General features: G+C 69.9%; 220 protein-coding genes and 2 pseudogenes (2 of these 222 running past the window's edge). 124 read left to right on the top strand and 98 right to left on the bottom strand.

Translation table 11 applies throughout. The features are described 5' to 3' along the window. The 3 genes from JOF29_RS41400 to JOF29_RS41410 form a co-directional block, all read right to left on the bottom strand. Positions 1-1322: the 5' portion of a metallopeptidase TldD-related protein gene (locus tag JOF29_RS41400; protein ID WP_209699742.1), read on the bottom strand. Its footprint begins 79 nt before the window's first position; the window shows 1322 of its 1401 coding nt (coding positions 1-1322); its start codon is at positions 1320-1322; the stop codon falls past the left edge of the window. Beyond that, positions 1319-2830, bottom strand: a complete 1512-nt coding sequence (locus JOF29_RS41405; protein WP_209699743.1) for a TldD/PmbA family protein — start codon at positions 2828-2830, stop codon at positions 1319-1321. The genes JOF29_RS41400 and JOF29_RS41405 overlap by 4 nt, the downstream gene beginning before the upstream one ends. Positions 2831-3071: 241 nt before the next feature. Further along, positions 3072-3923, bottom strand: a complete 852-nt coding sequence (locus tag JOF29_RS41410) for an alpha/beta fold hydrolase (protein ID WP_209699744.1) — start codon at positions 3921-3923, stop codon at positions 3072-3074. Positions 3924-4080: 157 nt separating this feature from the next. On the opposite strand from JOF29_RS41410, the gene JOF29_RS41415 reads away from it, so the two are divergent. From JOF29_RS41415 to JOF29_RS41435, 5 genes are read left to right on the top strand one after another with little or no spacing between them, the layout of a single operon-like run. Beyond that, a complete protein-coding gene (locus JOF29_RS41415; RefSeq protein ID WP_209699745.1) occupies positions 4081-5010 on the top strand; it encodes an ABC transporter permease in 930 nt (309 codons plus the stop codon). Then, positions 5010-6008, top strand: coding sequence for an ABC transporter permease (locus tag JOF29_RS41420; protein WP_209699746.1), 999 nt, complete (start codon positions 5010-5012; stop codon positions 6006-6008). The genes JOF29_RS41415 and JOF29_RS41420 overlap by 1 nt, the downstream gene beginning before the upstream one ends. Beyond that, positions 6001-7008 carry an ABC transporter ATP-binding protein gene (locus tag JOF29_RS41425; protein ID WP_209699747.1) on the top strand — a complete coding sequence of 336 codons (1008 nt, stop codon included), beginning with the start codon at positions 6001-6003 and terminating at the stop codon, positions 7006-7008. The genes JOF29_RS41420 and JOF29_RS41425 overlap by 8 nt, the downstream gene beginning before the upstream one ends. Further along, the gene (locus JOF29_RS41430; protein WP_209699748.1) at positions 7001-7987 is read left to right on the top strand and encodes an ABC transporter ATP-binding protein; all 987 of its coding nucleotides are present in this window, start codon (positions 7001-7003) and stop codon (positions 7985-7987) included. The genes JOF29_RS41425 and JOF29_RS41430 overlap by 8 nt, the downstream gene beginning before the upstream one ends. Further along, the gene (locus JOF29_RS41435; protein ID WP_209699749.1) at positions 7984-9669 is read left to right on the top strand and encodes an ABC transporter substrate-binding protein; all 1686 of its coding nucleotides are present in this window, start codon (positions 7984-7986) and stop codon (positions 9667-9669) included. The genes JOF29_RS41430 and JOF29_RS41435 overlap by 4 nt, the downstream gene beginning before the upstream one ends. A gap of 43 nt (positions 9670-9712) precedes the next feature. Here the strand turns inward: JOF29_RS41435 and JOF29_RS41440 are convergent, their stop codons facing one another. Next, positions 9713-10207 (bottom strand): phosphatase domain-containing protein, encoded by a 495-nt coding sequence (locus JOF29_RS41440; RefSeq protein WP_209699750.1) that lies wholly within the window; start codon positions 10205-10207, stop codon positions 9713-9715. Then, complete coding sequence (locus JOF29_RS41445) at positions 10200-10751, bottom strand: GNAT family N-acetyltransferase (protein WP_209699751.1); 552 nt, start codon at positions 10749-10751, stop codon at positions 10200-10202. Before JOF29_RS41445 ends, JOF29_RS41440 begins: the two co-directional genes overlap by 8 nt. Before the next feature lie 199 nt (positions 10752-10950). On the opposite strand from JOF29_RS41445, the gene JOF29_RS41450 reads away from it, so the two are divergent. Next, complete coding sequence (locus JOF29_RS41450; protein WP_209699752.1) at positions 10951-12072, top strand: metallophosphoesterase family protein; 1122 nt, start codon at positions 10951-10953, stop codon at positions 12070-12072. Further along, a complete protein-coding gene (locus JOF29_RS41455) occupies positions 12069-14831 on the top strand; it encodes an AAA family ATPase (RefSeq protein WP_209699753.1) in 2763 nt (920 codons plus the stop codon). Before JOF29_RS41450 ends, JOF29_RS41455 begins: the two co-directional genes overlap by 4 nt. Here the strand turns inward: JOF29_RS41455 and fdhD are convergent. The 4 genes from fdhD to JOF29_RS41475 are packed head-to-tail and all read right to left on the bottom strand — an operon-like array spanning position 14815 to position 18570. Continuing rightward, complete coding sequence (gene fdhD, locus JOF29_RS41460) at positions 14815-15648, bottom strand: formate dehydrogenase accessory sulfurtransferase FdhD (RefSeq protein WP_209699754.1); 834 nt, start codon at positions 15646-15648, stop codon at positions 14815-14817. The two genes, JOF29_RS41455 and fdhD, sit on opposite strands and share 17 nt — an antisense overlap. After that, a complete protein-coding gene (locus tag JOF29_RS41465) occupies positions 15645-16625 on the bottom strand; it encodes a phosphotransferase family protein (protein ID WP_209699755.1) in 981 nt (326 codons plus the stop codon). The genes fdhD and JOF29_RS41465 overlap by 4 nt, the downstream gene beginning before the upstream one ends. Before the next feature lie 3 nt (positions 16626-16628). Then, positions 16629-17336 (bottom strand): MerR family transcriptional regulator, encoded by a 708-nt coding sequence (locus tag JOF29_RS41470; protein ID WP_245361253.1) that lies wholly within the window; start codon positions 17334-17336, stop codon positions 16629-16631. Positions 17337-17370: 34 nt separating this feature from the next. After that, positions 17371-18570 carry an MFS transporter gene (locus JOF29_RS41475; RefSeq protein WP_209699757.1) on the bottom strand — a complete coding sequence of 400 codons (1200 nt, stop codon included), beginning with the start codon at positions 18568-18570 and terminating at the stop codon, positions 17371-17373. A gap of 48 nt (positions 18571-18618) precedes the next feature. On the opposite strand from JOF29_RS41475, the gene JOF29_RS41480 reads away from it, so the two are divergent. The 3 genes from JOF29_RS41480 to JOF29_RS41490 all read left to right on the top strand — a co-directional run bounded on the left by JOF29_RS41480 (position 18619) and on the right by JOF29_RS41490 (position 21082). Next, positions 18619-19695, top strand: coding sequence for a ferrochelatase (locus JOF29_RS41480; RefSeq protein WP_209699758.1), 1077 nt, complete (start codon positions 18619-18621; stop codon positions 19693-19695). Then, the gene (locus JOF29_RS41485) at positions 19692-20486 is read left to right on the top strand and encodes an inositol monophosphatase family protein (RefSeq protein WP_209699759.1); all 795 of its coding nucleotides are present in this window, start codon (positions 19692-19694) and stop codon (positions 20484-20486) included. Before JOF29_RS41480 ends, JOF29_RS41485 begins: the two co-directional genes overlap by 4 nt. Positions 20487-20782: 296 nt before the next feature. Then, the gene (locus JOF29_RS41490) at positions 20783-21082 is read left to right on the top strand and encodes a DUF4193 domain-containing protein (protein ID WP_209699760.1); all 300 of its coding nucleotides are present in this window, start codon (positions 20783-20785) and stop codon (positions 21080-21082) included. 112 nt (positions 21083-21194) lie between these two features. Here JOF29_RS41490 and JOF29_RS41495 read toward each other — a convergent pair whose 3' ends face one another. Both JOF29_RS41495 and JOF29_RS41500 read right to left on the bottom strand, forming a co-directional pair. Continuing rightward, a complete protein-coding gene (locus tag JOF29_RS41495; RefSeq protein ID WP_209699761.1) occupies positions 21195-21515 on the bottom strand; it encodes a DUF4235 domain-containing protein in 321 nt (106 codons plus the stop codon). 30 nt (positions 21516-21545) lie between these two features. Further along, a complete protein-coding gene (locus JOF29_RS41500; RefSeq protein WP_209699762.1) occupies positions 21546-22025 on the bottom strand; it encodes a DUF3093 domain-containing protein in 480 nt (159 codons plus the stop codon). A gap of 52 nt (positions 22026-22077) precedes the next feature. On the opposite strand from JOF29_RS41500, the gene dut reads away from it, so the two are divergent. The 4 genes from dut to JOF29_RS41520 all read left to right on the top strand — a co-directional run bounded on the left by dut (position 22078) and on the right by JOF29_RS41520 (position 24339). Then, positions 22078-22530 carry a dUTP diphosphatase gene (gene dut, locus JOF29_RS41505; protein ID WP_307863971.1) on the top strand — a complete coding sequence of 151 codons (453 nt, stop codon included), beginning with the start codon at positions 22078-22080 and terminating at the stop codon, positions 22528-22530. A gap of 88 nt (positions 22531-22618) precedes the next feature. Next, on the top strand, positions 22619-23260 hold the full coding sequence (locus JOF29_RS41510; protein ID WP_209699764.1) for a DUF3710 domain-containing protein: 642 nt from the start codon (positions 22619-22621) through the stop codon (positions 23258-23260). A gap of 19 nt (positions 23261-23279) precedes the next feature. Continuing rightward, positions 23280-23669, top strand: a complete 390-nt coding sequence (locus JOF29_RS41515) for an OB-fold nucleic acid binding domain-containing protein (RefSeq protein ID WP_209699765.1) — start codon at positions 23280-23282, stop codon at positions 23667-23669. Then, positions 23662-24339, top strand: coding sequence for a DUF3159 domain-containing protein (locus tag JOF29_RS41520; protein WP_209699766.1), 678 nt, complete (start codon positions 23662-23664; stop codon positions 24337-24339). The genes JOF29_RS41515 and JOF29_RS41520 overlap by 8 nt, the downstream gene beginning before the upstream one ends. A 944-nt stretch (positions 24340-25283) precedes the next feature. Here JOF29_RS41520 and JOF29_RS41525 read toward each other — a convergent pair. From JOF29_RS41525 to JOF29_RS41535, 3 genes are all read right to left on the bottom strand, one after another. Further along, the gene (locus JOF29_RS41525; RefSeq protein ID WP_209699767.1) at positions 25284-27815 is read right to left on the bottom strand and encodes a hypothetical protein; all 2532 of its coding nucleotides are present in this window, start codon (positions 27813-27815) and stop codon (positions 25284-25286) included. Between the two features lie 975 nt (positions 27816-28790). Further along, positions 28791-29465, bottom strand: a complete 675-nt coding sequence (locus JOF29_RS41530) for a potassium channel family protein (protein ID WP_209699768.1) — start codon at positions 29463-29465, stop codon at positions 28791-28793. Beyond that, positions 29465-30127, bottom strand: a complete 663-nt coding sequence (locus JOF29_RS41535; protein WP_209699769.1) for a potassium channel family protein — start codon at positions 30125-30127, stop codon at positions 29465-29467. Before JOF29_RS41535 ends, JOF29_RS41530 begins: the two co-directional genes overlap by 1 nt. Positions 30128-30384: 257 nt before the next feature. Here JOF29_RS41535 and JOF29_RS41540 point away from each other — a divergent pair, with 257 nt between their 5' ends. The 9 genes from JOF29_RS41540 to JOF29_RS41580 all read left to right on the top strand — a co-directional run bounded on the left by JOF29_RS41540 (position 30385) and on the right by JOF29_RS41580 (position 43931). Then, positions 30385-32412: an APC family permease gene (locus tag JOF29_RS41540; RefSeq protein WP_307863972.1), complete on the top strand. Its 2028-nt coding sequence runs from the start codon at positions 30385-30387 to the stop codon at positions 32410-32412. Continuing rightward, a complete protein-coding gene (locus JOF29_RS41545; protein ID WP_209699771.1) occupies positions 32409-33608 on the top strand; it encodes a class I SAM-dependent RNA methyltransferase in 1200 nt (399 codons plus the stop codon). Before JOF29_RS41540 ends, JOF29_RS41545 begins: the two co-directional genes overlap by 4 nt. A 37-nt stretch (positions 33609-33645) precedes the next feature. After that, positions 33646-37254, top strand: coding sequence for a hypothetical protein (locus JOF29_RS45070; RefSeq protein WP_209699772.1), 3609 nt, complete (start codon positions 33646-33648; stop codon positions 37252-37254). 10 nt (positions 37255-37264) lie between these two features. Next, a complete protein-coding gene (locus tag JOF29_RS41555) occupies positions 37265-38191 on the top strand; it encodes an LLM class F420-dependent oxidoreductase (RefSeq protein WP_209699773.1) in 927 nt (308 codons plus the stop codon). Between the two features lie 87 nt (positions 38192-38278). Beyond that, the gene (locus JOF29_RS41560; RefSeq protein ID WP_245359924.1) at positions 38279-39484 is read left to right on the top strand and encodes a Fic family protein; all 1206 of its coding nucleotides are present in this window, start codon (positions 38279-38281) and stop codon (positions 39482-39484) included. A 147-nt stretch (positions 39485-39631) separates the two neighbouring features. Continuing rightward, positions 39632-42406 (top strand): aconitate hydratase AcnA, encoded by a 2775-nt coding sequence (gene acnA / locus JOF29_RS41565; protein WP_209699774.1) that lies wholly within the window; start codon positions 39632-39634, stop codon positions 42404-42406. Between the two features lie 2 nt (positions 42407-42408). Further along, positions 42409-42639, top strand: coding sequence for a S1 domain-containing protein (locus JOF29_RS41570; protein WP_209699775.1), 231 nt, complete (start codon positions 42409-42411; stop codon positions 42637-42639). A gap of 31 nt (positions 42640-42670) precedes the next feature. Then, the gene (locus JOF29_RS41575) at positions 42671-43222 is read left to right on the top strand and encodes a HEAT repeat domain-containing protein (RefSeq protein WP_209699776.1); all 552 of its coding nucleotides are present in this window, start codon (positions 42671-42673) and stop codon (positions 43220-43222) included. 259 nt (positions 43223-43481) lie between these two features. Next, positions 43482-43931, top strand: coding sequence for a GNAT family N-acetyltransferase (locus tag JOF29_RS41580; RefSeq protein WP_307863973.1), 450 nt, complete (start codon positions 43482-43484; stop codon positions 43929-43931). A gap of 158 nt (positions 43932-44089) precedes the next feature. Here the strand turns inward: JOF29_RS41580 and JOF29_RS41585 are convergent, their stop codons facing one another. Beyond that, positions 44090-44506, bottom strand: coding sequence for an HIT family protein (locus JOF29_RS41585; protein WP_209699777.1), 417 nt, complete (start codon positions 44504-44506; stop codon positions 44090-44092). 4 nt (positions 44507-44510) lie between these two features. After that, the gene (locus JOF29_RS41590) at positions 44511-46418 is read right to left on the bottom strand and encodes a Na+/H+ antiporter (protein WP_209699778.1); all 1908 of its coding nucleotides are present in this window, start codon (positions 46416-46418) and stop codon (positions 44511-44513) included. Positions 46419-46550: 132 nt separating this feature from the next. Here JOF29_RS41590 and JOF29_RS41595 point away from each other — a divergent pair, with 132 nt between their 5' ends. Then, on the top strand, positions 46551-48065 hold the full coding sequence (locus JOF29_RS41595; protein WP_245359926.1) for a CocE/NonD family hydrolase: 1515 nt from the start codon (positions 46551-46553) through the stop codon (positions 48063-48065). On the opposite strand, the gene JOF29_RS41600 is transcribed toward JOF29_RS41595, so the two are convergent. After that, a complete protein-coding gene (locus tag JOF29_RS41600; protein ID WP_209699779.1) occupies positions 48062-48556 on the bottom strand; it encodes a DUF402 domain-containing protein in 495 nt (164 codons plus the stop codon). The genes JOF29_RS41595 and JOF29_RS41600 overlap by 4 nt on opposite strands. Positions 48557-48574: 18 nt before the next feature. Further along, the gene (locus JOF29_RS41605) at positions 48575-49075 is read right to left on the bottom strand and encodes a ribonuclease FAU-1 family protein (protein ID WP_209700281.1); all 501 of its coding nucleotides are present in this window, start codon (positions 49073-49075) and stop codon (positions 48575-48577) included. 108 nt (positions 49076-49183) lie between these two features. Here JOF29_RS41605 and dxs point away from each other — a divergent pair, with 108 nt between their 5' ends. The 4 genes from dxs (at position 49184) to JOF29_RS41625 (ending at position 55284) form a co-directional block, all read left to right on the top strand. After that, entirely contained in the window at positions 49184-51070 is a 1887-nt protein-coding gene (dxs, locus tag JOF29_RS41610; RefSeq protein WP_209699780.1) for a 1-deoxy-D-xylulose-5-phosphate synthase, read from the top strand. A gap of 9 nt (positions 51071-51079) precedes the next feature. Further along, a complete protein-coding gene (locus JOF29_RS41615) occupies positions 51080-52417 on the top strand; it encodes a hypothetical protein (protein ID WP_245359928.1) in 1338 nt (445 codons plus the stop codon). Further along, positions 52414-53715: a hypothetical protein gene (locus tag JOF29_RS41620; protein ID WP_245359930.1), complete on the top strand. Its 1302-nt coding sequence runs from the start codon at positions 52414-52416 to the stop codon at positions 53713-53715. The genes JOF29_RS41615 and JOF29_RS41620 overlap by 4 nt, the downstream gene beginning before the upstream one ends. A gap of 87 nt (positions 53716-53802) precedes the next feature. Next, positions 53803-55284 (top strand): amino acid permease, encoded by a 1482-nt coding sequence (locus JOF29_RS41625; protein WP_209699781.1) that lies wholly within the window; start codon positions 53803-53805, stop codon positions 55282-55284. 53 nt (positions 55285-55337) lie between these two features. Here JOF29_RS41625 and JOF29_RS41630 read toward each other — a convergent pair whose 3' ends face one another. Beyond that, a complete protein-coding gene (locus JOF29_RS41630) occupies positions 55338-57470 on the bottom strand; it encodes a 3-hydroxyacyl-CoA dehydrogenase NAD-binding domain-containing protein (protein WP_209699782.1) in 2133 nt (710 codons plus the stop codon). Beyond that, the gene (locus JOF29_RS41635) at positions 57467-58666 is read right to left on the bottom strand and encodes a thiolase family protein (protein WP_209699783.1); all 1200 of its coding nucleotides are present in this window, start codon (positions 58664-58666) and stop codon (positions 57467-57469) included. The genes JOF29_RS41630 and JOF29_RS41635 overlap by 4 nt, the downstream gene beginning before the upstream one ends. 219 nt (positions 58667-58885) lie before the next feature. On the opposite strand from JOF29_RS41635, the gene JOF29_RS41640 reads away from it, so the two are divergent. The 5 genes from JOF29_RS41640 (at position 58886) to JOF29_RS41660 (ending at position 62585) form a co-directional block, all read left to right on the top strand. Further along, positions 58886-59554 carry a hypothetical protein gene (locus tag JOF29_RS41640; protein WP_209699784.1) on the top strand — a complete coding sequence of 223 codons (669 nt, stop codon included), beginning with the start codon at positions 58886-58888 and terminating at the stop codon, positions 59552-59554. Continuing rightward, positions 59551-60204 (top strand): dienelactone hydrolase family protein, encoded by a 654-nt coding sequence (locus tag JOF29_RS41645; protein WP_209699785.1) that lies wholly within the window; start codon positions 59551-59553, stop codon positions 60202-60204. Before JOF29_RS41640 ends, JOF29_RS41645 begins: the two co-directional genes overlap by 4 nt. Before the next feature lie 2 nt (positions 60205-60206). After that, positions 60207-60695: a glutathione peroxidase gene (locus tag JOF29_RS41650; RefSeq protein ID WP_209699786.1), complete on the top strand. Its 489-nt coding sequence runs from the start codon at positions 60207-60209 to the stop codon at positions 60693-60695. An 88-nt stretch (positions 60696-60783) separates the two neighbouring features. Then, complete coding sequence (locus JOF29_RS41655) at positions 60784-61374, top strand: winged helix-turn-helix domain-containing protein (RefSeq protein ID WP_209699787.1); 591 nt, start codon at positions 60784-60786, stop codon at positions 61372-61374. Next, positions 61371-62585: an MFS transporter gene (locus JOF29_RS41660; protein ID WP_209699788.1), complete on the top strand. Its 1215-nt coding sequence runs from the start codon at positions 61371-61373 to the stop codon at positions 62583-62585. The genes JOF29_RS41655 and JOF29_RS41660 overlap by 4 nt, the downstream gene beginning before the upstream one ends. Positions 62586-62596: 11 nt before the next feature. Here the strand turns inward: JOF29_RS41660 and JOF29_RS41665 are convergent, their stop codons facing one another. Both JOF29_RS41665 and JOF29_RS41670 read right to left on the bottom strand, forming a co-directional pair. Continuing rightward, positions 62597-63874 carry a ribonuclease D gene (locus tag JOF29_RS41665; protein ID WP_209699789.1) on the bottom strand — a complete coding sequence of 426 codons (1278 nt, stop codon included), beginning with the start codon at positions 63872-63874 and terminating at the stop codon, positions 62597-62599. Beyond that, entirely contained in the window at positions 63871-64473 is a 603-nt protein-coding gene (locus tag JOF29_RS41670; protein ID WP_209699790.1) for a DUF3000 domain-containing protein, read from the bottom strand. Before JOF29_RS41670 ends, JOF29_RS41665 begins: the two co-directional genes overlap by 4 nt. Before the next feature lie 149 nt (positions 64474-64622). On the opposite strand from JOF29_RS41670, the gene hemE reads away from it, so the two are divergent. From hemE to JOF29_RS41695, 5 genes are read left to right on the top strand one after another with little or no spacing between them, the layout of a single operon-like run. Beyond that, on the top strand, positions 64623-65669 hold the full coding sequence (hemE, locus tag JOF29_RS41675) for a uroporphyrinogen decarboxylase (RefSeq protein ID WP_307863974.1): 1047 nt from the start codon (positions 64623-64625) through the stop codon (positions 65667-65669). Beyond that, the gene (locus JOF29_RS41680) at positions 65656-66153 is read left to right on the top strand and encodes a GNAT family N-acetyltransferase (RefSeq protein ID WP_245359932.1); all 498 of its coding nucleotides are present in this window, start codon (positions 65656-65658) and stop codon (positions 66151-66153) included. Before hemE ends, JOF29_RS41680 begins: the two co-directional genes overlap by 14 nt. Beyond that, complete coding sequence (hemG, locus tag JOF29_RS41685; protein ID WP_209699791.1) at positions 66150-67550, top strand: protoporphyrinogen oxidase; 1401 nt, start codon at positions 66150-66152, stop codon at positions 67548-67550. The genes JOF29_RS41680 and hemG overlap by 4 nt, the downstream gene beginning before the upstream one ends. Beyond that, the gene (hemQ, locus tag JOF29_RS41690; RefSeq protein WP_307863975.1) at positions 67547-68242 is read left to right on the top strand and encodes a hydrogen peroxide-dependent heme synthase; all 696 of its coding nucleotides are present in this window, start codon (positions 67547-67549) and stop codon (positions 68240-68242) included. The genes hemG and hemQ overlap by 4 nt, the downstream gene beginning before the upstream one ends. Beyond that, the gene (locus tag JOF29_RS41695; RefSeq protein WP_245359934.1) at positions 68242-68616 is read left to right on the top strand and encodes a VOC family protein; all 375 of its coding nucleotides are present in this window, start codon (positions 68242-68244) and stop codon (positions 68614-68616) included. Before hemQ ends, JOF29_RS41695 begins: the two co-directional genes overlap by 1 nt. A gap of 55 nt (positions 68617-68671) precedes the next feature. Here the strand turns inward: JOF29_RS41695 and JOF29_RS41700 are convergent, their stop codons facing one another. From JOF29_RS41700 to JOF29_RS41715, 4 genes are all read right to left on the bottom strand, one after another. Then, positions 68672-70705, bottom strand: a complete 2034-nt coding sequence (locus JOF29_RS41700; protein WP_209699792.1) for an AAA family ATPase — start codon at positions 70703-70705, stop codon at positions 68672-68674. A 55-nt stretch (positions 70706-70760) separates the two neighbouring features. Beyond that, positions 70761-71177 carry a peptide-methionine (R)-S-oxide reductase MsrB gene (gene msrB / locus JOF29_RS41705; RefSeq protein WP_209699793.1) on the bottom strand — a complete coding sequence of 139 codons (417 nt, stop codon included), beginning with the start codon at positions 71175-71177 and terminating at the stop codon, positions 70761-70763. A 62-nt stretch (positions 71178-71239) separates the two neighbouring features. Next, entirely contained in the window at positions 71240-73624 is a 2385-nt protein-coding gene (locus tag JOF29_RS41710; RefSeq protein WP_209699794.1) for a DUF8508 domain-containing protein, read from the bottom strand. Positions 73625-73757: 133 nt separating this feature from the next. Then, on the bottom strand, positions 73758-75353 hold the full coding sequence (locus JOF29_RS41715) for a M4 family metallopeptidase (protein ID WP_209699795.1): 1596 nt from the start codon (positions 75351-75353) through the stop codon (positions 73758-73760). Between the two features lie 158 nt (positions 75354-75511). Between JOF29_RS41715 and JOF29_RS41720 the strand changes: the two genes are divergently transcribed. Both JOF29_RS41720 and JOF29_RS41725 read left to right on the top strand, forming a co-directional pair. Further along, entirely contained in the window at positions 75512-76606 is a 1095-nt protein-coding gene (locus tag JOF29_RS41720) for a DNA polymerase domain-containing protein (protein ID WP_209699796.1), read from the top strand. Positions 76607-76659: 53 nt separating this feature from the next. Further along, positions 76660-77133: a carboxymuconolactone decarboxylase family protein gene (locus JOF29_RS41725; RefSeq protein WP_209699797.1), complete on the top strand. Its 474-nt coding sequence runs from the start codon at positions 76660-76662 to the stop codon at positions 77131-77133. Positions 77134-78469: 1336 nt separating this feature from the next. Here JOF29_RS41725 and JOF29_RS41730 read toward each other — a convergent pair. Together JOF29_RS41730 and JOF29_RS44235 are read right to left on the bottom strand one after the other, a co-directional pair. Then, positions 78470-79225, bottom strand: coding sequence for an SDR family oxidoreductase (locus JOF29_RS41730; RefSeq protein WP_209699798.1), 756 nt, complete (start codon positions 79223-79225; stop codon positions 78470-78472). A 60-nt stretch (positions 79226-79285) separates the two neighbouring features. Further along, positions 79286-80338: a glycoside hydrolase family 15 protein gene (locus JOF29_RS44235; protein ID WP_245359936.1), complete on the bottom strand. Its 1053-nt coding sequence runs from the start codon at positions 80336-80338 to the stop codon at positions 79286-79288. Between the two features lie 95 nt (positions 80339-80433). Between JOF29_RS44235 and JOF29_RS44240 the strand changes: the two genes are divergently transcribed. Then, complete coding sequence (locus tag JOF29_RS44240) at positions 80434-80670, top strand: hypothetical protein (protein ID WP_245359938.1); 237 nt, start codon at positions 80434-80436, stop codon at positions 80668-80670. Between the two features lie 11 nt (positions 80671-80681). On the opposite strand, the pseudogene JOF29_RS44245 reads toward JOF29_RS44240, so the two are convergent. Both JOF29_RS44245 and JOF29_RS41740 read right to left on the bottom strand, forming a co-directional pair. Then, a pseudogene (locus JOF29_RS44245) lies at positions 80682-81017 on the bottom strand (trehalase-like domain-containing protein); the annotation flags it as partial. Between the two features lie 19 nt (positions 81018-81036). Then, positions 81037-81876: an SURF1 family cytochrome oxidase biogenesis protein gene (locus JOF29_RS41740; RefSeq protein ID WP_307863976.1), complete on the bottom strand. Its 840-nt coding sequence runs from the start codon at positions 81874-81876 to the stop codon at positions 81037-81039. Positions 81877-81933: 57 nt separating this feature from the next. Between JOF29_RS41740 and moaA the strand changes: the two genes are divergently transcribed. Further along, complete coding sequence (gene moaA / locus JOF29_RS41745; RefSeq protein WP_209699799.1) at positions 81934-82953, top strand: GTP 3',8-cyclase MoaA; 1020 nt, start codon at positions 81934-81936, stop codon at positions 82951-82953. A gap of 112 nt (positions 82954-83065) precedes the next feature. On the opposite strand, the gene JOF29_RS41750 is transcribed toward moaA, so the two are convergent. After that, positions 83066-83266 carry a hypothetical protein gene (locus JOF29_RS41750; protein WP_209699800.1) on the bottom strand — a complete coding sequence of 67 codons (201 nt, stop codon included), beginning with the start codon at positions 83264-83266 and terminating at the stop codon, positions 83066-83068. Positions 83267-83442: 176 nt separating this feature from the next. Then, positions 83443-83802, bottom strand: coding sequence for a DUF3099 domain-containing protein (locus tag JOF29_RS41755; protein WP_209699801.1), 360 nt, complete (start codon positions 83800-83802; stop codon positions 83443-83445). Positions 83803-83886: 84 nt separating this feature from the next. On the opposite strand from JOF29_RS41755, the gene JOF29_RS41760 reads away from it, so the two are divergent. From JOF29_RS41760 to JOF29_RS41780, 5 genes are read left to right on the top strand one after another with little or no spacing between them, the layout of a single operon-like run. Next, positions 83887-84099, top strand: coding sequence for a dodecin (locus JOF29_RS41760; protein WP_209699802.1), 213 nt, complete (start codon positions 83887-83889; stop codon positions 84097-84099). Positions 84100-84159: 60 nt separating this feature from the next. Beyond that, positions 84160-84864 (top strand): 3-oxoacyl-[acyl-carrier-protein] reductase, encoded by a 705-nt coding sequence (gene fabG / locus JOF29_RS41765; RefSeq protein WP_209699803.1) that lies wholly within the window; start codon positions 84160-84162, stop codon positions 84862-84864. Then, entirely contained in the window at positions 84864-85634 is a 771-nt protein-coding gene (gene fabI, locus JOF29_RS41770; RefSeq protein WP_245359940.1) for an enoyl-ACP reductase FabI, read from the top strand. The genes fabG and fabI overlap by 1 nt, the downstream gene beginning before the upstream one ends. After that, entirely contained in the window at positions 85634-87328 is a 1695-nt protein-coding gene (locus JOF29_RS41775; RefSeq protein WP_209699804.1) for a Mur ligase family protein, read from the top strand. Before fabI ends, JOF29_RS41775 begins: the two co-directional genes overlap by 1 nt. 40 nt (positions 87329-87368) lie before the next feature. Further along, a complete protein-coding gene (locus JOF29_RS41780; protein ID WP_209700290.1) occupies positions 87369-88220 on the top strand; it encodes a hypothetical protein in 852 nt (283 codons plus the stop codon). On the opposite strand, the gene cphA is transcribed toward JOF29_RS41780, so the two are convergent. From cphA to JOF29_RS41810, 6 genes are all read right to left on the bottom strand, one after another. Beyond that, entirely contained in the window at positions 88213-91002 is a 2790-nt protein-coding gene (cphA, locus tag JOF29_RS41785) for a cyanophycin synthetase (RefSeq protein WP_209699805.1), read from the bottom strand. The two genes, JOF29_RS41780 and cphA, sit on opposite strands and share 8 nt — an antisense overlap. Positions 91003-91008: 6 nt before the next feature. After that, positions 91009-92073, bottom strand: a complete 1065-nt coding sequence (locus JOF29_RS41790) for a cyanophycinase (protein ID WP_209699806.1) — start codon at positions 92071-92073, stop codon at positions 91009-91011. A 120-nt stretch (positions 92074-92193) separates the two neighbouring features. Then, positions 92194-93543: a glycoside hydrolase family 16 protein gene (locus JOF29_RS41795; protein WP_209699807.1), complete on the bottom strand. Its 1350-nt coding sequence runs from the start codon at positions 93541-93543 to the stop codon at positions 92194-92196. Between the two features lie 66 nt (positions 93544-93609). After that, positions 93610-94491 (bottom strand): GNAT family N-acetyltransferase, encoded by an 882-nt coding sequence (locus JOF29_RS41800; protein ID WP_209699808.1) that lies wholly within the window; start codon positions 94489-94491, stop codon positions 93610-93612. A gap of 23 nt (positions 94492-94514) precedes the next feature. Then, complete coding sequence (gene serB, locus JOF29_RS41805; protein WP_209699809.1) at positions 94515-95732, bottom strand: phosphoserine phosphatase SerB; 1218 nt, start codon at positions 95730-95732, stop codon at positions 94515-94517. A 53-nt stretch (positions 95733-95785) separates the two neighbouring features. Further along, positions 95786-96520, bottom strand: a complete 735-nt coding sequence (locus JOF29_RS41810) for an Rv1486c family protein (RefSeq protein ID WP_307863977.1) — start codon at positions 96518-96520, stop codon at positions 95786-95788. A gap of 61 nt (positions 96521-96581) precedes the next feature. Here JOF29_RS41810 and JOF29_RS41815 point away from each other — a divergent pair, with 61 nt between their 5' ends. From JOF29_RS41815 to JOF29_RS41830, 4 genes are all read left to right on the top strand, one after another. Continuing rightward, positions 96582-97364, top strand: a complete 783-nt coding sequence (locus JOF29_RS41815; protein WP_209699810.1) for an ABC transporter ATP-binding protein — start codon at positions 96582-96584, stop codon at positions 97362-97364. A gap of 71 nt (positions 97365-97435) precedes the next feature. Further along, positions 97436-97942, top strand: a complete 507-nt coding sequence (locus tag JOF29_RS41820) for an NfeD family protein (RefSeq protein ID WP_209699811.1) — start codon at positions 97436-97438, stop codon at positions 97940-97942. A gap of 80 nt (positions 97943-98022) precedes the next feature. Next, positions 98023-99189 carry an SPFH domain-containing protein gene (locus tag JOF29_RS41825; protein ID WP_209699812.1) on the top strand — a complete coding sequence of 389 codons (1167 nt, stop codon included), beginning with the start codon at positions 98023-98025 and terminating at the stop codon, positions 99187-99189. A gap of 121 nt (positions 99190-99310) precedes the next feature. Next, entirely contained in the window at positions 99311-100057 is a 747-nt protein-coding gene (locus JOF29_RS41830; protein WP_209699813.1) for a sulfite exporter TauE/SafE family protein, read from the top strand. Here JOF29_RS41830 and JOF29_RS41835 read toward each other — a convergent pair. Then, complete coding sequence (locus tag JOF29_RS41835) at positions 100041-100691, bottom strand: TetR/AcrR family transcriptional regulator (protein ID WP_307863978.1); 651 nt, start codon at positions 100689-100691, stop codon at positions 100041-100043. The genes JOF29_RS41830 and JOF29_RS41835 overlap by 17 nt on opposite strands. A gap of 51 nt (positions 100692-100742) precedes the next feature. On the opposite strand from JOF29_RS41835, the gene JOF29_RS41840 reads away from it, so the two are divergent. Together JOF29_RS41840 and JOF29_RS41845 are read left to right on the top strand one after the other, a co-directional pair. Next, the gene (locus tag JOF29_RS41840) at positions 100743-101696 is read left to right on the top strand and encodes a quinone oxidoreductase family protein (RefSeq protein WP_209699814.1); all 954 of its coding nucleotides are present in this window, start codon (positions 100743-100745) and stop codon (positions 101694-101696) included. 13 nt (positions 101697-101709) lie between these two features. Continuing rightward, on the top strand, positions 101710-102144 hold the full coding sequence (locus tag JOF29_RS41845) for an organic hydroperoxide resistance protein (protein ID WP_209699815.1): 435 nt from the start codon (positions 101710-101712) through the stop codon (positions 102142-102144). Between the two features lie 14 nt (positions 102145-102158). On the opposite strand, the gene JOF29_RS41850 is transcribed toward JOF29_RS41845, so the two are convergent. From JOF29_RS41850 to JOF29_RS41865, 4 genes and pseudogenes are all read right to left on the bottom strand, one after another. Then, entirely contained in the window at positions 102159-103241 is a 1083-nt protein-coding gene (locus JOF29_RS41850; RefSeq protein ID WP_209699816.1) for a flavin-containing monooxygenase, read from the bottom strand. A 102-nt stretch (positions 103242-103343) separates the two neighbouring features. Further along, on the bottom strand, positions 103344-104909 hold the full coding sequence (locus tag JOF29_RS41855) for a helix-turn-helix transcriptional regulator (protein ID WP_209699817.1): 1566 nt from the start codon (positions 104907-104909) through the stop codon (positions 103344-103346). Between the two features lie 12 nt (positions 104910-104921). Continuing rightward, positions 104922-105453, bottom strand: a pseudogene (locus tag JOF29_RS41860) (YbaK/EbsC family protein). Positions 105454-105473: 20 nt separating this feature from the next. Next, on the bottom strand, positions 105474-105773 hold the full coding sequence (locus tag JOF29_RS41865) for a GNAT family N-acetyltransferase (protein WP_209699818.1): 300 nt from the start codon (positions 105771-105773) through the stop codon (positions 105474-105476). Positions 105774-105861: 88 nt separating this feature from the next. Here JOF29_RS41865 and JOF29_RS41870 point away from each other — a divergent pair, with 88 nt between their 5' ends. The 7 genes from JOF29_RS41870 to JOF29_RS41900 all read left to right on the top strand — a co-directional run bounded on the left by JOF29_RS41870 (position 105862) and on the right by JOF29_RS41900 (position 112958). Then, a complete protein-coding gene (locus tag JOF29_RS41870; protein ID WP_209699819.1) occupies positions 105862-107355 on the top strand; it encodes an MFS transporter in 1494 nt (497 codons plus the stop codon). A gap of 29 nt (positions 107356-107384) precedes the next feature. After that, positions 107385-108860, top strand: a complete 1476-nt coding sequence (locus JOF29_RS41875; protein WP_209699820.1) for a cobyric acid synthase — start codon at positions 107385-107387, stop codon at positions 108858-108860. A 5-nt stretch (positions 108861-108865) separates the two neighbouring features. Beyond that, positions 108866-109420, top strand: coding sequence for a DinB family protein (locus JOF29_RS41880; RefSeq protein ID WP_307864005.1), 555 nt, complete (start codon positions 108866-108868; stop codon positions 109418-109420). Between the two features lie 93 nt (positions 109421-109513). After that, the gene (locus JOF29_RS41885) at positions 109514-110233 is read left to right on the top strand and encodes an SDR family oxidoreductase (RefSeq protein ID WP_209699821.1); all 720 of its coding nucleotides are present in this window, start codon (positions 109514-109516) and stop codon (positions 110231-110233) included. Beyond that, positions 110230-110619, top strand: coding sequence for a hypothetical protein (locus JOF29_RS41890; protein WP_209699822.1), 390 nt, complete (start codon positions 110230-110232; stop codon positions 110617-110619). The genes JOF29_RS41885 and JOF29_RS41890 overlap by 4 nt, the downstream gene beginning before the upstream one ends. A 45-nt stretch (positions 110620-110664) precedes the next feature. Beyond that, on the top strand, positions 110665-111801 hold the full coding sequence (locus JOF29_RS41895; protein WP_281067478.1) for a CaiB/BaiF CoA transferase family protein: 1137 nt from the start codon (positions 110665-110667) through the stop codon (positions 111799-111801). Positions 111802-111815: 14 nt separating this feature from the next. After that, on the top strand, positions 111816-112958 hold the full coding sequence (locus tag JOF29_RS41900) for an acyl-CoA dehydrogenase family protein (protein ID WP_209699824.1): 1143 nt from the start codon (positions 111816-111818) through the stop codon (positions 112956-112958). Positions 112959-113180: 222 nt separating this feature from the next. On the opposite strand, the gene JOF29_RS41905 is transcribed toward JOF29_RS41900, so the two are convergent. After that, positions 113181-113903, bottom strand: coding sequence for a GAF and ANTAR domain-containing protein (locus tag JOF29_RS41905; protein ID WP_209699825.1), 723 nt, complete (start codon positions 113901-113903; stop codon positions 113181-113183). Then, a complete protein-coding gene (locus tag JOF29_RS41910) occupies positions 113903-114697 on the bottom strand; it encodes an ANTAR domain-containing protein (protein WP_209699826.1) in 795 nt (264 codons plus the stop codon). The genes JOF29_RS41905 and JOF29_RS41910 overlap by 1 nt, the downstream gene beginning before the upstream one ends. 332 nt (positions 114698-115029) lie before the next feature. On the opposite strand from JOF29_RS41910, the gene JOF29_RS41915 reads away from it, so the two are divergent. The 3 genes from JOF29_RS41915 to JOF29_RS41925 are packed head-to-tail and all read left to right on the top strand — an operon-like array spanning position 115030 to position 116599. Beyond that, positions 115030-115626, top strand: a complete 597-nt coding sequence (locus tag JOF29_RS41915) for a sulfite oxidase-like oxidoreductase (RefSeq protein ID WP_209699827.1) — start codon at positions 115030-115032, stop codon at positions 115624-115626. Further along, positions 115596-116324, top strand: a complete 729-nt coding sequence (locus JOF29_RS41920; protein WP_209699828.1) for a ferredoxin reductase — start codon at positions 115596-115598, stop codon at positions 116322-116324. The genes JOF29_RS41915 and JOF29_RS41920 overlap by 31 nt, the downstream gene beginning before the upstream one ends. Then, positions 116321-116599: a DUF6510 family protein gene (locus JOF29_RS41925; protein WP_209699829.1), complete on the top strand. Its 279-nt coding sequence runs from the start codon at positions 116321-116323 to the stop codon at positions 116597-116599. The genes JOF29_RS41920 and JOF29_RS41925 overlap by 4 nt, the downstream gene beginning before the upstream one ends. Here the strand turns inward: JOF29_RS41925 and JOF29_RS41930 are convergent. Next, on the bottom strand, positions 116596-117342 hold the full coding sequence (locus tag JOF29_RS41930) for a MerR family transcriptional regulator (protein WP_245359944.1): 747 nt from the start codon (positions 117340-117342) through the stop codon (positions 116596-116598). The genes JOF29_RS41925 and JOF29_RS41930 overlap by 4 nt on opposite strands. A 62-nt stretch (positions 117343-117404) precedes the next feature. On the opposite strand from JOF29_RS41930, the gene JOF29_RS41935 reads away from it, so the two are divergent. The 5 genes from JOF29_RS41935 (at position 117405) to JOF29_RS41955 (ending at position 124114) form a co-directional block, all read left to right on the top strand. Beyond that, positions 117405-118622: an acetyl-CoA C-acetyltransferase gene (locus JOF29_RS41935; RefSeq protein WP_209699830.1), complete on the top strand. Its 1218-nt coding sequence runs from the start codon at positions 117405-117407 to the stop codon at positions 118620-118622. A 5-nt stretch (positions 118623-118627) separates the two neighbouring features. Beyond that, positions 118628-120775, top strand: coding sequence for a 3-hydroxyacyl-CoA dehydrogenase NAD-binding domain-containing protein (locus JOF29_RS41940; protein ID WP_281067660.1), 2148 nt, complete (start codon positions 118628-118630; stop codon positions 120773-120775). 221 nt (positions 120776-120996) lie between these two features. Then, positions 120997-122277 (top strand): ABC transporter substrate-binding protein, encoded by a 1281-nt coding sequence (locus JOF29_RS41945; RefSeq protein ID WP_209699832.1) that lies wholly within the window; start codon positions 120997-120999, stop codon positions 122275-122277. Further along, positions 122274-123230 (top strand): carbohydrate ABC transporter permease, encoded by a 957-nt coding sequence (locus JOF29_RS41950; RefSeq protein WP_209699833.1) that lies wholly within the window; start codon positions 122274-122276, stop codon positions 123228-123230. Before JOF29_RS41945 ends, JOF29_RS41950 begins: the two co-directional genes overlap by 4 nt. Then, complete coding sequence (locus tag JOF29_RS41955; RefSeq protein ID WP_209699834.1) at positions 123230-124114, top strand: carbohydrate ABC transporter permease; 885 nt, start codon at positions 123230-123232, stop codon at positions 124112-124114. The genes JOF29_RS41950 and JOF29_RS41955 overlap by 1 nt, the downstream gene beginning before the upstream one ends. A 173-nt stretch (positions 124115-124287) precedes the next feature. On the opposite strand, the gene JOF29_RS41960 is transcribed toward JOF29_RS41955, so the two are convergent. Both JOF29_RS41960 and def (JOF29_RS41965) read right to left on the bottom strand, forming a co-directional pair. Beyond that, the gene (locus tag JOF29_RS41960) at positions 124288-124917 is read right to left on the bottom strand and encodes a class I SAM-dependent methyltransferase (protein WP_209699835.1); all 630 of its coding nucleotides are present in this window, start codon (positions 124915-124917) and stop codon (positions 124288-124290) included. 19 nt (positions 124918-124936) lie between these two features. Then, on the bottom strand, positions 124937-125566 hold the full coding sequence (gene def / locus JOF29_RS41965) for a peptide deformylase (RefSeq protein WP_209699836.1): 630 nt from the start codon (positions 125564-125566) through the stop codon (positions 124937-124939). A 54-nt stretch (positions 125567-125620) separates the two neighbouring features. Between def (JOF29_RS41965) and JOF29_RS41970 the strand changes: the two genes are divergently transcribed. Then, a complete protein-coding gene (locus JOF29_RS41970) occupies positions 125621-126094 on the top strand; it encodes a winged helix-turn-helix domain-containing protein (RefSeq protein ID WP_209699837.1) in 474 nt (157 codons plus the stop codon). A gap of 87 nt (positions 126095-126181) precedes the next feature. Here JOF29_RS41970 and JOF29_RS41975 read toward each other — a convergent pair whose 3' ends face one another. Further along, the gene (locus JOF29_RS41975; protein WP_209699838.1) at positions 126182-126415 is read right to left on the bottom strand and encodes a hypothetical protein; all 234 of its coding nucleotides are present in this window, start codon (positions 126413-126415) and stop codon (positions 126182-126184) included. A 35-nt stretch (positions 126416-126450) separates the two neighbouring features. Between JOF29_RS41975 and JOF29_RS46260 the strand changes: the two genes are divergently transcribed. Both JOF29_RS46260 and JOF29_RS41985 read left to right on the top strand, forming a co-directional pair. After that, a complete protein-coding gene (locus JOF29_RS46260; RefSeq protein ID WP_372446433.1) occupies positions 126451-126702 on the top strand; it encodes a hypothetical protein in 252 nt (83 codons plus the stop codon). 17 nt (positions 126703-126719) lie between these two features. Further along, positions 126720-127088, top strand: coding sequence for a YchJ family protein (locus JOF29_RS41985; RefSeq protein WP_209699839.1), 369 nt, complete (start codon positions 126720-126722; stop codon positions 127086-127088). Here the strand turns inward: JOF29_RS41985 and JOF29_RS41990 are convergent. Then, positions 127083-127613, bottom strand: coding sequence for a YbhB/YbcL family Raf kinase inhibitor-like protein (locus tag JOF29_RS41990; RefSeq protein WP_209699840.1), 531 nt, complete (start codon positions 127611-127613; stop codon positions 127083-127085). The two genes, JOF29_RS41985 and JOF29_RS41990, sit on opposite strands and share 6 nt — an antisense overlap. Positions 127614-127739: 126 nt before the next feature. Here JOF29_RS41990 and cobT point away from each other — a divergent pair, with 126 nt between their 5' ends. Genes cobT through JOF29_RS42005 form a run of 3 tightly spaced genes read left to right on the top strand, consistent with a single transcriptional unit; the run spans position 127740 to position 130845 of the window. Next, positions 127740-128774 carry a nicotinate-nucleotide--dimethylbenzimidazole phosphoribosyltransferase gene (gene cobT / locus JOF29_RS41995; RefSeq protein ID WP_209699841.1) on the top strand — a complete coding sequence of 345 codons (1035 nt, stop codon included), beginning with the start codon at positions 127740-127742 and terminating at the stop codon, positions 128772-128774. After that, on the top strand, positions 128771-130045 hold the full coding sequence (cobA, locus tag JOF29_RS42000) for a uroporphyrinogen-III C-methyltransferase (protein WP_209699842.1): 1275 nt from the start codon (positions 128771-128773) through the stop codon (positions 130043-130045). The genes cobT and cobA overlap by 4 nt, the downstream gene beginning before the upstream one ends. After that, positions 130042-130845, top strand: a complete 804-nt coding sequence (locus tag JOF29_RS42005) for a TrmH family RNA methyltransferase (protein ID WP_209699843.1) — start codon at positions 130042-130044, stop codon at positions 130843-130845. The genes cobA and JOF29_RS42005 overlap by 4 nt, the downstream gene beginning before the upstream one ends. Here the strand turns inward: JOF29_RS42005 and JOF29_RS42010 are convergent. Further along, the gene (locus tag JOF29_RS42010; protein ID WP_209699844.1) at positions 130830-131378 is read right to left on the bottom strand and encodes a carboxymuconolactone decarboxylase family protein; all 549 of its coding nucleotides are present in this window, start codon (positions 131376-131378) and stop codon (positions 130830-130832) included. The genes JOF29_RS42005 and JOF29_RS42010 overlap by 16 nt on opposite strands. Beyond that, positions 131378-131797, bottom strand: a complete 420-nt coding sequence (locus JOF29_RS42015; RefSeq protein ID WP_209699845.1) for a (R)-mandelonitrile lyase — start codon at positions 131795-131797, stop codon at positions 131378-131380. Before JOF29_RS42015 ends, JOF29_RS42010 begins: the two co-directional genes overlap by 1 nt. 151 nt (positions 131798-131948) lie before the next feature. On the opposite strand from JOF29_RS42015, the gene JOF29_RS42020 reads away from it, so the two are divergent. Beyond that, positions 131949-132308: a hypothetical protein gene (locus JOF29_RS42020; RefSeq protein ID WP_209699846.1), complete on the top strand. Its 360-nt coding sequence runs from the start codon at positions 131949-131951 to the stop codon at positions 132306-132308. A gap of 15 nt (positions 132309-132323) precedes the next feature. Here the strand turns inward: JOF29_RS42020 and def (JOF29_RS42025) are convergent, their stop codons facing one another. The 3 genes from def (JOF29_RS42025) to JOF29_RS42035 form a co-directional block, all read right to left on the bottom strand. Continuing rightward, entirely contained in the window at positions 132324-132941 is a 618-nt protein-coding gene (def, locus tag JOF29_RS42025; protein ID WP_209699847.1) for a peptide deformylase, read from the bottom strand. 78 nt (positions 132942-133019) lie between these two features. After that, positions 133020-133835, bottom strand: a complete 816-nt coding sequence (locus tag JOF29_RS42030; RefSeq protein WP_209699848.1) for an LLM class F420-dependent oxidoreductase — start codon at positions 133833-133835, stop codon at positions 133020-133022. Continuing rightward, positions 133832-134221, bottom strand: coding sequence for a winged helix-turn-helix transcriptional regulator (locus JOF29_RS42035; protein ID WP_307863979.1), 390 nt, complete (start codon positions 134219-134221; stop codon positions 133832-133834). The genes JOF29_RS42030 and JOF29_RS42035 overlap by 4 nt, the downstream gene beginning before the upstream one ends. Before the next feature lie 65 nt (positions 134222-134286). Between JOF29_RS42035 and JOF29_RS42040 the strand changes: the two genes are divergently transcribed. Beyond that, positions 134287-134937: an NADPH-dependent F420 reductase gene (locus JOF29_RS42040; RefSeq protein ID WP_209699849.1), complete on the top strand. Its 651-nt coding sequence runs from the start codon at positions 134287-134289 to the stop codon at positions 134935-134937. A gap of 180 nt (positions 134938-135117) precedes the next feature. Here JOF29_RS42040 and JOF29_RS42045 read toward each other — a convergent pair whose 3' ends face one another. Genes JOF29_RS42045 through tkt form a run of 7 tightly spaced genes read right to left on the bottom strand, consistent with a single transcriptional unit; the run spans position 135118 to position 144295 of the window. Continuing rightward, positions 135118-135933, bottom strand: a complete 816-nt coding sequence (locus tag JOF29_RS42045) for an isocitrate lyase/PEP mutase family protein (RefSeq protein WP_209699850.1) — start codon at positions 135931-135933, stop codon at positions 135118-135120. A 33-nt stretch (positions 135934-135966) separates the two neighbouring features. Continuing rightward, a complete protein-coding gene (pgl, locus tag JOF29_RS42050) occupies positions 135967-136686 on the bottom strand; it encodes a 6-phosphogluconolactonase (RefSeq protein WP_209699851.1) in 720 nt (239 codons plus the stop codon). Then, complete coding sequence (locus JOF29_RS42055; RefSeq protein ID WP_209699852.1) at positions 136683-137813, bottom strand: glucose-6-phosphate dehydrogenase assembly protein OpcA; 1131 nt, start codon at positions 137811-137813, stop codon at positions 136683-136685. Before JOF29_RS42055 ends, pgl begins: the two co-directional genes overlap by 4 nt. Continuing rightward, complete coding sequence (gene zwf / locus JOF29_RS42060) at positions 137810-139369, bottom strand: glucose-6-phosphate dehydrogenase (protein WP_209699853.1); 1560 nt, start codon at positions 139367-139369, stop codon at positions 137810-137812. Before zwf ends, JOF29_RS42055 begins: the two co-directional genes overlap by 4 nt. Before the next feature lie 28 nt (positions 139370-139397). Next, positions 139398-140972: a phosphoglucose isomerase-related protein gene (locus tag JOF29_RS42065; RefSeq protein ID WP_209699854.1), complete on the bottom strand. Its 1575-nt coding sequence runs from the start codon at positions 140970-140972 to the stop codon at positions 139398-139400. Then, on the bottom strand, positions 140969-142078 hold the full coding sequence (tal, locus tag JOF29_RS42070) for a transaldolase (protein WP_209699855.1): 1110 nt from the start codon (positions 142076-142078) through the stop codon (positions 140969-140971). Before tal ends, JOF29_RS42065 begins: the two co-directional genes overlap by 4 nt. A gap of 51 nt (positions 142079-142129) precedes the next feature. Beyond that, complete coding sequence (tkt, locus tag JOF29_RS42075) at positions 142130-144295, bottom strand: transketolase (protein WP_307863980.1); 2166 nt, start codon at positions 144293-144295, stop codon at positions 142130-142132. 230 nt (positions 144296-144525) lie between these two features. Between tkt and JOF29_RS42080 the strand changes: the two genes are divergently transcribed. After that, complete coding sequence (locus JOF29_RS42080; protein WP_307863981.1) at positions 144526-145491, top strand: heme o synthase; 966 nt, start codon at positions 144526-144528, stop codon at positions 145489-145491. On the opposite strand, the gene JOF29_RS42085 is transcribed toward JOF29_RS42080, so the two are convergent. Then, positions 145492-146019, bottom strand: a complete 528-nt coding sequence (locus JOF29_RS42085; protein ID WP_209699857.1) for a helix-turn-helix domain-containing protein — start codon at positions 146017-146019, stop codon at positions 145492-145494. It lies immediately after the preceding gene. A gap of 74 nt (positions 146020-146093) precedes the next feature. On the opposite strand from JOF29_RS42085, the gene JOF29_RS42090 reads away from it, so the two are divergent. Together JOF29_RS42090 and JOF29_RS42095 are read left to right on the top strand one after the other, a co-directional pair. Then, positions 146094-146816: an ABC transporter ATP-binding protein gene (locus JOF29_RS42090; RefSeq protein WP_209699858.1), complete on the top strand. Its 723-nt coding sequence runs from the start codon at positions 146094-146096 to the stop codon at positions 146814-146816. Then, positions 146813-147610, top strand: coding sequence for an ABC transporter permease subunit (locus JOF29_RS42095; RefSeq protein ID WP_209699859.1), 798 nt, complete (start codon positions 146813-146815; stop codon positions 147608-147610). The genes JOF29_RS42090 and JOF29_RS42095 overlap by 4 nt, the downstream gene beginning before the upstream one ends. Here JOF29_RS42095 and JOF29_RS42100 read toward each other — a convergent pair. The 3 genes from JOF29_RS42100 to JOF29_RS42110 are packed head-to-tail and all read right to left on the bottom strand — an operon-like array spanning position 147607 to position 150048. Next, entirely contained in the window at positions 147607-148533 is a 927-nt protein-coding gene (locus tag JOF29_RS42100; protein WP_209700298.1) for a COX15/CtaA family protein, read from the bottom strand. The genes JOF29_RS42095 and JOF29_RS42100 overlap by 4 nt on opposite strands. 19 nt (positions 148534-148552) lie before the next feature. Further along, entirely contained in the window at positions 148553-149332 is a 780-nt protein-coding gene (locus tag JOF29_RS42105; RefSeq protein ID WP_209699860.1) for an ABC transporter permease, read from the bottom strand. Next, positions 149329-150048, bottom strand: a complete 720-nt coding sequence (locus JOF29_RS42110; RefSeq protein ID WP_307863982.1) for an ABC transporter ATP-binding protein — start codon at positions 150046-150048, stop codon at positions 149329-149331. Before JOF29_RS42110 ends, JOF29_RS42105 begins: the two co-directional genes overlap by 4 nt. A 167-nt stretch (positions 150049-150215) precedes the next feature. Here JOF29_RS42110 and JOF29_RS42115 point away from each other — a divergent pair, with 167 nt between their 5' ends. The 10 genes from JOF29_RS42115 to JOF29_RS42160 all read left to right on the top strand — a co-directional run bounded on the left by JOF29_RS42115 (position 150216) and on the right by JOF29_RS42160 (position 157814). Continuing rightward, positions 150216-150911, top strand: coding sequence for a helix-turn-helix transcriptional regulator (locus JOF29_RS42115; protein WP_209700299.1), 696 nt, complete (start codon positions 150216-150218; stop codon positions 150909-150911). Next, on the top strand, positions 150908-152320 hold the full coding sequence (sufB, locus tag JOF29_RS42120) for a Fe-S cluster assembly protein SufB (protein WP_209699862.1): 1413 nt from the start codon (positions 150908-150910) through the stop codon (positions 152318-152320). The genes JOF29_RS42115 and sufB overlap by 4 nt, the downstream gene beginning before the upstream one ends. Continuing rightward, positions 152320-153534: a Fe-S cluster assembly protein SufD gene (gene sufD / locus JOF29_RS42125; RefSeq protein WP_209699863.1), complete on the top strand. Its 1215-nt coding sequence runs from the start codon at positions 152320-152322 to the stop codon at positions 153532-153534. Before sufB ends, sufD begins: the two co-directional genes overlap by 1 nt. Next, the gene (locus tag JOF29_RS42130) at positions 153531-153869 is read left to right on the top strand and encodes a non-heme iron oxygenase ferredoxin subunit (RefSeq protein WP_209699864.1); all 339 of its coding nucleotides are present in this window, start codon (positions 153531-153533) and stop codon (positions 153867-153869) included. The genes sufD and JOF29_RS42130 overlap by 4 nt, the downstream gene beginning before the upstream one ends. Before the next feature lie 24 nt (positions 153870-153893). Continuing rightward, positions 153894-154655, top strand: a complete 762-nt coding sequence (gene sufC, locus JOF29_RS42135) for a Fe-S cluster assembly ATPase SufC (RefSeq protein WP_209699865.1) — start codon at positions 153894-153896, stop codon at positions 154653-154655. A gap of 50 nt (positions 154656-154705) precedes the next feature. Continuing rightward, a complete protein-coding gene (locus JOF29_RS42140; protein WP_245359948.1) occupies positions 154706-155932 on the top strand; it encodes a cysteine desulfurase in 1227 nt (408 codons plus the stop codon). A 1-nt stretch (position 155933) separates the two neighbouring features. Continuing rightward, positions 155934-156404 carry a Fe-S cluster assembly sulfur transfer protein SufU gene (gene sufU / locus JOF29_RS42145; RefSeq protein ID WP_209699867.1) on the top strand — a complete coding sequence of 157 codons (471 nt, stop codon included), beginning with the start codon at positions 155934-155936 and terminating at the stop codon, positions 156402-156404. Then, positions 156397-156768 carry a metal-sulfur cluster assembly factor gene (locus JOF29_RS42150; protein WP_245359950.1) on the top strand — a complete coding sequence of 124 codons (372 nt, stop codon included), beginning with the start codon at positions 156397-156399 and terminating at the stop codon, positions 156766-156768. Before sufU ends, JOF29_RS42150 begins: the two co-directional genes overlap by 8 nt. Positions 156769-156823: 55 nt before the next feature. Then, the gene (locus tag JOF29_RS42155) at positions 156824-157093 is read left to right on the top strand and encodes a FitA-like ribbon-helix-helix domain-containing protein (RefSeq protein WP_372446423.1); all 270 of its coding nucleotides are present in this window, start codon (positions 156824-156826) and stop codon (positions 157091-157093) included. An 88-nt stretch (positions 157094-157181) separates the two neighbouring features. Further along, positions 157182-157814, top strand: coding sequence for an acVLRF1 family peptidyl-tRNA hydrolase (locus JOF29_RS42160; protein ID WP_209699869.1), 633 nt, complete (start codon positions 157182-157184; stop codon positions 157812-157814). On the opposite strand, the gene JOF29_RS42165 is transcribed toward JOF29_RS42160, so the two are convergent. The 5 genes from JOF29_RS42165 to JOF29_RS42185 all read right to left on the bottom strand — a co-directional run bounded on the left by JOF29_RS42165 (position 157796) and on the right by JOF29_RS42185 (position 173402). Beyond that, positions 157796-158326, bottom strand: a complete 531-nt coding sequence (locus JOF29_RS42165; RefSeq protein WP_209699870.1) for a hypothetical protein — start codon at positions 158324-158326, stop codon at positions 157796-157798. The two genes, JOF29_RS42160 and JOF29_RS42165, sit on opposite strands and share 19 nt — an antisense overlap. Then, entirely contained in the window at positions 158323-164892 is a 6570-nt protein-coding gene (locus tag JOF29_RS42170; protein ID WP_209699871.1) for a hypothetical protein, read from the bottom strand. The genes JOF29_RS42165 and JOF29_RS42170 overlap by 4 nt, the downstream gene beginning before the upstream one ends. A gap of 168 nt (positions 164893-165060) precedes the next feature. Next, on the bottom strand, positions 165061-165690 hold the full coding sequence (locus JOF29_RS42175) for a hypothetical protein (protein ID WP_209699872.1): 630 nt from the start codon (positions 165688-165690) through the stop codon (positions 165061-165063). A gap of 3 nt (positions 165691-165693) precedes the next feature. Next, positions 165694-166212: a hypothetical protein gene (locus JOF29_RS42180; protein WP_307863983.1), complete on the bottom strand. Its 519-nt coding sequence runs from the start codon at positions 166210-166212 to the stop codon at positions 165694-165696. A gap of 53 nt (positions 166213-166265) precedes the next feature. After that, a complete protein-coding gene (locus JOF29_RS42185) occupies positions 166266-173402 on the bottom strand; it encodes a hypothetical protein (RefSeq protein ID WP_209699874.1) in 7137 nt (2378 codons plus the stop codon). A 118-nt stretch (positions 173403-173520) separates the two neighbouring features. On the opposite strand from JOF29_RS42185, the gene JOF29_RS42190 reads away from it, so the two are divergent. The 13 genes from JOF29_RS42190 (at position 173521) to JOF29_RS42250 (ending at position 185483) form a co-directional block, all read left to right on the top strand. Beyond that, a complete protein-coding gene (locus JOF29_RS42190) occupies positions 173521-174000 on the top strand; it encodes a hypothetical protein (RefSeq protein ID WP_209699875.1) in 480 nt (159 codons plus the stop codon). Positions 174001-174062: 62 nt separating this feature from the next. Further along, the gene (locus JOF29_RS42195) at positions 174063-174800 is read left to right on the top strand and encodes a hypothetical protein (RefSeq protein WP_209699876.1); all 738 of its coding nucleotides are present in this window, start codon (positions 174063-174065) and stop codon (positions 174798-174800) included. Continuing rightward, complete coding sequence (locus JOF29_RS42200; RefSeq protein WP_209699877.1) at positions 174800-175603, top strand: CpaE/TadZ family protein; 804 nt, start codon at positions 174800-174802, stop codon at positions 175601-175603. The genes JOF29_RS42195 and JOF29_RS42200 overlap by 1 nt, the downstream gene beginning before the upstream one ends. A gap of 67 nt (positions 175604-175670) precedes the next feature. Continuing rightward, positions 175671-176981: a TadA family conjugal transfer-associated ATPase gene (locus tag JOF29_RS42205; protein ID WP_209699878.1), complete on the top strand. Its 1311-nt coding sequence runs from the start codon at positions 175671-175673 to the stop codon at positions 176979-176981. A 4-nt stretch (positions 176982-176985) separates the two neighbouring features. After that, entirely contained in the window at positions 176986-177891 is a 906-nt protein-coding gene (locus JOF29_RS42210; protein WP_209699879.1) for a type II secretion system F family protein, read from the top strand. Then, the gene (locus tag JOF29_RS42215) at positions 177888-178808 is read left to right on the top strand and encodes a type II secretion system F family protein (protein WP_209699880.1); all 921 of its coding nucleotides are present in this window, start codon (positions 177888-177890) and stop codon (positions 178806-178808) included. The genes JOF29_RS42210 and JOF29_RS42215 overlap by 4 nt, the downstream gene beginning before the upstream one ends. Positions 178809-178852: 44 nt before the next feature. After that, a complete protein-coding gene (locus JOF29_RS42220; protein WP_209699881.1) occupies positions 178853-179071 on the top strand; it encodes a hypothetical protein in 219 nt (72 codons plus the stop codon). Between the two features lie 11 nt (positions 179072-179082). Beyond that, positions 179083-179511 carry a TadE family protein gene (locus JOF29_RS42225; RefSeq protein WP_209699882.1) on the top strand — a complete coding sequence of 143 codons (429 nt, stop codon included), beginning with the start codon at positions 179083-179085 and terminating at the stop codon, positions 179509-179511. Positions 179512-179522: 11 nt separating this feature from the next. Next, positions 179523-179954 carry a TadE/TadG family type IV pilus assembly protein gene (locus JOF29_RS42230; RefSeq protein ID WP_209699883.1) on the top strand — a complete coding sequence of 144 codons (432 nt, stop codon included), beginning with the start codon at positions 179523-179525 and terminating at the stop codon, positions 179952-179954. Next, positions 179941-180717: a TadE/TadG family type IV pilus assembly protein gene (locus JOF29_RS42235; protein ID WP_209699884.1), complete on the top strand. Its 777-nt coding sequence runs from the start codon at positions 179941-179943 to the stop codon at positions 180715-180717. Before JOF29_RS42230 ends, JOF29_RS42235 begins: the two co-directional genes overlap by 14 nt. A gap of 20 nt (positions 180718-180737) precedes the next feature. After that, on the top strand, positions 180738-181388 hold the full coding sequence (locus JOF29_RS42240; RefSeq protein WP_307863984.1) for a hypothetical protein: 651 nt from the start codon (positions 180738-180740) through the stop codon (positions 181386-181388). A gap of 108 nt (positions 181389-181496) precedes the next feature. After that, entirely contained in the window at positions 181497-182429 is a 933-nt protein-coding gene (locus JOF29_RS42245; RefSeq protein WP_209699885.1) for a hypothetical protein, read from the top strand. A gap of 33 nt (positions 182430-182462) precedes the next feature. Further along, positions 182463-185483: a hypothetical protein gene (locus tag JOF29_RS42250; protein ID WP_209699886.1), complete on the top strand. Its 3021-nt coding sequence runs from the start codon at positions 182463-182465 to the stop codon at positions 185481-185483. A 124-nt stretch (positions 185484-185607) separates the two neighbouring features. Here the strand turns inward: JOF29_RS42250 and ypfJ are convergent, their stop codons facing one another. After that, positions 185608-186510, bottom strand: a complete 903-nt coding sequence (ypfJ, locus tag JOF29_RS42255; RefSeq protein ID WP_209699887.1) for a KPN_02809 family neutral zinc metallopeptidase — start codon at positions 186508-186510, stop codon at positions 185608-185610. Positions 186511-186573: 63 nt separating this feature from the next. Here ypfJ and abc-f point away from each other — a divergent pair, with 63 nt between their 5' ends. Further along, positions 186574-188172, top strand: a complete 1599-nt coding sequence (gene abc-f, locus JOF29_RS42260; protein WP_209699888.1) for a ribosomal protection-like ABC-F family protein — start codon at positions 186574-186576, stop codon at positions 188170-188172. Between the two features lie 108 nt (positions 188173-188280). Further along, on the top strand, positions 188281-189054 hold the full coding sequence (locus JOF29_RS42265; protein ID WP_209699889.1) for an enoyl-CoA hydratase/isomerase family protein: 774 nt from the start codon (positions 188281-188283) through the stop codon (positions 189052-189054). Here JOF29_RS42265 and JOF29_RS42270 read toward each other — a convergent pair. The 3 genes from JOF29_RS42270 to JOF29_RS44260 all read right to left on the bottom strand — a co-directional run bounded on the left by JOF29_RS42270 (position 189051) and on the right by JOF29_RS44260 (position 190340). Continuing rightward, on the bottom strand, positions 189051-189491 hold the full coding sequence (locus JOF29_RS42270) for an SRPBCC family protein (protein WP_209699890.1): 441 nt from the start codon (positions 189489-189491) through the stop codon (positions 189051-189053). The genes JOF29_RS42265 and JOF29_RS42270 overlap by 4 nt on opposite strands. Positions 189492-189576: 85 nt before the next feature. Further along, positions 189577-189903, bottom strand: coding sequence for an ArsR/SmtB family transcription factor (locus JOF29_RS44255; protein WP_307863985.1), 327 nt, complete (start codon positions 189901-189903; stop codon positions 189577-189579). After that, a complete protein-coding gene (locus tag JOF29_RS44260) occupies positions 189900-190340 on the bottom strand; it encodes an SRPBCC domain-containing protein (RefSeq protein ID WP_245359952.1) in 441 nt (146 codons plus the stop codon). The genes JOF29_RS44255 and JOF29_RS44260 overlap by 4 nt, the downstream gene beginning before the upstream one ends. A gap of 138 nt (positions 190341-190478) precedes the next feature. Between JOF29_RS44260 and JOF29_RS42280 the strand changes: the two genes are divergently transcribed. Next, on the top strand, positions 190479-192353 hold the full coding sequence (locus JOF29_RS42280) for an ABC transporter ATP-binding protein (protein ID WP_372446434.1): 1875 nt from the start codon (positions 190479-190481) through the stop codon (positions 192351-192353). A gap of 9 nt (positions 192354-192362) precedes the next feature. Here the strand turns inward: JOF29_RS42280 and JOF29_RS42285 are convergent, their stop codons facing one another. The 3 genes from JOF29_RS42285 to JOF29_RS42295 form a co-directional block, all read right to left on the bottom strand. After that, positions 192363-192881: a hypothetical protein gene (locus tag JOF29_RS42285; protein ID WP_209699892.1), complete on the bottom strand. Its 519-nt coding sequence runs from the start codon at positions 192879-192881 to the stop codon at positions 192363-192365. Between the two features lie 184 nt (positions 192882-193065). Then, entirely contained in the window at positions 193066-193824 is a 759-nt protein-coding gene (gene uppS / locus JOF29_RS42290; protein ID WP_209699893.1) for a polyprenyl diphosphate synthase, read from the bottom strand. 7 nt (positions 193825-193831) lie between these two features. Next, complete coding sequence (locus JOF29_RS42295) at positions 193832-194908, bottom strand: ATP-dependent DNA ligase (protein WP_209699894.1); 1077 nt, start codon at positions 194906-194908, stop codon at positions 193832-193834. Positions 194909-195013: 105 nt separating this feature from the next. Here JOF29_RS42295 and JOF29_RS42300 point away from each other — a divergent pair, with 105 nt between their 5' ends. The 4 genes from JOF29_RS42300 to JOF29_RS42315 are packed head-to-tail and all read left to right on the top strand — an operon-like array spanning position 195014 to position 196754. Next, positions 195014-195658: an FHA domain-containing protein gene (locus JOF29_RS42300; RefSeq protein WP_209699895.1), complete on the top strand. Its 645-nt coding sequence runs from the start codon at positions 195014-195016 to the stop codon at positions 195656-195658. 42 nt (positions 195659-195700) lie between these two features. Then, entirely contained in the window at positions 195701-196003 is a 303-nt protein-coding gene (locus tag JOF29_RS42305) for a hypothetical protein (protein ID WP_209699896.1), read from the top strand. Then, entirely contained in the window at positions 196000-196425 is a 426-nt protein-coding gene (locus tag JOF29_RS42310) for a MerR family transcriptional regulator (protein ID WP_209699897.1), read from the top strand. The genes JOF29_RS42305 and JOF29_RS42310 overlap by 4 nt, the downstream gene beginning before the upstream one ends. Next, complete coding sequence (locus JOF29_RS42315) at positions 196422-196754, top strand: YnfA family protein (protein ID WP_209699898.1); 333 nt, start codon at positions 196422-196424, stop codon at positions 196752-196754. The genes JOF29_RS42310 and JOF29_RS42315 overlap by 4 nt, the downstream gene beginning before the upstream one ends. 1 nt (position 196755) lies before the next feature. On the opposite strand, the gene JOF29_RS42320 is transcribed toward JOF29_RS42315, so the two are convergent. The 3 genes from JOF29_RS42320 to JOF29_RS42330 are packed head-to-tail and all read right to left on the bottom strand — an operon-like array spanning position 196756 to position 200043. Continuing rightward, positions 196756-197730: a zinc-binding dehydrogenase gene (locus tag JOF29_RS42320; RefSeq protein ID WP_209699899.1), complete on the bottom strand. Its 975-nt coding sequence runs from the start codon at positions 197728-197730 to the stop codon at positions 196756-196758. Between the two features lie 34 nt (positions 197731-197764). Then, entirely contained in the window at positions 197765-199105 is a 1341-nt protein-coding gene (locus tag JOF29_RS42325) for a GH1 family beta-glucosidase (RefSeq protein ID WP_209699900.1), read from the bottom strand. Further along, complete coding sequence (locus JOF29_RS42330; RefSeq protein WP_209699901.1) at positions 199102-200043, bottom strand: aldo/keto reductase; 942 nt, start codon at positions 200041-200043, stop codon at positions 199102-199104. The genes JOF29_RS42325 and JOF29_RS42330 overlap by 4 nt, the downstream gene beginning before the upstream one ends. Before the next feature lie 81 nt (positions 200044-200124). Between JOF29_RS42330 and zapE the strand changes: the two genes are divergently transcribed. Together zapE and JOF29_RS42340 are read left to right on the top strand one after the other, a co-directional pair. Next, on the top strand, positions 200125-201135 hold the full coding sequence (gene zapE, locus JOF29_RS42335) for a cell division protein ZapE (RefSeq protein WP_209699902.1): 1011 nt from the start codon (positions 200125-200127) through the stop codon (positions 201133-201135). 36 nt (positions 201136-201171) lie between these two features. Continuing rightward, on the top strand, positions 201172-202101 hold the full coding sequence (locus tag JOF29_RS42340; RefSeq protein ID WP_209699903.1) for a polyphosphate kinase 2 family protein: 930 nt from the start codon (positions 201172-201174) through the stop codon (positions 202099-202101). A 2-nt stretch (positions 202102-202103) separates the two neighbouring features. Here the strand turns inward: JOF29_RS42340 and JOF29_RS42345 are convergent, their stop codons facing one another. Both JOF29_RS42345 and JOF29_RS42350 read right to left on the bottom strand, forming a co-directional pair. Further along, positions 202104-203183, bottom strand: a complete 1080-nt coding sequence (locus JOF29_RS42345; RefSeq protein WP_209699904.1) for a Clp protease N-terminal domain-containing protein — start codon at positions 203181-203183, stop codon at positions 202104-202106. After that, positions 203183-203410 (bottom strand): ribbon-helix-helix protein, CopG family, encoded by a 228-nt coding sequence (locus JOF29_RS42350; RefSeq protein WP_209699905.1) that lies wholly within the window; start codon positions 203408-203410, stop codon positions 203183-203185. The genes JOF29_RS42345 and JOF29_RS42350 overlap by 1 nt, the downstream gene beginning before the upstream one ends. 95 nt (positions 203411-203505) lie before the next feature. Between JOF29_RS42350 and JOF29_RS42355 the strand changes: the two genes are divergently transcribed. From JOF29_RS42355 to JOF29_RS44265, 4 genes are all read left to right on the top strand, one after another. Then, positions 203506-204492: an aldo/keto reductase gene (locus JOF29_RS42355; RefSeq protein WP_209699906.1), complete on the top strand. Its 987-nt coding sequence runs from the start codon at positions 203506-203508 to the stop codon at positions 204490-204492. Positions 204493-204526: 34 nt separating this feature from the next. After that, a complete protein-coding gene (locus tag JOF29_RS45080; protein WP_281067479.1) occupies positions 204527-204652 on the top strand; it encodes a hypothetical protein in 126 nt (41 codons plus the stop codon). 238 nt (positions 204653-204890) lie between these two features. Continuing rightward, entirely contained in the window at positions 204891-205478 is a 588-nt protein-coding gene (locus JOF29_RS42360; RefSeq protein ID WP_245361310.1) for a type IV toxin-antitoxin system AbiEi family antitoxin domain-containing protein, read from the top strand. Then, complete coding sequence (locus tag JOF29_RS44265) at positions 205400-205567, top strand: putative endonuclease domain-containing protein (protein WP_245361301.1); 168 nt, start codon at positions 205400-205402, stop codon at positions 205565-205567. Before JOF29_RS42360 ends, JOF29_RS44265 begins: the two co-directional genes overlap by 79 nt. Before the next feature lie 33 nt (positions 205568-205600). Here the strand turns inward: JOF29_RS44265 and JOF29_RS42365 are convergent, their stop codons facing one another. From JOF29_RS42365 to JOF29_RS42385, 5 genes are all read right to left on the bottom strand, one after another. Next, positions 205601-206395, bottom strand: a complete 795-nt coding sequence (locus JOF29_RS42365) for a sirohydrochlorin chelatase (RefSeq protein ID WP_209699907.1) — start codon at positions 206393-206395, stop codon at positions 205601-205603. Next, positions 206392-207678: a sulfate adenylyltransferase subunit 1 gene (locus tag JOF29_RS42370; protein ID WP_209699908.1), complete on the bottom strand. Its 1287-nt coding sequence runs from the start codon at positions 207676-207678 to the stop codon at positions 206392-206394. The genes JOF29_RS42365 and JOF29_RS42370 overlap by 4 nt, the downstream gene beginning before the upstream one ends. Next, complete coding sequence (gene cysD / locus JOF29_RS42375; protein WP_209699909.1) at positions 207678-208598, bottom strand: sulfate adenylyltransferase subunit CysD; 921 nt, start codon at positions 208596-208598, stop codon at positions 207678-207680. The genes JOF29_RS42370 and cysD overlap by 1 nt, the downstream gene beginning before the upstream one ends. Positions 208599-208719: 121 nt before the next feature. Further along, a complete protein-coding gene (locus JOF29_RS42380; RefSeq protein WP_209699910.1) occupies positions 208720-209403 on the bottom strand; it encodes a phosphoadenylyl-sulfate reductase in 684 nt (227 codons plus the stop codon). 219 nt (positions 209404-209622) lie between these two features. Beyond that, complete coding sequence (locus JOF29_RS42385; protein ID WP_209699911.1) at positions 209623-211311, bottom strand: nitrite/sulfite reductase; 1689 nt, start codon at positions 211309-211311, stop codon at positions 209623-209625. 410 nt (positions 211312-211721) lie between these two features. Between JOF29_RS42385 and JOF29_RS42390 the strand changes: the two genes are divergently transcribed. From JOF29_RS42390 to JOF29_RS42405, 4 genes are all read left to right on the top strand, one after another. Further along, positions 211722-212291 carry a winged helix-turn-helix domain-containing protein gene (locus tag JOF29_RS42390; protein WP_209699912.1) on the top strand — a complete coding sequence of 190 codons (570 nt, stop codon included), beginning with the start codon at positions 211722-211724 and terminating at the stop codon, positions 212289-212291. Further along, positions 212288-213520 (top strand): MFS transporter, encoded by a 1233-nt coding sequence (locus JOF29_RS42395; protein WP_209699913.1) that lies wholly within the window; start codon positions 212288-212290, stop codon positions 213518-213520. Before JOF29_RS42390 ends, JOF29_RS42395 begins: the two co-directional genes overlap by 4 nt. A 103-nt stretch (positions 213521-213623) precedes the next feature. Beyond that, positions 213624-214628: an amidase family protein gene (locus tag JOF29_RS42400; RefSeq protein ID WP_209699914.1), complete on the top strand. Its 1005-nt coding sequence runs from the start codon at positions 213624-213626 to the stop codon at positions 214626-214628. Continuing rightward, positions 214592-214864 carry an amidase family protein gene (locus JOF29_RS42405; protein WP_209699915.1) on the top strand — a complete coding sequence of 91 codons (273 nt, stop codon included), beginning with the start codon at positions 214592-214594 and terminating at the stop codon, positions 214862-214864. The genes JOF29_RS42400 and JOF29_RS42405 overlap by 37 nt, the downstream gene beginning before the upstream one ends. Before the next feature lie 205 nt (positions 214865-215069). On the opposite strand, the gene JOF29_RS42410 is transcribed toward JOF29_RS42405, so the two are convergent. Further along, positions 215070-215636: a permease prefix domain 1-containing protein gene (locus JOF29_RS42410; protein WP_209692185.1), complete on the bottom strand. Its 567-nt coding sequence runs from the start codon at positions 215634-215636 to the stop codon at positions 215070-215072. Continuing rightward, complete coding sequence (locus tag JOF29_RS42415) at positions 215618-215962, bottom strand: PadR family transcriptional regulator (protein WP_209692184.1); 345 nt, start codon at positions 215960-215962, stop codon at positions 215618-215620. Before JOF29_RS42415 ends, JOF29_RS42410 begins: the two co-directional genes overlap by 19 nt. A gap of 59 nt (positions 215963-216021) precedes the next feature. Here JOF29_RS42415 and JOF29_RS42420 point away from each other — a divergent pair, with 59 nt between their 5' ends. Together JOF29_RS42420 and JOF29_RS42425 are read left to right on the top strand one after the other, a co-directional pair. Next, positions 216022-217005, top strand: coding sequence for an ATP-binding cassette domain-containing protein (locus JOF29_RS42420; protein ID WP_209692183.1), 984 nt, complete (start codon positions 216022-216024; stop codon positions 217003-217005). Positions 217006-217103: 98 nt separating this feature from the next. Further along, positions 217104-217850 (top strand): ABC transporter permease, encoded by a 747-nt coding sequence (locus JOF29_RS42425; RefSeq protein ID WP_307863986.1) that lies wholly within the window; start codon positions 217104-217106, stop codon positions 217848-217850. A 27-nt stretch (positions 217851-217877) separates the two neighbouring features. Here JOF29_RS42425 and JOF29_RS42430 read toward each other — a convergent pair whose 3' ends face one another. The 6 genes from JOF29_RS42430 to JOF29_RS42455 form a co-directional block, all read right to left on the bottom strand. Continuing rightward, positions 217878-218903 carry a permease gene (locus tag JOF29_RS42430; protein WP_307863074.1) on the bottom strand — a complete coding sequence of 342 codons (1026 nt, stop codon included), beginning with the start codon at positions 218901-218903 and terminating at the stop codon, positions 217878-217880. Next, positions 218900-219208: an ArsR/SmtB family transcription factor gene (locus JOF29_RS42435; protein WP_245357378.1), complete on the bottom strand. Its 309-nt coding sequence runs from the start codon at positions 219206-219208 to the stop codon at positions 218900-218902. The genes JOF29_RS42430 and JOF29_RS42435 overlap by 4 nt, the downstream gene beginning before the upstream one ends. Before the next feature lie 38 nt (positions 219209-219246). Then, entirely contained in the window at positions 219247-219603 is a 357-nt protein-coding gene (locus JOF29_RS42440) for a rhodanese-like domain-containing protein (RefSeq protein ID WP_209692180.1), read from the bottom strand. A gap of 62 nt (positions 219604-219665) precedes the next feature. Further along, the gene (locus JOF29_RS42445) at positions 219666-220013 is read right to left on the bottom strand and encodes an ArsR/SmtB family transcription factor (RefSeq protein ID WP_209692179.1); all 348 of its coding nucleotides are present in this window, start codon (positions 220011-220013) and stop codon (positions 219666-219668) included. A gap of 209 nt (positions 220014-220222) precedes the next feature. Next, positions 220223-221176, bottom strand: coding sequence for an alkylmercury lyase family protein (locus JOF29_RS42450; protein WP_209692178.1), 954 nt, complete (start codon positions 221174-221176; stop codon positions 220223-220225). Next, entirely contained in the window at positions 221173-221580 is a 408-nt protein-coding gene (locus tag JOF29_RS42455) for a MerR family transcriptional regulator (protein ID WP_209692177.1), read from the bottom strand. Before JOF29_RS42455 ends, JOF29_RS42450 begins: the two co-directional genes overlap by 4 nt. 245 nt (positions 221581-221825) lie before the next feature. Between JOF29_RS42455 and JOF29_RS44270 the strand changes: the two genes are divergently transcribed. The 3 genes from JOF29_RS44270 to JOF29_RS42465 all read left to right on the top strand — a co-directional run bounded on the left by JOF29_RS44270 (position 221826) and on the right by JOF29_RS42465 (position 223478). Next, positions 221826-222062, top strand: coding sequence for a hypothetical protein (locus JOF29_RS44270; RefSeq protein WP_245357377.1), 237 nt, complete (start codon positions 221826-221828; stop codon positions 222060-222062). After that, on the top strand, positions 222062-222607 hold the full coding sequence (locus tag JOF29_RS42460; protein ID WP_344749763.1) for a TSUP family transporter: 546 nt from the start codon (positions 222062-222064) through the stop codon (positions 222605-222607). Before JOF29_RS44270 ends, JOF29_RS42460 begins: the two co-directional genes overlap by 1 nt. Before the next feature lie 427 nt (positions 222608-223034). Beyond that, a complete protein-coding gene (locus tag JOF29_RS42465) occupies positions 223035-223478 on the top strand; it encodes an SRPBCC family protein (RefSeq protein WP_209692176.1) in 444 nt (147 codons plus the stop codon). An 89-nt stretch (positions 223479-223567) separates the two neighbouring features. Here the strand turns inward: JOF29_RS42465 and JOF29_RS42470 are convergent, their stop codons facing one another. Both JOF29_RS42470 and JOF29_RS42475 read right to left on the bottom strand, forming a co-directional pair. Then, positions 223568-224752: a trans-sulfuration enzyme family protein gene (locus tag JOF29_RS42470; RefSeq protein WP_209692175.1), complete on the bottom strand. Its 1185-nt coding sequence runs from the start codon at positions 224750-224752 to the stop codon at positions 223568-223570. Positions 224753-224773: 21 nt separating this feature from the next. Next, on the bottom strand, positions 224774-225289 hold the end of the coding sequence (locus JOF29_RS42475) for a cysteine desulfurase family protein (protein WP_209692174.1). It continues 666 nt past the right edge of the window; 516 of the gene's 1182 nt are visible here — the last part of the coding sequence; its start codon lies beyond the right edge, outside the window; it ends in the stop codon at positions 224774-224776.

Below are 225289 nucleotides of genomic sequence, written 5' to 3' on the forward strand. Positions count from 1 at the left end.
CCCCATTCGCGGGAGAACGACGGCACGGTCGCGCCGGCCGCGGTGAAGCGGGCCAGCAGGTCGACCGGGCTCTCGTTGAAGCGGAAGTTGTTGACCGCGCCGGTGACCTCACCGTTCTCGACCAGGTAGACGCCGTCGCGGGTCAGCCCGGTCAGCAGCAGCGTCTGCGGCTCGACGACCCGGATGTACCACAGGCAGGTCAGCAGCAGGCCGTTGTCGAGGCCCGCCACCAGGTCGTCGGTTGTACCGGTCGCGCCGTCCACCGAGAGAACGTAGTTCTCGATGCCGGGCGTGGCCGTCGGTACGTCGATCAGGTCCGCGGTGTAGCGGCTGGTCATCAGGTGCTCGAGCTTGCCGCCGCGGATCCAGTCGGTGGCGGTCAGCGTGAGGCCGTTGTCGAACACGCTCGACGAGCCGCCCGACGAACGGGCCACCGCGAACGCGAACGCCTCGAGCCCCGCGAGCGCCGGGTCCGAGTGCAGGTTCACGGGCTGCGACGACAGCGTGTCGCCGATCCGTGTCCCGCCGCCGGACTTCGAGAACACGGTCTGGCCCTCGAAAGCGTCCCGGCCGTCGAGCTGCCAGTACAGGTACGTCATCAGGTCCGCGACCGCGGCCGGCGGCAGGATCGTCGGGTGCCGGCCCGCGTCGACCGACACGGTGCGCCCAGCCCAGCCGAGGCGGCGGGTCAGCTCGGTGTCCAACGAGAGGGCGTCGACGTCGGTGAAGTCGCGGGTCGCCGTACCGACCCACGCCGAATGGGCGTCGTTCTTCCCGGTCGAGGACACGTACCCACGGGGGAGGGCCTGGCGCAACCGCAGCCCCGTCGAGGATCCGACGTACAGCGTGACGACCTCGTGGTTCGCGAACCCGTACAGCCGGCGCTTCTCGGCGGCGGCCCGCTTCAGCGACTCCCCGAGCGACGGCGCGAACTTCTCGTACACACCGACCGTGGTCTCCTCCGGCTCGAGCGCCCAGTCCGCCGACGCCGTACCGTCGACGAGCGGCCGCGCGTCCTCGGCGGGACCCGCGGCGCGGGCGGTGGCGATCGCGGCGGAGACGATCTCGCGGAGCGTGTCCTCGGTGACGGACGAGCGGCCGATCACGCCGGCCGCCGTACCCTCGCCGGAGCCGACCGTGGCGATCACGGTCACGCTGGATCCGCGCATCGCGCCGTTCGTGGTCAGGGTGTTGTTCGCCCAGCGCAGGTTGGTGCTGGAGGTCTCGGCGACGAGTACGACGCAGTCGTCGGCGCCTTCGGCCGCCGCCAGGGCCAGGCCCCGCTCGACGGTGTCCTGCGGGGTGAGCTGTACGGCGGTCACCGGCCGGCCTCCTGGGTGGTGTTGAGAATGCGTACTCCGCGGAACAGCGCGGACGGGCAACCGTGGCTGACCGCGCCGGACTGCGAGGGCTCGGCCTTGCCGCAGTTCAGCGCGCCGCCGAGGACGTAGGTCTGTGGGCCGCCGACTGCCTCCATCGAGCCCCAGAAGTCCGTCGTGGTCGCCTGGTACGCGACGTCACGGAGCTGGCCGTCGAGCTTGCCGTCGGTGATCTTGTAGAACCGCTGACCGGTGAACTGGAAGTTGTACCGCTGCATGTCGATCGACCAGGACTTGTCGCCGACGATGTAGATCCCGTTCCGCACCCGGCTGATCAGCTCCTCGGTGGAGGGGCCGTCCGCGGCGGGCTGGAGCGAGACGTTCGCCATTCGCTGGATCGGGATGTGGCCGGAGGAGTCGGCGTACGCGCAGCCGTTGGAGCGCGGCGTACCGAGGACGTCCTCGTTCTTCTTCGCCATCCGGCGGTCCACCTGGTACCCGACCAGGATGCCGTCCTTGACCAGGTCCCACTGCTGGCCGGCGACGCCCTCGTCGTCGAACCCGACGGTGGACAGGCCGTTCTCCGCGGTGCGGTCGCCGGTGACGTGCATGACCGGCGAGCCGTACTTCAGCGTGCCGAGCTGGTCGAGGGTGGCGAAGCTGGTGCCCGCGTAGTTCGCCTCGTAGCCGAGCGCGCGGTCGAGCTCGGTGGCGTGGCCGATCGACTCGTGGATGGTCAGCCACAGGTTGGACGGGTCGACGACCACGTCGTACGTGCCGGCCTCGACGCTCGGCGCGGCCAGTTTCTCGGCCAGCCAGCCGGGGATCTGGGCGAGCTCGTCGTCCCAGTTCCACCCGGTGCCGGTCATGTACTCCCAGCCGCGGCCGGCCGGCGGAGCCGTGGACGACATCGAGTCGAAGCGGTCCTCCGCGACGCCGTGCGCGGTGATGGTCGGGCCGATCCGGACGCGTTGCTGGGTGTACGACGTGCCGGCGGAGTTCGCGTAGTACTTGCACTCGTGGATCGTGGCGACGTGCACGCTGACGTGGGCGACCCCGTCGGCCTTCAGAACGCGGTCACTGTAGTCGGTGAGCAGGGCGACCTTCTCGGCGCGCGGGACGCTGAACGGGTCGATCTCGTACGACGAGATCCAGGTGACGTCGTCGTACACCGGCTCGTCGGCGAGCTCGATCGTTTCCGCGTTGATCGGCCGCGACACCTGCGCCATGTTGACGGCTTGCTCGGCGAGCACCACCGCCTCGTCGACGGTCAGCGCGACACCGGCCGCGAACCCCCACGTGCCGTCGTGGATGACGCGCACGGCGAGGCCGAGGTCCTCGTCGTCCTTCGCGCTCTCCAGCACACTGTCGCGCAACGAGATGGACTCCGACCGGATCCGCTCCAGCCGGAACTCGGCGAACGTGGCGCCGAGGTCGCGGGCACGGTGCAGGGCGGCCGCGGCCAGCTCCTGCCGGGGGAGAGCGAGGAACGCTGCGTCGATATCAGGCACGAACCCGACCCTATACGCGGCCCCCACAATCTCCGGGGGTGCATGCACAGGACTGAAACCGAGCCGGGCCGCCCGGCTGTTGCCGTGTGGGGGCGTGGCGTCTACGGACCGGCGGGGTAACAAATTTGCAAATAGCAACGGTTTCTTTCCCCGCTGCCGGGTCCAATCCGCGATCCCGGCGCGATCGCGCCTCCACCCGCCGCACCCACGCTGCTGCACCGAAGTTCACGCGCAAGGTCGATCAGGACAGTGTCAGCCACCTGAGGACTTCGCGGTATGCATTTGCCGGCGGGATGTGGCCGCCGATGTAGAAGCGGCGTTCGGCGGCGGGGATGGCGGCGGCCAGGTGGTCGGCGTACTTGCCGGCGCGGTCGTCGGTCGAGCCGTGCCAGAGAGTGACCGGGACGTGGATGTCGCCGAGGTCGAAGCCCCAGGGCTTGGCGAACGCGACGAGGTCGTCCTCCCAGCCGTCGTGGCCGGTCACGAACGTGGCAGTGAGCCGGGCCATCGCGGCAGGGTCCTCGCGGGCGGGTGGGCCGGGGGCGGCGCCGGGGTCCGGGGGGATCTCCGGGCCACCGGCCTCGACCGCGGTCATGATCGAGCGGGCGGTTTCCTCGAGCTCGGGTCGCAGGTCGCCGTGGAGTGCCTTCCAGGAGGTCCGGTTGCGGCGCGGGTCCGCCGCTTCCTCCTCCGCGGTCGGCTCGGGACCGTCGACGATCGGCGGCGAGATGCTCCCGGTCACCGCACAGCGCGTGACCCGGTCCGGCAGCAGGGCAGCGCACGCCAGCGCGTGCGGTCCGCCGCCGGAGCCGCCGGTGACCGCGAACCGTTCCCACCCGAGCTCGTCCGCCAGCGCCACCACATCCGGTACGACGGACGCGACCGTCCGCCCGGGCTGCCGCGTCGACCCGCCGTAGCCAGGCCGGTCCGCTTGCGCCAGCCACACGCCCGACCCGGCGATGGACCCGACCGCATCGGGCCGCTTCCACCGCGTACTCGGCGAACCGCCGAACGAGATCGCGGGCAGGCCGCCCTCGGTGCCGTACATGTTGTACAGAACGATCCGGTCGCCCACCCGCACGAAGCCTTCCATGCAGCGGAGCGTAACCGCCTGGCTAGAGCTAACCGAATGTGGAGTTATCAACCCGAGATTCTCGGGATTCGAGATGCGGTCGGTGTGGTGGAAGGATGCGGCCTAGGTTTTGTCGGCTGTGTGAATCACCAAACAATCTGACCCGTCGGGAGCCCTTGTGAGTACCTCGGTCGCCGGGACCGTATCGCCCACCCGGCAAGCGATGCGCCGGGCGCGGCGCGACCGCAGCGCGCGGGTCGGGTTCGCCCTGGTGCTGTTGCTGATCCTGATCGCCGCCGCCGCGCCGCTGCTGGTCCGGCTGGCCGGTCAGGACGCGACGACGTACCACATCGACCTGCTGGATCCGGCCCGCGGCAACGCGCCGCGGGGTGCGGCCGGCGGGATCAGCGGCACGCACTGGTTCGGGGTCGAGCCGCTGACCGGCCGGGACATGTTCTCGATCGTGGTGCTCGGCCTCCGGACGTCGCTGGTGATCGCGATCACTGTCACGCTGATCACCACCGTGATCGGCACCCTGCTCGGGATCAGCGCGGCGTACTTCGGCGGCTGGTTCGACGCGATCGTGTCCCGGCTGCTGGACTTCCTGTTCGGGTTCCCGCAGCTCGTCTTCATGATTGCCCTCGGCATCATCGTCCCGGCGAAGGTGTCCCGCTCGCTGCTGCTGATCGGCGTGCTGAGCGTCTTCGGCTGGGCCGGCCTGGCGCGGCTGATCCGCAACCAGGCCCGTTCGCTGGTCACCCGCGAGTTCGTCGAGGCGGCCCGCAGTGTCGGCTCGACCGGCTGGATGGTGATCACCCGCGAACTGCTGCCGAACCTGCTCGGCCCGGTGCTGGTGATCGCGACGCTGGCGATTCCGGGGTACGTCGGTGCCGAGGCGGCGCTGTCGTTCCTGGGCGTCGGCGTACCACCGCCGACACCGAGTCTCGGCCGCTCGATCTCGGACTCGATCGCCTGGGTGTACACCGGCGCGGATCCGTGGTTCCTGCTGTTCCCGGGCGCGATGCTGTTCCTCGCGGTGCTCGGCTTCACGTTGCTCGGTGACGGCGTCCGGGACGCGTTCGACGTGCGGCTGCGGAGGACGAGCTGATGCCCGATCTCCTGTGGTTCGTCGTCCGCCGGCTGTTCGCCGCCCTGCTGGTGATGCTCGCGCTCAGCCTGGCCGTCTACCTGGTCTTCTACGCGATCCCGGCCGACCCGGCGCATCTGGCCTGCGGCAAGCCCTGTACGCCGGACCGGCTGGCGCAGGCGCGGCACTTCATGCAGTTCGACCAGAGCACCCTGCAGCAGTACCTGAACTTCCTGAAGGGCATCTTCGCCGGCCGTACGTTCGGCGACGGCGCGGCCGCCGTGCACTGCGACGCCCCGTGCTTCGGGTACTCGTTCCCGCTCGGCCGTCCGGTGACCACGCTGATCATGGACCGGCTCCCGATCACCGCCTCGATCGCGATCGGCGCCGCCGTACTGTGGCTGCTGCTCGGCGTCTCGCTCGGCGTGGTCGCCGCGCTGAACCGGGGCCGGATCCTGGACCGGCTGTCGGTCGGTGTCGCGCTGCTCGGGGTCTCGACGCCGTCGTTCCTGCTCGGCCTGCTGGCGATCCTGGTGTTCGGGTTCTGGCTGAACATGGTCCCGGTCAGCGGGTACGTCCCGCTCACCGAGAGCCCGGTCGGCTGGGCCTGGCACCTGGTCACGCCGTGGATCGTGCTCGCGATCCTGAACGCGGCGTCGTACATCCGGCTGACCCGCTCGCAGATGCTCGAGGAGCTGAACCTCGACTACATCACCACGGCCCGCGCGAAGGGCGCCGGCGAGGCCCGCGTGGTGATCACCCACGGTCTGCGCGGCGTCCTGGTGCCGGTGATCACGCTGTTCGGCCTCGACCTGGGCAGCCTGCTCGGTGGTGCGATCCTGACCGAGAAGGTCTTCAGCATGCAGGGTCTCGGCGACCTGCTGATCAGCGCCGTCGGCCAGCTGGACGTGGCCGTGGTCGTCGGCGTGACGTTGTTCTCGGCGTTCCTGATCATCCTCGCGAACCTGGTGGTGGACATAGTGCACGGTGTGCTCGACCCGAGGGTGAGCCATGGCTGAGCAGCTGAATGGGCCGGTGCTCGAAGTACACGACCTGCGTGTCACGTTCGCGACCGAGAACGGGCCGGTGCCGGCCGTCGACGGCATCGACTTCGCCGTCGCGCCGGGGGAGACGCTCGCGATCGTCGGCGAGTCCGGGTCCGGGAAGAGTGTCAGCTCCGCCGCCGTGATGGGCCTGCTGCCGTCGAACGCCGACGTCACCGGCGAGGTCCTGCTCGACGGCCGCGAGCTGACCGGCCTGCCGAACGACGACCTGCGCAAGATCCGCGGCAACGACATCGCGATGGTGTTCCAGGACGCGCTGTCCGCGCTGAACCCGTACTACACCGTCGGCTGGCAGGTCGCCGAGGCGTATCGGCTGCACCACGACGTCTCCAAGAAGAACGCGCACCAGCGGGCCGTCGAGATGCTCGACAAGGTCGGCATCCCGGACGCGGCGCGGCGCGCGGAGAGTTACCCGCACGAGTTCTCCGGGGGAATGCGGCAGCGGGTCGTGATTGCTATGGCTCTGGTGAACGACCCGAGAGTGCTGATCGCGGACGAGCCGACGACTGCACTCGACGTCACCGTGCAGGCACAGATCATGCAGCTGCTCGACGACGTGCAGGAGGAGTTCGGTACGGCGCTGGTGCTGATCTCCCACGACCTGGGCGTCGTCGCGGAGGTCGCGGACGACGTCTTGGTGATGTACGCCGGCCGAGCGGCCGAGCGCGGTACCGTCCGGGACATCTTCTTCCGGGCCGCCCACCCGTACACCATCGGTCTCCTCGGCGCGATGCCGCGGGTCGACGTACCGCCGAAGCCGCGGCTGACCACGATTCCGGGCAGCCCGCCGACACCCGGGTCGATCACCACCGGGTGCCCGTTCCAGCCGCGGTGCGCGTACACGGAGCTGGTGGGGGAGCGGTGCATCACCGAGCGCCCCGAGCTCACGCCCCGTCCCGGCGAGGGCGATCACGAGGCGGCCTGCCATCTGGGCCGGAGGCCGGCGGATGTCTGACGAACTGCTGAACCTCAAGGACGTCCGGAAGTACTTCGGCCTGCGCGGCGTCCCGTGGCGGAAGGCGCAGGCGGTCCGCGCGGTCGACGGCGTGAACCTCGTCGTCCGCAAGGGCGAAACCCTCGGTCTGGTCGGCGAATCCGGCTCGGGCAAGTCGACCCTCGCCCGGGTCGCGACCCGGCTGCTCGACCCGACCGCGGGCCGGGTGGAGATCGGCGGCAAGGACGTCACCCGGATCAAGGGCCGCCGGCTGCGCCCGATCCGCCGGCAGGTCCAGATGGTGTTCCAGGACCCGCAGGCGTCGCTGAACCCGCGGCAGTCGGTGGGCACGATCCTCAGTACGCCGTTCCGCGCGCAGGGGATCCGCCCGTCGCGGACCCAGCTCGTCGAACTCCTGGAGCAGGTCGGGCTGTCCGGGCAGCACCTGGAGCGGTACCCGCACGAGTTCTCCGGCGGGCAGCGGCAGCGGATCGGGATCGCCCGGGCGCTGTCGGTGAAGCCGGAGCTGCTGGTCTGCGACGAGCCGGTGTCCGCGCTCGACGTGTCGGTCCAGGCGCAGGTGCTGAACCTGCTGGCCGACCTGCGCGACGAGCTCGGCCTGTCGTACGTGCTGGTCGCCCACGACCTGGCCGTCGTACGGCAGGTGGCCGACCGGATCGCCGTCATGTACCTCGGCACGATCGTCGAGGAAGGCCCCGCGGCGCAGGTGTACCAGTCGCCGGCGCATCCGTACACGAAGGCGTTGCTGTCCGCCGTGCCGGTGCCGGAGCCGGGCGTGGTCCGGGAGCGGATCGTGCTGACCGGCGACGTACCGACCCCCATCGACCCGCCGTCCGGATGCCCGTTCCGGACCCGTTGTTACAAGGCCGAGGACGTCTGCGCGACGGAACGACCAGTGCTCGAACCCGTTGACGGGCAAGCCGGGCACCGGGCCGCCTGCTACTTCCCTGAGCCCCCATCCCTTGAGAGGACCGAATGAAACACCTATCGAGAGCGGTTGCGGTTGCAGCCGTTCTGGCGCTCGCGGCGACTGCCTGCAACGCCAACAACAAGTCCACCAGCAGTGGTGGCAGTACGGCGGCGGCGGAGCAGGGCGGGACCTTCCACGTGCTCAGCACGGCCAAGGAGATCAGCCTCGACCCGGCCAAGAGCCAGAACCTCGGCACCAGCACGATCCACCTCGTGCTGCGCGGCCTGACGTCCTGGAAGACGTCGCCGGACAAGGCGGCCGAGCTGGTCCCGGACCTGGCCACCGGCACCGGGCAGGTCAGCGACGGCGGCAAGACCTGGACCTACAAGCTGAAGTCCGGCCTGAAGTACGCCGACGGTACGCCGATCGTTGCCGCCGACATCAAGTACGGCGTGGAGCGCTCGTTCGCGCCGGAGCTGTCCGGCGGCCTCGGGTACCACAAGTCGCTCCTGGTCGGCGGCGACAAGTACACGGGTCCGTACAAGGGCGGCGAGCTGGCGTCGATCGAGACCCCGGACGACACCACGATCGTCTTCAAGCTGAACAAGCCGTACGGCGACTGGCCGTGGATCGTCAGCATGCCGGCGTTCTCGCCGGTACCGAAGAAGGCCGACACCGACCCGGCGCACTACGGCGAGAAGCCGGTGGCCAGCGGGCCGTACCAGGTGCAGACCTACACGCCCGGCTCCAAGCTGGTGCTGACCCGGAACCCGAACTGGGACAAGTCGACCGACCAGGCGCGCACCGGTCTGCCGGACTCGATCGTCACGGACATGGGCCTGCAGCCGGACGTGGTCAACCAGCGGCTGATCGCGGACTCCGGCGATGACAAGAACGCCGCCGCGACCGGGGTTTCGGTACCGGCCGCGCTGATCCCGACGATCACCGGCAACCCGGCCGTCAAGTCCCGCGTCGCCACGTCGCCGTCCGGTGCGCTGGCGTACCTGGCGATGAACACGAAGCGGCCCGCGCTGTCGAATCCCGCGGTCCGCAAGGCGATCGAGTACGCCGTCGACAAGCAGGCGGTCCAGGTCGCGCAGGGCGGCCCGGAGTTCGGCGGGGAGATCGCGTCGACGCTGATCACGCCGGGCATGGACGGGTACAACAAGTACGACCTGTACCAGGCGCCGCCGGCCGGTGACCCCGAGAAGGCGAAGCAGCTGCTGCAGGCGGCCGGTGTCAGCAACCTGAACCTCGTACTGGTCGCCGACAACACGTCGAGCGGCGCCGCCGGCGTGGCCGTCGCGCAGGCGATCCAGCAGGGCCTCAAGCGGGCCGGGATCAACGTCACGATCAAGCCGATGGACAACACCCCGCTGACCGACCTGATCACCGGGAACAAGGCCGACTTCGACCTGACGGTGTCCAGCTGGCTGCCGGACTTCCCGAGCGCGATCGGCAACATCCAGCCGCTGTTCGCGTCCTCGGAGATCGGCAACGGCGGGTACAACATCTCCCGCTACTCGAACCCGGCGGTGGATTCGGCGATCGCCGCCGCCACCGCCGAGTCCGACCGCACCAAGGCGGCCGGGTTGTGGGGCGCCATCGACAAGCAGGTCATGCAGGACGCGCCGATCGTCCCGCTGATCTACGCCCGGAACGCGTTCCTGCACGGCTCGAAGGTGCAGAACTTCTACCTGCCGCCGTACCCGCCGTACCCGAACGTGCTGATCGTCGGGCTCAGCAAGTAGTCCAGGGCAAGCAGTTCAGGGCAAGCAGTTCAGGGCAAGTAGCTCAGGTACGCCCTTCGGATTCCTGTGCGTCGAAGAGGGTCGGCTGGGACTCGGGATCGAGTCCCCAGTCGGCCCTCAGCACGGTGTAGCCGGCCTTCTGGGCGGCCGCGATCACCTTGACGTCGTCGTCGACCAGGACGGCGACCGGGCGTTGCTCGGCGAGGCGTTTCAGCCGGCCGAGCTTCATCAGCATCGACGGACGGCGGTCGGTGTCGCCGCGCATGTAGACCTCGCCGTCCGGGAACCCGTTGTCCTTCAGCCACTTCTCGGTGTCCCGGCGGATCCGCTCCGGGCGGCCGGTCAGGTAGACGATCACGTGCTCGGCCGCGAGCGTCGTCGCGACCGCGAGCCCTTCCGCGAGCACCGCGTCGTCCTTGGCCCGCGCGAAGAACGAGTCCCAGTCCTTCGGCTTCCGCTCGATGAAGTGGATCCGCTTGCTGGTGTCGGACAGGGTCGCGTCGATATCGAGTACGGCGTACGGCCGGTCGTCATCCATGGTTCCCAGCTTCCCAGGTGTGGCGGTCGACCGAGTACAGCACCTCCCCGAACCCGGTGCCGGGCAGTGGATCGTCGAAGTGCACGTGGAAGACCTTCTCGAACCGCAGGCCCGAGCGGCGCATCACGGCCCGTGAGCGGTGGTTGACCGCCATCGTGTCCGCCTCGACGCGCGCCATCCCGAGCTCGCGGAACGCCCGCGCGATCAACGCCTTCGTACCCTCGGTCGCGTACCCCTTGCCCCACGCGGTCCGCAGCAGCCGGTACCCGACGCCGACGGCCGCCGGGTCCGTGGTCGGCTGCATCCCGAACCATCCGACGAACGCCCCGCCGGCCTTCTCCTCGGCCGCGAAGGTCCCGAGCTGCGCGTGCTCGGCGTACACCTTCAGAATCTCCGGCAGTACGACGCCCTCGATCTCGCTGCGCGGTGTCGGCTGACCCGTCAGGAAGCGCATCACCTCGGGATCCGAGTCGAGCTCCGCCAGCAGTCCCGCGTCGTCCGCGGTGAACCGCCGCAATCGCAACCGCTCCGTTTCAAGGTCCACGCCTCGGACTCTCCCACCGACTTTGAGAAGCCACCAGCCATTTCCACGGCGCGGAGATGGTTGGTGGCTTCTCAAAGATGGTCTCAGAGATGGTCGGGAGGCGAGATGGTCGGGAGGCGTCCGGAGTGTGGGCGGTCTGGGGCGATCCTGTGTGTTGACTGTGCGACTGTCGGTGGCTCGGGTTAGCGTTCTTTCCGCAATGGACTCGATCACGTTTCTGCACAGCTCTGACTGGCAGCTGGGGATGATGCGCCGGTTCCTGGGGCCGGACGGCCAGGCCCGGTGGGGTCAGGCGCGGCTGGATGCTGTCGCGCGGATCGGTGCGGTCGCGGAGCGGACCGGTGCGGCGTTCGTGGTCGTCACCGGGGACGTGTTCGAGCACAACCAGGTCGAGCGGCAGACCATCCTGCGGGCCTGCGAGGCGCTGAAGCGGATCCCGGTGCCGGTCGTGCTGCTGCCGGGCAACCACGACGCGCTCGAGCCGGGATCGCTGTGGACGTCGAGCCAGTGGCTCGCGCACGCCCCGGACCACGTCACGGTGCTGACCGAAACGACGCCGTTCCGGATTCTGCCGGGTGTCGAGATCGTCGGCGCGCCGTGGCGGTCCCGCCGCCCGCTGTCCGATCCGGCCGCCCCGGCGTACGCCGATCTGCCGGCCGAGCCGGGGACGATCCGGATCCTGCTCGCCCACGGCCAGCTGACCAGCCTGTCCGGCGGGATGTCCGAAGTACCGCCGATCGACCAGACCGCCCTGGAGGCCGCGGTCGCGGACGGCCGGCTGCAGTACGTCGGCCTCGGCGACCGGCACTCGACGACGCGGGTGACCGATCGGATCTGGTTCTCCGGCACCCAGGAGGTCACCTCGCCGGAGGAGGACGCGCCGGGCAACGTCCTCAAGGTGACGGTCGGCGGCACCATAGAGGTCGAGCCCATCCGGGTCGGCGCCTGGCACATGGTCGACCACCGCGTCGAGCTGTTCGACGAGGAGTCGATCGCGGCGCTCGAGGACTGGTTCGCGGACCTTCCGGACAAGGAACGGACGTACGTGCGGCTGGCCGGCGACGGCTCGTTGCCGCTGCCGCTGCTGGCCCGCCTGGACAGCATCATCGACGCGCAGGGCGAGGTGTTCGCGAGCGTCGAGCGGTGGGCGAAGTTCTGGACCGTGCGGCCCGCGCCGGACGCCGCGGACCTGGAGTCGCTGCAGCTGAGCGGCCCGGCCCGCGCCGCGATGGAGGAGCTGCGGCAGGCCCTGGCCGGCGGCGACGAGGGCGCCGGTGCCGCGCTCTCGCTGATGCACCGATTGGCGCGGGACGCGGGATGAGACTCCACAGCTTGGCGCTACGGGACTTCCGTGGCGTCAAGGACCGTAGTGTCCGGTTCCGCGCGCTCGGCACCACCGTCGTGGTCGGCGACAACGAGGTCGGGAAGTCCAGCCTGGTCGAGGCGTTCGGGCTGATCTTCGACCTGCCCGACGACTCGAAGTCGACCCGGATCCGGGACATCCAGCCGGTCGGCCAGGACGTCGGCCCGGAGGTGACCGTCGAGCTGAGCCTCGGCGGCCGCGAGCTGACGTACGCCAAACGCTGGCTGAAGAACCGGTCCACCGAGCTGACCGCCGTCGAGCCCGACGGCCGCCGCCGGTCCTGGACCGGGCGCGAGGCGCACAACGAAGCCGAGCGGCTGTTCCACGAGAACGTCGATCCCGTGCTCTGGCAGACGTTGATGGTCAGCCAGGGTCAGTCGTTGGTGCTGCCAACACCGGCGGACGCGGAGCCGCTGATCACCGCGGTGACGGCCGAATCGGGGACGCCGGTCGACGGCGCGTCGATGCCGCTGGTGACCGCCGTCGAGCACGAGTATCTGCGGTACTGGACGCCGCGCGGGAAGCCGACCGGCGACTTCGCCCGCTCCGCGAAGGCGGTCGCGGCGGCCGAGCTGGCGGCCAGGCAGGCGTTGCAGGCGATGGACGAGGTGCAGTCGGACATCCGGCGCGCCGAGCGGCTGAACCTCGACCTGGAGGACGTGTCGGGCCGGCTGACCGATCACCTGGCCGGCGTCGAGGCGTTACGCGAACGCAAGCAGGCGACCGACGAGATCCTGCTCCGTCGTGACTCGGTCAGGTCCCGCGCCGAGACCGCGCGGGCCCGGCTGGAGAACCACACCCGCACCCGGCTCGACCGCGAGCGGCTGCTCGACGAGGTCGAGCGGTTCACCAGGTTCGAGGCCGAGCACGCCGCGCGCCGGGCCGATGCGGAGCTGGTCGCGAGGACCGCGGCCGAGCTGGTGCAGGCCGCGGAGGCCACGCTCACGGACGTCGTGGAGCTCAAGGACGTACGGCGTACCGAGGTCCAGGCGGCCGAGCGCCGGGTGTCGGAGTTGATGGACCGGGCCGAGCTGGATCGGCTGATCGGCCAGCAGACCGAGCTGGTCGACGTCCGCGCGCGGATCGCCGCGGCCGGCACGGTGCTGGACCGGATCAAGGTCGACGACGCGCTGGTGGCCGCGCTCGAGGACGCCCGGGCGGCGGTCGTCGAGGCCCGCGCCGCGCTCGCGGCCGGCGTACCCGAGGTGACCGTACGGCGGCTCGGCGCCGAGCCGGTCGAGCTGTCCGGGACCGGCCTGGAGGGCGACGTACCGGGGGAACTCGGCTTCGACGAGTCGATCGAGCTGCTGGTGTCCGGCGAGCTGGTGGTCGGCGTACCGGGGCAGGTCGAGGTGACCGTCCGCGCGGGTGGCGAGGCGGCCACGCTGCGCTCGCGGGTCGATGACGCCGTACGCCGGGAGAAGGACCTGCTGAAGAAGGCCGGCGTGAAGGACGTCGCCGCGGCCCGGGAGCTGCTGCGGAAGGCCGACACGGCATCCGCCGAGCTGAACGAGGCACGCCGGACGGAGACGTCACTGACCGCGGGAGGGGATCCGGGGGAGCGGATCGCGGTGCTGACCGCGCGGCTCGGGATCGGCGAGGCCGACGAGGCCGGTGCCGGCGACAGCAGCGGCAAGCAGCCGGCGGTTGAGGGTGTGCCGGGGCAGATGTCGCTGTTCGAGGAGTTCACCTCCCCGCACGACACGCTGTTCGACGACTTCGAGGTGCCCGAGCCGGAGCCGGACGACCTCGCGGGTGCACAGCGAGCGCTCGAGACCGCCCGGGACGGGCTGGCCGAATCGGAGCGGTTGCTGGCCGACGCGGAGTTCGCCGCGGCCCAAGCGCGCAAGGCGGCCGACGAGGATCGGTCCGAGGCGCAGAACGCGCGTGCCCGGGCGGAGCTCGCGGCCGAGCGGTTGGCCGCGGCGCTCGACTCACTGGAGTCCGCGCGGTCCGTCCTCGACGACGACGCGGTCGCTGCCGCGGAGTCGGAGGCGACGGCGGACGTCGAGGCAGTGCTGGACGAGCTGACCGCCGTCCAGGAACAGGCCGACGCGGCCGGGGCGGACCAGGTCGCCGACGAACTGGCCGCCGCGCTCGAGGTCGCGAAGCGCCTGCAGGACGAGCGCGACCGGTTGCGTGACGCCTTGCGTACGACGGAAGGCCGCCTGGAGCAGTCCGGGCGGGATGGGCTCGCGACGCGGCGCGATGTGGCGGAGCTGGAGCTGGCCGCCGTGCGCACCGAGTACGAGAGCCTGCAGCGCCGGGCCGGGGCGGCGCGCCGGGTGTACGACACGCTGAGCCGGCACCGGGCCGCGGCGCAGACGAAGTACTCCGAGCCGTTGCAGAGCCGGATCGATGCGCTCGGGCGGAGTGTGTACGGGCCGTCGTTCCGGGTCCGGCTGGACGACGACCTGGCCGTCGCGGAGCGGGAGCTGGACGGCGTACGGCTGCCCGTCGAGGCGTTGTCGACCGGTGCTCAGGAGCAGCTCGCGATCATCACCCGGCTCGCGATCAGCCACCTGGTGAGCACCGGCGACGGCAGCGTGCCGGTGATCTTCGACGACGCGCTCGGCTGGTCCGACAAGGCCCGGCTGCGGGACATGGGGGCGCTGCTCGGTCGCGCCGGCGACCACGGCCAGGTCATCATCCTGACCTGTATGCCGGACCGCTACGAGTACGTCCCGAAGGCGACGTTCATCACGCTGGACGGATGATCCGCTCCGGCGCCGAGTAGACGACGCAGCGCTCGCCGCGGGCGAACCCGGCCAGGGTGATCCCGAACTGGCGGGCCAGGTCGACGGCCAGGCTGGACGGGGCGCCGACCGCGACGATCATGCCGAGGCCGGCCGCGACCGCCTTCTGCACGATCTCGTACCCGGCGCGGCCGCTGACCGCGAGCACCAGGCCCTTGCGGGGGTGCTGGTTCAGCACGGTCCAGCCGACCACCTTGTCGACGGCGTTGTGCCGGCCGATGTCCTCCTTCACGACGACCTTCCGGCCGTCGGCGGTGAACAGTCCCGCGGCGTGCAGACCGCCGGTCCGGTTGAACATCGGCTGTCCCTCGCGGAGCAGATCGGGCAGCCGCCGGACGACGTCCAACGGCACCTCGACCGGGTCGACCGGGTCGTACTGGCGGTCCGCGAGCTCGTCGAGGCTCTGCTGCCCGCACACCCCGCAGGCGGCCGACGTGACGCCGTACCGCTGGGGAGGTTCGCGGTCCGGGGGACCGTCGAAGCTGATCGTGACGGTGTTGAACTGCTGCTCCCGGGTCAGCGTGACATCGGTGCAGTAGGCAACGGTCCGGATCGCGTCCGGGCGGACCGCGAACCCCTCACCGAGGCAGAACCCGGCGGCCAGCTCGAAGTCGGAGCCGGGCGTCCGCATCGTCACCACCAGCGGCTCGGGCGGCCGGCCCGGCCATTCCAGCCGCAGCTCGAGCGGCTCCTCGGTGCTGACAACGTCCTCACGCCGCGACGTACGGTCGCCGTCGAGCACTTCGACCTTGAACCTGCTGGTAGGCGCCTTGGTCATACGTCCACGGTATGCCACCTCCGCCGAACGGCGAGCCAGTCGAGGAACGTCCACGCGGACAGCCGCTGGTGCTCCCGGAGCGCCGGGGTGCAGCCGGGCGGCGGCGGGGCGTCGAGGTTCTTCATCATGTACGCCGCGATGACAGCGACGAAGCAGTCGAGGTGATCGTCCGGTACGCCGGCGGTGAGCGGGCTACGGGCGAGCGCGCCGAACGTGTCGATGCCCTGGTACTGCGCGACCGGCAGCAGCCCGACCCAGTCCACCCAGCGCGGGCCGAGGGTCAGCCAGTTCCAGTCGATCGTCCAGCAGGTGCCGGACTTGTCGATCAGCAGGTTGTCCGGGCGCAGGTCGGAGTGCGACGCGGTATCACCGGCCAGCGCCTCCGGCACGAGCTGCACCAACTCGACCAGCTCCGGCAAGACCTCAGGCACCCACGAAGGCAACCCCGAAGGCAACTCCCGCTCACCCGCGAGGACCTGCACCGGGACACCCACGTCGTCGCCGACCAGGTCCGCAAAACTGTCGAGCCCCGCCAAGGGAGTCGGTCGCATCGCGCCGGCCGTCGCTTCACACGCGGCAGTCACCAGCTCGAAGTCCGCCACGGTCCACGGTGAACCGGGCATCCGCCCGTCCACCCATTCGGATGCAACCGCGAACCAGCCGTCCGCAGCCGCTGTCGCGACAACCACCGGCGCACGCACCAATGCCGGTAGCTGCGGAACCACCTCAGCCTCACGCTGATAAGCCCCGTAAGCATGCAGTCCCTCGGGCGCCGCCTTGATGAACACGCGCCGCCCGTCCGCCAGCTCGGCCCGCGCCGCGAAGCCCCCGGTGAACCCGGACGACACCGGCTCGGACACCTCTTCGATCCGGCTGCCGAGCGCATCCGCCAATGCCTCGCGGAGGGCAGGCGGAACCGCGTCCCAGCCAGGACGTGCGGAGGTTGCCGAGTAGTCGACGTCCGGAGCGCGGCTCACCCGTTACCCCGCGTTCCGCAACGGCGTCCAGCCGTTGATCACGGCAACCAATTCGATGTAGCGGTCCAAGCGTGGATCGGCGGTGCGGCGGAGCGCGATCAGGCTGCGGCGATACTCCGGATCGGGCCGCAACGGGTCGTCGCCGGCCAGTGCGAGGTACCCGGTCGCGAGGCGGCGGATCGACGTACGGAAGCTCTCGTCGGTGATCAGCGCGGTCACCTCGAGCCAGGCGGACACCTGCGCGGGGGTGGCGTCCTCGGGCAGCACGGGTGTGAGGTTGCGGTGGATCGCGGGGTCGATGCCGTGGAGCGTCGCGTCGAGGAAGTCGGTGATCAGGGCGCGGCGGTCCTGCTCGGACTGGTCGGTCATGAGATGGAGATCCTCCAGAGGGTGTTGGGCCAGGACCGTCAGCAGGGCGTGCTGCCGTTGCAGCGTGCGGAGCTGGATCGCGAGGGCGTCCGCGTGCGTGGCTGCGACCTCGGCGAGCGAACGCTCCTGCCGGAGCACGGCGCTGATCGTCGGCAGGTCGAGGTCCAGCGCACGCAGCGTCCGGATCAGGCGCAGCCGGGCGACGGCGCTCGCGTCGTACCTCCGGTGGCCTGCCGACGTCCGCCGGGACGGGAGCAGACCGAGGTCCGAGTAGTGCCGCACGCTCTTCACCGAGACGCCGGCGATCCGGGCGAGCGCGCCGATCGAGTGGTCCATGACCATCACCCAAACACCTCCCGTAACAGGAGATGCAAGCTTAGTTGTGGGCGAACCGTTCTTTCGGCCGGGCGAACGTGATCGAGATCGCCGCGACGATCGCACAGGCGATGCCGACGCCGAACGGGATCCAGTACGCGTTCGACGGACCCCAGACGTCGACCGCGTGCCCGGCGGCCGCGTTGCCGGGCGCGACGCCGAGCAGGATGCCGGTGACGGTCCAGGTGATCGCCTCGGTCAGCCGCTCCGGCGGTACCCATTCCTCGACGCACGCGGTGACCGCGACCATGGTCGGCGCGATCGTCATACCGCAGCAGAACAGGACGACGCCGAGCATCGGGATGCTGTTGACCCAGGGGAGCGGCGCGAGCGTGACCGCGAGCGCGATGGTGCCGAGCAGCAGCCGCCGTTCGACCGGGGCGCGCCAGTGCACCGAGCCGTACCAGAGGCCGGCCAGCAGACTCCCGAACGCCCAGATCGCCAGTACGACACCGGCAAGCCCAGCTTTGCCCTTTTCGGTGGTGAACGCGACCGTGATCACCTCCGCACCACCGAGCGTCGCGCCGAGGCCGAGACCGATCAGGCTGAGCAGCATGATCGACAGCCAGGGCAGCGGAGCCTGCTCGGCGCCGTTCGACTTGCCGCGGCCGGGCGGGTCGGACGCGCGCAGCATCGCCAGCCAGATGCCGCCTGCCAGTCCCAGCACGCCGGCGGCGGACAAGGCGGCGTACGGGCTGGCCTGGGTTGCGAGGGTGGTGACCAGGACCGGGCCGACGATGAAGACGACCTCGTCACCGACCGCCTCGAGCGCGAACGCCGTCTGCAGCGCCCGCCCGCGGCCAAGCAGATGCGTCCAGCGCGCCCGGACGAACGACCCGACCTGCGGACGGGTGCCGCCGGCAACAAAAGACAAGAGGTACAGCACCCAGGTAGCCGCTCCGGCACGGACGGCGACGAGCAGCCCGGCCAGGCCGACCGTACAGGCGACCGATCCGATCAGGATCAGCCCGCGCTGACCGAACCGGTCGACGAGCCTGCCCTGGATCGGGCCGGTCAGCGCGCCGGCGATCACGGCCACGCCGGAGATCGCGCCGGCCAGACCGTACGAGCCGCTCTCCTGGGCGATCAGGATCACGATTCCGAGGCCGATCATCGAGATCGGCATCCGCCCGAGGATGCCGGCCGTGAAGAACGCACCGGCGCCGGGGCGGCGCATGAGATGGATGTAAGGCTTGAGCATGAGAGACCGGGAGCAGCTTAGGTCATCGGCGTCTGAGAAGCTTGGAATATGTCGCCAGCTCCAACTCCGATCGACACTGCTCCGTACGACGCTGTGCTGCTGCTGTCCTTCGGTGGGCCCGAGAAGCCCGAGGACGTGCTCCCCTTCCTGCAGAACGTGACCCGCGGCCGCGGGATCCCGGACGAGCGGCTGAAGGAGGTCGGCGAGCACTACTACTCGTTCGGCGGCAAGAGCCCGATCAACGACCAGAACCGCGCCCTGCTGACGGCCCTGCGGGAGTCGTTCGACGAGATCGGACTGGACCTGCCGATCTACTGGGGCAACCGCAACTGGGCGCCGTACCTGACCGGCACGATGCGTGAGATGGCCGCCGACGGGGTACGCCGGGCCGTGGTGATCGTCACGTCCGCGTACCCGTCGTACTCCGGCTGCCGGCAGTACCGGGAGAACCTGGAGGACGCCGCCCGCGAGGTCCCGGACGCGCCGCGGATCGACAAGCTCCGGCACTACGCGAACCACCCCGGCTTCGTCTCCTCGTTCGTGGAGTCGACCGCCGAGTCGCTGAGCAGGCTGCCGGACGGTTCCGCGATCGCGTACGTGACGCACTCGATCCCGGCCGCGATGAACGCCACCAGCGGCCCGGACGGCAACGGGTACGTCGACTGGCACAACGACGTCGCCGCGGAGATCACCGCCGAGCTGGAACGCCGTACCGGACAGACCCGGCGGACCGACCTGGTCTACTGCTCGCGGTCCGGGCCGCCGCAGGTGCCGTGGCTGGAGCCGGACGTGAACGACCACCTCGACGTGCTCGCCGCCGAGGGGCAGCCTGGCGTGGCCGTCGTACCGATCGGGTTCGTCAGCGACCACATGGAGGTCATCTACGACCTCGACACCGAGGCCGCGAAGACCGCCGAGAAGCTCGGCCTGCCGATGGCGCGGGCCGCGACCCCGGGGACCGGCGAGAAGTTCGTCACGATGCTCCGCGACCTGGTGGTCGAGCGGGCTGCCGCCGAGCGCGGGGAGCAACCCGACCGGCCGTGCGCCGGCAAACTCGGCCCGGCCTGGGACGACTGCCGCCACGACTGCTGCCCGCCGCTGCGCCGACCGAAGGAAGCCGTATGACAAGCCCCGAGAACCTCCTGAAGCTGGCTGTGGAGGTGGCGGCGGAGGCCGCGCAACTGATCGTCGAGCGCCGCCGCGGCACGATCACCGTCGCGGACACCAAGAGCACGATCACGGACGTGGTGACCGCGGTCGACCGCGAGTCCGAGGAGCTGATCCGTGCCCGGGTGCTGAAGGCCCGGCCGGACGACTCGTTCCTCGGCGAGGAGGGCGACGACGTGGTCGGCACCAGCGGCGTGCGCTGGGTCGTCGACCCGATCGACGGCACGGTCAACTACCTGTACGACCTCCCGACGTACGCCGTGTCGATCGCGGTCGAGCAGGACGGGAGGACGGTCGCCGGCGTGGTCGTGGACGCGCCGAAGGGCGAGGTGTTCACCGCGACGCTCGGTGGTGGCGCGTTCGCCGACGGCAAGCCGATCCGGGTGTCCGGCGAGACCGAGCTGGCGAAGGCGCTGGTCGGCACCGGCTTCGGGTACGACCCGGCGCGCCGGCAGGTGCAGGCCGAGGTGATCCAGCACCTGATCACCAAGGTCCGCGACATCCGCCGGATCGGCGTCGGCGCGATCGACCTGTGCTACGTGGCGTGCGGCCGGCTGGACGCGGTGTTCGAGCGCGGGCTGAACCCGTGGGACTACGGCGCGGGCGCGCTGATCGCGTCCGAGGCCGGGGCGACCGTCGGCGGTCTGCACGGGGCGCCGGTGTCACCGGAGATGTCGATCGCGGCCAGCCCGGCGCTCTTCGGGCCGTTCCACGACCTGCTCGCCGGAGCCGACCCGCTACGCGCTTAGAGTCTCCTGAGTGCTCGTTTCTGCGCAGTACCGCGCACTAACGAGCATTCATGTGTTCGGTACTGTCATTTGTTGCGACACGCGGGTCACACCATGGACCCAGTCGTGCATTGCGGACCTTTATAGGGCACAATCCCGTCCTCGGGAACGGTGATTGCCGATCCCGGCCTGGCTGTCAAGGGTTTCGGGGGACGAAAGTTCAGCGCGGTGCTCCGACCGCGGAATTTCTCGGCCGCTCCACCCGTTCAAGGGCTCAGCAGGCAACACCACGGGTACGAAGAGGGCAGGGAAACACCATGGCGACTGATTACGACGCCCCGCGCAAGACGGACGAGGACGCTTCCGAAGAGTCGATCGAGGAGCTCAAGACTCGGCGTCACGACAAGAACTCCGGCAAGGTCGACGAGGACGAGGCCGAGGCCGCGGAGAGCTTCGAGCTGCCCGGCGCCGACCTGAGTCACGAGGAGTTGGCGGTCCGGGTGCTCCCGCGCCAGGCCGACGAGTTCACCTGTTCGAGCTGCTTCCTGGTTCACCACCGCAGCCAGCTCGCCGAAACGAAGAAGGGGCAGCTGATCTGCCGCGACTGCGCTGCCTGAGCGCGAGCCCTCGTGGACGAGCGGAGCGAGTTTGCAATCCAGTACTTCGTCTGCAACCTGCAGCGGGACCGTTCCACGGTTGTGGAACGGTCCCGCTGTGCTGTCCTGATGCCTACTCGTCGTCCTTCTTCGCGATGCTCTTGAGCAGCGTCCCGTTGGCGGCGTCCTCCTCGTAGCCGGGCGGGGCGTAGCCGGTGGACTTCAGCCAGTACGCGGCCGCGCGACGCTCGGCGAACAGCCGGGCAGCTGCGGCGGCTCCGGCGCTGACGGCTGCCCAGGTGGCAACCTCGGCGTACCCGCCCTGGCCGTTCTTCGGCGGCTTCCCGCCGGATCCCAGCTTCCAGGCGGTGCTGACCGCCTTGCTCGCGGCCAGGCCCACCACGATCGTGAACGCGGCCTGTACCAGCCTCCAGCCGATCTTCGCTCCGACCACTGCAAACCCTCCTCGTACGACTGCTGACAGTCAGGATCTTCCCACGCTGTGCCCGCTGAGCGCGGCAGCAAGCCGATCGGGGTGCCGCGTGGCGATCAGCCAGTACGGCGCCGGGTCGCCCGGGTCGGTGATCTGCACCCGGACGGCCCCGGGCAGGTAGCTGCGCAGGACCAGGTACGCCTTCGGGTCGCAGTCGCGCCCGAACGCGTTCCGCGCCGCGTCACCGGACAGTGCCTCGACGTCGCCGAGGTACGTACGGTCGATCTCCGCGCGCCCGGCCCGCAGCCGCCGGTCGTCGACCTCGACGCGCGCCCCGCCGTACCGGAGGAAGAGTGCCAGCAGCAGGGCCGCGGCGAGCCCGCCGACGATCGCCCCGGCGGGCGTTCCGGCCGGCACGGCGACGATGACGAACAGGGTGATCACGGTGGCCGCGGCGATGATCCACCACGACACCGGCACCCGCAGACTTTCGCGATACGTACTTTCCTTCTGGCTTTCCTTCTGGCCCACAGGCCCAGCCTGGCATGTGGACCGTCCGGGGCGCTCGATAGGGTCGCCTCTCGTGACCGAGGTACTGATCCAGCGACTCGACCCCGACCTCCCGCTGCCCTCCTACGCGCACCCCGGCGACGCCGGCGCGGACCTGGTGGCGGCCGCCGACCTGACCTTGAAGCCGGGGGAGCGCGGCCTGGTCGGCACCGGCATCGCGATCGCCCTGCAGGACGGGTACGCCGCGTTCGTGCACCCGCGCTCCGGGCTGGCCGCCAAGCACGGCGTCTCGATCGTGAACGCACCGGGCACCGTCGACGCCGGGTACCGCGGAGAGATCAAGATCAACCTGATCAACCTCGACCCGGCTGCCGAGGTGACGGTACGGCGCGGTGACCGGATCGCCCAGCTGGTCATCCAGCAGGTGGAGAAGGCGCGCTTCGTCGAGGTCGCCACGCTGCCGGGTTCCGCGCGCGGTGAGCAGGGGCACGGGTCGACGGGCGGTTTCGGAGATGTGACACGCTGATCAGGTGCAGCCGGTTGACCTGCCGGATGCGCGAGACTACGGCGCGGCATCAGCGCCCGTACCAACATCCAGGAAGTAGGCAAGAGCTGTGATCTTCCGCCGTAAGGGCAAGAACGACGAGCCCGACACGAGCGAGACCGTCGAGGAGACGCCGGACGTTCGCGCCGAAGGTCCGTTCGACTCGACCGAGGTCGAGGACGCCGACCTGGAGTCGGACGACCGGATCGACCTGGGAGCGCTGCAGGTCGCCGGGATGCCCGGGATGGAGCTGGGGCTGCAGGTCGACGAGCAGAGCGGCGTGGTGCAGGCGGTGCTGCTGATGCTGGACGACTCCGCGCTCGAGCTGCGGGCGTTCGCGGCGCCGAAGACCAGCGGCATCTGGGACGAAGTACGGCAGGAGATCATGGACGAGGCCGCCCGGATGGGCGGGACGGCGACCGAGTCCGACGGCCCGTTCGGCACCGAGCTGGTGCTGGTGGTCCCGGTCGAGGACCCGGAAGGACAGGTCTTCAGCCAGACGTCCCGGGTGATCGGCGTGGACGGTCCGCGCTGGCTGCTCCGCGGTACCGTCCTGGGCCGCGCCGCCGTCGAGCCGGACGCCGCGGCGCCGATGGAGGAGACTCTGCGGAACGTCGTCGTGGTCCGCGGGAACGAGCCGATGGCGGTCCGCGAGTCGCTGCCGCTGCGGCTGCCCGAGGACGCCCAGCCGAACGACGCCGAGCAGGCCTGACCGGACTACACTCGACCTCATGGGCAGCAACAAACCCGCGGGGCTGTGGAAGCGTGCCTTCCGCGGCCTGGCCGGAGACCGCGACCAGCAGGATGCCGAAGTCCTTCAGGACTTCGCGCAGGACTGCGGTGCGCGCTCCATCACCGGCTGCCACGACCGGGAGCTCGTCACGCTGTACGGCACACTGCGCACCATCACGTTCAGCCCGCGCGGCGGCGTACCGGCACTGGAGGGTGAGTTGTACGACGGAACCGGCACGGTCAAGCTGATCTGGCTCGGCCGCCGCAAGATCGGCGGCATCCACGCCGGCTCGGAGCTGATCGCCTCCGGCCGGATCGGCGTCGTCGAAGGCGACCGGGTGATGTTCAACCCGCGCTACGAGCTCCGGCCCCAAGAAGCCCATGGCTGAGCCCGCGGCACCGAAGGGCCTTGGCAGCTGGGTCGGCATGATGGTCGACGTCGGTCTGCCGTGGATCGCGTTCACCCTCGTCTACGGCTTCAGCGACCACAACCTGAAGCTCGCGCTGATCGTGTCGATCGCGTCCGCTGGTGTCGTGGCGTTGTTCCGCCTGGTCCGCCGCAAGCCGATCGCGAGCGTGATCGCCGGGTTCATCGGCGTCCTGATCTCGGCCTGGACCGCGCACCACACCGGCCAGGCACAGGACGCGTTCCTCCCCGGCATCCTGCTGAACGCCGGCTACGGCCTGCTGTACCTGGTGACGATCGTGACCCGGTATCCGCTGTTCGGCCTGCTGTACGGCGTGATCACCCAGACGTGGCTCGGCTGGCGCAACGACCCCGACCTGTTCCGCGGCCTGAACCGCGTGACCATCGTCTTCGCCAGCCAGGTCGCGATCCGGCTGGTGATCATGGTCCCGCTCTACCTCGCCCACAACGTCAACGCCCTCGGCATCGCCAAGATCGGCCTCGGCCTCCCGTTCTACGCCGTCACCCTCTGGGCCGCGTACTCCGTACTCCGCGCCTCCATGCCACCCGAGAAGTGGGACGAGGTCAAAGACAACTTCGCCCACCTCCTCCGAGGCACCAAACCCGAAAACAAACCCGAAGAACGCGCCTAACCCGATCCCCTCCGCCAGGCGCTCTGCTCTGTGACTCCGTCTCCGTGACGGCGCCCCACTCGACCCACTTGCAGGCCCCAACCACGCCGCGGAGCCACCTGCCCGCCGTTCGAGCGGATCCGGCCCCGCCGCGGCCGTCCCGCTGACCACACGATGCCCGCGAACGGCACCTCGCCGAACGTCATCGACGAAGTCGAGCTACTGCCGGCCGTGACCGACAAACGGGCGCCACCCAGTTTCGCGGAAATGACAGCGCCCGTGGCAACTACACCTCTGGCTGTCGTCAAGCGGGTGGTACTTCGCCCGACGATTGCTCGTGAGTTCGAACCCCAGCCGAGCGAGCCCACCAGACACACCTACCGCCCGCCTGCCCAGCAATACACCCCGCGGCGACAGCACCCGGCCGTGACAGCACCCGGCCGTGACAGCACCCGGCCGTGACCGCACCGCCCGGGCCCGCCTCGACGGCGTCCGGCTCCCCGATCGGGACATCGCCGCCCAGGCCGCACACCGCGTGCGCCGACCTCCCGGCCAATCACCTGCCCCGCGAGCGACCCGTCCTCGCGCGTCCTGCCATCCGGGTTCTGCCCCCGCCCGTCTCACCCCGGTCCTGTCTCCGCCCGGCCCGTCCTTGTGCGGCCTGCCCTGCCCATCCGGTTCCCCCTGCCCGTCCTTGTGCGTCCCGCCCGTCCCGGCCATCCTGCTCCGTGCTTCTCGGCCCGGCCTCTCCTGCACGGCTTGCCTGTTATTGCCGCGTCTGTCACGGCTCGATCGACGGCCTGACCGCCGTACCGTCCTCATGAGGTCAGCGCGGCCCCGGGGCCAGTGCCGAGAGCGGGTCCAGCCGGGCCGCCGTCATGGGCCGGCCACCGGCGGTCGGTGACAGCAGCCGGAGCGTGGATGTGCGGGCGAAGTTCTCCATGATCCGGAGTCGGACCACAGTCTCAGCGAACTGTGACTCTCTGGGTTCCGGTGTGGTCGACGTGGAAGGTGAATCCGTGGGGGCTGGTCCATTCGATGCCCCCGTCGGGCAGGCGTCGGTTGTGCCAGCCGCCGAAGGTTTTGGCGCGGTGGTGGAGTCGGTTTTGCGGTATGAGGTTGTCGACGCTGGTCTGCGCCACCGGTCGGGCTGGTCCGGGTGGTCGTGCCGATCCCGGTGGTGCTGTCGGTCCCGGTGGTGCGGTCGGTCCCGGTGGTCTGGTGCTTCCTGGTGGGCCTGTCCGTCCGGGTGGGCTTGTGGAGTCGGCTCGCCCGGCGCAGTCAGCTCGGGTCTGCAACAACCCGGACGAGTCCGGTTCACCGGTACTGTCCACGTGGTTGCTGTGCTCCGTGCCGCTGTGCTCCGTGCCGCTGTGCTCCGTGCCGGTGTGCTCCGGGTTGGCGTGGTCCGTGCCGGTGTGGTGGTACGGGGTGATGTGGTCGAGGTCCATGGATGGGGTGGCTTCGCCACTGCTGTGGGGGAACATGTCGACGGGGTGGCGCAGCCGTACTCGTTCGCGGATTCGGTCGGGGATTTCGTAGCTGTGGACGCTGACCTGGTCGTGCAGGTCGATGACTGGCTTCACGATCACTTGGTCGTGCCCGAGCAACTCGCCTAGTTGGTTCGCGAGCAGGGGGCCGAGCTGTTCTACCCGGAGTACGCCGGTGCCGGTGGTGAGGGTCTTGTCGGTGAGGTGTACGTACATGGTGTGCCGCGGCCGCCGACCGCTGCTCGCGCCGAGTCCGGTGCTGTAGGCGTCGCGCTTGATGGCGGCGAGCCGCTCCTGCAGCGTGTCGGCCAGCGCGAGCCGCGTAAACGCCTGCCCGGCACCGGCACCGTCCAGATCGTCTACATGGTCCACGCGGTACCCAGCGTCCGCCTGGTACCTACCGTCCATGTCGTACTCCTGGTCCACCCCGCACTCCTGGTCCACCCCGCACTCCTGGTCCACCCCGTACTCCTGGTCCACGTCGACCTCATGGTCGGCGTCGTACACGTCGTCGTCGTCGATGTCGTACGTGCGGGGTGTTCCGTCCATGCCGGGTGTACCGTCCACGCCGCACCTACCGTCCGTGCTGTCCATGGCGCCGTCTGTGCGGGACCTGCCGGGCGCGCCGTCCGTGCTGCACGCACTGTCCACGGCGGACGCGTCATCGGCGGCGGTCGGGTCGTTGGTGGTCGGGTTATCACCCTCGATGTGGTTGGCCACGGCCGCGTGATCGCCCAGAGCCTCGTCGTCACGCGGGGGCTCGTATGTCGCGGGGGCCTCGCCCGCAGTGGTGGCTGCGTCCTGAGCCACGGCCCCGCCGCAGTCGGCCTGAGGACCCGGTGCAGCCGGTGCAGCCTGGGCAGTCGGGTCGGCCGGCCCGGAGCGGTCCGTCGGGCTGGCCTGGCCGGCCTGGGCTGCCTGAGCGGACTGGGTCGTTGGGTCGGCCTGAGCGGTTGGGGCGGGCTGGGCCGTCGGGTTGGCCTGGGCGGTTGGGGCGGGCTGGGCCGTCGGTTTGGCCTGGGCCGTCAGGTCGGTTGGGGCGGGCTGGGCTGCTGGGTTGGTCGGCGTGGCCGAGGCGGGGTCTGTGGCTGGGTGGGGCTGGTTGGTGGGGTGTCGGCGGGTGTCTGGTCGGGTGTGCGGGTTGGGGGTGGTCGGCGGGCTGGAGTACGGGTCGGCCGGGCCGGGTCGGGGTGGTGGGGTGGGCTTTGGCTTGGTTGGTTGGGTGTGGGCGAGGTGGCGGGCTACTTGGAGGAGGTTGTGGGCGGCGGCGGGGTCGGCGATCCAGCCGATGGCTTTGGCGCGGCGTTGGTCGAGGGTGTCGGTGTCGCCGAGGGTTTTCAGTGCGTGGGCGAGGTCGTTGATGGTGGCGTCGAAGCGGATGATGTCGCCGGTGGCGGCGCGGACCCAGATGCGTTTGGTGCCGTGGTCGTCGCTGGGGTCGGACTGGGCGACGAACACGCCACGGGTGCGGGCGGCGGCCTCGGCGTCGGCTTGCGCCTGGTCGGGGTCGGCGTGCCAGACGGCGGCGGTGATGATATTGGTGAGCCGGCCCGGGGTGACTGTGTTCACGATGCCGGCGACGCGGCGGTCGACGATCGTGGCGGCTTCGATCGACAGTGACAGGCAGGCGCGGGCGATTTTGCGGGCGCGCCAGGAGATCGCGGTTCCGGCCAGTACAGCGGCCCAGATCCGAGGGAGGCGGTGTCTGAGGGCGAGTGCTTCGCCGATCAGTGACGAGGCTGCGCCGCTGGACATACCGAGGACGGCGCCGAACTCGACGGGCGCGAACTCGGCGACGCCGGGGCAGCCCTCGCCGCCGTAGACCTGGAGTCGTTCGTAGCCGGGCAGCGGGTCGCGACCGGTCCAGGTGACGACGGCGTGGTGGTCGGCGAAGGCGAGCGCGGTGCGCAGGATGCCGACGGCGGCGTGTTCCTGATCGTGGGCGTACTCGGCTGCCGCGGCCAACAGGTCCGTGGTGTCGAGGGCGTCCAGATCAGGATCGAACATGTGTTCTATTGTAGATCACAGAATGGTCTCGGCCAAATCGGTGATAGGACGGGATTCCTTACGGGTAAGGAGAATTGGTTGATGGCGATGCGCGTGAACGACAGTAGGTGTATCGAGTCGGGACACGTTCGCGGAGGTGTTCGGGAGACCCGGTTGGGCCTGGCGGGAGCGCAGTCGACCTCACGGGTTATCTCCGCCGAGGCTGCATCGCTGGTCGCAGACGCCCGTTGTGAGCACTCGGTGTTGCAATGGTGCTCTCAGTTGCGCGTCACGCGAACTGGCCGCGTTGGCGACGGTCGGCCGGGTGTGCCGGGCCGCGGCCTGTACGAGAAAGTTGGTTGCCCTGGGCATCACACGACGGTGCATCACACGACGGTGCATCACTCGACGCCCGGTCGCGTCGCATTACGGCAGCATTCGGTGCCTCCGCGGCCTTGTCATCCGCCTGCAGCCTGGCGCGAGCACCTTGGGCCCTGGAGTGGCTTCCGTGCGCACCAGCGACGGCTGCAGGAGTCAAGCCGCCGGCCTTGAACGGTGTCCAGCTAGCCTGCATGTCCCGTGACAACAGCAGCCGGCGCCACCACGTTCGCCCGGCAGTGCTGGTGCGTCCGCCGCCGAACGCGCGGCAAGGGTCAGCCGCAGCGAAGCGGTGACCAGTGCCTGCGCGTCCTGTCACCTCACAAGCATCCGACGCCACCACCTCCGCCCGGCAACACGTCACGCGCGCCTGCCGGACGCGGCAACAGGCAGCCGCCGCGGATCGGTGTCGGCTCAGCCAGCATCACGTCACCAGCACGACGTCACCGGCACGACGTCACCGGCACGCAGCATCGCAGCGCTCCGTGCCGCCGCGTCTCGTCCGGTAGCACCTCACGTACGGCCCGCAGTACCTCACGTGCAGCCCGTAGTACCTCTCGTGCAGCCCCGCCGGAGGCGGCAACAGGCAGGTGTCGTGGAGCGGTGTGCTTGGGGTTCTTACTCGCTGCGTTGGTGGTGGGGGGAGAGCATTGCTTCTAGTTGTTCTTCGGTTTCGTCGGCGGCTACGAAGAGGAGTTCGTCGTTGAGCTCGAGGGTGCCTTCGGGGTCGGGGCGGAGGACTCGGCCTTCGCGCAGGATTACCACCAGGGCCGTGTCGAGGGGCCAGTCGACGTCGCCGACGCGTTGGCCGATCATGGGGGAGTCTTCGGGGAGAGTGAGCTCGACCAGGTTCGCGTCGCCCTGGCGGAAGGTGAACAGGCGGACCAGGTCGCCGACCGAGACCGCTTCCTCGACGAGGGCGGACATGATCCGCGGCGTGGACACCGAGACGTCAACGCCCCAGGCCTCGTTGAACATCCACTCGTTCCGCGGATGGTTGACCCGGGCAACGGTCCGGGGTACGCCGAACTCGGTCTTGGCGAGCAGTGAGACGACCAGGTTGACCTTGTCGTCGCCGGTGCTGGCGATCGCGACCTGGCAGCGCTGCAGTGCGGCCTCCTCGAGCGAGGACAGTTCGCAGGCGTCGGCCAGCAGCCATTCGGCGCGCGGTACGGACTCGGCCTTGATCGCGCGCGGGTCCTTGTCGATCAGCAGCACCTCGTGGCCGTTCTCCAGGAGTTCGCCGGCGATCGAACGGCCGACGTTCCCGGCTCCGGCGATGGCGACCCGCATCACAGCTCCTCAGGCTTGGTGCCGAGTTGGGACTCGACCGTCGCGGCGTCCCGTTCCAGCATCACGACGTGCACCAGGTCGCCTTCTTGGATGACGGTGTCGGCCTTCGGCAGTATGCCCTCGCCGAGCCGGGTCAGGAACGCGACCCGGGCGCCGGTGGCCTTCTCGATGTCGAGGGCGACCCGGCCGACCCAGTCCGCGTGGACGTGGACCTCGGCCAGCCGGACGGTACCGGACGGGTCTCGCCATTCGGGCTCGGAGCCTTCCGGGAGCAGCCGGCGCATCATCTGGTCGACCGTCCAGCGGACGGTGCCGACGGTGGGGATGCCGAGCCGCTGGTAGACCTCGGCGCGGCCCGGGTCGTAGATCCGGGCGACCACGTTGCCGATCCCGAACGTCTCGCGCGCCACCCGGGCGGCCAGGATGTTCGAGTTGTCGCCGTTCGAGACCGCGGCGAAAGCCTCGGCGTCCTCGATGCCGGCCTCGATCAGCACCTCGCGGTCGAAGCCCATTCCGACGATGGTCCGGCCGGTGAAGTTGGGGCTGAGCCGGCGGAAGGCATCGACCGACTGGTCGATGATCGCAACCGTGTGTCCGCGCCGCTCGAGACCCCGCGCGAGCATCGACCCGACGCGGCCGCAGCCCATGATGACGACGTGCACTGAGTGATCACTCCTTGCCCCACGTGGGGCCGCTGTCTCGGTTCGGCAGGGATAGACGCTACACCGGAACCGAGGTCGGGTCTGGCACTCCCCGTCTACTGCGCGGCACTCGGTACGCTACCTCGCCGCACGGGGACAAAGGCCACGATGCGCCGCATCGAGACCTTCGCTCCCGCGCGCCGATGCACCGCACCGAGCACCTGCTCGCTACGACGGGGAGTGCCAGACCCGACCTTGGGCCCTCTAACATCACCGGTGTGACTCCCGCTCTAGGCGATATCGGCAAACGGCTGCTGCTCGGACGCAAACTGCGCAGCACTCAGCTGGGTGAGACCCTGCTGCCGAAGCGCATCGCCCTCCCGGTGTTCGCGAGCGACGCTCTGTCGTCGGTCGCGTACGCTCCCGACGAGGTCTTCCTGACGCTGTCGATCGCCGGCCTGGCGGCGTACAGCTTCTCGTGGAAGATCGGCCTGCTGGTCGCGTTCGTGATGCTCGTCGTGGTGGCGTCGTACCGGCAGAACGTGCACGCGTACCCGTCGGGGGGCGGTGACTACGAGGTCGCGACGGTGAACATCGGCCCGACCGCGGGGCTGACCGTCGCCAGTGCGCTGATGGTCGACTACGTGCTGACCGTGGCCGTGTCGATCTCGTCCGGCGTGCAGAACGCGAAGTCCGCGCTGCCGTTCTTGGAGGGCCACGAGGTACCGCTGGCGGTCGGCCTGGTGCTGGTACTGACCGCGATGAACCTGCGCGGCGTCCGGGAGTCGGGGGGCGTGTTCGCGGTCCCGACGTACATCTTCATGTTCTCGATCATCGGGATGGCGGTCTGGGGGCTGATCCGGCTCGCCGTCGGCAACCTCCCGATGGCCGAGAGCTCGGGCTTCGACGTCCGGCCGGAGCCCGGTAGCGAACTGTTCACCGGTGTGGCGGCGGTGTTCCTGCTGGCCCGGGCGTTCTCGTCCGGCTGTGCGGCGCTGACCGGTGTCGAGGCGATCAGCAACGGCGTGCCGGCGTTCCGGAAGCCGAAGAGCCGGAACGCCGCGACCACGCTGCTGCTGCTCGGGACGATCGCGGTCACGATGCTGATGAGCATCCTGTTCCTGGCCAGCAAGATCAAACTCCGGTACGCCGAGAACCCCGCGACCCAGCTGTACCGGAACGGGCAGCCGGTCGGCGACAGCTACACCCAGAAGACCGTGATCGGCCAGATCGGCGACTCGGTGTTCTCGAACTTCCAGCCGGCCTTCTACGTGGTGATCGGCGCGACGATGCTGATCCTGGTACTCGCCGCGAACACCGCGTTCAACGGGTTCCCGGTGCTCGCCTCGATCCTGGCCCGGGACGGCTTCCTGCCGCGCCAGTTGCACACCCGGGGCGACCGGCTGGCGTACAGCAACGGCATCGTCCTGCTGGCGCTCTGCGCGGCCGGGCTGATCATCGCGTTCGACGCCGAGGTCACCAAGCTGATCCAGCTGTACATCGTCGGCGTGTTCGTGAGCTTCACGCTCAGCCAGTTCGGGATGATCCGGCACTGGACGCGGCACCTGAAGACCGAGACGGACCCGGCGAAGCGGCGGCACATGTTCCGCTCCCGGATCATCAACACGGTCGGCCTGACGATGACCGGTGTGGTGCTGGTGATCGTGCTGCTGACCAAGTTCACCCACGGTGCGTACATCGCGATCATCGCGATGGCCTGCCTGTTCGTGCTGATGAAGGGCATCCACCGGCACTACGAGACGGTCCGCCGGCAGATGTCCGCCGAGGACGACGAGCCGCTGATGCTGCCGTCCCGCGTGCACTCGATCATCCTGGTCTCCAAGCTGCACCGGCCGACCCTGCGGGCGCTGGCGTTCGCGAAGGCAGCCCGCCCGTACACGCTCGAGGCGGTCACCGTCGACGTCGACCGGGACGAGTCCGACGCGCTGCAGGCCGAGTGGGACGCCCGCGGTATCCCGGTCCCGCTCAAGCGACTGGCCTCGCCGTACCGGGAGATCACCCGGCCTATCCTGCAGTATGTGCGCGACATCCGGCGGCAGTCGCCGCGGGATGTGGTGATGGTTTACATCCCGGAGTACGTCGTCGGGCACTGGTGGGAGCACCTGCTGCACAACCAGAGCGCACTCCGCCTCAAAGGGCGGCTCTTGTTCACACCTGGTGTGATGGTTACGTCCGTTCCTTACCAGTTGCTCTCGTCGCAGGGGGCCGAGGAGCGGCAGGACCGGGTGGAACGGGTAGCCGGCCAGGTACGGCGCGGTGCCCGCAAGGCGTCAGGAGATCGGTGACAGACGAGAACAGTCTGGTCGGGACGGTAGTCGAGCTGGAGGTAGGTCCAGTCGCACACGGGGGACACTGCGTCGCCCGGCACGAGGGGCAGGTGGTGTTCGTCCGGCACGCGCTGCCCGGCGAGCTGGTGCACGCCCGGATCACCGAACAGACCGCGAAGTACCTGCGGGCGGATGCGGTGTCGGTGCTCACGCCGTCGCCCCAGCGGATCGAGCCGCCGTGCCCGTATGCCGGACCGGGGCTGTGCGGCGGCTGTGACTTCCAGCACGCGAACATCGTGGAGCAGCGCCGCCTGAAGGCGACTGTCGTGTCGGACACGCTGCGGCGGATCGGCGGGATCGAGCGCACGGTCGTGATCGAGTCGCCGGGCGATGACGGGCTGGGTTGGCGGACGCGGATGCGGTACGCCGTCGTCGACGAGCGGCCCGGGATGTACGCGCACCGCTCACACGACCTGGTGCCGATCGACCGGTGCCTGATCGCGCATCCGGGGACTCCCGACGTACTGGGCTCGCGGTGGCCGGGTGTGTCGTCGGTGCAGGCTGTGGTGTCGTCGGAGGGCAAGACCGCCGTACAGACCGATAAGGACCCGGGAGAGCGGCTGGTCGAGGTCGTACGCGACCGGCGGTTCCTGGTGGAGGCCGGTGGGTTCTGGCAGGTGCACCCGGAGGCGCCGGAGACGCTGGTGGACGCCGTACTGAGCGGGCTCGAGCCTGCCCGCGGTGAGACTGCGCTTGATCTGTACTCGGGGGTCGGGCTGTTCGCTGCCTTCCTGGCCGAGGCCGGTTGCGTGGTGCTGGCGATCGAGGGCGACAAGGACGCGGTCCGGAACGCCCGGCGCAACCTGCACGACCTGGACGGGGTCACGCTGGAGAACGGCGACGTCGACCGGGTACTGAACGCGGCGGCCGGTCAGGGCCTGGAGCACGTGGACCTGGTCGTGCTCGATCCGCCACGGACCGGGGCCGGGAAGGATGTCGTACGGCGGATCGCCGCGCTCGGTCCGCGCCGGGTGGCGTACGTGGCGTGCGATCCGGCGGCGCTGGCGCGGGATCTGAAGACGTTCGGGCGGCTCGGGTACGGGATCGCGTCGCTGCGCGCGTTCGACCTGTTCGGCATGACCCATCACATCGAGTGCGTCGCCGTACTCGAGCCTGTGGACAGTGAAGTAGTCAGCGGGGGTGGCCTCGGGTAGCGTCTGGGCCTGGATTCCAAATGCGCTTGGAGACCCGATGCCGCTCGTTGACCTGGACGACCCGGAGGAGTTGCGCGCCCGCTGGACCGCACTCGCCGCGGTCGCCCATGCCACGGGCTTCGACCGGCGCTGGTACGCCGACGCCGACGGATACCACCACCAGGACGAGACCGCGTCCGTGCTGCGGATGACCAGGCTCGCGGACGGACGGGCGGTGCTGTGGGGATTCCACACCCAGCACAGCCAGACGGCCGGCGAGGACCTGCTCGCCGGTTCGCCGGACTGGATCGGGCAGCCGGAGGTGCGGCAGCGGCAGACCGCAGGCGAGCTCGGGTTCGTGTACGGCGCGTTCAACGCGACCTGGGCGCGGGCGTCGTACCCCGGCGATCCGTGGCAGCCGGTCGACGACGGGTTCGCGCCGATCGGGCAGTGGATCACGTCCGACGAGGCCGCCGCCGACGAGATGATCGAGTGGGTCGCCGAGTGGGCCGACTACCTCGGCGGGCTCGACGAGCTCCGGCCGTCCGGGGTCGTGCTGGTCCAGGCCGCTCGTGGTGCCGGGGTGTCCGCGGATGCCTTGGGGGCGTTCTTCGGGCATTTCGCGATCGATCCGCGATCTCCGCTGCAGCCTGACCTGCCGTCCGGGGTCGTCGCGGCGGAGGACTTCACCCGGAACTTTGCAGAACCGGCAAGTTTCCCCGCAGGCCCTGACACAGCCGAGGTCTCGGTCGTTGAACCCCTCGTGACCGGAGACAACCCGCTGGTGGACGACGAGGAGTCGTACGTCGTGCCGCCTGGCATCAGCCCCTTCACCGGGCAACCGCTCCCTGCTTCGCCTGGCGGGTCGGCTGAGGAGGTATCGGCGAAGAAGCAGGGCTGGCTCCGGCGCCGCAAGTACGACTCGGAGCCCGATCCAGGGTCTGCCGTGCCGCCGGCCGCGCCGCAGTACGACCCGGCGGCTCCGGGGACGTACATCCCTGACGACACGCCCAGCTCCGGCCTCCCGATCCGCCACACGTCGCCGGCACCGGGCTACACGCTTCCGTCGTCCGAGCCTCCTCGGGTAGGCGGCGGCCAGTACGAAGGCGACGACTTCTACAACAGCCTCTTCGCCGACGCCCCCGCTGCCGCCACTCCCGCTCCCGACCAGGACTGGGAAACCACCGAACAGCCGTCCTGGCCCGACCAGGAAGCCACCAGCGCCTACACGCCCTTCACCGAAGACACCCCCGCTCCCGAGTGGACAGGCCCCCGCTGGGTCGACGGCGAATGGGTCGAAAACTCACCCACTGACCACGAACCCGCCGCACCGTTCGTCCCACCGGCATCCACCAACCCTCGGAACGACTCACCTGCCGGCTCCCCGTCCGCGCTGCCCGGCATTCCGTCGCCGTTGGCACCTACCGACCCCGCAGCTGAGGCGCCGACCGGGTCCCCATTCACACCAGCACCCCCTCCCGCCGCAAGCCGGCCCGGTTCGTCGCTGGACCGTGCCGCGTCCGAGGACGAGGCCCCCACCGGCTCTCCGTTCGCGCCGGGGGCGGGTGCAGTTGCAGTTGCTGGCTCGGCGTTTGCGAGCGGGGCGGCGGCTGACTCGGACGGCCTTGGGGTCGCGCAGCGGGCGGACCTCGAGGACGACGACGCGCCGACCGCCGAGATCGCGGCAGTCCTCGACGGGGAACCTGCGGACGCCGGTGAAGAGGATCTCGCCTCGTTTACAGGACCGTCCCCGTTCGCTCCTGCGGACGACGTACCCCCGGAGCAGCTCCCGGCGGTTGGGTCAGCGCCTCGGCCCAGCGAGTCTGCTGAGCACTTCGCGGGTGGCCACGATCGGGCGAGCGACGTACCGGGCAGCGTCCGGCAGCAGCCTGCGAGCGGGCCGTACGTCGGCGGGCAGCCGTCCACGCCAGGTCCGGCCGGCGGGGAGCTGGATCCTGAGGATCAGACTGCGGAGATTCCTGCCGTACTCGCTGTGTCGGTCGGCGATGTGTCGGACGTTCAGGTCGACTCGTATGCAGCCGATGCTGCCGTCGTACCGGATGGTGCCGGTGGCGATCAGGAGCATCGGTATGGGGTTGAAGGTCAGGTAGAGCCTTACCCTCAGCCGCAGCCGCAGCCGTGGCCGCAGCCTCGCCCCGGGCCTTGGCCGCAGCCGGAGCCACACCCGGCCCCTTGGCCCGAGCCCACCCCGCCCGTACCCGGTCCGACCCCCGGACCGGAGCCGACGCCTGCACCGGGCCCGACGCCTGGGCCAAGTCCTGAGCCGATTCCTGGGCCGATTCCTGGGCCGATTCCTGGGCCGGGCCCGAGTCCGGTGCCGGGACCCGCACCCGTGCCGGGACCAGAGCCCATCCCGGGGCCTGAGCCTGTGCCCGGGCCAGACCCCGAGCCGGGGCCGTTCCCGGAGCCGGAGCCCGAGCCAGGGCCGTTCCCGGAGCCTGAGCCCGAGCCGGAGCCAGGGCCGTTCCCGGAGCCTGAGCCCGAGCCGGAGCCGGAGCCGTTCCCAGAGACTGAACCAGATCCCGCTCCGCAACCGGAGCTCGAATCCCTGCCGGAGCTGTACCCGCAGCCCGAGCCCCTTCCGGAGCCTCAGCCCGAGGTGGAGCCGGCGTCGGCCGCGGAGAGCACGCCGTACGGCGGTTCGGGGTGGGAGGTTGCGGGTCGGGAGGACGCTCGGGGGGCGGGTCGGTGGGCTGGGTTGGATGGGGTGGCGGGGGACTCGGAGGATGAGACGCCTACCGGGTCGATGCCCGTGGTGGGTGATGACGCGACCGGTGTGGGTGACGGTGTCGGGTACGGCGACGCGCCTGGGGCGCCTGGGTACGACGCTGGGCCTGGAGCGCCCGGGTACGACGCTGAGCCTGGGCCGGTCGAGTACGACGCTCTGCGTGAGGGGTATGCGGCGCGGTGGTCGCCTGGGGATGGCGGCGAGCAGGCGGGTGGCGGGCGCGAGCTGAACGGGCATGCGACGGGTGCCGAGGTGGATGGGTATGCGCCGCTCAACGATCCGGACAGGTATGCGCCGCTCAACGATCCGGCCGGGTATGCGCCGCTCAACGATCCGGCCGGGTATGTGCCGCTGAACGATCCGAACCGGCCTGGGGCGGCCGTTCCGCTGGTGGTGCCTGGGCTGGGGCTGATCGGGGGTGGGGGGCCTCGGGTTGTGCCGGAGGTGGGGTCTCTGGAGGCGGCCATGCGGGCTGAGGTGGAGCGACCCCGGCCGCGGCCGGGGGAGTCGGAGGCGGTGCAGGCGTTGCGGGCCTGGTGCCGGGCTCGGACAGCGGTTGTGCCGTCGGGGTTCACGATTCAGGTGCAGGTGCTCGATCCGAACGCCCCGTCGTACCGGTTCGATCTGGAGCCGCCGGAGGCCGCGGATCCGGAGTTTGCTGCCGACCGGCTCAGCGGGCTGCTGGCTGACTTGTGGTTGTCCGAGGCGCGGGGCGAGCAGGGCGGGTGGTTGTTCGCGCGGATCGACGCGGCGGGGCGGACGCTGCGGATCGATCGGTGGTACGACCAGGTGCCGGACTGGTGGGACAACCCGGTCGAGGAGCGGCTCGACGTGGACGGGCTGGTACGCCGGTTGTACGACCGCGGCCCGCAATGGCAACCGTCGTACCTGGAGAAGCTGTACACCCGCGCGAGATAGCGTTGGCACCATGCTTCTCAGGATCTTCACCGAACCTCAGCAGGGCGCGTCGTACGACGACCTTCTCGCCGTCGCGCGCAAGACGGAGGAGAACGGGTTCGACGCGTTCTTCCGTTCCGACCACTATCTCGTGATGGGCGACGGCGACGGTCTTCCGGGGCCGTCCGACTCGTGGATCACGCTCGCGGGGCTGGCCCGCGAGACGCAGCGGATCAAGCTCGGCACGCTGGTCAGCTCCGCCACGTTCCGGAACCCGGGTGTGCTCGCGATCTCGGTCGCGCAGGTCGACCAGATGAGCGGCGGGCGCGCCGAGCTCGGGCTCGGCGCCGGCTGGTACGAGGCCGAGCACAAGGCGTACGGGCTGGACTTCCCGGACACCCCCGGGCGCTTCGACCTCCTGACCGAGCAGCTCGAGCTGATCACCGGGCTGTGGGACACGCCAGTGGGGGAGAAGTACGAGTTCCAGGGCGAGCACTACCGGATCACCGACTCGCCGGCGCTGCCGAAGCCGGTGCAGCAGCCGCATCCGCCGATCATCATCGGCGGCGCGGGCAAGAAGCGGACGCCCGCGCTGGCGGCGAAGTACGCCGCGGAGTTCAACGCCGGCTTCCGCACCGTCGAGGAGACCGCCACCCTCTTCAAGCGCGTCCGAGCGGCCTGCGACGAAGCCGGCCGGGACCCGAAGACGCTCGCGCTGTCCACCGCCCACACGGTGATCGTCGGCAAGGACGACGCCGAGGTGAAGCGGCGCGCCGCCGCCATCGGCCGCGAGCCGCACCCCGAGAAGGACATCGCCGGTACGCCGGCCCAGGTGGTGGACCGCCTCGGCCAGTACGCCGCCGTCGGCTCGGACCGCCAGTACGTCCAGATCATGGACCTCCACGACCTCGACCACCTCGACCTGATCGCAGCCGAGGTGCTTCCACAGGTTTCCTGAGGCCAAGTCGGAATTATCTGTATCAAGTCTGAGTTATGCTCCTCAAGTCGGAATATCGAATAGATGGTCCGACTTCGAGGAGCGTCGATGGAGTCTGAGCAAGCAGAGTGGGCTTGGCCACCTCACATGCCGGAGGTCCGCCAGTGGCGCCAGCGCGCCCGCGGCGGCACGGCGGCCGACCGCATGCTGACCGAGGTCACGATTATGCGTCCGCCGCTGATCGCGCGCCGTCAACCGCGGTTCGATGGGCAGTTGCTCGCCTCGATGGAGGCCTGTGTACTCGAGATCGCGGCGCTGGATCACTCGCACGGCGCAGAGCTCGCAGCTCTCGAAACGCTACTGCTGCGCACCGAGTCGGTCGCCTCTTCGAAGATCGAGCACATCGACGCCTCGGTGGACGACTATGCCCGGGCCTTGCACGGCGTCAAGTCGAATCCGTCGGCGACATCGATGGCGGCCTCGACCGCCGCGCTGGCTGCCCTCATCGGCTCGGTGGGCGCAGGGGCGGAGCTCGAGGTATCGATGATCCTGATGGCGCATCTGGCGCTGATGCTCGACGACCCGTCGGAGAGTGCGTACGCCGGCCGGTTCCGCGATTTGCAGAACTGGATCGGTGGCAGTGACTACTCGCCCCGGAACGCCGTCTACGTGCCGCCGGCGCCGGAGACGGTGGTGGAGTACATGGCAGATCTGGTGACGTTCGCGAACCGCACCGATCTGCCGGTGCTGACGCAGGCCGCGATCGTCCATGCCCAGTTCGAGTCGATCCATCCGTTCACCGATGGGAACGGGCGCATCGGGCGCGCCCTGATCAACACCGTTCTGCGACGCCGCGGGGCGACCCGGCGGGTCGTCGTTCCGCTGGCGTCGGCGTTGGTGGCACGCCGGGCCGAATACTTCGACGTACTCGGGGAGTACCGCGAGGGCCGGATCGAGCCGATCGTGCGGTCGTTCACCACGGCCTCTGTGATCGCGGCGCGCGAGGCGCAGGTGTCGGCGTCGCGGATCGCCGGAATGCAGCCCCGCTGGCGACGTGAGGTGGCGGCACGGCGGGGTAGCGCGGCGGATCGCCTGCTCGACCGGCTGATCGGGGCACCGATCTTCTCGGCGAGCGAGGCGGAGGACGCGATCGGTGGTGCGACGAGCAGTGTGTACGCCGGAATTGAGCGACTGCACGCGGCCGGGGTGATCCGGCCACTGACGGCGCGGACGAGGAATCAGGTGTGGGGTGCGGTGGAGCTTCTGGACGAGCTGGCGGATCTGGCGGTCAGGATCGAGGCCGCCGCGCACTGAAAAGTTGGCTCGATGTCGTGTATCTTGATGTCGAGAGAGTTTGTGGTGGGAGGTTAGGGGAACCTGACCTCGGCCCCGCTCAACTCGCTGGGCAGGATGGCGGTAGCGGACCCGCAGCGAATACGGACTGGACAGAGGAGCAGGTTGATGGCGAGCGTCGACAGCTTCGGTGCCAAGGGGGCACTCGAGGTCAACGGGCAGTCGTACGAGATCTTCAGGTTGGCGGGCATCGAGGGTGCGGACACACTGCCGTACTCGCTGAAGATCCTGCTGGAGAACCTGCTGCGCACCGAGGACGGCGCGAACATCACCGCCGAGCACATCGGCAAGCTCGGCAACTGGGACCAGAACGCGGCCCCGGACACCGAGATCCAGTTCACCCCGGCGCGGGTGATCATGCAGGACTTCACCGGTGTGCCGTGCGTGGTCGACCTGGCCACGATGCGCGAGGCGGTCGGTGAGCTGGGCGGGGACCCGACCCGGATCAACCCGCTGGCGCCGGCCGAGCTGGTCATCGACCACTCGGTGATCATCGACGTGTTCGGTACGCCGGACGCGTTCGAGCGCAACGTCGAGTTCGAGTACGGGCGGAACCGCGAGCGCTACCAGTTCCTGCGCTGGGGGCAGACCGCGTTCGACGAGTTCAAGGTCGTCCCGCCGGGCACCGGCATCGTGCACCAGGTGAACATCGAGCACCTGGCCCGTACGGTGATGGTCCGCAACGGCCAGGCGTACCCGGACACCTGCGTCGGCACCGACAGCCACACCACGATGGTGAACGGCCTCGGCGTGCTCGGCTGGGGCGTCGGCGGTATCGAGGCCGAGGCCGCGATGCTCGGCCAGCCGGTCAGCATGCTGATCCCGAAGGTGGTCGGCTTCAGGCTGACCGGGTCCGTCCCGGCCGGCGCGACCGCGACCGACGTGGTGCTGACGATCACCCAGATGCTGCGCAAGCACGGCGTGGTCGGCAAGTTCGTCGAGTTCTACGGCGACGGCGTCGCGGCGGTCCCGCTGGCGAACCGCGCCACGATCGGCAACATGAGCCCGGAGTTCGGCTCGACCTGCGCGATCTTCCCGATCGACGACGTGACGCTGGAGTACCTGCGGCTGACCGGTCGCGGCGACGACGAGGTCGCGCTCGTCGAGGCGTACGCCAAGGAGCAGGGCCTGTGGCACAACCCTGACATCGAGCCGCGCTTCTCGGAGTACCTCGAGCTCGACCTGTCGACGGTGGTCCCGTCGATCGCCGGCCCGAAGCGTCCGCAGGACCGGATCGAGCTGAGCAGGGCCAAGGAGTCGTTCCGCGGCGTGCTGCCGGACTACGCGGCCGAGGAGAAGGACGTCGACCCGTCGGAGACCGGGAGCTTCCCGGCCAGCGACGCGCCGAACGGCCACGGTCACCCGGACGACAACCCGCATCAGGTCGTGGCCGCGAGCGACCGCCCGTCGAAGAAGACCAAGGTCACGCTGGAGGGCCAGGAGATCGAGCTGGACCACGGCCACGTCGTGATCGCCAGCATCACCTCCTGCACCAACACCTCGAACCCGTCGGTGATGATGGCCGCCGCGCTGCTCGCGAAGAACGCGGTCGGCAAGGGCCTGGCGTCCAAGCCGTGGGTCAAGACCTCGCTCGCGCCGGGTTCGAAGGTCGTCACCGACTACTACGAGAAGGCCGGCGTCACGCCGTACCTGGAGAAGCTCGGCTTCCACCTCGTCGGCTACGGCTGTACGACGTGCATCGGCAACTCCGGCCCGCTGCCCGAGGCGATCTCGGCCGGTGTCCAGGAAGCCGACCTCGCCGTCGTGAGTGTGCTGTCCGGCAACCGGAACTTCGAGGGCCGGATCAACCCGGACGTGAAGATGAACTACCTCGCCTCGCCGCCGCTGGTGATCGCGTACGCGCTGGCCGGCACCATGGACTTCGACTTCGAGAACGATGCCCTGGGCAAGGACACCGACGGCAACGAGGTGTTCCTGAAGGACATCTGGCCGAGCGCGGACGAGGTCGAGGCGACCATCGCGACCTCGATCAACAAGGAGATGTTCGCCAAGGACTACGCCGACGTGTTCGCCGGTGACGAGCGCTGGCAGTCGCTGCCGACGCCGGAGGGCAAGACCTTCGCGTGGGACAGCGAGTCGACGTACGTCCGGAAGCCTCCGTACTTCGACGGGATGGCGAAGGACCCGTCGCCGGTCACCGACATCGCCGGGGCCCGCGTGCTGGCGAAGCTCGGCGACTCGGTCACCACCGACCACATCTCGCCGGCCGGTTCGATCAAGGCCGACAGCCCGGCCGGCACGTACCTGGCCGAGCACGGGGTGGACCGGAAGGACTTCAACTCGTACGGTTCCCGCCGCGGCAACCACGAGGTGATGATCCGCGGTACGTTCGCGAACATCCGGCTCCGGAACCAGATCGCGCCGGGCACCGAGGGCGGCTTCACCCGCGACTTCACGCAGTCCGACGCGCCGGTGACGAGCATCTACGAGGCCGCCCAGGCGTACGCCGCGCAGAACACCCCGCTGGTGATCCTGGCCGGCAAGGAGTACGGCTCGGGTTCGTCGCGGGACTGGGCCGCCAAGGGGACGGCGCTGCTCGGCGCGAAGGCCGTCATCACCGAGTCCTTCGAGCGCATCCACCGGTCGAACCTGATCGGCATGGGCGTGCTGCCGCTGCAGTACCCGGAGGGGGAGAACGCGGAGTCCCTCGGCCTGACCGGCGAGGAGACGTTCGACATCACCGGTGTGACCGCGCTGAACGACGGCGACATCCCGCGCACTGTGCATGTCAAGGCGACCTCGCCCGACGGCGCGGTGCAGGAGTTCGACGCGGTCGTCCGGATCGACACCCCCGGCGAGGCCGACTACTACCGCAACGGCGGCATCCTGCAGTACGTACTGCGCTCGCTGATCGCGAGCTGAGCATGACGCGTCGTACCGGAACCGACGACGGCGTCGTGCGGTTCTGGCACGACGACCAGGGCTGGGGCGTCGTGGACTGCCCCAGCACTCCCGGCGGCTGCTGGACCCACTTCTCGGTGATCGAGGCCGAGGGGTTCCGCTCGCTGCCGCCGGGCGGCTCGGTGCGCGTCCGGTGGGAGGCGGCCGACCAGGACGGCTACGCCTACCGCGCCGAGTGGGCCAAGGCTCTCTAGAACTGTCGGAGCCTCACGGTTTACTGAGGCCATGAGGGACACGCCCCGCGATGTGGTCCGCGCTGCCTGCGCCGAGTTCGGCGAGGACGTCGTGATCGACTGGTGTGTCGCGTTCCTGACGGGGGAGATCTCCGGCAAGGAGGCGTACGGCGCTGCGCTGCCGAAGCTGGTAGCGATCACGGGCTCGGACAATCCGGGTGGGTGGAAGACGCCGGTGGATCCGGTGAACTACTACTGGATCCGGGTGTGGGCCGCGCGGGTGTTCCTGTACGTGTGGCGGGACGACGTGGTCGAAGCGTTGCAGGTCGCGGCGCGGGATCCGGCGTGGCGGGTCCGGGAGCACGTCGCGCGCATCGCCGCCCAGCGCGAGCTCGGGCAGCTCGTGGACGCTCTGCTGCCGGACCTCGAGCATGAGCTACCCCGGGTCCGCGAGGCGGCCGTGCGCGCGGTCGGGGCGGCGGGCGAGTACGAACATGCCGACGCGATCCGCCCGCTGGCCAACGACCCCGACCATACCGTCCGCGCTGCCGTCGAACGCGCCCTCACAAAACTGGAGGACCGACTTGACCGACCCGTCCACTAACCGCCCCAACCCCACCACCACCTCCGGTCCAGCCGCTGCCGGTGACCGGGAGGGCGTTGCCGGTCCGACCGCCACGTCCGGTCCAGCGGCCGCCGGTGGCCCGGTCGGCGTTCCCGGTCCCGCCACCACCTCCGGTCCAGCGACCGCCGGTGGGCCGGCCGGCGTTCCCGGTCCGACCGCCGCGTCCGGTCCTGTTGCGGGCGGCGGGACGGGTGGGGTGATCTCGGCGCGGCCGGCTATGTCCGATGATGGTGCGGTCGTGGGGGAGATTCATGCGGCGTCGTGGGGTGCGGCGTATGCGCCTCTCTTTTCCGAGGAGGTTGCGCGGGAGGGGATCGAGAGTCGGCTGGGCAGATGGCATGAACGGCTTGCGGCGGGTGACGGGCTGGTGATGCTCGGCTTTGTCGGTGAGCGCGCGCTTGCGATGTCGTGGACCTTGCCGTCGGAGACTCGGCCCGGGTACGCGGAGATCTACAGCTTCTACACGCACCCCGACGGCTGGGGAAGTGGTGTGTCGGCCGCCCTGATGGACGCCACGCTCCGGCAGTTGGACGCCGAACGCGTCCACCTCTGGACGCTGCGTGACACCCCGCAGTCCCGCCGCTTCTACACGAAGCGCGGCTTCACCGAAACCGGCGCCACCCAGACGAGAGACTTCGGCGACGGAAACCCGCTCCCGCAGGTCGAGTACGAACGAGCCACCGTCTGACCGCTCCCCGCGGCGAGCGAGCAGAAGCTGGTGCCTTGCACAGGAACTGGTGTGTTCGCACAGGCTATTTCGTGTGCAGCGCCCCCAGTAGGTGTTCAAGCCCCCGGTTCACGGCGCGGGCGGCTTGCACGCCAGTCAGCCGCGAGTCGGCTGGCCGGTCAGTCACCAAGCGCAGCGCGTAGCTTCCCGGCGTACTCCTCGGCCTCGGCCGTGTCGGCGTACTTCGTCCGCGGCCAGAAGAAGCCACGCAACCCGTCGCCCTTGGTGCGCGGTACGACGTGCACGTGCAGATGCGGCACCGACTGCGACACAACGTTGTTCACGGCAACGAACGACCCCTGCGCGTCGAACGCGGTCCGGACCGCGGCGGCCACCGAGCGAGCAGCCCCGAACAGCGGCACCATCACCTCGTCGGACATCTCGACCATCGTCGGCACATGAGCGCGCGGCACGATCAGGGTGTGGCCCTTGAACACCGGCCGGATGTCCAGGAACCCGACGACGTCCGCCGTGTCCAGGACGAGCTGCGCCGGCGTCGTACCGGCGATGATGGAACAGAAGAGACAGTCGGCCATGCCGTCAACCTAGCTTCTCGTCCACGAAGCACCAGCGCCAGGTTTCGCCCGGTTCGAAGCTGCGCATCACCGGGTGCGTGGTCGAGTCGTGGTGCTTGCTGGCGTGCTTCATCACCGACGAGTCGCAGCACCCGACGTGCCCGCAGCCGAGACACAGCCGCAGGTGTACCCACGAACCGCCGGTCGCCAGGCACTCCTCGCAACCGTCCGGCGTGTTCGGCGTGACCACCAGCGGCGCCTCCTCGAGGTGCGAACACGCCCCGCCCGGCGGCACCTTCGGCCGCAGGTCCTCGGAGCGCCCGCCGACGTCGTCGTCCTCGTCGCGGTCCAGGATCGACTCCTCGATGTCCAGCGCGCTCTGCGCCCGCTGCAGCACCTCGTCCGCGACCAGCCCGGCGTCACGGACCTTGAGGATGTGCGAACGTTCGGCCCCGAGCATCGCGATCCGCAGCCGCCGGTACGCCTCGCTCGGCGTCTCGTACTCACTCTCCGGCCGCCCGAGCCGCTCCCAGGCCGCCTGCGCCCGGGCCTCACCACGCTGGCGCAGTACGTCGAGAACGGCCGGCGGATCGGACGGCTGCGTGAGTTCGTCGAGCTTGGCGATCGCGGCGCGGTGAGCTCCCTGCAGTACGGCGGCCTCCTGCAGCGCGTCCTCCGCCGGGTCCGGGCCGGGCAGCCGCAACCGGCGTACCAGCCAGGGGAGGGTCGAGCCCTGGACGAGCAGCGTGCCCGCGGTGACGGCGAGCGCGATGAACACGAGCACCTCGCGGTGCGGCGTCGAAGGCGGCAGCGTGAAGACGGCCGCCAGCGTGACCACGCCGCGCATCCCGGCCCAGGACACCACGATCAGCGCGCGCCGGGACACCGGCCCGGGACGCGACGGCCCGAGGTACCGGCGGGACAGTAGCGTCGTCGGGATCACCCAGATCGGCCGCAGCAGCACGACCGCAAGGAACACCGCGACGGTCGTGGTCGCGATCAGCCAGGTCGGCAACGGGCTCGCCGTCAGGTCGTCGAGGATCCACCGGGTCTGCAGACCGATCAGCAGGAAGACCGTGTTCTCCAGCAGGAACTGGAACGTGCGCCAGTTGGTCCGCTCCGACATCCGCGACTTGGCCGACTGGATGATCGGCGCCTTGTGACCGAGCAGCAGCCCGGTGACGACGACGGCCAGTACGCCGGACGCGTGCACGTAGTGGTTCTCGGCGGCGATGTAGGCGACGAACGGCGCGGTCAGACTGAGCGTGGTGTCCAGCACCGGATCGGCGAACCGGCGGCGGATCTTCGCCAGTACGAACGTGACGACGATGCCGACGAGTACGCCGCCACCGGCCGCGCGCAGGAAGTCCAGCCCGACGTGCAGCACGGTCGGGGCGACCACGGCGGCCGTGATCGCCGTCCGCAGGCAGACCAGCGCGGTCGCGTCGTTCAGCAGGCTCTCGCCCTCGAGGATCGTGACGATCCGGCGCGGCAGGCCGACGCGTTTGGCGATCGCGGTGGCGGCGACCGCGTCCGGCGGCGCGACCACCGCGCCGATCGCGAACGCGGCCCAGAACGGCAGCGGCTGCTGACCGATCGAGGCCGCGACCCGGCCGAGCAGCCACCAGGTGACGACGCCGACGCCGAGCGCGGTGAACGCGACCAGGCCGACCGACAGCAGCCCGATCGACCGCCGGTGCTTGGAGAAGTCGACCAGGCTGGTCTTGATCGCCGCGGAGTACAGCAGCGGCGGCAGGAAGCCGACCAGGACGACCTCGGGCTGGAGCTCGACGCGCGGGATGAACGGAAGGTACGACGCCGCGATCCCGACGACCACCAGCAGCAGGGGAGCCGAGATGCCGATCCGTCGCGCCAGCGCGGCGCCGGCCGCGACGACGGCGACGAGGGCCACGACCTCGATCGCGATATGCACGGGCACAGTGTCGCAGCGGGGGCGCGGTTTCCGGCTATCGGTTCGCCGAAGGCTGAGTGCGGGATCTGGTCATCGTGCGGCAGGTCCTCTAGCGTGTGCGAAGCGGGATCCGTTGATCACTGGGAGTGACTGATGATGCGTCGTCGCGTGCTTGCCCTGGTCGGTGTGGTCGCTCTGTTGCTGTCGCCGGTGGTCCCGGCCCGGGCAGCTGACCCAGCCGTGACCAACGGATGCGTCGAGTCGGTGCCGGAGCCCGGGACGACGACGCCCGTGAAGATCTGTTACACGCTCTTCAAGCCGGCCACAGCGACGACGCAGCACACCGTGCCGCTGATCTTCCACAGCCACGGCTGGGGCGGCAGCCGTACGACGGACCCGGCCGCGTTCAAGGCGTGGCTGGACGCCGGGTTCGGCGTACTGAGCTTCGACCAGCGGAGCTTCGGGCAGAGCACCGGCGTCGCGCACGTGATGAACCCGGACTACGAAGGCCGCGACGTGGTCAAGCTCGTCGACCTGGTCGCGGGCCTGGACTGGGTGACGAAGCAACGGCCCGGCGATCCACTGATCGGCGCGATCGGCGGCTCGTACGGCGGCGGGTACCAGTTCGCCGGGGCCTTCACCGAGCTGCGGGACCGCGGCGCGACCCGGTTCGACGCGCTGGCGCCGGAGATCACCTGGTGGGACCTCAAGCAGAGCCTGGCGCCGCAGGAGGCGGCCCGGACGATGTGGCTGTCGATCCTGTTCGCGGGCGGCGGGACCCACCTGCCGCCGGCCGTGTCGAAGGCGTTCGTCGCGCTGATCGCGACCGGAGGGTGGCCGAGCGGGCAGGCGGGGCGGGACCTCACAGCGTTCTTCGCGCACAACGGTCCGGCGTGGCACGTGTCGCAGGGGCGCAAGCTCGACATCCCGGTGCTGTTCGGCCAGGGGATCTCCGACAACCTGTTCAACCTCAACCAGGGCCTGACGAACTTCGACCACGCGCTGACGGCGCGGGCCCGGGCGCGGTCGATCTTCGTCGGGTACAACGGCGGTCACACGCTGCCGGCCGTCGTACCGCCGGGGTACGCGACGCCCGGTGACCCGTGCTCGATCGCGCTCGGCTCGCCGAACTTCTCCAGCCTCTCGATCCGCTTCATGGAGGAGAAGCTGCTGCACAAGTCGGAAGGCCTGAGCGGGTTCGGTACGTACCACCTGTCCACCGCCGTCGGTCGTTGCCTCACGCAACGGAGCCTGACGCCGAACAAGCGCTACCCGCTCGGCAAGATCGTCGTACCGACCGGCGCCGGGCTACCGGTCAACCTGCCGATCGCGAAGGGCCCGATCACGATCGCCGGTACGCCGACCGTGACCGCGAACGTCTACACGATCATCCCGCAGTCGGCGGCGTACTTCGCGCTGAGCGTCGGCACGAACCCGCTCACCGCGAGGGTCGTCCAGAACAACACGATGCCCCTGCGGGAACAACGCGCGGCGCACGGCGTCCGGCGTACGTTCGAGCTCCCCGCGATCGCCGTCGACGTCCCCAAGGGCCAGAACCTCTACCTGACCGTGGCGCCGGTCGCCGACATGTACGCCGGCCAGCGCGGCCCGCTCCCGGGCCTGATGCTGCTCAAGAACGGCACACTGAGCGTGCACCAGGTGCGCTAGCGGATCTTGTCGAGGTGCGTCTTGTAGACGGTCAGGAACGGCTCCTCGGTGGCGACGGCCTGGACGAGCCAGTCGCAGGTCTGCTGCGCGGTGGCGATCACGTCCGGCGGGTACGAGTACTGCACCTGGTGCTCGGCGAACTCGTCCTCGTCGTCGACGAAGACGGTGCCGTCGCGGCGCTTGATCACGTCCAGGTCGAGGTCGATCATCGTCACCACGTCGTCCGAGAACTCGACCGGTGTCGTGATGTCGGCGTAGATCTCGGTGTGCCGCGGCGCGTCGTTGAAGATCGCGGTGAACCACTTGTCCCGCGGGAACAGCTGCACATGCGCCTGCTCCTGCGTCACCTCGGGCTCGGACCCGCGCTGCGACACCGACCCGGCCGGCGCCCCCAGCCACACCCCGTACTCGTCCTCACCGAGAAACCGCATCCACTGATGCCAATGCAGCTTCTCGTCGTACTTGCGGTACACCACCCGGACATCACGCATGAGCGTCAACCTACCGGCTCAGGGCGTCAGCGAGCGGATCTGCTCCAGGTACGGCTTGTAGGCGGTCGTGAAGGGCTCGGCGGTGGTGATGGTGGCGGCCAGGTGGTCGCAGACGGCGCGGGCGGTGGCGATCACCTGGGGCGGGTAGTTGTAGCGGATCTGGTGTTCGTGGAACTCGTCCTCGTCCATGACGTGCACGGTGCCGTCGCGGAGCAGGCGGATGTCGAGGTCGAGGTCGACCGCGGTGACCGAGTCGACGCCGAACTCCGGCGGCATCGTGATGTCGCAGTAGATCGCCGTCTGGTGCGGTACGTCGTTGAACAGCGCGCTCCACCACTGCCCGCGCGGGAACAGCCGGACGCGGTGGTGGTCGATGGACTTCCAGCTGCCGTCGGCGCGCTGGCCCTGGCTGCCCGGGAGCGAGCCGACCCACAGCCCGTGCTCGTCCTCGCCGAGCCGGATCGCCTCGACCAGGCGGTGCGGCTGCCCGTCGTACTTCCGGAACAACGTCCTCACCATCTCCACCTGATCACCCTAAGTGAGACGCAGCACACCTTCGAACCAGCCACACCTGGCCGGCGTCCTGGAATGTGAGAGCATTCGAGGACTACCTGCGGGAGGAGCTCGATGCGCGTGCTGGAGACGGTGGAGGGTCCGGAAGACCTCAAGAAGCTGACGGATCAGCAGCTGACCGATCTGGCGACCGAGATCCGCGACGTGCTGGTCGAGACCGTGACCCGCACCGGCGGCCACCTCGGCCCGAACCTCGGCATGGTCGAGATCACACTGGCCATGCACCGGGTCTTCGACTCCCCTCGGGACCGGCTGGTGTTCGACATCGGCCACCAGGCGTACGTGCACAAGCTGGTCACCGGCCGCGCGAAGGACTTCGGCACGCTCCGTCAGCAGGGCGGCCTGTCCGGGTACCCGAGCCAGGCAGAGTCCGAGCACGACATCGTCGAGAACTGCCACGCCTCGACCGCTCTGTCGTACGCCGACGGCCTCGCGAAGGCGTACCGGCTGCGCGGTGAGGACCGGCACGTCGTCGCGGTGATCGGCGACGGCGCGCTGACCGGCGGCATGGCCTGGGAGGCGCTGAACAACATCGCCGCCGCCAAGGACCTGAACCTGGTCATCATCGTGAACGACAACGGCCGCTCGTACAGCCCGACCGTCGGCGGCCTCGCGACCCACCTGACCAGCCTGCGCACCAACCCGCGGTACGAGAAGATCCTCGACCTGATCAAGAAGAACCTCGGCCGGACGCCGTACGTCGGCCCGCCGATGTACGAGGTGCTGCACGGCGTCAAGAAGGGCCTGAAGGACATGCTCGCCCCGCAGGGCATGTTCGAGGACCTCGGCCTGAAGTACGTCGGCCCGGTGGACGGCCACGACCGGCAGGCGCTCGAGGACGCGCTGCGGAACGCGAAGTCCTTCGGCGGCCCGGTGATCGTGCACGCGGTCACCAAGAAGGGCTTCGGCTACCCGCCCGCCGAGCAGGACGAGGAGGACAACCTGCACCAGGTCCGCCCGGCGAACAAGCCGCGCGGCTGGACCGACGTGTTCTCCGACGAGCTGGTGAAGATCGGCCACCGGCGCCCCGACGTGGTCGCGATCACCGCGGCGATGCTGCACCCGACGGGTCTCGCGCCGTTCGCCGACGAGTTCCCGGGCCGGACCTTCGACGTCGGTATCGCCGAGCAGCACGCGGTGACGAGCGCCGCCGGACTCGCCCTGGGTGGGCTGCATCCGGTCGTCGCGCTCTACTCGACGTTCGTGAACCGGGCCTTCGACCAGGTGATGATGGACGTCGCGCTGCACAAGTGCGGCGTCACGTTCGTCATCGACCGTGCGGGCGTCACCGGCGACGACGGCCCCACCCACAACGGCGTGTACGACATGTCGCTGCTGCAACTCGTCCCGGGCCTGCGGCTCGCGGCGCCGCGGGACGGCAAGCGCGTGCAGGAACTGCTGAACGAGGCGATCGACGTGGACGACGCCCCGACCGCGCTGCGGTTCGCGAAGGGCGAGGTGTTCGCGGACATCGAGCAGATCGACCGTGTCGGGTCCGTCGACGTACTGAGGCGTTCCGGCCGGGACGTCCTGCTGGTGGGGATCGGCGCGATGGCGGCGACCGCGATGGACGTCGCGCAGCGGCTCGAGGCGCACGGCTTCGGTGTCACCGTGGTCGACCCGCGCTGGGTGAAGCCGGTCGCCCCGGAGCTCGTCGAGCTGGCCGCGGACTTCAAGCTGGTGGTCACGATCGAGGACAACGGCCGGGCCGGCGGGTGCGGCGCGATGATCGCGCAGGCGCTGCGCGACGGCGGCGTCCGGACGCCGTTCCGCGACTTCGGCGTCCCGCAGGTGTTCCTCGAGCACGCCAAGCGCGCCGCCGTACTGCAGGAGATCGGCCTGACCGGGCAGGAGGTCGCTCGGGAGATCACCGAGCAGCTCACGCAGCACGTCGACGCCGCTCTCGGCGAGCCGGACCGGGCCGGCGGCCGGAAGGCTTAGCCAGGCGCCATGGCTGACGGGGGAGGGCGACACAGCAGGCACGCCGCCGTCCGCCGGCGATCACGCGTCTGGCCGATCCTGCTGTCGCTGGCCCTGGTCGCGGCCGCCGTCGGCGGCGGGTTGTACCTGCACCACTCGAGCCAGCACGCGGACGACGCGGTCGGCACCGGCCCGAGTACGCCGGCCGTCGACCTGGCGGCCCGGTCCGCGGCCGTCACCAAGGTGCTGCAGCGCCGTTCGCAGGCGGTGCTGACCGGGAACGAGCAGGAGTTCGTCGCGGACGTCGACCCCACGGACACCAAGCTCGTCGCCCGGCAGCGCACGCTGTTCGCGAACCTTCGCCAGTTCGGTTTCGCCAAGCTCGCCTACCAGCAGCTCGCCCAGCAGTACGACGACACGATCGCGCAGAAGTACGGTCCGTCGACGTACCTGGTCGCGGTCGCGATGGAGTACCAGCTCCGCGGCATCGACCTGGTGCCGGTGCGCGCGATGCTCGGGTACACGTTCAGCCGGCGGGCGAACGGGAGCTGGCTGCTGGTGTCCGACTCCGATCTCGACAAGCGCCTGCCGCGCGGCTCGCACGAGGAGGCCTGGGACTTCGGGCTGGTGCTGGTGAAGCGCGCGCCGCGGGTGCTCGTGGTCGTCGAGCAGGGCCAGGACGCGCTCGCGAACAGGTTCGTCACGATGTCGCAGAACGCGGTACAGGCGGTCTCGAAGAACTGGCCGGGCGGCTGGAACGGCTCGGGCGTCGTGGTCGCGCTCGACGACAAGGTGGTCCGCGGCGCCGACTACTCACAGCCGAAGAACGCCGAGGACGCCCTCGCGATGGCGACCTTCGTGTACCGCACGCTGCCCGGCGAGGTCACCGGCGAGGGGGAGCGGGCCGACTCGTACGTCGTGGTGAACCCGAACAACCGCGGCAAGGTCGACACCCGGATCCTCGCCCACGAGTTCACCCACGTCGCGACCGCGCCGTACGGGCCGTACGCGCCGCGCTGGCTGGTCGAGGGCGCCGCGACGTACATCGAGTTCCTGAACATGCCCGGGCAGAAGGACCTGGCGATCGGCCAGTACCGGCTGGACGTCCGGACGAAGTACCTCGCGAAGGCGACGGCGCTGCCCGCGGACGCGACGTTCTTCGACCAGGCGGTCAGCTCGTACCCGCTGTCCTGGCTGGCGCTCGACTACCTGTTCACGCGGTTCGGCGGGACCGAGGTGGGCACGCTGTACCGTGAGCTCGCCTCGCTCGGCGTCACGCAGAAGGACCGCGACCGGATCATGCTCGAACACCTCGGAATGACGGAGGCCGGACTCTTCCGTGCCCTGAAAGCAGCCGCAGCAGCATGAGGCGGTGGCCGGGTCTGCTGCTGGCGGTGCTCCTGGTCTCCGGCGGCGTCGTCTACACCGTTGAACAACGCGAGCAGGACCTCCGGGCGCGCGCGTCCGCGCCGACCCCGGCGCGGACGACGAAGCCGTCCCGGATCGCCGCTGCCGTCGCGGCTCGCCGGGTCGCGATCGACACCATCCTGGTACGCCGTGCCGGTGCCGTGCAGACCGGCGACGAGCAGCAGTTCCTGGCCGACGTCGATCCGCTGAACAAGAAGCTCGTCGCCGCGCAGAAGACCCTGTTCGCGAACCTGATGGAGATCGGCTTCACCGAGATCGGCTACAGCCAGGCCGAGGAACGCTTCAACCCGGCGCTGCTCAAGGCCCACGGGCGGACGACGTACCTGGTCCGGGTCCTGATGCGGTACCAGATCCCCAAGGTCGACTTCACGCCGGTGACGACCGAGCTCGGCTACACGTTCGTCGCTCGCGACGGCCATTGGCTGCTGACCGCGGACAACGAGCTCGACCCCGACCTCGGCCCGGGCGCGCACCGCGAGGCGTGGGACCTCGGCCGGATCGAGGTGCAGCGCGCGCCGCGGGTGATGGTGCTCGTCGAGAAGGGTGACACGGTGCGTGGCCGCGCGATCGTCCGGGCCGCGAACGAGGGCCTCGCCGAGGTGACGGCGTACTGGCCGCTGACCTGGAACGGGTCGGTGCTGGTGATCGCGCTCGACCAGACCGACGTCCGCGACGCCCGGTTCGCCGACGAGGACATCGAGTCCGCGGCCAGTACCGGGTCGACGTTCTCGTCGCTGCCCGGTCAGGACACCGCCGACGGTACGGTCGCCGGCGGCTACATCGTGATCAACCCGAACCAGCGCGACCACGTCGACGAGATCCTGCTGTCGCACGAGATCACCCACGTGGTGACCGCGGCGCTCGGCGGGTACGAGCCACTGTGGCTGGCCGAAGGCGCGGCGGAATACGTGTCCTGGCGGGGGATCGAGGCGATCAGCGGGCCGGCCGAGGTACTCAAGTGGGAGCAGGAGGTCGCAGACACCGCCGTACCGCAGCTGTCCTCGCTGCCCGGCGACAACGGCTTCTACCAGAACACCACGGACGTGTACGGCGTGAGCTGGCTGGCCGTCCGGTACCTCGTCCACCGGATCGGTCTCGGCAAGGTCGAAGAGCTGTACGAGGACATGGCCCGGAACGGAATCGACCAGGCGTCCCGCGACCGCATCCTGCTGGCCCGCACCGGACTGACCGAGGCGACGCTGTGGACCGCGCTGACAACATACCGGCCACAACGCTGAGTGGCGGTTTGACCTCGCGCTGTCAGACGAGGCAACCTCGTAGGGATCCGTCCCTGTCTTTGCGAAGACACAGTCGAGGAGGCGCAGATGAGTCTTGTGCGGAAGAAGACGATCGAGCAGTCGATCGCCGACACGGACGAGCCGGAGTACCAGCTCAAGAAACGCCTCACAGCGATCGACCTGACCGTCTTCGGCATCGGTGTCATCATCGGTGCCGGCATCTTCACCCTGACCGGCCGCGCGGCCAAGCTGTACGCCGGTCCGGGGATCGCACTGTCCTTCGTCCTGGCCGCGATCTGCTGTGGCCTGGCCGCGTTGTGCTACGCCGAGTTCTCGTCGACCGTGCCGGTGTCCGGTTCGGCGTACACGTTCTCGTACTTCTCGCTCGGCGAGATCTTCGCCTGGATCATCGGCTGGGACCTGCTGCTCGAGTTGATGCTCGGGGCAAGCGTCGTGGCGCAGGGCTGGTCGACGTACGCGGCCCTGTTCCTCGATCAGATCGGGTTGGGCTGGCCGTCGTCGATCGGGCCGAACAGTCATGTGAACGTGCTGGCGATGCTGCTGGTCCTGGTGCTGGCGACACTGGCGACGATCGGCATCAAGGAGTCGATGCGGGTCAACCTGGTCCTGGTCGCGATCAAGCTGTTCGTGGTGCTGTTCGTGATCATCGCCGGCCTGTTCTACATCAAGGGCTCGAACCTGACGCCGTTCGTCCCGCCGAGCGTTCCGGCCGCGAACGGTGACGTCACGATCACCACGCCGCTGTTCCAGGCACTGTTCGGCTTCACCCCGTCGACCTTCGGGATCATGGGCCTGGTGTCCGGCGCGTCGCTGGTGTTCTTCGCGTTCATCGGGTTCGACGTGGTCGCGACCACGGCCGAGGAGGCGAAGAACCCGCAGCGGGATCTGCCGCGCGGCATCATCGGCTCGCTGGCGATCTGCACGGTGCTGTACGTGCTGGTCTGCATCGTGATCACGGGCATGGTGAAGTACAGCGACATCAGTGGCGAGGCCGCGCTCGCGGAGGCGTTCAAGTCGGTCGGCCAGGGCGGCTTCGCGACGCTGATCTCGGCCGGTGCGGTCGCCGGTCTGACCACGGTCGTACTGACGCTGATGATCGGTGCGGCCCGCGTCGTGTTCGCGATGAGCCGGGACCACCTGATGCCGAAGCAGCTGGGCAAGACGCACCCGAAGTGGGGTACGCCGTACCGCCTGACGATCAGCATCGGTGTCGTGGTCGCGATCGTCGCCGGTGTCACGCCGATCGGGAAGCTCGAGGAGATGGTGAACATCGGCACGCTGGCCGCGTTCACGCTCGTGTCGATCGCCGTACCGTTGCTGCGCAGGAGCCGGCCGGACATCAAGCGGTCGTTCACGGTGCCGGGCAACCCGGTGATCCCGATCGTGGCGGCGGTGATCTGCGTCTACCTGATGCTGAACCTGTCGATCGAGACCTGGATCCGGTTCCTGGTCTGGATGGTGCTCGGGTTCGTCATCTACGCGCTCTACGGCTACCGCAAGAGCCGCGTCGGCCTGGAGCAGAAGACCGGCGAGGTACAGAAGGCCTGAGAGCTGCTGGGGGCCGGAGCGGGCTTCCGGCGCCGCACCGACCCCCAGCGGTACTAGGCGAGACTGGCGACGCCCTTGGGCAGGCTAGCCAGTCCCTCCGGGAGGAAGGGCGCGCCGTTGACCTTCTCCGAGATGCCGGTGCGGTCCAGGTACGGCGTGATGCCGCCCAGGTGGAACGGCCAGCCGGCGCCGAGCAGCAGGCACAGGTCGATGTCCTGCGCCTCCGCGACCACACCCTCGTCGAGCATGATCTTGATTTCCTCGGCGAGGGCGGTCAGCACGCGGGTGCGGAGCTCGTCGCCGGTCGACGGCTTGTCGCCGACCGTCACCAGGGCCTCGACCTCCGGGTCGACGACCGGCTTGCCCTCCGGCCAGACGTAGAACGAACTCTTGCCGGCGGCAACCACCTTCGCCAGGTTCCCGGACACGGCGTATCGCTCCGGGTAGGCCCGGTTCATCGTCTCCGCGACGTGCAGCGCGACCGGCAGGCCGACCAGCTGCAGCAGGACGAACGGCGGCATCGGGAGGCCGAGCGCCGATAGTGCCTTGTCGGCTTCGAGGATCGGCGTACCCTCGTCCACCGCGGCGCTGACCTCACCGAGGAAACGCGTCAGCAGCCGGTTCACCACGAACGCCGGAGCGTCCTTCACCAGCACGCACGACTTCTTCAGCAACTTGCCGACCGCGAACGCCGTCGCCAGCGACTCGTCGTCGGTCCGGTCCGCGCGGACGATCTCCAGCAGCGGGAGCACCGCGACCGGGTTGAAGAAGTGGAACCCGACGACCCGCTCCGGGTGCTCCAGGTCCGCGGCCATCTCGGTCACCGGCAACGACGACGTGTTGGTCGCCAGGATCGCGTCCGGCCGGACGATCTTCTCCAGGTCGGCGAAGATCGTCTTCTTCAGCTGCAGCTCCTCGAACACGGCCTCGATCACGAAGTCCGCGTCCGCGAACGCGCCCTTGTCGACCGACCCGGTGACGAGCGCCTTCAGCTGGTTCGCCTTGTCCGGGCGGACCCGGCCCTTCGCGAGCAGCTTGTCGATCTCACCGTGCACGTACCCGACGCCACGGTCGACGCGCTCCTGATCGAGGTCCGTCAATACGACGGGTACCTCGAGCCGGCGCGCGAACAGCAGCGCCAGCTGACCGGCCATCAGGCCCGCACCGACGACGCCGACCTTGTTGACCGGACGCGCCAGCGACTTGTCCGGCGCACCGGCCGGCCGCTTGGCCCGCTTGTTCACCAGGTCGAACGCGTACAGCCCGCTGCGCAGCTCCTCGCTCATGATGAGGTCCGCGAGCGCCTCGTCCTCGGCCGCGAACCCACGGTCGCGATCGTTGTCCTTGGCGGCCGCGATCAGCTCGAGAGCCCGGTACGGCGCGGGCGCCGCGCCGCTCACCTTGACGTCGGCAAATCCCTTGCCCCGGGCAACGGCAGCGTCCCACGCCTCGCCACGGTCGATCTCCGCCCGCTCGACCGTGATCTCCCCGGTCAGGACCTTCGACGCCCACAGCAGCGACTGCTCGAGGAAGTCCGCCGACTCCAGCAGTACGTCGCCGATGCCGAGCTTCACGGCCTCCGGCCCGCCGAGCATCTTGTTCTGGTTCAGGGCGTTCTCGACGACGACCTTGACCGCGTTGCCCGCGCCGATCAGGTTCGGCAGCAGGAAGTTGCCGCCCCAGCCGGGGAGCAGCCCGAGGAAGACCTCCGGCGTCGACAGCATCCCGGCCGCGACCGACACCGTCCGGTACGTCGCGTGCAGCGCGACCTCGAGCCCGCCGCCGAGCGCGACGCCGTTCACGAACGCGAACGACGGCTTGCCGCCGTCGACCAGCTTCCGCAGCACGCCGTGCCCGATCTTGCCGAGCGCCAGCGCCTGCTCCCGGTCGGTCAGCTTCGGTACGCCGGTCAGGTCCGCGCCCGCGGCCAGGATGAACGGCTTGCCGGTGACGCCGATCGCGACGACCTCGTCCCGCGCCAGCGCCGCGTCGATCGCGGCGTTCAGCGAGCCCAGGCCCTTCGGCCCGAAGGTGTTCGGCTTGGTGTGGTCGTGGCCGTTGTCGAGCGTGATGAGCGCCATCGTGCCGGCCTTGTTCGGCAGTACGACGTCCCGCGAGCGTGCAACGGTTACTACCTCGTCGGTCGAGAGAACAGAAGCGTTGTCGATCAGTTCCTGCAAGCTCATGCCGAAGCACCTTCCCAGTTCGGGTTCTCCCAGATGACGGTCCCGCCCATGCCGAGGCCGACGCACATCGTGGTGAGGCCGTAGCGGACCTCGGGGCGCTGCTCGAACTGCTTGGCCAGCTGGTTCATCAGCCGGACGCCGGACGACGCGAGCGGGTGCCCGAAGGCGATCGCGCCGCCGTACGGGTTGACTCGCGGGTCGTCGTCGGCGATGCCGTAGTGCTCCAGGAACGCCAGCACCTGCACGGCGAACGCCTCGTTCACCTCGAACGCCTGGATGTCGTCGATGCTCAGCCCGGCGAGCCGCAGCGCCTTCTCGGTGGCCGGGATCGGGCCCTCGCCCATCACCTCGGGCTCGACGCCGGCGAACGCGTACGAGACCAGCTTCATCTTCGGCGCCAGCCCGAGCTCCTCGGCCGCCTCGGCGGAAGCCAGCACGCAGGCGGTGGCGCCGTCGTTGATACCGGCGGAGTTGCCCGCGGTCACCCGTCCGTGCGGGCGGAACGGCGTCTTCAGCCCGGCCAGGTCCTCGGCCGTCGTCCCCGGCCGCATCGGCTCGTCGGTGGTCGCATAACCCCAGCCGTCGGCCGCGGAACGGGTCGCGATCGGGACCAGGTCCGGCTGGATCAGGTCGTTCGCGTAGGCCTTGGCCGCCTTCTCCTGGGAGGCCACGGCGTACGCGTCGGCGCGCTCCTTGGTGATGCCCGGGAACCGGTCGTGCAGGTTCTCGGCGGTGGAGCCCATCACCAGCGCGGAGGTGTCGACCAGCTTCTCGGCGATGATCCGCGGGTTCGGGTCCACGCCCTCGCCCATCGGGTGCCGGCCCATGTGCTCGACACCGCCGGCCACGACCACGTCGTACGCGCCGAACGCGATCCCGGCGGCGGTGGTGGTGACGGCGGTCATCGCGCCGGCGCACATCCGGTCGATCGCGTAGCCGGGCGTGGTGTTCGGCAGACCGGCCAGCAGCGCGGCGGTCCGGCCGATGGTCAGGCCCTGGTCGCCGATCTGGGTGGTGGCCGCGATCGCGACCTCGTCCACCCGCTCCGGGGGGAGCCCCGGGTTCCGCCGCAGCAGCTCCCGGATGCACTTGATCACCAGGTCGTCGGCGCGAGTCTCGGCGTACTGGCCCTTGGCCTTGCCGAACGGGGTGCGAACGCCGTCGACGTACACGACATCGCGGATCTCACGGGGCACGAGGGCCCTCCTTGGGGGGTCGGGAAAGCTACTCTGATGCTACCCATGAGTAACAGACTCCCAAACCACCTGGCCGTGTGCGTCCGCTCACAAGAAGAGAAAGGGAAGGTGGAGAGGAGGTTGTCGCACCAGGGTCCCCTCACAAACCTGTTACCCGTGGCAATGCGGCGCGAATGGGCGCATGCTGGTGGTCAAGGTCCGCGTTACTGGAGTTGTTCCATGAACAATGTTGATCTGGCCGTACCGGTCCTCAGCCGGGGGAAACACCGCAGCCCGCGCAAGGGCGCCTGCTTCATGGAGTTCGCGTCGTACCTGGCCGGCGAGCCGTGGTCCGACCATCCGGCCTGCACGCATCCGCTGCTGGCCGGTGTCGCCCGCGACGTGAACGACTGCACCAGCGACTCCGGGCGTTCCCGGCTCGCACCACTGATCCCGTCCGTGATCGGGCTGACCCCCGACGATCCACACGTCGTACCGCGGGTCGCCGCCCACTGCATCCGGCACGCGCTGCCGGTCGTCTCGCAGGAGCGCCAGTACATCCTGGCTGTCGCGCTGCTGGTGGGGGAGCGGCAGCTCGCCGCACTGGACGGGCGGCCGCCGGACGACCTCGAGCCGGAGTCGGTCGCGGTCCTGCAGGCCGTCCCGCAGGCGACCAAGTGGGCGCGGTCCTTCACCGCCCGCGGGCGCCGGGTGACACCGGACTTCGCCCGCCGTACGGCGCCGCGCGCGGTCTCGTGTGCCGTCGAGGGCATCTCGCAGGCCTGCGTCCCGAACCCGGACGACCGGCTGTACCAGCTGCTGCTGGACGCGATCGCGGAGACCAGGGCCTGGATGCCCGCACCCAAGCCGGTGCCGGTTGAACCGGAGGTCGTACGCTTCACGGTGTGACCTTGGAGATTCCGTTCCACGAGTGGGGATCCGCAAGCAGTGCCGCACCCGGAATCCTGCTGCTACAGGAGATCTTCGGGGTCTCCGACTACATCAAGGAGCGCGCGGCGGATCTGCACGCCCTCGGCTACTACGTGATCGCGCCGGAGATCTACTGGCGCCTGGACGACACCGAGCTGGACGAGTCCGCTCCGGATCTGATGCCGCGGGCGATGGGCATCGTCCAGCGGCTCGACTGGGACCAGGCGCTCGCGGACTCGGTCGCCGCGCTGGAGTACCTGCAGGCGCGCGGTCGACGTACTGCGGTCGTCGGCTTCTGCTTCGGCGGCGGGCTCGGGTACAACGTGGCCGCCGTCGCGTCGCCCGACGTACTGGTCAGCTACTACGGCTCCGCGCTGCCGCGGCTGCTCGAGCTCCGGACGGAAGCCGCCAGCCTGCACCACTTCGGCAATGCGGACGCGTTCCTGGACGTGGACGCGATCGTGCCTGCGCTGACCTCTACCAACACGGTCGAGGTGTACCGGTACGACGGTGCCGGGCACGCGTTCGACAACCCGCTGCCGATGTTCCACAACGCCGACGCGTCCGCGCTCGCGTGGCGGCGTACCGAAGACTTTCTCGCCCGGCATCTACCGACAACTCAAGGATGAGCATGAGCCTGTACGACATTCCGCTGACCACTCTGTCCGGTGCGCCGACCTCGCTCGGGGAGTACAAGGGCAAGGCCGTACTGGTCGTCAACGTGGCGTCGAAGTGCGGCCTGACGCCGCAGTACGAAGGCCTGGAGAACCTGCAGAAGAAGTACGAGGCGCGCGGCTTCACCGTGCTCGGCGCCCCGTGCAACCAGTTCGGCGGCCAGGAGCCCGGCTCCGCCGAGGAGATCGAGACGTTCTGCTCCACGACGTACGGCGTGACGTTCCCGATGCTCGACAAGCTCGAGGTGAACGGCGACGGGCGGCACCCGCTGTACGCCGAGCTGACCCGGACGGCCGACGCCGACGGCGAGGCCGGCGACATCCAGTGGAACTTCGAGAAGTTCCTGATCGCCCCCGACGGCACCGTCGCCGCCCGCTTCCGCCCCCGCACCGAGCCGGAGTCCACCGAGGTCGTCACCGCCATCGAGGCCCAGCTTCCCGCCTAGCACCGCCGACCGCCCGCCACGTCCACCCGTGGCGGGCGTTCCTTTGCGGGCCATTGCAACAACTCTTTCGAAAGAGTACTTTCGACGCATGCCGAACCCGCATCGCCGGCTCAGCGACCCCCGTGAGCTCAACGCCCTGGCCCATCCGGTGCGGATGGCGATCGTCGAGCTGCTGTCGATCAGCGGGCCGCTGACCGCCACCGAGCTGGCCGATCGGCTCGACGAGACGCCTGCCAACTGCTCCTGGCACCTGCGGAAGCTGGCGCAGCACGGCTTCGTGGTGGAGGCCGAGGGCGGGAAGGGGCGGCAGCGGCCCTGGAAGGTACCGGGCCTCGGGTTTCGCTGGGACGAGGAGCATGCGTCGGGGTCGGTCGAGGAACGGCGCGCGGCGCAGGCGTTGTCCGACGTGATGATGGGCCGGGCGATCGATCGCCTGCGGGAGTCGCAGGAGCGGGCGCCGGACGACGCCGAGGACTGGCGTGCGGCGCGGAGCAACACCGAGATGGTCGCCTGGCTCACAGCGGCCGAGCTCGAGGAGATGAACGCCGCGATCAACGCGGTGCTCGACCGCCACATCGAGCGGCTGACCGATCCGGTGCAGCGTCCGGCGAACGCGCGACTCTGCGAGTTCGTCGCCTGGGGCGTCCCGACGTACTTCCCGGGGGTCGATCCGGCATGAGGAAGCTGTTCGGGCAGCCCGGATTCACGCGCCTGTTCGGCGGCCTGAGTACGTCGATGCTCGGCGACTCGGTGATGCTGCTCGTGCTGAGCATGTGGGTGAAGACGCTGACCGGCTCGAACGCACAGGCCGGCCTGACGTTCTTCTTCATGGTGCTCCCGGCACTCGGTGCGCCACTGCTCGGCGTCTGGGTGGACCGGCTGCCGCGCAAGCCGATCCTTGTCTGGGGCAACCTGGCCAGCGCGGCCGCCGTACTCCCGCTGGTGCTCGTCCGGGACGCGGGCGACGTGTGGCTGATCTGGGTCGTCGCCTTCCTGTACGGCGTTTCGTTCGTCGTGCTGCCCGCCGCGGTGAACGGGCTGCTCAAGGAGCTGCTGCCGGACGAACTGCTCGTCGACGCGAACTCCAGCCTCGCCACGATCAAGGAGGGCTATCGGCTGTTCGGTCCGCTCGTCGGCGCGGCGGTGTTCGCGACCGCGGGTGGCTGGCTGGTGGCGATCATCGACGCGACCACGTTCGCCGTCGCCGGGTTGCTGATCGCGACGATCAAGGTCACTGAGACGCAGGCCCCGGCGCGGAGCACCTTCCGGGATGATCTGCTTGGCGGGGTGCGGTTCCTGGTCGCTGATCGCGTGCTTCGCAACGTTCTGGTCGGGTTGGCGATCTCGATCCTCGTGATCGGGTTCTTCGAGTCCTCGATCTACGCGCTGATGGATGCCTTCGGCAAGCCACCGACGTTCTCCGGGGTCTTCGTGACCTGCCAGGGCGTCGGAGCCGTGGCCGGCGGCCTGACCGCAAGTCGCGCCGTACGGCGGCTCGGGGAGATCGCCACCTGCGTTCTCGGTCTGCTGACGCTGGCGGTTGCCACGATCGTCTGTGCCGTCGCGCCGACGATCGCCGTGGTGCTCGTGGGCGCCGCGATCTGCGGTGTCGGGCTGCCGTGGACGTTCGTGGCGCTGACGACGCTGATGCAGCGCAGGTCGCCGAGCCACCTGATCGGCCGGGTGTCGACCGCGGTCGAGGTGCTGATCTCGACGCCGCAGGCGATCTCGCTCGCACTCGGCAGCCTGCTCGTCAGCGTGCTCAGCTACCGCCAGATCTTCGCCGTCATCGCGACGGTGATCCTCCTCGGCGCCCTTCAGACCCTCCTCAGTCTCCGCGCCGACATCCGCCAGGACCTGAAGCCGAAGGTCCTCAATCCGGTCGAGTAGCGGCCAGAGGTTTAGTCGAGCGGTTTGGCCGGGGCCTCGGAGGCCATCGCGTCGGTGAGGATGTCGGCGGTGAGGGCGATCTGCCACGGGCGGGCGTGGTGGTCGCGGAGGAACGCCGTGACGACGTCGACGGTCAGGTCCTCGGGCGGGGACCAGGCGAGGCGGCGGATGGTGTCCGGGGCCAGCAGGTTCTCGGTCGGGAGGCGGTGCGCCTCGGCGATCTCGGCGACCGACGCACGGGCCGTCGAGAGCCGGGCGGCGGCATCGGGGTCCCGGTCGGCCCAGGCGCGGGCCGGCGGCGGGCCGTCGTACCTCGGGCCCTGTTTGGGCAGCTGGGACTCGGGCAGTTTGCGGGCGTGGTCGACCGCCTCCCACCAGGTCCGCATGTGCCGGTGCGCGCCGCGGCCCTTGAACGCGGTGAGCTTCTGCAGAGCCTCCCGCTCGGTCGGCATCGCCGACGCCGCCTCGACGATCGCCGCGTCCGGCAGGATCCGGCCGGGGGAGATGTCAGCGGCCTCCGCGATTTGGTCGCGGGCCTCCCAGAGCGCCCGGACGACGGCCAGGCTACGGCGGTTCCGCACCCGGTGCATTCCCGACGTACGGCGCCACGGGTCCGGCTTCGGCTCCCGCGGGGGAGCGTCCAGGATCGCGGTGAACTCCTGCTCGGCCCACTCCCACTTGCCCGCGTGGCGGAGCTCCTGCTCGATCGCGTTCCGCAGCTCGATCAGCATCTCGACGTCGAGCGCGGCGTACACCAGCCAGGGCGACGGCAGCGGCCGGGTGGACCAGTCGGCGGCGGAGTGCTCCTTGCGCATCCGGTAGCCGAGCACTTCGCTGACCAGCGACGCGAGCCCGACCTTCGGGTAGCCCAGCAGCCGGCCGGCCAGTTCGGTGTCGAAGACCTGGCGCGGCACCATCCCGACCTCGGCCAGGCAGGCCAGGTCCTGGTTGGCCGCGTGGATGATCCACTCGGTGTCGACGATCGCGTCGCCGAGCGCGGACAGGTCCCCGAACGGGATCGGGTCGACGAGGGCTGAGCCGGAGCCTTCGCGGCGCAACTGGACCAGGTACGCACGGTGCGAGTAGCGGTAGCCGGACGCGCGCTCGGCATCGACGGCGACCGGACCGGTACCGGCCTGGAACGCCTCGACCGTCTCGGTCAGTGCCGGGTCGCTGTCGATCACCTCGGACAACCCGTCCCTGAGCTCGAGCAGGGGCAGGTCAGCATCTTGGTTCGACGCGGCCGGGGCCTCCGGTGCGGATGGCTGCTCCTGGTTGGCTGGGCTCATCGGCCCCGCTGTCCACGCCGGGTCGGCATCGCGACCACCCCCGGCGGAACGGGCGGCAGACCGGCCGCCGTACACAGCACTTCACCCCAGGCCTCGGCGTGCCGGGTCACGTCGACCAGTCCGCCGGCGCCCGGCACCGGGCTCCAGGACGCGCGGATCTCGATCTCCGCGGTCGCGTCGTCGTCGGCCATCCCGCCGAAGCTCTCCGATACCACCCTGGTCACGGTACCGCTCGGTGCCAGGAAGTCGGCGCCGCGGTCCGCGAGCGCCTCCATCAGCCAGGTCCAGCCCACGCCGCCGAGCAGCGCGTCGGTCACCATCTCCGGTTCGACGGCGGCGCGCACGTATGCGACACAGCGGAAGGTCGACTGCCAGGCGTCGTTCCCCGCGGGATCGTAGAGGACGACCAGGCGGCCGGTGGCGACATCGTCACCGTCGACCGTCACGTCCGCGCTGACCGCCGCCGCATGCGGTGCGATCCGCTGCGGTGCGGGCATCTCCTCGACGAAAACCTCGGGCCGGAACCGGGCACCCCGTAACTGCGAGACTGCCTCGGCGAACTCCGCGGGTGGCGCGTCGACCTGCTTGCGGGCACCCATATCGGCAGCCTACGACTGATTACTCACCGACGCGTGCGACGACGCGCCGGTAGCTCTATGTATGGCCGCGCCTCCGGCACGGCGGGTCATGGGGCCCTTGGCTCCCGACCACCAGGTGGCTGTTGACGGAGGCGTGGGATCATCCCTGTGTGACGTTACCTCCCTCGCTGGACCGTTCCGCCTACCTGCTCGCCGCCCGGGGTGAGCGGCCGCCGCACACTCCGGTGTGGTTCATGCGCCAGGCCGGGCGTGCGCTGCCCGAGTACCGCGCGGCCCGGGAGGGCATCTCGATGCTCGAGTCGTGCATGCGGCCCGACCTCGTCGTCGAGTTAACGCTGCAGCCGGTCCGCCGTTACGGCGTCGACGCGGCGATCTTCTTCTCCGACATCGTGTTCCCGCTGCAGGCGGCCGGCTTCGACGTCGAGATCAAGCCGGGCGTCGGCCCGGTGGTCGCGGAGCCGATCCGGGACGCCGCCGGGGTGGCCAGGGTCCGTCCGGTGACGCCGTCCGACGTGTCCTTCACCACGGAGGCCGTGCGGCAGCTGGTGTCCGAGCTCGGCGGTACGCCGCTGATCGGGTTCGCGGGCGCTCCGTTCACGGTGGCGTCGTACCTGGTCGAGGGCGGGCCGAGCAAGGACTTCGCGAAGACCAAGGCGATGATGCACGGCGACCCTTCGTTGTGGCATGCGCTGGCCGACCGGCTCGCGGACGTCGCGATCGCGTTCCTGTCGGTCCAGGTGGAGGCCGGTGCGTCGGCGATCCAGCTGTTCGACTCGTGGGCGGGCGGGCTGTCGCCGCGGGACTACGAGCGGTTCGTGATGCCGCACTCGGCGAAGGTGTTCGACGCCTTGAAGCAGTACGACGTACCGCGGGTGCACTTCGGCGTGAACACCGGCGAGCTGCTCGGGCTGATGAGCGCGGCCGGCGCGGACGTGGTCGGGGTGGACTGGCGGGTGCCGCTGGACGAGGCGGTCCGGCGGCTCGGCACGCCGAAGCCGGTGCAGGGCAACCTCGACCCGGCGCTGCTGTTCGCCGGCTGGGAGGCGATCGAGCCGGAGGTCGACCGGATCCTCGCCGAAGGGGCGTCAGCTCCCGGGCACATCTTCAACCTCGGCCACGGGGTCCCGCCGAACGCGGATCCCGACGTGCTGCAGCGGATCACCAAATACGTGCAGTCAGCTCATGTACCTGCCTGACCACGAGGTGACGCTGGAGCCGCTGAGCGCCGAGCACGCCGACGCCGTGCTGGCCTTCGAGCTGGAGAACCGTGCGTACTTCGCCTCGTGGATCTGGGACCGCGGCGACGAGTACTTCGCGGACTTCGCGGCCCGGCACGCGGCGCTGCTCACCGAGCAGGAGGAAGGCGTCTGCCGCTTCCACCTGCTGGTCGACGGCGACGGCGCGGTGGTCGGACGGGTGAACCTGATCGACCTGGAGAACGGGTCGGCCGAGCTGGGCTACCGGATCGCCGAGAAGTGGGCGGGCAAAGGTCTCGCGACGGCCGCGGTGCGGGCGATCGTCCAGCTGGCTCCCGGCTACGGATTGACCTCGCTCCGGGCGGGGGCCTCGGACCGAAACCCGGCGTCGCAGGCGGTGCTCACCCGGGTGGGTTTCCGCCAGGTCGGCGTCTCGAGCACCGACCTCGGGCCGGGAAAGCAGTACGTATTGGAGGCGCTGTGAGCCGGGTTGTGGTGGTCGGCGGCGGGATCAGCGGACTGGCGGCGGCGCACGCGCTCGCGACCGGGCCGAATCCGCCGCAGGTCACGATCCTCGAAGGGTCGCCGCGACTCGGCGGCAAGCTGGCCGGCGACCAGATCGAGGGCGTGCCGGTCGACCTCGGCGCCGAGTCGGTGCTGGCCCGGCGGCCGGAGGCAGTCGACCTGATCCGGGCGGTCGGGCTCGATCTGGTGCACCCGGCGACCACCTCGGCCGGGCTGTGGGTGGGCGACCGGATCCGGGCGATTCCGCCGACCGTGATGGGCGTCCCGGTGGATCCGTCCGCGACCGCCGACGTACTCGGGGAGGCCGCCGCCGAGCAGGTCGCGCGCGAGTCGGAGCTGGCGCCGCCCGCGCTGACCGAGGACGTGGCGATCGGGCGGTTCGTGGCGGAACGGATGGGGTCCGCGGTCACCGAGAAGCTGGTCGATCCGCTGCTCGGCGGGGTGTACGCCGGGAAGGCCGAGGAGATCTCGCTGGCCGCCGCCGTACCCGACCTGTACGCGAAGCTCCGGACCGCGCCGAGCCTGCTCGCCGCCACCGCCGAACTGCGCGAGCTCGGGCAGAAGCGCGCCGGTCAGCCGGTGTTCGCGGGTGTTGCCGGCGGCATCAACCGGATCGTCACCGCGCTCGAGAAGGACCTGGTCGGCCGCGGCGTGCAGATCCGGACCAAGCTCGCCGTACGCCGGATCACCCGGACCGCCGGCGGGTTCGAGCTGGAGGCCGGGCCGGTGCCCGCGCCGACGTACCTGACCGCGGACGCGATCGTCGTCGCCGTACCCGCGACGCCCGCCGCGCGGATGCTCGCGGAGCTGGTGCCGGCGGCATCGACCGAGCTGGCGGCGATCGAGTACGCGAGCATGGCGATCGTCACGCTCGCCGTCCGGAAGGCCGACTGGCCCGCCGGGGCGACCGGTTCGGGCTTCCTGGTGCCGTCCGTCGAGGGCCGCACGATCAAGGCCGCGACGTACTCGCACGCCAAGTGGGCCTGGTCCGCGGAGGCCGGGGGAGACCTCGCGGTACTGCGGACCTCGGTCGGCCGGCTCGGCGAGGAGCACGTGCTGCAGCGCTCCGACGAGGAGCTGGTCCGGTTGGCGGTGGCCGATCTGTCGAAGGCGATCGGATTGCCCGACGTCGTCGGGTCGTTGGTGACCCGGTGGGGCGGTGGGCTTCCGCAGTACGCCGTGGGGCACCTGGACCGGGTCGACCGGGTGGAGGCGGCAGCGTCCGGCGTGCCGGGCCTGGCGCTCTGCGGGGCGGCGTACCGGGGTGTCGGGATCGCCGCGTGTGTGGCATCGGGTGGCAAGGCGGCCACCCGGGTGCGGGACCACCTGAACGCATTGGAGACAATGAAGTCGTGACTGGTAAGCCGAAGGCCCGTGAGCTGAACGATGTGATCCGCTACACCTTGTGGTCGGTGTTCAAGGTCGAGACGCCGCTGGGTGATGCGGACCGGGACGAGCTGACCGCGGAGCTGACCGACCTGGTCGGGAAGCTGGCCGCGGACGACGTGGTGATCCGCGGGATCTACGACGTCGAGGGCTTCCGGGCGGACGCCGACTTCATGATCTGGTGGCACGCGCCGACCTCGGACGCGCTGCAGGAGGCGTACCACGCGCTCCGCCGGTCGCGGCTGGGCCGGCACCTGGTCCCGGTCTGGACACAGTTCGCGCTGCACCGGCCGGCCGAGTTCAACAAGAGCCACATCCCGGCGTTCCTGGCCGACGAGGAGGCACGCCCGTACATCTGCGTGTACCCGTTCGTCCGATCCTACGAGTGGTACCTGCTGCCGGACGAGGAGCGCCGGTTCATGCTCGCCGAGCACGGCAAGATGGCGCGCACCTACCCCGACGTCCGGGCGAACACGGTGGCGTCGTTCGCGCTCGGCGACTACGAGTGGATCCTCGCCTTCGAGGCCGACGAGCTGCACCGGATGGTCGACCTGATGCGCGACCTGCGCGCGTCCACGGCCCGGCGGCACGTCCGCGAAGAGGTCCCGTTCTACACCGGCAAGCGGACCGAGATCGCCGACCTGATCGCGAACCTGGTCTGATGGGCAAGGCGTTCCCGGTGCTGTACGTCACCGACGTACGCCGGTCCGTCGAGTTCTACACCCTCCTCGGCTACGAGCCGACGTACCAGTTCCCGCTCGAGGGCGACCCGCACTACGTCGGCCTCGAGCGCGGCGACTCCTCGCTGGGGCTGTCCGACGCCAACTGGCCGGAGGCCCAGCTCGGCATCACCGTCGGTGCGGCGCCGCGCTTCGAGCTTTTCGTGTACGTCGACGACGTGGAAGCCGAGGTGGAGCGCTTCCGGGCGGCCGGCCACCCGGTCCTCCAGGAGCCGGCCACCATGCCGTGGGGCGAGCGCCAGGCCTACCTGGCCGACCCCGAGGGCAACCCGATCGCTCTCGCCACCCCCATCTGACCCGTCACGTCCGAAGATGTGAGGGTCAGAGGCCACGGTTCTTCGGACGTAAGCGTCAGGTACCGGGCTTTTGGAGGAGGTAGTCCTCGGCGCGCATCGACGTCGGGGGCCGGACGTCGGACGGGATCAGCTCGCGGAGGTCGCGCTCGGTGAGCTTGTCCGGGTCGCTGGCCGACAGCCGGGTCGCCTGGTTGGAGACGGCTTCCTCCAGCACGTTCCGGATGAACCGGCCGTTGCCGAAGCTGTGACCGCGCGGCGCCGGCGGGATCACGGTGCGGACCTTGTCGAGCACTTCCTCGCCGTAGATCATGCCCTTCTGGTGCGCCTGCAGCTCGAAGATCTGGACCAGTTGGTCGGTGTCGTACTCGCTGAACGACAGCAGCTTCGGGAACCGGGACTGCAGGCCGGTGTTCGACTCCATGAAGCGCTGCATCTCGCGGTGGTACCCGGCGACGATCACGATGCAGTCGTTGCGGTGGTCCTCCATCATCTTCAGGATCGTCGCGACCGCTTCCAGGCCGTAGTCGCCGGGCGTGTTCTCCGGCGTCAGGCTGTACGCCTCGTCGATGAACAGCACGCCGCCGAGCGCCTCGCGGAACTTGGCCGCGGTCATCGGTGCCGTCGAACCGACCGCGGCGCCGACCAGGTCGGAGCGGTCGACCTCGACCACGTGGCCCTTCTCCAGGACGCCGAGCTGGTGGTAGATCCGGCTGAGCAGCCGGGCGATCGTCGTCTTCGCCGTACCGGGCTTGCCGACGAAGACCATGTGCCGGGCCCGCTCGTGGCTGGGCAGGCCGAGCTCGCCGCGGCGCAGGTTCGTCTTCACCTCGGCGACCATCCGGCGGACGGCGTCCTTCACCGAGGCCAGGCCGATCAGCGAGTCGAGCTCGGCCAGCGGGTTGTCGGTCAGGTCGACCGGCTTCGGCGGCAACGGCTCGCCGTCGACGGTGCTGCCGGCCCGCTGCTTGTCCTCGGTGTCCTTGACGCTGCTCCACGCGGCCGCCAGGGAGTTGTCCTGCTCGGCCGCGGCGGCGGTCTCGAGGGAGTTCCAGCGCTCCCGGTCGAGCATCCGGAACAGCGTCGTCAGGTCGGGGATCTCGGGCTCCGGCCACGGCTGCTTGCTGAGTACGCCGGACAGGTGCACGCCGACCCGCGCGGCGGCGGCACCCCAGGACCGGGCGAGCGGTGACTGCCCGTTGCGGATCGCCCGCGACATCCACTGGTTGACGTGGCCGTGCCAGGTCTGCAGGTTGAACCTCGGGCGCAGGTCCTCGAGCGCCTTGTGGACGTCGATGGTGGCGTCGCCGAGGATGTTCGCCACGGACTGCGGGATGCCGTGCAGCCCGGCGGCCAGGATCAGCTCGGACATCACCTGGGCGAAGTCGCCGGCGTACTCGTCGGGGATCGCCATCAGCATCCGGGCGTGGGTGTCGCGGATCGAGTTCAGCGAGTACTTGAGCGCGGCGGTCGGGCCGGCCAGCTCGGGGAGCAGGGCCCGCTCGCCGGGCTTGAGCGCGTCGGTGCGCCAGTACTTCGCGATCTCGTCGTACTCGCCGGTGAGGTGCAGGTGGAAGGCCTCGCGGTCGGCCACCACCCGGTCGAACGCGGCGGCCAGGGCCTCGGCGCGAGCCGCCATCGGGGGAGCGTCGACGAACAGCCGGATCACGTCGCGGGACACCAGCAGCGCGTGCTTGCGACCGAGCTCGCGGAAGCCGCGGGCGCCGGCGATCGCCTGCAGGTGCCAGTCGGTGGGCGCCGCGTAGATCACGTGACCGTTGCCGCCGAGGCGGGAGGACGGCCGGTAGAAGTCGTGCGTGAGCTCGGTCGACAGGTCGGCGTACTCACCGTGCAGGACGGGGATCCACCCGGTCAGCAGCGGCGCCGCCTGGTGGGTGAACCAGACCGCGGCCGGCGTCCCCCTCACGAAGTCCGGGAACGCCTCCGGCCGCAACGGCCGCAACGCCTCCGGATCGTCCGCCCAAACCTTCAGCTGAGCCCGAACGCGTTCCGTCCACGCCGGCGGAACCTCCCACGGCTCTGCGGCCGAGAGCACATCCAGAACCCGCGGTGTACGGACCTCGTCAGCCACCAATTTCCTTCCCCAGGAACAACCAGCCGACCCAGTCTAGGGCCCCGGCGGGCGATCAGGCCGGTGCGAGGGTGAGGCTCACGCTGTTGATGCAGTAGCGGAGGTCGGTGGGGGTGCCGTAGCCCTCGCCCTCGAAGACGTGGCCGAGGTGGGAGCCGCAGTTGGCGCAGCGGACCTCGACGCGCTTCAGGCCGAGGTCGTGGTCCTCGATGTACTCGACCCGGTCCTCCGCCAGCGGGGCGAAGAAGGACGGCCAGCCGCAGTGCGAGTCGAACTTGGTCTCGCTGCGGAACAGCTCGGCGTCGCAGGCGCGGCACTTGTAGACGCCGACCGTCTTGGTGTCGGTGTACTCGCCGACGAACGGCCGCTCGGTGCCGGCCTGGCGCAGTACGTGGAACTCGGCGGGGGAGAGCTGCGCCTTCCACTCCGCATCGGACTTGTGGACCGTGTACTCCTTGGTGTCATCTGTCACCACACCAGTATCGGCCGCCCGGAGCCGAAAACCCCGCCCGGGCGACCGACGTAACACTCCGGTTAGCGCACCCAGGAGGGCAGCGGGGTCAGCTTCACCACCTGCGGGTCGTGGTCGGAGATCTGGTCCGGGAACTCCGCGTTCATGTGCACGACGTCGTACGCCGCCGTCGGCCGCAGGTTCTGCGACACCAGGATCTGGTCCAGGATCTGGCTGTTGCCCTCGAACACGTAGCTGTACCGCTCGGTCAGCGGCAGCGTCCGCGGCAGGTCGACCAGGGCGGTCTTGCCCGACCCGACCAGGATGTCCGCGGTCTGCGACCAGTCGAAGTCGTTCAGGTCACCGAGTACGACGATGTTCGCGCCCTTGTCCTTCGCCAGGATCTGGTCCACGAACCCGCGGACCACGGCGGCCTGCTGGTGCCGCTTCGGGGCGCTGGACTGCACCGGCGGCTGGAACCGGCCCCACAGCGGGTCGTCGCCGCCCTTGGAGCTGAAGTGGTTCACGACGACGAACACGGTCTGCCCGTGCCACTTGAACTCGCCGGCCAGCGGCACCCGGGTCGCGGCCCACGCCGGGTTCGCCGGGTCGACCCGCCCCGGCGACGCGCTCAGGTGCGGGCGTCCCGCGTGGTCGGTGACGATCGTGGTCGCGGTCGTCGAGCCGCCGCCGGGCGTGTCGACGAACTTCAGCGGTTTGTCGGTCCGGTACAGGAACGCGACCCGGATGTTGCCGCCCGGCTCGCCGCCCTCGGCGTTGTTCACCGGGTCGATCTGCTTCCAGGTGTACTTCGGTCCGCCCGCCTTGACGATCGCCGCGGCCAGCATGTTCAGCGTCTTGTCGGCGGCCGTCGTACCGGAGTTGACCGCGCCGTCGTTGTCCTGCACCTCCTCGAGCCCGAGGACGTCCGGCGACGCGAGGTTGTGGACGACGGCCTGCGCGAGCCCGTCGAACTTTGCGTCACCGTCGGACGGGTCCAGGTTCTCCACGTTGAACGTCGCCACCGACAGCTGCGTCGGCCCGGAGGCCCGCGTGACCTCACGCTTGACCCCGCCGTCGATCACGGTCGGCGTGGTGGTCGGCAGGAGCTTGTAGTTGCCGAACGAGTAGTCCAGGACACCTGCGACGGTACCGGCCAGCTTGTCGCCGGTCTTCGCGTCCGGGATCGGCGTCAGTACGTCGTCCAGCAGCACCCGCTCCGGGTTCGAGTCGGTCTTCTGCAGCAGGATCCCGCCGCGGACCGTGCGGACCCCGGACCCGGCCGGTACGACCGACAGCTCACGGAACGAGCTGGTCGGACCGGTGACCTCCGGCTGCTTGATGCCGATCCACATGCCCTCGAGCGACTCCCAGAAGTCGAGCCCGTCGTTGGCCGGGTCGAAAGCGGTGCTGGTCTTCTCGACGTCACCGGTCGAGTCGTCGTCGATCACCGTCGACGGCGGCACCCGCCCGCCCGGACCGACGATCGTCGGAGCCGGTACGGCGGCCGTACCGGTGACCGTGACGTCCGCGTTGGTCAGCTCGGTGGTGGTGAGGTTCGTCGTACCGCCGGCGCCGCCCGGGCGGAACTCGGCGACCGTGCCCTCGACGCTCAGCGCGTCGCCGACCGATACCGTCGGTGCCGAGCTGGTGAAGACGAAGATGCCCTCGCTGGTGGCCGGGTTGTCGTCCGGCTGGGTGTCCTGGAACCAGAACCCGTTGCCGCTCTTCGCGGTCACCACGCCGGTGACGTTGCTGACCCGCTTGCCCTCCAGCGGCGAGCGGTGGGCGGCGCCCTGGATGTCGTGGATCTTCGCGTCAACGGGCGGCTCGGCCGGGCCGCCGGTCAGCGTGCCCGGCGACGGGTCGCCCGCGACGAAGTCGGCGCTGTTGTTGTCGGTGTCCTGCTTCGGGTCCTTGCGCGCGGCCGAGGTGGTGTTCGACAGGCCCGGCGCGGGCGCGGTCTCGGAGTCGTTCGCCGTACCGAAGCCGACGTAGTCGCGGACCGCGGGGTCGGCGTGGCAGGCCGAGCCACAGGCGAGCGCGGTCTGGCTGGTGACCAGCGCGACCTTGCCGGCGCTCGCGGACATCGCGATCGTCCCGGTCACGTTCGGCGTCGGCATCGGCTGGCCGTTGGCGCCGCCGGCTTCCTGGACCAGGTACACGGCGCCCGGCGCGATGCTGCCGGTCAGCTTCGTGACCTGCCACGACGTACCGGCGGCGGAGGCGTACTGGATCGACCAGCCGCTCACGTCGACCGGGGCGGAGCTGTTGTTGGTCAGCTCAACGAAGTCGTTGGTGTACGGCGCACCGCTGTTGCCGCCACCGCCGTACACCTCGGTGATGAGCACGTCGGAGGAAGCGGCGTCGGCGGGCCGGGCGACCAGGGTCGCGGCGCCGGCCAAGGCGAGACTCGAGGCGACCACGAGAGCGCCGATGCGGCGTCGTGATCCGTTCAGGGCAGACATGGCCCGGATTCTCACATCGGTATGTGGTCCATCCAAGGCCCAATACGTGAACACCGGGTGCGGCGGTCAAACGCACGGGTGATCATTCGCCGGTCCTGCCCGCCCCAGTGGGACAGGACCGGCGAAACCTCGATCAGTTCACGGCTACCGCGGTCCACGCCGCGGCGACCGCGGCCTTCTCCGCGCTGCTCGCGCCGTACAGGTCGGTGGCCGCGTTCAGCGTCGCGGTCCGGGCCTGCGTGTACGTCGTACCGCTGGTCATGTACGTGGTCAGCGCGCGGAACCAGATCTTGCCGAGCTTGTCATGGCCGATGCCGGTGAGCGTCGAGCCGTCGCAGGTCGGCGAGTTGTGCGGCAGGCCGCCGATCGTCTTCGCGCCGGAGCCCTCGGCGAGCAGGTACGCGAAGTGGTTGGCGATACCCGACGAGTAGTGCACGTCGAGGTTGCCGACACTCGACGAGTAGCAGTCGGGGGAGTTGCCGTCCTTGCTCGGCTTGTCCATGAACCGCAGCGCCGGGCGGTCCTTCATGATCTTCTCGCCGATGTAGTAGTCGCCCGGGTCGGCCGGGTTGTTCGCGTAGAACTCGACCATCGTGCCGAGGATGTCGCTGGTGGCCTCGTTCAGACCGCCGGACTCACCGGAGTACGTGAGGTTCGCGGTGTGCTCGGTGACGCCGTGGGACATCTCGTGGCCGGCCACGTCGAGCGAGACCAGCGGGCCGGCCGCGACGTTGTCACCGTCGCCGTACGTCATCTGCTTGCCGTCCCAGAACGCGTTCACGTAGTTGGAGCCGTAGTGCACGCGGCTCGGGACACCCTTGCCGTCGCCGAAGATCCCGTTCCGGCCCTGCACGTTCTTGTAGTAGTCGTACGTCGTCTCCGCGCCGTAGTGCGCGTCGACGGCCGCCGACGTCCGGTCCGAGTTCGTGCCGTTGCCCCAGTGGTTGTCGGCGTCGATGAACTTGGTCGCCGCGACGCAGCCCAGCTGGAAGACCTGGCAGAGGACCGAGTCGGTCTTGTTGTTCGCGTCGCCGGTCCAGCCGCCGCCGCGGGTGGCGTCGGTCAGCGTGAAGCCGCCGGTCGCCGTACTCGTCTCGATCGGCACGGTCCCGGAGTACAGGCTCTTGCCGTCACCGGTGGCCGTCTCGATGTGCTGCTCGCTGATCAGCTTCGCGCCGGTCAAGGCGTCGACGGTGGTGGTGATGCGGCTCGGCGTACCGTCCTTCTGGGTGCCGACCGTGGTGACCAGGTACGCCAGCCGCGGCGCGCCCTTGCGGGCCTCGATCACCAGGCTGGGCTTGCCTTCGGACTTGACCCCGTTGGTCAGCGCCTTCGCGGTCGCGGTGGCGGCGCCGAGCTTCGGCGTACGGCTGATGTTCGCGGTTTTGGTGAGGGTCAGGCTGGCGCTCTTGAAGGCGCCGTCCTTGGTCTCGTGGACGACGACGTCGCCGCCGAGGACCGGGAGGCCGCCGATCGTGCGGTCCATCCGCACGTGGCTGCTGCCGTCCTTGTCGACGATCACGTCCTTGACCACGAACGCGTCGGCCGTCGTGGCCCGCAGCGCGGCCAGGTTGCCGCTGATCGCCTCCTTGGCCTTCGCGACGGCCACGGCGGGGCTGGGGAGAGGGGAAGCCGTCGGTGCACCGGTGGCAGTAGATGCGCTGGTCAGTCCGAGGGCGGTGGTGGTCGCCACTGCAGTCGCAGCGGCGAACAGGGCGGATCTGTTCATCCTCGCGCTCCTTGTCAGGTGTCCCGGAGGCCTCACGCCCCAGGAACGAGGTGCTGGAACGTTACCGCCCAGTCACCGAACGTGGCCAGGGGTTGGGAAAAGTTGCCGTTCCGTCGCGGATCCGGGTTTTGGTCGGTCCGGGGCGATAGCGTCTCGGCATGGCGAAGAGCACGGCGGTGATGCTCACCGTGGGGGAGCGTGAGGTCCGGGTTTCCAGCCCCGAGCGGGTTGTCTACGAGGCGACAGACTGGGCTCCGGAGGTTTCGAAGCTGCAGGTCTGCGAGTACTTCGTCGCGGTGGCGCCCGCGTTCATGCACGCCTCGGGGGACCGGCCGGTCGCGCTGGAGCGCTGGCCCGGTGGGTGGCGCGAGGGGATGACCTTGTCGGTCGACTCGATCGGCCGCCAGACCGGCGACGGGTTCTACTCGAAGCGGCTGCCGAAGGGCGCGCCGGACTGGCTGGAGACCTGCCGCGTGCTGACGCCGAACGGCCGCCCGATCGACGAGCTGTGCCTGTCCGAGCCGGCCGCCGCGGTCTGGGCAGCGCAGATGGGCACGCTGACCTTCCACCCGTGGGCAGTCCGCCGTACCGATCTCGACCGTCCTGACGAGCTGCGGATCGACCTCGACCCGCAGCCCGGGGCGACCTTTGCCGACGCCCGCCGGGTGGCCGGTGTTGCGCGGGAACTGCTGGACGAGCTGGGGCTCCGTGGGTACCCGAAGACCAGTGGCAACCGGGGGATCCACATCTACGTGCGGATCCGGCCCGAGTGGTCGTTCGACGAGGTCCGGCACGCCGCGATCGGCCTCGGCCGCGAGCTCGAGCACCGCGACGACGGCGTCACCACCGCCTGGTGGAAGGAGGAACGCGGCGAGGCGTCGATCTTCCTCGACTTCAACCAGAACCTCCGCGACCGGACGGTCGCCGGCGCCTGGTCGCTCCGGCCCCGGCCCGGTGCGCCGGTCAGTACGCCGATGTCCTGGGAGCGGCTCGCCGAGGTCGACGACCCGCGGGCGTTCAACCTGCACACGGTCCCGGAGTACCTCGCCGACGGGGACCCGTGGGCCGACATGGACGAGACGGCGTACGCGCTCGACCCGCTGCTGCGGTTGTGGGAGGAGCTGCCCGGCGGCGAGCTGAACTTCCCGCCGGACTACCCGAAGATGCCGGGCGAGCCGCCGCGGGTGCAGCCGAGCAAGAAGGTCGCCGAGCACTGGGACGAGCAGGGCAACCGCATCCCTGACATTCCGTAGCGCTGTCTCGTCGGGTGGGTATCGACACGCTCATTCGCTAGGAGACACCTGTTATGGACGCTCGTCTGGATCTGTTCACCAACCCCGTACTCGGCAAGTTCATCAAGCACCTCAACTCCGCGGCCCGGGTCGCGCTGGACGCCGGCGTTCCGCTCGCGACGCTCGAGCTGGTCGAGCTACGGGCCAGCCAGATCAACGGCTGCGCGTACTGCGTCGACATGCATTCGAAGGACCTCGCGCACCACGGCGAGACCGCCGTCCGGATCAACCTGGTCGCGGTCTGGCGCGAGGCAACCGTCTACACCGACGCGGAGCGCGCCGCCCTGGCGCTGACCGAGGCCGGCACCCGGATCGCCGACGCCGCCGGCGGAGTCCCCGACGACGTCTGGCAGAACGCGACCAAGTACTACGACGAGAACCAGTTGGCCGCCCTGGTGGCCGCCATCGCCGGCATCAACACCTGGAACCGCCTCAACGTCATCACCCAGCAACCAGCCGGCGACTACGTCCCCGGCCAATGGGGATAACCTGCCCCATCACCACCCACCCCCACCACGCCCACGTCCCACCCCCACACTCACGTCCGCGTCGCGCCCCCAGGCCCGTGTCGCGCCGCCACCCGTACGTCTGCGTCGCGCCCCCAGGCCCGTGTCGCGCCGCCACCCGTACGTCTGCGTCGCGCCCCCAGGCCCGTGTCGCGCCGCCACCCGTACGTCTGCGTCGCGCCCCGACGCCCGTGTCGCGCCGCCACCCGTACGTCCGCGTCGCGCCCCCACGCCCGCGTCGCGCCCCCACGCCCGCGTCGCGCCCCCACCCTCACGTCCGCGTCGCGTCGCCACGACCACACCCGCGTCCCCGCCCCGAGGTCCCGCCGCCCACGTTCCCACCCATGTCCCGCCCCCACGTGCGCCGCATTCTCGCGACGCCATTTGAGTGGTTAACCACTCAGGTGGTGCCTTTGCACCTCGCATGCAGCGGGTGAAGGCACCATCTCAGGGGTTAACCCCTGAAACGGGGCTCTCTTGACGCAGGTGTGGGCGTTGGTCGGACCGTGTGATGCCGGAGCCAGGTGGGCGAGGGGGTTTCGCCGGCGTGGGTGCCCGACGCGCGGGCGGGGTTCACCATGACGATCGCGGCTGTACGCCGAATCGTGGCGTTTGGCTGGTGTCCTCACCCGCGAGTCGTGGATCGGGGTCGCCGGCTACGGCGTGTCGTTCGCCGAATCCCACGACTCGACGAACAGCTCGCTGCGCCGTACGACTGATCGGTCGTAGTTGAGCGAGGTCGGGGGAATTCGGGTGGTCGGTTCAGGTGGACAGCATCGCTCTCGGCGGTTCCAACCCCTGGACGGTGCCGTCCGGCCGGCAGGCTCTCCAGGCGGAGAACATGCGCAAGTGGACAAGAAACGCATGCTCGGGCGACACGACTACGCCTCGGTCTGTGGCGACAGGTAGAGCGCCGGGGAGACGCTGTACGCGCGGGCGCGGTCACGCTCAGGTGCACTACCCGGCCGCCGGACATGTCCTGTCGGCATTGCACGCGGGCACGCCCCCGCGACGCCACCCCGGAAACACACCACCCAGCCATACATCAGTCACAAGAGCCTCAAACGGGCCGACGGCTGGGAGGGCGGTGTGGCCGCGGCCTGAAGGTGGGCCGGGCTGCGGAGGGTGGAGCAGGTGGTGGGTGGGGGCGCGGGCCGGGGAGCGGGTGGGGGCGCAGGCCCGCGGGGGTGGAGCGGGTGATGGGTGCGGGCGTGGGCCGCGGGGGGTGGAGCGGGTGATGGGTGCGGGCGTGGGGGGTGGAGCGGGTGGTGGGTGGCGGCGTGGGCCGCCGGGGGTGGAGCGGGTGGTGGGTGGGGGCTCAGATGGTGCGGAGGGCGCCGCCGTCGATCGGGATGATTGCGCCGGTCAGGTAGGAGGCGGCGGGGGAGAGGATGAAGGCGGCGACGCGGCCGAACTCGTCGGGGGTGCCGTAGCGGCGCAGTGGGATGGTCTTCTCGGAGGCGCGGCGGACGGCCTCCGGGTCGCCGGACTTGCCGTCCAGCTCCTTCAGGCGGGCGGTGGAGATCCGGCCGGGCATCAGGCCGTTCACCCGGATGCCGTTCGGACCGAGCTCGTCGGCGAGGGTCTTCGCGACCATCGCCAGCCCGGGGCGGAGACCGTTCGAGATCGCCAGCCCGTTGATCGGGGACTTCACCGACGACGACAGTACGAACGCGATCGACGTACCCTCCGCCCCGGCCCGTGCGACCGCCCGGGCGATCCGCAGCCCGCCGAGGAACACGCTGTCGAACGCGGCCCGCCAGTCCGCCTCGTCGGTGTCCAGCGCGGTCCCGGCCCGCGGGCCGCCGACGCTGATCAGCGCGCCGTGCAGCTCGCCCCACTTGGCGATCGCGGTGGCGGCCAGCCGCTCCGCACTCTCTGGATCGGCGTTGTCGACCGGGATGCCGACGACGTTCGCGCCCAGCTCCGCGGCGGCCCGGGTGATCGACTCCTCGTTCCGGCTGGAGATCACCAGCCGGGCGCCTTCGGCGGCAAGGGCCTTCGCGGTGGCGAAGCCGAGCCCGGCGCTGGCGCCGGTGACGATGTAGGTGCGATCGCGCAGTCCTAGGTCCACGACTCCATCCTGCCGCACCCCACGCGGGCGCGCACCTCGAACGTGGCCGATGGCAAAGACCTAGTACGCCGACCTGCGCAGCGGGGACTCGGCCGTCGTCAGGTGCCAGGCGGTGTTCACCAGGCCGAGATGCGAGAACGCCTGCGGGAAGTTCCCGAGCATCCGCCCGGAGCCGACGTCGTACTCCTCGGCGAGCAGCCCGACGTCGTTGCGGAGGGCAACCAGCTTCTCGTACAGGTCGCGGGCCTCGCCGACCCGGCCGACCATCGCGAGCGCGTCGGCCAGCCAGAACGAGCAGATCAGGAACGTGCCCTCGTCGCCGCTCAGCCCGTCGTCGGTGTGCTCGGTCAGGTACCGCCGGACGAACCCGTCGACGGTCAGTTCACGCTGCACCGCGTCCACCGTGCCGGCTACCCGCGGGTCGTCGGCCGGCAGGAACCCGACCTGCGGGATCAGCAGTACGGCGGCATCGAGCGCCTTGCTCCCGTACGCCTGCGTGAACGTGTTCCGGTCCGGGTCGTACGCCTGCTCGCAGACCGCCTTGTGGATCTCGTCCGCGCGCGCCCGCCACTCCTTGGCCGGCCCGCTCAGCCCGAACCGCTCGACCGCCCGCGCGGCCCGGTCGAACGCGACCCAGGCCATCACCTTCGAGTACGTGAAGTGCTGCCGCCCGCCGCGGACCTCCCAGATCCCTTCGTCGGGCTGGTTCCAGACCTCGTCCAGGTGCCGCATCAGGCCGCGCTGGACCTGCCAGGCCTCGTCGGTCGCGCCGATCTCGGCCTCCCGGGCCAGCGCGAGCACGTCCATCACCTCGCCGAACACGTCGATCTGCAACTGTTCGGCGGCCGCGTTCCCGATCCGCACCGGCGCCGCCCCGGCGAACCCGGGCAGCCAGCCGGCCTCGAACTCGGTGAGCCGGCGCTCCCCGGTCACGCCGTACATGATCTGCACGTCCTGCGGAGAGCCGGCGATCGCGCGCAGCAGCCAGTTCCGCCAGGCCTCGGCCTCGTCGGTGTACCCGGCGCGCAGCATCGCGGACAGCGTCATCGTTGCGTCGCGCAACCAGCAGTACCGGTAGTCCCAGTTCCGGGAGCCGCCGAGCGTCTCGGGCAACGAGGTGGTCGGGGGCCGCGACGATCCCGCCGGACGGCGCGTAGGTCAGCGCCTTCAGCGTCAGGATCGACCGCGTCACCTCCTCGCTGAGCTCGGTGGTGCTGGTACTGCGGCCGATCCAGTCCGTCCAGAAGTCCTCGGTCGGCTGCAGCGACGCGATCGCGTCGGTCGCCCGCGGGACCGGATGGTGCGACGGGTGCCAGGTCAGGACGAACCAGGCCCGGTCGCCCTTGCCGACCCGGAAATCGCCGTACGTCGTGAGATCGCGGCCGTACTGGTGGACGTCGGAGCGCAGCGAGACCGCGTCCGGTCCGGCGATCGCGTCGATCTGACCGTCGGAGCGGCGGACCCACGGAACCACGTGACCGTAGTCGAACCGCAGCTTCAGCTCGGACCGCATCTCGACGGACCCGTGGATGCCCTCGACGATCCGGACCACGTCCGGCGCCGCGTCCCGGGGCGGCATGAAGTCGATCACCCGCACCGTCCCGGTCGGGGTCGACCACTCGGTCTCCAGGACCAGCGTGTCGCCGCGGTAGTGCCGGCTGCTGACCGCGTCCGCGTCCCGGGGCGCGATCCGCCAGCGACCGTTGTCGTCGGTGCCGAGCAGCGCCGCGAAGCAGGCGGGGGAGTCGAACCGCGGGAAGCACAGCCAGTCGATCGAGCCCCGCTTCGACACCAGCGCGGCGGTCTGCAGGTCACCGATCAGCGCGTAGTCCTCGATCCGCCGCTCCGGCGTGGGCCGGCTGTTCGACGTCCTCGGCGTCTGCTGGTGGCTCGTCTCCGGATTCGGCCCCCGACTTGGCCCCCGACTTGTCACTGCGGCCTCCCGTTTTCGTGAAGTAGACGAGTCCACCGATCGCCAGCAGCGCGAAGAAGAACCACTGCAGTGCGTAGAAGAAGTGTGGACCGTCGTCGATCTCCGGGCCGGGGAACCCGCTGAAGGACGGGTCGTTGGCGGGGTCCTGCTTGGTGATCTGCAGGTAGCCGTCGTACAGGTTCAGCCCGAGGACCTTCGCGAAGTCGGGCCCGTTGATCAGCCGGGCCGTTCCGTTGTCCGGCGTACCGCCGGTGGTGCTGCCGCCGCGTTCGCTGCGCTGCAGGCGCCCGGTGACGGTCACCTGCCCACTCGGTACGGCGGGGACGTGCAGCGGCATCAGCTCCGAGCTCTGGCGGGCGATGAAGCCGCGGTCGATCAGCAGCGCCTTCCCGTCCGGCAGGACCAGCGGCGTGACGATCTCGAAACCGGGTCTGTCCTGGACGTTGCGGTACTTCAGGATCACCTGCTTCGAGGCGTCGTACCGCCCGGCGACGACCACGGTGCGCCAGGCGTGCTGATCGCCCACGACACCCGGCGGCCCCAGGATCTGGTCGATGGACGCGGGCTGGGCGGCCAGGTTGGTCCTGGTCACCGCGTTGCGTGCCTTGCGTTCGTCGAGACGGTGCAGCTGCCAGCGACCGAGCTCCACGCACACGACAGCCAGGAGCAGGACGCCCAGCGCGGCGGCGATCCAGCGGAGGTTCACGATACGACCCACGTCTCGAACTTAAGCCATCCCCTGAAATACCCGACGCCCGGCACGTACGCTGGGGGGATGACGGCGATCCGGGAAGCGGCACACAACGGCCTGGCGGACCGCTACGGCCGGGTCGCGACGGACCTCCGGGTCTCGCTCACGGACCGCTGCAACCTGCGCTGCACGTACTGCATGCCGGAGGAAGGCCTGGACTGGCTCGGCAAGCCCGAGCTGCTCACCGACGACGAGGTCGTGCGCCTGGTCTCGGTGGCCGTCACCCAGCTCGGGGTGCACGAGATCCGCTTCACCGGCGGCGAGCCGTTGCTGCGCCGCGGGCTGGTCGGCATCGTCGCCCGTACGGCGGAACTCGCGCCGCGCCCCGAGATCTCGCTGACCACCAACGGGATCGGGCTCGCCCGGCAGGCGCAGGCGCTGAAGGACGCCGGTCTGGACCGGGTGAACGTGAGCCTCGACACGGTGAACGCGGACACGTTCCAGCAGCTCGCCCGCCGGGACCGGCTCAAGGACGTGATCGCCGGGCTCGAGGCCGCGCACGACGCGGGCTTGACGCCGGTGAAGGTGAACGCGGTCCTGATGCGCGGCGTGAACGACACGGACGCGCCGCAGTTGCTGGAGTTCTGCCTCGCCCGTGGATACGAACTGCGGTTCATCGAGCAGATGCCGCTGGACGCCCAGCACGGCTGGGACCGGGCGACGATGGTCACCGCCGACGACATCCTCGGCATGCTCACCGACCGGTTCCACCTGACCCCGGACGACGCGTCGAAGCGCGGCAGCGCGCCGGCCGAGTCGTTCCTGGTCGACGGTGGGCCGCGGACGGTCGGCATCATCGCGTCGGTGACGCGGCCGTTCTGCGGGGACTGCGACCGGGTCCGGCTGACCGCCGACGGTCAGATCCGCGACTGCCTGTTCGCGCGCACCGAGTCCGATCTGCGGTCCGCGCTGCGGTCCGGCGCCGACGACGCGGAACTGGCGGACCGCTGGCGGCGCGCGCTGCTCAGCAAACTTCCGGGCCACGGCATCAACGACCCGAGCTTCCTGCAGCCGTCCCGCCCGATGTCCGCCATCGGCGGTTGATCCGGGCTAATCCGGAAATGTGATTTTTCGGTATCTCCCGGGCGTGTGCGCTCGACATTCACCTAGGGCGTGCCCGGTAATTCCCCGCCTACTGCGGGGCACTCGGGACGCCCTAGGTGAATGGTTCGACCTCGCGCAGGAATGACCGGCGGTCCAGGAAGTCGGACAGGCCGGCCTTGTGTTCGTCGCAGGCGAGCCAGGTCTTCCGCCGGTCCGGTGTGTGGATCTTCGGGTTGTTCCAGCGCAACGCCCAGGTGGCGGCGTTGCCGCAGCCCCTGGCGGAGCAGGTGGTCGATGCAGCTTCTTCAGTCACATTCCCGGCATTCCTGAGGTCTCAATAATCAATAGTGGCAAAAATGAAGCGACGTCGGACAGCCACGGGGGGAGCCGTCCGACGCCGCATCAAGTCCCTGAATTCCACTGCTGAACTTCAGAGCACGCGGGAGATTCTGACACGAATCAGTCCAAGTTTTCCAGTCCCGGCCCAGATCACTTTTCGGTGTCGGTCCGGCGGTCCTGAATCGGCTCGTCGCCGGCCGGTACGACGGTCGTCCGGCCGTCCCCGATCGCGGTCCGGCCGGGGGCGATGAACGGGCTCGCGCCGTCCTGGGTCGCGGACCGATGGGCGTTCGCCAGCACGACCGCGAAGTACGGCAGCGCGATCGCGCCGACCACGAACGCCCAGCGCCACGGCGACGGGGTGACGACAGCGAGGACGAAGCAGACCACCCGGATCGACATCATCCAGGCGTACCGCACGATCCGGCTGTCCAGATCCTCCGACCGGCCCGGCTGCGCACTGGTCACCGAGATGACCGCCGCGCCGCTCCGCTCATGGCGTCTCGACATCTATCCTCCTCACCAGGAACAACGGTACGCCGCGCTGCCTCCGCAGTGGAGGCCGGGCGCAGCCAGTCTGGAGAGAGGTATGTCATGACCGATCGCACGTACCGCGTGACAGAGATCGTCGGCACCTCGAAAGAGGGCATCAACCAGGCGATCACCAACGGCATCAGCCGGGCCGGGGAGACCCTGCGGCACCTCGACTGGTTCGAGGTGACAGAGATCCGCGGCCACGTCGTCGACAACGAGATCGACCATTACCAGGTGGGTATGAAGGTCGGCTTCCGGCTCGAAGACTCCTGAGGCCCGGACCTCGGTCGCGGTGAGATAGCGTTCCTCCGATCGACGACGTGAGGAGGGCTTGTGGGCAGGTCTGTGCTGGTGACCGGAGGCAACCGGGGTATCGGTCTGGCGATCGCTACCGCGTTCAAGGAGGCCGGTGACCAGGTCGCCGTCACCTACAACTCGAGCCCGCCTCCGGACGGCTTCCTCGGGGTGAAGTGCGACATCACCGACCAGGCGCAGGTCGACGCCGCGTTCGACACGATCGCGGAGCAGCAGGGCCCGGTCGAGGTGCTGGTCGCGAACGCCGGCATCACCCGCGACACGCTCCTGCTGCGGATGTCCGACGACGACTGGGACCAGGTCCTGCAGACCAACCTGACCGGCTCGTTCCGGGTCGCCCGCCGGGCCGCGAAGGGCATGCTGCGGCTGCGCAGGGGCCGGATCGTGTTCATCTCCTCGGTGGTCGGCCTGCTCGGCTCGCCCGGCCAGGTGAACTACGCGGCCAGCAAGTCCGGCCTGATCGGGATGGCCCGGTCGATCGCCCGCGAGCTGGGCAGCCGCGGCATCACCGCGAACGTGGTCGCGCCCGGGTTCGTCGAGACCGACATGACCGCCGTACTGCCGGAAGAGACCCAGAAGCAGTACCTCAGCCAGATCCCGCTCGGCCGGTTCGGGCTGACCGAGGAGGTCGCGAACGCGGTCCGCTGGCTGTCGTCCGACGAGGCCGGCTACATCACCGGTGCGGTGATCCCGGTCGACGGCGGCATCGGCATGGGCAACTGATGGGCATCCTCGACGGCAAGCGGATCCTGGTCGCCGGAGTCACCCTCGACTCGTCGATCGGCTTCGCCACGGCCAAGGTGGCGCAGGAACAGGGCGCCACCGTGCTGATCTCGAACTTCGGCCGCGCGCTGAGCATCACCAGGCGGATCGCGAAGCGGCTCCCGGTCGAGCCGCCGGTGCTGGAGCTCGACGTCACGAACGCCGAGCACCTGGCGGCGCTGCCGGACGCGGTCCGGGAGCACGTCGACGGTCTGGACGGCGTCGTGCACTCGATCGCGTACGGGAACCCGGAGACGATCCTCGGCGGCAAGTTCCTGGACGGCCCGTGGGAGGACGTGGCGCAGGCCGTCCACGTCTCGGCGTACAGCCTGAAGGCGCTCGCGGTCGCCTGCGCGCCGTTGATGAGCCGCGGCAGCAGTGTGGTCGGGCTGACCTTCGACGCGACCGTGGCCTGGCCCGGGTACGACTGGATGGGGGTCGCGAAGGCGGCGCTCGAGTCGACCAGCCGGTACCTCGCGCGTGACCTCGGTGCGCAGGGGATCCGCTGCAACCTGGTGTCGGCCGGCCCCCTGAAGACGCTGGCCGCGAAGGCGATCCCGGGCTTCGAGAAGTTCGAGGAGCCGTGGCTGGACCGTGCTCCGCTGGGCTGGGACCCGTCCGACCTGGAGCCGACCGGGCGCACCATCGTCGGGCTGCTCAGCGACTTCTTCCCGTCGACGACCGGCGAGATCATCCATGTCGACGGCGGTTACCACGCGATGGGAGCGTAGTGGCAACTTCTCTGGTCGAGCTTCGCGTCCTGGACGGCGCGAACCTCTACTTCAGCCGAGCGGCGGTCAAGCTGACGCTCGACGTGTCGGCGCTCGTCGACGCACCTGCGCCGGCCGCGAAGGCGTACGCGCAGGCGATCGGCCTCGGCGCCACCCGTCCGGGCCGGATCGGCTCCGGGTTCCGGCAGCGGTTCGCGATCCGCGTCGTCGGTCACGTCGTACGGCGGATCGCGCGCACGGCCGGGATCGGCCGGATCGGTGTCCGGGTGCGGCCGGAGTCCGACGTACGGCGGCTCGTGGTGGCGTTCCCCTGGGCGCACGAGGGCCGGGCGCGGGCGCTCGGCGCGGCGATCGTCGAGGTGCTGGACGCCTTCGGTCCTGATGACACCGGCGACCTGGCGGAGCTGATCGCGTCCGTCGGTGAGCGGGTCCGGGACGAGCCGCCGGGCAACCCGCCTCCGACGCTGCGGCCGAAGGTGCCGGTGGTCGCGGTGACCGGGACGAACGGCAAGACCACGACGTCCCGGATGATCGCGCACATCGGCCGGGCCGCCGACCTGCACGTCGGCTGGTGCAGCACCGACGGCGTGTACTTCGACGGCGAACTGATCAAGTACGGCGACTTCTCCGGCCCGAGCGGCGCGGCCCAGGTGCTGTCCCAGCCGGGGATCCAGCTCGCCGTGGTCGAGACCGCGCGCGGCGGGATCCTGCGCCGCGGCGTCGGCGTCGCGTACAACGACGTGTCGGTGGTCACCAATGTCACGTCGGACCACCTCGGGCTGGGCGGTATCGACACCGTCGACCAGCTCGCCGAGGTGAAGGCGGTGATCACGCAGATCACCCGGCCGCGCGGCTGGTGCGTGGTCAACGGCGACGACCCGCGGACGTTCGCGATGCGGCTCGGTTCGCCGGCGAAGTGCTGGGTGTTCTCCCGGGACGCGGACTCGCCGTCGATCCGGGCCGTGCTCGACGAGGGCGGCCGGGCGACCACCGTGCTCGACGGTTTCGTCACGGTGCTGGACAACGCCCGCGACCCGGAGCCGCTGCTCAAGGTGGCCGACGTACCGATGACGCTGTCCGGGCTGTCGCACTACAACGTGGAGAACACGCTGGCCGCGGCGTCGGCGGCGCTCGGGCTCGGGCTGCCGCGGGCGGCCGTGATCGAGGGGCTGAGCACGTTCGCGCCGAACGAGAACAACCCCGGCAGGATGAACCTGTACTCGCTGCGCGACTTCACCGTGGTGATCGACCTCGCGCACAACGAGGCCGGGCTGGAGGCGCTGATCGAGATCATGAACGGCGTCAAACCCGAGGGCGGCCGGCTGCTGCTGGCGCTCGGGTCGCCGGGGGACCGGGCCGACGACATGGTCGCGGCGCTCGGCGCGATGGGCGCCCGGGCCGCCGACCGGGTCGCGATCGGCCACAAGAGCGACTACCTGCGCGGACGGCCGCCGGCGGAGCTCGAGGCGGTGTTCCGGGCCGGGGCCGCGTCGGTCGGCGTGGACGACGTACCGGCGTTCCCGACCGAGCTGGCGGCGGCGCAGGCGCTGGTCGCGGAGGCACAGGCGGGCGATGTGGTGGCGGTCATGTCTCTGCAGGATCGGGCGAGTCTTGACGCCTGGTTGCGGTCCCAGGGAGCTACTGTCGACACACCGGAGATCTTGAAGAGCAAGGTCGAGAGAGCCCAGCACTAGCCCCGACGGTCCGCCCGCTCGGGGTGGGAACGGGGTTGTGATGCGCTACCTGTGGTCGATCCCGGCCGCGGTGGTCGCCTGGTTTGTGGGCGGCTTCTCCGCGACGTACCTGAAGGGACTCCCGGAGGGTACGACGTACTTCGTACCGCCACGGGTCGACCTGCTGGTGCTCGGCGGGTTCGCGGGCGGGGTGCTCGCGGGGCTGCTGATCGGGCGGATCCGGATCGCCGTACCGGTGGTACTGGTCGTTGCCGCGGGCATGTGGTGGGCGACCGGGACCTCGTTCGGCGAGCTCCGCCTGCTGATCACGTTGCTGGTGGCAACCGCCGTCGGCGGGTTCTTCGGCGCGATCGGCGCCAGGAGTTCGGTGGTCGCGGCGTTCGCGCTGGCGCTGCCGATCGCCTGGACCGCGATGCGTCCGGCCGAGCAGCTGACCGACTGGCGCTGGCTGTGGCAGCTGAACGGCGCGCTGGTCGGCGCGGGACTCGCGCTGCTGCTCTACATCGCCTGCTGGAAGCGCGGCTGGCGGTCGGTCGGCGCGTGGATCCCGCTGACCGGGTTCTATCTGGTGTGCTTCGCGGTCGTCGAGTCGGTCCGGCTGATCAGCACGTCGTCCGGGAAGCCGATGGACGCGGTCGGCAACGCGTCGACCGAGGCGTTCTTCCAGTCGTTCGCGCCGCTGCTGCGTGAGTACTGGCCGTGGCTGGTGGTCGGCGTACTGCTGGCGATCCCGATGGTCACGCTCAAACTGCGCGCGCTGCCGCCGGCGCCACCTCCCGCCGACCCGTACGCCGACAGGTCGAACGACGCCGTACTGTCCGACGACCTGGACTGGATCGACCGCGACGAGCCCCGCCGCCGGCTGCTGGCGCGACGGGATCCCGTCAGCTGACGGTCTCCTCCGTGATCTCTTCGTCAGGTTGGACGAAGTCCGGGTCGCCGCCCTCGTCGCCGGAGCGGGCGCCCGCCTGGGCCAGGTGGGAGACCGACTCGAGTTCGGCCAGGACCTGCTGGTGCTGGTCGACGCAGAGGACGACGAGGTCGCCCGGGTTCGACAGGTCGAGCGCGTAGCGGACGGCGTCGAGTTCGTCGAGTACGACGTCGACCCGCCGGCAGCGGGCGCCGTCCTCCATCGCGGCCCGGACTCCTGCCGTGACCAGGTTCGCCGCCTCGCCGCGCTTGCGGCCGCGCAGCCGTGCGTCCTCGCGGGACACGACCGCGTCGAAGTGCTGCGCCGCGACCTCGCCGAGCTCGCGGATGTCGTCGTCGCGCCGGTCGCCCGCGGTCGCGATCACACCGATCCGGGATGGCCGGCCGAGCTCTGACGACGCGTTCAGGCTCTCGCCGAGCCGGTCGACGAAGTCGCCGAGCATCCGCATCGCCGGGGCGTTGTGGCAGTAGTCGACGATCACGGTGCGGCCGTCGACGTCGATCTCGTTCAGCCGGCCGGGGGACAGGTAGTACGACGTGCTGAAGGTCCGCAGGCCCTGCCGGATGTCGTGCAGCGGCGCACCGGCCGCGAACGCCGCCGCGGCCGCCGCCATCGCGTTCTGCACGTTCATCATCGCCCGCCCGCCGAACGTTGCCGGCAGCAAGTGTGTCCAGGCGAGCTGCATCGACCGGCGGCCGTGTTTCACCACGATCATGTCGCCGAGCTCCGACCGCTCCAGCACCACGGCCCGCCCGCCGCGCCGGCAGTGTCCCTCGATGTAGTCCCGGACCTCGCTGCCCGGCTCGGACATGCTGAACCAGACGACCTGCCCCGAGCACTTCCGGCGCATCTTCCGGACCAGCGGGTCGTCGGCGTTCAGGACGGCGTACCCGGTCCGTGGCACCGCCTCGACCAGCACCGACTTCACGTCGGCGAGCTGTTCCAGGGTGTCGATGCCGCGCAGACCGAGGTGGTCGGGCTGCACGTTCAGCACGACGGCCACGTCGTTGCGCTCGTACCCGAGTCCCTCGCGCAGGATCCCGCCGCGGGCCACCTCGAACACGGCGAAGTCGACCCGCGGGTTCTGCAGCACCATCCGCGCGGACTTCGGGCCGGACGCGTCCTGCCGGATCACCAGCCGCTCGTCGATCACGATGCCGTCCGTCGACGTCATCCCGACCTTCCGGCCGAGACCCTTGAAGACGTGGCTGATCATCCGCGACGTGGTGGTCTTGCCGTTGGTCCCGGTCACGGCGACGATCGGGATCCGGCTGGTCGCGCCCGGCGGGAACAGCATGTCCACGACCGGCTTCGCGATGTACTGCGGCTCGCCGATCGTCGGGTTGGTGTGCATCCGGAACCCGGGCGCCGCGTTCACCTCGCAGATCGCGCCGCCGGTCTCGCGCACCGGCTGGGTGATGTCCGGGCAGATGAAGTCGATGCCGGCGATGTCCAGCCCGATCATCCGGGCCGCCTCCTCGGCGATCTCGACGTTCTCCGGGTGCGCCTCCCAGGTCCGGTCGATCGAGATCCCGCCGGTGGACATGTTGCCGGTGAGCGTCAGCTTCACCATCACGTCCTCGGGCGGTACGTCGTCCAGCTCGAAGCCCTGGTCGCGGACCAGTTGCCGGGCCGCCGCGTTGATCGTGATCCGGGTGAGGATCTTCTCGTGCCCGACCCCGCGCCGCGGATCGGCGTTGGTGATGTCAACGAGTTCGGCCACCGTGTGCACGCCGTCGCCGACCACGTGCGCGGGCACCCGCTCGGCGATCGCCTCCATCCGGCCGTTGATGATCAGGCACCGGTAGTCCTTGCCGGTGACGAAGTTCTCCACGATCACGAACCCGCGCCGGGACTGCTCGGCCGCGATCGGGAACGCGTCGCGGAGTGCGTCGGCGTCCGGCAGGTTCAGGCAGACACCGCGCCCGTGGTTGCCGTCCAGCGGCTTGCACACCACCGGATACCCGATCTTGTGCGCGACCGAGACCGCTTCCTCGACCGTGCGGACCGACTCCGAGCGCGGCACCGGCAGGCCGGCGGACGCGAGCAGCCGGGTGGTCAGGTCCTTGTCGCTCGCGACGTCGACCGCGATCGATCCGGTCTCGGACGTCATCGTGGCCCGGATCCGCTTCGCGTGCACGCCCTGCCCGAGCTGCACCAGGCTGGCCTTGTTCAGCCGGATCCACGGGATGTCCCGGGACACCGCCTCGTCCACGATCGCCTGCGTGGACGGGCCGAACGCGGTCCGCTCGGCCTGCTTGATGAACTTCTCGAGCTCCTGCGTGAAGTCGAACGCCGGGTCCGGCTCGACCAGGTTGTTCACGAACCGTACGGCGAGTTCGCCCGCGGCCAGCCCGACCGCCTCGTCGGCGTACGCGTAGGTGATGTTGTAGACGCCCGGCGAACCCTTCACCTGCCGCGTCTTGCCGCGCCGCATGTCGTGGCCGGCCTCCTGCTGCAACTGGAGCGCGACGTGTTCGGAGATGTGCCCGAGCCAGGTGCCTTCGTCCAGCCGCTCGATGAAGCCGCCGCGGCGGCCGCGCGAGCAGTGGTGCTGGTCGAGCCGGGGCAGGTCCGCGAGCAGCCGCTCGGTGAAGCCGGGGATCGTGTTCGACGGGAACTTCTCCAGCGAACCGAGGTCGACGACCAGGTGGATCGCGGGCTCGTAGCTCCAGATGTTCGGGCCGCGGTAGACGCGGGTCTCGATGATCTTCAGGTCAGGAGACGGTGTTGCATCGGTCATTGGGCGTCACTGTTCTGGTTGCGTGCGGTCGGGGAGCTCAGAGGTTTGCTGCGAGTCGGCGCCGGCCTTGATCGGCTCGGTCGCCTCCGGTCTGGACTCCCCGGCCCCGATCGTTGTGGCCGCCTTGGTACGGCGTCCCGCCCGCCGCTTGCGTTCCGCGTAGTACCGCGGGGACACGCCCTCCGCGGCGATCTCCTTCGCGAGCTTGCGCAGGTCCGCCTCGGCCGCCGCCATCTCGGCGATCTCCTCGGCCGGCGGCTGCGGCCCGTACGACAGCAGCACCCGGTTCTGCAGGTCGAACGTCGCGGTCGCGGGCAGTACGTGCAGGACGACGCCGGACGCGAGGATCGGCTCGGAGCGCTTCGCGTTGGGCGCGTTCGAGGTGATCCGGGTGCCGTCGAAGATCGTCACCGCGCCGCGGCCGACGACCTCCAGGTGGCTGCCGCGGACGACCGCCGCGGTGTCCTCGTCGACGCCGATCCCGAGCAGGCCGGGGGACTGCGCGACCAGCGAGAGCAGCCGGCCGTACCGGTTCCGCTGGGCGAAGTGCTGGTCGACGATCGCGCCCTGCACCAGGCCGAGACCGCCCGCCAGCTGGCTCATCCGCTGCCGCGGGGTGGCGCCGGACCGCCCGAACGCGATCATGTGCTCCGCGAGGATGCTCGCGCCGGCCGACGTACCGCCGACGGCCGCCCCACGCGCGTGCGCGGCCGTCACCGCGCGGCCGAACGCCGTACCGGTGACGACGCCCGCGAGCTTGAGCTGGTTGCCGCCGGTCATGAAGATCCCGGTGGCGTCGTTCAGCGGCGCGATGAAGGCCGGGTCGTCGGCGTCCTCCCGGTTCTCCGGGCGGACGCCGACCACGCTCTCGGCCCCCAGGGCGGCGAAGAGCGCGCGGTACACGTCGATGACGTCGGGCCCGAGCGCGGACGCCGTCGGCACCACGACGATCCGCGCCTTCGACCCACCGGCCGCCTCGACGAACTCCTGCAGCACCGTCCGCTTCTTCAGCTTGTCCTCGGCACCACCAATAGCAAACAGGGCTCCCGGCCCACCCTGCAGTTCAGACATAACCGGAATGGTAGGTGCTCACCCCCGCCCACCCCCAACTTTGGGAAGCCACCGACCATTCCGCGCGCCCTTCCGTGGTTGGTGGCTTCTCAAAGTCGGGGATGTGGGGCGTACGGAGCCTCAGTGGGTGAACGTGTACCAGTTCAGGTTGACGTAGTCGGCGGGTTGGCCGCTGGTGAAGGTCAGGTAGATGTCGTGGGTGCCGGTGGTCGTGGAGATGTTGGCGGGGACGGTTCGCCAGGACTGCCAGCCGCCGGTGTTCGCGATCGCGAAGCTGCCGATCGGGGGGTTGGACCTGCTGTCCAGGCGTACTTCGACCAGGCCGCTGACCCCGGCTGCGGCGCCGGACGCGACGCGGGCGACGAACTGTGTTGCCGGCGTGCTGCCGAAGTCGATGCCGCGGTACAGGGCCCAGTCGCCGTTGCCGATCTGCATCAGGTTCTGGCCGCCGCCGGTGTCGGTCGTGGTCTCCAGGCCCATGCCCGACTGCTGGCTGTACGCCTCCGCCTGCAGGGTGCTGTACGCCGACGAGCTCGGCGGGGGAGTCGTACCGCCGCCCTTCGTCGAGACCGCGACGTAGTCGACGACCATCGGCTTGTCCGGGACCGTCGACGCGCGCGGCGTCGGGCCGTTCAGCGCGTCCGGGAACGCGCCGCCGATCGCGAGGTTCAGCAGCACGAAGTACCCCGCGTGCGACGTCATGTTCGACCAGGTGTCCGCCGGGAACTGGCTCTTGCTGAGTGAGTGGAACTGCTGCCCGTCGACGTACCACCTGAGCTGGTTCGGTGTGACGGACGTGTCCCACTCGAAGCGGTACGTGTGGAACGCGGACTGGCAGGCCGATCCGGGACACGCGCGGTTCGCGCCGAGGCCGGTGGTCTCGTTGCAGGGGCCGCCCGGGTTCACGCCGCAGTGCAGCACGCCCCAGACCGAGTCGATCCCGTTGACGTTCTCCATGATGTCGAACTCGCCGATGCCCGGCCAGTTCCAGTAGTTCCCGCGGTACGGCGAGCCGAGCGCCCAGAACGCCGGCCAGTACCCGAGCGCGGCGTCACCGGTGACGTTCGGCATCTGGATCCGGCTCTCGATCGCCAGCACCCCTCCGGCCGGCGGCTTGAAGTTCGCGCGCTGGGACTCGATCCGGGCCGACGTCCAGTTGCCGGCCGCGTCCCGGCGCGGGGTGATCTTGAGGTTGCCGGCGCCGTCGAGGGAGAGGTTGTCCGGGCTGTTCGTGTAGTTCTGGATCTCGCCGGTACCCCAGTTCCCGGGGCCGCCCGGGTAGCCGTGGCCGGTGTCGACGATCCAGTTCGTGCTCGACGGCAGGCTGCCGCTCGGGCCGTCGAAGTCGTCGCTCCACACCGTCGACCAGCCGGCCGGCGGCGGTGGCACGTTGGCCTCGGCGACGACGCGGGTCGAGGCGACGGCGAGGAGCGGGATGATCAGGGCGAGTGCGAGGGGGCGGATCCGCATGTCGACCTCCAGGGGCGGTGGATGAGGTCAATGGGAGCGCTCTCACGTCCTGGTGTCAACAGCTCGTCACAGCTGCGTGCGGTAGACCGTCGTACTGCGCCGGACCGACATGCCGAGGCGCTGGTACATCGCGAGTGCGCCGGTGCCGGAGTGCGTCCAGAGCGTCAGCGTCCGCCGCCCCCGCCGCCCGGCCTCCTGCGCGGCGACGGTCAGCAGGGTGCGGGCGATGCCGCGGCCGCGGAAGTCCTTCCGTACGGCGACCTGGTCGACGTACCCGTCGGGGGAGTCCGGGAGCTCCAGCCCGATCACGACCCCGACGATCTCGGATCCGGCGAGTGCGACCGGCGACAGCGCGGGGTCGAAGCTCGGCCGCTCGATACTCGTCCCGGCCCACTCCTCGTACCCGTGCCGGCGCGGCTGCCACTCGTCGAACGCGTCCTGCACGACCTGGTGCGCCACCGGCTCGTCACCCGGCGCGAACGGCCGTACCGTCACCCCGTCCGGCACCGTCGGCGCCTCGCCGTCGACCGGCCGTTCGAGCAACCAGTTGGTCGCGAGTACGTCGTACCCGCGCGACCGGAGCAACGCCGAACCGGCCTCGTCCGCGTCGTCGACCGTCTGTGCGAGCCAGTCGCTCTCGTGCTCACGGGCCCGCGCCTCCGCCCAGTCGAGCAGTTCGGTGCCCAGGCCGCGTCCGGCGTACGACGGATGCACGTCGATCTGTGAGCGCCGCCCGCCGTGCACCCACGCCCAGGCGATGACGTCACCGCTCGGCGTTTCGACGACACGCGTGTCGAGGTCGAGCGTGATCAGCGGACGCTGGAGGTCAGCGGCGACAGCGTCCGCCGCCGACTCCACCTGCCCGTGCCACGCCTGCTCGTTGGCGGCAATGATCGCGTGGATCGCCGGTGCGTCCTCGAGGGTCGCGGGGCGGCTCTGGAATTCCATGGGTTGAGGCTAGGGCGTGTCTCTTAGGCCGGGTTGTCGGCGTCGGCGGTCTCGACTTCCTCACGGGTGATGCCGAGGAGGTAAAGGATCGTGTCCAGGTACGGGACGCTGAGGTGGGTGTCGGCGGCGGCCCGGACCACGGGCTTGGCGTTGAACGCGACGCCGAGGCCGGCGGCGGCGAGCATGTCGAGATCGTTGGCGCCGTCACCGATCGCGACGGTCTGGCTGAGCGGCGTACCGGAGCGGGCGGCGAACTCCTTCAGGGCGGTGGCCTTGCCCGGCCGGTCGACGATCTCGCCGACCACGCGGCCGGTGAGCCTGCCGTCGGCGATCTCCAGCTCGTTGGCCTTCGCGTAGTCGATGCCGAGCTCGGCGGCGAGCTGGCCGGTGATCTGGCTGAACCCGCCGCTGACGATCGCGAACTGGTACCCGAGCCGCTTCAGCGTCCGGACCAGGGTGCGCGCGCCGGGCGCCAGCTCGATGGCGGCGTACACCTCGTCCAGCGCCGACACCGGCAGGCCTTCGAGTGCCGCCACCCGGTGCCGCAGCGACTCGGCGAAGTCCAGTTCGCCGCGCATCGCCTGCTCGGTGACCGCGGCGACCTCCGCCAGCCGGCCGGCGTGCGCGGCGAGCATCTCGATGACCTCGCCCTGGATCAGCGTCGAGTCGACGTCCATCACGATCAGCCGCTTCGCCCGCCGGTACAGCCCGCCGTCCTGGACGGCGATGTCGAGGCTCTGCCGGACGCCCTCCTGGGCGAGCACGGTGCGCAGCGCCTCGGGTTCGACACCGGAGACGGCGATCTCCATCGCGGTCACGGGGTACCGCGCCATCCGGCTGATCCGGTCGATGTTCGCGCCGGTGTCGGCGATCCGGCCGGCCACCGCGGCGAGCCCGGCGGCCGACAACGGGTGACCGATGATGGTGACCTGGCTGCGGCCCTTGCGCCGCGGTTCGTTGTCGCCGACACCCTTTTTCACCGAGATGTCGACGTCGAGGAGGTTCGCGAGCGCCTTCAGTTCTTCCTTCAGGTTCTTGTGGTCGCGCGGCGCGGTCAGCAGTACGCCGAGCACCAGGCGGCCACGCAGGACGACCTGCTCGGCGTCGATCACCTCGAGCCCACGGGTCGCCAGGGTGGACAGCACTGCGGACGTCAGCCCCGGCCGGTCGGTCCCCGTCAACGTCACCAGCAACGTCGGCCGCTCGGCCGCCGCCGTCTCCACCTCACCCAGTCCTGTCATCTCGCACCGAACGCTACCTAAATGAGATGACAGTCCAGCGGCCGGTCCAGATCTCAAGCATGAACGGGCGGAGCACAGGCTGCTACGAGGGCGCGGCGTGCTGCGGCGGCCAGCCCGAGGAGTGCCCGTCGGCGGGCGTCGGCCTCGGCGCCGGTTACCGCGGCGCCGTCGTCCTCCAGTGCGGCGTCCGCGATCGCGAGACATCTCCGGGCCGTCGCCGCGGTCCTCACCGCTCGGGGTTCGTACCCCGGCGCCAGCTCGTCGCCAGTGCCACGCCCGATCTTCCGGATGTCGATCAGCGCGTCCGCCACCTCCGGCTTCCACTTCGCGACCTCGAGCGCCGCCAGCGACTCGGCCGCGTCGATCAGCGCCATCCGCAACCCCCGGTCCGCCTCACCGAAGTCCGCGGGCAGCGGGCTCGTGGCCGGCAGCACCGACCACTGCACAGCCGGCCCGACGTACGCCGGAACCAGCCCGATCTCCGGCCCCGTGAGTACGACGGCCTCGCCGGTCTCCAGCGCCGCCTCGTTGAAGGCGGGCGGCCCGGCCAGCCCGATCGGATCGCCCGGCACCGGCAGCGCGAGATGCGCCTGCGTCGTACCCGCAGCACGCAACAGGTTCAGCGCCACCGGCAACGTGGCCGGCTCGGGATGCCCGGCGAGACCCGCGACGTGGTGACCGACGTCGTCGCCGAGGATCTTGTGCGCGGCGGTGTCGGGATCGCAGGCGCCGGTCAGCATCGCGTTCGTCCAGACGGTGAACCGGACCGAGGCGGAGGTCGTCAGCACGCCCGTAAGTCTCGCACCACCCACCAGCAGGCCGAAAACGGCGACCCCTTAGGTTTTGAGCATGACTGCAGTGGTGGAGCTGGCCGGGGTGTCGGTCGTTCGGGGGGACGCGCGTCTGCTCGACGGGATCGACTGGACGATCGACGAGGCCGACCGGTGGGTGGTGATCGGGCCGAACGGTGCCGGCAAGACCACGCTGCTGCAGATTCTGGCCGCCCAGGTGCACCCGACGTCCGGGGTCGCCGGGCTGCTCGGTGAGGTGCTCGGCGCGGTCGACGTGTTCGAGCTGCGCCCGCGGATCGGGCTGACCAGCGCCGCGCTCGCGGACCGGCTGCCGAAGAGCGAGCGGGTGTCCGACGTCGTCGTCTCCGCGTCGTACGCCGTCCTCGGCCGCTGGATCGAGGAGTACGACGAACTGGACCACGAACGGGCCGGTGCGTTGCTGGCCGAGCTCGGGATCGCGCACCTGGCGGACCGGACGTTCGGCACCCTGTCCGAGGGGGAGCGTAAGCGCGTGCAGATCGCCCGCGCGCTGATGACCGACCCCGAGCTGATGCTGATGGACGAGCCGGCCGCGGGCCTGGACCTTACGGGTCGCGAACAGCTGGTCCGTTCGCTGAGTTCGATCGCGACCGCGACCGGTGCACCCGCGATGGTGCTCGTCACCCACCACGTCGAGGAGATCCCGCCGGGCTTCACGCACGCGCTGCTGCTCAAGCAGGGCACGATCGTGGCCGCCGGCCCGATGGACCAGGCGCTGACCGCGGAGAACCTCAGCGACACCTTCGACCTGGCCCTCACCCTCAAGCAGGAGGACGGCCGCTACACCGCCCGCGCCCTCTGACCCCGGATCCCGCGCCCGCGGTGACGCGTCATACACCTACTGGAAGCCCCCAACGCGGATAGGCTTGGTAGATGATGGATTGGCTGCGGGACAACATGTGGGCGGCGTGGCTGACGATCGCCGCCGTCCTCGGTCTGGCCGAACTGGCCTCGCTCGACTTCACGTTGCTGATGCTGGCCGCCGGCGCGCTCACCGCCGCCGGGGTGGCCGCGTTCTTCCCGGGGCTGCTCTGGCTGCAGATCGTCGTCGGGCTGATCACCGCGGCGGCGATGCTCGGCGCGATCCGGCCGATGATCGTCCGGAAGATCCATCACGGGCAGGTGCTCAAGACCGGTTCGGCGCATGTCATCGGCCGGACCGGCACGGTGGTGAAGGAGATCCACCCCGACGGCGGCGGCTCGATCCGGCTCGGCGGTGAGCTGTGGACGGCCCGCCCGTACGACGAGATGTCGACGATCGCGCCCGGTACCCGCGTCGAGGTGATGTCGATCGACGGCGCCACCGCGGTCGTGTACCCGGTGAGCGAGCCGCTGCCGCAAGTCGAGAGCCCGAAACCCCAGGACCCGCCGCAGTCCTGACCGTTGAGTGGTCCCCTACTCGCAGTAGTGTCGAGACAAGGCGGCTGACTGTCCGTCTGAGTGTTCGAGTGGAGGGTCGAGTGACCGCGTTCCTGATAGTCCTGGCACTGGTCGCCCTGGTGGTGATCGTGACCTTGGTCAAGTCCGTCCGGGTGGTGCAGCAGCAGACCGTCGGGATCGTCGAACGGTTCGGTAAGTTCAAGACCGGCCTGCAGCCGGGCCTGAACCTGCTGACCCCGTTCGTCGACAAGGTCCGCTACACCATCGACATGCGCGAGCAGGTGGTCGCGTTCCCGCCGCAGGGTGTCATCACCGAGGACAACCTGATGGTGTCGATCGACTCCGTCATCTACTTCCAGGTCAACGACCCGGTGCGGGCGACGTACGAGATCTCCAACTACATCCAGGCGATCGAGCAGCTGACCATGACCACGCTGCGGAACATCATCGGTGGCATGGACCTGGAGCAGACGCTGACCTCCCGCGAGGAGATCAACGAGAAGCTCCGGTACGTGCTGGACGAGGCGACCGGCAAGTGGGGCATCCGGGTGAACCGGGTCGAGCTGCGGTCGATCGACCCGCCGCCGTCGATCCAGGACTCGATGGAGAAGCAGATGCGCGCCGACCGGGACAAGCGCGCCGCGATCCTCACCGCGGAAGGGATGCGGCAGTCGGCCGTCCTGTCCGCCGAGGGCCAGAAGCAGTCCGCGATCCTCACCGCCGAAGGTGACAAGCAGTCCCGGATCCTGCGGGCACAGGCCGAGCGGGAGGCACGGATCCTGAAGGCGCAGGGTGAGGCGCAGGCCATCACCACGGTCTTCAACGCGATCCATGCCGGCAAGCCGGACCAGGGTCTGCTCGCGTACCAGTACCTGCAGATGCTGCCGTCGATCGCTCAGGGCGACGCGAACAAGCTCTGGATCGTGCCGAGCGAGATCGGCGACGCGCTCAAGGGTCTCGGCAGTGCGGTCGGCCAGGTGGCCGGCATCACGCAGAAGGCCGAGGGCGACTGGCACGCGCCGGAGCTGGCCAACGGTGAGGTGGCGGAGCTCGATACGGGCGCGGCCGCTCCGGCGGCGGTGGCCGAGGCCGACAACGCGGTCCGGGAAGCGATCGCGGCCGCCGAGTCCGCGGCCGTCAGCACCCGCGGCCAGTCCGCGCCGACGATGCCGGCGGTCCCGCCGCCGTCGCCGTCCCAGCAGCCGCCGGCCACCGAGCCTCCGGCTCAGGAACCGCCGCAGCGCTGACAGCACTCACAAGAACAGCACCCACAAGAACCCTCCTGGATCCGGTCCGGGAGGGTTCTTGCCTGTTCAGCCGCCGGACAGATCTGCGAGTGCTGGGACAGCTGCGTAAAGTCTCTGAGCGATGACATGGTTCGAGGCGGTGTTCGTCCTGCTGGCGGGGATGGGCGCGGGAACGATCAATGCTGTGGTGGGGTCGGGCACGCTGCTCACGTTCCCCGCCCTGCTGGCCGTCGGCATCCCTCCGGTGCTGGCGAACGTCAGCAACACGGTCGGTCTGGCGCCTGGTGCGGCCGCCGGCGCGATCGGGTACCGGCGAGAGCTCGAAGGTCAGCGCGGCCGCATGCTGCGCCTGGTTCCTGCGTCGGTGGCCGGCGGCATCCTCGGCGGCGTGCTGCTGCTCACCACGCCGGACTCCGCGTTCCACGCCGTCGTACCGGTGCTGATCCTGCTCGGCTGTCTGCTGGTCGCCTTCCAGCCGTGGCTGTCGAAATGGATCAGCGCGCCGTCGCACCTGCACCGCGGCGCCTGGTGGGTGATCCCGGCCGTCTTCGTGACCGGGGTCTACGGCGGGTACTTCGGTGCCGCGCAAGGCGTGCTGCTGATGGCGATCCTCGGCCTCGGCCTGGACTCGAACCTGCAGCGGATGAACGGGTTGAAGAACGTCCTGGCGACGGCTGTCAACACCGTTGCCGCGATCCTGTTCGTGATCGTGCACGACATCGACTGGCTGGTCGCGGTGCTGATCGCGGTCGGCTCCACGATCGGCGGCTTCCTCGGCGCCCGCTACGGCCGCCGGCTGCCGCCGATCGCGCTCCGGTCGCTGATCGTCTGCATCGGCGTCGTCGCGATCGTCACGATGGTGTTCTGAGCTGTAGCCCATCGAGCAACAGCTCCAGTCCGTAGTCGAACTGGTCGTCGCCACCGGTTGTCCGGGCCAGCTCCGGTGCGAGCTCGACCACCGACGGGAACTCGCGCGCCGACAGCGACTCCATCGACGCCCGCAACCGCCGCCAGGCTTCCGGATCACGGCGTTCGGCGGCCATCTGGATCTCCCACGACGTCGATCCGAGCACGTACGTGAACAGCGTCGTGTGCGTCCGCGCCGCAGTCTCCGGGCCGAACCCGGCGGACCGCAGTACGCCGAGCAGCCCCTCGGCGACCCGCGCGGTCTCGTGCCCGCTCAACGGGCGCCCCGCCAGTAGTTGCGCCAGGCAAGGATGTTGCAGCATCAGCCGCCGCAGCGACCGGCACACCGATCGCACCTGGTCCGGCCACGGAACATCTGCCGGTACGGCGGGCAGCAGGGACATCAGATGATCGCGGACGGCGTCGTACAGCTCGTCCTTGTTCCGGAAGTAGGTGTAGAGCGCCATCGGGCCGACGCCCAGCTCGGCGGCGACCCCGCGCAAGCTGAACGCGTCCGCGCCCCTGGCCTCCATCAGCTCGAGCGCGGTCCGCACGATCAGATCCGCGCTCAGGGTGTTCCGCGGTGTCCGTGCCACTGTGACCCAGCTCCCTTCGATCTCCCTAACGTACAGTGTATAGTACGGTGTATGCGAGCCATTCAGATCACCGAGTTCGGCGGACCCGAGGTCCTCAAGATCAGCGATGTCCCGGAGCCGGTGGCCGGCGACGGTCAGGTGCTGATCACGGTCGACCGCGCGGGCATCAACTACGCGGACACCCACCAGGTCGAGAACAGCTACCTCTCGACGACCGAGCTCCCGCTGATCCCCGGCGGCGAGGTCGTCGGCCACACGGCAGACGGTCGTCGTGTAGTCGCGCTGGTCGGTTCGGGCGGGTACGCCGAGCAGACCGTGGCGCACGCGCCGTACGCCTGGGACGTGCCGGAGGGTGTCTCCGACGGTCAGGCGCTCGCGCTCGTGCTGCAAGGTACGACCGCGTGGCATCTGCTCAAGACCTCGACGCACCTGCAGCCGGGGGAGTCCGTCCTGGTGCACGCCGGTGCGGGTGGTGTCGGCTCGCTCGCTGTTCAGCTCGCGAAGCTCTGGGGTGCCGGGCGCGTGATCGCGACCGCTTCGAGCGAGGAGAAGCGCAAGCAGGTCCTCGAGCTCGGTGCGGATGCCGCGATCGACGGTACGCCGGAAGGCCTGAAGGACCGGATCCTCGAGGCGAACGGCGGGAAGCCGGTCGACATCGTGCTCGAAATGGTCGGCGGACCGACCTTCGACGAGTCGTTCGCGGCGCTGGCCCGGTTCGGACGGCTGGTGACCTTCGGTGCCGCGTCCCGGCAGCAGGCCGCGCCGATCGACCCGAGCCGGTTGATGAAAGGCTCGAAGACCGTCGCCGGCTTCTGGCTGGCCGACTGCTTCGCGAACCCGCAGCTGCTCGGCGGCCCACTGACCGAACTGTTCGGCCTGACCGCGAGCGGCGAACTGCGCCCGATCCTCGGCGGCGAGTACGCGCTGTCCGAGGTGGCCACTGCTCACGAAGACATGCGTGCCCGCCGTACCGTGGGCAAGCTCCTGCTCGACCCCACTCGCTGAGGAGAAACGAATTATGACGATCGCTGTTGAGAAGGTTCTGTACACCGCCAAGGCCACCGCGGACGGCGGCCGGGACGGCAAGGTCGCGACCGACGACGGCAAGCTCGCCGTCACCGTCGCGCCGCCCGTCGAGATGGGTGGCACCGGCAAGGGCACCAACCCGGAGCAGCTGTTCGCGGCCGGGTACGCGGCGTGCTTCCACAGCGCGCTGAAGGTCGTGGCGCGCCGGGAGCGTCAGGATGTCGACGGCTCGACCGTCACCGCCGAGGTCGGCATCGGTGCGATCAACGGCGGCGCCGGCTACGGCCTCGAGGTCGCGCTGGTCGTCAGCCTGCCCGGCGTCGAGGACCGCGCCGTCGCCGAGGACCTGGTGGCGAAGGCGCACCAGGTCTGCCCGTACTCGAACGCCACCCGCGGCAACATCAAGGTCGACCTCAAGGTCGCCTGAGCCGCGGACAGGTACTACCGCCGGTCCGCCGGGACCATCCTGTCGGCGCTCCGCCGGCCGAGGTCCCGGACGTGCCGCGTCAGGTACCGGGCATCCCGGTCCAGCCCCTGGATCGTCGCCGACGCCACGGCGAACTGGAACTCCGCGCCGAGGTACATCAGGCCGGGCTCGCCGACCGCGATCCCGCGGCGGTGCTGGGCAGCGCCGGGCAGGTCCAGCCAGCTGTGGTCAGGTCCGGATCCGGTGCACCACACGACCGTCCGGACGTCGCTCAGGACCTCGCCGTCCGCGGTCACCGGGTAACCGTCGCGGACGGACTCGATCCGCCCGTGCCGGACGACGCCGGCCGCTTCGACCTGCTCGAGCTTGTTGCGGACGAGGCCGACCCCGTGGCCCTGCATCGAGGCCATCGCCTTGCGGCCCATCGGCGTACGTCGGGTCAGAACGTGCTTGAACGCGAACATCACGACCGGCGTGAGGAAGTGCCCGCTCGGCTTGTCGATGTCGATCGGGACCTGCCCCGGGTGCCGTCCGGCGAGCCGGGTGGGATGCGTCTTGACCGCCTCCAGCGCGATGTCGGTGCCGGAGTTGGCCGCGCCCACCACCAGCACCTCGCCGTCCGCGAGCTGACTGGGGTTGCGGTAGTCCAGCGAGTGCACCTGGCGGATGGCCGGATCGAGTTCGGCCGCGAAGGCCGGCCGATGCGGCACCGCGTGCCACCCGGAGGCGACGACCACCCGGTCGGCGAGGTACTCACCGGAGTCGGTGTCCACCAGGAAGCCCCGCGCGTCCCGCGACACCCGCGTCACTTGTACGCCGGTGTGTACGGGCAGCTCGAAGTGCGCGGCGTACCGCTCCAGGTAGTCGGCCAGCTCGTCGCGGGTCGGGCAGTCCGGCACCGGGATCCGCAGACCGGGCAAGCTCGCGTACCGCGGCCGGCTGAACAGCCGGAGCGAGTCGTACCGTCGCCGCCACGAGTCGCCGATCCGGGCGTCCGCTTCGAGGATCACGAAGCTCTCACCCAGCCGGCGGAGGTAGTAGCCCATCACAAGACCGGCCTGACCACCGCCGATCACCACAGTCCCGAACCTGTCCATCGCAGCCCCCTCAGAATGTCGCCTCTCCAGCAACGTAGGACTGCGGACCCGGCCGGCACATCGACCGACCACGCCAGTACCGCCGCGGCGGCATGGTCATTTCTACCCAGACACGAGTCCGTGCGAGTAGGCGTACGCGGTCGCGGCGGCCCGGCTGGACACCCCCAGCTTCCCGAAGATGTTGGAGACGTGCCGGGCGACGGTCCGCTCGCTGAGGAACAGCTGCTCGGCGACGCGGCGGTTGGTGGCTCCGGTGGCGAGCAATCGCAACACCTCCAGCTCCCGCGGGCTGAGCCCGCCGACGCGGCCGCCGGCGTCGAGGGCGGCCAGGTCGGCCACAGCACCGAGCCGCTCGAACACGGCCCGGGCGCTGTCGAGCTCCATCTGCGCGGCGTCGCCGTCACCGAGCGCCCGGCAGGCCCGGGCCACCAGGAGCCGCGTCCGGGCGGCCTCGTACGGCGTGTCCAGCTGCTGCCACAGCGACCATGCGCGCCGGAGCGCCGGGACCGCGCCGCGCGGGTCGCCGCACGCGATCCGCACCGCGCCCTCGGCGTACGCCGCCACGGCCTGCAGGTACGGCGAGTCCGGGCCGGCCAGCCCTCCGAGCTCGGCGGCCGCCGTACGAGCGGTCTCGAAGTCACCGGCGTCGATCGCCAGGTCCACCCGGGCCGCGAGCAGGACAGGGCGGTTCGGGGAGTGTGGGTGCTCGGCCAGCGCTCGCTCCAGTCCGGCGATCGCCGGAACCCGGTTGCCTTGCGCCGCTCGGAGTCTGGCGAACCCTGGCTGTACTTCGGCCCCGTGGGCCGAGGCCTGTTGATAGGCCCGCTCGGCGGCCGCGTACCTGCCGCGCTGGCGCTCGACCTCGGCCAGCCGGTACCAGGCGCCGCCGAGCGCACCCGCCTGGGTTTCGGCCAACCTGCGGCACGCGTCCTCGGCGGCACCGGCCGCCTCGGCCCACGCGCCCCGCAGTTGGAGGATCTCGGCCCGATGCACCAGGCACGCGCCCCGGTACGGCACCAGACCGGACTGCGCGTCACACCAACCGGTCAGCGCGCGGGTCCACTCCTGGGCCCGTCGCACGTCGTACAGCTGCATGCTGAGGTCGATGACCGCGCAGTACGCCAGGCCGGAGACCTCAGGTCCGATCCGGCCGCCGGTCACGTGCACCATAGCCTCGTCGAGTGCGGCGAGCGCCTCGGCCCCGCGGCCGGTCGTCATCAGACAGCGGCCGCGGCCGAGCGTGGCGAGAACCAGCAGTCCCGCGTCGGCAGTCAGACCGGACGACTGCTCGAACATCGGCAGCGCGGCGGCCGCGTCCCCGGACATCATCAGCGCGGCGGCGTCGCCCAGCATCCGCATCGCGGCGAACTCGGCGCTGTCCTCGGCGACCTGGCGCTCGATCCGGGATCGCCACCCCGCGGCATGCGCGAACTCACCGCGGTTCTGCAGGTGGAAGCCCAGCCAGAACGCGCTGCGTGCCGCGCTCCGGCGGTCGCCGGCCGCCAGGTGTCCTTCGTACGCGCGTTCCCGGCAGTGGGCGACCTCGTCGTCGTGACCCAGGACGAAGGCCGCGACCGCGAGCCGGTCGAGGTCCGCGGGCGGCAGCGGGGCGTGCCGGTCTGCCGCCGTCAGCGCGGCGTACTCGGCGGGCCAGTCGTGCTGCTCCATCCGCGGCGTCACTCAGTGCTGCGCGAGGTCCAGGACGGTTGCTGCCGGCAACTTCGCGAGCGCGGCGGCGTCGATCAGGATCTTGGAGCCGCGGATCCCGCTGCCGATCACCACCGGGCCGGCCGCGACGACCGCCTCGTCGACCAGCACCGGCCAGTCCGCCGGGAGCCCGATCGGGGTGATCCCGCCGTACTCCATGCCGGTGCTGCCGACCGCGTCGTCCTGGGCCGCGAACGAGATCTTCCGGACGCCGAGGTGTTTGCGGACCACGCCGTTCACGTCGGCGCGGCCGGTGGCCAGCACCAGCACCGCGGCGTGCGTCTCCTCGCCGGCCCGCTTACCGAGCACGATCACGCAGTTCGCCGACGCGGCCATCGGTACGTCGTACTCCGCGCAGAACGCGGCGGTGTCGGCCAGCTCCGCGTCGATCGGGGGCCGCGTACGCCGGGAGGTCGCCGAGCGCGTCCCGCACCGGCACCGCGAGCAGCTCCGGCACTTCCGCGGCGGGCTTCCAGTCGAGCTTGCCCAGGACCGGAGCAGTCACCGGAGCAGTCACCGGAGCAGTCACTGTGCGGTCTCCTTCAGCAGGTCGGCGTACTCGGGGTGCTCCTCGAGGAAGGTCTGGTAGAACGGACAGGCCGGCTTCACCTGCAGCCCGAGGACGCGGGCGTCGTCGAGGGACCTGGCGGCGATCGTGCCGGCCACGCCGCGGCCGCGGAACTCCGGCAGCGTCTCGGCGTGCAAGAAGGTGATGACCCCCGGGCGCAGGTGGTAGTCCACGAACCCCATCAGGGTCCCGTCGGCGTCGTGCGCCTCGTACCGGCTGCGCTCCCTGGCGTCCGCCACTCTGATGTCGTTCTCCATGCCCGCAACTGTAGCCACCACGACCGACGGTTTTGACATCGTTACTCCTGGGCACCTGCTGTTGGGCTTTCCAGCGGGAGGAGTACAGATGAGCGAGCACGCGTTGGAGCACGGCAGGGCGATACGGAGTCTGGTGCCGGCCCGGATGGACCGGCTGCCCTGGACCCGGTTCCACTGGATGATCGTCGTCGGCCTCGGGGTCTCCTGGATCCTCGACGGTCTGGAGATCCAGCTGGTCTCGCTGGTCGGCAACGTCCTGAAGGAACCGCAGACGCTGCACCTGACCACCTCCGAGGTCGGCCTGATGGCGTCGGTCTACCTGGGCGGCGAGGTCGTCGGCGCGCTGCTGTTCGGCCGGCTGACCGACCGGCTCGGGCGGCGCAGCCTGTTCATCGTCACGCTGCTCGTCTACCTGATCGCCTCCGGCGCGGCCGGCCTGTCCTGGAACCTCGGGTCGCTGCTGTTCTTCCGGTTCGTCGCCGGGATGGGCATCGGCGGCGAGTACGCCGCGATCAACTCCGCAATCGACGAGCTGATCCCGTCCCGGTACCGCGGCCGCGTCGACATCGGCGTCAACGGAACCTACTGGGGTGGTGCGCTGATCGGATCCGTGGTCGCGCTGGTCCTGCTGGACCAGAGCATCGTCTCGATCGAGTGGGGCTGGCGGCTGTGCTTCCTGATCGGCCCGGTGATGGGGCTGTTCATCATCTACCTGCGCCGGCACATCCCGGAGAGCCCGCGCTGGCTGATGACGCACGGCCGGGTCGACGAGGCCGAGCGGACCGTCGACGACATCGAGGCGACCGTCCGCCGGCAGGGCGGCGAGCTCCGCGAGGTCCGCGACGACGAGGCGATCGAGCTGGTCGACTACCCGCCGGTGACGTACCGCGAGATCGCCCGGGTGATGCTCAGCCAGTACCCGAGCCGCTCGTTCCTCGGTTTCTCGATGATGGTCACCCAGGCGTTCCTCTACAACGCGATCTTCTTCACCTACGCGCTGGTGCTGAAGGCGTACTTCGGCCTCAGCGACTCGAGTGTCGCGCTGTACTTCTTCCCGTTCGCGATCGGCAACCTGGCCGGGCCGTTGCTGCTCGGGCGCCTGTTCGACACGATCGGCCGCCGGAAGATGATCCTCGGCACGTACACGTTGTCGGCGGTGGTCCTGTTCGTCACGGCGCTGCTGTTCAACTCCGGCGTACTGAACGCCGCGTCCCTGACCGGGTTGTGGTGCGTCGTGTTCTTCTTCGCCTCGGCCGGTGCGTCGTCGGCGTACCTGACGGTGAGCGAGATCTTCCCGATCGAGCTGCGCGGCCAGGCGATCTCGTTCTTCTTCGCGATCTCGCAGCTGACCGGCGGCGTGATCGCGCCGTTCCTGTTCGCGTCGCTGATCGGCTCCGGGGACCACCCGCCGCGCGGGCCGCTGACGGTCGGTTACATCGTCGGTGCGGGCGTGATGCTGATCGGTGGGCTGATCGCCTGGTTCTTCGGTGTCGACGCGGAGGGCAAGTCGCTGGAGAACATCGCCAAGCCGTTGTCGTCGACGGGCAGCACCCGCTTCCAGGGACCGACGCCCCTGGGATGAGCCCCTAGGATGGCCCCTAGGATGACCGGGTGGGTTCGCTGCTGATCGCCGGTACGACGTCCGACGCCGGGAAGACGACCGTTGTCACCGGGTTGTGCCGCTGGCTGGCGCGGCAGGGCGTGCGGGTGGCGCCGTACAAGGCGCAGAACATGTCGAACAACTCGATGGTCTGTGCCGACGGTACCGAGATCGGCCGCGCGCAGTGGATCCAGGCCGTTGCCGCCGGCGCCGAACCCGAGGCCGCGATGAACCCGGTGCTGCTCAAACCGGGCAGCGACCGGCGCAGCCACGTGGTGCTGATGGGGGAGCCGTGGGGCGAGTTGTCCGCGCGGGGCTTCCGCACCGAACGTGCGGAGCTGGCGAAGGCGGCGTTCGCGGCGTACGACGACCTGGCGTCCCGGTACGACGTGGTGATCAGCGAGGGGGCGGGCAGCCCGACCGAGATCAACCTGCGGCAGTCCGACTACGTGAACATGGGCCTCGCGCAGCACACCCGCGCGCCGGTGGTCGTGGTCGGCGACATCGATCGCGGGGGAGTGTTCGCGTCGATGTTCGGGACCGTCGCGCTGCTGGACGCGGCGGATCAGGCGCTGATCGGTGGGTTCCTGATCAACAAGTTCCGCGGTGACGTGTCGCTGCTGCAGCCGGGGATCGACATGCTGGCCGGGGTCACCGGGCGGCCGACGTACGGCGTACTGCCGTGGCTGCCGGAGTTGTGGCTGGACTCGGAGGACACGCTGGACATTCCGGTACGGCGTACTTCCTCGGCGGAGCTGTTGACGATCGCGGTGGTGCGGTTCCCGCGGATCAGCAACTTCACGGACCTGGACGCGCTCGCGGCCGAGCCGACCAACAGCGTGTTCTTCACCACCAGCCCGACGGAGATCCGCGACGCCGACCTGGTCGTCCTCCCCGGTTCCCGCGCCACGGTGTCCGACCTGGCCTGGCTTCGCGAGAACGGCCTGGCCGACGCTCTACGGGCCAGAGTCGCGAACCGCCTTCCAGTGCTAGGAATCTGTGGCGGGTACCAGGCACTCGGATCGTTCGTCTCCGATCCGCACGGGGTGGAGACAGGTGGTGATCACCCGGGACTGGGGTTGTTGCCGGTCGCAACGGTCTTCGGCCGGGAGAAGGTGCTTGCGCGGCCCACGCGGACGGCGTACGAGATCCATCACGGGATCGTCGAGGTGATCGACGGTGCGGGAGGCGACCCGGGCGGTGACGTCGTCGCGTTTCCCGGCGGATGCCGTTCGGGGAACGTGTGGGGGACGATCTGGCACGGGTTGCTGGACGACGACGCGGCGCGGCACGCGTTCCTCACCGAGGTCGCCGAGCTGACCGGCAGGCCGGCGCCGGACGGGACGGTGTCGTTCGCGGGACTGCGCGAGGACCGGCTGGACCGGTTGGCCGACATGATCGACGAGTACGCCGACACCGCCGGGCTGCTGCAGCTCATCGAGCACGGCGCACCACCAGTTCCCTTCGTACCCCCAGGAGCGCCTTGAAGACCGTGCTGCAGGACTACCTCCAGGCGACCCGTGCGCTGATGCTCGCGAAGCTTGACGGGCTGAGCGAGTACGACCGCCGGCGGCCACTGGTCCCGTCCGGTACGAACCTGCTCGGCCTCGTGAAGCACCTGACCGGCATCGAGTACGTCTACCTCGGCACCAGCGTGGGCCGCCCGCCGCGGGAGCAGCTGCCGTGGGAGGCGGACGGTTCGGTCTGGGAAGGCGCCGACATGTGGGCGAAGGCGGACGAGTCGACGGAGTACCTGACCGGGCTCTACCGCGAGGCCTGCGCGCACAGCGATCGCTCGATCGCCGAGCTCGAGCTGGACCACCCGGCCGAGGTACCGCATTGGGCCGAGGGCCGGCGCAGTACGACGTTCGGCGCGCTGCTGGTCCGGGTGGTCGACGAGACCGCACACCACGCCGGGCACGCGGACATCGTCCGGGAGCTGATCGACGGCCAGGGCGGCCAGGACGCGGACCTGCTCGACGAGGCGGGCTGGTCGGAGTTCTACACCCAGATCCAGAAGGCGGCGGAGACGTTCCGGCGTGGATGACTTCGAGCGGGTGCGCGGCCGGTTGTTCGGGATCGCGTACCGGATGCCGGATGGTGTGGTGGCGATCGCGTAACTGAAAGGACACCAACCGAGATGAGTTCCATCCTCGTCACCGGCGGCACCGGCACGCTCGGTCGGCCAACCGTTGCTCGGCTCCAGGCACACGAGGTGCGCGTACTGAGCCGGAAGCCCGGACCCGATCGGATCGTCGGCGACCTCACGACCGGCTCGGGGCTTGCGGCCGCGCTCGCCGGGGCGGACATCGTCGTACACCTCGCCACCAGCCAAGGCCGACGGGACATCGAGCAGACGCGGAACCTGCTCGCCGCGGCAACCGGCGTACGGCATCTGATCGTGATGTCGATCGCCGGGATCGACCGCATCCCGCTGCCGTACTACCGGTACAAGCTCGAGGCCGAGCGGCTGGTCGCCGAGTCCGGTGTGCCGTACACCGTGCTGCGCGCGACCCAGTTCCACAATCTCGTCGACCAGATCCTCAGTGCTGAGCGGTTTCTCCCGGCGGTCCTCGCACCGGCGGTCACGCTGCAGCCGATCGCGGTCGAGGAGGTCGCGGTCCGACTCGCCGAACTGGTGGAGCAGCCGCCCGTGAACGGTCGCGCGCCGGACATCGGAGGTCCGGAACGGCGCTCGGTCGTCGAGCTGGCGGGGCTGTGGAAACGGGCCCGGTCCACACGGCGCGCGGTGCTGCCGTTGCGGGTGCCGGGAAAGGCGTTCCGCGCGTTCGCGGCCGGTCATGCGACGGTCGACGGGCCCGAGTACGGCAAGATCACGTTCGCGGAGTACCTGCGATGAGGACGTACGTGCGCACGGTGCTCGTGATCTTCGCGACGCTCGAGTGGCTCCTCGGAGTATGGCTGACCTTCCTCCCGAAGACGTTCTACGACCACGTGCCGACCGTCGACTGGGATCCGCCGTACAACGACCACCTGTTCCACGACTTCGGGGCGGCGTCGCTCGGCCTGGGGGTCGTCCTGACCGCCGCCGCGATCCGGCTGGACCGGTACCTGGCGGCCGTCGCGCTGCTGGCGTATCTCGCGTTCGCCCTGCCGCACCTGATCTTTCACCTGGGCCACCTCGATGGTCACGAGCCCGGGTGGTCGGTCGTGCTCGGTGTCGGCGTGGGGCTGATGGTCCTGGTCCCGCTGACCGCGTTGGCGGGGGTGCGCAAGCTCACGTGACCCGGCGTACACCACTGTGACAGTTCTACTGTCACAATGGCCGGTATGGGTCCACTCGAGGGCGTCAAGGTGGTCGAGCTGGCCGGGATCGGTCCGGCGCCGTTCGCGTGCATGCTGCTCGCCGAGCTCGGTGCCGACGTACTGCGGATCGACCGCCCTGGCGGCGGACCCTCGATGGGCCCGCCGGAGCTGGACCTGGTGAACCGCGGCCGGCGGAGCGCCGCCCTGGACCTGAAACATCCCGCCGCCGTGGACGTCGTACGCCGGCTCGTCGCGCAGGCCGACGTACTGGTCGAGGGGTTCCGGCCGGGGGTCGCCGAGCGGCTCGGGCTCGGGCCGGAGGACTGCCGGGCTCTGAATCCGCGGCTGGTGTACGGGCGGATGACCGGGTGGGGCCAGGACGGACCGCTGGCGCAGACGGCGGGGCACGACATCGACTACCTGGCCGTGTCGGGCGCGCTGCACCTGATCGGTCGCGCGGGCGGACCGCCGCAGGTACCGGCGAACCTGCTCGGCGATTTCGCGGGCGGCTCGCTCTACCTCGTGATCGGTGTACTCGCGGCGCTGCACGAGGCGCAGCGCAGCGGGCAGGGGCAGGTGGTGGACGCCGCGATCGTCGACGGTTCGGCCCATCTGACCACGATGCTGCTCGGCGCGCTCGCCGCCGGTTCGTGGCGGCAGGAGCGCGGGACGAACCTGCTCGACACCGGCGCGCCGTTCTACGACGTGTACGAGACCGCGGACGGCAAACACGTCGCGGTCGGTGCGCTCGAGCCGCGGTTCTACGCCGAGCTGATCGGCAAGCTCGGGCTGAACCCGCCGGACCGCGACGATCCGGCCCAGTGGCCCGAGCTGCGGAAGGTGCTGACCAAGACGTTCCGCGAACGGACGCAGGCCGAGTGGGCCGAGCTGTTCGACGGCTCCGACGCGTGCGTGGCGCCGGTGCTCCCGCTGGCCGCGGACCACCCGCATCTCGTTGCCCGCGGCACCTTTGTGGACCACCACGGCGTCCGGCAGGCGGCCCCCGCGCCGCGCTTCGGCCGGACACCGACCAGCCTGCGCCGGCCGCCCGCGCGGCCGGGTGAGCACACCCGGGAGGCCCTGGCCGACTGGGGGATCACCGACGTCGATGCATTGCTGGAGTCCGGCGCCGCCAAACAGATCGAGCACCGCCAGGACTGAGAGGAAACCCGCCCGTGGAACGTCAGCTCTTCGACGCCGATCAGGATGCCTTCCGGGAGACCGTGCGCGCGTTCTGCGACAAGGAGATCGTCCCGCACCACGACAGCTGGGAGGCCGCCGGCATCGTCCCGCGCGAACTCTGGACGGCCGCCGGTTCCGCCGGTCTGCTCGGCTTCATGATGCCGGAGGAGTACGGCGGTGGTGGGGTGCGCGACTTCCGGTTCAACGCCGTACTGATCGAGGAACTCACCCGGGTCCGGGCGAGCGGCGTCGGCTTCACGATCCACACCGACATCAACTCGGCGTACCTGCTGGACTATGCCACCGGCGAGCAGCAGCAGCGCTGGCTGCCGGCGTTCTGTTCCGGCGAGACGATCACCGCGATCGCGATGACCGAGCCCGGCGCCGGCAGCGACCTGCAGGGGATCCAGACCACGGCGCGGCGCGACGGCGACCACTACGTACTGAACGGGCAGAAGACGTTCATCTCGAACGGGATCCTCGCGGACCTGGTGATCGTGGTGGCGAAGACCGATCCGGAGGCCGGCGCGCAGGGCATCTCGCTGCTGGTCGTCGAGCGCGGGATGCCCGGGTTCGAGCGCGGGCGGAACCTGGACAAGATCGGGCTCAAGGCACAGGACACCGCGGAGCTGTTCTTCGACGACGTCCGGGTGCCGGCCGGGAACCTGCTCGGCGAGGAGGGTCAGGGCTTCGGGTACCTGATGGAGAAGCTGCCCCAGGAACGGCTGACGATCGCGGTCGTCGCGGCCGCCGCCTGCGAGAACATACTCGACGACACGCTGCGCTACGTGAAGGACCGCAAGGCGTTCGGCCGCCCGATCGGCTCCTTCCAGAACAGCCGTTTCGTGCTCGCCGAACTCGCCACCGAGACGCAGATCGCGCGCGTCTTCGTCGACCGCTGCATCCAGGAGCTGAACGCCGGCACGCTGACCGTCGCCGAGGCCGCGATGGCGAAGTGGTGGACCACCGAACTGCAGAAGAAGGTCGTCGACCGCTGCCTGCAGCTGCACGGCGGCTACGGCTTCATGACCGAGTACCCGATCGCCAAGGCCTACCTCGACACCCGCATCCAGACCATCTACGGCGGTACGACGGAAATCATGAAGGAAATCATCGGCCGGACGATGGGCATCTAGACGCAGGGGAACCGTCGCTCGGTGCACACGCAGGTGGTGCCGTTGCGACGGTTCCTGCGCCTGATCACCAGCCAGGTGGTGCGAGCGTCCTGTGCTGGTATCACCGTGTCGCGCCCGACCCCTCCCGGCGGCGCGACACCTGGCGCCGAGGTCTTGGGCATGCCCGAACAGGCACCGCCAGCCTAGCCGGTTCGGCCACGGGCCACCACGGCTCGTGACAACTCAGTCGCGCGATCGGCTGAGCGTCAGCGTGCCCTGAACGATCTCGTCGGCGACCTCGGTCAGGCGCCGGTTGTGGGCCCTGGCGTACGAACGCATCATGGCGAACGCCTCGTCGACGTCGACTCCCAGGCCGTGGCTGAGGAATCCCTTTGCCTGCTCGATCAGGATGCGGCTGTTCAGAGCGGACTGGAGCTGCTCGGTGACGACCTCCTTGCGGGCCAGCGCGCGCTGGTGCACGATGCCGATCGTGGCCGCGTCGGCGAGCGCCTGCCCCAGCCTGACCGTCTCGGCGTCCAGTTCCCCGGTGGACCGGCTGAACAGGTTCACCGCGCCGAGCACCGAGTCGCGCAGTCGCATCGGTAATGCCTGGACCGACAGGTAACCGGCGCCGACAGCGGTTGCCGCGAAGCGGGGCCACCGGGTGCGGGCGTCCCGCAGGTCGCCGACCTGCACCGGACGACCGGTGCTGAACGCGTCCATGCAGGGGCCTTCCAGATTCTGCAACTGGCCGAGCTCGACGAGCCGCGCCTGCTCGCTCGAGGCAGCGACCAGGCTCAGCACGCCGTGATGATCGGCGAGCAGGATGCCGCAGGCCGACACGCCCAGCAACTCGCTGCAGCGCGCAGCAAGCCGGTCCAGGAACTCGATGATGTCGAAGTCGTCGACGAGAGTGTCCGACAGCTCGATGAACACCTCGCGCACTCTACGGTCGGATGCACTCATCAGTCCTCCTCCTCTTCTTTCTCGGCTTGTTCAGGGTGTGCGGGACGCGGCGTGATGCGCGGCGGACCCTTGCCGAGCGGGCGGTCACCGTCCAGGCGCAGGTGATCGGACATGACGTCGACGGCGACCTTGTGCAACGAGATTCCACTGCTGTAGGCGTGTGCCCGCAGCCGGGCGAGCGCATCGGTGACACTGATCTGCTGCTGGGCGGCAAGCCGGCCGGCCGCCTGGTGCACCTCGGCCCGGCGAGCGGTGAACGCAGCCTCGATGACCTCGTCCAGATCCGCACTGATGCCCTGGCGATGGTCGAGGGCGAGTACGAACACGGCATCGGCGAACACGAGGGCGTCGGCCAGCAGGTCACCCGCCAGTGGCCCCGGCACTCGCCGGTAAACCGTGAGTACGCCGACCTTGGCGGCTCCGGCGGCGACCGGTAACGCGAAGACGCCGCGGATGCCACGGTCCGCGGCGGCCGCGGCGAACGCCGGCCATCGCCGGCCGGCCTCCAGCCCGGTGAGGTCCGGTTCCAGGACCGGTGTGCTGGTCACGACCGCATCCCTGCTCGGTCCTTCACCCAGCTCGAACTGCAGTTCGTCGAGCTCACCGATCTCGGGACCGGTGGCCAGGACCGGCTCGAGCAGCCCGTCGTCGCGGGCCATCGCGAGCCCGGCGCCCGCTGCGGACAGCGCCTGCGCACAGGCCGACACGGCGTACGCCAAGGACGGGGCCGCGCCGTTGCCGCCCGACGCGGCTCTGATCGCCCCCCACACCCTCGCGCTGCGGTCGTGATCCACGCAATCCGTCCAGACTCGAACCGCCGCCGGGCGGATGGTCCACCCTAGCGGCAGGCTTGTCGAAGCAGTGCTCATTGCGTCGCGCGCCGCCCAACACTCTCTCCACAGCAACGTTACGCCGGGATTCTCGATCCGCCGGTGTCCCCGCGGCCCACCAGTACCCGACACCGCGATCCTCACTCGTCCGATACATGTCCCGTACATGTCACGAGGCGCGAGCCGTGGTCCGGGGCGGCGCTGTACGGCTGAGTTTAGTCCCGTCTGTGGCCGGAGGCGCTGCCAGCGCGCAGGTCGCCGTGATTGACTGCTTCCAGGAGTCGAGGGAGGTCGCGATGGGCATCGTGTCGCCGGGGTTCGCCGGTCGCCGCCGGGGTGGTTCGGACCTGCCGCCGGGGCAGTACCTGACGCGGGACTTCCCGGTGCTGTCGGCGGGGCCGACGCCGCACATCCAGCCCGAGCACTGGGAGTTCACGGTCACCACCGAGACCGGTGAGAAGTACAAGTGGGACTGGGCCGAGCTGCTGGCGCTGCCGGCCGAGGAGATCACCAAGGACATCCACTGCGTGACGCGCTGGTCGAAGCTGCAGACGAGCTGGCAGGGCGTCTCGCTGGACACGCTGCTCGCGGACGTCGAGACCGGCGCGGACTTCGCGATGGCACACAGCTACGGCGGCTACACGACCAACGTGCCGCTCGACGATCTGCTCGACGGGCAGTCCTGGATCGCCTACGAGTACGACGGTGAGCCGCTCGGCCCCGAGCACGGCGGACCGGCCCGGCTGCTCGTCCCGCACCTGTACTTCTGGAAGAGCGCCAAGTGGATCCGCGGCCTGGTGCTGTCCGACACCGAGGATCTCGGTTTCTGGGAGACCGCCGGCTACCACGAGTACGGAGACCCATGGAAAGAACAGCGATACGCCGGCGACTGATGTGGCAGGTCGCCACGGTGGCCGACGTACGGCGGGAGACCGGGACGGCGCGCACGATCGTGCTCGACGTCCCGGAGTGGCCGGGGCATCTCGCGGGGCAGCACCTCGACGTACGGCTGACCGCGCCGGACGGTTACCGCGCCTCCCGGTCGTACTCGATCGCCTCGGCGTGGAGCGGCGGCACGATCGAGCTGACCGTCGAACAGGTGCCGGACGGCGAGGTGTCGCCGTACCTCGTGGACGTGCTGAAGGTCGGGGACCCGCTGGAGATCCGCGGACCGGTCGGCGGGTGGTTCGTGTGGAAGCCGGAGCAGGACGGGCCGGTGCAGCTGATCGGCGGCGGGTCGGGTGTCGTCCCGTTGCGGGCGATGCTGCGGGCGGCCGCCGGTACGTCGACGCCGATGCGGCTGCTGTACTCCGTTCGCCGCCCGGAGTCGGTGATCTACGTGCGGGACCTCAAGGAGCTGGCCGCGGCGGACCAGGTCGACGTACATCTCGTCTACACGCGGGAGGCGCCGGACGGGGAGTCGCGGGTCGGGCGGATCGACGCGGAACTGCTGGCGCAGTACGCGTTCGGGCCCGAGGACGGCGCGACGACGTACGTGTGCGGCCCGACGCCGTTCGTGGAGGCGGTCGCGGACCTGCTGGTGGCGGCCGGCCACGACCCGGCCCGTGTCAGAACGGAGCGGTTCGGATGAGCACAAACAACTTTCAAGACAACTATCTCGACGGCAATGCGGCCGCCGGAGCGCTGAGCGAGCTGTTCGCCGTGGACCTGACCGCAGCCATCGCCCAGTGCGACGGCTGCGGTCAGACCAACGTGTTCGCCGAATCCCGGGTGTACGTGAACGCTCCCGGCACCGTGGCCCGCTGCCCGGGGTGCGACGCAGTACTGCTCCGCGTCGTCTCCACGCCGACCGGCACGTACCTCGACCTCCGCGGCCTGACCTACCTGCGCGTGCCGAGTTCCTAGCGGGGCTTGTTCTGGGTACGGCGGATCGTGTCGCGCTGGGTCTCGCCGACGGCGCGTTCGTACGCCAGGACGAGGCCCTGGATCGTGACGGGCTTGAAGCGTTCGACGAGCTGCTGGATGTGTTCGGGCGGGCCGCCGGAGTCGCGGTAGTGCGGCCAGACCTTGGTGCGGAACACCTCGGTGAGTTCCTCGGCGATCGCGCGGCCGTGCTCGGTGAAGATCCGGCCGGCGTCCAGCACCGCCTCGACCGGAAGGTCCAGGTCGAGCAGTTCGACGCCGAGGCTGAGGTGTGCGGTCGCCACCTGGAACACGTCCTCGTCGGGCGTCGGCTCGACCACTCCGAGCGCGACCAGCATCTCGATGTCGTCGTCGCTCAGCTCCCGGCCGGTACGCCGTACCAAGGCCGCTCGATCAAGCGTTTCAGGGAGGTCGCGCATCCACGGCGTCAGCAGCGTCCGGTGCAGCGCGATGTCCTGCGGGGTGGCGTCGGCCGGGATCCGGTCCAGGTACCCCTCGATCGCCTGCAGCGTGAACCCGTGCGCCTGCAGCTCCCGCACCAGGTCGAGCCGCGCGATGTGCTCAGGCCCGTAGTACCCGACCCGGCCGCGCCGGATCGGCGGCGGGATCAGGCCCCGGCCCGCGTAGAACCGCAGTGTTCGCACCGTCATACCCACCCGCGCCGACAGCTCGTCCACCGTCAACGTCACGCATTCATGTGATGCGTCCCCCGCCACCTCGGACATGGCGGAGATCATAACGGTCCGCACTTGACCATCATGACAGTAATACTGTCACAATCGGCCTCATGAGTGACGCCTTCCTGTACGACGCGATTCGCACCCCGCGCGGCAAGGGGAAACCGAGCGGCGCGCTGCACGAGGTCAAGCCGATCCAGCTGATCACCGGCCTGCTGGACGAGCTGCGGACCCGGCACCCCGACCTGGATCCGACGGCGATCGACGACGTCGTCCTCGGCGTGGTGACGCCGATCGGCGACCAGGGCATGGACATCGCGCGGACCGCCGTACTGATGGCCGGCTACCCGGAGACCACCGGCGGCGTGCAGCTGAACCGGTTCTGCGCCTCGGGTCTGGAGGCGGTCAACCAGGCCGCGCAGCGGGTCCGCTCCGGGTGGGAGGACTTCATCCTGGCCGGTGGTGTCGAGTCGATGTCGCGGGTCAAGATGGGCTCCGACGGCGGTGCCTGGGCGATGGACCCGGAGACCGCCCTGCAGACCGGGTTCATCCCGCAGGGCATCAGTGCGGACCTGATCGCGACCATGGACGGGTTCTCCCGGACCGACGTCGACGCGTACGCCGCAGAGTCGCACGCGCGCGCCGCGAAGGCCTGGGCGAACGGGTACTTCGGGCGTTCCGTCGTGCCGGTGCTGGACCGCAACGGGCTGCGGATCCTCGACCACGACCAGTTGGTCCGGCCGGGGACGACGGTGGAGACGCTGGCCGGGCTGCCGTTGTCGTTCGCGGCGATCGGGGAGCACGGCGGGTTCGACTCGGTGGCGCTGGAGAAGTACCTGACCGTCGAGCGGATCGAGCACGTGCACCATGCGGGCAACTCGTCCGGGATCGTCGACGGCGCCGCGCTGGTTGCGATCGGCAACGAGAAGGCCGGCGAGGCGCTCGGTCGGGCGCCGCGCGGCCGGGTGGTGTCGGTCGGCGTCAGTGGTGCCGATCCGACCATCATGCTGACCGGCCCTGCACCGGCCGCCCGCAAGGCGCTGGCCCGCGCCGGCCTGGACGTCGGCGACATCGACCTGTTCGAGATGAACGAGGCGTTCGCGGCGGCGGTGCTGCACTTCATGAAGGATCTCGGCGCGCCGCACGAGAAGGTGAACGTGAACGGCGGCGCGATCGCCCTCGGGCACCCACTCGGCGCCACCGGCGCGATGCTGATCGGAACCCTGCTGGACGAACTGGAACGCCGCGAGCTCCGGTACGGACTGGCCACCCTGTGCGTCGGCGGCGGCATGGGCGTCGCGACGATCATCGAGAGGCTCCCCGCATGACGAGCATGATCGAGTGGAAGAACGACGCGGGCGTTGTCACGCTGACGCTGAACGATCCCGACGCGTCGGCGAACACGATGAACGGCGCGTACGTCGAGGCGATGGGCCGGACCGTCGAGCGCCTGGTGGCCGAGAAGGCGCTGCTCAAGGGCGTGATCGTGACCAGCGCGAAGTCGACGTTCTTCGCGGGCGGGAACCTGCAGCAGCTGTCGCAGATCCGGCCGTCGGACGCGGCCCAGGTGTTCGAGACGGTCGAGGAGGTCAAGCGGCAGCTGCGGGCGGTGGAGACCCTCGGCGTCCCGGTCGTTGCCGCGATCAACGGTTCCGCGCTCGGCGGCGGGCTGGAGATCGCGCTCGCCTGCCACCACCGGATCGTTGCCGACGACAACCGCATCGAGCTCGGCGTACCGGAGGTGACACTCGGCCTGCTGCCCGGCGGCGGGGGAGTGACCCGGACCGTGCGGATGCTCGGCCTGCAGGACGCACTGATGAAGGTGCTGCTCCAGGGGCAGCGGATGAAGCCCGCGCACGCGTTGTCGGTCGGCATCGTCGACGAGGTGGTTCCGGCCGAGGATCTGCTGGACGCCGCCCGACGCTGGATCACGTCGTACTCGCGTGAGTTGCAGGGCGACCCCAAGCAGCCGTGGGACCGGGACGGGTACAAGATCCCGGGCGGTACGCCGGCCTCGCCGAAGCTGGCCGCGTTCCTGCCGGCCTTCCCGGCGAACCTGCGCAAGCAGCTGAAGGGCGCGCCGTACCCGGCGCCGCGGGCGATCATGAGCGCCGCGGTCGAGGGCAGCCAGGTCGACTTCGAGACCGCGTCCCGGATCGAGTCGCGGTACTTCGTCTCGCTCGCCACCGGGCAGATCGCGAAGAACATGATCCAGGCGTTCTTCTTCGACATGCAGTCGATCAACGCGGGCGGTTCGCGGCCGGCCGGCGTACCGGCGTACCGCGCGCGCAGGGTCGGCGTACTCGGGGCCGGGATGATGGGCGCCGGAATCGCCTACGTGTGCGCCAAGGCCGGGATCGAGGTTGTGCTCAAAGATGTTTCGCTGGAGGCGGCTGCGCGCGGAAAGGAATACTCCGCGAAGCTGCTCGCGAAGCAGGTCGGGAAGGGCCGCATGACCGCCTCCGACGTGGAAGCGTTCCTGCGCCGGATCACGCCGACCGGCGACCCGAACGACCTGGCCGGGTGTGACCTGGTGATCGAGGCGGTCTTCGAGGACGGCGGGCTGAAGCAGAAGGTGTTCGCGGAGATCGCCGGCGTGGTCGAGCCGGACGCGCTGCTGTGCTCGAACACCTCGACGCTGCCGATCACCGCGCTCGCCGACGGCATCGACCGGCCGGACGACTTCATCGGCATGCACTTCTTCTCGCCGGTGGACCGGATGCCGCTGGTCGAGCTGATCGTCGGCGCGAAGACCTCGGACCGGGCGATCGCGCAGGCGTACGACGTCGTACGGCAGATCAGGAAGACGCCGATCGTGGTCAACGACAGCCGCGGGTTCTTCACGTCGCGGGTGTTCGGCACGCTCGTGATGGAAGGCGCGGCAATGGTGGCCGAGGGTGTCGACCCGGTGATGATCGAGCGGGCCGCGACCCAGGCCGGGTTCCCGGCGCCGCCGCTGGCGATGCTGGACGAGGTCACGCTGACGCTGCCGCAGAAGATCCGGGACGCGGCCCGCGCGGCAGGGGACAGCGCCGGGGCGTTCGACGACCATCCGGGGATGGCGGTCACGGATCGGCTGGTGAACGAGTTCGGCCGGCGCGGGAAGGCGGCCGGCGCCGGGTTCTACGACTACCCGGCGGACGGCCCGAAGCGGTTGTGGCCGGGGCTGTGGGAGCACTTCCCGGTCAAGGCTGAGATTCCGCTGATCGATCTGCAGGAGCGGATGCTGTTCGCGATGGCGCTCGAGGCCGTGAAGTGCCTGGACGAGGGCGTGCTGCGGTCGGTGCCGGACGCCAACATCGGGTCGATCTTCGGCATCGGGTTCCCGCCGTTGCACGGCGGTGCGTTGCAGTACGTGAACGCCTATGGACCGAGCGCCTTCGCCGAACGCTCGCGCGAGCTGGCGACGACGTACGGCGAACGCTTCCGGCCGCCCGCGCTCCTGGTCCGGAAGGCGGCCGCGGGGGAGATCTTCGGCTGAGCCGAACCTGATCACGAGCCGGTACCAACTACACACGTTCAAACAAATAGCAGCGTGTCCGGTCTTGCGCCCGACGCGCATTTGAGACATTGTGCTGGCACTTCTACAACGATTGACCTGCAGTACCGTGTGCCAGAACTCGGAGATGCTTAACGCCGTTAAGTACCTCGGAACCGTGCGTCGTACCCCCTGCGACGTTCCCTCTCGGGAAGGTGGAATTCATGCCTGCTCATGTTCCGAACGCCGGATGGTCCCGGCGCGATCTGCTGAAGCGGACCGGCGGACTCGCCGCGCTCGCCGCGTTGACCGCGGCCTGCGGCGGCAATACCGGCCGACCGTCGTCCGGTGGGGGTGGTGGGTCCAAACCCAGCCTCTCGCAGTGGTACCACCAGTACGGCGAGGCCGGCACCCAGCAGGCGGCGCAGAAGTACGCGAAGGCGTACACCGACGCGAACGTGACCGTGCAATGGACGCCGGGCGACTACGGCACCAAGCTCTCCTCGGGCCTGCTGTCCAGCAAGGGGCCCGACGTCTTCGAGAGCCAGCTGAACATCGGCATGGTGAAGAGCAACCAGGTGGTCGCGCTCGACGACATCATCGCCGACGTCAAGGACGACTTCCTGCCCGGCGACCTCGCCACGAACACCGTGGACGGCAAGATCTACGGGATCCGGATGATCATCGACCCGCAGGTCATCTACTACCGCAAGTCGCTGCTGGACAAGGCCGGCATCAAGCCGCCGCAGACCATCGACGACCTGATCTCCGCGGCCAAGGAGCTCACCACCAACAAGGTGAAGGGCATCTTCGTCGGCAACGACGGCGGCCTCGCCCTCGGGAGCCCGGCGCTCTGGGCGGCCGGCGGCGACCGGCTCACCAAGGACCACAAGCCCGGCTTCTCCGGTGACGGCCCGGTCAAGATGTTCGGCAAGCTGCACGAGCTCTACGCGAGCAAGAGCGTCCTGCTCGGCTCGCCGACCGACTGGACCGACCCGGGCGCGATCAACCAGGGCCTGTGCGCGATGCAGTGGATCGGCATGTGGGCGGTGCCGGGGATGCAGAAGGCGCTCGGCGACGACCTCGGCGTGATCCCGTTCCCGGCCCTCGACGCGTCGAACAAGCCGGCCGTGTACTCCGGCGGCTGGACCCAGTTCGTCTCCGCGAAGAGTCCGAACGTCGACGCGGCGAAGAAGTTCGTGAAGTGGCTGTGGATCGACCAGGCCGCGGACCAGGAGGACTGGTCGCTCAGCTACGGCTTCCACATCCCGCCGCGGAAGAGCGTCGCGGCCAAGGCGGCCAAGCTGCAGAGCGGCGTCGCGGCCGACACCGTGAAGCTGACCCAGGACTACGGTCACACCGACGACCCGGCCTGGACCCCGAAGATGGGTACGGCGTTCGGCGACATGCTGACCAACATCATCAAGAAGGGAGCCGACCCAGCCGCCGAGATCGCGAACGCGGAGAAGACCGTCAACGACGAGCTCAAGCGGTTGTTCGGATGAGCTCTACCGTCAAGACGCGCACGGACCCCGCCTCTTCTGGTGAGCGGCGGGGTGGGCGGCGGCAGAAGGGGATCAAGGGGAACGCCCTGTGGTTCTGGGTGTTCGTCGGCCCGTTCGTGATCGGGTTGCTGGTCTTCTCGTACCTGCCGATCATCTGGAGCCTGGTACTGAGCTTCTTCGAGGCGTACAACACCGCGACGCCGTCGAAGTTCGTCGGGCTCCAGAACTACGTCGACATGCTCACCGACCAGAACTTCCTGTCCAGCCTGGGCACGTTCACGATCTTCGCGGTGTTCATCGTGCCGCTGACGTTCGTGCTCTCGCTGGCGCTGGCGCTGCTGGTCAACCAGGTGAAGATCGCGCGGGCGTTCTTCCGGTCGGTGTTCTTCCTGCCGACCGCCTGCTCGTACGTCGTCGCGTCGCTGATCTGGAAGCTGTCGATCTTCAACGGCGTCCGGTTCGGGCTCGCGAACACGATCCTCGGCTGGTTCGGTATCGACAACATCGCCTGGCTGTCGACGGTCAGCCCGCCGTGGTACTGGCTCCCGCTGGTCACCGTCCGGCTCTGGCTGCAGCTCGGGTTCTACATGATCCTGTTCATCGCCGGCCTGCAACGGATCTCGCCGACGCTGTACGAGGCGGCGTACGTCGACGGGGCGAAGCCCGGGTGGCAGGTGTTCCGGTACATCACGCTGCCGCAACTACGGGCGACGTCGGTCGCCGTACTGATCCTGAACCTGATCGCGGCATACCAGGCGTTCGACGAGTTCTACAACCTGATCGGCAACGTGAACTACGCAAGGCCGCCGCTGGTGTACCTGTACGGCATCTCGCTCGGCTCGATCCAGGACCTCGGGCACGGGTCGGCCGGCGCCCTGATCCTGGCGGTCATCATCATGCTCGTGACACTGCTGCAGAGCCGGATCTTCGGCTTCGGAAAGGCGGGCGACTGATGGCCGACGCCGAACGTACGACCGGTACGCCGAAGCCGATCGGCTTCACGCAGACTCCGCTCGGCCGGGTCGGGACGGGGCTGCGCTGGATCGCGCTCTTCGTCGCGGTGGTGCTGTTCCTGCTGCCGTTCTACCTGATCCTGCGCAACGCACTGTCCACCGAGTCCGACATCACCGCGCCGACCTGGACGCTGTTCCCCTCGCATCTGCAGTGGGGGAACATCAAGGAGCTGTTCGCCGACACCCAGGTGCCGATGGCGCGGGCGTTGTACAACTCCGCCGTCGTCGGGATACTCGGTACGGCGGGACAGTTGCTGCTGGCATCGATGGCGGGGTACGGGCTGGCCCGGATCCCGTACCGGCACGCGGACAAGATCTTCTACGCGATCGTGGCGACGCTGATGATCCCGGGCGCGGTGACGTTCATTCCGTCGTTCATCGTGGTGTCGTCGCTCGGGTGGGTGTCGTCGCTGCGCGGCCTGATCATTCCGACGCTGTTCAGCGGGTTCGCGGCGTTCCTGTTCCGGCAGTACTTCCTCGGCTTCCCGAAGGAGCTGGAGGAGGCGGCGCGGGTCGACGGCGCCGGGTACTTCGGCGTGTTCTGGCGGATCGTCGTACCGAACTCCCTGCCGTTCTTCGCGGCGCTGGCGGCGATCACGTTCATCGGCAACTGGAACTCGTTCCTGTGGCCGCTGGTGATCGGCCAGGACTCGTCGTCGTGGACCATCCAGGTGGCGATGTCGACGTTCATCACCGCCCAGACGATCAACATCCACGAACTGTTCATGGCGGTCGCGGTGTCGATCCTCCCGCTGGTACTGATCTTCGCCTTCCTCCAGCGCTACCTCATCCAGGGCGTAACCCAGTCCGGCATCAAAGACTGACCCGCACCGAGGACATGCAGTGGGGTCTATGAACAGGCAATTGCTTGTTCACAGACCTCATGAGGTGTGCTCAGTCCCGTCAGACTGCCAGCCGGGACGCTGGAGCGCCACGAGGTGGCCGTCCCGCGCGGAGTCGGGCGCCTTTGCGGAACATTTCCGGCGCTCGGCGCGGGTTATGTTCCGGAAACCTCCGGTCGGCGCGTCCAGAAGAGCGCGTGACCGCCGGACCCTTCCGGCACGAACGACTCGGCGTCGATCGTCAGCCCGGCGCCGGCGAGCCAGTCCCGGTAGGTCGCCGCGTCGGTGTGGCTCCACCACATCTCGGTGCCGCCGCCGAGCCAGTCGTCCTCGGTTCCCGTCCACGCCGTGTGGCCCGTCGTACACAGGAAGAACCCGCCGGGCCGGAGCCACCCGGCGATCCGCTCCAGGAGCACCGTCTGCTCGTCCAGTGGTAGGTGGATCAGCGCGTACAGCGACACGACGGCATCGAGCGACCCGGGCGCGAGGTCGAGCGTCATCGCGTCGGCGTTCACGAACTCGGCCTGCGGGACGAGTTCGCGCGCCCGGCTGATCTGGACCTCGCTGATGTCTACGCCGAGCACGTGGTGACCCGCGGTGGTGAGGGCTCGGGCCATCGGTACGCCGCTGCCGCAGCCGATGTCTAGGACTCGGCTGGTTGGGGCGAGGCGGGTGATCAGCTCGGCGATCCAGGGCGCGTACTTCGAGTCCGCGCCGGTCGCGTGGTCGTACCGGCGGGAGAGTACGTCGTACCCGCGGCGGACGATCTCCTTCGGGTCTTCCATCCGACGGACGGTAGTGCGTTCAGCGGGCGACGGTCAGGTGGTTTTCGCGGGTGGAGCGGCGGGTGAAGACCGACTCGCGGTTGGTGGCGGACTCGGAGAGGGCGTCGTCGCGGGCGACGGGGGACAGGTGGTCGACGTACACCGTGCCGGCCAGGTGCTGGGTCTCGTGGATGAGGCAGCGCGCGAAGTACCCGGACGCCTCGACGGTGAACGGGATGCCGTCGAGGTCGTACGCGTGCAGGACCGCGCGGGTCGGGCGAGGGAGCGGTGCGTTGGCGCCGGGCACCGACAGGCAGCCCTCCGAGCCGGGCTGAGTGCCGAGCAGCGCGGTACTCGTCTCGACGCGCGGGTTGAACGCGTGCCCGACGTGCCGGTCGCCGTACTCGTCGGTGAGGTCGTACACGAACAGTTGCGCGTCGACGTCGACCTGGTTCGCCGCGAGACCGCAGCCCTCGGCGATCCACATCGTCGCGAACATGTCGTCGATCAGCCGACTCCAGCGCTCCGCCCCGAACGCGGTGACCGGCCGGCACGGGCGGTGCAGGATCTCCTCGCCGTACTCCGTGACGCGCAGCGGCGTGCCCCGTCGTACCTCGTCCAGCAGCTCGGGCAGGCGGCGACTCAGGCGCCCTTGGATGTACGTCGGCATACAAAGACCGTACTATGCAAAGTCGAAGCTTTGCAAAGCCACTAGGATGCCTCCATGGACACCCAACCGAACCGCCGGGACGTCGTCCGCGCGCACCCGCTGCGGGAGGCGCTGCTGCGGCTGATCGACCGGGACGGTGCGACGACCTCGACGATCGCCGCGCGGGAACTGGGGGAGAGCACCGGCTCGTGCTCGTTCCACCTCCGCCGGCTGGAGGCGCTCGGCGTGATCGAGCCGGTGCCGGGTGCGCCAGGCCGGGTGAAGCCGTGGCGGCGGGCGCGGACCGAGCAGGCGACGCTGAACCGCGAGCTCGAGGACACGGCGTACGCGAGCTGGCTGGCCGCGAAGACCTCCGACGACGAGGACTTCGCGTTCAGCGCGGTGGTCACGCTCGCCGCCGGTGAACTCGCCGAGCTCCGCGCCCGCCTGCACCGGGTCCTGCACGACTTCGTCGGCTCGGAGCCGACCGCGGACTCCGCCACCCCGACCGCGGTGATCATCCGCGCTTTTCCGCTCCACGACAAGTAGCCCTTGCACTAAAACAAGCCATTGGGTGGCGTGATTGGTGCGTACGGTCGTCGCCATGCGGAGTGTGACGCGGGAACAGGCGATCGCCTATCGGCTCGGCGTGAACCGGCTGGTCGACCGGCTGCCGTCCGGGTCGCAGGAGCAGGCGGCGTACGCCGGGCTGCAGGACACCGCGCCGCGGGACGCGCTGCTCGGGATGGCCGCGCGGATGGAGGGGTGTACGCCGACGGACTGGGAACACCCGTCGCTGATCCAGACGTACAGCCCGCGCGCGGCGGTGTACGTGCTGCCGGCACGCGACTTCGGCGTGTTCACCGCCACGCGGCGTACGGCTCCTGGTCGCCTCAGATCTCCGCCTGCTCGGCCGCGACCGCGACGCCCGCTTCATCGCCCCTGGCCTCCGCAAGCTGACCCCGGCAGCCGACTCCTTCCACCCCAACGGCCTCCTTGTCGACGGCCGAATAGCCGGCGCCTGGGGCCGCAAGGGCGGCCGGGTAGACCTCCTGCTGTCCCAGCAGCTCACCGCCGACCAGTACGACGCCCTGCACGCCGAGGTGGCAGCCCTACCGCTCCGGAACCCACAGCTGTACGTACGGACTTTCAGGTGATCCGGGACAATCGGGGCATGTCAGTTTCAGCCGCCTGTCCGTGTGGTCAGAGCACGCCGTACGCCGGCTGCTGCGGTCCGCTCCACCAGGGCAAGGCCACAGCATCGACCGCCGAGCAGTTGATGCGCTCCAGGTACACCGCCTTCGTGATGCACGACGCGGCGTACCTCCGACGCACCTGGTCCCTCGCCACCCGGCCCGCCACCATCGACTTCGACCCGAACCGCCGCTGGACCGCCCTGGAGATCGTCGGCACCACCGGCGGCAGCCCCTTCCACACCGAAGGCACCGTGGAGTTCAACGCCCACCACAGCACCGGCGTACAACACGAGAACAGCACCTTCACCCGCGAAGCCGGCGAATGGGTGTACGTCGCCGCGCTATGAGGCGATCTGGTACGTCGGAGCAATGATCGCGCGGGCCAGCGTGTGGAAGGCCAGGTTGAAGCCGACGACGGCCGGGGTGGCGTCGGAGTCGACGTCCAGGGCCTCGACGTCGATCGCGTGGACGACGAAGTAGTACCGGTGCACCTGGTCGCCCGCGGGCGGTGCGGCGCCGCCGAAAGCCTTGGCGCCGAAGTCGTTGCGGACGTGGAAGGCGCCGTTGTCGAGGCGCTCGGTGGTGCCGGCACCGGCCGGGAGCTCGGTGACGGTGGCCGGCAGGTTGACCAGCACCCAGTGCCAGAAACCGGACACGATCGGCGCGTCCGGGTCGAAGCAGGTCACGACGAAGGCCTTGGTCTCGGCCGGGAACCCGGACCAGCTGAGCTGTGGCGACGTGTTCCCGCCCGCGAACGCGTGCGCCTCGGCCAACGGCTCGCCGTCGGCGACGTCGGTACTGGTGACGGTGAACCCGCCGGCCTCCGGGAGCAGCCTGTACGGGTCCGGGGTGACGGGACGATCGAGCGACATCTGTGAGCCCTCCGGCATCGAGAGACGTGTGGTGATTCCGACACTACTGTCCACAGACCGCCGGTCCGTCCGGGGGCACACGCCCGGGGATGCGAAGATCGTGCGGAGGCTACGAGTGGAGGACTGGTGGACGAGTACCTGGAGCGGATCGCTCCCGCGGATCAGGCGGCGATGCGGGCGGCCGAAGAACGGCATGCGCGGCTGACCAAACCGGCCGGCTCCCTCGGCGTACTCGAGGAGCTGTCCGTGAAGCTCGCCGGGATGACCGGCGCGCCCGCCGTACCGGGCCCGGCGGTCGTCACGGTGTTCGCGGCCGACCACGGTGTGCACGCGCAGAACGTGTCCCCGTGGCCGCAGGAGGTGACCGCCGCCATGCTGGCGAACTTCGCCGCCGGCGGCGCCGCGGTCAACGCGTTCGCCAAGAACAACGGCGTCGACGTCCGGGTGGTCGACGTCGGCGTCGCGACCCCGGTCGACGGCCTGGACATCGTGCACGCGAAGGTCCGCCCGGGCACTCGCGACCTGTCGCAGACCGACGCGCTCACCGAGGACGAGGCACGGGCCGCGCTCGCGGTCGGGTTCGACCTCGCGGACACGCTGGTCCGGGACGGGTACCGCTGCCTGCTGACCGGCGACATGGGCATCGCCAACACCACGGCCTCGGCCGCGCTGATCGCCACCTTCACCGGCGCGACGGCCGACGCGGTCACCGGCCGCGGTACCGGGATCGACGACGCGGCGCTCGCGCACAAGACGGCCGTCGTACGCGCGGCGCTCGCGCTGCACGACGTACCGCCGACCGAGCCGCTGCGGGCGTTGCAGGCGTACGGCGGACTGGAACACGCTGCGCTCGCCGGGTACATCCTCGGCGCGGCCGCGAACAAGGTCCCGGTGATCCTGGACGGTGTGATCGCGGGTGCGGCGGCGCTGGTCGCGCAGGCGTTCCATCCGGCCGTCGTCGACTACTGCGTGGCCGGTCATCGGTCCGCCGAGCCGGGGCATGCGGTCGCGCTCAAGCAGCTGGGCCTGCAACCGCTCGTCGACCTGGACCTGCGGCTCGGGGAAGGGACCGGCGCGGTGCTCGCGTACCCGATCCTGACCTGCGCGGCGCGGGCGCTCGCCGAGATGGCGACCTTCGAGGACGCGGGGATCGGTTCGTGACGCAGCAGTACCTGTCCGGGCTCGTGCTCGACGGGCGGCGCGTGGTCGTCGTCGGCGGTGGCGGTGTCGCCCAGCGGCGGCTGCCGCGGCTGCTCGAGTCCGGTGCCCGGATCGACCTCGTCTCGCCGTCGATCACGCCGACGATCGAAGGGCTGCTCGGCAACCCGGCTCTGACCTGGATCGAGCGCGGGTATCAGCCCGGTGACTTGGACGGAGCCTGGTACGTCGTGGTCGCGACCGACGACGCCGCGGTCAACGACGAGGTGTCGGCGGAGGCGGAGGAACGGCGGATCTTCTGCGTACGGTCGGACGACAGGTCCCGCGCGACCGCGTGGACGCCCGCGTCCGGGCAGCTCGGAACCGTGACGATCGGCGTCCTCGGCGGAGGCGATCACCGGCGGTCGGCCGCCGTACGCGACTCGATCCTCGAGGGCCTCCGGACCGGTGAGCTGGCGGCGCGGGACGCGGAGCGGCGGCCCGGGGTGTACCTCGTCGGTGGCGGGCCGGGCGATCCGGAGCTGATCACGGTGCGCGGGCGGCGACTGCTGGCCGAGGCGGACGTGGTGGTCGCGGACCGGCTGGCGCCGCAGCAGTTGCTGGACGAGCTGCATCCCGACGTGGAGCTGTTCGACGCCGCGAAGCTGCCGCGCGGGCGGGCGGCGCAGCAGGAGGAGATCAACCGGATCCTGGTCGACCGCGGGCAGCAGGGCAAGGTCGTCGTACGGCTGAAAGGCGGGGATCCGTACGTCTTCGGCCGCGGGTTCGAGGAGGCGCTGGCGTGCGCGGCGGCCGGGGTGCCATGGACGGTGGTGCCGGGCATCACGAGCTCGATCTCGGTGCCGGCGGTGTCCGGGATCCCGGTCACGCATCGTGGTGTGACGCACGAGTTCACGGTGGTGTCCGGGCACATCCCGCCGTCGCATCCCGACTCGCTGGTGAACTGGGACGCGCTGGCCCAGCTGCGCGGGACGCTCGTGCTGCTGATGGCGGTCGAGAACCTGCCGGCGATCACGGCCCGGTTGATCGAGGGCGGTCGCCCGGCGGATACTCCGGCGGCGGCGATTGCCGACGGCACCCTTCCCGGTCAGCAGCTGGTGACGTCCGAGCTGGCCGGGATCGCCGAGGTGATGAAGGAGCACGGCGTCGGCGCGCCCGCGATAGTTGTCATCGGCAACGTAGTCGAGGTGGCCGCGCAACTCGCGGCCGAGCAGAGCCGTGCGGCGGGGCAAGGCCGTCCGGCGGAGCCGGGTGCCGGGGCGGGGCAGGCGTGACGCTGGTTTCGGTCGAGGACGCGGGGGACCCGCGGCTCGCGGACTACGTGCAGTTGCGGGAGGTGAATCTGCGGCGGTTGCTCGAGGAGGAGCACGGGCTGTTCATCGCCGAGGGGGACAAGGTGATCCGGCGGGCGGCCGATGCCGGGTTCGAGCCGCGGTCGTTCCTGCTGGCGCCGCGCTGGCTCGACTCCTTGCAGGATGTGCTGGAGAAGTGGCCGGACAAGCCCGTGTACCTCGTCTCGGAGGAGCTGGCCGAGCAGGTCACCGGGTTCCACGTGCACCGCGGCGCGCTGGCGTCGTACAAGCGGCAGGCCGCCGTACCGCTCCCGAACCTGCTGACGAACGGCGTCCGCCGGATCGCGATCTTCGACGATATCGTTGACCACACCAACGTCGGCGCCGGCTTCCGCGCCGCGGCCGCGCTCGGCGTCGGGCTCGTCCTGGTGACACCGACCTGTGCCGACCCGCTGTACCGGCGGTCGATCAAGGTGTCGATGGGGACCGTCTTCCAGGTCCCGTGGACCCGCCTGCAGAGTTGGCCGGGCGACCTGGAGCTCCTGCAGCAGCACGGGTACGTCGCCGCTGCGATGGCGCTCACAGACGACTCGATCACGCTCGACGACCTCGCCGCCCGCAAGGACGGCAAGCTCGCGCTGATCTTCGGCACCGAAGGCCACGGCCTGAAACCCAACGTCCTCCGCCAGGCCGACCTCACTGTCCGGATCCCGATGGCCGGCGGCGTCGACTCCCTCAACGTCGCCTCCTCCGCCGCGGTCGCGTTCTACGCGACCAGGTAGCCACTCGGTGCGACCTCGTCGACGGCGGCGAGGGCGTTGAGGGTGCGGGGGTAGCCGATGAACGGCACGAGCACGGTGAGTACGGCGAGCAGTTGGGCGGGGGTGTTGCCGACGGCAAGGTTTCCGCCGACGTGTCCCCTGAGCTGAGGGTCCGCGCCGCCGAGGCCGGCGAGCATCGCGAACGTGATCAGCTCCCGGGAGGGCAGGTCGAGGCCGCCTCGTCCGACGGACGCCGTCGCCTGGTAGACGAGCTCCTTCAACTCCACCGGGCTGACGCCGCCGCGCTCGATCGCCGCGGCGGCGAGGACGCGAAACTCGCCCAGCCCGCCCACGGCCAGCGTCGCGGCCAGTTGCACCAGCAGCCGGGTCCGCAACTCGAGGCTCTCGTCCAGGGCGCCCGCGTCCGCCAGGGTCTCGTCGAAGGCGAAGTTCTCGAAGTACTCGATCAGCTCCGGGTCCGTCCTGGCCAGCGTCGAGGCCCGGTCGCCGAAGAGCTCGCTGTGGTTGCGCTTGGCGTTGTCGCTGATCGCCATCAGGCGTGCACCCCCGCCGCGGTGTGGGCGGCCGCGTACTGCTCGTCGGTGACCGGTTCCAGCCACGTGGTCGCTTCGGAGTCGCCGGAGGCGTCGAGGATGGCGTAGTGGCACATCATGGTCTGCGTCGTACCACCGTGGAAGTGCTCTTCCCCGGCAGGGGTCCACACGCTCTCGCCGGCGCGCAGCACCACGGTGGTGCCGTCCCGGGTGCCGACCAGCCCTGTCCCGTCGGTGCACACCAGCAGCTGACCGTTGGCGTGGGAATGCCAGTTGGTGCGCGCACCCGGGGTGAACCGGACCAGCCCGCAGACCAGGTGCGAGGTGCCGTCGCCGTCGAACACCGGGTTCAGGTACACGTCGCCGGCGAAGTTCGCCGCCGGCGTCTTCACGGTCGCACTCGGTACGTTCTTCTCCATGTCCCCAACGCTAGGCTGATTCGCCGCGACCTGGGAGGTACGGTCAGTACCCGGCTCGGCGGTGCCTCTCGACTCAGGGTGTGTACCTGCGAGAGGCCTACTCGTCATGGGAGGCCGTCAAACGGCTGGACGGCGATGATCTGATGGGCTCATGCCGAAGGTAGTTCTGGTCACCGGGATGCAGGCCGCCGGGAAGTCCACGATCGCGCCGCTGCTGGCCGCCCGGATGGGTCCGCCGGCCGCGACGCTCGACGGGGACGTGTTCTACCGCGGCGTCGTCGTACTGGCGCCGTCGGTCGAGTCGATCGTACGGCGGGAGCTGGGTCGCGGTGGAGGCAACTCCTACCGCGACTGGCAGACCCCGGACGGCTCACTCGAGACTGCCGTACGGGCGCTCCAAGCCGGCCTCGACGAGATCCCGCGCCGGGGTCTCTGGCTGGATACCTCCGGCCAGGCCCCGTCCGAGACCGTCGACACGATCCTCACCAAGCTGCCCGGGGCCTGCTGGTAACCGGGGGCGTGGCCGTCAGGTGGCGGGAGTCTCGTCGTGCTGGTGCTCGTCGTCGTGGTCGTGGTCGATCATGGGGGAGACCGGCCAGTCGGCCGGGTAGTCGGGGGCGAACTCCTCGGCCTCGGCGAAGAGGCGTTTGCGGTACTTGCGAGAGAGGCGGTCGCCGAAGACCATGCCCTGCGTGTGGTCGGTCTCGTGCTGCAGGCAGCGCGCGAGCAGGCCATTGCCCTCATACGTGACGGGCTGGTTGTGGTGGTCGACGCCGGTGACCTTGGCGTAGTCGGGGCGGGCGCACTTGGTGAACGCACCGGGCAGCGACAGGCAGCCCTCGTCGCCCTCGTCGAGGTTCCGGTCCTTGCCTTCCGGAACCTCGAGCTTCGGGTTGCACACGACGCCCTGGACGTGGTTGCCGTCCTTGTCCGGGCAGTCGAACACGAACAGCTGCAGATCCACACCCACCTGGTTCGCCGCCAGGCCGACGCCTTCGGCCGCGTTCATCGTCGCGACCATGTCGGCGACCAGCTTCTGCAGCTCGTCCCCGAAGTCGGTGACAGGCTGATTGACCCGATGCATGACGTCCTCACCCCACCGGGTGATGGGCCGCACCGAACCGTCCTGAGGCAACGTAGACATGCCGGAAATCCTACCCAGCCACGCTGCGTCCGAAGAACCGTGGGCTAGAGGCCACAGTTCTTCGGACGCAAGCGGGTACTACTTGGCGTTGACCTCGTCGCGCCACGCGACCCAGTCGCGGAGCAGACCGAGGTCGTAGTCCGGACCGGAGGCGTGCACGGTGAACAGCCGGGTGCCGACGTCGAGCAGTTGCTTGCCGACCTCCTCGGGCTTCTTGTCGCCGACGCCGACCGAGCGCTCGATCTCGCCGGGGTCGCGGCCGATCGTCTTGCAGTGCTCGTCCAGTACGGCGTGCTTGTGCGCGATCGTCTCGGCGTCACCGAAGCCGTGCCAGATGTTCGCGTGCTGGGCGACCAGCTTCAGCGTCTTCTTCTCGCCGCCGCCGCCGATCAGCACCGGGATGTCCCGGGTCGGCTTCGGGTTGAGCTTGGTCCAGCGCCGCTCGATCCGCGGCAGTGCCTCGCCGAGGGCGTCCAGCCGGCCGCCCGCCGTACCGAAGTCGTAGCCGTACTCGTCGTAGTCCTTCTCGAACCAGCCGGAGCCGATACCGAAGATCAGCCGGCCGTCACTGATGTGGTCGACGGTGCGCGCCATGTCGGCGAGCAGGTCGGGGTTGCGGTAGGAGTTGCAGGTGACCAGGGCGCCGATCTCGACCCGCTCGGTCGCCTCGGCCCAGGCGGCCAGCATGGTCCAGCACTCGAAGTGCAGGCCCTCGGGCTCACCGCTGAGCGGGTAGAAGTGGTCCCAGTTGAACACCACGTCGACGCCGATCTCCTCGGCCGCGGCGACGGTCCGCCGGATGTCGGCGTACTGGGCGTGCTGGGGCTGGACCTGCAGACCGATCCGTGCGGGAAACGCGCCGTACGGCCGGTCGGTGGACTCGGAAGCTGTCATGGTGGAGATCCTATCCGGCGTTGCGGAGGACCCTCCGGATAGGTCCGGTGGTCTCGGTCCTCGGTCGGGAGCTGGTCGGCGTACGCGGCGGCCCAGTCGCCGAGGGCGCGGATCGGGACCAGCAGGTCGGTGCCGGCGGTGGTCAGCGAGTACTCGACCCGCGGCGGTGCCTCGGCGTACCGGCGGCGTTCGACCAGGCCGTTGTGCTCCAGCCGGCGGAGGGTCTCGGTGAGGACCTTCTGGCTGATGCCGCCGATCTGCCGGCGGAGTTCGCCGGGGCGGGCGGGGCCGTGGGCGAGCGAGTACAGGACGACCATCGGCCAGCGCCCGCTGATCAGGTCGGCGGCGACCCGCGCCTGGCAGTCGGCGAAGAATCTCGGTTCCACCGGACCATTGTGCGTCGGCCGTTGGGCACCTCGAGGTGCGCATCGAACTGTCTACGGTCGGCGCTATGCGAATCGGGACACTGGGCAACGGGATGATGGCCGAGGCTCTTGCCGGCGGATGGGTGCGCGCGGGGCACGACGTGATGATCGGTGGTCGGTCGGTCGAGCGGGCTGCTGCGGTGGCCGAGCGGGTCGGCGCGGCCGCGGGAACGTTGGAGGAGGCGGCAGAGTACGGCGAGGTGGTGCTGCTGGCTGTGCCCGCGGAGGTTGCGGTTGAGGTGGCCCGGCTGGTGCTGGACGGTACGACGCTGATCGACTGCACGAATGCCGTGGATCACCGAGACTTCACGCTGGCGCAGGACTCGGTTGCAGAAGCGATCAGCGCGGCGGTGGGGCCGGGGGTGAGCGTCGTGAAGGCGTTCAACCTGGCGGCCGACACGGTGTGGCGAAACCCGCCGGCCGGCCTCGGCGTGCCGATCTGCGGCGACGTCCTGGCCGGCCCCGGCGCGCCGATCCGTGGAACTGCCGGGGTGGAGGTTGTGGCGGAGCTGGTCCGGGATCTCGGGTGTGTGCCGGTCGCCGCCGGCGGTCTGGTCCGCGCGAAGTTGCTGGAGGCAACCGCTGTGCTGGCGATCGGGATCTGGGTCGGCGGGGGAGACGTGCGCGGCATGTTCCCGCCCTTGGCCGTCGCCATCGGCACAGTCGCACCCGGCTGACTCGGCGACAACGGCGTGCATTCTGGACAGGAGGTGTCGGCCGGCTGGGTAGTGCACCTGAGCGTGAACGCGTCCGCGCGTACACCGTCTCGCCGGTGCACTACCTGTCCGGCTGCACACAGGTACCCGGGCTGCCAACCCACCGGCGCGTGACGCGAGGCTCGTGGCGGCGGGCTGGTGTCAGCGCTCGCCCTTGGACGAGCGCGCAAAGAGCTGGTTCAGGTCAGCCTGTGGGATCTGGTCGGCGGCGAAGGTGATCGTGCCGTGCGTGGCCAGTTCCTCGGCGCTGCGCCGGATGAAGCCCAGGGCGGCGCGAGCGATGGATCCGCCGAGGCTGATCCGCGTGACGCCGACGGACTGCAGCTCGGCGACGGTCAACGTCGACGTACCAAGGCCGATCACGACGTTGAGCGGACCGTCGATCTCCTGCACCAGCGTGCGGATCGTGTCCAGGTCGTTGACACCCGGTACGTACAGGCAGTCGGCGCCCGCCGTACGGAAGCGGTTCGCGCGGTCGATCGAGTCGGCCAGCGGAACCGGCGTACGCAGCAACTGCCCGTCGGTGCGGGCCGTCAGTACGAACGACGGGCCGGCCGCCTCCCGGGCCGCGACGATCCGTTCCACCGCGAGCGAAGCGTCGTACAGCTCCCGCCCGTCGTAGTCCTCGATGTTCCCGCCCGCCAGCCCGGCCTCGCGCGCCAGCCCGATCGTGCCGGCGACCTGCGACGGCGCGGCGCCGTACCCGTCCTCGAGGTCGCCGTTCACCGGTACGTCGACGGCCTCGGCGATCTGCCGGACGCGCGCGAACATCTCGTCCCGGGACACCGCCGGTGCTCCGTCCGGCAGCGTGTGATCGCCCTTCGCCAGCGAGAACGCGATCCCCGCACTGGTCGACGCGATCGCCGGGAACCCGGCTGCTGCGAGCAGCACCGCGCTACCGGCGTCCCACGCGTTCGGCATCACGAACTGGCCGGCATGCAACTCACGGAACGTCATGGCTCCGAGTCTGTCACCGCAACGCTTCGGCGCTCACCGAACCTGCTGTGCCGCCGCCTCGTCCAGCAACCACAGCGTCCGGTTCTCGCCCTTCGGACGGGCCGCCGGGACATCACCGTCGGCCAGCGCCTTCGCGACCGCCTCGGACTTGTCCGCGCCCGACACCACGAACCAGACCTCGCGCGCCCGGTCGAGCAGCGGCAACGTGAGCGACACCCGGGTCGGCGGCGGCTTCGGCGAATCGTGGACCGCGACCGCCGCCACGTCCGTCACGCCGAGCTGCGGGTACCCCGGGAACAGCGACGCGACATGCCCGTCGGGACCGACCCCGAGCATCAGTACGTCGAACGTCGGCGAACCGGCCGCCTCCAGCTCGGCGGCGTACGCCGCGGCGGCTGCCTCCGCGCCCTGGCCGGTGTCGGCCGGCATCGGATGCACCCGCGCCGGGTCGACGTCCAGCGCCGACAGGAACGCGTCCCGCGCCTGGGTCTCGTTCCGCTCGGGGTCGCCGGCCGGCAGGAACCGCTCGTCGCCCCACCAGAACTCGACCCGCTGCCAGTCGACCTCGACGCGCGCCGGCGACTCGGCGACCGCGCGGTACACCACCGCGGCCACCCGCCCGCCGGTGAGCACGACGTGCGCGACGCCGCCGGTGCTCTGCGCGTCGACGATCGCCGTGATCAGCCGGGCCGCCACCGAGAACGCCAGGTCGTCGGCGTCGGGATGAATCACCAGCTCCGGATCCACAGTCATCGCTTGGCCACCCGCTTGCTCCCGGCAACCTTCTTGGCCGCCGCCCTGGTCTCCGCCGTCTTCTTGCCAACAGCCTTCTTGCCAACAGCCTTCTTCGCAGCGCCAGGGGCCTTCGTCGCAGCGCCAGGAGCCTTCTTCGCGACCACCTTCTTCGCCGCCGCGGACGCCTTCAGCGGCGCTGACTTCCGGGCCGTCTCCGAGACCTTCTTCTTCTCGGCCGGCATGCTGTCCCGCTCCACCATGCACGCGAGCGTCTTCGCGTACACGTCGTCCGGGTCGAGCCGCCGCAGCTCCTCGCTCAGCAGCTCGGACGTCGTACGCCGCTTCAACGCGACCGGCCGATCCGGCTGCCCCGGCACGCTGAACGTCGCCACCGCGCCGTCCGGCCGGGTGAGCGCGATCGACCCCGACGGCGTGAACAGCCGTACGGCGGTCACCCCCGGCCCGCGCGACGTCCGCTGCTCCACCGGTACCTTCAGCCGCGACTGCAGCCAGGCGGCCATCAGGTCCGCGCTCGGGTTGCCGCGGGCCGCCGACACCTCGGCGCCGGTCACGCGCGTCGGGTACTGGTCCAGGGCGGCCGCCATCAACGCCCGCCACGGCGTCAGCCGCGTCCACGCGAAGTCGGTGTCGCCGGGCGCATACCCCTCGGCCCGGGCGCCGTAGTCCACCGACGCCCGCCGGGTCGCCGCCGCATCGGTGACCCGCCGCCGGCCGAGCTTGCCCAGCGGATCCTCGGCCGGAACCCGCGGCCCGCCGCCCGGCCACCACACGATGACGGGGGAGTCCGGCAGCAGCAGCGGCGTGATCACCGACTCCGGCACCTTCGCCAGCTCGCCGTGCAGCCGCAGCAGCACCGCCTCACCCGGAATGCCTTCACCCACACGTACTTCGGCGTCCAGCCCGGGCGCGCCCTTACCGGGCCGCAGGATCGCCACCAGAACCCGCGACGGATGCTCGCGACCGGCCTCGTTCGCGGCCTTCATCGCGTCGTGGTGGGACGCCTCGTCGACGACCACCACGATGGTTCCGACCATGCCCATCGCCGGCGAACCGGCGTTCCGCCGGGCCTTCAGCAGCGCCGCGGCGATCTCGCTCGACGTGGTGTCGGTCAGGTCGATGATCATGGCCGCCTCCAGGCACGTCCGTCGCGGGCGAGCATCTCGTGCGCCGAGTCCGGGCCCCAGTCGCCGGACGCGTACTGCTCCGGTTTGCCGTGCCGGGCCCAGTAGTCCAGCACCGGGTCGAGGATCTTCCAGCCCAGCTCTACCTCGGTGTGCTGCGGGAACAGCGGCGGATCACCGAGCAGTACGTCGAGGATCAGCCGCTCGTACGCCTCGGGGGAGGACTCCGTGAACGAGCCGCCGTACATGAAGTCCATGTTCACGTCGCGGATCTCCATCGACGTACCGGGCACCTTGGCGCCGAAGCGGACCGTGATGCCCTCGTCCGGCTGGATCCGCAGTACCAGCGCGTTCTGGCCGAGCTCTTCGGTCTCGGTCTTGGTGAACGGCAGGTGCGGCGCGCGCTTGAACATCACCGCGACCTCGGTGACCCGGCGGCCGAGCCGCTTGCCGGTCCGCAGGTAGAACGGGACGCCCGCCCAGCGCCGGGTGTCGACGTCGACCCGGAGCGCCGCGAACGTCTCGGTCGCGGAGGTCGACGGGATGCCGTCCTCCTGCAGGTAGCCCTTGACCTTCACGCCACCGGCCCAGCCGGCCGCGTACTGCCCGCGGGCACTGTGCAGATCCAGGCGCTCCGGCAGTTGTACGGCGTTCAGCACCTTCTTCTTCTCCTGGCGCAGTGACCAGGCGTCGAAGCTGACCGGCTCCTCCATCGCGACCAGCGCGAGCAGCTGGAGCAGGTGGTTCTGGATCACGTCCCGGGCGGCGCCGATGCCGTCGTAGTACCCGGCGCGGCCGCCGATGCCGATGTCCTCGGCCATCGTGATCTGCACGTGGTCGACGTAGTTGCTGTTCCAGATCGGCTCGAACATCGCGTTCGCGAACCGCAGGGCCAGGATGTTCTGGACCGTTTCCTTGCCCAGGTAGTGGTCGATCCGGAAGACCGCTTCGGGCGGGAACACCGACTCGACGACGTGGTTCAGCTCGCGGGCGCTCTTCAGGTCGTGACCGAACGGCTTCTCGATCACCACCCGCCGCCAGGAGCCGGGCTTCTCGTCGGTCAGCCCGTGCTCGGACAGCTGCCGGACGACCTCCGGGAACAGCCCCGGCGGGATCGACAGGTAGAACGCGTGGTTCCCGCCGGTACCGCGGGTGACGTCGAGCTCGTCGACCGTCTCCCGCAGCCGCTCGAACGCCGCGTCGTCGGTCAGGTCACCCGGCACGAACCGGAAGCCCTCGGAGAGCTGCTGCCAGACCTCCTCGCGGAAGGGAGTCCGGGCGTGCTCCTTCACCGAGTCGTGCACGATCTGGGCGAAGTCCTGGTTGGTGTAGTCCCGGCGGGCGAACCCGACCAGGGCGAAACCCGGGGGCAGCAGCCCCCGGTTCGCCAGGTCGTAGACCGCCGGCATCAGCTTCTTCCGGGCCAGGTCGCCGGTGACCCCGAAGATCACCAGGCCGCACGGCCCGGCGATCCTCGGCAGCCGCCGATCCTGCGGATCGCGCAGCGGGTTCCGGTAGCCGTCAGCACCTGTCGGCTGTTCGTCGAGCTCAGCGGTCATGAGCCACGTTCCTCCCGTGTCAGGTGGCTTACTGGAACAGGGACAGGAGTTGCCGTACGCCGCTCGCGACGTCCGTCAGGTGCAGCCGCAGCACCGGACGCCCGCGCTCGGCCAGCACGTTCGCGTCACCGGCGGCCTGCGCCGAGATCAGCGTGCCGAACGTGAACGGCCGATCCGGGATCTCCACGTCGACCGGGTGCGCACCGGTGATCTGCAGGTACACGCCCTCCGGGTGGCCGCCCTTGTGGTACTGACCCGTCGAGTGCAGGAATCGCGGGCCCCAGCCGAAGGTCGTCGGGCGACCCGTCTTCGTGGCCAGCGCCGGACGGAGCGCCAGCAGGTCGGCGTCGCGCTCCGAGTCGAGGTACGCCATCACGGCCACATATCCGACGGAGTCGAGCTTGCCGAGCAGCGCGTCCACCGCGCCCTTGAGCGAGTCGACACCGTCCAGCAGACCCTCGGAACCGCGGACCTCGACAGCGCCCTCGGTGAAGGCGGCGGCCTCCGGCTTCGGCTGCGCGTCGAGCAGACCGCGGGCCGCCTTCTTCGCGCTCTCCACGTCCGGCTGGTCGAACGGGTTGATGCCGAGCAGGTAGCCCGCCACCGCCGTCGCCGTCTCCCACAGCAGCATCTGCCCGCCGAGGGACCCTGACGTCAACGCCGTCGGCACACCGCTCGTCGCCTTGTCCGCCAGCAGCGCGTTGGTCAGGTCGGCCGCTTCGCTGCGCAACTCCGGCGCGGTCACCTCGACCGCGACCGGCAGTACGCCGGTGCCGTTCTTGCCAGTGCTCTCCGCGATCAGCTGCTCGGCCCAGTCCGGGAAGCCGACGATGTCGGAGCCGTCGGCCGTGATGATCGCCTTGTCCCGGCCCGGGCTGGCCGCCAGTACGGCGCCGAGCCAGAGCGCCGGGTTGTCGGTCGAATCGGCCTGCAGCGCCGGAGCAGCCTCGGCCGCCTGGTCGAGCAGCTCGGCGATGTCGGCACCGGCCAGACCGGACGGCACCAGGCCGAACGCGGTCAGCGCGCTGTACCGGCCGCCGACGTTCGGGTCGGCGAGGAACGTCTTGCGGTAGCCCTCGTCCTTCGACAGCTTCTCGAACGGCGAACCCGGGTCCGTCACGACGACGATCCGCGAGGCCGCGTCGATGCCGGCGTCGGTGAACGCCTTCGCGAAGGTACGCCGGTGGCTGTCGGTCTCGACCGTGCCGCCGGACTTGCTGGACACCACGATCACGGTCTTCGACAGGTCACCGTCGAGTGCGCGCTTCACGACACTCGGGTCGGTCGAGTCCAGTACGACGAGCTCGACGCCCGCCGTCCGGGTGATGACCTCGGGAGCCAGCGAGGAGCCGCCCATGCCGGACAGCACGATCCGGGTCAGGCCCTCGGACCGCAGGTCCGCGAGCAGCGCCTCGATCTCGGCCAGCAGCGGCCGCGAGGTCTCGTGCAGGTCCACCCAGCCGAGCCGGACGGACGCCTCGTGCTCGGCCTCGGGACCCCAGATGGTCGCGTCCTTCGCGGCGATCCGGGACGCGATCTTCTCGGCGACGAGCTTGTCGACGACCTCGGTCCAGTCGCCGTTCTGAGTCGTTACAGCAGTCACTTGGCGGCACCCTTCAGCGCGGCGGTGACGGTGTCCTGCAGCTCCGACCAGGAGGCGTCGAACTTCGCCACCCCCTCGTCCTCGAGCAGCTGCACGACCTCGTCGTACGAGATGCCGAGCCGCTCCAGGTCGTCGATCACCTTCCGGTCGGCCGCGTAGTTGCCGCGGACCGTGTCGCCGGTGATCTCGCTGTACTGCTCGACCGCCTTGATCGTTGCCTCCGGCATCGTGTTGACGACCCCGCGAGTGACCAGGTTGTCGACGTACAGCGTGGGGGAGTACGACGGGTCCTTGGTGCCGGTGGACGCCCAGAGGGGGCGCTGCGGCTTGGCGCCGGCGGTCTCGAGCTCGTGCCAGCGGTCGGTGTCGAAGATCTCCTCGTACGCCTGGAACGCGAGCCGGGCGTTGGCGATCGCGGCCTTGCCCTTCAGCGCCAACGCCTTGTCGGTGCCGATCGCGTTCAGCCGCTTGTCCACCTCGGAGTCCACCCGGCTGACGAAGAACGACGCCACGCTGGCCATCTTGGTGACGTCGTGGCCGTTCTCGACGGCCTGCTCGAGGCCGGTCAGGAACGCGTCCGCGACCGCCTTGTAGCGGTCCAGCGAGAAGATCAGCGTGACGTTCACGCTGATCCCGGCGGCCAGCGTCCGGGTGATCGCCGGCAGGCCCTCCTTGGTCGCCGGGATCTTCACGAAGATGTTCTCCCGGCCGACGATGTCCCACAGCTGCTTGGCCTGCTCGACGGTCTTCGCGGTGTCGTGCGCGAGCGTCGGCTCGACCTCGATCGACACCCGGCCGTCCTGGCCCTCGGAGTCGTCGTACGCCGGCTTGAACACGTCGGCGGCGTCCCGGACGTCGTCGGTGGTGATCACCCGGATCGCCTCGTCGGTCGACACGCCCTGCGCGGCCAGCCGGCCGATGATCGCCGCGTACGCGTCCGCGTCCGAGATCGCCTTGGCGAAGATCGTCGGGTTCGTGGTCACGCCGACCACGTGCTTGTCCTCGATCAGCGCCTGCAGGCTGCCGCTGGTCAGCCGCTCGCGGGACAGGTCGTCGAGCCAGATGGAGACACCCGCGTCGGCGAGTGCTTTCAACCGATCGTTCATTTGTCCGATGCCTTCTTCCGAATGTCTGATGTGGTGTCAGTTGGCCGTGTACTAATCGGCCGGCCCGACCGGCCCGGCGGCGGAACGACCGGGCGGGACACCCGGACCGCTGATCTGTGCGGCGACGGCGATGCTGTCCTTGGCGGCCTGGACGACGGCGTCGGTGGTGATGCCGAACTCCTCGTACAGCGTCTGGTACGCCGCCGAGGCGCCGTAGTGCTCCAGGCTGACCGAACGGCCGGAGTCACCGACGATGTCGTGCCAGCTGAGCGCGATCCCGGCCTCGACCGAGACCCGCGCCCGCACGTCCGCCGGGATGACGGACTCGCGGTAGGCGTCGTCCTGCTCGTCGAACCACTCCCGGGAGACCATCGAGACCACGCGGGCCTTGATGCCTTCCTCGGCCAGCTTGGCCCGAGCCTCCACGGCGAGCTGCACCTCGGAACCGGTGCCGATCAGCACCACGTCCGGGGTGCCGCCCGCATGATCAGCGTCGAGCAGCACGTACCCACCCTTGTGCACGTTCTCCGTGGTCGCGAAACCGTCGGCTCCGCGCGGGAACGTCGGCACGTTCTGCCGGGTCAGGATCAGGCCGGCCGGGCGGTCGGTGTGCTCCAGGATGGTCGCCCACGCGGCGGCCGTCTCGTTCGCGTCACCCGGGCGGACGACGTCCAGGCCCGGGATCGCGCGCAGCGCCGACAGGTGCTCGATCGGCTGGTGCGTCGGGCCGTCCTCGCCGAGGCCGATCGAGTCGTGCGTCCACACGTAGGTGACCGGCAGCTTCATCAGCGCGGCCAGCCGGACCGACGGGCGCATGTAGTCGGAGAAGACCAGGAAGGTACCGCCGTACGGCCGGGTCAGGCCGTGCAGCGCGATGCCGTTCAGGACCGCGCCCATCGCGTGCTCGCGGATCCCGAAGTGCAGCACCCGCCCGTACTCGTCGCCGGCGAACTCCTTGGTGGAGAACTCCGCCGGGATGAAGGACGGCTGGCCCTTCGGGGTGGTGTTGTTCGAGCCCGCGAGGTCGGCCGAACCGCCCCACAGCTCGGGCAGCTCCGGCGCCAGCTTGGTCAGCACGTCACCGGAGGCGGCGCGGGTCGCGACGCCCTTGGCGTCGGCGTCCCAGCTCGGCAGCGCGTCCTTCCAGCCCGCCGGCAGCTCCCGCTTCGACAGCCGGGCCAGCAGCTCGGCACGCTCGCCGTTGGCCGCCTTCCAGGTCTGGAAACCCTTGTCCCACTCGGCTTCGAGGGCCTTGCCGCGGTCCAGCGCCTCGCGGGTGTGCGCGATCACCTCGTCGGCGACCTGGAAGGTCTGCTCCGGGTCCCAGCCGAGGACCTTCTTGGTGGCCGCGACCTCGTCGGCGCCGAGCGCCGAGCCGTGGATCTTGCCGGTGTTCTGCTTGCCAGGCGAGGGCCAGCCGATGATCGTGTGCAGCCGGATGAAGCTCGGCCTGTCGGTGACCGCCTTGGCGGCTTCGAGCGCGTCGTACAGCGCCTGGACGTTCTCCTCGTAGCCCGTGCCGCCGTTCGTCCAGTCGACGTCCTGGACGTGCCAGCCGTACGCCGCGTAGCGGGCGGCGACGTCCTCGGACAGCGCGATGTCGGTGTTGTCCTCGATCGAGATCTTGTTCGCGTCGTAGATGAGCGTCAGGTTGCCGAGCTTCTGGTGGCCGGCCAGCGACGACGCCTCGGACGCGACACCCTCCTCGATGTCACCGTCGGACGCGATCACGTAGACGTTGTGGTCGAACAGGCTCGCGCCCTTCGGCGTGTCGGGGTCCATCAGGCCGCGCTCGCGGCGGGCCGCCATCGCCATGCCGACTGCGTTGCCGACCCCCTGGCCGAGCGGGCCGGTGGTGGTCTCGACGCCAGGGGTGTGCCGGTACTCCGGGTGGCCCGGGGTCCTGCTGCCCCAGGTCCGCAGCGCCTTCAGGTCGTCCAGTTCGAGGCCATAGCCGGCCAGGTACAGCTGGATGTACAGCGTCAGGCTGGAGTGGCCCGCGGACAGCACGAACCGGTCGCGGCCGGCCCAGAGCGGGTCCGCCGGATTGTGCCGCATGACCTTCTGGAACAGCAGGTACGCCGCCGGCGCCAGGCTCATCGCCGTACCGGGATGTCCGTTTCCGACCTTCTCGACCGCATCCATCGCGAGCACCCGTACGGTGTCGACCGCGCGCTGGTCGAGCTCGGTCCATTCAAGCTTGGTCTTCTCCGTCACGCCGGCGGCGCTCCTCTCGATGGAAGTCTTCAGGGGTGTCTGCTCAGGACGAGCCTACTGTGGCCGACTCTCTCCGTTGCGCACCGCTCGACTGTTTGTCAACCGTTCAGGTCTGCGGCCTGTTCCCGGCCCGCGGAGGGGGGTGTCCGAACCCTCCTACGGGGCGTCGTAGACTGCTGAATCGTCAGCGCCGGACCTCCGGCGTCAACCCAGATCTGTTCGAGGTGTTCGTGACGGCCGTCGACCCGCGTCCCGCCGCGACGACGTCGTACCCGACGCCGCTGCCGGACGCTACTGCTGTGGTGAGTCCGTCGGTGCGCGACGTGGTGAAGGCGTACGTCGGTCTGACCAAGCCGCGCATCATCGAGCTGCTGCTGGTGACCACGGTGCCGGTGATGTTCCTGGCCGCCGGCGGAGTCCCCGGGCTGCGGGTGGTGGCGGCCACCCTGATCGGCGGCATCCTCGCGTCCGGCAGCGCGAACACGATCAACTGCGTGCTCGACCGCGACATCGACGAGCAGATGCGCCGGACCCGGCGCCGTCCGCTGCCGCGGCACGCGGTCAGCGCCCGCTCGGCGACGGTCTTCGGCGTCGTGCTCGGTGTGCTGGCCACCCTTGAGCTCGGCCTCCTCGTGAACTGGCTGTCCTCCGGCCTGGCGCTGGCGGCGAACCTGTTCTACGTCTTCGGCTACACGATGCTGCTCAAGCGCCGCACCGTGCAGAACATCGTCTGGGGCGGGATCGCCGGCTGCTTCCCGACCCTGATCGGCTGGACCTCGGTCACCGGCAAGCTCGCCTGGACCCCGGTCGTGCTGTTCCTGGTGGTGTTCTTCTGGACCCCGCCGCACACCTGGTCCCTCGCCATGCGGTACCGCGAGGACTACGCGTCGGTCGACGTACCGATGCTGCCCGTGGTCGCCACCCCGGTCGCCACCACGCGGCAGATCATGGCGTACTCCGTGGTCATGGTCGCCACGTCGATCGCGCTCTGGCCGGTCGCCGGCACCGGCTTCGTGTACCCGCTGGCCGCGATCGTGCTGGGCTTCGTGTTCCTCCGCGAGGCCCGCCGGCTGCTGCTGCGTGCCCACACCGGCGCGGACGGCGCAGCCCTGCGACCAATGCGCCTGTTCCACTTCTCGAACATCTATCTCGCGCTGCTGTTCATCGCCGCCGCGATCGACCCGCTGCTGCGCTGATCAGTCCGCTTCCGGAATGAGGATGGTGGCGAGGGCGACCCGGCGGGTGTTGGGACGCTCCTGGCGGTATGGCGCCAGTACTTCGTTGAGCTGGTTCTGCAATGCCGGCAGGTCGCCGTCGGCGACGTACAACTGGCCCATCCCGAAGCCGAGGTAGTCGCGCAGCTCCTGGTCCTCGGCGGCCAGGAAGTTGTCGAACGTCTCGCCGACCAGGCCGAGGAACGTCAGGAAACTCGTGCGTAGCTGGGCCGCGTCCATCGCCCGGATCTCGTCCAGATCGGCGATCGCGAGCCGTTCGCCGAGCGCCAGCGTGCGTTCGGTCGTGCCGCGAACCCTGCGTTCGGCCACCACCGCGAGGATCCCGGCGTCGAGCAGCGCCGCGACGTGCCGGTAGAGCGTCGCCTGGGTGATCTCGGGCAGGGCCTCGCGGAGCTGGGTCGTGGTCAGCTCCCGGCCGCCGAGCTGCTGGATGATCCGCAGCCGCGCCGGATGCATGACCACGTCCGCGATCGGTGAGTCCTTCGGCACAGTCGTCTCCTGATCATTATCAGTCTGATAATGTTATTGCTCTCAGGTTGATAATAGTCGGGGAGAGGACGGCCATGAGCCAAGGACTGCCGATACGGGTGTCGGGGCTGAGCAAGGCCTTCGGGCCGGTGCGGGCCGTGCAGGACGTGACGTTCACCGCGGCCGCCGGCCGGGTCACGGGCTTCGTCGGTCCGAACGGCGCCGGGAAGTCGACGACGCTGCGGATGCTGCTCGGCCTGATCCGGCCGGACGCGGGCAGCGCGCTGTTCGGCGGCACGCCGTACCGGGAGCTGCCCGCTCCCACCGGCACGGTCGGCGCCGTACTCGATCTGGCGGCCGCGCATCCGGCGACGAGCGCGCGGGCGCAGCTGCGGACCGTGTGCGATCTGAGCGGCCACGACCGCTCGCGGGTCGACGCCGTGATCGAGACCGTGGAACTGACCGGGTACGCCGACCGGAAGGTGCGGGGGTTCTCGACCGGGATGCGGCAGCGGCTCGCGCTGGCGACCGCGCTGCTGGGGGATCCGGGCGTGCTGGTGCTGGACGAGCCGTCGAACGGCCTGGATCCGGCCGGCATCGTCTGGCTGCGGACGTTCCTGCGGTCGCTCGCCGACGAAGGGCGGACCGTGCTGATCTCCAGCCACGTGCTGACCGAGTTGCAGTACAGCGTCGACGACCTGGTGCTGATCGACCACGGACGGATCGCCTGGTCCGGCGGCCTGGCGGACTTCACCGGCCACGGGGCGACGCTCGAGCAGGCCTTCCTCACGCTGACCGCGAACGAGGTGACCGCATGACGAACCTGATCCGGGGTGAGCTCACCCGGTTGTTCTCGACCCGGCTGCCGCTCTGGGCGCTGATCGCCGCGGTCGCCTCGGGCGGCGGACTGACCGGCGTCCTCGCGCTGACCGGTCCGGAGAACGCGACGCCGCCGATGCCCGGCATCGATACCCCGGCGGGCGCCGGTCTGGTGGTCGGTCTGTCCGGCCTGCTGCTGTTCGTGCCGGCGTTGTTCGGCACGATCGCGATCACCAGCGAGTACCGGCACCGCACGATCGGTACGACGTTCCTGGCGGCACCGCGGCGCGGCCGGGTGCTGTCCGCCAAGCTGGTCGTCTACAGCGTCGGCGGACTCTGCTACGGGGTGATCGCGTCCCTGACGTCCGGTCTGGCCCTGCTCGGCGCAGCACTCGTCCGCGGTGTCACGCTGACGGTCGACCCGGCGGACCTGCTGCTCCTGCTGACGAAACTCGCCGTGGTCGCGGCCGTGTACGTCGTCATCGGCGTCGCCGTCGGTGCGCTGGCCCGGCACCAGCTCGTCGCCGTCGGCATCGTCCTGGGCTACTTCTACTTCCTCGAGTACGTGCTGATGATCCTGCCCGGCGTCAACCGGCTGTACCCGTACCTGCCCGGCGGCGCGACGTCCTCGCTGACCAGCTTCACGTACCTCACCGACACCATCGCCGACCAGACCTCCAGCCACCTCGGCTCGCCGCTGCCGCCGGTGTACGCCGCATTCGTGCTGCTCGGGTACGCCGCGGTCGGCGCGATCGTCGCCGCCGTGGTCCCGCTGCGGCGTGACCTCACCTAGGCCGCGGGCGTACCGCGTTCGCCGTACACGGCGGTGACGAGTGCGATCAGCAGCCCGGCCAGGAACATGTGGACGAGTACGACGCCCCACGGCAGGCCGGTGAAATACTGCGTGAAGCCGACGACGCCCTGCAGCAGCTCGATCGCCAGCAGCCAGGCGGCCAGCTTCCGGAGCGTGCGCGAGGTCGCGGTCACCCGGGTCGCGATCACCAGCGCGATCGTGATGCCGAACAGGCCGAACACGACGTCAGCGTGCAGCTGGCTGACCAGCCCCGGGTCGAACCCGTTGCGGCCGGTCTCCGGGTCACCCGAGTGTGGGCCGGCGCCGGTCACAATGGTGCCCAGGGCAACGGTCAGCCAGACCGCGACCACCGCGGCGGTGGCCAGCGCGCGGACCACCGGGGGAGTGTGCGGGTACGGGCTGGTCCGCGAGCGGCGCATCATCGAGACCGTCAGCGTGATGATCACCGGCGAGACCAGGAAGTGCGCCGACACGATCCACGGGTTCAGGCCGGTGAGCACGCTGATGCCGCCGATGACGCCCTGCAGCGGGACCCCGAGGGCGGCCGCGGTCGCCAGCCGCCGCAGGTCCCGGCGGATCGGGCGGTAGCGCATCACGACCAGCCAGGTCAGGATCGCGACGATCGCGACCACGAACCCGAGCATCCGGTTGGTGAACTCGATCGCGCCGTGATAGCCGAGCGCGGCGTGCGGGACGTAGGAGTCGTCGGTGCACGACGGCCAGGTCGGGCAGCCGAGGCCGGATCCGGTCAGCCGGACCAGTCCACCGGTCACCACGATGCCGATGTTCACCGCGACCGAGGCCCAGCCCCAGCGCCGGACGACGTCCAGGCTCGGCTCGGGAACCAGGCGCCAGAACTTGCTGACCGGCTCGCTCTCCTGGGGCGGGGTATCCGTGCTCATCACCGGCACACTCTAAAGGTCAGTCCCATTTGAACGTCCGCGAGACCAGGTATCCGAGCACCGCGGCCCACAACGCCAGCGAGAGGGCGGCGGCCCACGGCACCACGCCGTGGACCGTCGAGTTCGAGATCCCGCTCGCCAGGGCGGCGCTCGGAAGCAGCCGGACGACGGCCTGCATGGCGTGCGGGTACTCGTCGACCGGGGTCATGATCGCGCCGCCCACCAGCAGCAGCAGGTACAGCAGGTTGGCGGCGGCCAGGGTCGCTTCGGCCCGGAGCACGCCGGCCATCAGGAGGCCCAGGGAGGCGAAGGCCGCCGTACCGCACAGCACGGTCAGGATCACGCCGAAGACGGCGGCGAATCCGCCGACAGGTTTCCAGCCGAGCGCGAACCCGGTAGCGATCAGAACGGCGAGCTGGATCAGCTGGACGATCAGTACCGCGCCGATCTTTCCGGCGAGGAGGCCGGTGCGGGACAGTGGCGAGGCGCCCAGGCGCTTGATGACGCCGTACCGGCGTTCGAAGCCGGTGGCGATGGCCAGCGAGGTGAACGACGAGGACAGGATCGCGAGCGCGAGCACGCGGGGGACCGCTTCGTCGATCGGGCGGCCGCTGCCCAGCGGCAGGCGGTCGCCGAGGCCGGTGGCGCCGAGCAGCAGCAGGACGCCGAGCGGGATGACCAGTGCCAGCAGCAGCTGCTCGCCGTTCCGGATCAGGAGCTTGAACTCCATCCGGGTGTGTGAGAGCACCTTCTGGGTCCACGGTGCGCTGCCCGGCTGCGGTGCGTACGTCGTCGTCATTGTTCGTGCCTGGGTGACGTGAGCTCGAGGAAGACGTCCTCGAGCGACTTGGTGTGGTGTTCGGTGAGGGAGTCGGGCGTACCGGAGGCGATCACCTTGCCGGCCGACACGACGTGCACCTGGTCGGACAGCTGCTCGGCCTCGTCCATCGCGTGCGTGGTCAGGACGACCGTGACGCCGTCGTCGCGGAGGTCCCGGATCAGTTGCCAGATCTCCCGCCGCCCGTGCGGGTCCAGCCCGGTGGTCGGCTCGTCGAGGAACACCAGCTCCGGCCGCCCGACGATCGCCAGCGCGAACGACAGCCGCTGCTTCTGCCCGCCGGAGAGCCTCCGGTACGGCGTCCGCCCGCAGGTGCCCAGGTCCAGCCGCTCCACGAGCGCGGGGACGTCGAGCGGGTGCGTGTGCAGCGTCGCGGCGTACCGGAGCATCTCGACGGCCCGGACGCCGGACCAGGCGCCGCCCTCCTGGAGCATCACGCCGATCTTCGGCATCAGCTCGTCGTGGTCGGCGAGCGGGTCCAGGCCGAGCACCCGGACGCTGCCCGAGTCCGGGCGCCGGAAGCCCTCACAGGTCTCCACGGTCGTGGTCTTGCCGGCACCGTTCGGGCCGAGCACGGCCGTCACCGTGCCGGCGGTTACGGTGAGACCGAGACCGTCGACCGCGGTCTTCTCGCCGTACCGCACGACGAGGTTGTCGATCTCCACCGCAACTGGCACAAACGGCAGCATAGAGAACGACCGGAAGTGACCTCGCTCACGGTCGGGGTCGTGGCCCCGCGTGGGCCCGTGAACCGGTTAGGGGAGCCTTATTTGAAGGCCCCGGTGAATTACGCGACACTGATGTTGTGAAAACTTCCGCGACCACCCCTGCACCGAGCGGCTCCGTGCCGGCCGGAGCCGGTGTCACGCGGGACGAGTCCACCCGGGACCGGGTGGCCAGGTCGATCCTGACCAACGGTCCGTCCAGTGCCGCCGTACTTGCGGAGCGCCTGGAGCTGACCCCGGCAGCGGTCCGCCGGCACCTCGACCACCTGCTCGACGAGGGTCTGGTCGAGTCCCGGGAGGAGCGCGTCTACGGCCCCCGCGGCCGCGGCCGCCCCGCGAAGGTCTTCGTGCTGACCGACACCGGCCGGCACGCGTTCCACCAGGCGTACGACGACCTGGCGGCGACCGCGATCCGGTTCATCGCCGAAGCCGGCGGTGACGAGGCGGTCGGAGAGTTCGCCCGGCGCCGTTCCGCCGAGGTGGAGCGACGGTACCGGGAGCTGCTCGACGCGGCTCCTGACCACAAGAAGGCGGAGGTGCTCGCCCAGGCGCTCACCGCGGACGGGTACGCCGCGTCCACGGCGAAGGCCGCGCACGGAGAGCAGCTCTGCCAGCACCACTGCCCGGTCGCACACGTGGCCGAGCAGTTCCCCCAGCTGTGCGAGGCCGAGACCGAGGTGTTCTCGAGACTCCTCGGCAAGCACGTGCAGCGACTGGCCACCATCGCCCACGGCGACGGTGTCTGTACGACGCACATCCCGGGCCCAGCCCCTGCGGCCCCTGTAACCGACGGCGAATCTGCGAGGACACGATGACGCAAACCGCTCACCCCGAACTGGAAGGCCTCGGCAACTACCAGTACGGCTGGGCCGACTCCGACGCCGCCGGTGCGGTCGCCCAGCGCGGCATCAGCACCGACGTGGTGCGGGGCATCTCCGCGCTGAAGAACGAGCCGGAGTGGATGCTCGACCTGCGCCTGAAGGGCCTGAAGCTCTTCGACCGCAAGCCGATGCCGTCGTGGGGCGCCGACCTGTCCGGGATCGACTTCGACAACATCAAGTACTTCGTCCGCTCGACGGAGAAGCAGGCCACCAGCTGGGAAGAGCTGCCCGAGGACATCAAGAACACCTACGACAAGCTCGGCATCCCGGAGGCGGAGAAGCAGCGCCTGGTCGCCGGCGTCGCCGCGCAGTACGAGTCGGAGGTCGTCTACCACCAGATCCGTGAGGACCTGGAGGCGCAGGGCGTCATCTTCCTGGACACCGACACCGGCCTGAAGGAGCACCCGGAGATCTTCAAGGAGTACTTCGGCTCCGTGATCCCGGTCGGTGACAACAAGTTCGCCTCGCTGAACACCGCGGTCTGGTCCGGCGGCTCGTTCATCTACGTGCCCAAGGGCGTCAAGGTGGACATCCCGCTGCAGGCCTACTTCCGGATCAACACCGAGAACATGGGCCAGTTCGAGCGGACCCTGATCATCGTCGACGAGGACGCCTACGTGCACTACGTCGAGGGCTGTACGGCGCCGATCTACAAGTCGGACTCGCTGCACTCCGCGGTGGTCGAGATCATCGTGAAGAAGGGCGCCCGCTGCCGCTACACGACGATCCAGAACTGGTCGAACAACGTCTACAACCTGGTCACCAAGCGCGCCACCTGCGAAGAGGGCGCGACGATGGAGTGGATCGACGGCAACATCGGTTCCAAGGTGACGATGAAGTACCCGGCCGTCTACCTGATGGGCGAGCACGCCAAGGGCGAGACGCTGTCGATCGCGTTCGCCGGCGAGGGCCAGCACCAGGACGCCGGCTCGAAGATGGTCCACAACGCGCCGTACACGTCGAGCTCGATCATCTCCAAGTCCGTCGCCCGCGGTGGCGGCCGGACGTCGTACCGCGGTCTGGTCGAGGTCGCGCCCGGCAGTCACCACAGCAAGTCCACGGTGCGCTGTGACGCGCTGCTGGTCGACACCATCAGCCGTTCGGACACCTACCCGTACGTCGACGTCCGCGAGGACGACGTGGCGATGGGGCACGAGGCGACCGTGTCCAAGGTCAGCGACGACCAGCTCTTCTACCTGATGAGCCGGGGCATGGCCGAGGACGAGGCGATGGCGATGATCGTCCGCGGCTTCATCGAGCCGATCGCCCGCGAGCTCCCGATGGAGTACGCACTGGAACTCAACCGGCTCATCGAGCTGCAGATGGAAGGGGCCGTCGGCTGATGCCAGCAGCGGATACTGTTGCTGAAACCCTTGTTGCTACCGGCAACAAACCGCACTCCCACGGGCCGGGTTCCCCGGTCCCGCTCCGGGCCCGCAGCGAGCGTCCGACGTCGTACGACGTCAACGCGTTCTCGGTGCCGACCGGACGCGAGGAGGAGTGGCGTTTCACCCCGGTCAAGCAGCTCAAGGCCCTGTTCGAGGACGCGGCCGGCAGCGAGACGCCGAAGGTCGACGCGTCCGGTCCGGAAGGCGTGGTCTTCGAGACCGTCGCGGCCGACTCGTCGAAGGTCGGCAAGCCGCAGGACCGGTCCGCGGCCGTCGCCTGGAAGCACGCCGGTGACGCGTTCGCGGTCCGGATCCCGGTCGAGGCCGAGCTGACCGAGCCGGTGCACGTGAACGTCGCGAACCTCGGCGCCCGCGGCTTCAGCCACCTGATCGTCGAGGCCGGCCGGCACAGCCGGGCGATCGTGATCATCGACCACAACGGCGCCGGTGAGCTGAGCAGCAACGTCGAGATCGTCGTCGGCGACGGCGCCGACCTGCGGGTCGTCTCGATCCAGCAGGCCGACCACGAGTCGATCCACCTCGGCCAGCACGACGCGCTGGTCGGCCGGGACGCGAAGCTCCACCACGTCGTCGTGACGCTGGGCGGCAGGATCGTCCGGATCGCCACCAACGTCCGGTACGCCGGACCTGGCGGCGACGCCGAACTCCTCGGCGTGTACTTCGCCGAGTCGGGTCAGCACCACGAGAACAGGCTGTTCGTCGACCACGAGGCCGTGCAGTGCAAGAGCAACGCGATCTACAAGGGTGCGCTGGCCGGTGACCACGCCCGCTCGGTCTGGATCGGCGACGTCCTGATCCGGGCCGCGGCCGAGGGCACCAACACCTTCGAGCTGAACCGGAACCTCGTCCTGACCGAGGGCGCCCGGGCCGACTCGGTGCCGAACCTGGAGATCGAGACCGGCGAGATCGAGGGCGCCGGCCACGCGTCCGCGACCGGCCGGTTCGACGACGAGCAGCTGTTCTACCTGCAGGCCCGCGGCATCCCCGAGGACGCGGCCCGGCGGCTGGTGGTGTCCGGCTTCTTCAACGACATCATCGGCAAGATCGGCGTACCCGAGGTCACCGAGCACCTGCACGAGGTGATCGAAGAGAAGCTGGCCCGGACCGCGGAGTTGAGCGCGTCCGCCAAGGCGGTCATCGGCCAGTGAGCGACAGCTTCGAGCGTGCCTGCGCCGCCGCCGACGTCCCCGACGAGGGAGTGATCCCGGTCGAGGTCGGCGGCGTCGAGGTCGCGGTCGTGAAGAGCGAAGGGCAGTTCTTCGCGGTGCGGGACGAGTGCTCGCACGCGCAGATCCAGCTGTCCGAGGGTGACGTCGGCGAGTGCGAGATCGAGTGCTGGCTGCACGGCTCCCGCTTCGACCTGCGCACCGGCGAGCCGACCAGCCTGCCGGCGTACGACCCGGTGCCGATCTACCCCGTGCGCCTCGACGGCGACGACGTACTCGTCGACGTGAAGAACCCCATCAACCAAGCTTCCCTGTAAACCCGACGGAGATAGAGAAACCTCATGGCGACACTCGAGATTCGCGACCTGCACGTGTCGGTCGACACCGATGCCGGACCGAAGCAGATCCTGCGCGGCGTCAACCTGACCATCGCGGGTGGTCAGACGCACGCGATCATGGGTCCGAACGGTTCCGGCAAGTCGACGCTGGCGTACTCGATCGCCGGCCACCCGAAGTACAACATCACCAGCGGCACCGTCACCCTCGACGGCGAGGACGTCCTCGACATGAAGGTCGACGAGCGCGCCCGGGCCGGCCTGTTCCTCGCGATGCAGTACCCGGTCGAGGTGCCGGGTGTCTCGGTGGCGAACTTCCTGCGTACTGCGAAGACCGCGATCGACGGCGAGGCCCCGAAGCTGCGCACCTGGGTCAAGGACGTCAACAAGGCGCTGGCCGACCTGGACATGGACCCCGACTTCGGCACCCGGAATGTGAACGAGGGCTTCTCCGGCGGTGAGAAGAAGCGCCACGAGATCGTCCAGCTGGAGCTGCTGAACCCGAAGATCGCGATCCTCGACGAGACCGACTCGGGCCTCGACATCGACGCGCTGAAGATCGTCTCGACCGGGGTCAACCGGTTCGCGTCGCAGGGTGACAAGGGCGTCCTGCTGATCACCCACTACACGCGGATCCTGCGCTACATCAAGCCGGACTTCGTGCACGTCTTCGTCGACGGCCGCGTCGCCGAAGAGGGTGGCCCGGAGCTGGCCGACGAGCTCGAGGCCAACGGGTACGAGCGGTTCCTGAAGGCCGGCGCGAAGTGACCGACGCCCGGACCTCCAATAGCAGTCCCTTGACTGGGCTTTTTAGTCCGTTGGACGTGCAGTCGGTCCGGGCGGACTTTCCCATCCTGTCCCGCGAGCTGGCCGGCGGGTTCCCGCTGGTCTACCTGGACTCGGCGAACTCCTCGCAGAAGCCGCGCCAGGTCGTGCAGGCGATCGAGGACCACTACCTCAAGCACAACGCGAACGTCGCCCGCGCCATGCACCAGCTCGGTGCCGAGGCGACCGCGGCGTACGAGGGCGGCCGGGACAAGGTCGCCGCGTTCCTCGGGGCCACCAACCGGGACGAGATCGTCTTCACCAAGAACGCCTCAGAGGCGCTCAACCTGGCCGCACACACGCTCGGCGCGTCCCTGAAACCGGGCGATGTCGTGGTGGTCTCCGAGATGGAGCACCACAGCAACATCGTGCCGTGGCAGCTCGCCTGTGAGCGGACCGGCGCGACGCTGAAGTGGTTCGGCGTCACCGAGGACGGGCGGCTCGACACCAGCAACATCGAGGAGCTGCTGACCGAGAACACCAAGGTCGTCGCCCTGACCTGGGTGTCGAACGCGCTCGGCACGATCAACCCGATCAGCGACATCGCCGCCAAGGCGCACGCGGTCGGCGCGACGATGGTCGTCGACGCGTCACAGGCGGTCCCGCAGTTCCCGGTCGACGTCTCGACGCTCGGCGCGGACCTGCTGGTGTTCACCGGTCACAAGGTCGTCGGCCCGACCGGTGTCGGCGTGCTCTGGGGCCGGTACGACCTGCTCGCGTCGCTGCCGCCGTTCCTCGGCGGTGGCGAGATGATCGAGGTCGTCCGGATGACCGGCTCGACGTACGCCGCTCCGCCGGCCAGGTTCGAGGCCGGTACGCCGCCGATCGCGCAGGCGGTCGGGCTCGGTGCGGCCATCGACTACCTGTCCGGGATCGGCATGGACAAGATCGCCGCGCACGAGCACGCGATCGTCGAGTACGCGCTGGACGGGCTGAAGACCGTACCCGGTCTGCACCTGCTCGGCCCGACGGACGCCACCGACCACGGCGGTGCGATCAGCTTCGCGCTGGACGGCGTCCACCCGCACGACGTGTCGACAGTGCTGGACACCCGCGGTATCGCAGTACGCGCGGGGCACCACTGCGCGCGGCCGGTGCACGAGCGGTTCGGAATGCAATCGTCGACCAGAGCGTCTTTCTATCTGTACACGACGCGCGAGGAGATCGAGGCGCTCGTGGACGGCCTGGGATTCGTGCGCAAGTATTTCAAGGTGGACTGATATGCAGCTGGACAGCCTCTACCAGGAGATCATCCTGGACCACTACCGCAGCCCGCACCACGCGGGCCTCGCGGAGCCGTACGACGTGGAGGTGCACCACGTGAACCCGTCCTGCGGGGACGAGGTCACGCTCCGGGTCGAGCTCGACGGCGACACGGTGAAGTCCGTGACGCACGACAGCGTCGGCTGCTCGATCAGCCAGGCGGCGACCTCGGTGATGTCGGACCTGGTGATCGGCAAGCCGGTGGCCGAGGGCATGGCGACGTACCAGAAGTTCCTCGAACTGATGCAGGGCCGGGGGAATGTCCAACCCGACGAAGAGGTTCTGGAGGACGGTGTGGCGTTCGCGGGCGTCGCGCAGTTCCCGGCCCGGGTGAAGTGTGCTCTGCTGGGCTGGTCCGCGTGGCGCGATGCCACCGCCCAGGCCCTGGCCAACAATGGGCGAGCCGACCAAGGAGTGAGCAATGGCTGACCAGACCGACGAGAAGATCGAGCTGCCCGAGGTGGACCTCGCGGCCGGCACGTCCCCGGCCAAGGTGGAGGACGTCACCGAGGCACTGAAGGACGTCGTCGACCCCGAGCTCGGCATCAACGTCGTCGACCTCGGCCTGATCTACGGCATCACGGTCGACGACGCCAGTACGGCGATCATCGACATGACGCTGACGTCCGCGGCCTGCCCGCTGACCGACGTGATCGAGGACCAGACCCGAATGGCCCTCGACGGCCTGGTCAACGACTTCCGCATCAACTGGGTCTGGATGCCCCCGTGGGGCCCGGAGAAGATCACCGACGACGGCCGCGACCAACTCCGCGCCCTCGGCTTCAACGTGTGAGCCCAGCAATCTGCAAGCATTGACAGCAGATTGCTCGATTCGGTAAAGGCGGCGGATGGCCACACTCACACTTCGCAACGTGCCGGAGGAAACCCGGCGCGCACTGAAGCGACGTGCAGCTCAGCACAACCGGTCGATGGAGGCGGAGGCCCGGGTGGACGCCGCTGTGGCTCCGCGGAACTTCATCGAGGCCGTGCTCAGCTGGCCGGCGGACAACGGACCGGACCTCGCCATCACCTCCGTAACCGTTCACGAACTGCTGTCCGGCGTCCTCCGCCTTCCCGAAGGACGGCCGGAAAGTCGACCTCGGTCGAGGACAGCATGATCGCCGCCATCGCACTGTCGCACGGAGTGCAGGTTGCGACCCGGAACGTCGCGCACTTCGCCGGATTCGGCGTCGAGGTTGTCAACCCATGGGACGAATGACGCGCGTCGTCCACGTTGCGCCGGAGCGGTTGGACAGGTGGTTGGGCGGCTTCGGCGAGCGGCACGGTGGGGTGCGGTACGACGTGACGCCGACCGCGGTCACGTTGTCCGCCGAGGACGGCGAGACGGCCGTTGTGACCGTGCCTTTCGAGCCTCTTGCGGAGTTGTCCCGTGCGGGGCTTGTTGCACATGTACTGCGGCCGCGGCGCCTTGGCGTGCTGCTGGTTCGGCGGGGCGGGTACGGCGCCGGGGTGTTTGCCGACGGCAAGCTTCTCGACTCGAAGGTCGGGGCCCGGCACGTGCAGGGGACGACCAAGGCCGGGGGCTGGTCGCAGCAGCGGTATGCGCGGCGCCGGGACAACCAGGCGCGGGAGGCGTTCGCGGCCGCGACCGAGGTCGCGGTGCGGATCCTGGCGCCGGCGAAACTCGACGTGCTGGTGTGTGGGGGAGACCGGCGGGCCGTCGACACCGTGCTCGAGGACCCGCGGCTGCGTGACCTCGTCCCGCTGGTGCGGGCGCCGTTCCTCGGCGTACCGGACCCGAAGCAGAAGGTCCTCGAGCAGGCCGGGGCGGACGCCCGCGCGATCCGGATCGCGCTGGATCAGGCCGGGTCCGAGTAGCTGTCCCGGATCAGCAGCAGCCGTTCGAGCCGGAACCGCCCGGGGTCGAGCGCCCGAACCCCCTGGCCCGGTTCGGTCCAGAACGCCTCGTCGGGTACGACGTCGGCGGTCGGAGGGATGAACTTCACGACCTCCTCGACCGCCTGCCGGGCGACGACCATCGCGGCGCGGGCCGTCTCGCTGCGGTCGCCGACCGGCACCTGACCGGCGATCCGGTCGGCGACCGCGAGCCATTGCCCGGCGTCGATCAGCTCGGACGGCTCCGGCCCTCCGAACGAGTACAGGCCGTCGTCGCGCGGCTCCTGTGGAAGCGAGAACAGGTACTCGCGGTGCGTACCGCAGCCCAGGCACACTCCGGCGTAGCCGAGCACCGGCTCGAGCTCGGCCTCGCTCAGCCGATCCTGCCAGTCGGCCTGGTCGGAGCCGCAGTCCGGGCAGGCGTTGAGCTCGAGGTACAGCAGGACCTCGGTGGCTGTCCGGGCGATCGCGTACCGCGGGTCGTAGCCGTTCACTCGATGCCCACCCCCGATCCCGCCGCGGAACCTCCCGGCCGGAACACCGGCCGCGAGGTCGTGTCCTGGACGGAGGCGGCGCGGCGCATCCGTGAGTCGGTACCGGCGAGCGCGGATGCGGCGATCCCACGCTGCCGCAGTGCGTCGACGACCGCGCCGGTGAAGCGGCCCGGCTCGGTCTGCGCGGCGTGCAGGTCGCGGAGGTCGACCTGGCCTTCGGCGAGCAGGGCGAGTCGCGGATGCACGGTCGCGAGCGCCGCCGCGAAGCCGTTGTCGCCCCGGCAGGTCAACGTGCCGTCGGCTCCGGCGACGTACAGCCGTCGGGTGCCGTCGGCCTCCCGGACCCGGAGCCGGACGTTGGTGTGGTCGCGACGCGCCTGGTCGAGGGCGTCGACGAGCGGCCGGTACGGATGCTGCGCATCGGCGATCACGTCGGTCGTCACCGTCCGGACACGGGGCGGCCGATGGTGCCGTGCCGGGTTCGGGGCCGGGTTCGGGGCCGGGTTCGGGCCCGCAGGCTCGCCGGACTCCATCCGGGCCTGCATCGCCTCGTAGTCGTGCCGGAACATCGTCAGGTAGGCCTGACCGGTCGCCGCGTGCCGAACCGAGTACGCCCGGTCCACGATCGGGCGGTTGTGCCGATCCGTCCGACGGCGCTCGAAGTCGAGGTGGTAGGCGACGGCGACCTTGACCGTCACGACCTGACCGGACTCGTACGATCCGGTCTCGTGCCGCGCGCCGACCGTACCGGTGTCCTGTGCGCCGAACTGCCGGCCCTCCGACATCGTGGCCGCCAGGGCGCCGCCGGGCGTTACCCCGCCGACGGTCCCGGAGCCGGGCAGCAGCCGGTTGCTCCGCGCGGTCAACTGGCTCAGCCGCAACTCCCGCGTGTTCTCGCCGAGCTGGGTCGTCCACTGCTCGTCCGGGTCCGAGATCAGCTCGAGGCCGGAGACCTCCGCGCGCACCCGCATCGCGACCGTGCGGGCCGGGTTGCCGGGGACGGCCAGCGGTACGAGTTCGTAGCCGCTCGGGCCGGCCATCTCCTGGAACGCGACCATCCGGTTGCTGCCGCCGAGCAGGCTCTCCAGAGTGGCCCGGTGCGTCCGGACGCCGCCGGCCCCGAGCAGATCCATCCGGGACAGGCGGGCGCAGACTGCGCCGAACAGCGTGTTCTCCGGCTCGGACGCCTCCGAATGCGGGATCGTGCCTTCGACCAGATAGTTGTCCGGCAGCCGGACGGTCCGGTGGTCGGACAGCACCGGGCCGGCGCCGACGGGCTCCGAGTCGAGTACGGACGCCGGGATCGAGAGACTCATCCGCCCGCTGGCCACCCGGCGGGTGGCAGGGCGCCGGGGCGTCCCGCCGGCCTCGTCGGAGTCCTCGACCTCGACGGTCAGCTCGTAGTCGCGTTCGACCCGGGCCGTCACGACGGACAGGCCGGTGCTGATCCGGGTGTTGAGTTCGCTGCTCGTCGCGGTCGTGGAGGTCCCGAGCTCCAGTCCGGCGCCCGCGGTCAGTGATGCTCCGTCGGAGAGCGACAGCCCGGCCGATGCGTCGTACGCCGTCCCGCGGCCGGCGCTGCGGTTGCGCTCCTTCATGCTCCACAGCTGGACGAGGCCGAAACCGTTGCCGGTGTGGCCCTCGGTGCCGCCCGCGTCGGTCGTGATCGGGCCGGTGAACCGGAGCCGGATCCGGACCCGGAGGTTCCGTGTCCCGGCGCCGTCGCGGACCGGCAACTCGCGGACGAACCCGGCCGGGTCGAGCATGTCGTCCAGCTGCTGACGCCAGCGGGGACCGGCCAGATCTCCGCGCAGCGCGCTGATCAGCACCGGATCGGCCAGCGCCCGAGGCAGGTGCTCGCCGATGGCGGCAGACACCTCCCGGAACGGGTCCGTGTCGTTGCCGTGGCGGTCCTGGAGAGAGGACCGGTCGACCTGCGCGGCTCCCATGAGCTGCTGGTAGTGCCGTGGCACCCGGACCTCGGCCCGCTGGCGGACCAGTTCCTCGGCCGAGGCGAGGACCGTGTCGAGGCGCTGCTGGTCAGCCGTCTGCCGCAGACCGGCGACGCTTACCAGCAGGTCGGCGAGCCGCTCCTGCGTATGGCCGGCTGCCAGGTTGTCACTCGCTCCGTCCGGCCCGGCCTTCTCCTGCTGGTAACGCCGTAGCAGCGCGACCGTGGTACGGCGGGACAGGGCGAGATTGCCATTGAGCAGACGTTCGACGGCATCCGAAACCTGGTGTAGCGGCAGGTCCAGCTCGCGCCGTCCGTACAGCCGCAGCGCGTCGTGCTCGGGGAGGGTGAGGATCACGGCTCCCGATTCCAGCGGGACGGCCCGCGGCTTCGAGCCCCCGGATCGCAGCTGCGCGGCGAGCACCAGATCGCCCCGGAACTGATAGTGCTGCCCGTCCCGCATGAGGGTCCGTTCGACACCGGTGGTGGCCGAGTCGGATCCGGCCGCGGTGACGGTGGTCGACCGGGTGCCACTGACCGTCCCGCCGATGGCGGAACGGTCGGCCGACACCGAGCCGGCACCGCCACTCGCCCCGGCCGTCGCACCGGACGAGACGCCTGACGTGCTGCTGACGCCCGCGAGCGTCACGTTGAGCTCGGCGAGGATCGGCCCGCCGGTGCCGACGTACTGGAGGTTCTCGATGCCGGTGGTGATACCGAGCGTCGTCTGTCGCGGGGCGAGGCTGCGATGCCGCAGGACGTCCAGCGGATCGGACGGACCCGGGCCGATCGCGAGGCCGGTGGTGTACTCGGAGGTGAGCAGCTCCGGGCGGGCGATGAGGTTCCGGGGGGCGAGAAAGCCACTCAGGTGGTGCAGTGCCGAGTTGTCGCCGCGTGCGAGTTCCGGGACCGCGGCGGTCAGTCGTGCGATCGGGTCCCGGGCGTCGACGTGATGGATGGTGGCAGTGTCCAGGAGCCCGGCCCGCACCGGGCCGGGCACGGCGAGCGTCGGCCGGCCGGCCGGGTTGCAGAACTCGCTGTCGATCCAGACCTGCGCCGAGCCCTCGGACCTGACCACCGGGACGCTGCCGCCGTCGGCGGTGATCTCACTGATCGTGATGGTGTGCGGTACGTCGAACACGGCGACCTGTGCGTTCGACTCGGACACCGTCATCCGGTAGGCGCTGCGGGTGGCGGACCAGGCGACGTGGCGGCCGAGGGACGAGCGGCCGGCGACGGCTCCGGCCTGCGGCGCGATGCCGGCCCGACCTTCCGCGGGCGGATCGGTCACGCCGACCCGGACCGACCACGGCAGGCTCCGCGAGCGGCCGCCGGTGCGCCCGGAGGTGCTGACGCCGATGTCGACGTTGACGACCATGTCGTCGTCGGCCAGGCCGATCGGCGTGACGCGGTCGAAGTGTTGCTCGATGGCGATCCGGTAGCTGCGCACCCGGGGCGGGAGACCGGTCCTGTGCTCGGTGAGCTGGAAGACCAGCTGGTCCTGTGCCGCATGGTCGTACCCGGTCTCCAGCCGCTGCCTGGCGAGCTGCTGGACGGCCCGCTCCCAGTTCTCCGCGCGGCTGAGCTGCACCGCTGGGTCCCGGCCGGTGAACGCCGCGGGCCGGGGGATCCCGCCGGGGCCGAGCGGCGGAATCATCGACTGCTGGGCGAGGTGTGCGAGGAAGCTCTCGCGTGCCTGGTCGATGCCGGTGAGATTCCTGATCATCGCCGGGCCGGCTCCGCGCAGTTGGCCCGGTCCGGAGCCGAGCCAGTCGGGCAGCCGCAGCGGGGCCGCGACCGGGACCGGATCGCCGCGGAGCAGTAGCCGCCCATCGGTTCCGTGCCGCGGCAGCCCGTCGGCATCACGAACGACGGCTGCGGCCGGTACCGGCAGGCCGTACCGGAACGCGTCCCGCTCGGCGATCCGCAGCCACGCGTCGCCGGCGCCTTCGATGCTGAACGAGTCGTCGCGGTCGAGACGATGAACGCTGACCTTGTGCCGCAGCCGCACCTTCACACCGACCGTGGGCGCGATGCGCTGGGTGCTCCACCGGCTGCCGAGATCCGCGGTGGAGGCGCTGTCTTCCCGGCCGGTGCTGCGTCCGGCGCGAAGTCCCGGCGCGACGGCGGCGCCGGTCGAGCCGATGCCGGCCAGCGCGGAGCCGGCGTACGTGGCAGTGAGGCTGACCGTTCGGGACGAGCTGAACGCCTGGGCGCCGGAGGATCCGGAGTTGCCGACGCGCCACAGTTCGAGTTTGTGGTCGGGCGAGCTGTCGCTGACCAGCGTCGCCGAGTCCAGTTCGGCCACGGTCTCCAGCTGTGCCCAGGCGACCGGCTGACCGCCGTTGGTGATCAGCCGCCAGACACCGCCGGGACGGGTGGTCTCGTCCAGGCGGGTCAGTGCGTCCTCGGCGAGCAGGCTGCGGACCCGGTCGTGTCCGACCCGGTCGAGGGAGCCGAGGCGCCGGCGAAGCTCCGCGACCGTTCGATCGCACAGGTCGTTCAGGCCATCGGCACGGGTGGCCATGTGCTCAGGCATGACGGTACTGCGGTCCGCGTCCAGGCCCAGGGTCGCGAGGTCGGTCTGCTCGGACGGCGGGGGAACGGTGTAGGTGTGGATGAAGCCGAGGTCGATCGTCGCCGAGTCGTGGTCCGTGCCGGAATCCACGGTCCGGACCGGCGACCACTCGCCGGCCGCCCCGGTACGGATTCGCCAGCTCCACCGTGGACGCGACCCGCGGTAGCGCAGGAACTCCCCGCGCAGTGCCTCGACCGCACCTGTCTGGGCGAACTCGGTCGCCCCGCCACTGACCGCGTCGCTCCGACCGGAACCGACCTCGAACCCGGGAGAGACCAGGTGTGCGACGGCCTTGAGCTTGCTCGTGTCCGGCAGCGCCGTGGTTACCGAGCGCAGGTCCGCGCCGAGCGTCGTTCCGGACGTACGGCTCGCGGAGGTGGTGACGCCGAAGCCGGCCTGGACCACCTGCCCTACCTGCGCCTCGTCGATGTTCAGCGGACTGTCCAGCACCTCGTGAAGCTCGCCCGGGTCGAGTACCAGTTGCAGCTGGATCAGCTCGTCGGCGTCGGCGCGTGGGTCGTTGCCGATCGTCAGTACGACGCCGTCCGGTGCCAGGACGCGGCGACTCTCGGCGCGGAGCGCCCGGTGCAGCGCGTCGGGAGTGAACCGGTAGGACGACTTGCGGTCGGCGAGGGCCTGGTTCAGTTCCTGGCAGAGGGTGGTCAGGTGGGGGAGACGTCCGGACGGTAGTCCGTTGTGCTGTACGTCCGGCCGCGGAAGCGTCGCGGCAGTCGCCCGCTGGTACGCGCGCACGTGGTCGGCGGCCGCCTTCGTGGCGTGCTGGACGTCGTCGCTGGTGAGCAGTACCCGGTAGGCAGCGGCGGCGGCCCGGGCCTGGCCGGCCGCCGCGGTGCAGGTATCGGCGATTGCGGTGTGGCGCGCGGCGATGCGCAGCGTTGCAGTGGCCTTGCCGCGGAGCCGGCGGGTGCGCTCGCCGGCGGATGCGTCGGCTGTCTCAGCCTGGCGGTCGGCGGCGGCGAACAGCTCGCCGGCCCGGTCGTTCGCGCCCGCCGCGCTACGGGTCCGGACGTCCGCCCGGTGTACGTGGTGCGCGGCGGCGGACTCGAGCTCGGCGATCTGGCGGCGTACCCGGGTCCGGAAGCGTTCCCCGGCAGTCGTCGCGACCGGCTCGTCCCGGTCCGGTACGACGACCTGGAGCCCGGCGCCCGGGTGCACAGGCACCGAGTGTCCGGTGCTCCGGATGGCCCGGGAGACGTTCTCCAGGTCGAGTTCGACCTCGGCGAGAGTGCGGCCACCCAGGCTGTCGCGGGTCTCGTGCCACTCCTTGCTGAGCAGCCGGAACTCGGCGTACCGCGCCTCAGCCAGGCGATCACGCGCCTCGCGGTCGGCCCGGACGCCGACGCGGATGTCGCGCAGGAGCTCACGCACCCAGCCGAGGGGGCCGGTCGTCGCGACGCCACGGCCAGGCCCGGCGGACGGCACCGCACGATGACTCCCGCCGACCGGTGGCCGCGGGCGATCCCGTACCCGAAGCGTCGGGACCGTCTGGCCTGACTGGTGCCTGGCGAGCCGTTCGGCGTCGCGGTTCAGTGCCTGGGCGCCGGTGCCGAGATCCGCCGCGAGCGGGCGGTCGTCAGGTCGGCGGGCGCGGACCTTCGCCAGCCGCCGCAGGTCGGCGTCGGTGGCCAGCTGGTTGCCGTCCAGCAGGTTCTGCAGTAGCGCCTGAGCCTCGGCACGCTGCACCTCGGGCAGTCGGGGCAGGTCCAGCAGGGAGTCCAGGGCGGCGATCGCGCCGTCGGCACGGGAGCCGCCGCGGGCGCGATCGAGTTCAGCGCCGGCGAACGCCACCGCCTCGGCGAGCAGGCGCTGGCTGCTGACCTGTCCGGTCGCGCGTGCGGTGAGCCTGCGCTCCAGCCGGCGCAACGCTCTGCCGGGCAGCCGGTCCTTGGCGCTGCCCAGCCGCAGACTGCCGTCGCGGAGGACGACTGCCTCGGGCGCGACGATGCCGAATGCCAGCGCAAGTGCCTGCCGTGCCCGGGCCTGTGGGCGGCCCTCCAGAACCGTCGCGGTCGTCAATCGAGCATCCCCGTTCAGCACGCGGCGCCGACGGTGGCACCGATGATGTCGGGGACGATAGCAACCGGATGTTCAACTTTTCGCCATGTTTCCCATCAAACAGACGTCGAACGCGGGTGGAGATTCTCACCCCGGAATCGGTTGCGAAGAGCCCGTCGATGGGCTGTCTCAGTCGACGGCGTCGTAGAAGTTGTCGAAGTCCTCGAGCATTCCGCGGAAGGTCTCCAGGTCTTCCTCGAGCCGGGCCCGGGTGACCAGGTACGGGTCCGCCAGCTTGGCGCTGCGGCCGAACTGCGACCAGATCTCCGAGTCCGGGACCTGGTCGCCGCCGTGGTCGCCCTCGGGCAGGAACGCCGTCGCCTGCAGGAGCGCGTCGACCGCGAGCTCCCAGCCGAGCCGGATGTGGCGGCGCCGCTCGGTGTGCTGGAAGTCGTTGCTCGCCGGGTCGGGCTCGCCGGCGTACTTCAGCATGTCCGCGAGCGCCCAGTTCTGGTACAGGTACGCGACGTGCACCCATTCCGCGGCGTCGATCAGCCGGGACCGGCCGATCCCGAACGGTGCGCCGACCTGGATCGTGGTCTTCTCGGACACGTACGGGATGACGATGTCGCCGACCGGTGACTGGTAGGTCCAGGAGTCCGGACCCTCGATCAGGTTCGTGCCGAGCTTCATCGGCGCCGCACCGCCGAGCGACAGCGCCGGCACCGGCTGGCCCGGCTCGCCCGGTGGTTGCTCCCGCTCCGAGAGCCGGAGACTCACGTAGGTCTGGGCTTCCCAGATACTCCGCGCCATCAGCATCGGTTATCTCGCTCCTACTTCTCTGGCCAGCTTGGCGTATGCGTCTCGGGTCAGCTGCAACCGGTGCAACCGGAACCGGCCGGGATCCAGCTCCCTGGCGGCCCGTCCCTCCGGCGTCCAGAACTCCTCGTCCGGTACGGCGTCGAGGCCTCCGGGGACGAACTTGATCACCTCGGCGACCGCGGCCTGCGCGATCGCCAGCGCCCGGCCCGCCTCGGCAGGATCCGTGGGCACCGCGGACACGAGCCGCTCGGCGACGTCCAGCCACTGGCCGGCGTCGATGATGTCCGACGGCTCCGGCCCGCCGAACGTCGGCCAGCCCTGCACCGGCGTCTCCCCATCCGGTACGCCGAACAGGTACTCGCGTCCGGCGCCGCAGCCCGGGCAGACCGCGGTGTAGCTGATCGACAGCTCACCGTCGACGTCGGCCAGCGCCTGCTGCCAGGGTGCCTCGTCGGTCCCGCAGTCCGGGCAGGGATGCAGCTCGAGGTACAGGTGTGCCTCGTCCCGGGTGCGTGCCACCGAGAATCCCATGAAGCCCCTCTCGCTGAAGTCCAGCAGTATCCATCATCGGCTCACGGCCCGGCCAGCGACGGGCCGTGGCCGGTTGGTGAAATCGTTCGTCCGGCGGATCCGCCCGAATGGGTGCGCGCCGAATGGCTGACCACGTAGGCCATCTGCTGCACGGTCGTCTGGTAGTCCAGCCCCTTGAGCACGTCCCGAGGTACGCCGTTCTGCACCAGCGCCTCGGCCACCTGCGCGTTGAAGTTGCCCGGCGGCAAGGTGTTGTGCAGCTCGCGGAGGTCGACGCGTCCCTCGGCCATCCGGACGACGGTCGGGTGCAGCCGCTCGAACGCAGGGCCGAAGCGCGGGTCGCCCTCGCACTCCAGCGTGCCGTCCTTCGTGGCCCGGTACTTCTGCTCCTGACCGTCGGCCTGCCTGACCAGCAGCACCATGGTCCGCTCCTCGGCCTTCGCCTGCTGGATCAGCTCGAGCAGCGGCGTGTACGGCCGGCTGACCACGCCGGACTTCCCCTGCTGCAGCTCGTCGGCGACGACGTCCGGCCGCCCGAAGTCCGTCGGCTCCGCGCGCAGTTGCGCGTCGGCGAGTGCGGTGTCGAGGGTGGCGCCGCGCTCCATCTGCCGGAGTACGTCGAGGTACTGGTGCCCGAGCATCCTTACGAACAGCTCGCCGCGGGCCAGGTCCCGCACCTTCGTCGTGTCCCGGGTCACCGGTTCGCCGCGGCCCTTGTCGGTACTCGTCCGCACGGTCGCGTCGTACCGGACCGGGATCCGGACCGTGACCAGCTGGCCCTCCAGGAACCTGCTGGTCTCCAGCCGGGTGCCGTTCGCGTCCGACGCCTGCTCCTTGACCTGCTCGCCGATCGAGCCGCTGACCCCCACGAGGCCGCCCTCGAGGCCGCCGGTCGCGGTGAGCGGAGTCAGCCGGTTGCCGGAGTTGGAGGACCGGTACGTCTTCTGACGCCGCCAGACCCGGCCGACCTGCCCCTCGACCTCGGGCCCGTCCAGCTCGAAGCCGATCGCCGTGGCCTGGAGACGTACGTCGACCGTCTTGTTGCCGTTGCCGGTTTTCGTCATCGACTGCAGGTCGATGCCCGGGCCGAACATCCGTCCGGCCTTGGCCGCCAGCGCGGTCGCGGACAGGTTCGCGTGCAGCAGATGCTCGTACGCCGCCGTGCCGTTCTCGCCCAGCACACCGGGCTGCTCCAGGTACTCCGTGAGGTTCTCCAGCAACTCGTGCCGGCGTTCCCGGTCCCTGCCGTGCAGCGCGACCCGGATCGCGACTGCGCCCTCCGGCAGGTCGATCTGCCGGTGGTCGGCGATCGCCGCCTCCGCCGACGCGCTGCCGGCCGGCGGCGGTCCGTCCATCACATCGCCGCGCGGGATCCACTGGACCAGGTCGGCGCGGACCTCGGCGCGCTCGGACACGGTCGTGACGTCGGCCGGATCGACCCGGCCGAGCCGCCAGCGGAGGCTCGCCTGCGCGGCGGAGCCGGCGTTCCGGATCCGCACGACCTCGGTGGTGAAGACCGCCGCCCGGTGGGTCTTGACCAGATCGAAGTGGCCGAGGCGGTCGAGGGTCGTGTTCTGCTCGCCGCTGCCGGCCGTGGTGTTCCGGGTCTGGTCGGTCGACAGGCCGCCGGACGCATCCGTTCCGCCGCCGAGGCCGCCCTTCCCGTCGATCCCGCCGGACACCGTCGTCGTGTGGCCGGTCGACCGGTCCACCGACTGGTAGTCGTACTTCTGCCGCGCCTTTCCGACGTCCTCCTGGGGGATGTCGGGCTCCGTGCCGGCGTCCGGGTTGTCCTCGTCGACGGGCTTGTCCGGGACGTTGTCGATGGTGCGCGGTCCGGTGAACCGCGCCCGTACCCGGACGAACAGCACGTCCGGCCGGGCCTGTCCCTGCACCGGAACCTCGATCGGCGCGTAGAAGCCCCCGGCGCCGAGCATGTCGTTCAGGTGACCCGGGAAGCTGCGCGGGTCCAGATCGACGTCGATGTCGTTCTGCAGCTGCAGACTGGCGGCCCGCAGCCCCGGCGCCACGGCGTCGACCTGCGGCTCGACCAGCGTCCGCGGGTCGAACGGCCGGCCTGCGACGGTGACCGACTCCATCACGGACGCCCCGAGGCCGTCCTCGTACGCGTCCGAGGTGTGTACCTCGCGGCGTTCGTCGGCGTGGGCGATGACCTGTTGTGCCACTGCGTCGAGCTGCGCGGGCCCGATCGGGGACTGCGAGGCAGGAAGCTGGTTCTGCTGGAGGAGCTTCGCCATCAGCCGCTCGTTGGTGTGCTCCGCGGCCAGACCGGTGGTCACCCCGGCCTTCTCCTGCTGGTACCGCCGCAGCACACCGGCAGCCGTCCGCCGGCTGATCGGCAGCCGGTCGTTCAGGTACCGCTCGGCGACGTCGGACACCACCCACAACGGCAGGTCGAGCTTCTTGTCCGCGTACAGCTCCAGGGCCCGCCGCTCGGCCATCACCTTCTGCACGCGGGCTTCCGGCAGCTCGACCTGCCCGACCACCTCACCGTTGTGCACGATGTCGGCGGTCATCGCGTACCGCTCCATGAACTCGTGGTGGGTGCCGGGGTTGATCAGCAGATCCTCGTCGCCGGACGTCTCGCTGATCGTCGTCGACTGCGACCGGCCGCCGGTCCGGGAGACCGACACCCCGCCGCTCCGGCTGACGGCGTCGGCGCCCACTGCGCCGACATGGCCGCCGCCGGCGCTGCCGCCGAACCCGCCGGACGACGACGTACCGGAGGTGGAGCCGACGTCGTTCATCGGGAACTCGATGTCGACGCTGTTCTGCTGGCTCATCGCGAGGTGCGTCAGGCTGACCGCCTTGCCGCGGATGACGATCTGGTACTCCTGCGGCAGGATCGTCCGGTCCCGCAGCATGTGCACCGGGTTGCCCGGGGCGCGGACCACCGTGAACGGCAGCCGGTACCCGCCGTTCAGCCACTCCCGGTTCGCGAACAGGCTGGTGGGGGCGAGGTCGGCGTGCAACGACGGCAGTGCGGTCGAGTCGGCGCGGATCGCAGGGATCGCCTTGCACAGCGCGTCGGCCAGGTCGCCGGCGTCGACGGCGACCGGGAAGGCCTGCTGTACGGCGTCGGCGTGTGGCGCCTTCGGGTCCTTCTCGTAGACCGGCGTGCCGACGCGGGTCATCGAGCTGTCGTACGCGACCTCCATGCTGCCGCGGACATCGGCCAGCGGTACTGCGTCGCCCTTGCCGGTGATCTCCGCGAACTTGATCCGGATACCCTGCGCGAGCCGGTCGAGCGGCTCGGTGGACTCGCTCAGCGTGACCCGGTTGACCCGGCGCCCGGCGGTGTGGCTGAAGTTCCGGCCGCGGGCCGTCCGGGTGCCGGTCAGGCCGAGCCGCCCCATCAGGCCGCTGACCCCGGCCGCCGGGCCGCGGGACCCGCCGAGCCCGGCCGACAGCGGCAGCGCCTTCGACCGCCCGGAAGTCCGCCCGGTGGCCCGGGAGCTGATGCCCAGCAGTACGACGTTCTCGTTGTCGCTGACGCCGGCGCCCTGGGTGGTCAGCCTGCCGGTGGCCTCGTCGTGGTCCTGCGTCACGGTCAGCCGGAACGGCCGCCACTTCGGCGTACCGGCGATCCCGCGGTCCTCGAGCATCACGATCAGGCCGCCCTGGCAGGCCTGGTTGATGCCGGCCTCGATCCGCGGCGCGTTGATGTTCTGGATGATCCGCTGGTAGTTCCGGTTCTGCAGGTCGTCGCCGCTCGTCGCACCGTGCGGCGGGACCAGGCCGAGCTTGCGGAGTCCGTCGAGCGCCTGCAGCTGGGCCGCTTCGGCGCCCTTGAGGTTCTGCGGCAGCGCCTTGCCGGCACCACGGATCTGGTCCGGGCCGTAGCCCATCCACGGCGGCACGTGCTGCGGATCGGTGGTCGGCGCCGGGTCGCCACGGAGCAGCAGCCGGCCGTTCGGGTCGAGCTTGACCGACTTGTCAGGGTCGTCGGCGTTCCGCGGTACGGCGTCCTTGTCCGCGCGTCCGCCGACCCGCAGCAGGTCGTTCTCCGGGACCCGGAGCAGCGCCTTGCAGGTGTCCGTCTCGACGATCGGGGCGGCCTTCGGGTCGCCGGCCTTGCGCAGCGTCGCGCGGACGTTCAGGCCGACCAGGACACCCTGGGTCGGTCCCTGGTTGCGGTGCACGGCCGGGGTGATCGTGGTCATGCTGACGCTCTGCCCGCCGGTCCGGGACACGTTGCGGCCGGCCGACACGTTCGGCGCCAGGTTCACGCCGCTGCCGCCGACGTTGTTCAGCACGGTCGCCGCGCCCAGCGGGTTCACCGCGTCCGGCTTGCCCGGGAAGGCCAGCCCCGCGGTCGCGGTTGCCGACGTACCGAACGTCTGGCTCGCGTTCGAGCCGGCGAAGTCGACCAGGACCTCTTCCTGCCACATCTCCGAGCTGGACTCACCGACGAGTTCGACGTCGGCCCAGACCGGCTCGATCTCCCAGGTCAGGTCGTACTCGGTCGCGCCGCCGGTCGGGATCCGCCGGGTGATGCCGCCGGGCTGACTCATCTCGCGGAGCAGCCGGTGCGAGTCGTTGACCATCAGGCCGGCGATGTGGTCGTACGCGACCCGGTCGAGGCCGCCGTACTGCTGCTGGGCCCGGCGTACCAGGCGGTCCGTCACGTCCTGCAGGCCGGTGATGCTGGTGACCGCGTGCCGCGGGAACTCGCCGGTGACTTCCTGGCCGTGGCCGATCTCGTCGAGCGAGACCGTCTCCTTCGGCGGCTGCACCGTGTACGCACTCGACACCCAGGTCTGCTGCCGCCCGGCGTCGAGGGTCTCGACCGCCGACCAGGACTCGGTGGGGGCGTTCCGTACTTCGATCTCCCAGGTGCCGGACCACTCGTACAGCAGCGATTCGCCGCGGTTGTCGTCGACCCAGCCGGACTGGTAGTGCGCGGTGGCCCCGCTGCTGTCGGCCAGCGTCCGGCCGCGGGACACGTCCACACGCGGCGACACCAGCTGGGCGGCCGCGTGCAACGGCGTACCGGGGGCGGCCAGCGCGATGAACGGCTGCAGGCTCAGGCCGAAGTTCGTGCTGGTGGAGTGGGTGTTGGTGGTGCCGACACTGGTACCGCCCTCGCCGAGCGTGCCGGACATCTGCTCGGCCATCTCGTAGTTGCGGTTGGTGATCTCGGTGAGATCGCGCGGCACCAGCCGCAGCCGGACCTGGGGGAGCGTCGAGACGTCGGCGTCCGGGTCGTGGCCGACGGGGAACACCATCCCGTCGGTGGACATCAGCCGCCGGTACTCCGCGCTGGGCATCGGCGCCGGACCGCGGCCCGGGATCTGCTGGTCGATACCGTTCGCGGCCAGGATCCGGTTGATGTCGTCGGCCGGCAACGTGACCGGCTGCCCGTCCGGGGTGCCGGTCATCAGCAGGTCCTTGACCGGCATCGCCCGGTCGAGGCTGCGTTCGTACGCGAGCACCTGGCGCTCGGCCGAACCGGCGAGCTCGGCGATCCGGGCCGGCGCGGCGCCCGCGTCGATCTGGGTCAGCAGCTGCCGGTACTCGGCGAGCGCCTTGTGTGCGGTGCCGGCGGCGGTCTCGTACCCGTCGGCGATCTCGGTATGCCGCTCTGCCTTGCGCCGGGCTTCGTCGGAGAGAACCCGGAGCTTGCGGGCCCGCTCGGGCGCGCCGTGGTCGTGCTGCCGGTCCTCCTCCGCGGCCGCCGCGTCGGACTGGTCGGCGTCGGTGGTGGCGTCGAGCGAGCTGTTCCGCTTGGTGGCGACGTCCATGTCGAGGTCCTGGGCGGCGGCCTCGAGGATCTCGATCTGCTGGACGACCTGGCGACGAAGGTGTTCCGGCGTGTGCGGGGCGGCGTTGGAGGCCGCGGCGGCACGGCCGGCCGCGACTCCGAAGGCGGCGGCCTGCGGGTCCACGACCACGCCGTCGGTCCAAGGCAGCGCCGGCTCGGAGCCGCCGTGCCGCCGGATCGTCCGGGCGAGGCCCTCCAGGTCGCGCTGCAGGTCCGTGACCGGCTGGCCGTCGGCCCGTGCCTCGTGCCAGTCCCGGAGCAGCAGCTGGAAGCTCGCGACCTCCGCCTGGACCCGGCGGTCCCGGCGTTCGCTGCCGAAGGCGGACCTGAGCTTGCCGAGCAGGCCGTGCGGGCGCTCGGCCCGGCCGGCGGTGACGTCCTGCGACAGCTGCGAGGTCTGGTTCGCCCAGACCACGCGGAGTTGCTGGTCGGTGAGCCTCGACGACAGCTGTACGACGTGCGGGTCGGTCGCCGTACCGGCGTGCCGCACGCTGCTCGCGAGGGCGCCCAGCGGGATGTCGCCGACCTCGATGCGGACGTGCTGCGGGTCGTCGATGCCGGGCATCCGCAGTACGGCGAGCTGGTCCGCCTGCAGCCGATCGGTCAGGGTCGCCGCGACGTCGTCCTGGTTCATCGACCCGAGTACGTCGAGCGCGCGCGTCGAGGTGAGGTCGTCCTCGGACGCGGGCCGCTCGCGGCGTTCCAGCCTGGTGCCGCGGATCTGCGAGGTCCAGAGCCGGCGACCGGTGGTGCTCTGCTGCCGGCTGCGTTTCGGGGCGCGGTGCCGTCCGCCCACGTTGCCGCGCTGCCGGCGGTGCGACGTCGGCGTACTGCGCGCCGTACGGGCGTCGAGGTACTCCGCGTCGCGGCTGATCAGGCCCGACGTACCGACGATCTCCGAGGTCCGCACGACCGGTCCCGGCTGCGGGATCCGGCGGAGCCGCTCGGCGGCCTCCGGGTCGTGCGCCGCGGCCCCGGCGAGCGCCACCTGCAGCATCGCCTCGGCCTCGGCGCGTTGCGACGGGCTGAGACCCGGCCCGCCGAGGTAGCGGTCGAGCGCGTCGGTCGCACCGCGGGCCGCTTCCTGCCCGCGGGCGCGCGCGACCTCGGCGCCGAGGATCGCGACGGACTCGGCCAGCAGGCGGTCCTCGGTGACCCGGTCGGCGGCCCGGCGGGTGAGCTGGCCCTGCAGCGACCGCAGCACGTCCGCGTCCAGCAGATCGTCGCGGGTACTCAACCGGACCCGGCCGTTCCGCAGCGGCACCGCCGACGGGTGCAGGATCCCCAGGGCACTTCCGACCGCCCAGCGGGCACGGACCCTCGCGTCCGCGGCGGACAAAGTGGGTGTGGTCAGCCGAATCACCGCCTCCCCGTTCAGTGCCCCGGTGCTCACCAGTTGTCACCGGGACGCTCTGGTTCCGGAATGTAGCAAAGAATCGGTTACTTGCCAGCAACACGGAGCACACGTGCTGTTAACAATTTACGCCGTCCGTTCACCTACCATCCGCAGCATGACTGAGACGTTCGGTGCGTCGGAGTGGACGGTCAGCGACGCACGCCAACTCGTCCACGAACTCCGGCGGATCGCGGAGGGTGACCGGGAGTACGACGCCATCGAACTGTTCGTCGCCCTGTGCGAGTACCTGGACGAGCTGCACGGCACCGACACGGCCCGCGGCCGGTACGGGTTCGGCTCCTTCTACACAGGCGCACAGCTCGACCAGCTCGCCGCCGCGGTCCAGGCCGTCCGCGGTCCGAGCACCGCCTGGGACCCGGCGTCGAACCGGATGGACCAGCCGGTGAACGCCGCCGTCACGCTGGCCGACGGCCGCGAGCTGGCCGGCTGGATGGAAGGACGTCCGGCATGGGAACGACAGGTCGGCCTCTGCCTTCGGGCGCTGTATGCCTATCTAGACCAGTTGTACGGCGGTCCGGGACTGTTCAACCAGCTGCTCACGCCGCTCGAGCGGGAGCGGGTCGCGGCGCGGTAACAGGGTGGAAGAAGGCCCGGCCGCTGGCGCGATTGGTACCTCCCTGCCATTACGGTAGGCGCGTGAGTCTCTCGTCCTCCACGCGCACTTCTTCCCAAGGGTCCCGGGCCACGGGCCGACCGGCGGGTGGCGGCTCGACCCGCCTCCCGAGCGGCCGGGAACGACGTCCGGCGCTGGCCGCGCTCGCGGTCATCCTGATCCTGCTCGGCGCCGCCGGATCCGCGCTGATCGCGCTGAACAGCGGCAACCGGTCCGACTTCGTCGCGATCTCCGCCGGCGCGCTGCCGCCCGGCCACCGGATCGAGCCCAAGGACTTCTCCCGCGGCGACCTGGCCGGCGCCACCGGCGGGCTGGTCCCGTGGTCCGAGGCCGGCAAGTACGTCGGCCGGTACACCACCAGCTGGCTGTACAAGGACCAGTTCGTCACGCCGGAGAACTTCACCAAGGACGGCCAGCAGCCGATCCCGCAGAACGGTGCCCTTGTCGGTGTCAGCCTGGACGCCGGCCACGCGCCGTCCGACGGGCTGAGCGTCGGCGACATCGTGCAGGTCGTCCGGGTCCCGGGTGGCAACGACGGCGGCGGCAACTCGACGCTGCTGGTCGGCGCGGCCATGGTGACCTCGAGCGCCGGCGCGATCACCGACAGCAAGACAAGTGCGAACAGCTCGCTCAACGTGACGATCCTGGTCCCGCAGTCGAAGGTCAACCTGGTCGCTGCTGCCGCCGCGGCGAAGACGTTGTCGGTCGCGAAACTGGCGCCCGGTACCAAGACCGACGTGGCGAGCGGCGGGTCGAACTGATGGCACTGGTGGCGCTGGCGAGCGCGAAGGGCTCTCCGGGCGTGACCACGGCGAGCCTGGTCCTCGGCGCCCTCTGGCCGCGGCAGGTGCTGCTGGCCGAGTGCGACCCGGCCGGCAGCGACGTCGCGATCCGGATGACCGGCCCGGCCGGTGCGGCGCTCGACTCCGACCGCGGTCTGGTCAGCCTGGCCGCCGCGAGCCGGAAGGGCCTGGGCGACGAGGTGATCCTGGCCCACAGCCAGCAGCTGGACGGCGGACTCGACGTGCTGCTCGGTGTGCGGTCGCCCGAGCAGGTTGGCGGTATGGGCGGGCTGTGGCACCCGCTCGGCATCTCGTTCAACCAGATGCAGCAGAGCGACGTACTCGCGGATTGCGGGCGGATCGGCGCCTCGTCGCCGCAGCTCCCGGTGATCCAGGCCGCGCGTCTGGTCGTGATGGTGTGTACGGCGACCGGCTCGTCCGTGGCGCACCTGCGCGAACGGCTGTCCACGCTCGTGCATCACGTGGACGCCCAGCTCGGTGTCGTGGTGGTTGCCGACCCGAAGCAGCGGGACGGTGTGAAGCAGGTGTGGTCCGTGCTGGACGCCATGTCGCTGCCGGTGCGGCACCGCTGGCACCTGGCGTACGACCCGGCCGGGGCGGCGTTCTTCGACGGCCGCGGCCACGGACGGCTCGACAAGACCCAGCTGATCCGGTCGGCGAGCGTGATCGCCGCGGAGATGGCGTCGCTGGTCGCCGCCCCGCCGCCGCAGGACTTCGACATGGCGAACGCGGCGTTCCCGCCAGGGGACTACCGACCGTGAGCGAGCGAAGCGAGGTCACCATCAAATACAGCGCCACCCTCCGCTCATCGGCGTCCGGAGGACGTCGATGAGCGCAGACCAGGAGCTGGTTCGGCGCTTGCGGGTCCAGGTCGCCGAGCGGCTGAACGAGCAGCGCCGCCGCGACCAGGTGAACGGCGTACCGCCGATGAGCGCGGAGGACGAGCGGGAGTACGCGCGGTCGCTGATCGTGCAGGTGCTCGAGGACCACGCGCGGTACGAGCTGGCCGAGGGGCGGACGCCGCCGACGCCGGACGACGACGCGCAGATCGCCGGCGCGATCCACTCCGCGCTGTTCGGGGTCGGCCGGCTGCAGCCGCTGATCGACGACCCCGACGTCGAGAACATCGACATCAACGGCTGCGACCAGGTCTTCGTGCAGTACGGCGACGGCCGCGAGGAGACGCCCGGCCCGGTGGCCGAGAGCGACGAGGAACTGATCGAGCTGATTCAGGTACTGGCCGCGCACGCCGGCCTGACCAGCCGTCCGTTCGACTCCGCGAACCCGCAGCTGGACCTGCGGCTGCCGGACGGCTCCCGGCTGTCGGCCGTGATGGGCGTGACGTCGCGGCCCGCGGTGTCGATCCGCCGGGCCCGGCTCGGCCGGGTGTTCCTCAAGGACCTGGTTGCCAACGGCACCATGACCGACGACGTCGGCTCGTTCCTCCGGGCGGCGGTCGCGGCCCGGAAGAACATCATGATCGCCGGCGCGACGAACTCCGGGAAGACCACGATGCTGCGGGCGCTGGCCAACGAGATCCAGCCGCACGAGCGGCTGGTCACCGTCGAGCGCTCGCTCGAGCTCGGGCTCGGGGAGTTCAAGGACCTGCACCCGAACGTGGTCGCGTTCGAGGAACGGCTGCCGAACTCCGAAGGCGTCGGCGAGGTGACGATGGCCGATCTGGTCCGGCGATCGCTGCGCATGAACCCGAGTCGCGTCATCGTCGGTGAGGTGCTCGGCGACGAGATCGTCACGATGCTGAACGCGATGAGCCAGGGGAACGACGGCTCGCTGTCGACGATCCACTCGAACAGCTCGATGGAGGTGTTCAACCGGATCAGCACGTACGCCATCCAGGCGAGCGAGCGGCTGCCGATGGACGCCACCCAGATGCTGATCTCCGGAGCGCTCGACTTCGTGGTGTTCGTCCGCCGGCACAACGACTACCAGCGCGGCGGCGGCGTCAGCCGGTACATCGAGAGCATCCGCGAGGTGACCGGCTGGGACGGGCGGGTGCTGTCCGGCGAGGTGTTCGCGCCGGGACCGGACGGCCGGGCCGCGGCGCACGCGCCGATCGCGTGCATGAACGAGCTCGAGCACTTCGGGTACCAGCCGCTCGTGCACGGAACCTGGGCGTGATGCGATGACCAACGAGACCTTGGCGGCGCTGGTCTGCGGCGCGGTGGTGGGCGGCGCCGTACTGCTGCTGATCGTCGCGATCCGCGGTACCGAGCCGAAGGACGAGACGCCCTCGCTGTTCCGGAACCGGAGCGCCGAGAACCGCAAGAACATGATCCGGCTGGGCGCCGGTGTCGCGACCGGCCTGCTGGTGCTGGTGGTGACCCGCTGGCTGGTGCTCGCGGTCGCCCTGGGCCTGCTGGCCGGGATGGCGGACCGGTTCTTCGGCGGCAGCGGCGAGGAGCGCCGGGCGATCGACCGGCTGGAGGCGCTGGCCACCTGGACCGAGGCGCTCCGCGACACCATCGCCGGTGCGGTCGGCCTGGAGCAGGCCATCCCGGCCACCGCGGTGAACGCCGCCCCCGCGATCAAGCCCGGCCTGAACCTGCTGGTCGACCGGCTGCGGATCCGGGAACCGTTGCCGTCAGCACTGATGCGGTTCGCCGACGACCTCGACGACCCGTCCGCGGACCTGATCGTCGCGGCCCTGGTACTGAACGCCCGGCTCCGCGGACCCGGCCTGCGGGAGGTGCTCAGCGCGCTGGCGGACTCGGCCCGCGAGGAGCTCGACGTCCGCCGGAAGGTCGCGGCCGAACGCCGGTCCACCCGGCGCAGCGTGCAGGTGGTGGTCGCGATCACGCTGATCATGGCGGCCGGCCTGGTGCTGTTCAACCCGACGTACATGGCGCCGTACACGAGCTTCATCGGGCAGGTCGTGCTGGCCGTGGTGATCGGCCTGTACGCGCTCGGCCTGATCTGGCTGCGGCGGCTGGCGAAGATCGAGGTACCGGAGCGGTTCCTGATCGGCGTCTCCAAGGACCACGGATATCACCGCCCGGGTGACGAGCGGATGGAGGTGGTGAACGGATGACGTGGGCCTTCATCACCGGCGCGATCGCCGGGCTCGGCGTGTACGTGCTGGTGCGGATGTTCATCAGGCCACGGGCCAACGTGCTGTCCACGATCGCCCGGATCGACGCCGGCCGCGGCGGCTTCGCCGGCGGGGCCACCACGAGTGCGGCCGGCGAGCGGGTGCTCGGCGGCGTCGACCGGGCCCGGGAGACGCTCGGCCGCCGGCTGGAGGCCGAGGCGAACGCCCGCGGCTGGGCGTTCGGCAAGCTCCGCCGGGACCTCGCGGTGATGAACCAGCCGTTCGCCGCGATGCTCGCCACCAAGGTGTTCTTCGCGCTCGGCGCGATGGTCTTCATCCCGATCGTGCTGTTCCTGTTCTCCGCGATCGGCCTGACCGCTCCCAGCGCGACACCGGCGATCGTGACGCTCGCCTTCATGGGCGTGGCGTTCTTCCTGCCGGACCTGGCCCTGCGCCAGGAGGCGGAGAAGCGGCGGCGGGACTTCCGGCACGTGGTCGGCAGCTTCCTGGACCTGGTCGCGATGAACCTGGCCGGCGGCCGCGGCCTGCCGGAGGCGCTGATGACCGCATCCACGATCGGTGAGCACTGGGCGATGGCCCGGATCCGGCAGGCGCTGGCGAACGCGCGGCTGATCGGCATCACGCCGTGGGACGCGATGGCCCGGCTCGGCGAGGACCTGGGCGTCGAGGAACTGCGGGACCTGGCGTCGGCGCTCGCACTGGCCGGCGACGAGGGCGCGAAGATCCGGTCGTCGCTGCTCGCCCGGGCGGCGTCGCTGCGCCGCAAGGAGCTGGCCGACGTCGAAGGCAAGGCCGGCGAACGGTCCCAGTCGATGCTGGTCGCGCAGCTGGTGATGATCGCGGCCTTCTTCCTGTTCCTGGCCTTCCCGGCAGGCGTGGCGATCCTAGGCAGTTGACATACTGGGGCCGGTTTCGGCCCCACGAATCGGAAGGCATGCGGATGACCTCGGAGTTGATGTTCTGGCGGGCGATGGCCGGCTACGCGGTGGCGCGAGCCCAGGCGCAGCGCGCCCGTCAGCGCGCCGGACAGACCGAGCTTGGCGCCTCCGCACTGGAGTGGGCGATCATCTCGGCGATCCTGGTCGCGGCCGCGCTGGCGATCGGCGTGGTCGTGAAGCGCGTGATCAGCAAGCGCACGTCCGAGATCGACCAGGGCTGACGGCCACACCGATGCGGCTGGGGCGCGGCAGGCGGCGGAAACGGTCCGAGCGGGGAGTCAGCACGCTGGAGCTGGCCATCCTCGCGCCGGCCATCCTCGCGCTGATCTTCATCTCGATCCAGACCGCCCTCTGGCTGTACGGACGGTCCGTCGCGCTGAACGCCGCACAGGAAGGCGTGTCCCGCCTGCGGCTCGTGCAGCCGACGGTCTACACCGACGCGGTGGGGGAGAAGGTGCGTTCGGACATCCAGTCCTACGCCCAGCAGCTGGGCGGTACGACGTTGCAGAACACCGCCGTGCCGTTCCCGTCGTACAACAGCCCGCAGGGCATGGTCTCGTTCACCGTCACCGGTGACACCGTCTCGCTGGTGCCCGGCCTGAAGCTGACGGTGAGCCGGACCGCCACCGGCCCGATCGAGCAGTTCCAAGCCGACAAGTGAGGATTCCCACGATGCAGCTTCGGCGGCGCCGTGAGCGCGGCACGATGGCGCTGGAGATGGTGATCCTCGCGCCGGTGCTGCTGGCGCTGTTCATGTTCCTGCTCGCCTGCGGCCGGTACTTCCAGACCTCCTCACTGCTGGAGGGTGCAGCCCGCGACGGTGCTCGCGGCGCCAGCCAGTCGCGGTCGGTCCAGGAGGCGCAGGGCCGGGTCGACCAGGCCGTCAGCGACGCGCTGGGCCAAGCGGTGAAGTCCTGCAAGGAGACCGCGAGCGGCTCGATCACCACCGGGTTCGTTGCCGGGTCGCCGTTGTCCGTCGAGGTCACGTGCACGATCAACTACCGCGACCTGGGCCTGCTCGGGCTCGGTGGCGACACCAAGATCACCAAGCGCTTCACGTCGTCGCTCGACCCGTACCGGGGGGTGCGCGGTGCCGGCTCCTGACCACCTGAGGTCGCGGCTCGTCGAGTTCCTGCGGATCGACGCACCGCGGCCGCACCGGCGGTTCGCGCGCGGCGCACTGAGCCCCGCCGTGGCGATCCTCGCGGTGATGATCTTCACGCTGGCCGGCCTGGTGATCGACGGCGGCCGGCAACTCGGCGCCCGGTCCCGCGCGGTCGGCTACGCGCAGGAGGCCGCCCGGGTCGGCGCCGCCGCCATCCAGCTGAACTCGGCCGAGGCGAAGATCGACACCGCCAAGGCCGCCACCGCGATCGCCGGGTTCTGCGGCCAGGTGCAGTCCAACGATCCGGCCGTGACCTCCTGCGGCCCGACCACGCTGACCGACAAGGAGGTCGACATCCAGGTCGACATCCAGAACCGGACGACCTTCCTCGGCCTGATCGGCAAACAGTCCCTGAAGGCGGTCGGCACCGGCCAGGCGCACGCCGAACAGGGCGTCAACAAGGCCGACGACAGCCCGACCATCCCGTCGATCGTGGTGAACACGAGCCCCGACGGCCCGGGCAACATCCCGATCACCACCGCGGTCCCGCCGACCATCGACCTGCCGTGCCCGACCTGGACCGTCGGCTCCCCACGCCCGACCTGGACGCTGACCCCGTTCCCGTTCCCGGCCACCTGCTCTCCGAACGTGACCCCGACGCCGACGCCGGGTCCGTCCGGGACACCGACCACGACGCCGACCACCCCGCCCAAGTCCGTGCCTACCGGCCGCCCCAAGCCCTCTAAGACGCCTCGGCGCTAGACAACGGAGGATCGTTCTTCGTGCATACGTTTGCCATCCCCGCCGCGGTGCTCTGCGGAGTACTGCTGCTGAGTGCCTGCGGCAAGGACTCGAACGACGGCGGCCACCCGGTCCCGGCCGGCGGCGACTCCGGTACGTCGACGTCGAACACGCCGACCGGTGGGCCGTCGTCCGGGCCGAGCGAGACGGCCACGAGCGCCCCGACCCAGCCCGCGACCAGCGAGAAGCCGGCCGCCAAGCAGGTGATCGTCCAGGCCGGGAACTTCGGGTCGAACCCCGCCGTCCAAGGGCTCGTGACCAGTTACCCGCTGTACTTCAAGGCGCTCGTCGACCGCGACGACACGATCCTGAAGCAGCGGTTCCCGTCGTTCTTCTACGCCGACGTCGCGCAGGGCATCGTGGATGCCAAACGCAACGGCTGGGTGATGAAGCCGCCGGGCAGCGTGGTCGTGGTCGGCGCCCGCAGTACGCCGCAAGGCACCGTGACGGTGCAGACCTGCCGCTCGCAGAGCACGCAGTACTGGGACCCGAAGGCACAGAACTGGACCGTCGCGGCACCGCACGGATCGGCCGAGGTGATCGAGATGGTGAAGACCGGGATGGGCTGGCTGCCGTACCGGCTGGTCACGAGCAAGGGCGTGAACTGTGCGGGCATCCGCTATCCGGCCTAGATCAGAACGCCGATTTTCAGGTTGCGAAGAGGTGACGGGGCACTGGGCAACGGGCATGATGCCCCTGGTCGAAGATAATCTGCGGGAAGACGAGTCTGGGGAGTGAGGATGCACAACCGGGTAGGCCGCGCGCTGCTCGCCTTGAGCGCAGTTCTCGCACTGCTGGTGGCAGTCCCCGCCACGACCGCCTCCGCCGAGACCATCACCACCGGCAACTCGGTCTGCAGCATGTACGTCAACTCGGTCGGCTTCGGCTCCTACTGCAGCTCCGGCCAGCCGTACCTCGGTGACGGGCCTCCGCCGCCGACCTGGAAGACGCGGCTCGAGGGCAAGCCGTTCGTGCCCTGCCGGAACTTCGAGATCCCGCCGGGCATCCGGCTGCCGAAGGCTCCGGACGGCAAGAAGTGGGTGCTCCGGGTGACCATCACGGATTACAACCTGGACACCTACAACGGCGGGGACAAGGCGCACCTGGAGCGCGCGTACATGCCGGTCGACGCGGCCGAGGAAGCCCAGTGCCCGTTCCCGGACTACATGAAGCAGTTCTGGTACCGGTTCCAGACCAACTACCCGGACCCGGCCTTGCAGGTCATGCCGACGTTCACGCCGCGGGTGAACGTCCCGGCCTACTTCACGCTGACGCCGCAGACCGCCGAGGTGTACGAGACCGACGGGACGACGAGCAGCTACTTCAGCCCGGGGCACAACCTGACCATGCGCGGCATGGTCGTGGAGCTGGCGATCGATCCGGGTGACGGCACCGGTGAGTTCACCTGCCTGACCGGGACGACGCCGCTGGACGACCCGACGGGATACGACCAGACGAAAGACCCGTACCACCAGCTCAACCCGTGTTTTCACAAGTACGCGAAGTCGAGTGCGAGTCAGCCGGACGGGATGTACACCGTGAAGCTGACGATCACCTGGGAAGTGTCCTATTGGATCGGCAAGGACGCGGGTGGCTGGAAGCCGATCGGGAAGGCGAGCGTTCACGCCGTACAGCGGTTGCCGGTGCAGGAAGTCGAGGCCATCGGTGGTTGATCCGGTGGCTGATGGCGGGGGTATGGAGGAGCGATGGTAAGGACGAATGATCCGGTGCGCGCGGCGCGGCTGCCGCAGCGGCGGTCGACGAGTCCGGGCGCGGACCGGCTGAAGGGCTTCCTCGCGCTGCTCGCGATCCTCGCGATCGTCGGCGGTGTGCCGTACGTGCTGCTGCGATTCTTCGGTACGCCGTGGCCGGACAGCATGCCCACCAAGAGCATGCTGTTCAGCGAGCTGAACGTCCGGACCGTGCTGGGCATCATCGCGTTCTTCGTCTGGATCGCCTGGCTGCACTTCGTGGTCTGCCTGATCGCGGAGGCGGTCGCGGAGGTCCGCGGCCACGGCCTGTCCCCACGGGTCCCGCTCGGCGGCGGCTCGCAGGCGCTGGCCCGGCGGCTGATCGGCACCGTCGTACTGATCGCGGCCGGCGCGGGCGTGAGCCTGCCGGTGGCGAGCGCCGCCACGACGAGCGGCCCGGTCGCCCCGACCGCGGTCACGGCGCGGCACAGCACGCAGGATTCGACGTCGTCGCAGTTCCGCCAGACCGAGGCGTCCAGCACGATCCTCAGCGGCAGCAACCAGCAGGCGAACAAGACCACCACCGGCGTCCGGACGAACCATGACCACAAGGGTCAGGTGATCAAGTACACCGAGGTGCGCCCGCCGCACGGCCGCAACTACGACTGCCTGTGGGACATCGCGGAGCGGCATCTCGGCGACGGTCGCCGATACAAGGAGATCTACGACCTCAACAAGGACAAGCTGCAGCCGGACGGCCGCCGGCTGACCAACCCGGACCTGATCATGCCGGGCTGGCAGGTACGGCTGCCGGCCGACGCGAAGGGCCCGGGGGTGCACACGGTCCGGGTGAGCATCGGCGACCACACGTCGACCACCGAGACCAAGACCCACACCACTCAGGCCCGGACGAAAACGACCGGGACCAAGACGACGGCCAAGCCGAAGGTCGCGGTCGACCACAGGACCGAGACCGGGACCAGCGGTCCGGGGCGCTACGCGGAGCAGGGCATCGAGAAGGGGTCCTCGCTGGGGATCGTCAGCTCGACGACCGACCCGGGCGCGAAGAACGTCAAGCCGGGCGGCCCGAACGTGACGGCCGAGCCGCACATCCCGGGCACCGGGACGAACACGCAGGGCGAGCCGGCCGGCGGCGGTACCCAGGTGCCGGTGGCGGCACCGATCGCCGCGCACAGCGGCGGCATCAGCCTGCAGGAGGCCGGCATCTTCGGCTTCGGCGCGACATTGCTCGCGGCCGGCCTGGCGCTGGCGCTGAAGCGCCGCCGCGGCTGGGCGCAGGGACCGGGGCCGAAGGCCGCCGGTCAGCGGCAGACCGAGATCGACCTGCGGCTGGCGGCCGACGTACCGACCGCGCAGTTCGTGGACAACTCGCTTCGCAAGCTCGGCGCGGACATGACCCAGCTCGGGCGCCCGATGCCGAACGTGGTCGCCGCGCTGGTGACCGGCCGCGCGCTGACCCTGGTCCTGGACCCGTACGAGGCGCAGCCCGCCCCGCCCGGTCCGTGGCAGGCGATCGCCGAGGGCACCCGCTGGACGCTGCGGCGCGGCTACGGACCGTCCGGCGAGGTGAATGCGCCCGCGCCGTACCCGACGCTGGTCACGGTCGGCCAGAACGCCGACGGTGCCACGGTCCTGATCGACCTCGACACCGCGAACGGGATCGTCGCGTTCGGCGGCGTGACCAACGCGTCCCGCGACGTGGTCGGTTCGCTGGCCGTCGAGCTGGCCACCAACCTGTGGTCGGAGGGCGCGCACATCAGCATGGTCGGATTCGGTGACGACCTGTCGTCGCTGTCGCCGAGCAGGCTGAGCTACTGGGTGCGGCTGGACGACGCGATGGGCGAGGTGGTCCGTCGTACCGAGGCGCAGGTCCAGGCCTGCCAGCGGCGGAACGCCGGCTCGGTCGCCGAGGCCCGGATGACGCACCCGGACGCGGCGCTGTGGGGCGCGGAGATCATCTTCGTGTCGGCGCCGCCGTCACCGGAGGAGCAGGACCAGCTGAACCGGGTGGCCGCGGACACCAAGCGCAGCATCTCGGTGGTCGTGGTCGGTGACGTGCTGAACGCGCCGTGGCGGTTCGTCGTGGACGAGAAGGACCAGGCGGTCTGCCGGCTGCTCGGCCTCGAGGTCGATGCCCACAGCATCGACCCGGAGCAGTTCGCGGACCTGGTCCAGCTGTTCGACGCGGCCGAGGCGGATGCTCGCGACAAGCGCCGGTCGGAGCAGGACATGCCGGCGTACGAGTTCTCGGCCACCGACCTGAGCCAGCCGGCCCCGGTCGAGGTGGACCTGCTCGGCCCGGTCGAGGTGGATGCACGCGGCGTGATCGACGAGGGCCGGATCGCGCTCGCGACCGAGATCATCGCGTTCCTGGCCAGCCAGGACTACGGCGTACACCCGAACGTGCTGGCCGGTGCGATCTGGCCGCGCGGCATCAGCCAGGAGCTGCGCGACTCGGCGCTCGAGCACACCCGCCGCTGGGTCGGTGTGGACGCGATGTACGCCGACGAGTCCGGCCGCTGGATGCTGAACCGCAGCGTGGTCCGGGTCGACTGGGACGTGTTCCGGACGCTGGCGAAGCAGGCGTCGATGGTCGACGACCCGCGTGGCCCGCTGTCGACGGCGCTCAGCCTGGTGCACGGCGCCGCCTGGTCGAACCTGCCCGGCGGCCGCTACTCGTGGCTGGCCGCGTCCGGCATCGAGCGCCGGATGGTCGAGGCCGTCGTCGACGCCGCCCTGCGGCTCGCCGAGGCGTCCCTCGGCCACAACGACGGCAACCTGGCCCGCACCGCCCTGCAGACCGGCCTGAGCTTTTCGCCGGCCTCCGAGGAACTGTGGCGGGCCACCCTCCGGCTCGCGGCCCACTTCGGCACCACCGAAGACGTCACCAACGTCGCCGGCCAGATGTACGCCGCCCTCACCAAACACGGCGCCCCCCGCGGCCCCGAAGCCGAAACCGACGCCCTCGTCGACGAGCTCCTCCCCGGCTACCACCGCCCCGCCCAGGTCGCCTGATCCCCTGTCGCACAACCCTCCAGTTCAGGGGATATCCCCTGAACTGGAGGCTTGCCCACTGAAAATGGCGGCAGACAACCCTCCACTTGAGCGGGCAACCCTCCGCCTGAGTGGGCGGGCCGCTTCAGAGGGAGCGGGCCGACCAGGTGTCGCAGGCGGTTAGGTCGCCGGAGTCCATGCCGGCCTTGAACCAGCGCATGCGTTGGGCGGCGGTGCCGTGGCTGAAGCTTTCCGGGGTGACCTGGCCCTGGGTCTTCTGCTGGATGCGGTCGTCGCCGACGGATGCGGCGGCGTCCAGGCCGCGTTCGATGTCGTCCTGGGTGAGGCCGATGATCAGCGGCTTGCCGTTCTTGCCGGGGACCGTGGTGGCGTGGTTGGTCCAGATGCCGGCAAAGCAGTCGGCCTGGAGTTCGGAGCGGACCGAGTCCGACGTCGGGCCGTTCCGGGTCTTGATCCGGTCCAGGATGCCGTACAGGTTCTGGATGTGGTGGCCGTACTCGTGCGCGACGACGTACGCCTCCGCGAACTCGCCGCCCTTCGCGCCGAGATCGGTCTGCAGCGTCTGGAAGAAGCCGAGGTCCAGGTACACGCGCTGGTCGGGCGGGCAGTAGAACGGGCCGACCGCGCTGGTCGCCGGGCCGCAGCCGGTGTTCACCGAGCCGTCGAAGACCCGCAGCGGGGCGCGGGTGTACTTCTTCCCGTGCCGGGGGAGCTCCGCGGCCCAGAAGTTCTCGATCGAGTTCTGGTAGAAGACGAACCGGCAGTCCGAGTTCGACTGCAGGTCGGTGCCCTTCGTGCAGGAGCTGAGGTTGCCCGCTGCCGTGTTCTGCGTGACCGGCTCGTCACTGCCACCTCCGCCTGGCAGACCGCCGCTCAGGAGCAGGATGACGACCAGCAGGATCAGGCCGCCGATGCCGCCGCCGACCGGGATCACCCCGCCCGGCAGCCCGCCGCGACCCCCGCCACCGCTACCGCGGGTGTCCTCGACACCGCTGGTGTCGAGATCCGCATCCGGATTGAATTTCACGGCACATACACTAGAGCAGCCAACCCGGCCGGACCCCAGCGTAAGGACCCCTGCGTACCCCCGATGATCACTGTTTCCAATCTCGAGGTTCGCGTCGGTGCCCGGCAGTTGCTGGCGCCCGCGTCGTTCCGGGTCGGCCCGGGTGACAAGGTCGGGCTGGTCGGCCGTAACGGTGCCGGCAAGACCACGTTGACCAAGATCCTCGCCGGCGAAGGGCTGCCGGCCTCCGGGTCGGTGACCTCGTCGGGCGAGATCGGCTACCTGCCGCAGGATCCGCGCACCGGCGACCTCGACATGCTGGCCCGGGACCGGATCCTGTCCGCCCGCGGGCTGGACGATGTCGTACGGCGGTTGCGCAGCGCCGAGAAGTCGATGGCCAGCGACGACGAGAAGACCCGCGCCAAGGGCATGCGGCGGTACGAGCGTGCCGAGGCGGACCTGCACGCCGCCGGTGGGTACGCCGCCGAGTCCGAGGCGGCCCGGATCGCGGCCAACCTCGGCCTCCCGGACCGGGTCCTCGGCCAGCCGCTGTCCACCCTGTCCGGCGGTCAGCGGCGGCGCGTCGAGCTGGCCCGGATCCTGTTCGCGCAGGCCGGGACGCTGCTGCTCGACGAGCCGACCAACCACCTGGACGCGGACTCGATCATCTGGCTGCGGGACTTCCTCAAGTCGTACGCCGGTGGCGTGATCATGATCAGCCACGACGTGAATCTGCTGGAGGAGACCGTCACCCGGGTCTTCCACCTGGACGCGAACCGCGCCGAGATCGACGTCTACAACGTCGGCTGGAAGGCGTACCTGAGCCAGCGCGAGACCGACGAGCGGCGCCGCAAGCGCGAGCGCGCGAACGCCGAGAAGAAGGCCACCCAGCTGGTCGACCAGGCGAACAAGATGCGCGCCAAGGCGACCAAGGCGGCGGCCGCCCAGCAGATGCTGCGCCGCGCCGAGCGGTTGATGTCCTCGCTGGAGGACGAGCGCCAGACCGACCGGGTCGCGAAGATCTCGTTCCCGACGCCGGCGCCGTGCGGCAAGACGCCGTTGATGGCGCGCGAGCTGTCGAAGTCGTACGGCTCGCTGGAGATCTTCACCGACGTCGACCTGGCGATCGACAAGGGTTCCCGGGTCGTGGTCCTCGGGCTGAACGGTGCCGGCAAGACCACACTGCTGCGCATCCTCGGCGGGATCGAGAAGGCCGACACCGGCGAGGTCATCGACGGCCACGGCCTCAAGCTCGGGTACTACGCCCAGGAGCACGAGACGCTCGACGTGAACCGGACCGTGCTGGAGAACATGAAGTCCGCGGCCCCGGATCTGAACGAGACGCAGGCGCGCAGTGTGCTCGGCTCGTTCCTGTTCACCGGCGACGACTCCGACAAGCCCGCCAGCGTGCTCTCCGGTGGTGAGAAGACCCGTCTCGCCCTCGCGACCCTGGTCGTCTCCGCGGCGAACGTCCTGCTCCTCGACGAGCCGACCAACAACCTCGACCCGGCGTCCCGGGCAGAGGTGCTGAACGCGATCCGCTCGTACACCGGCGCGATCGTGCTCGTCACCCACGACGAGGGCGCGGTCGAGGCCCTCGAGCCCGAACGCGTCGTCCTGCTCCCCGATGGCGTCGAGGACCTGTGGACGAACGAGTACGCCGACCTGGTCTCGCTTGCCTGACGGAGGGTGTCCGGGAGATCTGCGCCTACTGCGCGGCACTCGGCGGGCACCTGATCGCTACGGCGCAGATTTCCCGGACACCCTCTACTTCTGAGTAATATCCGTCCTATGACTGGTCTGCGACTGAGTGTCGACGGTGCGGTGGCCCGGGTGGTGCTGGATCGGCCCGAGGTGCGGAACGCCCAGACGCCCCGGATGTGGAGCGAGCTGGCGGACTTCGGTACGTCGCTGCCGGACGGCGTCCGCGTGGTGATCGTGTCGGGGGAGGGGCCGTCGTTCTCGGCCGGGCTCGACCGGCGGCTGATCATGGGCGAGAACGACCTCGGCGAAGAGCCGCTGCTGAACCTCGGCGCCAAGCCGACCGCCGAGGTCCTGGAGCTGATCGCGCACTTCCAGTCCGGCTTCTCCTGGCTGCGGCGGCCGGAGATCGTCAGCATCGCGGCCGTCCAGGGGCACGCGGTCGGCGCCGGCTTCCAGCTCGCGCTGGCCTGCGACCTGCGGGTGGTGACCCCCGACGCGCGGTTCAGCATGCGCGAGCCGTCGCTCGGCCTGGTCCCGGACCTCGGCGGCACGAAGCCGCTCGTCGAGCTCGTCGGGTACTCCCGGGCCCTCGAGATCTGCGCCACCACCCGCTGGGTCGAGGCGGCCGAGGCGAAGGAGCTCGGCCTCGCGAACATCGTCGTACCGGCGGACGAGCTGGAGGCGACGGTCAAGGACTTGTCCGACGCCGTGCTCGGCCCGCTGCCGGGCGCGATCCGCGAGACCAAGGCATTGCTCCTCGGCGCCGCGGACCGCACGTACGACGACCAGCTCAAGGCCGAGCGTGAGGCCCAGGAGCGCCGCCTGAAGGAACTCCTCGCCGCCTTCGGCTCAGGGAGCTAGTGCCAGTTGCTGACGAGTACGTCGTTCGGGGCCGGCTCGCCCTTGCCGGTTTCGACGTACCGCTTGAGGCTCATCAGGAACGTGGCCCACTTGGTGCTGCAGTGGTACATGAACTCGACCGGCTCCCGCCAGCCCTCGTGCTTGAACAGGACGATCGTGAAGTCGTCGGCCCGGGACAGCGTGAAGCTGACCTGGGTGCCGATCCATTCGTCGGGGCCACCAACGACCTCCCAGCGGATCAGCTCCGGGGTGGTCTCCAGGACCTTCATGTCGAACCCGTCGCCGCCCGCACTGGCGAAGCGGAACGCGATCACGCCGTCGACGTCACCGGTGGTGTCCTCGGTCCACCAGCCGGCCAGGCCGTCGATCGTGGTCAGCGCGTCGTAAACGTCCTTGCTCGGGGCAACGATGCCCACGCGGTGCAGGATATCGCTCACGCCTCCACCTCGCTGCGCTCGGCTCTGGCCTGAGCGATGTGATCGGCTCTGCTTCTTGTTCGCTCGCTGCGTTCGCTCATCGGAACTACCTTTCCTTCCGTTCGATCGCCTCGGCGATCGTCTTGATGCGCTGCAGCCGCCGGTCCCAGGCATGGGTCACGTCGGCCAGCTGATGGATGGCGTGGGTGAGGCGGTCCTCGTCCACGGTGTAGCGGCGCTCCCGGCCGTACGGCGCGGAGTGCACCAGGCCGGCCCGGTCCAGGACGCCGAGATGTTTCGCCACCGCCTGCCGGGTGACGGGCAGCCGCTCGCTGAGCCCGGTCGCCGTGCCGCCGCCGTCCGCGAGCAGCAGGTCGAGCATCCGCCGCCGGGTCGGGTCGCCGATCGCGGACCAGAGCTCGTCGTCGATCACGGCCTGGCGACCAGCCGGGCGACGTACGGCGCGATCCGCGGCAGGAAGTAGTCCCAGCCGTTGGTGTGGTCGGCGAACAGTTCGTCGGACTTGGCGGCCTCGTCGAACCCGGTCTCGGCGAACCGGAGCAGCGTGCCGCCGGCGTCCGGGACGAGCTCGAAGGTGACGAGCACCGAGTTCTGTGCGGTCGCGGTCTCGCCGTCGTAGTCCCAGCGGAACACGAACCGGCGCGGCGGCTCGGCCTCGAGCACGGTCAACGGGACCTGCATGACGTCTTCGCCCTGCCGGAAGCCGATCGTGCCGGTGCCGCCGGGAACCACCGTGAAGTCGGCCTCTTCCGGCCACCACTCGCGCAGGTGCTCCGGCGAACTGACCACCTCGTAGACCACCTCCGGCGCGGCCTCGATCCGAATCTCCCGCTCGATGCTCCTGCTCATGCCCCTGATCCTTTCGCAACCTTTGGTTGCTCATGACTGTAGACCACCCGGACTGGAAGTGCAACCAAAGGTTGCGGGAAGCGTTCCCAGGCCCCGGCTGTTGAGATGATCAGTGAAAAGGGAGGCGGCGCGATGTCGATGATGGGCGGGATGGCCGCGGCGGGCTGGCGGCGGCAGGACGCGTCCGTCGTCGGGCGCAAACTGGCGAAGGGCACGGTACGGCGGATCCTCCGGTTCGCGAAGCCGTTCCGGTGGCAGATCACGGCGTTCCTGGTGCTGGTGATCGCGTCCGCGTTCCTGGTGATCGCGTCGCCGCTGCTGTTCAAGAAGATCGTCGACGACGGGATCACCAAGGGGAACGCCGGTCTCGTCACCGCGCTGGCCCTGGTGGTCGCGCTGCTCGCGGTCGTGGAGGCCGTGCTCGGCCTGGTGCAGCGTTCGTTCTCGGCGCGGATCGGCGAGGGGCTGATCTACGACCTGCGCACCAAGGTGTTCGGGCACGTGCAGCGGATGCCGGTCGCGTTCTTCACCCGGACCCAGACCGGCGCGCTGGTCTCGCGGCTGAACAACGACGTCATCGGCGCCCAGCAGGCCTTCACCACGACGCTGTCCGGCGTGGTCTCGAACATCATCAGCCTGATCCTCGTGGTGGGTGCGATGCTGGTGCTGAGCTGGCAGCTGACCCTGGTCGCGATCGTGCTGCTGCCGATCTTCCTGATCCCGGCGCGGGTCCTCGGCCGCCGGCTGGCCGCGATGACGCGCGAGCAGATGAACCTGAACGCCGAGATGTCGACCGCGATGACCGAGCGGTTCAGCGTCGGCGGCGCGCTGCTGGTGACGCTGTTCGGGCACCCGGCGCTGGAGGAGCGCGACTTCGGTGAACGCGCCGGGCGGGTCCGCGACCTGGGCATCCGGATCGCGATGCTCGGCCGGGTGTTCTTCACCGCGCTGACGCTGGTCGCGGCGCTCGCGACGGCATTGGTGTACGGCGTGGGCGGCAACCTGGCCGTCCGCCAGACTCTGACGGTCGGGACGCTGCTCGCCCTCGTCGCGCTGCTGGGCCGGCTGTACGGTCCGCTGACCGCGTTGTCCAACGTGCGCGTCGACGTGATGACCGCACTGGTGTCGTTCGAGCGCGTCTTCGAGGTGCTCGACCTGGAGCCGATGATCAAGAACGCCCCGGATGCCACCGACCTGCCCGCCGATGCGGCCAGCGTCGAGTTCGACCATGTCGCGTTCTCGTACCCGACCGCCGAGCAGGTCTCGCTCGCGAGCCTCGAGTCGGTGGCCGTCCTGGACAAGCGGGCGTCGGCGCAGGTCCTGGAGGACGTGAGCTTCGTCGTACGACCCGGCCAGATGATCGCCCTGGTCGGCCCGTCAGGCGCCGGCAAGACCACCATCACGAACCTGGTCGCTCGGCTGTACGACGTGACCGGGGGAGCGGTACGGGTCGGCGGGCGGGACGTCCGTGACGTCACGCTCCAATCGCTCCACGACACCATCGGGTACGTCACCCAGGACGCCCACATGTTCCACGACACGATCCGCGCGAACCTGCTGTACGCGAAGCCGGAGGCCGCCGAGGACGAGATGGTGGCGGCGTTGCAGGCGGCCCAGATCTGGGAGCTGGTGTCCGGGCTCCCGGACGGCCTGGACACGGTCGTCGGCGACCGCGGCCACCGGCTCTCCGGTGGCGAGCGGCAACGACTCGCAATCGCCCGGTTGTTGCTCAAGGCACCGAAGGTCGTCGTACTCGACGAGGCGACCGCCCACCTGGACTCCGAGTCCGAGGTCGCCGTCCAGCGGGCCCTGGACACCGCGCTCGAAGGCCGTACGTCGCTGGTGATCGCGCACCGGCTGTCGACGGTCCGGAACGCGGACCAGATCCTGGTCGTTGACCACGGCAACGTCATCGAGCGCGGCACGCACGAGCAGTTGCTCGCGGCCGGCGGCGAGTACGCGGATCTGTATCACACACAGTTCAAGGAGTCCGGCACAGCGGCAGGTGTCTGACAGCCGGACTCACTGACCCGGTTCTGCTCCGGCACCAGCCGGCCGCGAGTCGTGCTCCAGCAGATGCAGCACGGGTACGCCGAGATGCCGGCGGGCGGAGTTGGTCCAGTCCAGATGGAAGAACTCGGCCACGATGTGCGGCCGGGTCAGGATAATGACCTCCTGGCCTTGGCTGTGCTGGACGGTCGCGACCAGCGCGTCGATCGGCCGGTCGTGGGAGATGCCGCCCTCGGCGTTCTGCCCGAGATCGCGGAGCCGTTGGACGCTGCGGCCGCTGCAGCCCTTGGCCTCGGAGTCGATCGCCCGTTGCGCCTCGACGAGGTCGTCCCGCTGACCCGCGAGGCCCGGCCCGTAGAGGTCCGCCGTACCGAGCGCGCTGATCGACGCCTCGACGCCTGCCTCGGCGTTGTGGCACGGCACGAGCACGTGGTACATGATCGGCTCGGGCATGTCCTGATGGAGTTCGACGACGCGTTTCGCGTCGGGCTCGGACAGTTCCTGTTCGACAAGCAGTACGACGTCGTACATCGTGCCACCTCCGGTGCTTACCAGTCGGTATGCCTCCATAGTGCCCGGTCGGCGGTGGTTAGTCACGGGGCCTCCCGGTCTGGACTGAGGAGCGGCGGGAGCGAAGCGACCAGAGCGACGAGGGAAGACCGGGAGTAACAGCACCGTGACTCGCCGCACCGGAGGCGCGGCATCGGCAGAGTATTCAACTGGATCGTTGCAGTCTTCGCGTTCCGTAGGTTCGCAGTGCGCGGAGCAGGTCGACCTCACGGAACGCGGGCCAGTACAGGTCGCAGAACTCGATGTCCGAGCCGGTCGCCTGCCAGAGCAGGAAGTCCGACATCCGCAGCTCGCCGCTCGTCCGGATGACAAGATCCGGGTCCGGCAGACCGGGAACGTACAGGTGCCGGCCGATCTCCTCCTCGGTCAGCCCGTCCGCGACGTCCTCGAGCGAACGCCCGGCGGCGGCCGCCTCGTCCAGCGCCGACCTGACCGCGTCCAGCACCTCGAGCCGCCCGGAGTAGCCGATCGCCAGCGTCAGGTCCCCGGCGCGCCGGTCGCCGCTCAGCTCGACCGCCTCCTTCAGCGCCCGGGCCGTTGAGTCCGGCAACAGATCCAGCCGGCCCGCGACGTGCAGCCGCCAGCGGTGGTCCCGGCGTACATGCTCGGCCAGCACGCTCTCGGTCAGCTCCATCAGGTAGCCGACCTCGGAGGAGTCTCGCTTGCGCATGTTGTCCGCCGACGCGACCCACGCGGTGACACAGGTGATCCCCGCGTCCGCGCACCACTGCAGGAACTGCTCCAGGTGCTTCGCCCCGAACCGATGACCGACGCGTACGTCGTCGTACCCGGCGCCGCGCGCCCAGCGACGATTGCCGTCCATCACGATCGCGACGTGCTGCGGCTTGGGAAGGCCTTTGAGCTGGTCGCGCAGGCGGCGCGCGTAGAGGCCGTACAGAATCATCACAGCATCAGCGCTGGGCGCTCGAGAGTACGTCGGCCAGGTCGAACTTCAACGGCTCCTCGAGCTGCTCGTAGGTGCAGGACTCCGGCGTCCGGTCCGGGCGCCAGCGGACGAACTGTGCGGTGTGCCGGAACCGGATACCTTCCATGTGGTCGTACCGCACCTCGACGACGCGCTCCGGCCGCAGCGGCGTGAACGACAGGTCCTTGCCCGCCTGCCACCGGGAGCCCTCGGCGTTCCGCGGCGTACGAACGCCTTCCTCCTGCTTGGCCCAGGCCCACGGGTGGTCGTCGAACGTCGTGACCAGCGGCTGCATTTCCGTGAACAGCTCCTTGCGGCGCTCCATCGGGAACGCCCCGATCACGCCGACGCTGGCCAGGGTGCCGTCGTCGTTGTAGAGGCCGAGCAGCAGCGAGCCGATCCGGTCCGGGCCGCTCTTGTGCAGGCGGTACCCGGCGACGACGCAGTCCGCCGTACGCTCCGGCTTGATCTTGAACATCACCCGCTTGTCGGGCTGGTACGTGCCGTCGAGGGGCTTGGCGATCAGCCCGTCCAGGCCGGCGCCCTCGAACTGCTCGAACCACCGCGCGGCGGTGTCGTGGTCGGCGGTCGCCGGAGTGACGTGGATCGGCTCCTTGACGCCGGCCAGCGCGTCGAGCAGCGCCGTACGCCGTTCGGCGAACGGGCGCTCCGTGTAGTCGTCGTCACCGAGCGCCAGCAGGTCGAACGCGACGAACCTGGCCGGGGTCTTCTCGGACAGCATGTTCACCCGGCTCGCGGCCGGGTGGATGCGCTGCTGCAGCACCTCGAAGTCGAGCCGGTCGCCGGACTCGCCGATCACGATGATCTCGCCGTCGATCGCGCAGCGCTCCGGGAGGTTGGCCAACACCGCCTCGACCAGCTCCGGGAAGTACCGCGTCATCGGCTTCTCGTTCCGGCTGCCGATCTCCACCTCGTCGCCGTCGCGGAAGATGATCGACCGGAACCCGTCCCACTTCGGCTCGTAGGACAGGTCTCCGCGGGGGATCTCCTTGACCGGCTTGGCGAGCATCGGCTTGACCGGCGGCATCACTGGCAGTCGCATCCTGTCATTCTGTCCCACTGCACCGACACTTCCTAGGCACCTCCTGGACACCTCCTCGGTACTTCCCAGGTGGACGGGAGCCGAGTTGCCTCGGACAATGGCCTCATGACGTCGGCCCAGGTGGAGTGGACGCGTCCCTCGGACGCCGAACGCGACCGCGCCCTGGCCGTCCTCCGCGACGGTGCCGGCTCCGGCCGTCTCTCTCACGACACCTTCATCCGCCGCATGAACGTCGTCCTCAGAGCCCAGACCCACGGCGAACTCGCCGACGTCCTCCGCGACCTGCCGCGCCGCGAATCCCGCTTCACCACCGTCACCCGCAACCTGCGAAAGAAGCTCCCGCGCCTCACACTTGGCCGCCTGGTGGGCGGTGGTGGAGCGCCGAGCCCTCTCGGGGCGTCGGCCGGCGGTCGCCGGCGTCGTGGGCCGTGGCGTGAGCTGTTGCCTCGGGTTGTGCTGGTGCGTCGGGAGGCGGCTGTTCCGCCGGCTGCACTTGCTTTGCCCGCGCCCGGATCTCCTACCGTGCGGATCGGGCGGGGGCCGGGAGCGACACTTCGGCTGGGGGATGTGACTGTTTCGCGGTTTCACGCCGAGTTGCGGTACGTCGGGGAGGGCTGGCTGCTCCGGGATCTCGGCTCGATGAACGGGACCCTCGTGAACGACCTGCGGATCACCACCACCGTCCGCGTGCGACCGGGTGACCGGGTCAGCTTCGGAGCGGTCAGCTTCACGTTGACGCACCAGCCGTAGGACTTGCATCCCGTACTTGGGTACAGGTTTACCGTCGAACACATGGACGACACCTGGATCCCGGAAGCCTGCACCCTGCCGACCGCGGAGCAGCCGCTCCGGGTCGCCGAGTTCGACCAGCTGTTCGCCGACCACCTCCGGCACGCGGACCGCGTCGACGCCCACACCCTCGTGCTCACCCTCGCCCCGGCCGCCCGGACACCAACCGCGGACCTGATCGCCCGCGAATCCGGCTGCTGCTCGTTCTTCACCTTCACCCTCACCGGCGCGACCACCCTCCGCATCACGGTCCCGCCGGCCTACACCGCCGTACTCGACGGCCTCACCGACCGCCTGCCACGATGAGATCCAGCGAACTCGCGGCCGCCGCCGGCGTGAACCTCCAGACCCTCCGGTACTACGAACGCCGCGGCCTCCTCGACGAACCAGACCGCAGCCTCGGCGGCCACCGCATGTACCCGGCCGAGGCCGTCACCACCCTGCGCGTCATCAAAGCCGCCCAACGCCTCGGCTTCACCCTCGCCGAGGTCTCCGAACTGCTGGCCGCCGCGAGACATCGGCACCGCCGCGGCGAGGGAACCGGGCTCCAGACGCGCGCCCGGGAGAAACTGGCGGACGTGGAAGCCAAGATCGCCGACCTGACGGTCATCGCCGAGACCCTGCGCGCCGGTATCGCCGCCGGCTGCGACGACCTGGAGACCTGCGCGGGCGACCCCGCCTGCCCGCTCCCGTTCGCCGAGCTCAGCGCGCGCGGCGGCCGAGCGTGACCGTACTGCGTTCCATCCTGCTGTTCGTACTGGCGGCGATCGCGGAGATCGGCGGCGCCTGGCTGATCTGGCAAGGCTGGCGCGACCACCGCGGCATCCTCTGGATCGCCGGCGGAATAGTTGCCCTAGGCGCCTACGGCTTCGTCGCCACCTTCCAGCCGGACGCCAACTTCGGCCGCATCCTCGCCGCGTACGGCGGCATCTTCGTGGCCGGCTCCCTGGCCTGGGGCATGCTCGTCGACCACTTCAAACCCGACCGCTACGACCTCACCGGCGCCGCCATCTGCCTCCTCGGCGTAGCCGTCATCATGTACGCGCCCCGCGGATAGCTCAGGGGATCAGGACGACCTTGCCCGTGGTGGCCCGGGTTTCGAGGGACTTGTGGGCGGTGGCGGCGTCGGACAGTGGGAAGGCTGTGGTGACTGCCTGCCAGCGGCCCTCGAAGGTTTCTTCGAGGGCGGTTGATTCGAGCTCGCGGAGGCGGCTTGCCATTTTGGCGCCCAGGGACCAGCCGACGGTGAGGTTGCGGGTCATCAGGTCCTGGTGGGTGAACTCGATCGGGCCGCCGCCGGACCAGCCGAACAGGAACGCGCGGCCGCCGGTGCCGAGGAGGTCGAACGCCTGCTGACCGTTGGTGCCGCCAACGCCGTCGAGGAGGACCGTGATCTCCTGGCCGTCCAGCGCGTCCTTCAGGGTCTGCGCCCAGTCCGGATCCCGGTAGTCGATCGCGTACTGCGCTCCGAGCGAGCGGACGAGTTCGGCCTTCTCCGGGCCGCCGGCCAGGCCGACCGCGATCGCGCCGACGTTCCGCGCCGCCTGGATCAGGTAGCTGCCGATCCCGCCGGCCGCGGACGTCACCAGGACGACGTCCTCCATCGTGAGGCGGGCCTGCTGGAGGATTCCGGCCGTCGTACGCCCGGTGCCGATCGCGGCGACCGCCTGCGCGGCGTCGACGTGGCCGGGGAGCTCGTACAGCGACTCCACCTTCGCCACCGCACGTTCGGCGTACCCGCCGGGGACCATGCCGAGGTGGACGACGACGCGCTTCCCGATCCAGGAGGGGTCGACGTCCGGCCCGGCCGCGCTGACGCGTCCGGCGACCTCGCGGCCGGGGACGGTCGGCAGCTCCGGCACCGGGATCGGGCTGCCGCCGGTGGCCCCGGCCCGGATCATCGTGTCGACGAGATGGACCCCGGCGGCCTCGACCTCGACGAGAACGGCACCGGCCGGCGGCACCGGCTCCGGGACCTCCTCGTACACCAGGTTCTCCGCCGGGCCGAATGCATGCAGTCTGATCGCTTTCACAGCGCCAACGCTAGGACCTCAACATTAGTTGAGGTCAAGCGATGAACTCCTGCAGCCAGCGGCCGCTCTTCTTCACGATCCGCTGCTGGGTCGCGTAGTCGACGTACACGATCCCGAAGCGCCTGCTGTAACCCCAGGCCCACTCGAAGTTGTCGAGCAGCGACCAGGCGAAGTACCCCTTCAGCGGGAACCCTTCGGTCACCAGGTCCTTGCACACGGCAACGTGTTGCCGCAGGTAGTCGAGCCGCTCGTCGTCCTCGACCTGACCGTCCGCGGTCACCACGTCCGGGTACGCCGACCCGTTCTCGGTCACGTACAACGGCAGCTCCGGCGCCAGCTTGTTGATCGAGACCAGGAGGTCGCGCAGCCCGGACGCCTGGATCGACCAGCCCATCTGGGTCTTCGGGAGCCCCGGGTCGACGGTGCCGACGTTCTCGCTGCCCGGCTGGGTGCTGGGACCGGGCGTGGAGATCGGCCCGTCCGGTGCGGCGACCGTGGTCGGGCAGTAGTAGTTCACGCCGAGGAAGTCCAGCGGCGCCCCGATCAGCGGCAGGTCGGCCTCCTGCGCCGCGAACCACTCGGTCGTGCGGGTGTCCTCCAATACGTCCGCCGGGTACTGCCCGGACAGCAACGGCTCCAGGAAGAGCCGGTTCCGCAGACCGTCGACCCGGCGCGCGGCGTCGCGGTCGGCGGGGGAGTCGGTGGCGGCGTGGATCGGCGCCGGGTTCAGCGCGATGCCGTACGTCCCATCCTCGGTGCGGATCGCGTCCAGCGCGAGACCGTGCCCGAGCAGCAGGTGGTGGACGGCCTTCAGTGCGTCGGTGCCCTCGGTCCGTCCCGGCGCGTGCTCGCCGCTGCCGTACCCGAGGAACGCCGAGCACCACGGCTCGTTCAGCGTGATCCAGTGCTTGATCACGTCGGACAGCGCGTCGTGGGTGACGGCGGCGTAGTCGCGGAACCGCTCAGCGGTGTCACGCACCAGCCACCCGCCGGCGTCCTCGAGCGGCTGCGGCAGGTCCCAGTGGTACAGCGTCGCGTACGGCGTGACGCCGTTCGCCAGGCAGGTCTCGGCGAGCCGTCGGTAGAAGTCCAGACCGGCCGCGTTCACGGCCCCGGCAGGCATGACCCGCGGCCAGGCGATCGAGAACCGGTACGCCGTGAGCCCGAGGTCGGCGAGCAGCCGGATGTCGTCGGCGAACCGGTGGTAGTGGTCGTCGGCCACCTCGCCGGTAGTGCCGTCCGCGATCGCGCCCGGGGTGTTCGCGAACGTGTCCCAGATGCTCGGGCCGCGCCCGTCCGCGGAGACCGCACCCTCGACCTGGTACGACGCGGTGGCCGCGCCCCAGGTGAACCCGCTCGGGAAGCCGTTCGTCACGTCGTCTCCTTCTCGACCCAGTACCGCTTGTCCGGCAGCAGGCTACCTAACCGGTTAAGCAGCTCGTCGGGGAGGTCGGCGGCGAACGCCTCGGCCAGTGCATCGACCCGGGTGGGTTTGGTGATCCCGACGACCGTCCCGGCGATCCCGGGGTCGTCCACCGAGTGCCGGAGCGCGGCGGTGGCGAGGTCGACGCCGCACTCGCGGCAGGCCTCGTCCATCGCGGTGACGGCCTCGAGCACGGCGGCCGGCGCCTCGCGGTACGCGTACTTGGTCGCGCCCGCCGGGTTCGCCAGGATGCCACCGCCGTACACCGCCGCGTTCACCACCGCGATGCCGTCGGTGCGGGCGCGCTGGAAGATGCCGCCGGCCGAGTGGTCGGCCAGGCTCCACCGGTTGTGCACGAGCAGTACTTCGAACCCGCCGAGGTCGAGGTACCGCGTCAGCTCGCGGGTGTCCCCGCCCGCCAGCCCGACGTGACCGATCTCGCCGTCCGCGCGGAGCTGCATGAGGGTGTCGACGGCGTCCCGCATCGTCTCGAAGTCGTGGGCCTCCGGGTCGTGCAGGTAGACCAGCGGCAGGTCGTCCAGCCCGAGCCGTTCCTTGCTCTCGGCAACACTCGCGCGGACCCGGGCGCCGGAGTAGTCGCCGTCCTTCGCGTCCACCTTGGTCGCGACCAGGAACCCGTCGGGCAGCCCGCCGTACTCCCGGATCGCCTGGCCGATCCGCGTCTCGCTGGTCCCGTCGCCGTACCCGTTGGAGGTGTCGATCCAGCTGAGCGGACTGTCGAAGACCCGCAGTACCAGGTCGACGGCCTCCTGCGAGGTCACGTCGTACCCGAAGACGGCGGGCATGCCCGCGATACCGCTGCCGCCGGCGCAGACGGCCGAGACGGTCAGCCCGGTGGAGCCGAGCGGGCGGAGCCAGTTGTTGGTCATGCGCGGGAGCCTAGGTCCTGTCCGGTAATCCAGACAGGACCTGAGGGCGTCCGCGAATCCACGACGCTTAGGGTGGTGCGCATGGTGGTGCGGTTGAGCGAGCAGTGGCCAGAGGTCAGCCCCGACCGCTTGCTGTCGGAGTGCGTCCCCCCACCGCGCTTCGCGGACGTCCGGTTCTCGACGTACCGCCCCGACCCCGACGAGCCCACCCAGTCAGAAGCCCTGGCTGCCTTGACGGAACGAGGCACTCACCTGGCCGCGCCGAGACGCACCAGGTCGCTCTGGTCCCGCCTCCGCTCCACCCCCACGGACGGGGGCAAACCGGCTATCTACCTGGACGGAGGATTCGGCGTCGGAAAGACGCACCTCCTCGCCTCCCTCTGGCACGAGTCGGCCGCCCCGAAGATGTACTGCACCTTCGTGGAACTGACCAATCTGGTCGGTGCCCTCGGTCTACGAACCGCAGTCGATGCCCTCTCGTCCTATCGCCTGATCTGCATCGACGAGTTCGAGCTCGACGACCCTGGCGACACCATGCTGATCTCCCGCCTGCTCGGCCAGTTGGTCGACGCCGGCGTCGAGTTCGCCGCGACCTCCAACACCCTCCCCGGCAAACTCGGCGAGGGCCGTTTCCAGGCTGTCGAGTTCCTCCGCGAGATCCAGGGCCTCGCCGCCCGCTTCGACGTACGCCGGGTGGACGGCCCCGACTACCGCCACCGCGGCCTCCCGGTAGCGCCCGGCCCCTGGCCGGACGAGAAGGTCGAGCAGGAGGCCGCCGTACGCCGGAACGCTTCGTGCGACCACTTCGTCGACCTGCACCGCCACCTCGCGGAGCTGCACCCGAGCAAGTACGGCGCCCTCCTCGACGGCGTCGAGACCGTGGCGATCACCGACATCCGCCCGCTGACCGACGAGAACGTGGCGCTCCGGATGGTCGTCCTCGCGGACCGCATGTACGACCGCAACCTGCCCCTGCTGGCAAGCGGCGTACCTCTGGACGAGCTGTTCTCCAAGGACATGCTCAAGGGCGGCTACCGCAAGAAGTACCTGCGCGCCCTTTCCCGCTTGGTCGCGCTGGCCCGCGCTGCGTGACGGCGAAGTCGCGGGTGGATGAGGCAGGATGAGTGGATGGCGAAGCAGAAGAAGGGCGACAAGGCGTCCAAGAAGCCGGTCGTGAAGGCTGCGAAGGCCGCTGGTACGAAGGCGCAGGAGTCGGTGGCTGGTGGGGGACTGCGGGAGCTGTTGCGGGTGCCGGCCGGCGAGATCGACCTGACGACGTACGACACGCGGTCGACGGCCGGGTTCAGCGGCACGAAGGACGACGGCAAGGACGCGCTGGCGAGTCTCGGGGCCGAGGTGTCGGACTGGCAGGAGCGGCTGTTCGCCGAGGGGCGCAGCGGCGGGGAGCGGAGCGTCCTGCTGGTGCTGCAGGGGATGGACACCTCCGGCAAGGGCGGCGTGATCCGGCACGGCGCGGGGCTGATGGACCCGCAGGGCCTGAAGATCACCTCGTTCAAGGCGCCGACGCCGGCCGAGAAGCGCCGCGGGTTCCTGTGGCGGATCCGGCAGGCCGTACCGGGCGGCGGGATGATCGGCATCTTCGACCGGTCGCACTACGAGGACGTCCTGATCGCCCGCGTCCGGGAGCTCGTCACGCCGAACGTCTGGACCCGGCGCTACGACCAGATCAACGATTTCGAGGCCGAGCTGACCGCGAGCGGCGTCAAGATCGTGAAGTGCTACCTGCACATCTCGCCCGAGGAACAGCGGACCCGGCTCGAGGCGCGCCTCGACGACCCGACCAAGTACTGGAAGTACAACCCGGGCGACGTCGACGAGCGGCAGCTGTGGCCGGACTACATGGACGCGTACCACGCCGCGATCGAGCGCTGTAACACCCCGGACGCACCCTGGTACGTGATCCCGAGCGACCGCAAGTGGTACCGGAACTGGGCGGTCACCACGATCCTGCTCGAGACCCTCAAGGAGCTGAACCCGCAGTGGCCGGCCGCCGACTTCGACGTCGAGAAGGAGAAGAAGCGCCTGGCCGCGACCTGACCTCAGCCGTCCGGGTCGATGCCGTGCCGGCGGAGCAGGTCGCGGAGGTGTGCGACCTGCTCGTGGAGCCGCTCGTTCTCGTCGAGTACGGCGTTCAGCTCGGCGAGCAGGTGATGGCGTCGGCCGTACGTCGTCCAGTCCTTGGCCGGGTCTTCGGCGAGCATTCCGGTGGCCAGGTCCTCGGACCGCTGTCGCCAGTTCATCCGCTGCTCGAGCTTCCGCCGTACCAGATCGACGTCCTCGGCGAGCTTGGTGAGGATCTGGCCGCCGACACCGTCGCCGTCGTGCAGTACGCCGAGCAGCAGGTGCTCCGGGCCGACCTGCTCCGCGCCCCGCGCCCGCGCCTCGCCCCACGCGAACTCGAACGTGCTCTTCGCGCGCGGCGTGAACGGGATCGCCCCCGCGTTCGCACCGCTCTTGCCCCGGCCGATGATCTCCACCACGAGGTCCCGCACCCCCGGGGCGGTGATGCCGAGGTCGGTGAGCACCTTGCCCGCCGTGCCCGAGCCCTGGACGATCACGCCGAGCAGCAGATGCTCGGTGCCGACGTACACGTGGTCGAGGTTCCGGGCCTCCTCCTGCGCCAGTGCGATGACCTGCCTGGCCTGATCGCTGAACTGTTCGTACATCGGCTCACCCCTCCACCAGTCCTCGATGACGTCGTCGACGAGTAGCTCGATCTTCAGGTGTTCCTGCAGGTCCTCGGCGGTCACCGGCCGGTGGTCGAGCCGGCTCCGGACGAACGCGACGGCCTCGGTCTGCCCGGCGGTGCCGGCCGCGATCCGGTCGAGCAGGTCGTCGACGTCCGCGACCGGCTCGAGTTGCAGGTCGGCCCGGTTCAGCGAGACGAACTGCAGCACCACCGCGACCGCGACGACCCGGTTCGCCCCGTCGAACGGACGCGCCCGCACCAGCCCCGCGAGCAGTACGCCGGCCGCTTCGGCCAGCCCGCCTGTCCGCCGTACGTCGGTCAGCACCCGGTCGATCGCGTCCAGGTCGGCCCGGCGTACGACGTCGTCGGACCCGCAACGTAGCACCCGCGCGGCGACGGCGAGAACGTCGTACCGCTCGAGGTAACGCATCAGTCGTCGCCACGCAGCCGGCGCAGCGACTGCTCGTGGCGGGTCAGGTTCTCCTCCAGCAGACGGCTGAACTGCGCGTCCTCGCGGCGCTGGTCCACCAGCGCCGCGATCGCCTCCCGCGCCACGTCCGACACCGACCGTCCCTCCACCGACGCCACCGTCTGCAGCCGATCCGCCAACTCCGGATCGAGCCGCAACAGGATGTTCTTGGTCAGGTCCTTCGCCATGGATATCAAGATATCACGCTATCCAAGGAGGTACTGGCAGTACCTGGAACGGCAGAGTCTCCCTGCCGGCGCCGCACTGGATCTACTGTCAGGCCATGCACACACGAACGCTCGGTCAAGGTCTGCAGGTGTCCGCGGTCGGTCTCGGCTGCATGGGTATGTCGCAGAGTTACGGTCCCAACCCCGGTGACCGCGACGACATGATCGGCGTGATCCGGTACGCCGTCGAGCAGGCGGGCGTCACCTTCTTCGACACCGCCGAGGTGTACGGGCCGTACGTCAACGAGGAACTCGTGGGCGAGGCCCTGGCGCCGCTGCGGGACCAGGTGGTGATCGCGACGAAGTTCGGGTGGAACATCCAGGACGGCAAGATGCTCGGGACGAACTCACGCCCGGAGCAGATCCGGCGGGTCGCGGAGTCGCTGCGGCGGCTCGGGATCGACGTGATCGATCTGTTCTACCAGCACCGGGTGGATCCCGAGGTGCCGATCGAGGATGTCGCCGGGACGGTGGCCGAACTCGTACAGGCCGGGAAGGTGCGGCACTTCGGACTGTCCGAGGCCGGCGCGGAGACCATCCGCCGGGCGCACGGCGTACACCCTGTCACCGCGGTGCAGAGCGAGTACTCGCTGTGGACCCGCGATCCCGAGCCGGAGGTGCTGCCCACCTGTGCCGAGCTCGGCATCGGGTTCGTGCCGTTCAGCCCACTGGGCAAGGGCTTCCTGACCGGCACGGTCGGCACGACGACCGAGTTCGATGCCGGCGACATCCGGACCAGGGTCCCGCGCTTCGAGGCGGGCAACCTGACGGCCAACGAGGCGCTGGTGCGCTACGTCCGGTCCCTCGCCGAGCCGAAGGGGTGCACCCCGGGGCAGGTGGCGCTCGCCTGGCTGCTCGCCCAGCAGCCGTGGATCGTGCCGATCCCCGGCACCCGCCGCCGCGGCCGGATCGACGAGAACACCGCTGCCACCCGGGTCGCGCTGTCGGCCGACGAGATCGCCGATCTCGATGCCCTCGCTGCTCGCGTCGGAGTCCAGGGCGACCGCTACAACCCTGCCGGTATGGCGATGGTCGGCCTCTGACAGCTACCCGCCTCGTAGGTTGGCCGCATCGCGGATGGCGGATGTCGTGGTCGTCGGGCTGGGTGCGTTCGGCTCGGCGGCACCCGGGGCTGATCGAGATCGCGCGGACGCCGCTGCGGAGAAGCTGCGCGAACAGGGCGACGATCCGACCGCGTGCTGATCGCCGGCGGGGAGAGCGGGCACGGGGTCAAGCGCTGCGCCGGGATCGGCGACGACTCGCCCTACACGGACGCCTCCTTCGGTGATCCGACTCGCTTCGACTGGTTGGCTGGACGTGGGTGCCTACATAACCCGCCCGTGGGACCTGGGAGAGGCTGGTTTCGGCGGTTTTGCGTGCACGCAGGACCACCTGTGGACAACTCCTGCGGCAGCGCGCCGGATTTTGCGACGCTTGGCCCATGGCCGATGTCGTCGACGTCCTGCAGAGGGCGGGTGGTAGCGCGACCTACCGGCAGCTCCGGGCGTACGTTCACGGCCGGGACCTGCGGCTGGCTCTGGTCGAGGGGCGGATCAAGCGAGTCGCACGTGGCATGTATGCGTTGCCGCTCGACGTGTCGGCCCTGACGGTCGCGCGGGCCCATGGCGGCGTGCTGTCGCATGAGAGCGCCGCTGAGCATCACGGCCTGGACGTCGTCACAGCTCCTCTCAAGCCGCACGTCACGGTACGGCGGACCCAGCGCAGGAGGGCGACCAAGCTCGCCTGCACACTGCACTGGGCCGACGTGCCTGACCTCGACGGCGCGACGACGCCGGTGCGTACCGTCCTCGACTGCGCACGGACGCTCCCGTTCTGCGAGGCTCTGGCGGTGGTCGACTCGGCATTGCGCACGGGCCTGGTGACCAGAGACCTGATCTGCGTCTCGTGCTCGAGGCCGACTCGTTCGCGTACCACGCGTCGCGCGAGGCGCTGCGTCGCGACTGCCGTCGTTACGTCAACCTTGCGATCCGCGGTTGGACCTTGCTGCGATTCTCCTGGGAGGACGTGATCCTGGACGAGGGATGGGTCGGTGAGGCGTTGGCGGCTGTCCTGGGCGGACGTACACGCAGGCAGATCCCCCGGAAGTGGGCCGCTTGAGGCCCAGATCGGGGGTTCTGCGTGCGCGCAGGTTCACGCGGTACGGACGAGCTCCGGGCGTGCGATGACCGGGCGCGGAGCGGGGTCCAGCGTCAGGAGGTCGAGGCCGGCGACGCCGTAGCGGAGCATGACCAGCCGGCCCACCTCGGCGCTGACGCCCAAGGGGCGGGACACCGCGACGGCGCCGGCCCGGCGGGACGTGGACTCGGCACGGTCCGGGAGGACGCCCGGCGCGAGGAAGAGCGAGCCGACCGCCACGTGGCGCCGGCCCTCCAGCCGCCACTGTAGGACGGCCTCGGCGGGCGACGGCGACGCGGCGCACACGAAGGCAGCCGTGACGGGCAGCTTGTGCCGCTGACCCCAGAGCCGCGCGAGGCGGGTGACGCTCGCGTTCGCGTGTGAGTCGCTGGATCCGGCGCAGGCCAGCACCAGCGCGTCCAGCTCACGCACCCGGCCGCCCTTCAGCTCGGCGCGCATCCGGCGGTCCAGTACGTCGAGCAGGGTGTCGTCGTACCCGAGGACGTCGGACGCGATCACCCGCAGGTGCGGGAACCGGCTGCGCGCCTCGTCGATGACGGCCGGTACGTCGATCCGTGCGTGGTACGCCGCGGACAGCAGCAGCGGCAGGACGACGACCTCCTCGACACCCTCGGCGGCGAGCTTCCCGAGCACCTGGTACGGCGTCGGCGGGCAGTGGTCGAGGAAGGAGGCTTCGATCCGCAGGTCGTCACGCACCTCGCGCAGGCACTTGACGAGCGCGTGGACGGTGGCGGCCGAGCGCGGGTCGCGGCTGCCGTGGGCGAGGATCACGAGCGCTGGAGCAGTCACAGCAGTTCCCCTTCTTCGTCGTCGATCATTCCGGCTGCGAGGGTCCACCCGTCGTGGGCGTCGATCAGCAGGAACGATCCGGTGATGGTGTTGCGGGAGTACGGGTCGGCGGCCAGCGGTGCGGCGATCTTGAGCTGCACCTTGCCGATGTCGTTGAGGTTGAGCTCGGCGGCGTCGATGACGCCGAGGGTGTCGAGGTCCAGCGCGCCGGCGATCTTGGTGACGATCGCCTGTGCGGTGGTGGTGGTGTGCTTGATCAGCACCCGGGCCCCGACGGTCAGTGGCCGGTCGGACAGCCAGCTCACGGTGGCGGCCAGCTCCCGGCGGGTGCCGGGGGAGGCGTCGGCGGCGACGATCACCGAGCCGCGGGCGACGTCGAGGTCGTCCGCGAGCCGGACCGTGACCGCCTCGCCCGCGATCGCGGACTGGCGCTCGGCCACCGCGGTGCCGGTCGCGGTCACGACCGGGCGGTCGATGCCGGCGATCGACGTACGCCGGCCGGCCGGTAGCACGATCACCGGGTCGCCGACCGTGACGGTGCCGGAGGCAACGGTTCCGGTGTAGCCGCGGTAGTCGCGGTACTCGTCGTCGGTCTGCGGCCGGATCACGTACTGCACCGGGAACCGCAGCGGCTGCTGGGACGTGTCGGTGCGGCCGTCGGCGTTCTCCAGCAGCTCGAGCAGTGTCGGCCCGTCGTACCACTCGGTCCGCGGGGAGCGCTCGACGACGTTGTCGCCGACGAGTGCGGAGACCGGGATGGCCTGGACGTCGGCGATGCCGAGCTGGTCGGCGACGTCGTTGACCTCTTTGGCGATCTTGGTGAACACGGCCTCGTCGTACCCGACCAGGTCGATCTTGTTGACCGCCAGTACGACGTGCGGCACCCGGAGCAGGCCGGCGACAGCGAGGTGCCGGCGGGTCTGCTCGAGGACGCCGTGCCGGGCGTCGACCAGGATGATCACCACGTCCGCGGTCGAGGCGCCGGTGACGGTGTTCCGGGTGTACTGCACGTGCCCGGGGCAGTCGGCCAGGATGAACGAGCGCTTGTCGGTGGCGAAGTACCGGTAGGCGACGTCGATCGTGATGCCCTGCTCGCGTTCGGCGCGGAGGCCGTCGGTGAGCAGTGCGAAGTCGAAGTCGCCGCCGCGGGCTTCGGAGACGGTCTTCACGTGCGCGATCTGGTCGGCGAGGATCGCCTTGCAGTCGTGCAGCAGCCGCCCGACCAGCGTCGACTTGCCGTCGTCCACGGAGCCGGCCGTGGCCAGCCTGAGAAGAGTGCTCATCAGAAGTACCCCTCTCGTTTGCGGTCTTCCATGGCGGCCTCGCTGGCCCGGTCGTCGGCGCGGGTGGCGCCGCGCTCGGTGATCTCGCTGGCCGCGACCTCGATCACGACCTCGGCCGCCGACGTCGCATCGCTGGCCACCGCTCCGGTGCAGGACATGTCGCCGACCGTGCGGTACCGGACGGTGCGCTGGGCAACGGTCTCGCCGTCCCGCGGCTGCGAATAGGGGCCGACGGCAAGCAGCATGCCGTCGCGCTCGAACACGTCCCGCTCGTGGGCGTAGTAGATCGAAGGCAGCGGGATCTGCTCGCGCTCGATGTAGTTCCAGATGTCCAGCTCGGTCCAGTTGGACAGCGGGAACACCCGGACGTGCTCGCCCGGCCGGTGCTTGCCGTTGTACAGCGACCACAGCTCCGGGCGCTGGTTCCGCGGGTCCCACTGGCCGAACTCGTCGCGCAGGCTGAAGATCCGCTCCTTCGCCCGGGCCCGCTCCTCGTCCCGCCGGCCGCCGCCGAAGACAGCGTCGAAGCGGTGCGCGTTGATGGCGTCGAGCAACGGAACCGTCTGCAGCTGGTTCCGTGTCCCGTCGCTGCGCTCGCGCAGCCGGCCGTCGGCGATGTACTCCTCGACCCCGGCCACCTCGAGCCGCAGGCCGAGCTGCTTCACGACAGCGTCGCGGTACGCCAGCACCTCCGGGAAGTTGTGCCCGGTGTCGACGTGCAGCAACGTGAACGGCACCCCTGCCGGCGCGAACGCCTTCCGCGCCAGGTGCAGCATCACGATCGAGTCCTTGCCGCCGGAGAACAGAATCACCGGCCGCTCGAACTCCGCCGCCACCTCGCGGAACACGAAGATCGACTCGCTCTCGAGGGCGTCCAGCTCGGTAACAGTTGCCCCAGGTGTACGAGTTGGCGTGGTCACGGGGCCTCCCGGTCTGGACTGAGGAGCGGAGGGAGCGAAGTGACCGGAGCGACGAGGGAAGACCGGGAGCCAAGGCCCCGTGACCACGCCGGCGCCGAAGGCCCGGCCAAAAGCACAGCGGTCATGTGTGGAGCCCGCATTCCACCTTGCCGGTGCCTGCCCAGCGGCCGCTGCGCGCGTCCTCGCCCGGCGCGACGCGCTGCGTGCACGGCTCGCAGCCGATCGACGGGTAACCGTCGTACTGCAGGAGGTTCACCAGTACGCCGTTGTCCTGGATGTACTGGTCGAGGTCGTCCTGCGACCACGGGGCGATCGGGTTCAGCTTCACCATGTCGCGCTTCTCGTCGTACTCGACGACCGGCGTGTTCGCGCGGGTCGGCGCCTCCTCGCGACGGATCCCGGTGACCCACGCCTTGTACCCGGACAGGTACCGGTTCAGGGGCTCGACCTTGCGCAGCGCGCAGCACTTGTTCGGGTCGCGGTCGTGCAGCTTCTCGCCGTACTCCGCGTCCTGCTCGGCGACCGTCTGCTTCGGAAGCGCGTTGATCAGGTGGATCGGCAGCGTCGCGGCCACCGCGTCCCGGGTCCCGATCGTCTCCGCGAAGTGGTAGCCGGTGTCGAGGAACAGTACGTCGACACCCGGCGCCGCCTGCGCCGCCAGGTGGGGGAGCGCGCCGTCGGCCATCGAGGCGGTCACCACCAGGTCGTCGCCGAACGTCTCCCGGGCCCAGGCGAGTACCTCGACCGCCGACGCGTCGGCAAGACGTTCGTTCGCCTCCTCGGCGATCGTCTTCAAGTCACTCATTCCACCGTCACCCGCAACCCGATCATCTTCAGCTGGAACACCCGTGCACACGGCCGGCACTCCCACGCGCCATGGCCTTCTTCGGAGGGCCTGAGGTCCTCGTCCCCGCAGTACGGGCAATAAAGAGGTGCCGCACGCTCGCTCATCGCCGTCCTCGCTTCGCTGCGGCGGCGACGAGCGATTGGCTGCGGTGCTCTTTGGTGAACTCGCTTCGCTCGCTCACGTAAGTGCCTCCTGGTCCGCTCGGGTGACCCACTGGGCGAAGCGCTCGCCGTCGTTGCGCTCCTTCAGGTAGTTCTGGGTGACGCGCTCGACGTAGTCGGTCAGGTCGTCGGCGGTGACCTTGTGACCGCGGAGCTTCCGGCCGAAGCCCGCGTCCAGGCCGAGCCCGCCGCCGAGGTGCACCTGGTAGCCCGGCACCTGGTTGCCGTCGGCATCCATCACCAGCTGACCCTTCAGGCCGATATCGGCGACCTGGATCCGGGCGCACGAGTTCGGGCAGCCGTTCACGTTCACGGTGATCGGCACGTCCAGCTCCGGGATCCGCTCCTCGAGCTCGTCGATCAGCTGGGCGGCCTTCGCCTTGGTCTCGACGATCGCCAGCTTGCAGAACTCGATCCCGGTGCAGGCCATCGTGTTCCGCCGCCAGGCCGAGGGCCGCGCCTGGAACCCGAGCGCGGCGAGTTCGGCCACCAGCGACTCGACCTGCGCCTCCTCGACGTCCAGCACGAGCAGCTTCTGCTGCGCGGTGGTCCGGATCCGGTTCGACCCGTGCTTCGCGACCACGTCCGCGACCTGGGCGAGCTTGGCGCCCGACACCCGTCCGACGACCGGCGCGACGCCGACGAAGTACTTGCCGTCCTTCTGCTTGTGCACGCCGACGTGATCACCCTGTACGGCGGGAACCTCCGGCGCGGGCCCGTCGATCAGCTTCCGCTTGAGGTACTTCGTTTCGAGAACGTCGCGGAACTTCTCGGTGCCCCAGTCCGCGAGCAGGAACTTCAGCCGGGCCCGGGTCCGCAGCCGCCGGTAGCCGTAGTCGCGGAAGATGCTGGTGACGCCCCACCAGGCCTCGGCGACCTCGTCCAGCGGGATCCAGGTCCCGAGCCGCTGCGCGAGCATCGGGTTCGTCGACAGGCCGCCGCCGACCCAGAGGTCGAAGCCGGGGCCGTGCTCCGGGTGCACGACACCGACGAACGCGATGTCGTTCACCTCCGGTACGACGTCGTGCGACGGGTGCCCGGTCAGCGCGGTCTTGAACTTCCGCGGCAGGTTGGAGAACTCGTCCGAGCCGATGTACTTGTCGACGATCTCGGTGATGGCCGGGGTCGGGTCGATGATCTCGTCCGCCGCGATCCCTGCGACCGGGCTGGCAATCACCACCCGCGGTACGTCGCCGCAGGCCTCGGTGGTGTAGAGCCCGACCGCCTCGAGCTTCTGCCAGATGGCCGGCACGTCCTCGATCGCGATCCAGTGCAGCTGGATGTTCTGCCGGTCGGTGATGTCCGCCGTGTCGCGCGCGTACTCCGTCGAGATCTCGGCGATCACCCGGAGCTGCTCGGTGGTCAGCTGCCCGCCCTCGACCCGGATCCGCATCATGAAGTAGCGGTCGTCCAGCTCCTCCGGCTCCAGCGTCGCCGTCTTGCCGCCGTCGATCCCGGGCTTGCGCTGCGTGTACAGGCCCCACCAGCGGAACCGGCCGCGGAGGTCGGCGGGGTCGATCGAGTCGAAGCCCCGGTGCGCATACACGTTCTCGATCCGGGCCCGGACGTTCAGGCCGTCGTCGTTCTTCTTGTTCTCTTCGTTCTTGTTCAGCGGCTCGCGGTATCCGAGTGCCCACTGGCCTTCGCCCTTGCCCTTGCGGGGGCGGGCGGGCTTGCGGGCAGGAGTGGTGACGCCGGCAGTCATCGGGGCGTGTCCTTGTCCTCGTGACAGGTGCTCACCAGCGGCGGGGAGATCGAAGCGTCGTCGGTTCGATGCGTTCCGCGCGGTGCGCACCCAGCGGTGATCGGGGATGATCAGGGGGCCGCGGTGGGCCCTGGCAGGGTGGCTGTCAGAACATCGAAGGACAACAGATGGCGCTGCGCATCCGCCCGAGGTCGACATGAATCCGACCTACGAGGTGGGTGGAACGGGCAGCGAGCATGTCCACAAGCGTCGGCTCCAGAGCCTGACAAATCAACTCCCATTCCTACATCCTGAGACCCGATCTCACGATGTGGCTATGTGCAGCAGTCTGGTGGAGATTGATTCGGGCGACTTCCAGGCTCCACAAGAACTCTTGTGCAAGAGTTCTTGTGGAAGCTACGGTGGCGTTCATGACACCTCCGAACCGGCGGGCCGTGACCCCGTCCGTACTGGCCGCGATGCATCATCCGCTGCGCCGCCGGCTGCTCGACCTGCTGAACGTCGACGGTCCCGCGACCGCCTCCCGGCTGGCCGGGGCGACCGGAGAACTTGTCGGCAACGTCAGCCATCACCTGAAGGTTCTCGCGTCCGCGGGCGTGATCGTCGAAGCGCCTGAGCTCGCGAAGACCCGGCGCGAACGGTGGTGGAAACTCGGCGACACGTCGGAGTACTCGTGGTCGATCGCCGACGCCAAGGGCGACCCCGCGGGGGAGCTGGTGGCGGCGTCGGCCGAGGACGTGAACCTCGCCCACCACGTCGGCAAGGTGCGGGAGTGGTTCGACATCCGGTACGAGTTCGACGAGTCCTGGGTGCGGGCGGCGTACGCGACCGAGAGATGGCTCACATTGACGCCGGCGCAGCTGGTCGAGCTGAGCGAGCGGATCGCGGACCTGGTCCGCGAGTACCACGACCAGCCGGCCGAGGGGGAGGACGCGCACCGCGTGTTCTTCTTCGCGCACGCGGTACCGGCCCGCCCATGAGCACCACGGTCTTTCCGCCGCTCCGGAGGGACCGTCGGGTCCACGGGTGGATCCTGTCGGCCGGGATCTCGTGGGCCGGTGACACGGCCTGGTACGTCGGTCTCGCGTGGAGCGCGGCCCAGATCACGACCCCCGCCGGGGCCGGGCTGGTGATGGGCGCCGGCGCGCTGCCGAAGGCGCTGATCCTGCTGTACGGCGGGGCGCTCGCGGACCGGCTCGACGGGCGGCGGACGATGATCCTGGCGAACCTGGCACGGATCGCCGTACTCGTCGTCGCCGCCATCGCGGTGCTGGTGTGGGGGTTGTCGCTCGCGCTGCTGATCACGGTGGCGGTCGTGTTCGGGGCGGTCGACGCGCTGTACGCGCCCGCCTCCGGGACGCTGCCGCGGCGGATGGTGCGGTCCGAGGACCTCGTGAAGCTGTCGGCCGGCACGCAGCTGGCAACGCGGATGGCGGCGTTCGCGGGAGCCCCGCTGGGCGGTTTGCTGGTCGCGCACGGCGGACTGGTCACAGTGATGCTCGTCGATGCGGCGTCGTTCGTGGTGATCGCGCTGGCGCTCGCGTTCGTGGTGAAGCCGCGGTTACCGCAGCCGGCGTCGGAGGGGCACTCGATCCGGGCCGATCTGCGGGCCGGGTTCGCCTATCTGAAGCAGGACGTACGGGCGCGGACGCTGGTCATCGCGTTCTCCGGGCTGAACCTGTGCGTCGGGCCGATCCTGGCGGTCGGGCTGGTGCAGCGGACGCACACCGAGGGCTGGGGCCCGGCCTGGTACGGGTGGTTCCAGGCGGCCTCCGGGGTCACGGCGGCCGCCGGTGCCGTGGTGGCCATGCGGTGGAAGCCCACGGATCTGGCGCGGTCCGGGCTGCTCGCCCTCGTCGTCCAGGCGGCCGGATGCGCGATGATCGGGGTGGTGCCCCGGTTGGCGGTGTTCGTCGCGATGGCGATGATCAGCTGTACGGCGGGGCTCGCGTCGGCCCAGCTGTCGGCGGCGTTCCAGCAGAGCGTGGATCCGCAGTACCTGGGCCGGAGCTACAGCATCGTGAACCTGTCCGACGAGGCGCTGATGCCGCTCGCGATGACCGGGTTCGGTGCGCTGATCAGCCTGTCGAGTATCCCGGTCGCGTGTGTCGTGGTCGGCGTACTGTTCGCGGCCCTGGTGCTGTGGGCCGCGATCCGGGTACAGCCGCACGCAGAACCCGCCGGTGCCCGGCCGGGAGAGCGCCCGTGACTTCACCCTCAGCAACGCCGAACAACCAGCCACCCGCACCCGCAATCACATCGAGTGGGCGTACACGTACTGTCGACCTGCCACTTCAGTGTTGGATGGCGGGATGAGCGAGTCGGAATCGGGCCGGATGACAGCCCGGGGCATCGCGGGGCACGTCCGATCGGGCATCACCTCCGCGGTGGAGGTGGTCGAGGCTGCACTCGACGCCGCGCGGTGCCTCGACCCCGTCCTGCACTTCCTCGATGGTCTCGATGCGGCACGGGCGCTCGCGGCGGCCGAGCGATTGGAGCCGACAGGCCCGCTCGCCGGCGTGCCGTTCCTGATCAAGGCGCGGACGCCGCCGGAGTCGCCGATCCTGAGTCGGTTGGTCGCGGCCGGGGCAATCCCGATCGGGTGGGCGACCCGGGCGCGGCCTGGGGCGGTGTCGTTGACGTTCGGGTGGAACGGGCACGAGTACACGCGGAACCCGTGGGACCTCACGCGCTCGCCCGGCGGCTCGACCGCGGGCGGAGCGGCCGCGGTGGCGGCAGGCGTCGTACCACTGGCGACCGGCGGCGACAGCGGCGGCTCGCTCCGGATCCCGGCCTCGTTCTGCGGCATCGTCGGCTTCAAAGGTACGTACGGCCGCATCCCGCGCCCGACCGGGCGCGGCCTGGGCGAGCTGACCACCGCCGGCGTGATCGGCGCCGACCTCGACGACGTCATCCTCGCCACCAGCGTCACCTCCGGTCCGCACCGCCTCGACCCGACCGCGTTACCCGCCTGGCCGGTCCTCGACCTTGAGAACCCACCAACCATCGTCGGCGGGGATTCGTGGTTGGTGGGTGCACAAAGACGACCTTGGCGGATTGCCTATCGGTCGACGTTGGGGGTTTGTGCGGCCGATGCTGGTGTGGATCGGGTGATTCGTGAGCGGTTGGCGGTGTGTGGGGTGGACGTGATCGACGTACCGCTGGCGCTCGAGCCGACCGACGAGGCTTGGCCTGTGCTGTCGGCCTTGGACAACGGGCGTGGGGTCACGGCCGCGGAGGTGCAGCGGGCGAGGGGGTGCGGGACCACAACAACACCGCGTTGGCCGACCTGTTCGCCGACGTCGACGTACTGGTGACCCCGACGACGCTGACTGTTGCCCACGGCTACGACCAGCACGAGCACAGCATCGTCACCGGCGACCCGTGCTGGGTCTTCAACGTGACCGGCCATCCCGCGGTGAGTGTGCCGGTCGGTCTGTCGGCTGGGCTGCCGGTGGGTGCTCAGGTGGTCGCGCCACACGGCGCCGATGGAACCGCGCTGACGGTCGCCCGGCTGATCCAAGCAGACCTACCCCAACCGCCGATCAGGTGAGGGCAGAAATCGTTTGCGGTAGTCGTCAAGTGGTTCGAGCCCGACCTGGCGGCGCCGCTCATCGACCTGGTCGGGAGCGGCGAGTGGCTGCGGTTCCCACGTGCCGTCGTCTGCCATCCGGAACTGAGTGCCGTACAACTGCTGGTTTCTTCACTGAACTAGCCAACCTGCCCACGGCGGCACACCTGATGCGGTGGGCAGGCGGCTATGCGAAAACGCGTGGGAGATTGCGCGCGGCCAGCGCGGTCCGGGCCAGGCTGGCTGCGATGGCGAGGGCCATGGGCCATGTGACGGCTGGGGTAGCGGTTGCGATCGCGAGCATGCCGAGGTCGAGCAGGATCAAGGCGACGCTGGCAGGGCCGGCGAGCCGGGCTGTCCTTGGGTCTTTGCTTCTGGCAACGGACAGGAGCGTGACAGCGACGATGAGCAGAGTCGTGCCGAACACGGCTGCCGCAGCAGGAGGAACCGGCCAGTGCCAGGCCTGTGTAGTGATCAGCGTCGTTCCCCACAGAGCCGCGAACACAGGGGCGGTGGCTAGGAGGGCGATCGCGGTGCGTCGGCCTGGGGATTGGAGGGCGAACGCGGTTGTGACCTGTGCTGGCGGGCCGAACTCGGCGATAGCCGCGTGCGCGGCGTCGGCTGGGGACAGGCCGCTTCGCAGGTGGTGTTGGAAGGTCTCTTCGAGGCCGTCGGCGAGTTCCTCGACGGTCCCGGCCGGGAGGCGTTGAGCGAGTTCGTTCAGGTAGTTGTGGATCAGGTCGCGGTCGGCCATGGGCCTGGCTCCAGCAGTGTCGTGACCGCGGTGGCGAACTCGCGCCAGTTGGCGCGGTCGCCCGCCAGCTTCTTATGGCCGTCGTCGGTCAGCTGGTAGCTGCGCCGTCGACGCCCGTCGACCACGGACCAGGATCCGGCGATCAGCCCGGCTCGTTCGAGCCGGTGCAGTGCCGGGTAGACGGTGCCGGTGGGCAGGTCGAACCGGCCGCCGCTGCCGTCTCGCAGCGCCTCCTTGATCGCGTAGCCGTGCTGAGGCCCGTCGCTCAAGGTGGCGAGCAGGAGGACATCGAGGTGACCTTTCAAGGCTTGCGCATCCGCCCTCATGAGTAGTTATCCTACAACAAGCGGATAGGTAGTAATCCTAGCTATGGGTGGTGGGCGTGATGGGCGAGCTGGCGATCGTGGCCGAAGGCTTGGTGAAACAGTTCGGGGCCGTCGAGGCGCTTTCGGGTGTCGATCTGCAGGTGCCGACCGGGTCGATCCTGGGGCTGCTCGGACCGAACGGGGCAGGAAAGACCACCGCAGTCCGGGTTCTCGCGACGCTGCTGCGCCCCGATGCCGGTCGCGCGCGGGTCGCGGGATTGGACGTGGTCAGGCAGGCCGCTGCGGTGCGGCGGCGGATCGGGTTGGCGGGTCAGTACGCGGCGGTCGATCCGTATCTGACCGGCCGGGAGAACCTGCAGATGATCGGCCGGCTGTCAGGCCTTACCCGCGCCAGTGCCCGCAGACGGGCCGACGAACTGCTCGACACGTTCGACCTTGGCGCGGCGGCGGATCGGGTCCTTCGTAGCTATTCCGGCGGGATGCGCCGGCGGCTGGATGTCGCGGCCAGCCTGGTGGCCAGGCCGTCGGTGTTGTTCCTGGACGAGCCGACAACCGGCCTGGATCCGCGTGGCCGGATCGGGTTGTGGCACACGATCGCCGCACTGACCGCACAGGGCACGACGGTCCTGCTCACCACCCAGTACATGGAGGAGGCCGACCACCTCGCTGACACCATCGCGGTCATTGACACCGGCCGGGTGATCGCCACCGGAACTTCGAACGAACTGAAAGCGCAGGTGGGTGGCGACCGGCTCGAGCTGCGGGCGGCACCGGGCGTCGAGCCGGCCGCCTTGGCGGCGACCGTCGCGGACCTCGGTTCCGGCCCACCGGCCGTCGACTGCGGCGAAGGCACGGTGGTGCTTCCGGTTGCCGACGGCCCAGGTGTGCTCGGCGACGCGGTGGCCCGGCTGGCGGCGGCCGAGTTGCGGGTAACCGACGTGGCGTTGCGCCGGCCGTCACTCGATGATGTCTTCCTGGCCTTGACCGGCCAGTCAGCCACAGCTGGACCAGCCACGGATCTTGCCGAGACCCGGAGCCTGTGATGACGACCGACGCGGCGACGCCTGTCCCGCAATCAGTTGATCCCGCAACTGCCACAGACGCCGCGAGAGCACGGGGGCTGCGGTGGTTTCTGGGCGACGTGTCGGTGATCACGGGCCGGAACCTGCGGCGGCTGATGCGGGTGCCGACGTTGATCGCGTTCGCCACCGTGCAGCCGGTGCTGTTCGTGTTGCTGTTCACCTACGTGTTCGGCGGCGCGATCCACCCGCCCGGTGTCGAGAACTACGTCGACTTCCTGCTGCCGGGGATCTTCGTGCTAGCAATCGCGTTCGGTGCCTCCCAGACCGGGGTCGCGATCGCGGACGATCTGGCCACCGGAATGATCGACCGGTTCCGTGCGCTGCCGATGACCCGGTCGGCGGTGCTGGCCGGGCGGACGGTGGCCGACGCAGTGCGCAACCTGTTCGTGCTGCTGCTGATGACCGGTGTGGGATACGCGATCGGGTTCCGCTTCCACGCCGGAGCCGCGGCCGCGGCGGGCGCGATCGGCCTGGCGCTGCTGATCGGTGTCGCCTTCTCGTGGATCAACGCGCTGGTGGGTTTGCTGGTTCACGACGCGGAGACGGCGGGGCTGGCTGGGCTGATGCCGGTCATCGTGTTGGTGTTCACCAGTTCCACGTTCGTCCCGGTCGCCACGATGCCGGGCTGGCTGCAGGCCTTCGCCGACGTCAACCCGATCACCGTCACGGTCGACGCGTTGCGCGCCCTGGTGCTTGGTGGCCCGACGGCTGAGCATGTGTGGCGGGCGCTGGCCTGGATCGCCGTGCTGCTGGTGGTCACCGTTCCGGCCGCGGTGCTCCGCTACCGTCGTACCAACGCCGGTTGACCGGCTTCGTTAACGCGGGCGGCTGGTTCAGAGCCACAGGGGCGCCAGCCAGCCCAGCGTGACGGCGCCGAGGTAGAGGAGTCCGACGACCAGGGCGACGACGCGGCGGCGGGCGATGAGGAGCATGCCGCTGATCGCGCCGATGCTGGTGCCGGCACCGGTGATCAGGAACGCCAGCGCTGGGCCGGCGCCCATGCCGCCGTCCATCAGGGTCGCCACCAGCGGGAGGGATCCGTCGGTGTTCAGGTAGACCGGGATGCCGATCAGCGCAGCCAGCGGAACGGCCAGGACGGAGTCTCCGCCCAGGTAGTCGGTGAGCCACCGGGTTGGGATGGCTTCGATCAGGAGGTAGCCCAAGGTCGCGAAACCGAAGAAGAACAAGGCGAGACGCCGGCCCGTGATGAGAATTTCCCGTACCAGCACGTCGATCTTGTACCGGGCAAGTGCCGGGGCACGCCGGACTGGAGTCGCCAGCGTCTGCACCGGTCCAGCCTCACCCGCTGGTGCCTCGACTGCACAGCATGACGGCTCCGGGCCGGCTTCCTGCGACGGGGCTTCGCACCTGCTGTTGCAGGCTGTGTCGCTCTGCCCGCTGCTCATCCGGGCCTGGCCGGCAAGCCAGCCGGTGCGCTCGATGAGGAAGGTGACGACGCCGGCGACGAGGCCGAGAGCGATGGCGGCGACGAAGAACGTCAGCGCGAACGGCGCCCCGAACAGGCCGGTCGACAGAACGAGTTCTTCGGGGCTGGTCAGCGGCGAGGACACCATGAACGCGACCACCGGTGCCCATGGAACGTGGGAGGCCATCGCGCCGAGCACGACTGCGGTGGTTCCGCACGAACAAAACGGTGTCAGTGTCGCCAGCGCCACCGCGCCGACAACGGCGATTGGGGTGCTTTTGCGCAGCCAGGTCGCCAGCCGGTCGGTGCCGACATACACGACCAGGACCGAGGCAACGATGATGCTCGCGGCCAGGAACGGCCACACGTTGGTGAAGGTTGTCCACACGTCGCCGATGACACGGCCCAGTAGGTCCAGCGCGGACTCGATCACGATGCCTCACCCTCGTGCTGTTCGTCGCAGGTCGTGAGGAGGGCGCCGAGGCGGTTCAGCGCGATCAGATCGGCACGGTAGTTGATCCGGTTGCCGTGACGGTCGCTGTGGATCAGTCCGCCTTGGCGAAGGACCTTCAGGTGGTGACTGATGGTGGGGCCGGTGACGGTGAACCCGCTGGCCAGCTCGCACACGCACAGCGGGTCGGTCTCACACGAGGCGATCACCGACAGCAGCCGCAGCCGTACCGGGTCGCCAAGTGCCCTGAACGAGGCCGCCGCCCCGGCCGCCTCGATCTCGCCCATCGGCTCAGCGATGAGAGGCCGCCCGGGTGCGGAAGTAGTCAGCAGCATTGGTCGAGCGATCGCCGGGCGGGCTTCTCGATCGGCAGGCCGGCGTCGATCCAGTCCTGTTTTCCGCCGGTGTAGCGGTGCACGTCGCGGTAACCGAGCTCCGCCAGCCGCTGGGCGACCCGCAGCGACGCGTCGCAGTCGGCGCTGCCGCAGTAGACAACGACGCGTCGGTCCAGGTCGGGCAGCAGTGTCTTGGCCAGCTCGACAACACGCCGGGGCCGGATGTTCACCGCTCCCGGCAGATGACCCTGCGCGTAGACATCTTCAGGTAGCGCCTCGACCAGGACGGCGTCGCCGGCAGCGATCAGTTCGGCGACCTCGGCTTGGTGAATTTCTGAAACAGGCATGACGGAACCCTTCGATGTCGCTGGTGTGGTTGAAATGCGGTGACCCCGGGTGCCGCGCGGGGTCAAGCGGTCGAGTCGGTGAGGCACCAAGCGAGATCGATCAGGCCCACCACGCACCGGTCATCGATGCGGTACCAGATCCGGTTACCGTCGCGGCGCGACGCCAAAATTCCCTTGTCGACCAGACGCTGCAGCTGGTTGGACACCGCTTGCGGCTTCAACTCCACAGCCTCGGCCAGCTGACTCACCGACAACTCCCCATCGCGGACCAGCGCATGCAGCAAGCGCAGACGAGTGTCATTGGCCAACACCTTGAACAGACCCTCCAACCGCGACGCATCCACCGGGTCGATCAACGCACGCTCAGCCAACACCGGCCGCCGCACGGCCGCCGCCACTTGATCACTCATGACACCACTATTACACGAATCAGTGTAATGGTGAAGTGCTTGCGAGGAGTCGCACCGGCGAGGACTCCGGCCATGTTCCAGTGTTGCTGGGCGTGGTTGGACTGATGATGGCGGTATGACCGTTGCGGAGGAGACGTTTCAGCCGTCGGCGCCGGTGTGTTGGTGCTGCTGCGGCGCATCGACCGTCACCTGCCCTAGCCGGGGCCGTGTCAGGTCGCGAGGAGCGGCTGGAAAAGGCGGACTGCGAGTTCTTCGGCGTCGGGCTGGTTGAGGATCTGTCCGGGGATGCCGGGGTGGCTGCTGGTCCAGGCCTGTGCTGCGCTGTGGTCTGCGAAGAAGTTGAGGTAGTCGCAGCAGCAGTCAGCTGACGGGCCGCCGCCGGCATCGGCGCCGATGAACACGACCGCCGCCGCGGGCTGCCAGGTGGTGCGCCCGTCGGTGGTGGTGACCGTGATCGGCTGGCCGGTGATTACGTCGACGGACTCGATCCGGGTGTCTCGGCCAAGCATGGGTGCCATGCCGAGGGCATCGATCGCGCACATCGCGTAGACGTCGACCCCGCCGCCGCCGGGGTCGACGATGCGGACGCGGTGCCGGGTCGGCGTGGCGGAGAACGGGTAGGCGACTGCGACCTGGCCGTCGGGAGCGAGCCGGATGGCGTCGGCCTCGTGCAGCGCGGTCAGCACTTCGGCCGTGGTCTTGGCGCCGTCGGCCGCGACCAGGGCCAGGTCTGCGGCCGTGGGTGGGGCGCCGTTGGTAGCGAAGGCGCGCAGGATCGTCTGGTGTACCGCCTTCTCGACTGGATCCAGCGGGAGCGCGCGGGTGCGCCAGGCGCTCAGTACCTCCCTGGGCGCTGAGTCGTCTATGCGGCCGGCTGCCGTGATCGCCGCACGTAGCTGGTCGATCGACAGGGCGGGAACGATCCGGCCGTGCTCGTCGCGGTAGAGGCGGCACGACACTCCGCATGCGCAGTCGTCGGCTGTGGTGAAGGGGTCGGTGCCGTCGATCAGCAGGGTCGGCGAGCCGGCCATGCCGAATCGGGCGGCGTCGTCGTCGGACTCGATCAGCCTGGTCGTGACCGGCAGGTCGGTGACCTCGGCGAGCCGTTGCAGCATCAGCGGCAGGTTGGGGCAGTCGCGGACGTGCAGCACTTCGAGTTTCATCTGGTCGCCTCCGGGCGGTGGTCGATCGCTTCCAGCAGCGCGCAACTGCGGTCGGCGCGGGGCAGGTCACAGGTCGCGACCAGCCGGGCGAGCGAGTCGTGCATCCGTTGCAGGTCGCGGATCCGCACCGCCAGATCCGCGCGTCGGTGTTCGGCCAGGGCGCGGGCCCCGTCGCAGGCCTCCGGGCCGCCGTTGTCGAGGTGGAGTAGTTCCTCGACCGCGTCCAAAGTGAAGCCGAGTTCTTGGGCGCGTTTGATGAACCGCAGCAGTTCGACCGTGCTTGGTGGGTAGTCGCGGTAGCCGCCGGGAGTCCTCGGCGGCTCGGTGAGCAGCCCGCGGCGCTCGTAGTAGCGCAACGTCTCCGTATTCACTCCAGCCCGGCCGGCCAGCTCGCTGGTTCGCATATCTTCATCCTCAACCCTGGACCCAGCTACAGAGTCAAGGTTCCCAGCTGCGAGAGCCGTCGAGCGTGCCGGTCGCTCCCAGCTGGCCGCTGCCCTACTCGAGGTTCGGTGCTCATGCTTCGACGGTAAATCCGTACCTACGTACCAGATGCAAGTCCTCTCGTCGGTCTGTGCCAATTGGCGGACGGTCCGCGGCTTGGCCGCCGCGAGCTCGATACTGGCCCGATGACGCTGGGGAACGGGTAGTGACCTGGTCCACGGGCCTGCTCGGCTTCGCGATGGGTCTGCTGATCGCGGTCGTCACCGCCCCGGTTGGAGTGTCGGGTGCGGTCTTCCTGCTGCCGGTGCAGCTCAGCGTCCTGGGGGTACCCAGCCCGGCGGTGACACCGACCAATCTGTTGTTCAACGTTGTGCCGGCCCGGGCGCCCTGCTGCGATACCGCCGACGCGGGGAGCTCGGCGGAACGCTCACGCGGCGGCTGATCCTCGGAACACTGCCAGGCGTGGTGGTCGGCGCGATCATCAGGGTCTTCGCCATCCCCGGCCCCGGGGCGTTCCGGCTCTTGGTCGCCGCCTTGCTCTTGCCGCTGGGCAGTTGGCTTTGTATCCGCGCTGTGCGCCCTTCGCCCGAGCGGTCAGGTGCCGAGCCGTCACCGCGCTCGGTCACCCTCCTCGCCCTAGCTGTCGGAGTGGTCGGTGGCATCTACGGCATCGGTGGCGGATCACTGCTCGGTCCGCTCCTGGTCGGCCGCGGCGTACCGATCGCGAAAGTCGCACCAGCCGCTCTCGCCTCGACGTTCCTGACCTCGGCCGTGGGCGCGGTCACCTACTCGCTGCTGGCGCTCACCACCAGCGGGAACATTGCGCCGATCTGGACTCTCGGTCTGGCGTGCGGACTCGGTGGCCTGATCGGCGGCTACCTCGGCGCCCACTTCCGGCCCCGCCTGCCCGAAACGATTCTGCGTCTGTTGCCGGGTGGTCTCGCGATGGTGCTCGGCGGCCTGTATGCCGTTCAGCTGTTCAGTTGAGGCGATCCAGCAACGTACTTGCGGCCTGACTGGGCTGGCGTACAGCGTTGCCTAGGGCAACACTGGCGGAGTGGGCAAGGTGGCGCCCGAGCTGCTCCGGCCGGTCGGGTTGGAGCTGTCCCGGGCTGTCGAACAGCTGCCCGGCCAGCACGGCAGGCGCGGCGGAGCTAGATACGAGTTGAAGTGGGGACGGGTTTCTTCGCTGAACTCGTCAAGCTGTGGCTGGCGGTCAGGAGCCGGTGGTCGAGGGGGTCTGGTCGATGCGGCCGTACCGCGATGAGGGCTGGGGCGACCGACCAGGCATGACAGCGCTTGTAGACCAGCGGCAGCGGTTGGGGGCACGGTGTCGATATCGAAGGCCCGCCGTTCGTCATACAAGCAATGGCCCTTCCGCCCGCAGCCGACCCGAACAGAAGTGAGGATGAAAATGGGATCGATCGTGTCGCAAGTGGAGGTCGCCGGTGCGCCGGAGGAGGTGTTCGCCTATGTCACCGACCCGGCTCGGTTCGCCGAGTGGCAGGAGAACTTGGTCGACGGGTACATGGACGGCGGCCCGACATCCGTCGGATCGATATGTGTCACCACCCGCAAGATCGGTGGCGGTGAGCGGAAGGTGACGTCCGAGGTCACCGTGCTCGATCCGCCTGGCGCGTGGGCGGTGCACGGTGTCGACGGTCCGATCCGTTCGAGGGTGCACGTCACTGTCGAGCCACTGGCCGGCCGGAACGCCTCGCGGGTCACGATCGATCTGGACTTCGAGGGACACGGCATCGGGAAGATTCTTGTACCGCTGCTTGTGCGGCCGCAGTCCCGCAAAGAGATGGTGCGCAACATGGCCCGGCTGAAGGCGCGCCTCGAGCCGAGCACCTGACCGGCCGGCACCTACTCGGGCCGATCGTGGCCATCTGGGCCGTGAGCCTGGCCGTTCACCGGACTGGTGCACGACCAGGCGGTAGTGGGTTAGTTGTCAGCGAGTGCGTGGGTCAGGTCTTGGATGAGGTCGTCGGCGTCTTCGAGGCCGACGGATAGGCGGATCATGCTGTCGGCGATGCCGCGTTTGGCGCGTTCGTCCGGGGCCAGGCCGTGGTGGGTGGTGGTGATCGGTTGAGTGATGAGGCTTTCTACCCCGCCAAGGCTTGGGGCGATGGCGAACAGCCGGAGCCGGTCTACGACGGCGGCGGTTTCATCGGCCGTGGCGTCGAGGACGGCGCTGAGCATTCCACCGCCGCCGCGCATCTGCGTGTCGTAGATCTGTTTGGCGTCGCCCGTGGCCAGTCCTGGGTAGTTGACTCGGCTCACGCGCGGGTGGGTCGCGAGGAACGCGGCGACGGCTGCGGCGGTGTCGTTTTGTGCGCGGACCCGAACAGGCAGCGAGCGGACGGAGCGGGCGAGGAGGGAGGCGGTTTCGGCCGCGATCATTTGGCCGAGGTTCTTGCGCCACATGGCGACCGGCGCCAGCAGTTCCGCTGGTCCGATGAGTGCGCCGGCGGTCAGGTCTGAGTGGCCGCCGAGGTACTTGGTGGCGGAGTGGATGACGAGGTCTGCGCCGTGGTGGAGCGGGTTCTGGTTGACGGGAGTGGCGAAGGTGTTGTCGACAACGGTCAGCGCACCGGCTGCATGGGCGTGGGTGGTGATCGCGGCGATGTCGAAGAGGTCCAGGGTGGGGTTGGACGGTGTCTCGAAGAACACGATCCGGGTGCTGGCGGTCAGTACGTCGGGCAGTCGGTCGACTTCGTCGGCGCGCAGGAACGTGGTGGTGATGCCGAGCTGGGGCAGGTTGTCCCCGAGGAGTTCGAAGGTGCCTCCGTAGACGTCTCCGATGCACACGATGTGTTCGCCGGTGCGGGTGTGGGCGAGGAATGTCGCGGCTTCGGCGGCCATACCGGAGGAGAAGCCTAGAGCTTGTTCGCCGCCTTCGAGGTCGGCGAGTTTGGCTTCGACTGAGCGGATGGTGGGGTTGAGGCCGTAGCGGGTGTAGAGGTTGCCCGGTTTGCGGCCTTCGACGACGTCGAGGAGGTCGGCGGTGGAGTCGAACGCGAACGTGGAATGCGTGTAGAGCGGGGTGTGGATGGCTCCTTGCGGATCGCGGGTTTCGCCGGCGTGCACGCTTCGGGTGGACAGTCCCTGCTCGTTGGTGTCGGTCATGCCTCTCCTGGTTTTCGTCGATCACGGTTGGGCGTTGTGCGGCCGCTGCAGCGCGGTGGCCGCTTTGGTGATTGCAGCTGCCGCTGTCTCGATTTCCTCGCGTCTGCTCCACCGGCCCAGCGAGAGCCGGACGGCGGCGAGAGCACGTTCGTGGTCGAGGCCCATGGCGCTCAGTACGGGCGATGGGGTGTGGGTGCCGCTGTGGCAGGCCGAGCCGTTGGAGGCGGCGACGCCGGTCGCGGCAGCGAGGAGCTCATGCCCCCGGGTCCGATCGATGCTGACGTTGAGGGTGTTGGGCAACCTTGCGCTTTCGGGGCCGTTGAGGTGCACCCGTCCGGGCAGGGCGTCGGAGAGGCGCTCGCGCAGGAGGTCGCGTAGCTGTGCCAGTTCATCGGCGCGGCCGCCGGCGAGTTCGTCCACGGCCAGTTCGGCGGCGGTGCCGAGGGCCACGGCGAGGGCGACGTTCTCGGTGCCGGCCCGGAGGCCGCGTTCTTGGCCGCCGCCGTAGACGACCGGTTCCAGTTGAACGCCGCCACG

Origin of the sequence: Kribbella aluminosa, assembly GCF_017876295.1 — a bacterium.
GTDB lineage: Bacteria > Actinomycetota > Actinomycetes > Propionibacteriales > Kribbellaceae > Kribbella > Kribbella aluminosa.

Coding starts and splice junctions, on each gene's coding strand:
- cphA (WP_209699805.1), bottom strand. CDS start 91,002: ATGACCGATGCAACACCGTCTCCTGACCTGAAGATCATCGAGACCCGC.
- JOF29_RS41665 (WP_209699789.1), bottom strand. CDS start 63,874: ATGAGCCCAGCCAACCAGGAGCAGCCATCCGCACCGGAGGCCCCGGCC.
- JOF29_RS41450 (WP_209699752.1), top strand. CDS start 10,951: ATGGACTCGATCACGTTTCTGCACAGCTCTGACTGGCAGCTGGGGATG.
- JOF29_RS41570 (WP_209699775.1), top strand. CDS start 42,409: ATGACGCGTCGTACCGGAACCGACGACGGCGTCGTGCGGTTCTGGCAC.
- JOF29_RS41425 (WP_209699747.1), top strand. CDS start 6,001: ATGGCTGAGCAGCTGAATGGGCCGGTGCTCGAAGTACACGACCTGCGT.
- JOF29_RS41620 (WP_245359930.1), top strand. CDS start 52,414: ATGAGGCGGTGGCCGGGTCTGCTGCTGGCGGTGCTCCTGGTCTCCGGC.
- JOF29_RS41650 (WP_209699786.1), top strand. CDS start 60,207: ATGAGCCTGTACGACATTCCGCTGACCACTCTGTCCGGTGCGCCGACC.
- moaA (WP_209699799.1), top strand. CDS start 81,934: ATGACGGCGATCCGGGAAGCGGCACACAACGGCCTGGCGGACCGCTAC.
- JOF29_RS42205 (WP_209699878.1), top strand. CDS start 175,671: ATGAGCGCAGACCAGGAGCTGGTTCGGCGCTTGCGGGTCCAGGTCGCC.
- JOF29_RS42090 (WP_209699858.1), top strand. CDS start 146,094: ATGAGCCAAGGACTGCCGATACGGGTGTCGGGGCTGAGCAAGGCCTTC.
- JOF29_RS42105 (WP_209699860.1), bottom strand. CDS start 149,332: ATGACGACGACGTACGCACCGCAGCCGGGCAGCGCACCGTGGACCCAG.
- sufB (WP_209699862.1), top strand. CDS start 150,908: ATGACGCAAACCGCTCACCCCGAACTGGAAGGCCTCGGCAACTACCAG.
- JOF29_RS41855 (WP_209699817.1), bottom strand. CDS start 104,909: ATGGAGCAGCACGACTGGCCCGCCGAGTACGCCGCGCTGACGGCGGCA.
- JOF29_RS42445 (WP_209692179.1), bottom strand. CDS start 220,013: ATGAGTGATCAAGTGGCGGCGGCCGTGCGGCGGCCGGTGTTGGCTGAG.
- JOF29_RS41895 (WP_281067478.1), top strand. CDS start 110,665: ATGGGTCCACTCGAGGGCGTCAAGGTGGTCGAGCTGGCCGGGATCGGT.
- JOF29_RS42040 (WP_209699849.1), top strand. CDS start 134,287: ATGCGAATCGGGACACTGGGCAACGGGATGATGGCCGAGGCTCTTGCC.
- JOF29_RS41940 (WP_281067660.1), top strand. CDS start 118,628: ATGATCGAGTGGAAGAACGACGCGGGCGTTGTCACGCTGACGCTGAAC.
- JOF29_RS41440 (WP_209699750.1), bottom strand. CDS start 10,207: ATGGATGACGACCGGCCGTACGCCGTACTCGATATCGACGCGACCCTG.
- JOF29_RS41865 (WP_209699818.1), bottom strand. CDS start 105,773: ATGGAGAACGACATCAGAGTGGCGGACGCCAGGGAGCGCAGCCGGTAC.
- JOF29_RS42010 (WP_209699844.1), bottom strand. CDS start 131,378: ATGGCGATCAGCGACAACGCCAAGCGCAACCACAGCGAGCTCTTCGGC.
- JOF29_RS44260 (WP_245359952.1), bottom strand. CDS start 190,340: ATGAGCAGGAGCATCGAGCGGGAGATTCGGATCGAGGCCGCGCCGGAG.
- JOF29_RS42410 (WP_209692185.1), bottom strand. CDS start 215,636: ATGGCCGACCGCGACCTGATCCACAACTACCTGAACGAACTCGCTCAA.
- JOF29_RS41985 (WP_209699839.1), top strand. CDS start 126,720: ATGTCAGTTTCAGCCGCCTGTCCGTGTGGTCAGAGCACGCCGTACGCC.
- JOF29_RS42215 (WP_209699880.1), top strand. CDS start 177,888: ATGACGTGGGCCTTCATCACCGGCGCGATCGCCGGGCTCGGCGTGTAC.
- sufU (WP_209699867.1), top strand. CDS start 155,934: ATGCAGCTGGACAGCCTCTACCAGGAGATCATCCTGGACCACTACCGC.
- JOF29_RS41670 (WP_209699790.1), bottom strand. CDS start 64,473: ATGGGTGCCCGCAAGCAGGTCGACGCGCCACCCGCGGAGTTCGCCGAG.
- JOF29_RS41925 (WP_209699829.1), top strand. CDS start 116,321: ATGAGCACAAACAACTTTCAAGACAACTATCTCGACGGCAATGCGGCC.
- JOF29_RS41870 (WP_209699819.1), top strand. CDS start 105,862: ATGAGCGAGCACGCGTTGGAGCACGGCAGGGCGATACGGAGTCTGGTG.
- zwf (WP_209699853.1), bottom strand. CDS start 139,369: ATGACCGCTGAGCTCGACGAACAGCCGACAGGTGCTGACGGCTACCGG.
- JOF29_RS42225 (WP_209699882.1), top strand. CDS start 179,083: ATGCGGCTGGGGCGCGGCAGGCGGCGGAAACGGTCCGAGCGGGGAGTC.
- JOF29_RS42420 (WP_209692183.1), top strand. CDS start 216,022: ATGGGCGAGCTGGCGATCGTGGCCGAAGGCTTGGTGAAACAGTTCGGG.
- JOF29_RS41795 (WP_209699807.1), bottom strand. CDS start 93,543: ATGCGGATCCGCCCCCTCGCACTCGCCCTGATCATCCCGCTCCTCGCC.
- JOF29_RS41720 (WP_209699796.1), top strand. CDS start 75,512: ATGGCGAAGAGCACGGCGGTGATGCTCACCGTGGGGGAGCGTGAGGTC.
- fabI (WP_245359940.1), top strand. CDS start 84,864: ATGGGCATCCTCGACGGCAAGCGGATCCTGGTCGCCGGAGTCACCCTC.
- JOF29_RS41575 (WP_209699776.1), top strand. CDS start 42,671: ATGAGGGACACGCCCCGCGATGTGGTCCGCGCTGCCTGCGCCGAGTTC.
- serB (WP_209699809.1), bottom strand. CDS start 95,732: ATGACAGGACTGGGTGAGGTGGAGACGGCGGCGGCCGAGCGGCCGACG.
- JOF29_RS41595 (WP_245359926.1), top strand. CDS start 46,551: ATGATGCGTCGTCGCGTGCTTGCCCTGGTCGGTGTGGTCGCTCTGTTG.
- JOF29_RS41490 (WP_209699760.1), top strand. CDS start 20,783: ATGGCGACTGATTACGACGCCCCGCGCAAGACGGACGAGGACGCTTCC.
- JOF29_RS41760 (WP_209699802.1), top strand. CDS start 83,887: ATGACCGATCGCACGTACCGCGTGACAGAGATCGTCGGCACCTCGAAA.
- dxs (WP_209699780.1), top strand. CDS start 49,184: ATGCGCGTGCTGGAGACGGTGGAGGGTCCGGAAGACCTCAAGAAGCTG.
- JOF29_RS41815 (WP_209699810.1), top strand. CDS start 96,582: ATGACTGCAGTGGTGGAGCTGGCCGGGGTGTCGGTCGTTCGGGGGGAC.
- sufD (WP_209699863.1), top strand. CDS start 152,320: ATGCCAGCAGCGGATACTGTTGCTGAAACCCTTGTTGCTACCGGCAAC.
- JOF29_RS41430 (WP_209699748.1), top strand. CDS start 7,001: ATGTCTGACGAACTGCTGAACCTCAAGGACGTCCGGAAGTACTTCGGC.
- JOF29_RS41585 (WP_209699777.1), bottom strand. CDS start 44,506: ATGGCCGACTGTCTCTTCTGTTCCATCATCGCCGGTACGACGCCGGCG.
- JOF29_RS42150 (WP_245359950.1), top strand. CDS start 156,397: ATGGCTGACCAGACCGACGAGAAGATCGAGCTGCCCGAGGTGGACCTC.
- JOF29_RS41820 (WP_209699811.1), top strand. CDS start 97,436: ATGATGGATTGGCTGCGGGACAACATGTGGGCGGCGTGGCTGACGATC.
- JOF29_RS42390 (WP_209699912.1), top strand. CDS start 211,722: ATGACACCTCCGAACCGGCGGGCCGTGACCCCGTCCGTACTGGCCGCG.
- JOF29_RS41515 (WP_209699765.1), top strand. CDS start 23,280: ATGGGCAGCAACAAACCCGCGGGGCTGTGGAAGCGTGCCTTCCGCGGC.
- JOF29_RS41990 (WP_209699840.1), bottom strand. CDS start 127,613: ATGTCGCTCGATCGTCCCGTCACCCCGGACCCGTACAGGCTGCTCCCG.
- JOF29_RS41790 (WP_209699806.1), bottom strand. CDS start 92,073: ATGTCTGAACTGCAGGGTGGGCCGGGAGCCCTGTTTGCTATTGGTGGT.
- fdhD (WP_209699754.1), bottom strand. CDS start 15,648: ATGACCAAGGCGCCTACCAGCAGGTTCAAGGTCGAAGTGCTCGACGGC.
- JOF29_RS42400 (WP_209699914.1), top strand. CDS start 213,624: ATGAGCGAGTCGGAATCGGGCCGGATGACAGCCCGGGGCATCGCGGGG.
- JOF29_RS41725 (WP_209699797.1), top strand. CDS start 76,660: ATGGACGCTCGTCTGGATCTGTTCACCAACCCCGTACTCGGCAAGTTC.
- JOF29_RS41480 (WP_209699758.1), top strand. CDS start 18,619: ATGTCGCCAGCTCCAACTCCGATCGACACTGCTCCGTACGACGCTGTG.
- JOF29_RS41435 (WP_209699749.1), top strand. CDS start 7,984: ATGAAACACCTATCGAGAGCGGTTGCGGTTGCAGCCGTTCTGGCGCTC.
- JOF29_RS42030 (WP_209699848.1), bottom strand. CDS start 133,835: ATGACAGCTTCCGAGTCCACCGACCGGCCGTACGGCGCGTTTCCCGCA.
- JOF29_RS42230 (WP_209699883.1), top strand. CDS start 179,523: ATGCAGCTTCGGCGGCGCCGTGAGCGCGGCACGATGGCGCTGGAGATG.
- JOF29_RS42360 (WP_245361310.1), top strand. CDS start 204,891: ATGGCCGATGTCGTCGACGTCCTGCAGAGGGCGGGTGGTAGCGCGACC.
- JOF29_RS41475 (WP_209699757.1), bottom strand. CDS start 18,570: ATGCTCAAGCCTTACATCCATCTCATGCGCCGCCCCGGCGCCGGTGCG.
- JOF29_RS45070 (WP_209699772.1), top strand. CDS start 33,646: ATGCCGCTCGTTGACCTGGACGACCCGGAGGAGTTGCGCGCCCGCTGG.
- JOF29_RS41830 (WP_209699813.1), top strand. CDS start 99,311: ATGACATGGTTCGAGGCGGTGTTCGTCCTGCTGGCGGGGATGGGCGCG.
- JOF29_RS42370 (WP_209699908.1), bottom strand. CDS start 207,678: ATGAGCACTCTTCTCAGGCTGGCCACGGCCGGCTCCGTGGACGACGGC.
- JOF29_RS41530 (WP_209699768.1), bottom strand. CDS start 29,465: ATGCGGGTCGCCATCGCCGGAGCCGGGAACGTCGGCCGTTCGATCGCC.
- JOF29_RS41920 (WP_209699828.1), top strand. CDS start 115,596: ATGGAAAGAACAGCGATACGCCGGCGACTGATGTGGCAGGTCGCCACG.
- JOF29_RS41950 (WP_209699833.1), top strand. CDS start 122,274: ATGAGCTCTACCGTCAAGACGCGCACGGACCCCGCCTCTTCTGGTGAG.
- JOF29_RS41520 (WP_209699766.1), top strand. CDS start 23,662: ATGGCTGAGCCCGCGGCACCGAAGGGCCTTGGCAGCTGGGTCGGCATG.
- JOF29_RS41955 (WP_209699834.1), top strand. CDS start 123,230: ATGGCCGACGCCGAACGTACGACCGGTACGCCGAAGCCGATCGGCTTC.
- JOF29_RS41915 (WP_209699827.1), top strand. CDS start 115,030: ATGGGCATCGTGTCGCCGGGGTTCGCCGGTCGCCGCCGGGGTGGTTCG.
- JOF29_RS42175 (WP_209699872.1), bottom strand. CDS start 165,690: ATGCTGATGGCGCGGAGTATCTGGGAAGCCCAGACCTACGTGAGTCTC.
- JOF29_RS41485 (WP_209699759.1), top strand. CDS start 19,692: ATGACAAGCCCCGAGAACCTCCTGAAGCTGGCTGTGGAGGTGGCGGCG.
- JOF29_RS42355 (WP_209699906.1), top strand. CDS start 203,506: ATGCACACACGAACGCTCGGTCAAGGTCTGCAGGTGTCCGCGGTCGGT.
- JOF29_RS41420 (WP_209699746.1), top strand. CDS start 5,010: ATGCCCGATCTCCTGTGGTTCGTCGTCCGCCGGCTGTTCGCCGCCCTG.
- abc-f (WP_209699888.1), top strand. CDS start 186,574: ATGATCACTGTTTCCAATCTCGAGGTTCGCGTCGGTGCCCGGCAGTTG.
- JOF29_RS42245 (WP_209699885.1), top strand. CDS start 181,497: ATGCACAACCGGGTAGGCCGCGCGCTGCTCGCCTTGAGCGCAGTTCTC.
- JOF29_RS41960 (WP_209699835.1), bottom strand. CDS start 124,917: ATGGAAGACCCGAAGGAGATCGTCCGCCGCGGGTACGACGTACTCTCC.
- JOF29_RS42190 (WP_209699875.1), top strand. CDS start 173,521: ATGACTGAGACGTTCGGTGCGTCGGAGTGGACGGTCAGCGACGCACGC.
- JOF29_RS42350 (WP_209699905.1), bottom strand. CDS start 203,410: ATGGCGAAGGACCTGACCAAGAACATCCTGTTGCGGCTCGATCCGGAG.
- JOF29_RS42295 (WP_209699894.1), bottom strand. CDS start 194,908: ATGCGACTGCCAGTGATGCCGCCGGTCAAGCCGATGCTCGCCAAGCCG.
- JOF29_RS42395 (WP_209699913.1), top strand. CDS start 212,288: ATGAGCACCACGGTCTTTCCGCCGCTCCGGAGGGACCGTCGGGTCCAC.
- JOF29_RS42250 (WP_209699886.1), top strand. CDS start 182,463: ATGGTAAGGACGAATGATCCGGTGCGCGCGGCGCGGCTGCCGCAGCGG.
- JOF29_RS42020 (WP_209699846.1), top strand. CDS start 131,949: ATGCCGAAGGTAGTTCTGGTCACCGGGATGCAGGCCGCCGGGAAGTCC.
- JOF29_RS42310 (WP_209699897.1), top strand. CDS start 196,000: ATGAGATCCAGCGAACTCGCGGCCGCCGCCGGCGTGAACCTCCAGACC.
- JOF29_RS42160 (WP_209699869.1), top strand. CDS start 157,182: ATGGGACGAATGACGCGCGTCGTCCACGTTGCGCCGGAGCGGTTGGAC.
- JOF29_RS41850 (WP_209699816.1), bottom strand. CDS start 103,241: ATGGACAGGTTCGGGACTGTGGTGATCGGCGGTGGTCAGGCCGGTCTT.
- JOF29_RS41780 (WP_209700290.1), top strand. CDS start 87,369: ATGCGCTACCTGTGGTCGATCCCGGCCGCGGTGGTCGCCTGGTTTGTG.
- JOF29_RS41695 (WP_245359934.1), top strand. CDS start 68,242: ATGGGCAAGGCGTTCCCGGTGCTGTACGTCACCGACGTACGCCGGTCC.
- JOF29_RS42210 (WP_209699879.1), top strand. CDS start 176,986: ATGACCAACGAGACCTTGGCGGCGCTGGTCTGCGGCGCGGTGGTGGGC.
- acnA (WP_209699774.1), top strand. CDS start 39,632: ATGGCGAGCGTCGACAGCTTCGGTGCCAAGGGGGCACTCGAGGTCAAC.
- JOF29_RS42330 (WP_209699901.1), bottom strand. CDS start 200,043: ATGACCAACAACTGGCTCCGCCCGCTCGGCTCCACCGGGCTGACCGTC.
- JOF29_RS42220 (WP_209699881.1), top strand. CDS start 178,853: ATGACCTCGGAGTTGATGTTCTGGCGGGCGATGGCCGGCTACGCGGTG.
- sufC (WP_209699865.1), top strand. CDS start 153,894: ATGGCGACACTCGAGATTCGCGACCTGCACGTGTCGGTCGACACCGAT.
- JOF29_RS42450 (WP_209692178.1), bottom strand. CDS start 221,176: ATGAAACTCGAAGTGCTGCACGTCCGCGACTGCCCCAACCTGCCGCTG.
- JOF29_RS41525 (WP_209699767.1), bottom strand. CDS start 27,815: ATGTTCGATCCTGATCTGGACGCCCTCGACACCACGGACCTGTTGGCC.
- JOF29_RS41625 (WP_209699781.1), top strand. CDS start 53,803: ATGAGTCTTGTGCGGAAGAAGACGATCGAGCAGTCGATCGCCGACACG.
- JOF29_RS41840 (WP_209699814.1), top strand. CDS start 100,743: ATGCGAGCCATTCAGATCACCGAGTTCGGCGGACCCGAGGTCCTCAAG.
- JOF29_RS42435 (WP_245357378.1), bottom strand. CDS start 219,208: ATGGGCGAGATCGAGGCGGCCGGGGCGGCGGCCTCGTTCAGGGCACTT.
- def (WP_209699847.1), bottom strand. CDS start 132,941: ATGTCTACGTTGCCTCAGGACGGTTCGGTGCGGCCCATCACCCGGTGG.
- JOF29_RS42455 (WP_209692177.1), bottom strand. CDS start 221,580: ATGCGAACCAGCGAGCTGGCCGGCCGGGCTGGAGTGAATACGGAGACG.
- JOF29_RS42440 (WP_209692180.1), bottom strand. CDS start 219,603: ATGCCTGTTTCAGAAATTCACCAAGCCGAGGTCGCCGAACTGATCGCT.
- JOF29_RS41680 (WP_245359932.1), top strand. CDS start 65,656: ATGTACCTGCCTGACCACGAGGTGACGCTGGAGCCGCTGAGCGCCGAG.
- JOF29_RS42095 (WP_209699859.1), top strand. CDS start 146,813: ATGACGAACCTGATCCGGGGTGAGCTCACCCGGTTGTTCTCGACCCGG.
- JOF29_RS42470 (WP_209692175.1), bottom strand. CDS start 224,752: ATGACCGACACCAACGAGCAGGGACTGTCCACCCGAAGCGTGCACGCC.
- JOF29_RS41470 (WP_245361253.1), bottom strand. CDS start 17,336: ATGGTCATGGACCACTCGATCGGCGCGCTCGCCCGGATCGCCGGCGTC.
- JOF29_RS41800 (WP_209699808.1), bottom strand. CDS start 94,491: ATGGAATTCCAGAGCCGCCCCGCGACCCTCGAGGACGCACCGGCGATC.
- JOF29_RS41710 (WP_209699794.1), bottom strand. CDS start 73,624: ATGTCTGCCCTGAACGGATCACGACGCCGCATCGGCGCTCTCGTGGTC.
- JOF29_RS41455 (WP_209699753.1), top strand. CDS start 12,069: ATGAGACTCCACAGCTTGGCGCTACGGGACTTCCGTGGCGTCAAGGAC.
- JOF29_RS42345 (WP_209699904.1), bottom strand. CDS start 203,183: ATGCGTTACCTCGAGCGGTACGACGTTCTCGCCGTCGCCGCGCGGGTG.
- JOF29_RS41935 (WP_209699830.1), top strand. CDS start 117,405: ATGAGTGACGCCTTCCTGTACGACGCGATTCGCACCCCGCGCGGCAAG.
- JOF29_RS41660 (WP_209699788.1), top strand. CDS start 61,371: ATGAGGAAGCTGTTCGGGCAGCCCGGATTCACGCGCCTGTTCGGCGGC.
- JOF29_RS41970 (WP_209699837.1), top strand. CDS start 125,621: ATGGACACCCAACCGAACCGCCGGGACGTCGTCCGCGCGCACCCGCTG.
- JOF29_RS41615 (WP_245359928.1), top strand. CDS start 51,080: ATGGCTGACGGGGGAGGGCGACACAGCAGGCACGCCGCCGTCCGCCGG.
- zapE (WP_209699902.1), top strand. CDS start 200,125: ATGGTGGTGCGGTTGAGCGAGCAGTGGCCAGAGGTCAGCCCCGACCGC.
- JOF29_RS42200 (WP_209699877.1), top strand. CDS start 174,800: ATGGCACTGGTGGCGCTGGCGAGCGCGAAGGGCTCTCCGGGCGTGACC.
- JOF29_RS42265 (WP_209699889.1), top strand. CDS start 188,281: ATGACTGGTCTGCGACTGAGTGTCGACGGTGCGGTGGCCCGGGTGGTG.
- JOF29_RS42340 (WP_209699903.1), top strand. CDS start 201,172: ATGGCGAAGCAGAAGAAGGGCGACAAGGCGTCCAAGAAGCCGGTCGTG.
- JOF29_RS41630 (WP_209699782.1), bottom strand. CDS start 57,470: ATGAGCTTGCAGGAACTGATCGACAACGCTTCTGTTCTCTCGACCGAC.
- JOF29_RS41555 (WP_209699773.1), top strand. CDS start 37,265: ATGCTTCTCAGGATCTTCACCGAACCTCAGCAGGGCGCGTCGTACGAC.
- JOF29_RS41930 (WP_245359944.1), bottom strand. CDS start 117,342: ATGTCCGAGGTGGCGGGGGACGCATCACATGAATGCGTGACGTTGACG.
- JOF29_RS42155 (WP_372446423.1), top strand. CDS start 156,824: ATGGCCACACTCACACTTCGCAACGTGCCGGAGGAAACCCGGCGCGCA.
- JOF29_RS41885 (WP_209699821.1), top strand. CDS start 109,514: ATGAGTTCCATCCTCGTCACCGGCGGCACCGGCACGCTCGGTCGGCCA.
- def (WP_209699836.1), bottom strand. CDS start 125,566: ATGCCGACGTACATCCAAGGGCGCCTGAGTCGCCGCCTGCCCGAGCTG.
- JOF29_RS42015 (WP_209699845.1), bottom strand. CDS start 131,797: ATGGAGAAGAACGTACCGAGTGCGACCGTGAAGACGCCGGCGGCGAAC.
- JOF29_RS42045 (WP_209699850.1), bottom strand. CDS start 135,933: ATGACGTTCCGTGAGTTGCATGCCGGCCAGTTCGTGATGCCGAACGCG.
- JOF29_RS41600 (WP_209699779.1), bottom strand. CDS start 48,556: ATGCGTGATGTCCGGGTGGTGTACCGCAAGTACGACGAGAAGCTGCAT.
- JOF29_RS42100 (WP_209700298.1), bottom strand. CDS start 148,533: ATGAGCACGGATACCCCGCCCCAGGAGAGCGAGCCGGTCAGCAAGTTC.
- JOF29_RS42280 (WP_372446434.1), top strand. CDS start 190,479: ATGATGGGCGGGATGGCCGCGGCGGGCTGGCGGCGGCAGGACGCGTCC.
- JOF29_RS41945 (WP_209699832.1), top strand. CDS start 120,997: ATGCCTGCTCATGTTCCGAACGCCGGATGGTCCCGGCGCGATCTGCTG.
- JOF29_RS42055 (WP_209699852.1), bottom strand. CDS start 137,813: ATGATCATCGACCTGACCGACACCACGTCGAGCGAGATCGCCGCGGCG.
- JOF29_RS42305 (WP_209699896.1), top strand. CDS start 195,701: ATGGACGACACCTGGATCCCGGAAGCCTGCACCCTGCCGACCGCGGAG.
- JOF29_RS41715 (WP_209699795.1), bottom strand. CDS start 75,353: ATGAACAGATCCGCCCTGTTCGCCGCTGCGACTGCAGTGGCGACCACC.
- JOF29_RS41410 (WP_209699744.1), bottom strand. CDS start 3,923: ATGGAAGGCTTCGTGCGGGTGGGCGACCGGATCGTTCTGTACAACATG.
- JOF29_RS41640 (WP_209699784.1), top strand. CDS start 58,886: ATGAACAATGTTGATCTGGCCGTACCGGTCCTCAGCCGGGGGAAACAC.
- pgl (WP_209699851.1), bottom strand. CDS start 136,686: ATGACTGTGGATCCGGAGCTGGTGATTCATCCCGACGCCGACGACCTG.
- JOF29_RS42415 (WP_209692184.1), bottom strand. CDS start 215,962: ATGAGGGCGGATGCGCAAGCCTTGAAAGGTCACCTCGATGTCCTCCTG.
- JOF29_RS42385 (WP_209699911.1), bottom strand. CDS start 211,311: ATGACTGCCGGCGTCACCACTCCTGCCCGCAAGCCCGCCCGCCCCCGC.
- JOF29_RS42300 (WP_209699895.1), top strand. CDS start 195,014: ATGACGTCGGCCCAGGTGGAGTGGACGCGTCCCTCGGACGCCGAACGC.
- JOF29_RS41560 (WP_245359924.1), top strand. CDS start 38,279: ATGGAGTCTGAGCAAGCAGAGTGGGCTTGGCCACCTCACATGCCGGAG.
- JOF29_RS45080 (WP_281067479.1), top strand. CDS start 204,527: ATGGCGGATGTCGTGGTCGTCGGGCTGGGTGCGTTCGGCTCGGCGGCA.
- JOF29_RS41845 (WP_209699815.1), top strand. CDS start 101,710: ATGACGATCGCTGTTGAGAAGGTTCTGTACACCGCCAAGGCCACCGCG.
- JOF29_RS41905 (WP_209699825.1), bottom strand. CDS start 113,903: ATGAGTGCATCCGACCGTAGAGTGCGCGAGGTGTTCATCGAGCTGTCG.
- tal (WP_209699855.1), bottom strand. CDS start 142,078: ATGAACGATCGGTTGAAAGCACTCGCCGACGCGGGTGTCTCCATCTGG.
- JOF29_RS42285 (WP_209699892.1), bottom strand. CDS start 192,881: ATGTACGACGTCGTACTGCTTGTCGAACAGGAACTGTCCGAGCCCGAC.
- uppS (WP_209699893.1), bottom strand. CDS start 193,824: ATGATTCTGTACGGCCTCTACGCGCGCCGCCTGCGCGACCAGCTCAAA.
- JOF29_RS41755 (WP_209699801.1), bottom strand. CDS start 83,802: ATGTCGAGACGCCATGAGCGGAGCGGCGCGGCGGTCATCTCGGTGACC.
- JOF29_RS41605 (WP_209700281.1), bottom strand. CDS start 49,075: ATGGTGAGGACGTTGTTCCGGAAGTACGACGGGCAGCCGCACCGCCTG.
- JOF29_RS42465 (WP_209692176.1), top strand. CDS start 223,035: ATGGGATCGATCGTGTCGCAAGTGGAGGTCGCCGGTGCGCCGGAGGAG.
- JOF29_RS41890 (WP_209699822.1), top strand. CDS start 110,230: ATGAGGACGTACGTGCGCACGGTGCTCGTGATCTTCGCGACGCTCGAG.
- JOF29_RS41655 (WP_209699787.1), top strand. CDS start 60,784: ATGCCGAACCCGCATCGCCGGCTCAGCGACCCCCGTGAGCTCAACGCC.
- JOF29_RS42380 (WP_209699910.1), bottom strand. CDS start 209,403: ATGAGTGACTTGAAGACGATCGCCGAGGAGGCGAACGAACGTCTTGCC.